General features: G+C 41.6%; 163 protein-coding genes and 1 tRNA gene (1 of these 164 cut by a window edge). 97 read left to right on the forward strand and 67 right to left on the reverse strand.

Annotated features, from left to right (window positions below; translation table 11 throughout):
• On the forward strand, positions 1 to 1,673 hold the 3' portion of the coding sequence (locus B4Z90_RS04900) for a S9 family peptidase (protein ID WP_286769794.1). 559 nt of this gene lie to the left of the window's left edge; the window shows 1,673 of its 2,232 coding nt (coding positions 560-2,232); its start codon lies beyond the left edge, outside the window; the stop codon is at positions 1,671 to 1,673.
• 261 nt (positions 1,674 to 1,934) lie between these two features.
• Here B4Z90_RS04900 and B4Z90_RS04905 read toward each other — a convergent pair whose 3' ends face one another.
• The 3 genes from B4Z90_RS04905 to B4Z90_RS04915 all read right to left on the reverse strand — a co-directional run bounded on the left by B4Z90_RS04905 (position 1,935) and on the right by B4Z90_RS04915 (position 7,268).
• Positions 1,935 to 3,608 carry a M1 family metallopeptidase gene (locus B4Z90_RS04905; RefSeq protein WP_286769793.1) on the reverse strand — a complete coding sequence of 558 codons (1,674 nt, stop codon included), beginning with the start codon at positions 3,606 to 3,608 and terminating at the stop codon, positions 1,935 to 1,937.
• A 22-nt stretch (positions 3,609 to 3,630) separates the two neighbouring features.
• Positions 3,631 to 5,805 carry a S9 family peptidase gene (locus tag B4Z90_RS04910; protein ID WP_286769792.1) on the reverse strand — a complete coding sequence of 725 codons (2,175 nt, stop codon included), beginning with the start codon at positions 5,803 to 5,805 and terminating at the stop codon, positions 3,631 to 3,633.
• 74 nt (positions 5,806 to 5,879) lie between these two features.
• Positions 5,880 to 7,268: an aminopeptidase P family protein gene (locus B4Z90_RS04915; RefSeq protein ID WP_286801516.1), complete on the reverse strand. Its 1,389-nt coding sequence runs from the start codon at positions 7,266 to 7,268 to the stop codon at positions 5,880 to 5,882.
• A gap of 453 nt (positions 7,269 to 7,721) precedes the next feature.
• Here B4Z90_RS04915 and B4Z90_RS04920 point away from each other — a divergent pair, with 453 nt between their 5' ends.
• On the forward strand, positions 7,722 to 8,606 hold the full coding sequence (locus tag B4Z90_RS04920; RefSeq protein ID WP_286801518.1) for an AraC family transcriptional regulator: 885 nt from the start codon (positions 7,722 to 7,724) through the stop codon (positions 8,604 to 8,606).
• 672 nt (positions 8,607 to 9,278) lie between these two features.
• On the opposite strand, the gene fabF is transcribed toward B4Z90_RS04920, so the two are convergent.
• From fabF to B4Z90_RS04935, 3 genes are all read right to left on the reverse strand, one after another.
• Entirely contained in the window at positions 9,279 to 10,517 is a 1,239-nt protein-coding gene (fabF, locus tag B4Z90_RS04925; RefSeq protein WP_286801519.1) for a beta-ketoacyl-ACP synthase II, read from the reverse strand.
• 60 nt (positions 10,518 to 10,577) lie between these two features.
• Complete coding sequence (locus B4Z90_RS04930) at positions 10,578 to 11,171, reverse strand: TetR/AcrR family transcriptional regulator (protein WP_286801520.1); 594 nt, start codon at positions 11,169 to 11,171, stop codon at positions 10,578 to 10,580.
• Positions 11,172 to 11,255: 84 nt separating this feature from the next.
• A complete protein-coding gene (locus tag B4Z90_RS04935) occupies positions 11,256 to 11,840 on the reverse strand; it encodes a helix-turn-helix transcriptional regulator (RefSeq protein WP_286801522.1) in 585 nt (194 codons plus the stop codon).
• A gap of 229 nt (positions 11,841 to 12,069) precedes the next feature.
• On the opposite strand from B4Z90_RS04935, the gene B4Z90_RS04940 reads away from it, so the two are divergent.
• The 5 genes from B4Z90_RS04940 to B4Z90_RS04960 all read left to right on the forward strand — a co-directional run bounded on the left by B4Z90_RS04940 (position 12,070) and on the right by B4Z90_RS04960 (position 16,710).
• Positions 12,070 to 12,696, forward strand: a complete 627-nt coding sequence (locus tag B4Z90_RS04940) for a superoxide dismutase (protein ID WP_286801523.1) — start codon at positions 12,070 to 12,072, stop codon at positions 12,694 to 12,696.
• A 1-nt stretch (position 12,697) separates the two neighbouring features.
• On the forward strand, positions 12,698 to 13,195 hold the full coding sequence (locus B4Z90_RS04945; RefSeq protein WP_286801524.1) for a DUF2480 family protein: 498 nt from the start codon (positions 12,698 to 12,700) through the stop codon (positions 13,193 to 13,195).
• Complete coding sequence (locus tag B4Z90_RS04950) at positions 13,195 to 13,749, forward strand: NADPH-dependent FMN reductase (protein WP_286801525.1); 555 nt, start codon at positions 13,195 to 13,197, stop codon at positions 13,747 to 13,749. Before B4Z90_RS04945 ends, B4Z90_RS04950 begins: the two co-directional genes overlap by 1 nt.
• Before the next feature lie 366 nt (positions 13,750 to 14,115).
• The gene (locus B4Z90_RS04955; RefSeq protein WP_286801527.1) at positions 14,116 to 16,071 is read left to right on the forward strand and encodes a sensor histidine kinase; all 1,956 of its coding nucleotides are present in this window, start codon (positions 14,116 to 14,118) and stop codon (positions 16,069 to 16,071) included.
• A gap of 12 nt (positions 16,072 to 16,083) precedes the next feature.
• Positions 16,084 to 16,710, forward strand: coding sequence for a LuxR C-terminal-related transcriptional regulator (locus B4Z90_RS04960; protein WP_070569509.1), 627 nt, complete (start codon positions 16,084 to 16,086; stop codon positions 16,708 to 16,710).
• A gap of 9 nt (positions 16,711 to 16,719) precedes the next feature.
• Here the strand turns inward: B4Z90_RS04960 and cydB are convergent, their stop codons facing one another.
• The gene (gene cydB, locus B4Z90_RS04965) at positions 16,720 to 17,796 is read right to left on the reverse strand and encodes a cytochrome d ubiquinol oxidase subunit II (RefSeq protein ID WP_286801528.1); all 1,077 of its coding nucleotides are present in this window, start codon (positions 17,794 to 17,796) and stop codon (positions 16,720 to 16,722) included.
• Between the two features lie 6 nt (positions 17,797 to 17,802).
• Positions 17,803 to 19,140 carry a cytochrome ubiquinol oxidase subunit I gene (locus B4Z90_RS04970; protein ID WP_286801529.1) on the reverse strand — a complete coding sequence of 446 codons (1,338 nt, stop codon included), beginning with the start codon at positions 19,138 to 19,140 and terminating at the stop codon, positions 17,803 to 17,805.
• A gap of 226 nt (positions 19,141 to 19,366) precedes the next feature.
• Between B4Z90_RS04970 and B4Z90_RS04975 the strand changes: the two genes are divergently transcribed.
• From B4Z90_RS04975 to B4Z90_RS04990, 4 genes are all read left to right on the forward strand, one after another.
• Positions 19,367 to 20,353 (forward strand): hypothetical protein, encoded by a 987-nt coding sequence (locus B4Z90_RS04975; RefSeq protein ID WP_286801530.1) that lies wholly within the window; start codon positions 19,367 to 19,369, stop codon positions 20,351 to 20,353.
• A 439-nt stretch (positions 20,354 to 20,792) separates the two neighbouring features.
• On the forward strand, positions 20,793 to 23,888 hold the full coding sequence (locus B4Z90_RS04980) for a SusC/RagA family TonB-linked outer membrane protein (protein ID WP_286801531.1): 3,096 nt from the start codon (positions 20,793 to 20,795) through the stop codon (positions 23,886 to 23,888).
• A 32-nt stretch (positions 23,889 to 23,920) separates the two neighbouring features.
• Positions 23,921 to 25,531 carry a RagB/SusD family nutrient uptake outer membrane protein gene (locus tag B4Z90_RS04985; RefSeq protein ID WP_286801534.1) on the forward strand — a complete coding sequence of 537 codons (1,611 nt, stop codon included), beginning with the start codon at positions 23,921 to 23,923 and terminating at the stop codon, positions 25,529 to 25,531.
• Between the two features lie 73 nt (positions 25,532 to 25,604).
• Positions 25,605 to 26,939: a sulfatase-like hydrolase/transferase gene (locus B4Z90_RS04990; protein ID WP_286801535.1), complete on the forward strand. Its 1,335-nt coding sequence runs from the start codon at positions 25,605 to 25,607 to the stop codon at positions 26,937 to 26,939.
• 100 nt (positions 26,940 to 27,039) lie between these two features.
• Here B4Z90_RS04990 and bglX read toward each other — a convergent pair whose 3' ends face one another.
• The 5 genes from bglX to B4Z90_RS05015 all read right to left on the reverse strand — a co-directional run bounded on the left by bglX (position 27,040) and on the right by B4Z90_RS05015 (position 38,599).
• Positions 27,040 to 29,316 carry a beta-glucosidase BglX gene (gene bglX / locus B4Z90_RS04995; protein WP_286801536.1) on the reverse strand — a complete coding sequence of 759 codons (2,277 nt, stop codon included), beginning with the start codon at positions 29,314 to 29,316 and terminating at the stop codon, positions 27,040 to 27,042.
• A 165-nt stretch (positions 29,317 to 29,481) separates the two neighbouring features.
• Positions 29,482 to 30,867: a glucoamylase family protein gene (locus tag B4Z90_RS05000; RefSeq protein WP_112374161.1), complete on the reverse strand. Its 1,386-nt coding sequence runs from the start codon at positions 30,865 to 30,867 to the stop codon at positions 29,482 to 29,484.
• 76 nt (positions 30,868 to 30,943) lie between these two features.
• On the reverse strand, positions 30,944 to 32,374 hold the full coding sequence (locus B4Z90_RS05005) for a RagB/SusD family nutrient uptake outer membrane protein (protein ID WP_286769777.1): 1,431 nt from the start codon (positions 32,372 to 32,374) through the stop codon (positions 30,944 to 30,946).
• Between the two features lie 20 nt (positions 32,375 to 32,394).
• The gene (locus B4Z90_RS05010) at positions 32,395 to 35,496 is read right to left on the reverse strand and encodes a SusC/RagA family TonB-linked outer membrane protein (RefSeq protein ID WP_286801537.1); all 3,102 of its coding nucleotides are present in this window, start codon (positions 35,494 to 35,496) and stop codon (positions 32,395 to 32,397) included.
• A 265-nt stretch (positions 35,497 to 35,761) separates the two neighbouring features.
• The gene (locus B4Z90_RS05015; protein ID WP_286754361.1) at positions 35,762 to 38,599 is read right to left on the reverse strand and encodes a helix-turn-helix and ligand-binding sensor domain-containing protein; all 2,838 of its coding nucleotides are present in this window, start codon (positions 38,597 to 38,599) and stop codon (positions 35,762 to 35,764) included.
• 368 nt (positions 38,600 to 38,967) lie between these two features.
• Here B4Z90_RS05015 and B4Z90_RS05020 point away from each other — a divergent pair, with 368 nt between their 5' ends.
• The 8 genes from B4Z90_RS05020 (at position 38,968) to B4Z90_RS05055 (ending at position 58,420) form a co-directional block, all read left to right on the forward strand.
• Positions 38,968 to 42,057: a SusC/RagA family TonB-linked outer membrane protein gene (locus tag B4Z90_RS05020; protein ID WP_286801539.1), complete on the forward strand. Its 3,090-nt coding sequence runs from the start codon at positions 38,968 to 38,970 to the stop codon at positions 42,055 to 42,057.
• Between the two features lie 28 nt (positions 42,058 to 42,085).
• Entirely contained in the window at positions 42,086 to 43,654 is a 1,569-nt protein-coding gene (locus B4Z90_RS05025; protein ID WP_286801540.1) for a RagB/SusD family nutrient uptake outer membrane protein, read from the forward strand.
• Positions 43,655 to 43,678: 24 nt separating this feature from the next.
• The gene (locus B4Z90_RS05030) at positions 43,679 to 45,124 is read left to right on the forward strand and encodes an alpha-L-fucosidase (protein WP_286801542.1); all 1,446 of its coding nucleotides are present in this window, start codon (positions 43,679 to 43,681) and stop codon (positions 45,122 to 45,124) included.
• Between the two features lie 37 nt (positions 45,125 to 45,161).
• A complete protein-coding gene (locus tag B4Z90_RS05035) occupies positions 45,162 to 47,633 on the forward strand; it encodes a glycoside hydrolase family 2 TIM barrel-domain containing protein (protein WP_286801544.1) in 2,472 nt (823 codons plus the stop codon).
• A 6-nt stretch (positions 47,634 to 47,639) separates the two neighbouring features.
• On the forward strand, positions 47,640 to 50,210 hold the full coding sequence (locus B4Z90_RS05040) for a glycoside hydrolase family 95 protein (protein ID WP_286801546.1): 2,571 nt from the start codon (positions 47,640 to 47,642) through the stop codon (positions 50,208 to 50,210).
• Between the two features lie 17 nt (positions 50,211 to 50,227).
• Positions 50,228 to 51,415 carry an alginate lyase family protein gene (locus tag B4Z90_RS05045; RefSeq protein WP_286801547.1) on the forward strand — a complete coding sequence of 396 codons (1,188 nt, stop codon included), beginning with the start codon at positions 50,228 to 50,230 and terminating at the stop codon, positions 51,413 to 51,415.
• Positions 51,416 to 51,473: 58 nt separating this feature from the next.
• Positions 51,474 to 54,173 (forward strand): glycoside hydrolase family 88 protein, encoded by a 2,700-nt coding sequence (locus B4Z90_RS25030; RefSeq protein ID WP_312208390.1) that lies wholly within the window; start codon positions 51,474 to 51,476, stop codon positions 54,171 to 54,173.
• A 62-nt stretch (positions 54,174 to 54,235) separates the two neighbouring features.
• A complete protein-coding gene (locus B4Z90_RS05055; RefSeq protein ID WP_286801550.1) occupies positions 54,236 to 58,420 on the forward strand; it encodes a hybrid sensor histidine kinase/response regulator transcription factor in 4,185 nt (1,394 codons plus the stop codon).
• A 249-nt stretch (positions 58,421 to 58,669) separates the two neighbouring features.
• Here the strand turns inward: B4Z90_RS05055 and B4Z90_RS05060 are convergent, their stop codons facing one another.
• From B4Z90_RS05060 to B4Z90_RS05085, 6 genes are all read right to left on the reverse strand, one after another.
• The gene (locus tag B4Z90_RS05060) at positions 58,670 to 59,863 is read right to left on the reverse strand and encodes an MFS transporter (protein ID WP_115048005.1); all 1,194 of its coding nucleotides are present in this window, start codon (positions 59,861 to 59,863) and stop codon (positions 58,670 to 58,672) included.
• 146 nt (positions 59,864 to 60,009) lie between these two features.
• Positions 60,010 to 60,918, reverse strand: a complete 909-nt coding sequence (locus tag B4Z90_RS05065; RefSeq protein ID WP_286801551.1) for a helix-turn-helix domain-containing protein — start codon at positions 60,916 to 60,918, stop codon at positions 60,010 to 60,012.
• A 174-nt stretch (positions 60,919 to 61,092) separates the two neighbouring features.
• Positions 61,093 to 62,157 carry a dihydrodipicolinate synthase family protein gene (locus tag B4Z90_RS05070; RefSeq protein WP_286801552.1) on the reverse strand — a complete coding sequence of 355 codons (1,065 nt, stop codon included), beginning with the start codon at positions 62,155 to 62,157 and terminating at the stop codon, positions 61,093 to 61,095.
• Positions 62,157 to 63,179, reverse strand: a complete 1,023-nt coding sequence (locus B4Z90_RS05075) for an NAD-dependent epimerase/dehydratase family protein (RefSeq protein ID WP_286801554.1) — start codon at positions 63,177 to 63,179, stop codon at positions 62,157 to 62,159. Before B4Z90_RS05075 ends, B4Z90_RS05070 begins: the two co-directional genes overlap by 1 nt.
• A 7-nt stretch (positions 63,180 to 63,186) precedes the next feature.
• Entirely contained in the window at positions 63,187 to 64,419 is a 1,233-nt protein-coding gene (locus B4Z90_RS05080; RefSeq protein ID WP_115048013.1) for an Nramp family divalent metal transporter, read from the reverse strand.
• A 5-nt stretch (positions 64,420 to 64,424) separates the two neighbouring features.
• On the reverse strand, positions 64,425 to 65,945 hold the full coding sequence (locus tag B4Z90_RS05085; RefSeq protein ID WP_286801556.1) for a PQQ-dependent sugar dehydrogenase: 1,521 nt from the start codon (positions 65,943 to 65,945) through the stop codon (positions 64,425 to 64,427).
• A gap of 376 nt (positions 65,946 to 66,321) precedes the next feature.
• On the opposite strand from B4Z90_RS05085, the gene B4Z90_RS05090 reads away from it, so the two are divergent.
• The 6 genes from B4Z90_RS05090 (at position 66,322) to B4Z90_RS05115 (ending at position 76,131) form a co-directional block, all read left to right on the forward strand.
• Positions 66,322 to 69,507 carry a SusC/RagA family TonB-linked outer membrane protein gene (locus B4Z90_RS05090; protein ID WP_286801557.1) on the forward strand — a complete coding sequence of 1,062 codons (3,186 nt, stop codon included), beginning with the start codon at positions 66,322 to 66,324 and terminating at the stop codon, positions 69,505 to 69,507.
• An 11-nt stretch (positions 69,508 to 69,518) separates the two neighbouring features.
• Positions 69,519 to 71,351 carry a RagB/SusD family nutrient uptake outer membrane protein gene (locus tag B4Z90_RS05095; protein WP_286801558.1) on the forward strand — a complete coding sequence of 611 codons (1,833 nt, stop codon included), beginning with the start codon at positions 69,519 to 69,521 and terminating at the stop codon, positions 71,349 to 71,351.
• A 25-nt stretch (positions 71,352 to 71,376) separates the two neighbouring features.
• On the forward strand, positions 71,377 to 71,772 hold the full coding sequence (locus tag B4Z90_RS05100) for a hypothetical protein (protein ID WP_046676362.1): 396 nt from the start codon (positions 71,377 to 71,379) through the stop codon (positions 71,770 to 71,772).
• 8 nt (positions 71,773 to 71,780) lie between these two features.
• Positions 71,781 to 72,773 (forward strand): DUF4466 family protein, encoded by a 993-nt coding sequence (locus B4Z90_RS05105; RefSeq protein WP_286754374.1) that lies wholly within the window; start codon positions 71,781 to 71,783, stop codon positions 72,771 to 72,773.
• A gap of 4 nt (positions 72,774 to 72,777) precedes the next feature.
• Positions 72,778 to 75,426: a hypothetical protein gene (locus tag B4Z90_RS05110; RefSeq protein ID WP_286801559.1), complete on the forward strand. Its 2,649-nt coding sequence runs from the start codon at positions 72,778 to 72,780 to the stop codon at positions 75,424 to 75,426.
• Positions 75,427 to 75,492: 66 nt separating this feature from the next.
• Complete coding sequence (locus B4Z90_RS05115) at positions 75,493 to 76,131, forward strand: GntR family transcriptional regulator (RefSeq protein WP_286801560.1); 639 nt, start codon at positions 75,493 to 75,495, stop codon at positions 76,129 to 76,131.
• A gap of 32 nt (positions 76,132 to 76,163) precedes the next feature.
• Here B4Z90_RS05115 and B4Z90_RS05120 read toward each other — a convergent pair whose 3' ends face one another.
• Positions 76,164 to 76,961 (reverse strand): SMP-30/gluconolactonase/LRE family protein, encoded by a 798-nt coding sequence (locus B4Z90_RS05120; RefSeq protein WP_286801562.1) that lies wholly within the window; start codon positions 76,959 to 76,961, stop codon positions 76,164 to 76,166.
• A 160-nt stretch (positions 76,962 to 77,121) separates the two neighbouring features.
• On the opposite strand from B4Z90_RS05120, the gene B4Z90_RS05125 reads away from it, so the two are divergent.
• From B4Z90_RS05125 to B4Z90_RS05155, 7 genes are read left to right on the forward strand one after another with little or no spacing between them, the layout of a single operon-like run.
• Positions 77,122 to 78,444, forward strand: coding sequence for an aspartate aminotransferase family protein (locus B4Z90_RS05125; protein WP_046675766.1), 1,323 nt, complete (start codon positions 77,122 to 77,124; stop codon positions 78,442 to 78,444).
• Positions 78,445 to 78,453: 9 nt separating this feature from the next.
• Positions 78,454 to 79,632 carry a galactonate dehydratase gene (dgoD, locus tag B4Z90_RS05130; protein WP_046675767.1) on the forward strand — a complete coding sequence of 393 codons (1,179 nt, stop codon included), beginning with the start codon at positions 78,454 to 78,456 and terminating at the stop codon, positions 79,630 to 79,632.
• Positions 79,633 to 79,648: 16 nt separating this feature from the next.
• On the forward strand, positions 79,649 to 80,416 hold the full coding sequence (locus B4Z90_RS05135; protein ID WP_236560162.1) for an SDR family NAD(P)-dependent oxidoreductase: 768 nt from the start codon (positions 79,649 to 79,651) through the stop codon (positions 80,414 to 80,416).
• A gap of 3 nt (positions 80,417 to 80,419) precedes the next feature.
• Positions 80,420 to 81,811 carry a hypothetical protein gene (locus B4Z90_RS05140; RefSeq protein ID WP_115048032.1) on the forward strand — a complete coding sequence of 464 codons (1,392 nt, stop codon included), beginning with the start codon at positions 80,420 to 80,422 and terminating at the stop codon, positions 81,809 to 81,811.
• Entirely contained in the window at positions 81,792 to 83,357 is a 1,566-nt protein-coding gene (locus tag B4Z90_RS05145; RefSeq protein ID WP_115048034.1) for an SLC5 family protein, read from the forward strand. Before B4Z90_RS05140 ends, B4Z90_RS05145 begins: the two co-directional genes overlap by 20 nt.
• 40 nt (positions 83,358 to 83,397) lie before the next feature.
• Positions 83,398 to 84,609 (forward strand): M20 metallopeptidase family protein, encoded by a 1,212-nt coding sequence (locus tag B4Z90_RS05150; protein ID WP_070569572.1) that lies wholly within the window; start codon positions 83,398 to 83,400, stop codon positions 84,607 to 84,609.
• The gene (locus tag B4Z90_RS05155) at positions 84,602 to 85,573 is read left to right on the forward strand and encodes a Gfo/Idh/MocA family protein (protein WP_236560163.1); all 972 of its coding nucleotides are present in this window, start codon (positions 84,602 to 84,604) and stop codon (positions 85,571 to 85,573) included. Before B4Z90_RS05150 ends, B4Z90_RS05155 begins: the two co-directional genes overlap by 8 nt.
• A gap of 18 nt (positions 85,574 to 85,591) precedes the next feature.
• Here B4Z90_RS05155 and B4Z90_RS05160 read toward each other — a convergent pair whose 3' ends face one another.
• Genes B4Z90_RS05160 through B4Z90_RS05170 form a run of 3 tightly spaced genes read right to left on the reverse strand, consistent with a single transcriptional unit; the run spans position 85,592 to position 87,734 of the window.
• Positions 85,592 to 86,269 carry a YiiX family permuted papain-like enzyme gene (locus B4Z90_RS05160; protein ID WP_070569578.1) on the reverse strand — a complete coding sequence of 226 codons (678 nt, stop codon included), beginning with the start codon at positions 86,267 to 86,269 and terminating at the stop codon, positions 85,592 to 85,594.
• A gap of 29 nt (positions 86,270 to 86,298) precedes the next feature.
• Positions 86,299 to 87,189 carry a hypothetical protein gene (locus B4Z90_RS05165; protein ID WP_115048036.1) on the reverse strand — a complete coding sequence of 297 codons (891 nt, stop codon included), beginning with the start codon at positions 87,187 to 87,189 and terminating at the stop codon, positions 86,299 to 86,301.
• Between the two features lie 53 nt (positions 87,190 to 87,242).
• Positions 87,243 to 87,734 (reverse strand): hypothetical protein, encoded by a 492-nt coding sequence (locus B4Z90_RS05170; RefSeq protein WP_112374175.1) that lies wholly within the window; start codon positions 87,732 to 87,734, stop codon positions 87,243 to 87,245.
• Positions 87,735 to 88,423: 689 nt separating this feature from the next.
• On the opposite strand from B4Z90_RS05170, the gene B4Z90_RS05175 reads away from it, so the two are divergent.
• The 5 genes from B4Z90_RS05175 to B4Z90_RS05195 all read left to right on the forward strand — a co-directional run bounded on the left by B4Z90_RS05175 (position 88,424) and on the right by B4Z90_RS05195 (position 93,298).
• Positions 88,424 to 89,236, forward strand: a complete 813-nt coding sequence (locus B4Z90_RS05175; RefSeq protein ID WP_115048038.1) for a ribose-phosphate pyrophosphokinase — start codon at positions 88,424 to 88,426, stop codon at positions 89,234 to 89,236.
• Positions 89,237 to 89,240: 4 nt separating this feature from the next.
• The gene (locus B4Z90_RS05180; protein WP_201649465.1) at positions 89,241 to 90,737 is read left to right on the forward strand and encodes a nicotinate phosphoribosyltransferase; all 1,497 of its coding nucleotides are present in this window, start codon (positions 89,241 to 89,243) and stop codon (positions 90,735 to 90,737) included.
• Entirely contained in the window at positions 90,727 to 91,509 is a 783-nt protein-coding gene (gene nadE / locus B4Z90_RS05185) for an NAD(+) synthase (protein ID WP_070569592.1), read from the forward strand. Before B4Z90_RS05180 ends, nadE begins: the two co-directional genes overlap by 11 nt.
• Before the next feature lie 154 nt (positions 91,510 to 91,663).
• A complete protein-coding gene (locus tag B4Z90_RS05190; RefSeq protein ID WP_201303504.1) occupies positions 91,664 to 92,590 on the forward strand; it encodes a hypothetical protein in 927 nt (308 codons plus the stop codon).
• 3 nt (positions 92,591 to 92,593) lie between these two features.
• Positions 92,594 to 93,298: an NUDIX hydrolase gene (locus B4Z90_RS05195; RefSeq protein ID WP_070569595.1), complete on the forward strand. Its 705-nt coding sequence runs from the start codon at positions 92,594 to 92,596 to the stop codon at positions 93,296 to 93,298.
• A 136-nt stretch (positions 93,299 to 93,434) separates the two neighbouring features.
• Here the strand turns inward: B4Z90_RS05195 and B4Z90_RS05200 are convergent, their stop codons facing one another.
• Both B4Z90_RS05200 and B4Z90_RS05205 read right to left on the reverse strand, forming a co-directional pair.
• On the reverse strand, positions 93,435 to 93,995 hold the full coding sequence (locus B4Z90_RS05200; RefSeq protein WP_139145084.1) for a hypothetical protein: 561 nt from the start codon (positions 93,993 to 93,995) through the stop codon (positions 93,435 to 93,437).
• Positions 93,996 to 94,055: 60 nt separating this feature from the next.
• Complete coding sequence (locus B4Z90_RS05205) at positions 94,056 to 94,613, reverse strand: hypothetical protein (protein ID WP_115048042.1); 558 nt, start codon at positions 94,611 to 94,613, stop codon at positions 94,056 to 94,058.
• Between the two features lie 174 nt (positions 94,614 to 94,787).
• Between B4Z90_RS05205 and B4Z90_RS05210 the strand changes: the two genes are divergently transcribed.
• Genes B4Z90_RS05210 through B4Z90_RS05220 form a run of 3 tightly spaced genes read left to right on the forward strand, consistent with a single transcriptional unit; the run spans position 94,788 to position 100,065 of the window.
• Positions 94,788 to 97,265, forward strand: coding sequence for an SEL1-like repeat protein (locus B4Z90_RS05210; RefSeq protein WP_115048044.1), 2,478 nt, complete (start codon positions 94,788 to 94,790; stop codon positions 97,263 to 97,265).
• Between the two features lie 19 nt (positions 97,266 to 97,284).
• Positions 97,285 to 99,834: an SEL1-like repeat protein gene (locus tag B4Z90_RS05215; RefSeq protein ID WP_115048046.1), complete on the forward strand. Its 2,550-nt coding sequence runs from the start codon at positions 97,285 to 97,287 to the stop codon at positions 99,832 to 99,834.
• Positions 99,835 to 99,837: 3 nt separating this feature from the next.
• On the forward strand, positions 99,838 to 100,065 hold the full coding sequence (locus B4Z90_RS05220; protein WP_070569618.1) for a hypothetical protein: 228 nt from the start codon (positions 99,838 to 99,840) through the stop codon (positions 100,063 to 100,065).
• Between the two features lie 78 nt (positions 100,066 to 100,143).
• On the opposite strand, the gene B4Z90_RS05225 is transcribed toward B4Z90_RS05220, so the two are convergent.
• A complete protein-coding gene (locus B4Z90_RS05225) occupies positions 100,144 to 100,674 on the reverse strand; it encodes a YfiT family bacillithiol transferase (protein ID WP_070569622.1) in 531 nt (176 codons plus the stop codon).
• Between the two features lie 201 nt (positions 100,675 to 100,875).
• Here B4Z90_RS05225 and B4Z90_RS05230 point away from each other — a divergent pair, with 201 nt between their 5' ends.
• Positions 100,876 to 101,541 (forward strand): DUF2625 domain-containing protein, encoded by a 666-nt coding sequence (locus B4Z90_RS05230; RefSeq protein ID WP_070569625.1) that lies wholly within the window; start codon positions 100,876 to 100,878, stop codon positions 101,539 to 101,541.
• Positions 101,542 to 101,651: 110 nt separating this feature from the next.
• Here the strand turns inward: B4Z90_RS05230 and B4Z90_RS05235 are convergent, their stop codons facing one another.
• Together B4Z90_RS05235 and B4Z90_RS05240 are read right to left on the reverse strand one after the other, a co-directional pair.
• Positions 101,652 to 102,974, reverse strand: a complete 1,323-nt coding sequence (locus tag B4Z90_RS05235) for an NYN domain-containing protein (protein WP_070569629.1) — start codon at positions 102,972 to 102,974, stop codon at positions 101,652 to 101,654.
• A gap of 417 nt (positions 102,975 to 103,391) precedes the next feature.
• Positions 103,392 to 104,186 carry an AraC family transcriptional regulator gene (locus B4Z90_RS05240; RefSeq protein ID WP_070569631.1) on the reverse strand — a complete coding sequence of 265 codons (795 nt, stop codon included), beginning with the start codon at positions 104,184 to 104,186 and terminating at the stop codon, positions 103,392 to 103,394.
• A gap of 104 nt (positions 104,187 to 104,290) precedes the next feature.
• Between B4Z90_RS05240 and B4Z90_RS05245 the strand changes: the two genes are divergently transcribed.
• On the forward strand, positions 104,291 to 105,502 hold the full coding sequence (locus tag B4Z90_RS05245; protein ID WP_201303505.1) for a CynX/NimT family MFS transporter: 1,212 nt from the start codon (positions 104,291 to 104,293) through the stop codon (positions 105,500 to 105,502).
• Positions 105,503 to 105,586: 84 nt separating this feature from the next.
• Here the strand turns inward: B4Z90_RS05245 and B4Z90_RS05250 are convergent, their stop codons facing one another.
• On the reverse strand, positions 105,587 to 107,446 hold the full coding sequence (locus tag B4Z90_RS05250) for a CocE/NonD family hydrolase (protein ID WP_070569635.1): 1,860 nt from the start codon (positions 107,444 to 107,446) through the stop codon (positions 105,587 to 105,589).
• A gap of 637 nt (positions 107,447 to 108,083) precedes the next feature.
• Between B4Z90_RS05250 and B4Z90_RS05255 the strand changes: the two genes are divergently transcribed.
• The 6 genes from B4Z90_RS05255 to B4Z90_RS05280 all read left to right on the forward strand — a co-directional run bounded on the left by B4Z90_RS05255 (position 108,084) and on the right by B4Z90_RS05280 (position 113,825).
• Positions 108,084 to 109,412 (forward strand): inositol-3-phosphate synthase, encoded by a 1,329-nt coding sequence (locus B4Z90_RS05255; RefSeq protein ID WP_070569637.1) that lies wholly within the window; start codon positions 108,084 to 108,086, stop codon positions 109,410 to 109,412.
• Positions 109,413 to 109,579: 167 nt separating this feature from the next.
• Positions 109,580 to 110,305, forward strand: coding sequence for a nucleotidyltransferase family protein (locus B4Z90_RS05260; RefSeq protein WP_236560164.1), 726 nt, complete (start codon positions 109,580 to 109,582; stop codon positions 110,303 to 110,305).
• A 13-nt stretch (positions 110,306 to 110,318) separates the two neighbouring features.
• Positions 110,319 to 111,203, forward strand: coding sequence for a hypothetical protein (locus tag B4Z90_RS05265; RefSeq protein ID WP_231585333.1), 885 nt, complete (start codon positions 110,319 to 110,321; stop codon positions 111,201 to 111,203).
• Positions 111,184 to 112,134, forward strand: coding sequence for a CDP-alcohol phosphatidyltransferase family protein (locus B4Z90_RS05270; protein ID WP_070569641.1), 951 nt, complete (start codon positions 111,184 to 111,186; stop codon positions 112,132 to 112,134). The genes B4Z90_RS05265 and B4Z90_RS05270 overlap by 20 nt, the downstream gene beginning before the upstream one ends.
• Positions 112,127 to 113,116, forward strand: a complete 990-nt coding sequence (locus B4Z90_RS05275; RefSeq protein WP_070569644.1) for a lysylphosphatidylglycerol synthase transmembrane domain-containing protein — start codon at positions 112,127 to 112,129, stop codon at positions 113,114 to 113,116. The genes B4Z90_RS05270 and B4Z90_RS05275 overlap by 8 nt, the downstream gene beginning before the upstream one ends.
• Before the next feature lies 1 nt (position 113,117).
• Positions 113,118 to 113,825, forward strand: coding sequence for an HAD family hydrolase (locus B4Z90_RS05280; RefSeq protein ID WP_286801563.1), 708 nt, complete (start codon positions 113,118 to 113,120; stop codon positions 113,823 to 113,825).
• Here the strand turns inward: B4Z90_RS05280 and B4Z90_RS05285 are convergent.
• From B4Z90_RS05285 to B4Z90_RS05315, 7 genes are all read right to left on the reverse strand, one after another.
• The gene (locus B4Z90_RS05285) at positions 113,808 to 114,698 is read right to left on the reverse strand and encodes a helix-turn-helix domain-containing protein (RefSeq protein ID WP_070569648.1); all 891 of its coding nucleotides are present in this window, start codon (positions 114,696 to 114,698) and stop codon (positions 113,808 to 113,810) included. The genes B4Z90_RS05280 and B4Z90_RS05285 overlap by 18 nt on opposite strands.
• A gap of 2 nt (positions 114,699 to 114,700) precedes the next feature.
• Positions 114,701 to 115,381, reverse strand: a complete 681-nt coding sequence (locus B4Z90_RS05290) for a M15 family metallopeptidase (RefSeq protein WP_201303506.1) — start codon at positions 115,379 to 115,381, stop codon at positions 114,701 to 114,703.
• Positions 115,382 to 115,505: 124 nt separating this feature from the next.
• Entirely contained in the window at positions 115,506 to 117,575 is a 2,070-nt protein-coding gene (gene ppk1 / locus B4Z90_RS05295) for a polyphosphate kinase 1 (RefSeq protein WP_046675796.1), read from the reverse strand.
• 245 nt (positions 117,576 to 117,820) lie between these two features.
• Positions 117,821 to 118,198 carry a hypothetical protein gene (locus tag B4Z90_RS05300; RefSeq protein ID WP_070569650.1) on the reverse strand — a complete coding sequence of 126 codons (378 nt, stop codon included), beginning with the start codon at positions 118,196 to 118,198 and terminating at the stop codon, positions 117,821 to 117,823.
• A 10-nt stretch (positions 118,199 to 118,208) separates the two neighbouring features.
• Positions 118,209 to 118,787 (reverse strand): DJ-1/PfpI family protein, encoded by a 579-nt coding sequence (locus B4Z90_RS05305; protein ID WP_070569652.1) that lies wholly within the window; start codon positions 118,785 to 118,787, stop codon positions 118,209 to 118,211.
• A 78-nt stretch (positions 118,788 to 118,865) separates the two neighbouring features.
• Complete coding sequence (locus B4Z90_RS05310) at positions 118,866 to 119,429, reverse strand: NADPH-dependent FMN reductase (RefSeq protein WP_046675799.1); 564 nt, start codon at positions 119,427 to 119,429, stop codon at positions 118,866 to 118,868.
• 188 nt (positions 119,430 to 119,617) lie between these two features.
• On the reverse strand, positions 119,618 to 120,565 hold the full coding sequence (locus B4Z90_RS05315; protein ID WP_053003927.1) for a 1-aminocyclopropane-1-carboxylate deaminase/D-cysteine desulfhydrase: 948 nt from the start codon (positions 120,563 to 120,565) through the stop codon (positions 119,618 to 119,620).
• 18 nt (positions 120,566 to 120,583) lie between these two features.
• On the opposite strand from B4Z90_RS05315, the gene B4Z90_RS05320 reads away from it, so the two are divergent.
• Positions 120,584 to 121,630 carry an RluA family pseudouridine synthase gene (locus tag B4Z90_RS05320; RefSeq protein ID WP_046675800.1) on the forward strand — a complete coding sequence of 349 codons (1,047 nt, stop codon included), beginning with the start codon at positions 120,584 to 120,586 and terminating at the stop codon, positions 121,628 to 121,630.
• Positions 121,631 to 121,649: 19 nt separating this feature from the next.
• On the forward strand, positions 121,650 to 122,516 hold the full coding sequence (locus B4Z90_RS05325) for an aminotransferase class IV (RefSeq protein WP_046675801.1): 867 nt from the start codon (positions 121,650 to 121,652) through the stop codon (positions 122,514 to 122,516).
• A 33-nt stretch (positions 122,517 to 122,549) separates the two neighbouring features.
• Here the strand turns inward: B4Z90_RS05325 and B4Z90_RS05330 are convergent, their stop codons facing one another.
• Positions 122,550 to 123,125: an NADPH-dependent FMN reductase gene (locus B4Z90_RS05330; protein WP_070569655.1), complete on the reverse strand. Its 576-nt coding sequence runs from the start codon at positions 123,123 to 123,125 to the stop codon at positions 122,550 to 122,552.
• Positions 123,126 to 123,334: 209 nt separating this feature from the next.
• Here B4Z90_RS05330 and B4Z90_RS05335 point away from each other — a divergent pair, with 209 nt between their 5' ends.
• The gene (locus B4Z90_RS05335; RefSeq protein ID WP_115048048.1) at positions 123,335 to 123,898 is read left to right on the forward strand and encodes a hypothetical protein; all 564 of its coding nucleotides are present in this window, start codon (positions 123,335 to 123,337) and stop codon (positions 123,896 to 123,898) included.
• 268 nt (positions 123,899 to 124,166) lie between these two features.
• A complete protein-coding gene (locus B4Z90_RS05340; protein WP_070569659.1) occupies positions 124,167 to 125,093 on the forward strand; it encodes a polysaccharide deacetylase family protein in 927 nt (308 codons plus the stop codon).
• Between the two features lie 85 nt (positions 125,094 to 125,178).
• Here B4Z90_RS05340 and B4Z90_RS05345 read toward each other — a convergent pair whose 3' ends face one another.
• Positions 125,179 to 125,760, reverse strand: a complete 582-nt coding sequence (locus tag B4Z90_RS05345) for a PhnA domain-containing protein (RefSeq protein ID WP_046675805.1) — start codon at positions 125,758 to 125,760, stop codon at positions 125,179 to 125,181.
• Between the two features lie 279 nt (positions 125,761 to 126,039).
• Here B4Z90_RS05345 and ypfJ point away from each other — a divergent pair, with 279 nt between their 5' ends.
• Positions 126,040 to 126,909: a KPN_02809 family neutral zinc metallopeptidase gene (gene ypfJ, locus B4Z90_RS05350; protein WP_070569662.1), complete on the forward strand. Its 870-nt coding sequence runs from the start codon at positions 126,040 to 126,042 to the stop codon at positions 126,907 to 126,909.
• A 149-nt stretch (positions 126,910 to 127,058) separates the two neighbouring features.
• Here the strand turns inward: ypfJ and B4Z90_RS05355 are convergent, their stop codons facing one another.
• Positions 127,059 to 128,039, reverse strand: coding sequence for an acyl transferase (locus B4Z90_RS05355; protein ID WP_070569664.1), 981 nt, complete (start codon positions 128,037 to 128,039; stop codon positions 127,059 to 127,061).
• 274 nt (positions 128,040 to 128,313) lie between these two features.
• Positions 128,314 to 129,057 (reverse strand): 3-oxoacyl-[acyl-carrier-protein] reductase, encoded by a 744-nt coding sequence (fabG, locus tag B4Z90_RS05360; RefSeq protein WP_046675808.1) that lies wholly within the window; start codon positions 129,055 to 129,057, stop codon positions 128,314 to 128,316.
• Between the two features lie 513 nt (positions 129,058 to 129,570).
• Here fabG and B4Z90_RS05365 point away from each other — a divergent pair.
• From B4Z90_RS05365 to B4Z90_RS05375, 3 genes are all read left to right on the forward strand, one after another.
• On the forward strand, positions 129,571 to 131,070 hold the full coding sequence (locus B4Z90_RS05365; RefSeq protein ID WP_070569666.1) for a malate:quinone oxidoreductase: 1,500 nt from the start codon (positions 129,571 to 129,573) through the stop codon (positions 131,068 to 131,070).
• A 215-nt stretch (positions 131,071 to 131,285) separates the two neighbouring features.
• Positions 131,286 to 131,903, forward strand: coding sequence for a nicotinamide riboside transporter PnuC (pnuC, locus tag B4Z90_RS05370; RefSeq protein WP_070569668.1), 618 nt, complete (start codon positions 131,286 to 131,288; stop codon positions 131,901 to 131,903).
• Positions 131,890 to 132,969: a hypothetical protein gene (locus B4Z90_RS05375; protein WP_070569670.1), complete on the forward strand. Its 1,080-nt coding sequence runs from the start codon at positions 131,890 to 131,892 to the stop codon at positions 132,967 to 132,969. Before pnuC ends, B4Z90_RS05375 begins: the two co-directional genes overlap by 14 nt.
• A gap of 45 nt (positions 132,970 to 133,014) precedes the next feature.
• On the opposite strand, the gene B4Z90_RS05380 is transcribed toward B4Z90_RS05375, so the two are convergent.
• A tRNA-Arg gene (locus B4Z90_RS05380) sits at positions 133,015 to 133,086 on the reverse strand.
• A gap of 278 nt (positions 133,087 to 133,364) precedes the next feature.
• A complete protein-coding gene (gene xerD, locus B4Z90_RS05385; RefSeq protein WP_070569672.1) occupies positions 133,365 to 134,267 on the reverse strand; it encodes a site-specific tyrosine recombinase XerD in 903 nt (300 codons plus the stop codon).
• 244 nt (positions 134,268 to 134,511) lie between these two features.
• Between xerD and B4Z90_RS05390 the strand changes: the two genes are divergently transcribed.
• Entirely contained in the window at positions 134,512 to 137,367 is a 2,856-nt protein-coding gene (locus B4Z90_RS05390) for a M16 family metallopeptidase (RefSeq protein WP_286801566.1), read from the forward strand.
• A 130-nt stretch (positions 137,368 to 137,497) separates the two neighbouring features.
• Here the strand turns inward: B4Z90_RS05390 and B4Z90_RS05395 are convergent, their stop codons facing one another.
• On the reverse strand, positions 137,498 to 138,358 hold the full coding sequence (locus B4Z90_RS05395; RefSeq protein WP_028068906.1) for a sigma-70 family RNA polymerase sigma factor: 861 nt from the start codon (positions 138,356 to 138,358) through the stop codon (positions 137,498 to 137,500).
• 390 nt (positions 138,359 to 138,748) lie between these two features.
• Here B4Z90_RS05395 and B4Z90_RS05400 point away from each other — a divergent pair, with 390 nt between their 5' ends.
• On the forward strand, positions 138,749 to 138,970 hold the full coding sequence (locus B4Z90_RS05400; protein WP_046675813.1) for a helix-turn-helix domain-containing protein: 222 nt from the start codon (positions 138,749 to 138,751) through the stop codon (positions 138,968 to 138,970).
• On the opposite strand, the gene fmt is transcribed toward B4Z90_RS05400, so the two are convergent.
• Positions 138,967 to 139,884 carry a methionyl-tRNA formyltransferase gene (gene fmt / locus B4Z90_RS05405; protein ID WP_070569676.1) on the reverse strand — a complete coding sequence of 306 codons (918 nt, stop codon included), beginning with the start codon at positions 139,882 to 139,884 and terminating at the stop codon, positions 138,967 to 138,969. The two genes, B4Z90_RS05400 and fmt, sit on opposite strands and share 4 nt — an antisense overlap.
• 151 nt (positions 139,885 to 140,035) lie before the next feature.
• On the opposite strand from fmt, the gene B4Z90_RS05410 reads away from it, so the two are divergent.
• The 12 genes from B4Z90_RS05410 (at position 140,036) to B4Z90_RS05465 (ending at position 155,076) form a co-directional block, all read left to right on the forward strand.
• Positions 140,036 to 141,253, forward strand: coding sequence for an ABC transporter permease (locus tag B4Z90_RS05410; protein ID WP_070569678.1), 1,218 nt, complete (start codon positions 140,036 to 140,038; stop codon positions 141,251 to 141,253).
• A gap of 115 nt (positions 141,254 to 141,368) precedes the next feature.
• Positions 141,369 to 143,492 (forward strand): cation:proton antiporter, encoded by a 2,124-nt coding sequence (locus tag B4Z90_RS05415; protein WP_115048052.1) that lies wholly within the window; start codon positions 141,369 to 141,371, stop codon positions 143,490 to 143,492.
• Between the two features lie 25 nt (positions 143,493 to 143,517).
• Positions 143,518 to 144,780: an NADP-dependent isocitrate dehydrogenase gene (gene icd, locus B4Z90_RS05420; RefSeq protein WP_070569683.1), complete on the forward strand. Its 1,263-nt coding sequence runs from the start codon at positions 143,518 to 143,520 to the stop codon at positions 144,778 to 144,780.
• 55 nt (positions 144,781 to 144,835) lie between these two features.
• Entirely contained in the window at positions 144,836 to 145,093 is a 258-nt protein-coding gene (locus B4Z90_RS05425) for a hypothetical protein (RefSeq protein WP_070569685.1), read from the forward strand.
• Positions 145,094 to 145,279: 186 nt separating this feature from the next.
• Positions 145,280 to 146,350: a 3-phosphoserine/phosphohydroxythreonine transaminase gene (serC, locus tag B4Z90_RS05430; RefSeq protein ID WP_070569687.1), complete on the forward strand. Its 1,071-nt coding sequence runs from the start codon at positions 145,280 to 145,282 to the stop codon at positions 146,348 to 146,350.
• Between the two features lie 144 nt (positions 146,351 to 146,494).
• Positions 146,495 to 147,442 carry a D-2-hydroxyacid dehydrogenase gene (locus tag B4Z90_RS05435; RefSeq protein WP_115048054.1) on the forward strand — a complete coding sequence of 316 codons (948 nt, stop codon included), beginning with the start codon at positions 146,495 to 146,497 and terminating at the stop codon, positions 147,440 to 147,442.
• 124 nt (positions 147,443 to 147,566) lie between these two features.
• Complete coding sequence (locus B4Z90_RS05440; RefSeq protein WP_046675821.1) at positions 147,567 to 148,880, forward strand: aspartate kinase; 1,314 nt, start codon at positions 147,567 to 147,569, stop codon at positions 148,878 to 148,880.
• A gap of 15 nt (positions 148,881 to 148,895) precedes the next feature.
• Positions 148,896 to 150,056, forward strand: coding sequence for a diaminopimelate decarboxylase (lysA, locus tag B4Z90_RS05445; protein WP_070569692.1), 1,161 nt, complete (start codon positions 148,896 to 148,898; stop codon positions 150,054 to 150,056).
• 137 nt (positions 150,057 to 150,193) lie between these two features.
• Positions 150,194 to 150,952 carry a prolipoprotein diacylglyceryl transferase gene (locus B4Z90_RS05450; protein WP_070569694.1) on the forward strand — a complete coding sequence of 253 codons (759 nt, stop codon included), beginning with the start codon at positions 150,194 to 150,196 and terminating at the stop codon, positions 150,950 to 150,952.
• 5 nt (positions 150,953 to 150,957) lie between these two features.
• On the forward strand, positions 150,958 to 151,197 hold the full coding sequence (locus B4Z90_RS05455; protein WP_070569697.1) for a hypothetical protein: 240 nt from the start codon (positions 150,958 to 150,960) through the stop codon (positions 151,195 to 151,197).
• Between the two features lie 11 nt (positions 151,198 to 151,208).
• Positions 151,209 to 152,612 carry a radical SAM protein gene (locus B4Z90_RS05460; protein ID WP_070569699.1) on the forward strand — a complete coding sequence of 468 codons (1,404 nt, stop codon included), beginning with the start codon at positions 151,209 to 151,211 and terminating at the stop codon, positions 152,610 to 152,612.
• 64 nt (positions 152,613 to 152,676) lie between these two features.
• Positions 152,677 to 155,076, forward strand: a complete 2,400-nt coding sequence (locus B4Z90_RS05465; RefSeq protein WP_070569701.1) for a mechanosensitive ion channel family protein — start codon at positions 152,677 to 152,679, stop codon at positions 155,074 to 155,076.
• Positions 155,077 to 155,130: 54 nt separating this feature from the next.
• Here the strand turns inward: B4Z90_RS05465 and B4Z90_RS05470 are convergent, their stop codons facing one another.
• On the reverse strand, positions 155,131 to 155,961 hold the full coding sequence (locus B4Z90_RS05470; RefSeq protein ID WP_159332891.1) for a helix-turn-helix domain-containing protein: 831 nt from the start codon (positions 155,959 to 155,961) through the stop codon (positions 155,131 to 155,133).
• A gap of 108 nt (positions 155,962 to 156,069) precedes the next feature.
• Here B4Z90_RS05470 and B4Z90_RS05475 point away from each other — a divergent pair, with 108 nt between their 5' ends.
• Together B4Z90_RS05475 and B4Z90_RS05480 are read left to right on the forward strand one after the other, a co-directional pair.
• Positions 156,070 to 156,984: an AEC family transporter gene (locus tag B4Z90_RS05475; protein WP_070569706.1), complete on the forward strand. Its 915-nt coding sequence runs from the start codon at positions 156,070 to 156,072 to the stop codon at positions 156,982 to 156,984.
• A 218-nt stretch (positions 156,985 to 157,202) separates the two neighbouring features.
• Positions 157,203 to 157,649, forward strand: a complete 447-nt coding sequence (locus tag B4Z90_RS05480; protein WP_046675828.1) for a DoxX family protein — start codon at positions 157,203 to 157,205, stop codon at positions 157,647 to 157,649.
• 37 nt (positions 157,650 to 157,686) lie between these two features.
• Here the strand turns inward: B4Z90_RS05480 and purL are convergent, their stop codons facing one another.
• Positions 157,687 to 161,418 carry a phosphoribosylformylglycinamidine synthase gene (purL, locus tag B4Z90_RS05485; RefSeq protein ID WP_115048059.1) on the reverse strand — a complete coding sequence of 1,244 codons (3,732 nt, stop codon included), beginning with the start codon at positions 161,416 to 161,418 and terminating at the stop codon, positions 157,687 to 157,689.
• A gap of 150 nt (positions 161,419 to 161,568) precedes the next feature.
• Between purL and B4Z90_RS05490 the strand changes: the two genes are divergently transcribed.
• The 5 genes from B4Z90_RS05490 (at position 161,569) to rny (ending at position 167,122) form a co-directional block, all read left to right on the forward strand.
• The gene (locus tag B4Z90_RS05490; protein ID WP_139145085.1) at positions 161,569 to 161,913 is read left to right on the forward strand and encodes a hypothetical protein; all 345 of its coding nucleotides are present in this window, start codon (positions 161,569 to 161,571) and stop codon (positions 161,911 to 161,913) included.
• A gap of 219 nt (positions 161,914 to 162,132) precedes the next feature.
• Positions 162,133 to 164,529: a phenylalanine--tRNA ligase subunit beta gene (gene pheT / locus B4Z90_RS05495; RefSeq protein WP_070569976.1), complete on the forward strand. Its 2,397-nt coding sequence runs from the start codon at positions 162,133 to 162,135 to the stop codon at positions 164,527 to 164,529.
• Positions 164,530 to 164,569: 40 nt separating this feature from the next.
• Positions 164,570 to 164,875: a hypothetical protein gene (locus B4Z90_RS05500; RefSeq protein ID WP_046675830.1), complete on the forward strand. Its 306-nt coding sequence runs from the start codon at positions 164,570 to 164,572 to the stop codon at positions 164,873 to 164,875.
• A 54-nt stretch (positions 164,876 to 164,929) separates the two neighbouring features.
• Entirely contained in the window at positions 164,930 to 165,220 is a 291-nt protein-coding gene (locus tag B4Z90_RS05505; RefSeq protein WP_046675831.1) for a cell division protein ZapA, read from the forward strand.
• A 348-nt stretch (positions 165,221 to 165,568) separates the two neighbouring features.
• Positions 165,569 to 167,122, forward strand: a complete 1,554-nt coding sequence (rny, locus tag B4Z90_RS05510; protein WP_070569714.1) for a ribonuclease Y — start codon at positions 165,569 to 165,571, stop codon at positions 167,120 to 167,122.
• Between the two features lie 335 nt (positions 167,123 to 167,457).
• Here rny and B4Z90_RS05515 read toward each other — a convergent pair whose 3' ends face one another.
• The gene (locus B4Z90_RS05515; protein WP_070569715.1) at positions 167,458 to 168,108 is read right to left on the reverse strand and encodes an HAD-IA family hydrolase; all 651 of its coding nucleotides are present in this window, start codon (positions 168,106 to 168,108) and stop codon (positions 167,458 to 167,460) included.
• A gap of 141 nt (positions 168,109 to 168,249) precedes the next feature.
• Here B4Z90_RS05515 and B4Z90_RS05520 point away from each other — a divergent pair, with 141 nt between their 5' ends.
• Complete coding sequence (locus tag B4Z90_RS05520) at positions 168,250 to 168,777, forward strand: Mpo1-like protein (protein ID WP_046675834.1); 528 nt, start codon at positions 168,250 to 168,252, stop codon at positions 168,775 to 168,777.
• Between the two features lie 164 nt (positions 168,778 to 168,941).
• Here B4Z90_RS05520 and B4Z90_RS05525 read toward each other — a convergent pair whose 3' ends face one another.
• Positions 168,942 to 170,267, reverse strand: coding sequence for an ABC transporter permease (locus B4Z90_RS05525; protein ID WP_046675835.1), 1,326 nt, complete (start codon positions 170,265 to 170,267; stop codon positions 168,942 to 168,944).
• Positions 170,260 to 171,195 carry an ABC transporter ATP-binding protein gene (locus B4Z90_RS05530; RefSeq protein ID WP_115048061.1) on the reverse strand — a complete coding sequence of 312 codons (936 nt, stop codon included), beginning with the start codon at positions 171,193 to 171,195 and terminating at the stop codon, positions 170,260 to 170,262. Before B4Z90_RS05530 ends, B4Z90_RS05525 begins: the two co-directional genes overlap by 8 nt.
• 413 nt (positions 171,196 to 171,608) lie before the next feature.
• On the opposite strand from B4Z90_RS05530, the gene yihA reads away from it, so the two are divergent.
• The 3 genes from yihA (at position 171,609) to B4Z90_RS05545 (ending at position 174,867) form a co-directional block, all read left to right on the forward strand.
• Complete coding sequence (gene yihA / locus B4Z90_RS05535) at positions 171,609 to 172,238, forward strand: ribosome biogenesis GTP-binding protein YihA/YsxC (RefSeq protein WP_046676372.1); 630 nt, start codon at positions 171,609 to 171,611, stop codon at positions 172,236 to 172,238.
• A gap of 17 nt (positions 172,239 to 172,255) precedes the next feature.
• Positions 172,256 to 173,110, forward strand: coding sequence for a UbiA-like polyprenyltransferase (locus B4Z90_RS05540; RefSeq protein ID WP_070569725.1), 855 nt, complete (start codon positions 172,256 to 172,258; stop codon positions 173,108 to 173,110).
• 80 nt (positions 173,111 to 173,190) lie between these two features.
• Positions 173,191 to 174,867 carry a PNGase F N-terminal domain-containing protein gene (locus B4Z90_RS05545; protein ID WP_070569727.1) on the forward strand — a complete coding sequence of 559 codons (1,677 nt, stop codon included), beginning with the start codon at positions 173,191 to 173,193 and terminating at the stop codon, positions 174,865 to 174,867.
• Between the two features lie 77 nt (positions 174,868 to 174,944).
• Here the strand turns inward: B4Z90_RS05545 and B4Z90_RS05550 are convergent, their stop codons facing one another.
• Positions 174,945 to 175,403, reverse strand: coding sequence for an Lrp/AsnC family transcriptional regulator (locus B4Z90_RS05550; protein WP_046675839.1), 459 nt, complete (start codon positions 175,401 to 175,403; stop codon positions 174,945 to 174,947).
• A gap of 160 nt (positions 175,404 to 175,563) precedes the next feature.
• On the opposite strand from B4Z90_RS05550, the gene B4Z90_RS05555 reads away from it, so the two are divergent.
• Both B4Z90_RS05555 and B4Z90_RS05560 read left to right on the forward strand, forming a co-directional pair.
• On the forward strand, positions 175,564 to 176,631 hold the full coding sequence (locus B4Z90_RS05555; RefSeq protein WP_115048063.1) for a PLP-dependent cysteine synthase family protein: 1,068 nt from the start codon (positions 175,564 to 175,566) through the stop codon (positions 176,629 to 176,631).
• A 99-nt stretch (positions 176,632 to 176,730) separates the two neighbouring features.
• The gene (locus tag B4Z90_RS05560; RefSeq protein ID WP_115048065.1) at positions 176,731 to 178,413 is read left to right on the forward strand and encodes a protein-disulfide reductase DsbD family protein; all 1,683 of its coding nucleotides are present in this window, start codon (positions 176,731 to 176,733) and stop codon (positions 178,411 to 178,413) included.
• Positions 178,414 to 178,807: 394 nt separating this feature from the next.
• Here the strand turns inward: B4Z90_RS05560 and B4Z90_RS05565 are convergent, their stop codons facing one another.
• Positions 178,808 to 181,330, reverse strand: a complete 2,523-nt coding sequence (locus B4Z90_RS05565; RefSeq protein ID WP_115048067.1) for a DUF5686 and carboxypeptidase-like regulatory domain-containing protein — start codon at positions 181,328 to 181,330, stop codon at positions 178,808 to 178,810.
• A gap of 376 nt (positions 181,331 to 181,706) precedes the next feature.
• Complete coding sequence (locus B4Z90_RS05570) at positions 181,707 to 183,386, reverse strand: RluA family pseudouridine synthase (protein WP_159332892.1); 1,680 nt, start codon at positions 183,384 to 183,386, stop codon at positions 181,707 to 181,709.
• A gap of 336 nt (positions 183,387 to 183,722) precedes the next feature.
• Between B4Z90_RS05570 and B4Z90_RS05575 the strand changes: the two genes are divergently transcribed.
• The 9 genes from B4Z90_RS05575 to B4Z90_RS05615 all read left to right on the forward strand — a co-directional run bounded on the left by B4Z90_RS05575 (position 183,723) and on the right by B4Z90_RS05615 (position 197,161).
• The gene (locus tag B4Z90_RS05575) at positions 183,723 to 184,196 is read left to right on the forward strand and encodes a Dps family protein (RefSeq protein ID WP_070569738.1); all 474 of its coding nucleotides are present in this window, start codon (positions 183,723 to 183,725) and stop codon (positions 184,194 to 184,196) included.
• A gap of 148 nt (positions 184,197 to 184,344) precedes the next feature.
• Entirely contained in the window at positions 184,345 to 186,804 is a 2,460-nt protein-coding gene (locus tag B4Z90_RS05580; protein ID WP_070569740.1) for a glycoside hydrolase family 31 protein, read from the forward strand.
• Positions 186,805 to 186,807: 3 nt separating this feature from the next.
• Positions 186,808 to 188,766, forward strand: coding sequence for a 1,4-alpha-glucan branching protein GlgB (gene glgB, locus B4Z90_RS05585; RefSeq protein WP_115048069.1), 1,959 nt, complete (start codon positions 186,808 to 186,810; stop codon positions 188,764 to 188,766).
• 35 nt (positions 188,767 to 188,801) lie between these two features.
• Positions 188,802 to 190,214, forward strand: a complete 1,413-nt coding sequence (locus tag B4Z90_RS05590) for a glycogen synthase (protein ID WP_115048071.1) — start codon at positions 188,802 to 188,804, stop codon at positions 190,212 to 190,214.
• Positions 190,215 to 190,220: 6 nt separating this feature from the next.
• Positions 190,221 to 191,504, forward strand: coding sequence for a glucose-1-phosphate adenylyltransferase (locus B4Z90_RS05595; RefSeq protein ID WP_070569746.1), 1,284 nt, complete (start codon positions 190,221 to 190,223; stop codon positions 191,502 to 191,504).
• Positions 191,505 to 191,659: 155 nt separating this feature from the next.
• Positions 191,660 to 192,430: a hypothetical protein gene (locus B4Z90_RS05600; RefSeq protein WP_159332893.1), complete on the forward strand. Its 771-nt coding sequence runs from the start codon at positions 191,660 to 191,662 to the stop codon at positions 192,428 to 192,430.
• 1 nt (position 192,431) lies between these two features.
• Positions 192,432 to 193,214, forward strand: a complete 783-nt coding sequence (locus tag B4Z90_RS05605) for a zinc-dependent peptidase (protein ID WP_070569750.1) — start codon at positions 192,432 to 192,434, stop codon at positions 193,212 to 193,214.
• A 129-nt stretch (positions 193,215 to 193,343) separates the two neighbouring features.
• Complete coding sequence (locus B4Z90_RS05610) at positions 193,344 to 195,125, forward strand: DUF4091 domain-containing protein (RefSeq protein ID WP_201303507.1); 1,782 nt, start codon at positions 193,344 to 193,346, stop codon at positions 195,123 to 195,125.
• Between the two features lie 302 nt (positions 195,126 to 195,427).
• On the forward strand, positions 195,428 to 197,161 hold the full coding sequence (locus B4Z90_RS05615; RefSeq protein WP_070569752.1) for a thiamine pyrophosphate-dependent enzyme: 1,734 nt from the start codon (positions 195,428 to 195,430) through the stop codon (positions 197,159 to 197,161).
• 153 nt (positions 197,162 to 197,314) lie between these two features.
• Here B4Z90_RS05615 and B4Z90_RS05620 read toward each other — a convergent pair whose 3' ends face one another.
• Positions 197,315 to 197,503, reverse strand: coding sequence for a hypothetical protein (locus B4Z90_RS05620; RefSeq protein WP_112374468.1), 189 nt, complete (start codon positions 197,501 to 197,503; stop codon positions 197,315 to 197,317).
• 266 nt (positions 197,504 to 197,769) lie between these two features.
• Between B4Z90_RS05620 and B4Z90_RS05625 the strand changes: the two genes are divergently transcribed.
• Positions 197,770 to 198,258, forward strand: coding sequence for a hypothetical protein (locus tag B4Z90_RS05625; RefSeq protein ID WP_070569756.1), 489 nt, complete (start codon positions 197,770 to 197,772; stop codon positions 198,256 to 198,258).
• Here B4Z90_RS05625 and B4Z90_RS05630 read toward each other — a convergent pair.
• Positions 198,232 to 198,624, reverse strand: a complete 393-nt coding sequence (locus B4Z90_RS05630) for a diacylglycerol kinase family protein (protein ID WP_070569758.1) — start codon at positions 198,622 to 198,624, stop codon at positions 198,232 to 198,234. The genes B4Z90_RS05625 and B4Z90_RS05630 overlap by 27 nt on opposite strands.
• A 203-nt stretch (positions 198,625 to 198,827) precedes the next feature.
• Here B4Z90_RS05630 and B4Z90_RS05635 point away from each other — a divergent pair, with 203 nt between their 5' ends.
• Positions 198,828 to 200,006 (forward strand): MalY/PatB family protein, encoded by a 1,179-nt coding sequence (locus B4Z90_RS05635; RefSeq protein WP_070569761.1) that lies wholly within the window; start codon positions 198,828 to 198,830, stop codon positions 200,004 to 200,006.
• A 162-nt stretch (positions 200,007 to 200,168) separates the two neighbouring features.
• Here the strand turns inward: B4Z90_RS05635 and B4Z90_RS05640 are convergent, their stop codons facing one another.
• Positions 200,169 to 202,331 (reverse strand): S46 family peptidase, encoded by a 2,163-nt coding sequence (locus B4Z90_RS05640; protein WP_070569763.1) that lies wholly within the window; start codon positions 202,329 to 202,331, stop codon positions 200,169 to 200,171.
• 226 nt (positions 202,332 to 202,557) lie between these two features.
• Between B4Z90_RS05640 and B4Z90_RS05645 the strand changes: the two genes are divergently transcribed.
• Positions 202,558 to 203,496 carry a hydrogen peroxide-inducible genes activator gene (locus B4Z90_RS05645; RefSeq protein ID WP_046675858.1) on the forward strand — a complete coding sequence of 313 codons (939 nt, stop codon included), beginning with the start codon at positions 202,558 to 202,560 and terminating at the stop codon, positions 203,494 to 203,496.
• A gap of 6 nt (positions 203,497 to 203,502) precedes the next feature.
• Positions 203,503 to 205,302 carry a chloride channel protein gene (locus B4Z90_RS05650; protein ID WP_070569765.1) on the forward strand — a complete coding sequence of 600 codons (1,800 nt, stop codon included), beginning with the start codon at positions 203,503 to 203,505 and terminating at the stop codon, positions 205,300 to 205,302.
• Between the two features lie 88 nt (positions 205,303 to 205,390).
• On the opposite strand, the gene B4Z90_RS05655 is transcribed toward B4Z90_RS05650, so the two are convergent.
• The 8 genes from B4Z90_RS05655 to B4Z90_RS05685 form a co-directional block, all read right to left on the reverse strand.
• A complete protein-coding gene (locus B4Z90_RS05655; RefSeq protein WP_070569767.1) occupies positions 205,391 to 205,981 on the reverse strand; it encodes a riboflavin synthase in 591 nt (196 codons plus the stop codon).
• 751 nt (positions 205,982 to 206,732) lie between these two features.
• Positions 206,733 to 207,326 (reverse strand): RNA polymerase sigma factor, encoded by a 594-nt coding sequence (locus B4Z90_RS05660; RefSeq protein WP_070569769.1) that lies wholly within the window; start codon positions 207,324 to 207,326, stop codon positions 206,733 to 206,735.
• 199 nt (positions 207,327 to 207,525) lie between these two features.
• Positions 207,526 to 209,016 (reverse strand): arylsulfatase, encoded by a 1,491-nt coding sequence (locus B4Z90_RS05665; RefSeq protein ID WP_112374472.1) that lies wholly within the window; start codon positions 209,014 to 209,016, stop codon positions 207,526 to 207,528.
• The gene (locus B4Z90_RS05670) at positions 209,013 to 210,017 is read right to left on the reverse strand and encodes a sulfatase-like hydrolase/transferase (protein WP_312194629.1); all 1,005 of its coding nucleotides are present in this window, start codon (positions 210,015 to 210,017) and stop codon (positions 209,013 to 209,015) included. The genes B4Z90_RS05665 and B4Z90_RS05670 overlap by 4 nt, the downstream gene beginning before the upstream one ends.
• A 99-nt stretch (positions 210,018 to 210,116) precedes the next feature.
• Entirely contained in the window at positions 210,117 to 210,536 is a 420-nt protein-coding gene (locus B4Z90_RS25035; RefSeq protein ID WP_312194627.1) for a sulfatase-like hydrolase/transferase, read from the reverse strand.
• Positions 210,537 to 210,591: 55 nt separating this feature from the next.
• Positions 210,592 to 212,247 carry a RagB/SusD family nutrient uptake outer membrane protein gene (locus B4Z90_RS05675; RefSeq protein WP_115048072.1) on the reverse strand — a complete coding sequence of 552 codons (1,656 nt, stop codon included), beginning with the start codon at positions 212,245 to 212,247 and terminating at the stop codon, positions 210,592 to 210,594.
• Between the two features lie 17 nt (positions 212,248 to 212,264).
• Positions 212,265 to 215,666 carry a SusC/RagA family TonB-linked outer membrane protein gene (locus B4Z90_RS05680; protein WP_115048074.1) on the reverse strand — a complete coding sequence of 1,134 codons (3,402 nt, stop codon included), beginning with the start codon at positions 215,664 to 215,666 and terminating at the stop codon, positions 212,265 to 212,267.
• A gap of 185 nt (positions 215,667 to 215,851) precedes the next feature.
• The gene (locus B4Z90_RS05685; RefSeq protein WP_115048075.1) at positions 215,852 to 217,030 is read right to left on the reverse strand and encodes a FecR family protein; all 1,179 of its coding nucleotides are present in this window, start codon (positions 217,028 to 217,030) and stop codon (positions 215,852 to 215,854) included.
• A gap of 360 nt (positions 217,031 to 217,390) precedes the next feature.
• Between B4Z90_RS05685 and B4Z90_RS05690 the strand changes: the two genes are divergently transcribed.
• Positions 217,391 to 217,816, forward strand: a complete 426-nt coding sequence (locus tag B4Z90_RS05690) for a hypothetical protein (RefSeq protein ID WP_070569779.1) — start codon at positions 217,391 to 217,393, stop codon at positions 217,814 to 217,816.
• Here the strand turns inward: B4Z90_RS05690 and B4Z90_RS05695 are convergent.
• The 4 genes from B4Z90_RS05695 to B4Z90_RS05710 all read right to left on the reverse strand — a co-directional run bounded on the left by B4Z90_RS05695 (position 217,797) and on the right by B4Z90_RS05710 (position 221,012).
• Positions 217,797 to 218,669, reverse strand: a complete 873-nt coding sequence (locus B4Z90_RS05695; protein ID WP_070569781.1) for an EamA family transporter — start codon at positions 218,667 to 218,669, stop codon at positions 217,797 to 217,799. The two genes, B4Z90_RS05690 and B4Z90_RS05695, sit on opposite strands and share 20 nt — an antisense overlap.
• On the reverse strand, positions 218,656 to 219,474 hold the full coding sequence (locus tag B4Z90_RS05700) for an alpha/beta hydrolase (protein WP_115048077.1): 819 nt from the start codon (positions 219,472 to 219,474) through the stop codon (positions 218,656 to 218,658). The genes B4Z90_RS05695 and B4Z90_RS05700 overlap by 14 nt, the downstream gene beginning before the upstream one ends.
• Before the next feature lie 74 nt (positions 219,475 to 219,548).
• The gene (locus tag B4Z90_RS05705; RefSeq protein ID WP_070569785.1) at positions 219,549 to 220,124 is read right to left on the reverse strand and encodes a Crp/Fnr family transcriptional regulator; all 576 of its coding nucleotides are present in this window, start codon (positions 220,122 to 220,124) and stop codon (positions 219,549 to 219,551) included.
• Between the two features lie 111 nt (positions 220,125 to 220,235).
• The gene (locus B4Z90_RS05710) at positions 220,236 to 221,012 is read right to left on the reverse strand and encodes a hypothetical protein (RefSeq protein WP_070569787.1); all 777 of its coding nucleotides are present in this window, start codon (positions 221,010 to 221,012) and stop codon (positions 220,236 to 220,238) included.
• Positions 221,013 to 221,130: the final 118 nt, after the last annotated feature.

Genomic DNA, 221,130 nt, shown 5'->3' on the forward strand with positions numbered 1-221,130 from the left:
ATCAGGCGCGACAAATTACGTTTGATGGTAATACGTCAAACTACTATAGCAATGATATTCAATGGGCACCGGATAGCCGGAAATTGGCTACAGTAAAAACACAAAAAATAGAGATCAGACAACTGACGCTTATTGAATCTTCCCCTAAAGATCAATTACAGCCAAAGATTCAGACACGAGATTATGTCAAACCTGGTGACGAATTAGCGCAAAAACTACCCGTTTTATATGATCTCGAAAAAGATAAACTGTGGGTATTTGATGCGGAGCTTATACCGAATCAATTTTATCTTTCGGAATTATCCTGGCGAGATGACAGTAGAGCATTTACCTTCGAGTATAACAAACGCGGGCATCAGGTCTATGGTGTCATGCAAATGGATGCCAATAGCGGTATGTCCAGTTATTTGATCCGAGAACAAAATAAGACCTTTATCGATTATAGCGGTAAGAAATATCGGGAGGATCTAGCCGATGGAAAGGAAATTGTGTGGGCTTCTGAGCGTGACGGATGGAACCACCTGTATCTTTATGATGGATCTACCGGAAAAGTGAAAAATCAAATCACAAAGGGAAATTGGGTGGTTCGGAAAGTTGTACATGTCGACGCTGACAAACGAACGGTCATTTTTGAAGGCAGTGGTATGAATGCAGAGGAAGATCCCTATTTGATCCATTATTATTCAATCGGTTTAGATGGAAAGGGCTTAAAACTGCTGACGGAAGAAAATGCAAATCATCAAGCTTTTTTCAATAAAGACTATTCCTTGTTTGTGGATACCTATTCCCGAGTTGATCAGCCGCCAATTTCAGTATTGCGCGACAACCATGGTCGTCTTATCATGGAACTGGAGAAAACAAACAGCAGCTTGCTCGAAGCGGTAGGCTGGCGTGCTCCAGAAGTCTTTAAAGCCAAGGGACGGGATGGTGCAACGGATATCTGGGGTATTATTATTCGACCGACCAATTTTGATCCTGCAAAAAGTTATCCTGTCATCGAATATATTTACGCGGGACCGCATAGCTCTTTCGTGCCCAAATCATTCTACAGCAACCCGAGTGGGATGTATGAATTGGCGGAATTGGGCTTTATCGTGGTGCAGATCGATGGAATGGGGACGTCAAATCGTTCAAAGGCTTTTCATGATATCTGTTGGAAAAATCTGAAAGATGCGGGCTTTCCCGATCGGATCGCCTGGATGCGGGCCGCTTCGAAACAATACAAATACATGGATATCGGTAGAGTAGGGATCTATGGAACGTCGGCTGGCGGTCAAAGCTCGACGGGCGCGCTGTTATTCCATCCGGAGTTTTACAAAGTTGGTGTTTCCTCCTGTGGTTGCCACGATAACCGAATGGATAAAATATGGTGGAACGAGCAATGGATGGGCTGGCCTGTAGGGCCTGAATATGCGGCCAGCTCCAATATTGAAAATGCCGCTAAGCTGGAAGGAAATCTTTTGTTGATTGTTGGAGAACTGGATGATAATGTGGATCCTTCATCCACTTTCCAATTGGTTGATGCCTTGATCAAAGCGCGTAAGAACCATGATTTTATTATGGTTCCTGGGATGGGACATTCTTCTGGGGGAGATTATGGTGAACGAAAAAGGAGGGACTATTTTGTTAGACATCTACTTGGCGTAGACCCGCCTGTATGGAGTCAGTATTGATCGTTAGTAGGCTAATGATCCTATAATGAATGATCCAGTAATGTAGGTTTATTGCCTATTTTTTCTGAAAGTACCTGATCTTATTGGACAGAAGGAACCTTCAGTTTGCTTTCATTGCTTTTGGTGTTCGCGAAGTCATGAAGGGGCCAATTGGGAATACTTATGAAGCGATAAGAGTGGTTCAATAAATACAATGCCCCAGAAAGTGACTTACTTTCCGGGGCGTTGCATTTATTTTATGTCTGTAACCTTGAATCCGTTTTATTCGACCAATACGCCGATATAATAGTTGAACGTATCGATATCAATATTATCTTTCGTTAAACCGGCTATTTTAATCGGTCTGAAACGTTGATCCAACTGGATAAGTTCTCTTTTTTGACCTTTTACCCCAATATGTATAGGCATATGGAAGCCTTTGACTTCACTGATCCATCGGCCCAAGACTCTCCCCGAAGGATCTTGTTTGATTTCCAGTGTAGGAATGGCGGTATGCTGTACATACTGTTCAAATACTTTTAACAGGTCTAAACCGGATTGCTGATTTACGTAGTTGACAATATCAGTATAATCGACTTGCTGATGATAAAACCTGCTATTTAGTCCCCGGAGAATATTTCGCCATTTTTCATCGTTGTCAATCATTGTACGGATCATGTTGAGCATGACACCGCCTTTGGGATACATATCGCCAGATCCTTCTTTATTGACGTGGTAGGGACCCTGTATGGGGCTGTCATTTTGGATTCCAGTTCGGATACCATGCGCGTAAGCCTGGCTGGCTTCTTTGCCATAGAAATAGTCGATAAATAAACCTTCAGAATAATTCGTGAAGCTTTCATGGATCCACATATCGGCCAGATCGGCCGAGGTAATATTGTTGCCAAACCATTCGTGGCCAGATTCGTGGACCACAATAAAATCCCATTTATGTCCCCAGCCAGTTCCCGACGCATCGCCGCCGCGATAGCCATTTTGGTAATGGTTTCCATAAGCGATGGCACTCTGGTGTTCCATGCCTGTATGGTAGGTTTCAACGAGTTTATAGCCATCTTCATAGAACGGATATGGACCAAACCAATGTTCAAAAGCCTCTAAGGTCTGATTGGCATTTTTTTGAAGATGGGCTTTCTTTTCTGCTGTATCATTTTCGCGCAAGATATAGTAATCAACATCCAAAGGCCCTTTTTCACCCTTATATTTTTCCTTAAAATGAACATAATCGCCAATATTGATGGCGACATTGTAGTTGTTGATCGGATTGGAGACTTTCCAATGGTACTTGGTATAGCCATCCTTCATTTTTTCTACTTTGACCAGGCGGCCATTGGACACATTCATCACCTCCTTGGGAACGGCAATGGAAATGAGCATACTGTCCACTTCATCGGATTGATGATCTTTGTTTGGCCACCAGACACTCGCGCCCATACCCTGGCATGCGGTTGCTACCCACGGTTTGCCCTTGCTGTCTTTTTTCCAGTCAAAGCCACCATCCCATGGAGCTTTAACCGCCTCTGTCGGATGACCTTCATAAAACACGGTAAATTCATCCTGTGTCCCTTTCCTGATCGCAGTAGGAAATTCGACAAAGACAGCGTTGTGTTCTCTGGTAAAGGAAAGTTCTTTCCCTTTATAAATGACTTTATTGACTTTAAGATTTGCAAAAAGATCAAATTGCAGGCGGTTAAAATCAGTCGTGGCCTTGAAACGGAAAAGGTTTGAACCTGAAATATATTTATTGTCTATATCCACCTTAACATCCAGATGATAGTATTGGATGTCGTAGCAGGTGCGTAGTGGTGTTAGGTATCCGCGCAGTGAATCCGCTCTGGTGAATTCATTTTTTTCTTTCATCAGCTGCGCTGCCGATTGCTGTATACCTGCGCTCAATAGACCGCAGGTACCCAATGCATATAATAGTATTCTTTTCATTTTTTGATAAAAATTATTCAGTCTATCTTCCTCCCGGAGGGCAATGTAATTTGAGATAGTTTGTAAATAATGTCCTTAAATGCTCATGTGTGCCCTGTCCCTCGCTAATGGAATGGCTGCGGTTCGGATAAGACATCAACTGGAACTGCACGTTATTTTTGATCAGCTCATTGATCAGGACTTCTGCATTTTGATAGTGCACATTGTCGTCGCCGGTTCCATGGATGTAGAGTAGGTTGCCTTTGATATTTTTTGCATATTTCAGTGGCGAGCCGTTTTCAAAATCTGCCAGATTTTCTTGCGGGAGGCCCATATAGCGTTCCTGATATACATTGTCGTAAAGTAACTGATTGGCTACCGCTGCAATGGCAATACCGGTTTTATAGATCTGCGGATATTGCCCAAGCAGATTAAGCGTGCTTGATCCGCCACCGCTCCAGCCCCAAACGGCCACGCGTGAATTGTCGACAAACGGCCATTTCAGTATTTCTTGCGTTGCTAGAGCCTGGTCGCGAATATTGAGCTTTCCGATATTGCGGTAGATGCTTTTTCGCCAAGAACTGCCTTTAGGAGCAGGCGTTCCGCGATTATCCAACGAAATATAAATATAACCGTCCTGCGCCATATTTCCCTTATAGAGACTGTTGTAACCTGCTCCAAAATTGTCTATGACAGTTTGTGATGCGGGTTCGCCGTAGACCATAAAGACAACAGGATACTTTTTATTGGGATCAAAATCCAGGGGCTTTACCATCCAACCATCTAATTCAATACCGTCGGTAGTTTTAACTTTAAAAAACTCCGCAATGCCGTCGCTGACTTTCTTTTCACGTTTCAGTTCAAAGTCTACGCGTATTTTGTGAGTCGGTAATTCAATAACGGCATTGTGCTGTAATGTTGTCCGGTTGCTAAAGTTGAAGATGGCAATTTTACCGTCTTTTGAAATATCATAATCGCAGGTTCCCTCATAGGAGGCTGGAGTCAGTCGTTTTGGAACGCCGCCTTTTGTAGACACACTATAGAGGTATTTTTGTGTCGCATTGCTTGGAGAGGCTGTAAAATAAATAGTTTCATTTTTCGGATCGAAAAAATCAAGGTTGATCATATCATAATCGGCTTTCATGATCAGTTTTTCATTGCCCGCTAGATCGATCTGGTAAATTTTTCGCCAACCGTCTTTTTCGGATACCCAGATGAAGGCCTTTCCACCTTGAACCCAGTCCCATCCGGAAGGATCATTGTTGTTCCACCGTGCTTTGATATCAATCCACGAGTCGCTTTGCTCCTGATGTATGTTCTGCGCTTTATTATCGGAGAGTGCAATAGTGTAGATCTTGCTCTCATTCTGTTTTCTATTGAGCTGCTCCAGAATAAGTTGTTTGCTATCAAGGCACCACTCCATACGTGGGATGTAATGCTGGTTGGGATCTCCCGGGATATTGATCTGTGTGTTCTTGCTATTTGCAAGTTCATAAGTCCATATGGAGCAGGCACTCGGTGATTGTCCAACTTTAGGATACTCTACGGGAATGGTGTAGGAGTAGAGGCTATCGGTATTGTTGATCATTAGAAAATTGCGGATGTTGCGGGCGTCAAGTTTCCAATAAGCAAGGGAAGTGCCATCTGGAGACCAACGGAAACCATCTTTACAGCCAAATTCTTCCTCATACACCCAGTCGAATGTGCCATTGATTAAACGGTCTGTTCCATCGTTGGTAACGGCAACGATGCTACCATTGTTGAGATCCTCTAGGTAGATATTATGGTCAGCTTTGTTCACGTATGCTACTTTATCCGCTTGCGGATTGAACTTCGCAAACATCAGTTGTGAGGCCGGGAATTTCTTGCCCAGCTGTTGCAATTGATTGGTCTTCTTGTTGTAAACCCAATAGTCACCGCGCGTATTCTCTCGCCATACTCTTTTGCTATTGGTATAGATCAAAATAAGCTCCTTATTTTTGGAGATGGAAAAATTTTCGACTTTTAAGGCTGCCGTTGCGCCTTTCGGAATAAGTAATTGTTGCGAAAGGAAGACTGTTCGCATTCCATTTATCGGATTTACCGTTTCTATTCCCTTGTCGGAAAATTCATAATACTGGTCACCCTGATCTGTCCACAATCGCTGTGCAACAAGTAAATTTGGGGCATAAAAAACCAGTAGAAGAATAAGGAGGACTAACTGTTTAATTCTGTTCATTTGTTTATCTGTTTACGTGTATCTGTCCCTTAAATGGGATTAACGACACTTTTAGGGTTTTATCATGAGTTTATTTAGTCAATAGGGTTGTCTTTGAGCTGATAGATTTCCTGGATTTCACGTTCAAGGTATTGTCCGAGACGTCGGTAACCATTCTGCTCGATCAGGTAATTGTCTTCAATACGAACCCCACCAAAATCGAGGTGTTTATTTAAGAAATCATAGTTGACAAATTCTTTGTGTAAATTTTGTTGCTCCCAAAGCTGCGTTAATTCCGGAATAATATAGATGCCGGGTTCAATGGTTAGCACATTGCCCGCTTCCAGCTTCTTACCTAGCCGCAGCGATTTAATGCCAAAAGTTTGGGTGTCTTTCGGTTCCGCTTCGGTATATCCAACATATTGTTCACCGAGATCCTCCATATCATGCACATCAAGACCGAGCATATGGCCGAGTCCACACTGAAAGAAAAGCGCATGGGCATGATTCGCGACGGCATCTTGCGCATTACCTTTCATAAATCCTGTTTGTATAAGTCCGTCGACAAGCGCTTCACAAGCTTTTAGATGAATTTCTTTAAAGTGGATTCCGGAGGTCAGCAGCTGTTCTGCCGTCTTAAACGCATGTAAGACGATTTGGTACATTTCCTCTTGTAGCGCAGTGAAGCGTTTTCCTACGGGAAAGGTCCTGGTCAAGTCTGAAGCATAGCCCATAGCGGTCTCGACGCCCGAATCATTGAGCAGGAGGTCACCTGCATAAAGTTGGTGAAATTGCATATGATTGTGTAATATTTCACCCCGTTTTGTAACTATCGGCGGATAGGAGAAGGACGTTCCCTGATTTTGGGCAAAATGTTGCATGGCATTACTGATCTGATATTCATAACAATCAGGTTTTGTCATGCGTATAGCGATGCGGTGCATCTCAACGGCAATATCTACGGCTTTCTCTAGTTCAATAATTTCTTCTGTCGATTTGATGCTCCGTTGTGCGACGACAGCTTTAATCAAAGCCACAGAGGGCTGGAGCTGATTTGCAGGAAAGCCGGTTAGTTGCTCAAGCAATAATTTATTATGCGACTGATAAGGAGGAAGGTAGTGAATATCTTCCTGTTTTCCTTTGTTAAGGTAGTCGAAGAGTTGATTGAAAGGCAGGATTTTGCTGATACCCGAAAGATCAGCCTTTTCAGCTAAGGTCTGCTGTTGACCCATCCAAACAATATCGTCAATGGTCATTTCATCACCAAATAGTATGGTCTCGTTTTTATCAGTGTCCAGTACAGCCGCCAAACGTGGACTTTTGATACCTATATAATATAAGAAGCTGCTGTCTTGGCGAAATGGATAGGTATTGTGCTCAAAATTGATCGGATTTTCAATGTTGCCTAGCAAAAGAATTTTGCCGGTTGTGAACTTTGATAATAGATTATTTCGGCGATTAAGATATACTTCTTTTTTGAACATAAGTTTTGGGAATTATTTGAAGTTGGATTGTCTAATTAGGTGCCTATTGTGTAATACGAATATCGTAAAATTTATGCGCTTCAAAATGATTTATTTAAAAGGTCTTTCTTTAATGTGTAGTGTTTGTTCTTGTTACAAATGATATGTTCTCCGTTTTTTATACTAAAAAGTGCTAAAAACGAAATTTAATAAAGTTCAATCTTTCTATTGAATAATAATTATCACAATTTATCAAAGTCTAATTGTATTTTAACCCATTTTTCCAATATAAATGGGTTTTTATTGTCAATTCGTTGTTTTGTGCGTGGTATTATTAGAGGATTATTAAATATTGTCGAATACTAAACATATTTTAGTATAGTATTTTTATGTTTTATTTCCAAGTCGTGTTGTTGCTTTGGAGTTGTTATATTTATGTTACTAAACAGTAAACATAAAACTAAACAAACCTATATGAAAACGCTCCAATTTAATGTGCCGACCATGCGAGGACAGAGTCTAACAATTCAAGAAGATATATTGGAAACTTTTTATCCTCATTTCCATCGACATCAAGAAGCTCAATTAATGTGGATAAAAAAAGGTAAGGGAGTTTTGATTGTGGAAGATACCTTACATCCCTTTAAAGAAAATGATATTTTCTTTTTGGGCGCGAATCAACCACACGTATTTAAGTCCGCTTCTCAGGACGGGTTTTCAAATGAGTCGCGCTCTGTTTCCATTTTTTTTGATCCAAATGGTAAGCTTAAATCGCTTTTTTCTCTGGAGGAATTTGAATCGTTGAATCAGTTTATTTATAACAACTCAAGAGGGTTTAAGGTTCCCAATTCATATTTTTCCCAAATAGCAGAAAGGGTCTGTTTATTAAAATCTGCGGACCAAATGGATAAGTTAATGCACTTTTTCTATTTATTAAGAGCATTGGCAAATATTTCACGGGAGGCGGAAGCACTTTGTAACGAACGGGTGGAAGTTGCCTTTGATACGATGCACGGATCAAATCGCATTAATATCATCTGCAATTATATTAAGGAGCACTATAAAGACGAAATTACGCTGGAAGATGTTGCTGACCATGCAAATCTTACTCCACAGGCATTTTGTCGATATTTTAAAAAGCATTGTGGTGTAACTTTTGTTACCTATCTCAATAGAATAAGAGTCAAGGAAGTATGTAACCAGTTAAATGAAGATCACTTAGACAGTGTTTCATTTATTGCCTATAACTGCGGATTTAATAGCATAACCAATTTTAATCGGGTTTTTAAACAAATCGTAGGCTGCAATCCGAAAGAATATGTGCAGCAATATAAACAAACGCTTTACTCTGTGATTTAGAATACAGTACCGAAATCAAGATTAGGCTTGCCGCTAAAGTACAACAAGGCAACTATCGATTTAAAACTCGTAAAATGAAAGAACAGGTTTGCAGCGAGGCAACTTCCGTTGTCTCGCTGTTTTTTATAGCCCTTAAATAGCATCCTTTAATTGCTATTTTACCACATTTTAAATTCCAATGTACGTGTAAGACAGTTAGAATGTCCTCTCTTATCTTTTTTCGTCTTAATTTTTTTCGAATCAACTGTGGATCAAGTAGGAATTATATTATAGTTTTAGACAGTGCTTGTTCAGTGCTCGTTCAGTGTTTGTTCAGTGCTCGTTCAGTGATGACTCAGTGATGACTCAGTGATGACTCAGTGAAAACTGAACGAGTGACGAATCACTGTCTAAAAATTGATTGAAAATTGTGATTAGCTATAAGTTGATATGCAGATGTGATGCTAATTCTATACCCATTCGACTCCTGGAAATAAACTTAAAGACCTTCAAACAGGAATAACGATTCATAAAAGCAGATCTATACGTGCAATTGATGAAAAAAATAGGCGAAAAAAAAAGGTTTTCAAACGGGGAGAATGAAAACCTTAAATAACCAATTATAAACCTAAATTATGATGCTACAAAGATAGTGTGTTTATTACACTTTGTCAAGATTTATTTCAAAAAAAATTAAATCTTTTTGAAGACGATACTCGAATTGTGTCCTCCAAAGCCAAAGGCATTGCTCATTGCGGTCTGAACTGTTTTTTCCAGGGGCTGATTGACGACAATATGAATTCCTTTGGGAATATCGGGATCGATATTTTCGATATTAATTGTTGCAGGAATTACATTATTGTTGATGGATTTTATGGCAATGATTGCTTCGATAGCGCCGGCAGCTCCTAGTAAGTGGCCTGTCATTGATTTGGTAGAACTGACCCAAAGATTGCCTGAGTTGCCAAAAGCCCGTTGCACGGCTTTAAGTTCGGCAATATCACCAACAGGCGTTGAAGTCGCGTGGAGATTTAAATAGTCAAGCTGGCTCGCATTGATTTTTGCTTCGTCCAAAGCTAATGACATGGCTTTGGCTGCCGCTATCCCTTCAGGGTGGGGCGAGGTCATATGGTAAGCATCGGCGGTCATTGAAGCTCCAACAAGCTCCGCGTAAATTTTTGCGCCTCTTTTCTTGGCATGTTCATATTCTTCTAAGATGAGTGCTCCGGCACCTTCTCCCATGACAAAACCGTCACGATCGCGGTCAAAGGGCCTGCTTGCAGTCTGTGGACTATCATGTCGGCTCGACATGGCTTTCATGGCAGAAAAGCCGCCAACTGAAGCCGGGGTGATGGGGGCTTCTGAACCGCCGCTGATGAAGACTTTGGCTTTGCCGAGCCTAATGTAATTAAAAGCGTCCATAAAGGCCGTATTGGATGTGGCACAAGCTGATACGGTGGTGTAATTGATTCCTTTTAAGCCATACTTCATTGAAATCATGCCTGAAGCCATATTCACAATAAGTCTAGGAACAAAGAAAGGACTGAATCTCGGTTTATAATCTCCCGTTACGTAAGCCTCAACTTCGTTTTCGAAAGTTTCCATTCCACCCTGACCAACACCCCAGATTACACCGATATCAAATGGATCCATGGTATCGAGATCTAGTCCCGAATCTTCCACCGCCTGCGCTGCACTGTACAAAGCATATTGCGTAAAGAGATCACTTCGTTTAATCTCATTTCTATCTAAGTATTTTTCGGGTTGAAAATGCTTAATTTCACTTGCAATCTGTGTTCGAAACAACGAGGCATCAAAACGGCTAATAAGCGTTGTGTGGTTCTCGCCCCGTAAAATGTTGTCCCAAAATATGTCTATATTTTCTCCCAGCGGGTTAATCGTTCCCATGCCAGTTATTACTACTCTTTTCATCTCTTTTTTTTGATATAAATCTATTAATATACCAATTGGTATTTGTTTTTGTAAAAAAAATTACGCCTTGATCTCCCGATCCACCATATCCTTCATTTTATCCAATACAATGGCAAGATCTTTGGCTCGGCCGGAAATCTTGGAAAGCAGGATTCCGCCTTCAACCATAGCCATAAACGTAATGGCATAATTTTCGGTAGAAATATGCTGTTTAAATTCGCCGCTGGCAACTCCTTCTTCAAGGATTAGAATTAACCGCTGTTTCCAAAGGTCAAAAGAGCGTTTGACTTTAGGTGTTAGAAAAGACAGCGAGTCATCGGCCTCTACGGCCGCGTTCATCATAGGACAGCCTCCTGAAGCTGCGATATTTTTGAAATTTTCCTTGTAGAAATCTAGAAAAGACAAGAGTTTTTTTAACGCTGTTTTTTGCTGTATAATCTGCTGATTAACGGCTTCGGCGATTTTTTTGCTCTGATAGGTATACACATGAGTAGCCAGGTCATCTTTGTCCTTGAAATTACCATAGATACTTCCTTTTGTTAATCCTGTCGCTGTCGTGATGTCCGAGAGCGAAGTCGCAAAATAGCCTTTCTTATTAAAAATGGGCGCAGTTTTTTCAATGATATATTGCCGTGTCTGTTCTGCTTTTGACATGTTATTCCTGTTCTTTTAATGCAAATATAAAAAATACTTTTTGGTATATTAGTAATTTGTGCAGGAATGTCTTAGAAATTGGTTTTATTTCGCCTTTGAAATGCGATAGGTACAGCGAGGCGCGTTTTCGATGATGTATTCTGTTCTGCAGATGCGAAAGGCCGGACCGATGAGTTGCTGGAAATTATTCAGTTCTGACCGGCAAAATCCCTGACATTCGGTCGCTGCGGCACATATGGGGCAGTGATTTTCAATGAGAAGATAATCGTCGGCTTCTTTCCTCCATTCAGCCATATAGCCTTCCTCTGTTCTTTTTGCGGCTATAATTTCAAGTTTTTTTTCGATGGATTCGATACCTGATAGCGCTTCAGTATATTTCTGATATACCTTAGACTCCCGGTCACTAATCAGTAGATCCAACGCATTCTCGCCAAGCACCTGTTTGATCGACTGCAACAATTGTACTGTAATGTCGGCATGACTATCTGGGAATCTTGCCATACCCTGTGGCGACAGACTGTAATAAGTCGAGGGGCGGCCTATACCTTCGCTACGGGCATTGGATACGATGAGGTTTTGATTCGCGAGGTTCAATAAATGTTTACGGGCGCCTTCTTTTGTTATTGCCAACGCTGATGCAATCAAAGCTGCAGTGGCTTCTCGGCGCATTTTTAATAACATTAATATTCGATCAGCTGGACTTTTCTGCATTTGACAATAAAAAAGTTGTTTTATAAACTATTAGCAAAGGTAGTATTTTTAATTTTTGTTCTAAAATTTGTTTTAAACAGATGTTTAGTCTTTTTGAATTAGTTTTATGACTTTAATAAAACAACTATTAAGTTGTTTTATTAAAATTGGTTCTCTAGTTTTGACTTATCATAAAAACAATAATACTATGCATAAATTTCAATTACCCCAGTTACCATATGCCTATGCGGCACTTGAACCCTATTTTGATCGCGAGACCATGACGATTCATCATCAAAAGCATCATCAAGCTTATGTTGACAACCTAAATAAAGCATTGGAAGGCACGGAAAGCGAAGCTAGCACGCTATTGGATATCCTCACAAGCGTCAGTACATATAGCCCGGCAATCCGCAATAATGGCGGTGGTCACTTTAACCATACGTTATTTTGGGAAATCTTATCGCCCAATCCAAAAACGGTACCCACAGGGAAGTTAGCAGATGAGATAAATGCAGCCTTTGGTTCTTTGGAGGAACTCAAAGCCAAGATTAAAAATGCGGGGCTTGGGCAGTTCGGTTCGGGCTGGTCCTGGCTTTATGTCAAGCATTCCGGTGCCTTAGATGTCGTCGCAACCGCCAATCAGGATAATCCGCTAATGGATACACAATCCATCAGCAGGGGGTTCCCTATTTTGGGTGTCGATGTTTGGGAGCATGCCTATTATTTGAAATATCAGAATAAAAGGGCCGATTATTTAGATGCATTTTGGGCGCTTTTGGATTGGTCTGTTGTTGAACAAAAATACGATGCTGTGATTGCAGGTTTGGTTTGATATGTTTATAAATAAAGTTGAAAACACGGGTATATTGGCTTTAGATCTGATTGATTTTAAGCCCAAACTCGCTATCCTAAGTTTGGACATCAAAACATTGTTGTATCAGGAAGCAATCGTTAAAGAAAAGGAATTCAGAGAAGCTTTGACCGCGGTTGACTGGTCTACTTTCCAAAATAGGGCCGTTGCCATTAGCTGTTCTGTCGATGCAATTATCCCGCCTTGGGTCTATATGGCCCTGGCGGAAAAACTTCATCCTGTTGCAGTGTATTACGATTTTAAGACGGTAGAGGCTTTGGAAATAGACCTGTGGATGCAGGCTTTGCAAGCAATGGATCTGTCGCATTTTCAGCAGCAAAAAGTTGTCATACGGGCCCGTCCGAATATTCCAGCGTCACTTTATATGTTGGCGACGGAACGTTTGATTCCTATTGTGCAGACCTTGATGTATGGTGAGGTTGGTATGCCAAAAGTTATTTTTAAAAAAGGGAAAGTATAATGAAAGCATTAATATTCAATGGCGCCTTGGAAAGAAGGCAAGAATCTACTTCGGGAAAATTGTCACACTATTTTTCCGACCAACTAAACCAACGAGGTGTTGAAAATACGATTTTTAATCTGGCCGATAGCGGAATACCCTTATTTGATTTGAGTCTCAATCGGGTACCCAATGCCGTCAAGATTATGAATACTCAGTTTCTAGAAGCAGATGTACATTTTTGGTTGTCTCCGCTTTATCATGGAAGTATTCCCGGTGTGATGAAAAATTGTTTGGATTGGCTTGAAGTCAGTGCTAAAAATAAACCGGCTTATCTGACGGATAAACATATCGGACTGGTGTGTTGGGCCGATGGTGTACACGCACTACAGGGCATTAATGCAATGGATGCTATCGCGAAGTCGCTCCGCGCCTGGACATTGCCTTTTAGTGTGCCTATGATGAAATCTATGCTTTTTGAGCCGGATAATCCACATGTGGTATCTTCGGCTTACCAATGTAAGCTTGACTTGCTGATCGATATTGCTACGAAAAAGAGAAGGGAATATCGTTGATAAAAAAGCCTCTCGAGCGATCGAGAGGCTTTTTTATCAACGGAAGATGTTTTAGCCTATATTTAAATAGACTGGCCAAATCCTGTATGGAAAATTAATTTCAAAAAAGTAGAAGAATATCTTTAGCAATTCATCGCGGAGATATATCTTTGTTTTTTGGATCCGCTAATTGACTATGCGGTTTTCCGACCTACGTTTTCTACTGTCGACTTTGACAAAGCCGGATCGACCGCAAATTTAGACGTAGGGAGAAGTCTTGAACCACCATCAGACTTTCTTGTTGCATATTATGAAACCATTGGCTGAAAAGGCCCCATTTAGTTTAATTGTTGAAATGATTAAGAAATTGGATTAATAATGTTTCAGTTGAAAGAGTTAACGAAGATAATTGCCTTTTTTATAGTATACTTTACTGTGCATCTTGTAAGTGCACAGAGTTTTCTGCCATTGGATGAAAATAGATATCGATCTGATGCGGAAAGGTTATTGCTGTCGAGTTCGGATGACAGTGTGAAGGCAATGCAGTATTTTTATTTGGCAGATTACTATCGATTTAGGGATACGACCAAATTTTGGGATCATATGCGGGAGGGGGAGCGTTTCGCCAAACCATTCCGGAGTTTACAGGCGATGGGGGCACTCTACAAAAGCTTTTATTATGGACAATTTCTGGATAGTAAAAATGCCGGAGTTGAAGCCCAACGATGTGTAGACCTCTTTGGAAATGCGCAAAAACCTTTTCAGCAGGGCCTTTTGGCCAAAGCTTGGTATAATCTGGGCTTGATTCGATTTCCTAAAAAAGGATTTGCTGATTTTCTGGATATCCTAAACGGGAAGTGCCTGCCTTATGCCAAAGCACATGACCCCATCATGGAAGGTAGTATAAATACGATGATCGGCATGACCTTTATGTCGTCCAATCAGCTTGCAAAAGCTGATGAATATCATCAATTGGCCATCAAGCAACTCGAGCAGCAACCGCCGAGTACAGCACTTGTGGTGGCTTATCTCAATACAGTCAGCAATTATTGCTATCAGGTGAAATCTAAAGAAGCAAGAGTGCTACTGGATAAAGTCAAACAGCTCTTGAAAGATTATCCAAATTCTTCGCAATTACCCAATTACTATTACAATGAGGCGCTTTATTTTACCACAAAGCAACAGACTGATGAAGCCCTTCGTCTGCTGGATATCGGGTTGGATTGGTCGGTGAAAATGAACAATTGGAAATTATTCCAGATGATGCGGTTCAGAAAGTTTAATGTGTATCTCCTGCAGAAAAAGTATGCTGATGCTAAACTACAGTTGGAGGAAATCGTAAAAAATGGATTATTAACGCGAGATCTTTACAACAGTAAAATTGTGTACAGTCAACTGGCGGCTGTAAATGAGCTGATGGGTAATTATCAGGATGCGCTGAAAATGTCCAATAAGGCAAATCAGCTATCCGACAGTATTCAGAAGGTCCAATTGTTGGAGAAAATGAATGAGATGGAAGCAAAATATAAAACCGTAGAAAAAGAAAAAGAGATTCTGAATCTGCGCGCAGAAAAGGAACGCAACCAATTTCGGATTTTCCTCGTTTTGGGTATTGCCGTTTTGCTTTTCTTTATTGTGCTATTTGTTACTTTTTCCTATCGAAAACAACGGAAGCTTAATACACAGATACAGCTCAATCACGAAATCGCATTGGACAAAATGGAAAAGGAAAAGCAGTTGCAAATTTCGGAATCGATGCTAAAAGGAGAGGAGCAGGAGCGTCAGCGTATTGCCCAAGATCTGCACGATAGCATAGGTGGCATGTTGACAGGTTTAAAATTTAAGATTGCCGGCGATGTGGCAAAGAGTACGCTCTTGACAGATGAAGTGCCGCAGAAGTTGAACGATATTTTAGGTGAAGTAAGACGGATATCCCATAACCTGATGCCCGAATCGCTGCGTCAGTTTGGATTGATAGCAGCATTGGAGCAATTGTGTATGGCGATGAAAAATCGTAACGTTTCGATCCAGTTTGAGAACTACGAGCCTGAATTGAATGTGGACTTTCAAAAGGGGTTGGCCCTGTATCGAATTGTTCAAGAAGCTATTTCAAATGCACTAAAGTATGCAAATGCAGATTCAATTATCGTTCAGGTAAGTAAATCGGAGGAAGTACTCCATATCCTCGTTGAGGATAATGGCAAAGGCTTTGATTCTGCTGTGTTAAATTATGGATTGGGTTTAAATAATATGGTCAACAGGGTGAAATGGATCAATGGATCAATTGATATTCAGAGTAAGCTTGGATCTGGAACGCAGATCGAAATTGGTGTAACGGTTTAAATAAGCGGAGTCATGAAGATAATTGCAGTGTTAGACGATCATCCCTTATTGTTGGAAGGTGTCGCTTCTTTTCTCAATAATCAGGATGGGTATCTCGTATACCCCTTTTTGGAAGAGATTGCGTTAATTGAATTTTTAAAGATCACGGGGGCCGATCTCATCCTGATGGATATGCAGCTGTTAAAGACAAATGGGGTGGATGTCTGTACACAGGTGAGGAAACTGTTTCCGATGATTCCCATTGTTGCATTGAGCAATTTAGCCGATGGAAACCTTATTTTTCAGTTTATGCAGGCTGGTGGAAATGGCTATATCTTAAAGGATGTTACCAACGAAGAATTCCTGCGCTGCGTAGAGCTCGGGCTCGATGGGAAAGAGGCCGTTTGTGATCGGGCAAAAGAACTTTATCGTGGTGCAATTTCGACGATCAGCGGTCTACCTCGGCTTACACAGCGTGAAAAAGAGATTTTGACGTTGATCTCCAAGGGACTTACGACGAACCAAATTGCTGAACAGTTGTTTTTAAGTCCAGTTACGGTTGAAACGCATCGGCGCAATCTCCTGACTAAATTCAAAGTTAAAAATATGATTGAGCTCGTACAGCTGGCAATGAAACATAAGTTGTTGGGACTCGAATAGAGACCGCTCTCAATGTTCGCCGTAACCCACGTCATCCAACTTACCTTTGAAGACCCTAAATTGGATGATAAAATAGGCAATCACCAGAATTGCGGCAAACATAAACCAGCCTAAACCTACGGAAAGACCATATTCATGCGCCGCCGCATTTTGAATCGTCAAGGAGGGGTTTACGTCATTCGTTGAAGGCAATACTATCGGGAACATGGAAGCAACGGTCGTCGCAAAGCTCCCCAGGATAAAAAGGGATGAAAATAGGAAGCCTATACCATCTTTTTTAAAGGTTTTGATCCAAAATTGTCCAAGTAATCCAACGGCAGCTATCAAAGGGAATATCCATAGCCAATAATGATTTTGAAGATTGTTAAGGGAGATGGGCTTCACATAATGCCATACATAGGCCGATAGTATGACAAGAATAAGCAAGACAAAGTTGAGCTTAAAAACAATGTTCTTTAGTCTCGTGTTCAATGTACTGGATGTTTTCAGAATGACCCAGCCTGCGCCGTGGATGGTTAATGTAACGACGGCAACTAAACCTAATATGATAGTGAACCAGTCTATGATGCCTTGATGTTGGGCTAATGGGTCAAATGTCGGGTTCCAAAGTGCCAAGAAGAAATAGTGCGGCTCTTGGGTAGATACACCATTCTCTACCATACCCAGGTTTACTCCGCGAACGACATTGCCCAGCGCGGCGCCAAAGAAAAGTGCCAGCAACAGGCTTGCTAGGCCGAAAGCCTTATCCCATAAAGCTTCCCAAAGACGATGGTGAACCTGACCTCTGAGTTCAAGACTTATTGCTCTAAAAATAAGTAACCAAAGTACAAGAATTAGGGGAAGGTAGAAACCACTGAAGGAGGAGGCGTAGAGTGTGGGGAAAGCAAAAAATAGGACACCACCAGAAGCGATGAGCCAGACTTCATTGGCATCCCAAAACGGCCCAATTGAGTTGGTAACAGCTTTTTTCTCCTGTTCGGTTTTAGCAAAGAATAGATGGACAATTCCCGCTCCAAAATCGTACCCATCGAGTACGATATAAATTCCCAGCATAAAAGTTAATACGATAAACCAGAATATTTCCATAGCTAATTAGGTTAATGCAACTGTCGTTTCAGGACCTTTTCTAATGATCTTCAAGACTAACATCAGAAATAACAAGCCCAAAAGAATGTATAAACCGACGAAGCCGAGAAAGGTAAATAATGTATTTCCGGAAGATACGGTAGGGGATACACCGTCTACCATTCGCATGAGATTACAAACAAGCCAAGGTTGCCGCCCCAATTCAGCTGTATACCAACCTGCAGTATTCGCGATATATGGAAATGGAATCATAAACATGATGATCCACAATAACCATTTGGTTTGATACAATTTGTTCCGCCAAAGCAGTAGCGCTCCAAGAACCATAATGCCGATGAATATGGTACCCAGCCCTACCATGATGTGATAGCTGTAATACAGTCCAGGTACGTTGGTTGGATGTAAGGACTGGTCAAATTCATTTAATCCTTTGATTTCTGCATCCCAGCGCTGGTAGGTGAGGAAGCTCAAGACATTCGGCACCGCTATTTTATTGTCCAGCTTTTTGTTTTCCATGTCGGGTTGGCCGACCAGGATAATCTCGGATCCGCCTTGCTCCGTTTTGAAAATGCCCTCCATGCCGGCAAAGGCTGCGGGCTGATATTTGACTACGTTTTTGGCGGCAAGGTCTCCCGTAGGAAATGCCAACATAACCGATGAAATGGCGCCGAAGATGACGCCACTTTTAACGAATATCTTTCCAAACTTACTATGCCGGTCGCTTAGGAGATAGAAAGCTCCAATAGAGGCCACAAAAAAGGAACTGGTCACCAACGAAGCGGCTTGATTATGTAAATAAGATGGCCATAACCATGGATTATTGAATAATGCACTAAAATTGTTCAGTACAAATTTGCCATTTTCAAGAATCTCATACCCAACAGGGTGCTGCATCCAGGAATGTGTGGCGATAATCAGGAAACCACTGGCCCAAGATCCGATAAAGACCATGAGTCCGGATAAAAAATGGAGCTTATGCCCCAGCAACTTCTCTCCAAAAAGAAACATCCCCAGAAATGATGACTCCAGGAAAAAGGAAAACATACCTTCCATGGCTAAGGTCTGTCCGATAATACCACCCGTAAGTTCAGAAAATTTAGCCCAGTTGGTACCAAATTGAAACTCCATGGGGATACCTGTTACAACGCCCATGGTGAAGTTAAGCGCAAAGATTTTCATCCAAAATTTGGATGCATGGTTGTAATCTTCGTTTTGTGTCCGTAGAAATTTCCATTTGAAATAGACGATCATGAGGGATAAACCCATGGTCAATTGAGGGAATAAGTAATGGAATGTAATCGTAAATGCGAACTGAAGTCGATTATAGAGAATCATATCTTCCATGTAGCCGAAGTTTTGGTTAAAAGACAGCTAAATATAACCTTTTATTTGCGTATATATCCATGAAACCGTTTTATTTTTTGATAAAATAACGGGCCTTTTATTGTTTTCTGTACGTATTGTAAAATCTGAACCTCAATAGCAGATATCAATCAGCATAATCTCTTTTTTATCTTATCTTCGCCCGAATTTAAAACGGACTTGAACGGTAGAAAAGAGCATTAGGGAAATGACGAAAGTGCTGATTTTGATGGGTATTCTATTGATACCTATATTTTTTATTGTATTGAATAATACGGGGCGGGGTACAATCGCTAAAGATAATATTGTGTTTCGAGATAAATTATCTGATTACAATTTATTCAAAGGCAAAATTGCTGATCTTGTTCCAAACGACCAGGGAATTTCCTATGAATTAGGCTCCACCTTATTTACAGACTATACCGATAAAAAGCGCGTCATCTTTCTTCCCAGGGGAAAAAAAATGATTGCCTCGGATGATGGTTTGCCCAGCTTCCCCGATGGTACCCTAATTGCCAAAACATTTTTTTATCCGCAAAAAGATGCGGCCGGAGATGTGCGACAGCAATTGCTTGAAACACGGCTGTTGATTTATAAAGACGGACAGTGGAATGCAGCAACCTATCAATGGAATGCAGCCCAAGATGAAGCTTTGTTGTTGATGGACAGTGCTTCCGTGCATGTTTCGTTTTTGGACAGCAAAGGTGACGAGCGACAAACAAATTATATTATTCCTTCACGAAACGATTGTATGGCATGCCATCGACAAGGAAATCAGCTGTTTCCGATAGGTCCAAAGATCAGAAATCTGAACCGGATAATCGGTCAGGATGGTGACAGCATCCAGCAACTGGTGCAGTTGACCAAACAGGGGGCTCTCGAACTGAAGTCCATGAAAAGCTTCACGAATTTACCGAGTTATGATGACCTTGCCCAATCGACTGCAAGTCGTGCGCGAGCTTATTTGGAAATCAACTGTGCCCATTGTCACAATCCGAAAGGGACAGCCTATATGACCATGCTGGATCTTCGTTATGAAAGCCCCATGCATGAAACTGGAATTTGGTTGAAACAAGCGAAGATTATTGGACGGATGTCTACATTGGGAGAGATGCATATGCCTCAAAAGGGAACCACCGTATTGCATGATGAAGGCATCCTGCTGATTAAAACCTATCTAAAAACTTTAAAATAAGCGTTCCTTGCTTATCCTTAATCGGTAACCTTTTACGGCTACCAGTCTGCTTATATAGTCCCTTTGCAGGTCTCGTATATTTATTTTAATAAAATCTATAGAATTAGTAGATTATATTAAATTTACTCCTATATTTGTGAAAAGATAACAGATCGCTGTTGAAAATATGCATTACTTTTCAGCGTGGCGTATTAACACATTATTATGGAACATATCAATATTAGTAAAAGCACATTTTTCGTAAGTATTACTGCAAAGTCTCTGAAGGCTAAATCCCCTGATGTAAGAAAGATGCTAATGTGTCATATAGGATAATTTCCCTTATCTTTTCTCAAACTGACAGCAGGGGAGGCGCTCGCTTCCCCTCATGTCTTCAAAATAAAAACAAGTTTTCGATTGGCGTTGGCACTTGTTCGTATTCACCATTAATACTTTATCTATGAAAAATCTTAGGGTACTCCGGTATTCTACCTTGTCGCTATGTTTATTGTTATCTGGCATTGGGCATCAGGTATATGCGCAAACAGATGTTAAACCGATTGTCAATGCTTCCTTATCAGGCTATGTATATGATAGTCAACGTAAGCAGCCTATTGAAGGCGTAACCATTCAACTCGAAGCTGTAACGCATGTTGTTACAACAGATCAAAAAGGTTTTTTTCAAATTGTAACGGGACAGAAATTACCATTTTCCATTACACTCTCGCGCATTGGCTATAAGAAAAAGACTTTGTTAGTTTCCGAATCTCCCACAAAAATTGAATTAGAGCCAGTTACACAGGACCTGGATGAGGTGGTGGTTGTTGGCTATGGAACTCAGAAAAAAATCTCGTTGACCAATTCAATCGCCAGTATTGATGGTGATAAATTGACGAAAAGACCAGTTTCTAATACGCAGCAGGCTTTGCAGGGCTTATTACCTGGGGTGACTGTTCAAGACCTTGGTGGAAAACCAGGGCAATCGGCTGCCAATATTCGAATTAGAGGATTGACGACATTTAATACCAATTCGAGCAGCACCAGTGGATATGATCTCAGCAAGAATAATGCTTTGGTCATTGTGGACGGCATTGAACAACCCTGGTCCAAGTTAAACCCCAATGATATCGCTTCAATTTCAGTCCTGAAGGATGCGGCTTCCACGGCGATATATGGATCACGTGCGACCAACGGTGTAATTATTGTAACTACCAAAAGTGCAAAATCTGGACATGTTGTGATTGATTATAATGGCTACTACGGCTTACAAAAATCAATCAACACCCCAAAGCAGATGGACGCCGTATCCTACCTCCAATTGCAACAGGACGCCTACCGTAACGCGGGGCTGGCGGTGCCGGCGCGATTTACTGACGAATCAATAACGGCTTATCGGACTGCGACCGATCGCGAAAAATATCCTTTACCGAATACATGGTTTGATACACTGTTGAAAACAGCTCCTCAACAAGGCCATGCCTTGTCATTCGCTGGTGGAAATGACATTCTACGTTCTAGATTGGCGGTTCGTTATAATAAACAGGATGGTATTATTGATCATTATGGCGCTGAACTGGCGGATATTAGGCTAAACAACGATTATAAAGCAAGCTCTTGGCTTAATTTTACAGGAAGTATAAACTACCGATATAGCAAAGCTGCTGAGCCTGGACGTGATCCAATCAATAACTTTCTCCATGGCTCGATGTGGGTGGTGCCTAAATATGATGATGGTACTTACGGATTAAGTACGCAAGGCAATAATCCTTTAATGTTGATTGAAAAAAGTGGTTTTAAAAAGGTAAATGAAAACTACCTAAGCTCCATCGTTAAAACCGACATTCAATTGTGGAGAAATTTGTTATTTACGTCCCAATTTGGTGTAAGAGTGAACCTAAATAATACCAAAACCTTTTTGAACGCTTTTGACAATAAGGACCGAAATACAGGTATTGTAAAAAGTTTTCCGATCAATTCATTAAACGAAATTCGTGATAATAGCAGCGAGTATACATGGAACAATCTGTTGACCTATCAATTGGCGGCTGGGCCAAATCATATTAAGGCACTTGTTGGCTATTCACAGATTCACAATTATCAAAATTACTTAACGGCTTATCGCGAAAGATTCTACAATAATGATATCACCTCTATCGGACAAGGAGCTGATGATGCGACCAAAAACAATAATGGATATGATGTGCAGTATGGCTTGCGTTCGTTTTTTGGTCGGGTAAATTACGATTGGGATGGCAAGTATCTGCTCGAAGTGAATGGGCGTTACGATGGTTCATCCCGTTTTACGGGCGACAAGCAATATGGTTTTTTCCCTTCGGCATCAGTAGGATGGCTCTTATCCAAGGAAAACTTTTGGGAACCTATTCGAAATTCGTTGAACGAATTCAAATTGCGTGCTTCCTGGGGCAAGACAGGAAACCAATCGGTAGATTTGTATAGTTATTATTCTGCCCTCATTGCGGCAGGATATGATTTTGGGGGTAAATCTGTACAGGGGTATCGACTGGACAGTTATGCCAATCAGCAATTGGGCTGGGAGTCTACGATGCAGTATGATTTGGGCTTGGATGCCGCTTTCCTAAACAATCGCTTGACTTTTACCCTGGATTACTATAAAAAGGTAACTGACGATATTCTACTAAATCTGGATATTCCTGCCGTTTTGGGATTAAAGCCTTCACCCCAAAATGCGGGAACAGTACTGAATCGCGGTTGGGAATTCAGCGCAAATTATCAGAAAAGACCAAGTGCGCCTGGGGCTTTTTCTTACCAGCTGAATGGAAATTTAAGTATCAACCATAATGAAGTAACCGATCTAAAAGGTACTGGACCCTACATTGCCGGATCGGATATTGACCCAAGGTATATTATTGCTAAAGGACTTCCGATCAACACACTTTGGGGATATAAGACCGATGGTCTCTTTCAGTCTGCGGAGGAAATTCAAGCTTATGGCGCTACGTATGCTACAAATACGAAGCCCGGAGATGTGAAATATGTGGATTTGAACGGCGACGGGGTGATCAATGCAAATGACATGGCCGCTATTGGCAACTCTTTCCCCAAATATACCTTCGGAATAAATGGGAGTTTCACCTTTAAGAATTTTGATCTTGATCTGCTCTTTCAAGGTGCAGCAAAAGTCGATACCCGATTGTCAGGAGCATTGGCTGAGATGGGAAATCAGGAAGGCTTTACACACGAAATATTTACAAACAATTATTGGACACCAACACATACGGATGCACGCTTTCCGCGCGTGGTCAAATATGATTTGCGTAATGTCGCAACCTCGGACCGTTTAGTGGTTAACGGTTCTTACCTGCGGTTGAAAAACATACAGGTTGGATATACAGTGCCACTACATGCTATCGGAAAGACAGCAATCAACAAACTTCGGGTATACCTATCCGCGACGAATTTATGGACAATTTCAAAATTGAATGAATGGAACCTGGATCCTGAAGCGGAATCTGGACGAGCGGTATATTATCCGCAAACCGGCCTTTATACACTGGGCGTCAATTTGACGCTGTAGTGTGATTGTTAATAATATATAATTGAAAACGAATGAAATTTTACAACTATCTATATCAAAAAAGAAACCTGATTTTCAGTTTCGGACTGTTTTCGCTTATGCTGATTAGCTGTGATAAGAATCTGTTAGATGCTGTACCTACCGACCGCCTGTCGGAAAATATATTTTGGAAGAGCCAAGCCGATGCGGAGCTAGCTGTAAATGCGCTCTACAACGACCTGGATGGAGCAGAAATCTTCTATTCCGATGCATTGACGGATATAGCCCATGTCAATCAGCCTTTCGCTGTGGATGCATATATTGAATTGGGTACCTATGATGCTTCAAGTTCTCGGTTGTACAACACCTGGAGCAGTGCCTATAAAGGAATCGGTGCAGCCAATTACTTTTTGGCGAATGTTGGTAAAATCGAGGGCAGCAAAGATGAAACATTGATTGCTCGATATATCGGCGAAGCGCGCGTGTTAAGAGCCTATCAATATATCAAATTGGCCTATTTATTCGGTGCAGTTCCTCTGGTAAAGGCACCATTGACACTACAGGAAGGAAGAGAAGTACAACAAGCGACGCTATCTGAAATCTATGATTTTATCGACAGCGAATTGGAACTGGCTGCGGCAAGTTTGCCTGAAAGCTACTCCAGTAACGATATCGGACGCATAACCCATTGGGCCGCATTGGGCCTGAAAGCCCGGTCGGATTTATATGCAGGACGTTTTGCAGCAGCAGCAAAGGCAGCAAAAACGATTATCGATGGCAAACGATTCGAGCTTTACCCTTCGTACGCAAATCTGTTTACGTATGCAGCTGAAAATAACAAAGAGGTATTGTTGGATAAGCAATTTCTGGAGAATATATACACGCAAAGTGTCTTTAACCTCTTAGCCTCCTATAGCCAACAAAATGGGCAGAGTACCTATGTGCCTACCAAAGCCTTGGTCGATAGCTATACCACATCCAAAGGCGATTTAATTACGGATGCCAATAGTGGTTATGATCCCAAAAATCCCTATAAAAATCGTGACCCGAGGCTTGCTTTTTCAATTTTTTTGGATGGCGATCCACTTCCAAATGGAGCAATTTTTCATCCAGCACCAAATAGTGGGACTGCCGATGCTGTGGGGAGCACCTATATTGCTTCTACAACAGGTTTCAATATAAAGAAGTATATCGATAAAAAGGATTTGGCAAACCCTTCTAAAAGTGGCTTGAATATTATACTATTACGTTATGCTGAGATATTATTGACCTATGCGGAAGCAAAAATTGAGCTCGGCGAAATTGATGGCAGTGTTTACGATGCCATCAACCAAATTAGAAATTCACGAACGGATGTAAAACTTCCAATAACAAGTAATCAAGCAAATCAGGAGCAACTTCGCCAGTTGGTTCGTCGCGAGCGTACGGTGGAACTGGCATTTGAGGGGTTGCATCTCGCGGATATAAGACGATGGAAAACTGCTGAAAAGGTTGTTCCTGGTAAAGTGTATGGCATCACCTATCAAAATAATAACGGAGAGGCAGTTGTCGTTGAAGCAGCCTCCGAAAGCCGTGTTTTTGATGCGAAAAAGCATTATCTCTGGCCCATTCCACAACGGGAAATTAACCTCAATCCGAATTTAAAACAGAATCCAAATTGGTAAAAATTGTTATCTTGTGGCACGAATCCAATTAACTCATACAACTATGATGCGATACACTAAATTTATGACCGCTATGGCTTTATTTTTACTGGTGGCTTTTGCCAATGCCCAGCAAAAAAAGCCTAATATTATCTTAATTTTGACCGATGATCTCGGATATAGCGACATTGGCTGTTATGGAAGTCCGAATATTTCAACCCCTTTTTTGGATTCGATCGCCAGTAAGGGCGTGAGAGCAACAAACTTTATGGTTTCTACGCCCTCGTGTACACCTTCAAGAGCTTCTTTATTAACCGGGAGATATGCTTCACGTTATAATCTTCCAGCACCAATCGGTCCAGGCTCAGATTTAGGCTTGCCTGATGAGGAGGAAACAATTGCCGAATTATTAAAAAAGGTAGGCTATCGGACAGCATTGGTCGGAAAATGGCATTTAGGAGATAAACAAACTTACCATCATCCTAATCAGCAAGGCTTCGATTCTTTTTATGGCATGCTGTATAGCCACGATTACCGCGATCCTTATGTAAAGACCGACTCTGTCATTAAGATCTTCCGGAATCGGAAACCTGAAGTCGTGGCACCCGACGATTCGGATCTGAGCGCACTTTATCACAAAGAAACAGTGAAGTTTATCGAAGATCAAGATAAAGATCATCCATTCTTTTTATACTATGCGCATAATTTTCCGCATCTTCCTTTGGCATTTGCCAACAAAAAGAACCGATTTGCAGATCAGCAAAATGCAGGCCCTCTGGGTGCGGTGATGCAGGAGCTGGATCATAATTTTTCGGAGCTCTGGAAAACGGTTGAGCGAAAAGGCCTCGCCGATAACACCATTTTAATTTTTTCAAGTGATAATGGTCCCTGGATAGCTTATCCATCGCGAATGTCTGACGATCACGCTACAAAGAACTGGCATGTGGGTACTGCAGGTGTCTTCAAAGGTTCTAAAGCCGAAACAACAGAAGGTGGTGTCCGTGTACCGTTCATTGTTTATGGAAAGGGCTATGCCCAAGAAGGGAAAGTTCTTCGACAGGCAATTAGCAACTTGGATGTGTTGCCGACCATCGCCAAATGGACCGGTGCATCATTGCCGAAGAAATCTATCGATGGTCAAGCGATCGATTCTTTATTGAACGGCAAATCGGAAGATTTAAAAACAGCACATAGAACAATATTTTTAGTGAATTATGGACATGTTGAGGCGGTTCGGTCAGGTGACTGGAAGTATCGTCGGATAGCGGGTGGAGTCAATCAGATTTCGGGTAAGCCTTATGATGCTATTGAAGAATTACATAACATTGCCTGGGATCCAAGTGAAAGAACCAATATTTTAACGGAATATCCAGAAAAAGCGGCGGAATTGCGTTTATTGTTTGAAAGCTTTGATGGGAATATGAAGTAGCTAGAAATAGCAATGACTAAACATAGACATCGTTAAACATAGACAAGGCGGCACTTATTTTCGAAGTGTCGCCTTGTTTTTTTATAGAGATGCAATAGATTTAAAGCAATTCAAACTCTTTTTCTTTGACATCACGGCTGTTGGGACCAATGTAGACTTTGAAAGTTCCTGGTTCGGCAACGTAATTCAGATTGTTGTCAAAAAATTTGAGATCATTTACTTTGATGTTAAAGTTTACCGTTTTTTGCTCTCCTTTTTTGAGGAATATTTTTTGAAAGCCTTTTAATTCTTTTACAGGACGCGTGACAGAACCAACAACATCCTGGATATAGAGCTGCACGGTTTCTTCCGCATCATAGTTTCCTGTATTGCGGATGTCGATACTTGCTTGCAGCGTACCTTTATCGTCAATTGTGTTGCGGTCAAGACGAATTTCACCATAGGTAAACGTCGTATAACTTAATCCATAACCAAAAGGGTAGAGTGGGGAATTGCTTACATCGAGATAATTTGATTTGAATTTTTCAAAATCGCCCGAGTTTCCGTAGGGTCTACCGGTGTTTTTATGCGCATAATAGATCGGAATCTGACCAACATTGCGTGGGAAGGTGGCGGTAATCTTACCTGAAGGAACGACGTCCCCAAATAAGACATCGGCTACTGCTTTTCCTGTTTCCGTTCCGCCAAACCACACATTTAATATGGCTGGTACGTGAGCATCTTCCCAAGTAAGCGTAAGTGGTCTACCCGTAAATAACACCAATACAACTGGTTTTCCTGTTGCCAGTAATGCTTTTAACAGGTTCTGTTGATTTTTCGGAATATCCAATTCGGAGCGACTGGAGCTTTCACCCGACATTTCTGATGATTCACCAAGGGCAGCCACGACCACATCGGATTGTTGAGCAACTTTTACAGCGTCTGCGATGATCTCCTCTTCTTTTCGGGAATCGCGTGTTATGGTACGGCCAAACATGGTTGCATGCTTTTGGTAAATTGGATCTTCCAACAGATTGCTGCCCAGGTGTGTGAGGATATTGACTTGATTACCCAACACGGCTTTCATTCCCTCCACTAAAGAGGCTGTTTTGTCCAATTCAGCACTGACACTCCACGTTCCGGGCATATTTGGACCTGAATTGGCTAATGGACCAATGACAGCAATTGTACCTGTTTTTTTTAATGGAAGTGCTTGGTTTTCATTTTTCAGCAAGACAAAAGATTTTGCTGCAATTTCCCGGGCTTTTGCATGATTGGCAGCCGATCCGATTACAGTTTTTGCCCGTTTTTCGTCACAATAGCGGTAGGGATCGTCAAATAAGCCTAATTTATACTTGGCTTCCAAAACAAACCGGCAGGCCCTATCGATGTCTGCTATTTTGACCTTGCCCGCATCTAAAGATTTTTTTAATGTCGTCAGAAACCCTTCACCGACCATATCCATATCAACGCCAGCATTCAGGCTTAAGGCCGAGACCTGTTGGAGGTCACCGAGGCCATGTGCTGTTAATTCGTTTACAGCAGTGTAATCAGTTACGACTAATCCTTTAAAGCCCCATTGCTTACGTAACACATCCGTCATTAACCATTTATTTGCCGAGGCAGGGACACCATTGATATCGTTAAAAGAAGTCATGATACTTCCTGCTCCCGCATCTATCGCTGCTTTATAAGGAGGTAGATATTCGTTGTACATGCGGTGAAGGCTCATATCCGTGCTATTGTAATCACGACCACCTTCGGCTGCACCATATAAGGCGAAATGTTTGACACAGGCCATCATGGTGTTATGTGCTGCCAGGTTATCCCCTTGGAAGCCATGGACGATGGCTTCTGCAACTCGCGAGCTTAGATAGGTATCTTCACCCGCACCTTCGGAAATACGGCCCCAGCGTGGATCGCGCGAGATATCGACCATGGGCGAAAATGCCCAATTAATTCCATCAGCGGTAGCTTCTTCGGCGGCAATACGTGCCGATTGTTGAATCAAGTTCATATCCCAGGTAGCAGCAAGACCTAAGGGAATTGGGAATACCGTACGATAACCGTGAATGACATCCATCCCAAAAATGATGGGTATTTTTAAGCGGGATTGCTTGACGGCTATTTCTTGCGTTTTGCGAATTTTCGCTGGTGTGCTCATGCTGAAAATACCACCGATTTGGCCGTTTCTAATTTTGGTATCCACATCGGTGGATACAGTGGTTCCAGTTGTCGCTTCGCCACCGGTTACCAAATTAAGTTGTCCAATCTTTTCTTCGACAGTCATCTTAGCCATAAGCTGATCAATGAATGTGTCCATTTTCGGATTGGATTGCGCTGGACTTGTATGCCAGGCGAGCAATGCAAGAAGGAAAGTACCTACTACTTTTTTCATCGTATTATTTTTTTTGTGCGCGTGGATTTTGCTTTCCGCGCAATAGGGTAAGTTTATGTCAAGTGCTCAAGATGATCCCTGAGTTTTCTTGATCAGATGTCCTGTTATTTTCGTGGAAGGAACCATTTTCAACGTGTGACGGATTGAAAATGATTCCATAGGCCACTACTTTAAATAAGGACTGGTAAAACCGAGTTTCTTTAGTCCTTGTTGAATTTCTGGAGCCTGCATAAATAGGTCCCAGATTTTTCCGGTTCTGTAGTTTTCGATCATGACAATAATAGGCCCCTGATCGATGGCTAAATAACGTTGTGGATACCAATTTGCCGTTTCACTGTAGGCATCATAGTAGCCATATTTACCCCAGATTTTATTGCCGAGCTGATTGTTTAAGTATTGTGCAAACTGTATGCTTTCATGTGGGGCGTAGGGCATAGACGATAAAGCCGCTGTAGGGGAGATCACACCAGGATCGTTGTCTGGATGATGTGCATCGTAACCGTTGATGGAATAGCTGGCCGTCCAGCCCCAACCTTTCGTTGAACCATAGCCTTTGTACCCTTTTGGGTTCAGATCGGCGTATGCCAAATTGATCTTAACATGATTGCTTGTCGCTTCCCAATAATCTGCGTATTGGTCTTTTAATCCTTTGGGGCTCAATCCTAGATAGGAGTAATGTTCCCAGAAGAGCGGGCCCACTTCACCTTCTTTGGCATTGTGCTTTAGCACGAGTGGAATGTCATATTTTTTAGCGGAGCTTTTAATTGCACCAGATCTTGCCCATCCCTCGTGATACACCTGGGGTGCAATCGGATAAGTAGGGGATGAGGCTGCCAAAATATAGGTAATAAGACACTCGTCATATCCTCTGACGGGATGATTTTGCTGGAAGTTAAATTTAGGGCTCCAATGCCAATAAATAACATTTTGTCCGTTTGTATAGTGATTCCAATTGATTTCTTTCCATAGCTTGTCTGCTTTTTGAGCGATCAGTTTGGCGGAATCACCTTTATCTTTTAGATACTCCCGGATAGCAATTAATCCCTGCGCTAAGAAAGCCGTTTCGACAATGTCGCCACCGTTATCTTTTTCACTGAACGGTTTCGCTGTACCCAGTTCTCCATCGTACCAGTGTGCCCAAGCTCCTTTAAACCGTTCGATTTTGCCTAGATAATCCATGATGTGATTCAACTTTTGAATGCCTTGTTCCTGGCTGATAAAACCACGTTCCATCGCGACAATCATACCCATGAGTCCGAAGCCACTACCACCTATGGTCACGACATTACGATCATTTTGGGTGTATACACCATCCATATGGATGCGTTCTCTAGCGAGACCAGAAGTAGGTTCGGCACCCTCCCAAAAATATTGAAATGTATGTTGCTGAATAGTGGTCAATAGCGAATCTTCATTGATCTTGCTTCCGCTGGTTGAATCAATTTTTGAGGGACTGTCTGGACTGCTATTAGCAGTGTTTTGGCACGAACTGCTGAGAATAAGCGCCAAAGCTATACCGCTAAGTGCTGGATATGCTATTCGTTTTCTCATGGATATGTTGTTTAATTCTTGAAAAAATGTTCAAACGACCTATGGTCGTTTGAACTGCGTTATTTTGTGTAAATTATTACCAACCGGTATTTTGAGGCATTTCTGGTGTTTGGATACGTTGATTCTCTGGAATTGGAAAAAGCAACATTTTATCCTGGAAAGTTTTTCCATTGGCAGCCATGGCTGTTTTTGCCTGTTTTGTACGCACCAAATCAAACCAACGGTCGTGTTCAAATGCCAATTCAAGTCGTCTTTCTTTCCAGATCAATTGACGGAGCTGCGCTTGGTCGGTTGTCGTTACGTTGGCTAATTTTACACGTGTGCGCACGGTATTTAATGCATTCAGCGCTTCACTGCTATTGCCAACCTCATTTGCGGCTTCGGCCAGGATAAGATAAATTTCACCCAGACGGAGGTAACGTACGTTTTTATCACCGTCAGCGGCACCTCCATTTGCTGAGGAATACGCTTTTTCATTATACATTGGGTTTTCTACACCATTGTCAATCAGACGGCCATCGTAAAGGGTTTCACCCCTGAAAATAATTGTGGCATCCCGGCGGATATTGTCTTTTTCGGCATTGAAGGCATCCAATAAGTTTTGGCTTGGGATATTAAAACCCCAGCCTAAGTTGACCGCTCCTCCACGAGGTGCCTGTACTTGACTATATTGTTGGATACCATGTGCGATAGAGGTGCCCCTTGCTTGAAATTCAAATAATGATTCGGGACCATTTTCCCCAGCCAAACGCCAAATTGTTGCGTAATCCGGTTCGAGACTATATCCTCCAGATGTGATGACAGTTTTCGCCATGTCGGCAGCTTGTTGCCATTTGCTTTGATACAAATAGACTTTCGACAATAACCCTTGTGCGGCACCTTTGGTCGCTCTACCTAAATCTTTTGCAGCATAAGCAGATTTGAGTGGAAGATTGTTGATAGCAAATTGTAAATCCGCTTCAATATAGGCGTAAACTTCAGCTGCGGGTTCTCTTTTTATTAAATCACGTTCTTGGATAGGAACATCGCCCCATCCGCGGACAAGATAGAAATAGTTCAATGCACGCAGAAAACGAGCTTCGGCAATCAATCTGTTTTTATAAGCTTCGTCTGTCAGTCCAAATTTTTCTGTGTATGCAATAGCTTGTGTAGCCCGCCCTATGGATTTATACCAACGTGTCCACATGGAAAGAAAGGAACCCGTTGTTGAAGTGTAAGTCAACTCGTCTAAACTTAACTTGTCACCACCGGCATCTGTCGCTGAACTACCTTTATCCGCATTATCGGAAAGCATGTCCGTGATACCGATGTAAGAGAAAGAATAATCCCAATCAGTAAACATTCCATATACACCATTGACAAATTGCTCGGGTGTGTAGATTTCTTCACTGTCTTCGGCTTCAACATATTCTTTAGAAGGTACATCTAAGAAGTTGTTGTCTTTACAGCCTTGCAATGCAATGCCCCCACTAAGAAGAATTGCTATATAAAGTTTGTTAATTTTCATTGTCTTCAAAACTAAGGTGATTAAAATTGCATGTTAAGTCCAATTAAGAAATTACGTGTCGTTGGATAAGCTGAAAGCTCAATACCAGAAGTTAAATTTGGACTACCGTCGCCGGCAAGTTCAGGAGAGAAACCACTATAATTCGTAAATATAAATGGATTCTGAGCAGTAACATATAATCTTAATTTAGATCTCGAGCTATATAAGTTATTGAAAGTGTATCCTACAGTGATATTATTGATACGGAAATAAGCGCCCGATTCGAGGAAATAACTCGAAGCCCAATATGCTCTTTCTGCACCGGGATGTTCATTGGTTGAACCTGCGCCAGTCCAGCGATTTTCAAAAGTTGATAACGCGATGTTCTCACCTGCATTGGAACGAACGCTATTTAAACCATTGTAAACCTTATTGCCTGCGACACCATATCCGGAAACATTAAAATCAATAGCTTTATAATTAACACCAACATTGATACCATATGTTGAAGTCGGTAAAAATGATCCAAAGAAAACCTTGTCGCGGGAATCGATGACACCATCTTCATTTTGATCCTTGTACTTCAGATAGCCAGGTTTTGCAGCGCCAAACGATGGGTAATTTTTTACATCTTCCGCATCTTGAAAGACACCATTTGCCTCAAACATCCACCAGCCATAGATCGGTTGTCCAACGCGAAGCTGTTTGGTAATCTCCCCATTATTTAAACTGCCTCCAGTAGCACGGTCATAAGCCGGGACCACTTCCGTTACTTTATTTTTATTGTATGAATAATTAACACCGAATGTATAACTGAACTCCGGACTTATACTTTTGTTCCAATTTAAGGCCACTTCCACACCTTGGTTTAATACTTTAGCACCATGCGCATAGAAGTTTTTTTCGGATGGAGAGGTGTAAGTCGGTGTGACATCAAGAATAGTATTGGTATTCAGCTTATGATAGTAGTCAATGGATCCTGAAAGCTGATTGTTTAGAAACGCAAAGTCTACGCCAGCGCCCGTTTCTCTGGTTACTTCCCAGGTTAGATTTACGGCTGGAGTGCCATATGCGCTTCCATAAACCATATTCTGTTCAGGACCAAAAACGTAGTTGTAATTTGAACTTTCTGGACTTGTTAAAATTGTGGAAACATTTAGCGGGATATCTTGGTTACCTAATTTACCCCAGTTTCCGCGCACTTTCAATAAATTAATCCAGCTGGCATCTTTCATAAAGCTTTCGTTGGTTACCGTCCATCCTAAACCAACCGAAGGAAATGTACCCCAGTATTTTCCTGTATTACGGAAAACACTTGATCCATCTCTACGCAATGTTGCCGTTAAATAATATTTGCTATCGTAATTGTACTGCAAACGTCCAAAATACGAAGCTAATGCTCTTGGGGTATAAGAGGTTTGCAGCGCAACAATACCATAATTGGTTGTTCCTTTTGCAAGATTGATATTCCAGTATTGCTCTTGTTCAGGTACATTATAACCCGTTTGGCTACTCATGCTGTTTATGTCGTATTTCTCACGCGACATCCCCACAACCGCCTCAATATGATGCTTGTCAAAATTCTTGTTAAATGTTAAGAAATTCTCGATAGACCAGCGGAATTGTTCTAGATTTTCATATTTCAAGCTGTTGTCTACATAATCAAGCGCTTTTGGATTGTTTTCCTTTAATTTGATGAAATCAGATTCATTCAATAAAGTATTAGCATTTAACCATTGATCTTTTACATTATTAAAAATCCGTTGTTTCGAATAAAATTTATTCCCGCCAATACGCGAATTGATTTTCAGATAATCTGTAATCTTAAATTCTCCCTCAAAACTTCCTTGTAAGCGTAGCGTATTTGTTCTTTCATTTTGGCGTAAAACCTCATACACTGGATTTCCAATAGAATTTAGATTTCCGATGGCTTGGCCTGGTGCGGCCTCAATGCCAGCGACACCTGTTGTTGTATTTACACGACCTAAACCGTAACGGCCATTATCAAACATAACGGGCGCAAGTGGCGACTGACGGTAAGCCGTGGTGAAAGCACTATAAGGCTTAGGTGTTGCATTTGTTAATGTAAGATTTAAATTTTGGCTGAACTTTAGGCGGTTGTTTAAAAATTTATATACGTTGTTATTGCGTATGGTATTTCTTACAAATTTTGAGCCTTCAAGAATACCATTTTCGGTATAATTGTTTGCTGATACGAAGTAATCAACTTTCTCAGTTCCACCAGAAATATTAACAGCATTATTAAATACAGAACCTGTACGTAATAATTCGTCATACCAATCTGTATTATATTTTTGATTCTCAGCTAAACGGTAAGACCCATTGGTCGAGGTGAGGTATTCATTTGCAAATATTCTAAACTGATCAGCGTTGGCCATTTTCACGCGGTTCAATACGTTTTTTATACCCGCAAAGCTTTCATAATTGATGTTTGTTGTTCCGGTTTTACCTTTCTTCGTCGTCACGATAATAACGCCATTAGCCGCCCGAAGACCGTAAATAGATGCGGAGGATGCATCTTTTAAAACATCCATAGATTCAATATCGGATGGGTTGATATTATTAATATCTGTTTGTGCAATTCCGTCGACAATATAGAGTGGATTCCGTCCTGATAATGCAGTTCCTAAGCCCCTGATAATGACATTGGGTGATGACCCCGGAGCTTCATTTGCAATAATATTGATACCTGCAGCTTTACCTTGGATGGATTGCATTGCCGACATGGCAGGTTGCTTCGTGATATCGGATGATTTCAAGGAGCTGATCGATCCGGTCAGATCTGCTTTCTTTTGTGTACCATAACCGATAACAACAACCTCTTCCAATGCTTGATTTTGATTTTCTAAGAATACATTGAGTTGCGTTTGATTACCAATGTATACCGTTTGTGTGCGATAACCCAGAAAGTTAAAGACCAGTGAGTCGGTAGGAGAGGCATTGATTTGAAATTTCCCCGTTGCGTCGGTTTTTGTAGATACTGCTTTCCCTTTGATACTAATGGTGACGCCAGGCATGGATATCATGCTTGTGCCATCTTTGACCACTCCTTGTACCGAAGTTTGTCCATAGGCAACCGATACAACCATGGATGTCAAAAATAATGCGGATAGATTCCTCATATCGTTAATTTTTGGTGTTTGTTTAAAATACGTTGGTTATTTCCCTAAAGCAAATATGTTGATGTAGTACAACTTTGCCAAAATTTAACATATTCACATCACTACTACATGAAATTTCCGCTTGCTCAGGCTACCTTTTATTGTATTTTATGTTTTTGATAATCAGTATTTTGTGTTGTTGTTTTTACTGAAATAACACGAGCTTTAGTGTGTTTTATACACTAAAGCTCGTGTGTGGTAATGATGTAGTGTCTGTGATGAAAATTTAACGTTCCATCAGGAATTCAGAAAGGTTTTTGTCTGTTGGAATGCCTAACTTTTTGCGTAATCGATAGCGTCTAATCTCGACACCGCGTGTACTAATGTTGAGTAATGAGGCAATTTCCTTACTCGACATATTGAGCCTTAAATAGGCACATAGTTTCAGATCATTGGGGACGAGATCAGGAAACTCTTGTTTCAATTTCTTGAAAAAATTCTCATGTGATTCGTTAAAGCTTCTTTCAAAAATATGCCAGTCACGATCGTCGTTATGGGCATCATCGATAAGCTTGTTTATCTTTTTCAATTCATCCGAACTCAGCTTGTTGCCATCAGCATCTTTAAGCTGTTTGAGCTCGGCGTGTAAATTGTTCAACATCTCATTTTTGTAAACGATATTGAGTGCCGCATTGGCAAGTTCTTTATTTTTTAATTGAAGCTGATCTTCTAATTGCTGGTTTTTAAGTTTAATCCAGTCCTTTTCTTTTTGCTCTGTTTCGCGTTCCAAGGCAATCTTTTTCTCTTCTAGCCATTTTCGCCGTATTTGAAACTGACGCTTGCGCTCCCGTTGAAGATTAAACCTGTAAGCTAAATAGATGAGCGTTATCAGGACGAGTGTATAAAATAACTTCGCCCACCAAGAAAGAAACCATGGATGCCGAATGGTAAATGAAAATGTCTGGACTTCCGAAACTGACCCCATATTGTCCTTCGCCCTGATTTTAATTTGAAACTCTCCATAAGGTAGATTTGTGAAATCTTGATAGGCAGTTTCACTCCATTCGGACCAATTGTCTGAGTAACCTTCGAGATAATATTGGTATTGAAGTGGCGAAGTCGAATAATATGGACTTGAAAAGCTAATTCTAAGATTATTGTCTGATGATGATAGTTTAAACGCTGAATCTGGGATAATAGCCTGGCCTGTTGTCAAGTTGACAAGTTGCGCTATTTGCGGAAGTGGCAACCTGTATTTTTGTGATTTATCGGCATGACGGTAGATCGCAAATCCATCATCTAAACCGATGAGATAGTATTGGTTTTCAATCGGGAGAATGTTTTCATAGTTATTCATCATTCGATCCTGTAAGGGACTGAGCAGATTGGAGTCAATATGCAATTTGCCCTTACTGTCAAAATCTACTTTAGCAATTTTAGTCTTCTGAATAAACCAGTAGCTGTTTGTATTGATCGGTATGACCTTATTTGAATTTTTATAGCTGCCTAACGCTGTGTTTAATTCATTGGCATAGCTGAATTTTTTCACAATATTGTCGAATTGGAGAAATCCGCTGTCTGTAGCAAATACAAGATTATTTTCTAAGGTATAAATCCCCGTAAATTGCCTCTTTGAAGCGATACTATCCTGTTTGGAGGAAAATAAAATCTTTGCCTGCTGGAAATTCGCATCAAGTCCGAGTAGTTGTATCTGTCCCCAATCGCCAATCCAAAAGGCATGGTTATCTTTTTGCGCCAAGAATCGAACCGGTTCTTTAACGCCTGTGAACTGCTGAACGAACGCTAGGTGTATACCATCGAACGTGAATTTCGATAAGCCTGTATAGTTCCCCTGAAGAATATTTTTTGTTCCAAAAATAGGTTTGAAAACCCATCCTCCGGTAATCTGAGAGATCTTTTCAAGCTTCCCGTTATCTAATTTGAAGGTTCCGTCATTATGTCCACAGATCAACTCATCACCAAATTGTGCTAATGTCCAAACCTGACCATTTGAATTTGGAATCTGAGAGAAATTTAATGAATTGTAATTGGTCAATCCCTTCCATTCACTTGAAAATAAGCCCTTATTAGTTCCAAGATAGATTTTTCCCTGATAGATGATCGATGTATAAACGGTACCTATTTTTCCGACAAAATCAGTGTAAAATGATAATGGGGAATTGATTTCAATGCGGTCAATGCCATTATCAAGTCCCACCCAGATATTCTTCTGATTGTCCTTGACAATGCTGAGTACAGTATTGTTTTGGAGACCATTGTTTTTATTGATATGTTGAATGACCTGCCCATTTTTATTGATGATAATAACACCGTTTTGGATGGTGCCAAAAGCATATTGTCCATCGTAGAGGTATAAGCCATTGTTTATTTGTGACTGGCTTAAGAGCTGATTTGCCGGAGCAGCCCAGGGTAGGATTGTTCCATCGGCTTTCATCAGGTAGAGGCCGTTTCGCGAGGTCGCAATAAGCGAAGTCGTTGCGTCGTAAGGTAAGATGGCAAGTACATTTTTGTCTTTCAAGACATCTTTTCCTTTTACAGGGATTAATTTATCCTGTTTAAATTCATGCAGGCCACTTGGCAGCTGTTCAAAAAATAATTTATTGTTGAGCTGATGTGGAAATAAAAAAGGCTCACCTTTAGCCGTTAATTGTCGTATACGATTGTTTTCCCAGATATAGGATTTCGAAAATGTATGAAAAAATACCCGTTGGTCTTCTACAATGATTTTCCAGATTTCTTCGTTTGGAAAGTAGGTTTTGTCCTGTACCAGCTTAGAGAGACTTTGATAAGTCAAGTTTCCAAAGGGTTTGGAAGTCCAATAGCCAAATTCACCTCTTCCACCGGTGTAAATCTTGCCATCTTTACCGATTGCGACACTTCGTACCGTGGAATGATTAGGAAGCGGAAAGATGCGCCAATATTGTCCGTCGAACTGCAATAGACCTTCGGTATTGGCACTATAAATACGACCATCTTTGTCGACTGCCAAAGACCAGTTTTGATTTCCAGCCTTGTATTGGTCTTTTTTGTATTGTTTGACAAAAGGCGTACCTGTGGGTATGATTGTTTGACAGTAACCCTCGGGCAGTAAAAAAAATAACATGCTGCAAAACCAAAATATATAGACGTTCCTATATTTTTTTGTTGTCATCGACTCCCTCACTTTGAATTGATTTGGGGGCAATATATCGATTTTATTGCAAAATTGATAATCTCTAGCGTTGTAGGACGCTCCGGCAGATCGCTAGCTTATTTTGAAGATCAACCGATCGATTGTCGGAAGAAAAATTAGCAGCTGCCAAGGGGGGGGGTATTTTTCTTTTTTTTTAAAAACCATTTAATTGTGTTGAAAATCAGGAATGAAGCCATTTATTCCACTAATTTGAACAAAAAATACTCCTTTTGCTGTAAACGATTTTTGATATTTGAGTTCATTTACTTCGTTAAATAACCAAATAAACCAAAACAACTATGATAACACCGATGACCAAAACGGTAGGTAAGGGGTTGCTTTTATTTTCGTTGATGAGCATGTCTGCACCGGCGGTGCTTGCTCAGTCGCAAATAAAGATATCCGGAAAAGTAAGCTCCTCAACAGGCGAGCCTCTTGCGGGGGTTACCGTACAGATAAAGGGGGTGAAAAACGGCACTGTAACCGATGGGGCCGGCAATTATCAGATTCTTGCGCGAGATATTGATGTCCTGATATTTTCGCTGGTAGGCAAAGAGAAAACCGAAGTCCAGGTCGATAAGAAAGATCACATTAATCTTGTACTGCAGGAGTCCAGTAGCCTGATTGACGAAGTGGTTGTAGTAGGCTATGGTACCCAGAAAAAAAGTAATCTAACGGGTGCTGTTGCTGCTGTCGATGGAAAGGTGCTTAACAAACGTATCGCTACAAATCCAACGCAGTTACTTCAAGGTCGCATGCCCGGACTTCGTGTTACCCAAGGATCGGGAGAAGCGGGGAATGAAAATGTGAATCTCCAGGTACGGGGATTGGGTTCCTACGGCGCCTCTTCTGCTCCACTGGTTATCGTAGATGGTATCCCCGGTAGTTTGGAAAATTTGAATCCCCAAGCAATCGAGAATATCACCGTATTGAAAGATGCCGCTTCAGCTGCTATCTATGGGGCAAGAGCAGCAAATGGAGTCATTCTTGTGACGACAAAACAGGGTAAAGCTGGAAAAACACAACTGAGCTACGATTATAATGTCGGAATTACCAAGGCCTCAGCTCTTCCAGACCTCGTATATAATTCCGTTGATTACATGACCTTGTATAATCAGGCAAATAAAAACTCGGGTGTCACAAATCCAAATGCTTCCTTTAGCCAGGAGATGATTGATGCCTACAAAAATGCAACAGATAAAAGATTATATCCCGATTTTAACTGGTTAGATGCTGTCTTTAGAACTGTCCCGGTGCAAACGCACAATTTAAGCTTAAGCGGTGGTGCCGGAGGAACAAATTACAACGTTATATTGGGCTACGTCAATCAGCCTGATATTATGATCGGGACTTCTTTTAAAAAGTATAATCTACAGCTTAACCTAGGTTCTAAAATAAATGATCGGATAAGTTTTGGTTCAAGTATCACCTTGAATTATGGGGATCGGAAATATCCTAGAAACGGTAGTGAAGATCAGTTTTTGTCTACCATTAGTCAATCACCACTTTATGGACCTGTATTACCAGATGGTAGTGGTCGTTATACGTCTAGGGCATATCCTTTTCAATCCCCAAATAAAAACCCTGTTGCAGTTGCCGAAAATGCATTTACAAGGCTGAACAATTATTTTATGCAAGGCAATATTTTTTTAAATGTGAAAATATTGGATGGACTGGATTGGAAGACAAGCGGCGGGCTGACGTATGGTTTTACAAAAAATTATACCAACAAACCTGTGATTAATCAATACATGTGGTTCGCCAAACCGGATGACCTACCCGCCAGACAACTTGATGTAGGTGGTCAGGGGCTAGAAGTAACAGACGACAACAATGTATATCCAGTAGGGTATACGCAATTGACTTACGATAAGTCTTTTGGAAATCATAACTTGAAAGTACTGGCAGGAACCCAGGCAGAATATAATAAAACACAAAAATTGTTCGGAAGTAGGCTGCAATTTCCCAACAATGACCTGCTTGAGCTTGATGGTGGCGGAGCCGGACAGCAATCAAATAACGGTGTCACCAATGAGTGGTCATTGAGGTCTTATTATGGTCGGTTAAACTATGACTACAAAGGCAAGTATCTACTCGAAGGGAATGCGCGTTATGACGCCTCTTCACGTTTTCCTGAAAATAGAAAATGGGCGTTTTTTCCTTCATTATCTGGAGGTTGGAAAGTCTCGGATGAAAACTTTTTTGGTCCGAAATTGAAAGAAGTTGTTAATGAACTAAAGTTAAGAGCCTCCATTGGAACATTGGGTAATCAAAATATTGGTAACTATCCATATCAGATTGTTTACAATTCTTCTTTTGCTTATCCTTTTGATGAAACGCTCCAACAGGGAGCTCGTCAGGTAGCCATGGCCAATGACCGGATCAAATGGGAAAGTACCAAAGTCTTGGATTTCGGTGTAGATATCGGTTTATGGAACAACAAATTGACCGCTTCTTTCGATTGGTATAACAAAGTAACATCAGATATTTTATCTGCATCTACAGCCTTCCCTTCCTATATTGGGCTGACTGCACCGACCGTCAATTATGGTGAATTGCGTAACAGAGGTATAGAGCTAGGCCTTCAATACCGTGATAAAATTGGAGCGGTATCCTTGACCCTCAATGGAAATATTCAGGCCAATCGCAACAAGGTGATGAAATATGGGGCCGAACGTATCTCGGGCAATACCATTATCCGGGAAGGTTTACCTTATGGTAGTTTTTACCTTTTGGAGAACACGGGCATATTCCGTTCGAAGGAAGAGGTGGCAGCTTCTCCAGTGCAACAGATTCCAGCACAACCGGGCTATCTGAAATTTGCTGACGTTAATGGAGATAAAGTTGTGGACAATAATGATCGAATTGTCGTGCCCGGAGCGTATCCAGATTTCGATTACTCCTTTAATGCGACGGCTGTTTGGAAGAACTTTGATTTTACAGCCTTTTTCTTTGGTTCCCAGGGACAAAAAATATTTGTGAGTGAGTGGGGAATCGTGCCCTTTAGGCAAGGCGGAACGTTCACTCGCGACTGGATGAACGCTTGGACTCCAGAGAATCCGAATGCATCGCTTCCAATAGTGGGTGCTGAAAATACCCCTGCGGCAAATAATGTACGGACTGCATCGACTTTCTTTTTAAAAGATGGATCCTTCTTGCGCCTTAAAAATATTCAGGTAGGCTATGCTATTCCACAGAGCACCTTGTCCAAAGCTGGTATTTCTGGCCTTCGCATTTATTTTGCAGCGGATAACCTGCTCACATTCTCCAAGTTCCCTGGTTTAGATCCCGAACGTGGCGTTTCATCGAGCGGTGGTGCAACATCAGGACGTTATGTGACTCATCCGCAGAATAAAGTATTCGCATTTGGGGCGAGCATCACATTCTAATCGAGTGGTAACTAAAAAAAAATTACAGATGAAAAAGAGCGTAAAAAAAACATATCTATATTTAAGCTTAGCAGCCTTAGCTGCATTGGGTAGCTGTACAAAAGATTTTTTAAATAAAAATCCAACAGATAAAATTTCGGAGTCAACCTTCTGGAAAACGCAGACTGATGCTGATTTGGCACTGTCGGGCTGTTATGAATTTCTGTGCCGAGGATACAATTCGACGTCTTCATCCAATGCACGTGGTGGCTGGGGTGGAGCAAGTATGTTTTGGGATGGGCTTTCAGACGATGCTTTTGTGTCCAGTACCTCCAATAACTTCAATATTATTTCGCGATCCGGAATCACCTCGACAACGGGTGGCATGCAATCTGAGGGCTATGAGATTTCGTATCAGGCCATTGCAGCATGCAATAAATTGATTGCCAATATTGACCGTATTACAAGCATGAGCCAGCAGGACCGTGACCGATATAAAGCAGAGGCTCGTTTTATCCGCGCCCATTACTACTTTTTGTTGACCAATCTGTACGGTGATGTGCCATTGACTTTAGAACCTCTGGGCATGGACGATGCGAGTATTCGGCTCGGTAGAACACCTAAAACCAACATTATCGAAGCGATTTTGGCAGATTTAGATTATGCGAGTGAAAAACTGCCTAATACAGGGTATAAAGGACATGCTGTGCGGGGATCTGCACTGGGGTACAAAACAAAGGTGTTGTTGACGGTGAAGAAATGGGCGGAGGCAGCTGCAACAGCGAAGATTGTTATGGATGAAAACAAGTTTTCGATCTATCAGGGTGGATACCGCGATCTGTTCCGAAAGCCGGGACAAAATAATAATCCCGAAATCATGTTTTCCGCTCGATTTTTACCACCCAATATGTATAGTCCGGCAGATATGATGTATTCTTATCTGAAGACCATACAACCGCTGGGTTATCTGGTTGATTCTTATTATGCCATCGATGGAAAGGATATTAAAGAATCGACAGTTTACGATGCTAAAAATCCTTACGAAAATAGAGATCCACGGTTGAAGTCAACAATTATGTACCGCGGTGTATGGCGCGGAACTACAGCATCTTCCGCTTTTGATCCCGTTGCCGAGGGCGTGTTGGGTGGTTTTTTACCGAGAAAGTATATCAACGAATCGAAATGGCCAACAAGTTACGCGACACAAAGCGATCAGGATTGGGTATTCTTGCGCTATGCCGATATTTTATTGATGTATGCAGAAGCGAAGAATGAAAGTGCAGGGCCTGATCAAACAGCTGTGGATGCATTAAATAAGGTAAGATCCAGGGCTGATGTGAAAATGCCGCTCGTACAGTTTAGCGGTTCGCTGACAAAAAATGAATTCCGCGATATTATCCGTCATGAACGGCGGATTGAATTGGCTTTGGAAGGTCAACGTTATTTTGACTTGAAACGTTGGGGGATGATCAAAGAGGTGATGGATAAAACCAAAGATCCGGATGGAGCTTCACGGTTATTTATGGCAAGAGATACCTTATGGCCAGTACCGCAATCTGAGGTAGACATGGCCAAGAGTTTAGGTAATGACAATTTTAAGCAAACACCGGGTTTCTAAATTAAGAAAAAGAAAGATTTAGGTATGAGAGCTATATATAAGATGTTTTTGTCAATTGTCCTCATCACGGTGATAGGGAGGGGATCATTGAATGCGCAGGTAAACCGCTTGCCCGATAGTGTACGCATGAAATGGTGGGAGGAAGCCCGGTTTGGTATGTTTATCCATTGGGGAGTATATGCACAGTTCGGCGGTGTTTATAAGGGACACGAACAGGCACGTGGTGGAGCAGAATGGATTATGAACCGATCAAAAATTCCAGTTGATGAATATCAGGCCATTGCGAAACAATTTAATCCCATCGCCTATAATCCAGACGAATGGGTACGCATGGCGAAAGATGCGGGCATGAAATATTTGATTATCACAGCCAAACACCACGATGGTTTTGCACTCTTTGAAACAAAAGCGAGTAAGTGGAATATGGTGGACGCTACGCCCTATGGCAAAGACGTCTTGAAACCTTTGGCCGAAGCCTGCCGAAAATATGGACTGAAGCTTGGCTTTTATTACTCACAGGCGCAGGATTGGAATAACCCTGGTGGGTCGGCTGCTCGTAAGTTAATGCGAGAAGGCTGGCCTAATCCAGATTCAACCCGTATCGATGACTACACGCTAGCACATCATGGCCATTGGGACCCCAAACAAGAAACAGCGAGTTTTAGTGACTATATCAAAAACGTATCCGTACCTCAGGTCAAAGAATTGTTGAGTAACTATGGCGATATTGCTGTACTATGGTGGGATACGCCAACCAATATGACCGACGAAGCTGCAAATATGCTTCAGGACCAATTGGCATTACAACCCAATATTATCACGAATGATCGATTGAAACGGCCTAATTTCCCCGGCGATACCAAAACGCCGGAGCAAAAAATTCCAGATTGGAGTGAACTCGAAGGCAAACATTGGGAAACCTGTATGACCATGAACGGTACTTGGGGCTACCGCACATCGGATCATAAATGGAAGTCTGCCGAAACCTTGATCCGCAATCTCGTTGATATTGCTTCCAAAGGTGGAAATTACCTGTTGAACGTTGGCCCAAAACCCGACGGATCCTTCCCCCAGGAGAGTATAGAACGTCTGGCTGTAATTGGCAAATGGATGAAAGTCAATAGTGAAGCGATCTACGCAACCAAGAGTAGTCCTTTACAGCCATTTGAATGGGGGCGGTGTACCCTAAAGGAAGATGGAAAGCGGACTTATTTGTATGTCTCGGTATTTGACTGGCCAAAAAATGGCCTAGTTGAACTTCCGATTGAAAATAAAGTTGTAAAAGCGAGCCTTTTAGCCAATAATCAAGTGTTAAAGGTAAAATCGAATGCCAATGGTATTCAGATTGCCGTGCCTGAGCAGGCCATTGATTCTGTTGCTACAGTGATTAAAATCGAAGTAGCAGGCAAATTTAAGCGCGAAAATGGGCCCGGAGCAAAGAACATGAAAACTGGAGCTTTGGACGAGTAAGGCCGATAAGATGGAAAGCAGATACTATAATAGCATAATGAAGAAAAGTAGATTGAATAAAATAGTTGCGTTGTTGTTGACTTTTGGAGTTTCTCAGCTCCATGCTCAGGAAGTTAAGCGGATTGATCATGGCTGGGATTTCTTAAAGAGCGATCTGGGTGGAATCTGGGAAGCTGTAAGACCGGTGGGAGCCGGTAATCCCGAATCTGTTCCATTGTGGCAGCAGGTAGATCTACCGCATTGTTATAATGCGCTGGACGCTGTTGATCCAGCTATCAATTATTATCAGGGACCCAGTTGGTATAGAAAATCGCTGGAGATTGACAACCCCTATTTAAATGGTCACACCCTCCTTCATTTTGAAGGAGCCGGACAAAAGACAGCTGTTTATATCCATACCGTTAAAGTTGGGGAGCACGTTGGTGGATACGACGAATGGACTGTGGACATTACGGATGCGGTTGAAAAGTTTAAAAAAACAGCTGCTTTTAAAAAACAGTTAAAGGGTAAAATACCGCTTTCAATTCGTGTGGATAATTCGCGTGATTTAGAAATGATCCCCTCCAATCTGTCTGATTTTAACGTCTATGGCGGTATTTACAGACATCTAAACCTGAAATATGTTCCGCAGACAGCCTTGGAACGTGTATTTGTTGAGGCGTCAGTAGGGGCTGATGGCAGGCAGGGGGTAGCCAACGTCCGTGGACGACTGATGCCATTTTCGGCTCAGACTAATTTTGAAGTCGAAATGCAGCTCTACGACCCCGCTGGAAAAATCGTGCAAACCCAGCAACCGCAGGTTAATAAGGGCGCATTAAATCTTGAATTTGGACAATTCATGGTCAAGAAGCCACAGCTTTGGAGCCCTGATCAACCGGCTTTATACCGTTTAGTTACGACAATCAAAAGCAATGGACAAGTATTTAAGGAAGAGAGTGTCTTTGGCTTTAGACATGTAGCGTTTAAAGAAAAAGGTCCTTTTCTGCTGAACGGGAAAAGACTTTTGCTTCGCGGTACCCATCGTCATGAAGACCATGCCGGAGTTGCTGCAGCAATGACTGACGATCAGATCTTACAGGAGATGACCCTGATGAAAGAGATGGGTGTAAACTTTATACGCTTGGGACATTATCAGCAGAGTCGTAAAGTGCTTGAGGCCTGCGATAGTCTGGGTATTTTGGTTTGGGAAGAGATTCCATGGTGCAGAGGTGGATTGGGTGGAGAGGTCTATCAGCTTCAGGGAAAACGGATGTTAACCAATATGATTGAACAGCATTATAATCATCCATCGGTCATTATTTGGGGCCTCGGCAACGAAAATGATTGGCCCGGTGATTTTACGGAGTTTGATCAGGCGAAGATAAGAGCTTATATGAGTGAACTCAATGGCTTAGCTCATCAATTGGACCCAAGCCGGAAAACAGCGATACGACGTTGTGATTTCTGTAAAGATATTGTTGATGTTTATTCTCCGTCCATTTGGGCGGGTTGGTATAGAGGCGTTTATACCGACTATAAAGCAGCCTCCGAGGAAGAAATGAAAAAGGTAAAGCATTTCCTTCATGTGGAGTGGGGCGGGGATAGTCATGCAAGACGACATGCAGAGGACCCTGACCGTGCTCTAGCTAAAATCAAAGGTGATGGTACAACAGATGAACGGGCAGGCGATGCGTCGCTCATTGGTGGAGCAGCACGCGTTTCTAAAGATGGCGATTGGAGTGAAAGCTACATCTGTAATCTCATCGATTGGCACTTAAAGGAACAGGAAACCATGCCTTGGCTCACGGGAACAGCCTACTGGCCATTTAAAGATTTTTCCACTCCGGTCCGGCCAGACAATCCTGTGCCTTATGTCAATCAGAAGGGTGTTGTTGAACGGGATTTTACCAAAAAAGAATCGTACTACGTATTCCAGTCGTATTGGACCGAGAAGCCAATGTTGCATATTTATGGCCATAGCTGGCCGGTCCGTTGGGGTGAAAAAGACGAGTCGAAAATGATCAAGGTGTATTCCAATGCCAAGGAGGTTGAGCTTTTTGTCAATGGCAAAAGTCAAGGACTAAAGAAAAGAAATAGCCAAGATTTTCCAGCGGCAGGTTTGCGCTGGATGGTGAAACTGAACGAAGGAAGCAATCAGATTAAAGCTGTCGCGAAAAACGGCCGGGAAATTCTCGTGGATGAAATTGAACAGCAGTATCAGACAAAAAAGTGGGGTAAACCGGCAAAACTTCTTGTGGAAAAAATTGCCACGGAAGGCGATATGATCACTGTGCAAGCTCAAATTGTGGATAATACCAATACCCCCTGTCTCGATGCAAAGGATTGGATCTATTTTGGTTCGACCGGCGATGGTCAGTTGATCGTCGACCAAGGCACTTCTACGGGGTCGAAAAAAGTGCAGGCCTACAATGGTCGTGCATTGATTAAGCTTCGACTGCCTTGGGGAAGCGCTGTGGTATCAGGCCGGATGGAAGGATCAAAAAGTACCTTGTTAACGATAGAAAAATAACACAAGATGTTAAAAGCAACGAATCATTTGAACTTCTTTTTACTGCTCGGCCTTATGGGGTCGCTTGCGCCATGCCGTGCACAAGGCAATTCGCCGCAGCTCAAGCTTTGGTATGATCAACCGGCCGCGCTCTGGGAGGAGGCACTACCGCTAGGCAATGGCACTACAGGAGCGATGGTCTTTGGTGGGCTAAGTAAAGATAGGTTTCAAATTAATGATAATACCCTATGGTCGGGTGAACCCGATGCGGGCAATAATGCAAACGGCCCGCAGGTTTTACCCCAGGTGCGCCAAGCCATCTTTGCTGGAAAATATGAAGAGGCAGCAGTTCTTTGGAAGAAAATGCAAGGACCTTATTCTGCCCGGTATTTACCTATGGGCGATTTATGGTTGGATTTTCACCAGGACGAAAAAAAGATAAAAGATTACAAACGGGAGCTGGATCTGGAGCGAGCGATCAATCTGGTCAGTTATTCCTATCAAGGTGTTCAATACCTAAGAGAAAGTTTTGTCAGCTTTCCGGATAAAGCATTGGTTGTTCGACTGAAGGCCGACAAGAAAAAATCAATTACATTCGACCTTTCCTTAACCAGTAAGCTAAAATACAGTGTTTCAGCGCAAGGGAATAATCAGCTGACCTTGCAGGGTAAAGCACCAAGTTTTGTCGCCAATAGGGATTATGAACCCCAACAAGTCGTGTACGACAGTATTGGCGGAAAAGGGATGGCTTTTGCGATGCAGGTAAGCGTAAAGAATATCGGTGGCGTGGTAAAAAAAGAGGGGGATAAGCTTAAGATCATAGGCGCTGATGAGGTGATTTTATTTTTGACGGAAGCGACAAGCTTTAACGGTTTTGATAAGTCGCCGAGTCAGGAAGGTAAAGATGCCACGCTGCTCGCAAAAAACCGCATGCATACTGTCTCCAAAAAGAATTTTCAGACCATACTCTCCGATCATCAAAAAGATTATCAAGCACTATTCAATCGAGTAGCCTTTGAGCTGGCTGGTACCTCTGCGCATGATAAATTGCCTACAGATCAACGTATCATACAGTTTTCCAAAGGACCGGCCGATTTGGGGCTGCTGACACTGTATTATCATTTTGGACGGTACTTGTTGATTGCCAGTTCCAGACAAGGAGGGAGACCAGCTAATTTACAGGGGATCTGGAATGATCATGTGCAGCCGCCCTGGGGAAGTAATTACACGACCAATATCAATACAGAAATGAATTATTGGCTCGCGGAAAATACCAACCTTGCAGAATGTCATCAACCCTTGTTTGATTTTATGGATGAGCTGGCTATCAATGGGGCCAAAACAGCATCGATAAATTACAATATCGATAAGGGCTGGGTTGTTCATCATAATTCCGATCTATGGGCCAAAACTTCCCCTCCGGGCGGATACGATTGGGATCCCATAGGAATGCCGCGCTGGTCGGCATGGCCTATGGCAGGAGCCTGGTTGAGCACACATCTATGGGAACACTACCGTTTTACGGGTGACAAAACGTTCTTGAAGGAGAAGGCCTACCCCTTGATGAAAGGGGCAGCCCAATTTATGTTGCAATGGCTGATTGCGGATCTCGGAAATAAATATCTCGTCACCAATCCGTCCACTTCACCTGAAAATACAATTAAAATAGCAGGTAAGGAATATCAATTGACCATGGCCTCTACCATGGACATGGCGATCATTCGGGAGCTTTTCACAGCTGTTATTCACTCCTGTGCTATACTGAACGTTGATCCTGAATTTAAATCAGCACTAGAACAAGCGAAGGAAAAGCTTTATCCCTATCAGGTGGGGCAATATGGACAATTGCAGGAATGGTTTAAAGATTGGGATGATCCAAAGGACCAGCATCGGCATATTTCCCACCTATTTGGATTATACCCGGGCAATCAGATCAGCCTTGCAGAAAACAAGGCTTTGGCTGCGGCCTCCAAGCGTTCATTGCTTTTAAGGGGCGATGTGAGTACCGGCTGGTCGATGGCCTGGAAGACAAATTGGTGGGCGAGGCTTCAGGATGGAAATCATGCCTATAAAATCCTCAAGGATGCCTTAAATTTTATTGATCCCAAATTGGACCGTGCGCAGATGAGCGGTGGCGGAGCCTATCCGAATCTATTTGATGCACATCCACCTTTTCAAATAGATGGGAATTTTGGTGCTACGGCGGGAATGACTGAAATGTTGCTGCAGAGTCATGATGGAGCCGTCCACTTGTTACCGGCCCTACCTGATGAATGGTCTGCTGGGACGATAAAAGGAATTAAGGCCAGGGGAAACTTTACCGTAGATATTGCCTGGAAAAATAACGTATTGACCGAAGCAATGATCGTGTCCAATATTGGTGGTGTTTGTCGTTTGCGTACACCTTTACCCGTTAAAGTTGTCGGTGTCGAATCAAATCAGGCAGCTGTCACAGACAATGCGCTATTATATAAACCGGAACAACTTCCGTATACGGTAGCGGATTCTTCCAAACTGCCCCTTTTAGCTGGTCCAAAAACGTTTGAAGTTCAATTTGAGACCATAAAAGGTAAACGGTACCGTATTGTTCCAATGTAATTCAAAATCCAGGAAAAATGAAATTTACATCAATTGTTCGCGTCATGGGCTGTCTCCTTGGGATCGCAATTTTCCCTTTATTCTTGAGGGCAAAAATGAAGGAAGGTATTTTTGAGCAGGAGATCATCCAGACGCTGCGCCCTGTTATCCTAAAGCAGTCCAAGTGGGCGATGAAGCAGAAACCATTGACTGTGACAGCTTATAAGGCAGTTCGGAGTACCGGGGGTATTCATGATTTTTATTCTGAAGGCGATTATTGGTGGCCCGATCCCAAAGATCCCGCTGCGCCCTATATTCAACGGGATGGGATGACTAATCCAGCCAATTTCGTTGAACATCGTAAAGCGATGATCCGCTTTAGCCGAATCGTGGGGGCACTGGCCTCAGCCTATCGTTTGAATCCAGATAAAAAATACGTACAGCAGGCCCTTCGCCATTTAAAGGCTTGGTTCGTGGATGCAGAGACGATGATGAATCCGAATCTTCTTTATGCTCAGGCTATACAAGGGCGTTTTACAGGGCGAGGAATAGGCATTATTGATACCATTCATCTGATGGAAGTTGCACAGGGCGTAAAGATATTTGAAGACGACCCCAATTTTCCACAGGCTGCTAAGGATGCCATACATCGCTGGTTTGCAACCTATTTACGCTGGCTTACAACGCATCAATATGGGATCGATGAAATGAATGCTGCCAATAACCATGGTACCTGTTGGGTGATGCAGGTCGCTGCATTTTCGAGTTTGGTGCAAGACACGGTATTACTCAACAGATGTGCAGATCGCTATGCGCACGTGTTATTGCCGAATCAAATGGAGTCTAATGGCAGTTTTCCGAGAGAATTGCAGCGGACAAAACCTTATGGATACGCGTTGTTTAATCTGGATGCGATGACCATGATCTGCCAGATTTTGTCCAAGACCAACACCTCCCTTTGGCAGTATACATTGTCAGATGGGCGGACAATAAAAACGGGTGTTGATTTTATGATCCCTTATATTGCAGATAAAGAAAAATGGCCATATCCGAAAGATGTCATGTATTGGGATCAGTGGCCAATTGCGCATCCGGCACTCGTATTTTCGGCAGAAGCTTACCAGAATAAAGACTATCTGCAGCTTTGGAAAAAGCTTGATCATGCACCTGAACAAGAAGAGGTTGTTCGAAATTTACCCATTCGCAACCCGATTATATGGCTTTGATTTTCCTGGCTCTTTATAAAATAACTTAACCATTTCACCTTAAAAACCTACAGATAACATGAATGTTAATGCGACGTCTTTGCGAAGATATACCCTCTTTTTGCGCTTTCGAAATTTAAAAAGGCCATCCATTGCCAAAGCACTATTTTTGACGGGAATTCTGTGCGCTTTTCAACACGTTGAGGCACAGAGTACCAGGCAGCTGCAAAAAGCGTGGGGCCTTGCAGATCAACAAGCTCAACTACTTTATAAAGAATTGCAGCTCTTGAAAAAAAGGGATTCATCCTTGGTTTCGCCACGTACGCTTTCCACAGATAACGAACTGGTTGCTGTGAAAAGGGGGGACTGGACCAGTGGTTTTTTTCCTGGCGTCCTATGGTTTCTCTACGAAAAGTCGGGAAAACAACAATGGAAGGATCTCGCTTCGGAAACAACAAGGTCGATCGAGGCGGAGCAATTTAATGGTAAGACCCATGATATGGGCTTTAAGATCTATTGTAGCGTTGGAAATGGTTATCGCTTAACCGCAAATCCACAGTACCGGGAGGTGCTTGTACAGGCAGCCAAAACGCTGGCAACCCGTTTCAATCCAACAGTCGGCTGTATACGTTCGTGGGACCACAATAGCCACCGCTGGGACTTTCCGGTTATCATTGATAACATGCTCAATCTAGAATTGCTGTTTGAAGCAACCAAACTCACTGGAGACTCTACTTATTATCAGATCGCGGTGAGCCACGCCAACACAACGCTAAAAAATCATTTTAGACCGGATTACAGTACCTATCATGTGATAGACTACAACCCGAAAACAGGAGCAGTGCAGCATAAAAACACCCATCAGGGCTTAAGTGACGAATCGACCTGGTCGCGGGGTGAAGCCTGGGCACTGTATGGCTATACGATGTGTTACAGAGAAACCGGCGATCCGAAATATTTGCAGCAAGCCGAAAAAGTTGCACATTGGCTGTTTACACATCCTAATATGCCGAAAGACTTGATCCCTTATTGGGATTTCGATGCACCTCATATACCAAATGAACCACGGGATGTGTCGGCAGCGACAGTCATCGCATCGGGGCTGTTGGAATTAAGCACGTATAGCAACCAAGGAAAAGATTATCGTGCAAAAGCACAGACCATATTGGCTAACCTGATAGACCATTACATGTCGCCACCAAATAAAAATCGCGGTTTTATATTATTACACAGTACGGGATCGAAACCTTCCAATACCGAAGTGGATAAACCTTTGAGTTATGCCGATTATTATTTCTTGGAAGCACTGCATCGACAAGAAGAGCTGCAGTCCGGAAAAGTGCAATCGGATCTGGTCCGGAAAAATCCAGCGGGACAATTGATCTATTTTCCGGATGCACAGGGAAACGTCATCCCCGACTTTAGCCATGTGGGCTATCATCAAGGTGATCAAAAGCTGCCCAATGTTCCTGTCGTGGTTACGGTAAAACCCAGCATAAATGGCGATGATCAGCAAATTATACAGCAGGCTATCGATGCCGTAGCAGCAAAAACACCTGATAAAAACGGTTACAGAGGTGCTGTTTTGTTAAAAAAAGGCCTATACACTATACCTGGGAGTTTGGAAATTCATGCCAGCGGTGTGGTGTTGAGAGGTGAGGGGGATGCCGAAGGACAAACCCTGCTTAAAGCAGCAGGCCAGCACCAACGGAGCTTATTGAAAGTTTCCGGTACGGGTAATTATACAGTGGATCAGGCTAGACAACAGTTTGTTAAGCCTGGCTATGGACCTGTAGGGGCTAACTATGTTCTGGTCGATCGTCCGAAGGAATGGAGAGTGGGCGAGCAGGTCCTCCTCTCGTATGAAATGAACGATGCCTGGATTGAAGCGCTTCGAATGAACCAGATTGAAAAAAGAGAAGGGACGAAACAGTGGACAGCGCGGGAATACAAGCTAAATTTTGAACGTACTATTTTAGCCATTCGAGGTGACTCTGTATTTTTTGATAATCCCCTGGTGATGGCGATTGATCCGAGGTACGCAAAAGTGGCCGTTATTCCCTACACCTTCGACGGGCGTATAAGTGAAGTTGGGATCGAAAATATACGGTTCGAGTCTGATTTTGTAAGTGATACGGACGAAAATCACGGCTGGATTGCAATTGATATGGATAAAATAACGAATGGTTGGGTGCGCAATATCACCGCGCGTTATTTTGGCTATGCGGCGGTGAGTCTTGGTGCTTTTGCCAAACAGATTACAGTAATGAAGTCGCGGTGTCTGGATGGAAAATCTCAAATTACAGGCGGGCGGAGGTATTCGTTCAATAATGACGGTCAGCTTAATTTATTTAAAGAACTTTATACGACGGAAGGTCGTCATGATTACGTAACAGGGGCCAGGACCCTCGGTCCGAACGTTTTTAGCCTTTCTAGCGCGGAACGAACACATGCGGATATTGGTCCACATCATCGATGGGCTGTTGGAACCTTATACGATCAAATCGTAACGGATGGTGAAATTAATGTGCAGGATCGGGGTAATTGGGGGAGTGGACACGGTTGGGCTGGGGTGACACAAGTCTTATGGAATTGTACGGTCAAAAGTGCTGCAGTACAACAGCCCTGGACTTCTGGGCAAAATTTTGCCATAGGCGTAAAGGGAGAGAAAGTAGCTGGAAGATTGAAAAATAGAAACGCTGGTTATTGGGAAAATCAAAACCGGATAATGTCGATCGGCTCGCTTTATGAGCAACAATTAAAAGATCGATTAAAGTGATTCTTGTTCGTGTTTATTCAATGGAATGATTATTTTTATCATCCATTTCAATTATATACCTTATGATGCCACTACGTGTTTTTGTGCGCTGTTTTTGCTGTGCTTTAGCGTTAATTTCTGTTTTGCATGCGCAGGAAAAAAACTATCGTTTTTTACACTTGGATGTCAATGAAGGTTTGTCTCAGGGCAGCGTTTTCGCTATTGCTCAAGATTATTTGGGTTTTATGTGGATCGGTACCCGTGATGGCTTAAATAAGTACGACGCCAGAAAGTTTACGATTTACCGCAGCAATCCACAAGATAGCCTTTCCTTAGAGCACAACTTTATTCAAGCGATTACGGAAGATAACAAAAGGCGGCTTTGGATAGGGACAATGACAGGACTGAATTTATACAATCGTGCGTCAGACAATTTCATCCGTATACCCTTACCTACTGTGGAGAGTAGCAGTGGAAAAATGGATGTCAACGTTCATCAGATTTTTCAGGATTCCAAGGGCAAGATTTGGATTGCGACAAATATAGGCTTGTATAAGATTAAAGAGGGCCGGCATCTCGAAGCGGAATTGGTCTTCAATGAGATTACCGTTGAAAGAAGCCAGGGAAAAGAATACTATCGTAATTTTCGAACCGTGTATGAGGATCGCAGAAAGCGATTGTGGTTTTGTACTGATGATGCCATTGTACTCATGCAGGCCGCATCGAAAGATGGAAATAGTTTAAAGGTTCTACGGACTTACTTCAAAGAGAAATCAGTAGATAATAAAGTTAATCAACGGTTTCAGGCCGTATTGGAGGTTAGTCCAGGTATATTCTGGGTAGGCACGAAATATAATGGGATTCGGATTATCAATGAGCATACAGGCGAAATATCCTCGTTAACTGAAGCGGGCAATCATACAGGTTTGGCCAGTCAAGATGTACGGTCCTTAAAAAAAACAGTTGATGGAAAGATTTGGATCGGAACATTCAATGGCCTATATGTTTATCAAAATGGAAAACTGCTTTTTATTCAGGCAGACGATGGAAATCCCAATAGCTTAAGCAATAATTCCATTCGTCCTATATTTCAGGACAAGAGGGGATCTATTTGGATCGGAACCTATTTTGGAGGGGTCAATATCTATGACAAGGATATTCCCAATTTTCAGAATTTTACCCATCAAGCTAAACGCAATAGCTTAAGTTACAATGTGGTGAGCGCTTTTGTTGAAAATGGAATGGGAGAACTTGTAATTGGAACTGAGGGTGGAGGATTGAATTATTTTAATCGGGGTACGAATTCGTTTTTTAGTGAACGTCACGATAAAAATAACCTGAATGGCCTAAGTCATAACAATGTGAAGTCCATCTGTCTAGATAAGGGAGGGAACTTATGGGTAGGTACCTATGACGGTGGATTGAATTTAAGACGAAAGGGGCAACAAGGCTATGAACATTTTCGTTTCGATCCCAATGTAAGTAATGGCCTGGCAAACAATAATGTCTATGCAATCTTAGAGGATCGCAATGGCGATATTTGGATTGGCACGTTCGGTGGCGGACTACAGGTGCTTCGTAAAAACCAGAAAGTGGGATCTTTCCAGACATTTGATGTTGCAGGAAAGCAATTGAGCTCCAATATGGTGCGCGCTTTGCTAGAGGATTCAAAAGGTAATCTATGGATCGGTACTTCCAATGGGTTAAATCTAAAACTAGCCGGTACCGATAAATTTGTTTCCTTTCTAAATGACAAGAAAGATTCTCTTTCAATTAGCGGAAATGATATTGTGAGTATCCATGAAGATCGAAAAGGACAGATTTGGATCGGTACCTATATGGGCGGGCTCAATCGCTATCTTCCGGAGAAGAAAGCGTTCAAAAGGTTCAATGAACGAAATGGATTGCCGATCAACAATGTTTTTGCGATGTTGAGCGATCTGAAAAACAAATTGTGGTTGAGTACAAATACAGGGATTTCTTGTTTCGACCCCCTATCGGGTCATGTACGCACCTATACGAAGACCGATGGTCTTCCTGGCAACGAATATATTCAAAATGCAGCAGCAATGTTGCGGGACGGAAAACTTGCCTTTGGAAGTTTCTCCGGCTTCACCCTATTTAATCCGGATAGTTTAAGTGTCAATAATTATATTCCCCCCATTCAGTTTACAGAGCTGAAATTATTCAATAAAACAGTTCTCCCAGGTATTGATGCTGTTATTCCCAAAGATATATCCATGATGGATGAATTGATACTTGATCACAATCAAAATGTTTTTAGTCTCGAATTCAGTGTGTTGAATTATGTCCATCCGGAGAAAAATCAATACGCGTATTATCTGAAAGGTTTTGATCAAGACTGGAATTATGTGAGCAATCCCGTGGCTACGTATACCAATTTAGACCCTGGTACCTACGAGCTTTGGGTAAAGGGGGCTAACAACGATGGGGTATGGAACGAAAAGGCAACGGTTTTGAAGATTAAAGTGCGGCCAGCACCCTGGAAGACATGGTGGGCCTATAGCGGCTATTTTCTTCTTTTTGCTGCGGCCGGTTTTTTGATTATCCGATTTTTCCACGGCCGGAATAAATTGAAACAGGACCTTTTGATTCGGCAAATAGATTCGGAAAAACAGGAGGAGCTGCATGAAGCAAAACTGAATTTCTTTACCAATATCTCCCATGAATTCCGTACGCCATTGTCATTAATTATCGGGCCGTTAAATCAATTAAAAGGCGACCGATCGCTTTCAGCGTATGCACAGGAGCACCTTGGTTATGCGACGAGAAATGCCGATCGGTTGATGAATCTGGTCAATCAGCTGCTTGATTTCAGAAAACATGAAGGCGGAAAGATGAAATTGTTTTGCCAAAAGGTTCATCTTGCTACGTATTTGGAAAACATTCGCCAGAATTTTCACTTTATTGCCGAAAAAAATAATATTCAGTTTTTTCTGGATAATAAGGTAAGTCCTAATTACGTTACAGGTTTCGATCCGGAACAATTTGAAAAAGTCCTTGTCAATTTGATTTATAATGCGTTTAAATTTACGGATAAGGGAGGTAAAATAAAGATACAGGTTGAGCTAGAAGTGGAAGGTGAGTTGGAGAAATTGCTTGTTTCCGTTTGGGATTCCGGGCGTGGAATCCCACCCAAAGATATTCCTTTTGTATTTGAACAATTTTATCAGGCCAATACAAAAGGCTTGTCGGCTACCAACGGTGGAATAGGTTTGGCACTTTGCCGTTCCATTGTCCAGTTGCACGGCGGGAAACTCACTGTTGAAAGCAATATGGCACAGGAAACGACAGACTACAATACGGTATTTCGGATCAGCCTGCCCCAGAGCGCTGTCGTCATCGAAGAGCTACCGGTCTTAACGGATATTCCAGGGATGATATGCGCTGACCCAGCAGATGCCGGTATGCCCTATGTGGATACTACAAAAACAGCAATTGAGCGTCCTGCGGCGGAGGAAGATAAACCCATCATACTTGTTGCCGAGGACAATGTGGAGCTACGTTGTTTTCTATGTGAAAATTTACGAAAAAAATATATTGTTTTGGAAGCCAACGATGGTATTGAGGCCTTGGAATTGGTGCAAACAAAACAGCCCGATATTATCATTTCGGATGTAACGATGCCCAACTGTGACGGAATCACACTTTTGCAGCAGATTAAAAATGATAGCAGTTCAAATCATATTCCGGTGATTCTTTTGACAGCCCGCACAGCTGATCCTTATATCACAGAGGCATTTGAAATCGGTACAGATGATTACATTACCAAGCCCTTCAGTATGCCGCACCTCATTCAGAAAATTTCTAACATCTTACAGACGCGGAAAAGGTTGGAGGAAAAATTTGTACAGCATTATCTTCTTGGAGCGCAGGGAACAGATCTGCCCGAAAGAACTCGTTTCTTGGATCAGGTGTTGAAGATTGTTGAAGAAAATCTGGGCTGCGAAGATTTTGGCGTGCTTGATCTTACAAAAGCCATCGGTGTGAGCCGCTCTGTTTTGTACCGCAAGATTAAGCAGCAAACGGGACTGAATCTGGTTGAATTTATTAATATGGTCCGTCTCAAGAAAGCAGCCTATATTTTGGTGAACGATACAGGTTTGAGTATCAGCGAGGTGGCTTATCAGGTCGGGTTCAATGATCCAAAGTATTTTAGCAAATCATTTAAGAAATTCTATAAGGAGAGTCCACGTACCTATGTTGAAAAATTCGGTGTAAAGGAAAGTAGCAATTTAGAAAAATAAGCAAGGGTTTTCGTGATTTGGTCAGCAGCAGCGAGGACAGCAGACTGAATTTTTTTTCGGTCAAAAAAAAAGGTTTTCAAACGGGGAGAATGAAAACCTTCAATAACCAATTATAAACCTAAATTATGATGCAACAAATATAGTTGTTTTTAATACTATTTTAAAAATAATTCAACTTTTAAGTATAGTTTTGTAGTTGTCCAGCTACAGGTTAATATTGCCCTGTCGCTGAAAGAACCTGCCCATAGCTTATACGCTTTTGACCAACTTATGAATAACGTATAAAGTGGTCAATCCCAACAGCGCAAATATGCCATAACCTAATCCAATCTGAAACTGCGAAGAAGGGTTTACCAAGCTTACCGTGATGTAACTGAGTGAAGAGGTCAGCAGGTAGGTAATTCCGCCAACCAATCCGCCGGCGATACCTGCCGACAATGGAAACCTCCCTAAACAGTAGCTGAAATAATTGTTAAAAATAAATCCTGCTGTACAATGTACAGCAAATGCGAAAAATGTCAATGTATAGAGATTTGACAGGTAAGGTGAAACCAAGAGCATACATACAATCAGGCTGATCTGAATGAAGTTGGCGATTCTCAACTTCGGAACCAAGGCTCTTTTAATAAGGGCTTTACCAATAAAACCACCACACATCCAAGCTAAGCCCATAATTAGCGAGGTATAACCGGTTGTGATTGCGCTATAGCCCAGCTGGTGTTCAATAAAAAAGGGACCGCTGAGGTTGTAGAACATGACAAGACCGTAGGAGATACCGCACATGACTATACCGAAGGTAAAATCATTGCTTTTAAGCATCATTTTAAACTCGCCAATCAGGTAGTTGATATGGAGAGGTTTCTTCTGTTTGATTGTTTCGCCAGAAAAGATCAGTTCAAGGATGAAAAGTACAGCACTGTAAACGGCCAGAACCATAAAGTTAGAACGCCAACCAAATTGTGTCTGAAGGTAGCCGCCAATAAAAGGAGCGACAATCGGCCCGATCGACCAGACGATGGTCATAATGCTGAGGTAGTGCTTGCGCTGTTCACCTTCGTAGACATCCACAAAATAGGCTCTTTTTGAGATGACCACGAATGCCGATAAGATGCCCTGTAGAATACGCATCAGGTAAATAACCCAAATATCTTGCGTGCTTGCTGTAATCCAGAAACTGACAATGAAAAGGAAAAGTGATATCAGGTTGATGCGATATCTTCCCCAAGCGTCAACCAACGCTCCTGTAAAGAACTGAGCAACACCATAGCTGATTAGAAAAAGCGAAAGGGTTAGCTGGATTTTGCTTTCATTCAAGCCAAGCTCCTGCGCCATTTGTGGCATCGACGGAAGATAAATATCGGTCGCAAGTCCCGTAATCGGAACAAGTGCAAATGCTAGTATCGTCGGGATAAAAGATTGCTGTGGTTTAGTGTTTTTTTCCATCCTTTAATTTTTTAAATTTCGCGTCTCTATGGACGTTCATGCAGCCAGCCACTTTTTTCTATTTGACCTGCTAAATATGATGTGGACAAAAGTAGCTTCATTGCCTGTTTCGAAAGATATAGAATTCAAACAAATTATTGTGAAAATCAAACAGGCTTATTGCGGTAGGCTAAAGGTGGTATACCCGCATGTTTTTTGAAATAATTACTGAAGTTTGCGGGTTCCTCAAAACCCAGGGCATAAGCGATTTCATTGATATTCCAGCTGCTATGTTGGAGGAGGGCTTTTGCTTCCTGTGTGATGCGTAGCGCGATAAGTTCTTGTGTGGTTTTTCCTGTATTTTGTTTCAAAGCCCTGTTTAGCGAATTGACATGGATATTGAGCTGCTGTGCATAATCCGTTGCATTTTTAAAACGAAGCAAATTTTCGGTGTCAATCGGAAATTGGCGTTCCAGTAGCTCTAAGAAAAGATGTGAAATACGCTGATTGGCGTTTTGGTAAGGTGATATTCCCTCATTTGGCGCTAGTTTTAATGTTTCTAAAACGAGTAACTGCAACTGATTCCGGATAATTTCATATTTGAACGAAAAATCAGATAGCAGTTCCGCATTGATGCGCTGAAAAATGTGATCGAAAAGATCGACCTGTTCGTCCGTTAAGAAATAGACGGGGCTACCACTCGGATTGAAAAAATGGCTTTCGAGGATGTTGTGGTTGTAATGTTTGTCCTCCTGAATGAATTTTTGCGTAAAAAGACAGAACCATCCTTTTTGATCGGGATTGTCTGTTTCCCAAGAGTAGGGAACAAGCGGACTTGAAAATACAAGCGCTGGACGGTCAATAGGGATCCATTGATCGCCATAATGCAGTTGACCCTCGCCGATCATAAGGGATATTTTGAAATAATCTTTTCTATTGTACGGTGATTTTAAGGGACAATGCTCACGTGAAAATACGTTAAAATGAGAAATTTGTTCGGGCGAGGAGCTTATTGGGTAATTGGATTCTCGAAATACCCGTTGATAGAAATCAATTATATTTTCAGAAGTTGTCATGACGCAAAGTTATAAAAATCAAACCTTTTGTTGTGCGCGAGATTCCTCCCGGTCAGTCATTGATTGGTAAAATATGAACTGGAGCAAAAAGGAAGGTCCCATCACCTCGTTAGCTATGACTAGCCCGGGTGATGAGACCTTTGAGAGGGAACCGATTGTTATAAAAGGAAGCGACTATTGGGATCTAGATTTAAGAAACTCCTTGACAAATTCATCGTCGTTTAACTCAGGGTAGTCTTTATATACACGATCAATTTCTTCTTGCTGTCCGATGGAAAGATTTTCGTCGGGGTTCAGACACCAGATACCTTTCATCAAACCTTGTCTACGGAGCACCTCATGTAAGCCTGGTATACAGCCATGGAATGCATTTGCTGGGTCAAAAAATGCGGCATTACTGTCTGTGACAGCAATTGCTTTGCTTAGGAGATGGCTCGCGTGGAAGTTATTGGGGTTCTGTTTGTATGATTTTATTTCCCGAAGGAGCTCAACGGCCTTTGCCGTCCAAACGGCCCAATGACCTAGTAAGCCACCTTTAAATTCTATGGAGACGTTTTCTCCAGCTACGGGGAAATTATACACGCTCATCAGATCGTTGACAATATTGTCATCATTGCCCGTGTACATGGCAATTTGATCTCGCCGGCTGGAGTTTGCTATAGCACGCATAACGTCTAATGTCTGGTAGCGGTTGAAGGACGCGCACTTGATGGCGACGACGTTGTCGATTTCGGCAAACTGCTGCCAAAAGGAATAAGAGAAAATACGGCCACCAACGGCAGGTTGAAGATAGAATCCAAAAACAGGAATAATAGCTGCTATTGCTCTGACTCGATCTAATATTGCATTTTCAGTCCAGCTTTGGAGTCCGCCCATACTCAAAAGTCCGATATCATAACCGTATTGAAGTGCCGTGTTTGCCTCCTGTACCGCTTGTTCTGTGGCGCCGCAGATGCCCGCAATTCTGATAAATGGTCGTTGGAGCTCAGCTTTATCGACTTCTTCGCTAGCCCATCGCAACACGGTTTCAAAAAGATTGATCTCAGGGTCCCGGATTTCAAACTGGGTTGAATGTACAGCGACAGCGATTCCGCCCGCTCCACTGGCTATGTAATACTGGGTCAGGAGTCGTTGATTCGCTTCGTCAATGCTGCGGTCCTCATGGAGGGCGAGGGGGTGCGCCGGAATGACCGTCCCTTCCCAAAGCAACTGTTGTAATTTGTTGTCTAAAGTTTTCATTAGAATTTTCCTTTTCGTTCTTGAAAGTGCGTGTCTTTGTTCCATAGTTCGCCACCTTGGATCAACCATTTGGCTGTAATGTCTATCGCTTCCCGTATGGTTGTCTTCGGGTAGCCAAATAAACGATGGCATTCGGAAGCGTTGTTTAGTAAAGCAGTTCCGGCGGGCTCATTCACAAAGATGGGCCTAGTGTTGAAATGCTCAGCAAAGCGCTCTGCGATCCATCGTGTAGAAAGGATTTCGGGCCCCGTGACATTCAGTATTTTGGCCGGAGACTGACAGTGCAATAATGATCTTAAGGCAATTTCGTTGGCATCTCCCTGCCAGATGACATTGACATTTTCGGTTGTCAAATCTATTGGGAGCTGCCCTTTGACCGATTTTGCAATTTCGGCGAGGACACCATAGCGAAAATCCACCGCATAATTCAATCGGTAGACCAGGGTAGGTGTACCATTTTTCTTCGAAAAATACTCGAATATGCGCTCGCGTCCCAAGCAGGATTGTGCGTATTCACCGACAGGCTCGGGCGTTCTTTCCTCGGAAACGCCGCCATTGCTTATCGGCACAAAGGGCAGTACGTTACCCGAAGAAAAAGCAACAATGTTGGAGTCTCGAAAATGAGAAGCTACCATTCCGGGAAGATAGGTGTTCATTGCCCAGGTGAAATCTTCATTTCCTGTGGTGCCGAACTTATGTCCTGCGAGGTAAATGACATTCGGAACCTGCGGAATCTTTTTGAGTTCTTCCTCATTCAGCAGGTCGCAGGCGATGGTCTCTATGCCTAGATCTTCCAGTTCCTGTTGGAGTTCCTTGGTTGAAAAACGCGAAACACCAATGACCTTTTTGTCTATTCCTGCAGCTTGAATAGCCCGCATGGCTAGTTTTGCCATGCTTGGCCCCATTTTTCCGCCAATACCTAGGAAAAGAATATCACCTTGTATCTTTTTTATATCTTCAATTAGATCTAATGATGGTGCAAGTATTTGCTGTTCCAATTCCGCTAAATTGTTATGGTCCATGTCTGAATTATTTGATTAAATTATAGAAATTACTAAAAGCAAGAAAAACGAGTAAGAGAAGTCCGAGGATTGCCCATAATCTTGTTAGTGGGCTGTTTCTGAGCGCACCCATAATTTCTTTGTCGTTTGCGATCAGAAAGAGGATAATGCCAATAAAGGGAACAAGAAAAATGGTGATGCTTTGGGCAAAAACAATAAGCTCCAAGGGGAGATTTCCGAAGATCAGTGCGATGGCAGACCCAAAAATCATGACCAAAGAAATAAAGAGTTTCACTTTGGGGTGATTGAGATTGTTGCCGAAGCCAAAGGTATCGCCCAGTAATGAACCGCCTAATACAGCATTGCCGATCAAGGAAGAAAAGGAGGCGCCGAAAAGACCGATAAAAAAGAGGTGTGAGGCGTAGCTTCCCAAAAGCGGTTCCAATGCACGGCCCATCTCAGCGGCAGAACTCAATTTGATGCCTTGCGGATGAAGGGTATTTGCAGCGCAGACCATCACGGCAGCACTCATGATCCCGAGTATAATGATGCCGATTCTGCTCCCGACTATTTGCCGTTCCGAAGTCTGCTTGTTGGACGACAGTTTTCTTCTTGACTGCACAAGATAACTTTGATAAAACGCACCCACAATCGAAAAGCAAGACGCTGTGAAAGCAATAATTAAACCCATTGATAAAGGCGGGAGGCTTGGAATAAAACCTAAGAAAAAGTCCTGTGCAGACGTCTTTGTCATTATGGCTGTGGATAAAAAAGCAAATAGCATAAGGATAATAAGTGCTAGCATCAGTTTTTCCAGTAGCGCATAGAAAGACTTGAAGAACAACAGTAAAATGCCGATGACATTAAAAACGATGATCCATATTTTGGGGTTTGTCCCCGTTGCTTCCGAAACAGAAATGGAGACCCCTGTGGCATTTCCGGATTGAAAACAGGTTGCGACAAGGAAGATTCCGAGGCCAATGATGATGGCGGTTGTTTTACCAAATTTCTGGCGAATCAAGGTAAGTAAAGATTCGTCTCTCGCAATGCCGATACGTGCCGCCATATTGGTGAAAACCATCATAAAAAAGATCGCGACGACGACAACCCATAATAGGGCGAAGCCATAATCTGCACCCATTTTTGATGTGATGGTCATTTTGCTGGGCCCGAAAACCAGGGCGGCGGTAATGATGCCGGGACCTAAGATGGATAGCCAATTTTTAAACAAAGAGGGTTTTGGCTCGAGGTTATTTTCCATGAGATTTATCGTAAGGAGGTTAAATGCTGTTGGTTGATTTTAGGTGCAGAATTTCCAAAGTGTGTACGGATATAATTGGTAATTTCAATGACCTCTTCATTTTTCAGGAATGAAAAAGATGGCATTGCGCTCTCGTATTTGACCTTGGCTATTGTTTTGTCTTTCAGTCCGTGGAGGATAACCCGCAATAAAGGTGCTGGGTCGCCTTTGACAAGAGATGAATTGGCTAATGGGGGGAAGGTGTTTGTAAGTCCCTTTCCATCTGCTTTATGACAAGATGCACAATACGCTTCGTATAAGGCTTGACCACTTTTGGTCGGGGAGCTGACAGCGTTGGCTGCAACGGGCTTAATCATTGGCGCAACGGCTTTATCGGTAATGCGGAGTCGGTAGATCACGTCGTCATCGGGTTTTGGAAACCCCTTTTGTGGATTCCAGTCCCGGTTGCTTGAACAGAAATAAATGTCCCCATTGGGTAAGGTCAATACGGATCTTAGCCGGCCAAGTTGATCTTTGAATAGGATCTTCTCATCGACGATCTGCTGCCCATCGGCAGATAATTTTAGGATACGTAGAGACTGATTTTTTAACGTCGCAAGCAATAAGCTATGTTGCCATTCAGGGATAACGTTGGAACCGTAATAGGCCATACCAGATGGTGCAACGACTGGAGTCCACGATTTAATAGGTTCCTGTCTTGGGGACTTTTTGGCGATAGCTTTTTCCTTTTCCGTGTCAATCATGCCTTCGATCTGTGGCCAGCCATAATTTTTTAGCGGTTGGATCAGGTTGATTTCATCTTCGATGGCATCGCCATGTTCGGAGGTGTAAATTAAGCCTTTTGCATCACGGGTAAGTCCTTGCATGTTTCGAAATCCCCAGGCATATACATAGCTGTTTTTAATTGGATTGTCTTTGGGAATGCTCCCGTCGAGATTGAGGCGTAAGATTTTACCGTTTAATGAGGTGCTGTCTTGTGCGAAGGTATCACTTGCGGCATCTCCTGTAGCCCAATATACTTTTTTGTCTGTCGAAACAATAACTCGGGAGCCGTTATGTCCCGTGTTTCCGGGGATCTGTAAAAGCAATTTTGGGTTTGACAACTTGCCTGCCTTATTATAATCGTAGCGATATAGGTTGGAAAAAATAAGGCTATCTTTTTTGCTGGTGTAAGAAAGGTAAAGATAAGCTTGCTGCTGTTCCGGCTGATAGAGCGCCATTCCCAAGAGTCCCAGGGTGCGCTGATGGTATACGTCGGTCAGGCTGTCCACCAAAGTAACAACTTTTGTTTTTGTATCCAGTCTTCGTATACTTCCTCCGATTTCAGAAAACAGAATGGCGTTATTGACCCGGTCATATTGTAAATCCCAGGGCACATGGAGTTTTGTAGCTTCTTTGGTTAGCGATAGTATGCTGTGCTCCAGTTGGATGTTATTTATGGGTTTACGTTCTCTTTCTGTCTCGGAAGAACAGGAAGAAAGCAGCGGGATCAGCGATACAAGCCAAATATAGGTTTGTTTTTTCATATAGGATCTACGGTTATTCCTTTGATTTATGTGGTTAGTCAAATGTAGTCGAATAAAAATAAATATACAAAAAATAAGTTAAATTGTATACAAAAATATTTTATCAGCCTAAGGTAAATACGATTTAGTTTATAATCTGGTGGGCAAAAATGTGGTATTATAGATTTGTCACGAACTTGTTAGCAAAGCTATTTTTGTAAAAAAGTGAAAAAAATATTGAATTGTATACAAAAAATATATATTATTGTATTCACTATGATAAAGTAAAGAAGAGAAATTGCGATCGCATAGGGGTCGAAAATTATTTTTCTTAAAAAATACCAATAAACTAAAGAGCTTATAAATCATTTATTTAACCACTTTAACCTGAGTATTCATGATACTAAAGCAGATTAAAATCCGGGATGTAATAAACAGGAGTTGCCTGTTGGTAGGGCTACCTTTTATTTCGATGGCTGCATTGGCAAATGTACCTTCTTCCCCTAATAATGGAAAGATTCCGATCTCGGATGTTCTAAATCCTTCGCCGGGTTTAGCTAAATTTCAGCAGCAGCTTGTCGGGCAGGTGCTGGACGCCAAAGGGCAGCCACTGTCCGGTGTGGAAGTGCGTAACCTTAAAAATGCAACTGTTACCGTTACGGATCAAGAAGGCCGTTTTAAATTAACGGGTTCGGTTTCAGATCAGATTCAATTTCGGTTAATCGGTTTTAATACAAAAGTGGTGTCGGGGAAAGACGTGCAGGCTTTGGTGCTTGATGCGAGCGAAAATGCGCTGGATGAAGTGGTTGTGGTGGGGTATGGTAAGCAGAAAAAAGGCAACTTGACTGGTGCTGTGGCCAGTGTCAATTTTGACCAATCTACTTCAAGCCGGGGGCTTTCCAATGCCTCGCAGGCCTTACAGGGTGTTATTCCCGGTTTGGCTGTAAGTCAAAACTCAGGGATGGCCGGAAATAATGCAGCGGATCTTTTGATCCGGGGGCTGGGGACGGTCAATAGTGCTGGACCGCTGATCGTGGTCGACGGGATGCCCGATGTCAATATGAACCGTGTGAATGTGAATGATATTGAAAGTGTGACCGTGCTAAAAGATGCTTCTTCCGCTGCTGTATACGGTTCCAGAGCGGCCAACGGGGTTGTATTGATTACGACAAAGTCTGGTAAAAGAAACAGTAGGACGGCTATTTCCTTTAGTGCCAACAAATCGCTGGTGAAACCTACCCGCTCTTTTGATTTTGTTAATAATTATGCAAAAGCAATGACGGCTACGCAAAGGGCCCAGGCTTATAATACCGCTGCATCTGCATTCAATTTTAAAAATGGAACGATCGACGAATGGTTGGCTTTAAGTATGATCGACCCGAGATTGTATCCAAGTACCGATTGGTGGGATGTTATTCTTCGCAATGGTCAAAGCGGGAATTATAATGTTTCCATTAATGGGGGGACTGAAAATAACAATTACTATTTGTCTGTGGGTATGCTGGATGAGAAGGGGATACAGATCAATAATGATTTTAAACGTTATAATGCTGCATTTAACTTCGAAACAAAAGTAACCAATACCATCGGTGCTGGGGTCCGGTTCTCCGGAAATTGGTCCGATTACCGGTATAACTACGAGGATGGTATGACTGCCAACTCAACAAGTGGAATGGATTTGTTTACCTCGCCAGCAGGTATATTGCCTTATGATCCTATGACCGGTTTTTATGGTGGTGCAATGTCTTACAATGAAAGTCCGCAGGCCAATAATATTTATGCGGATTACATGACGCGCAACCAGAACCACATGAATCAAAAGCAGGCTCTGGTGAATGGTTATTTAAACTGGAAGCCGTTCAAAGGGTTTGAGGCTAAAGTGGATTATGCCCTAAATTATGACACGCGTTTTCAATGGAAGGCAGATATGCCGACAAAATTGTATAACATCCGAACAGGATTGTCTATCCGGGATCTTGTGCCAACAAATGATGGGATCTATAATACAGACCGGAACAATTACAAAACGCAGCTGAACTTCAAGTTGAGTTATGATCATAAGTTCGGCGCTAATCATGATTTCTCTGCTTTGGCCGTGTATTCCGAAGAATATTGGAACAATCGTGTTTTGGCGGGTAGTCGCTTAGATCGTTTGCATCCTAGTTTACATGAAATCGATGGTGCGTCTGAAGATGTACAAAATGTGTCGGGATCATCATCGGCGGAAGGTTTACGTTCCTATATCGGACGATTAAATTATACAGCCTTTGGAAAGTATATGTTTGAAGGGAACTTCCGGGTAGATGGTTCTTCGCGTTTCTTGCCGGGCGATCAATATGGTTTTTTTCCCTCCGCGGCAGTGGGGTGGCGGATCTCAGATGAGGCGTTTATGTCGGCATTTAAGGAGAAGATTAGCCTGAGTTCGGCCAAATTTAGAGCTTCTTATGGTTCATTGGGTAATAATAGTGGTGTAGGCTTGTATGAGCAGAAACAATCTTTGGTGTCCAGTCCCTACTATCTGATTGACAATAGTACAGGAACAGGGTCTGTTGTCAAGGGGTTGATCAATAAAAAACTGATCAACTATGACCTTACCTGGGAAAAGACAAGTGTGTTTAATTTGGGCTTGGACCTTGGGTTCTTTAAAAATAAACTGACGGCCGAGTTGGATTACTACGAAAGAAAGACGATCGGTATGAACAGACCTTCGGATGTATCGATGCATCTGACGGGTTTATTTGCTGCTCCGCGACGTAATATCGGCGATATGATGAATAAAGGGCTGGAAGCAAATGTGACCTGGAATGATAGAAAAGGTGATGTGGGTTACATGCTGAACTTTAATGTGGGCTACAACAAGAACAAGCTACTGTCTTGGAATGAGCAGTTGCAAAGAGGTTCGGTATTTATTGATATGCCTTATAATTTTATCTATGCTTTCGAATCGTTGGGCATTGCGCAGTCTTGGCAGGATGTCTATAATGCAGTTCCTCAGGGGGCTTCTCCGGGAGATATTTTGTTGAAAGATGTCAATGGTGACGGCAAATTGGATGCGAATGACCGCGTGGCATATCCCGCTTACCAATTGGGTAGGCCAAAGGTAAATTACGGATTTAGAGGTTCTGTTGACTACAAAGGTTTTGATTTCTCTTTCCTGTTGCAGGCTGCTACCGGACGAAAAGAATTTTGGATGAACAAAGCGAATTCAAATTTTTTAGGGACGGCAAATCAGGCGATTACGGAAGATCAGTGGAATAATATGTGGAGCCTGGACAATCGCCATGCCGATTATCCTAAATTGCTTCCAAGTACATTGGGATCAACGAGTCCAAATGCATACTTGAGTACATTTTGGTTGCAAAACATGTCTTATTTAAGGGTTAAAAATCTGCAGCTTGGCTATACTTTTAAGAAAGAATTACTGATGAAGCTGGGGATCCAGAAGTTACGTGTATTTGGTTCTGTAGATAATTTGGCGGTTTTGACGAGTTTTAAAGGCTTAGATCCGGAGAAAAGTACCTATACCAATGATGCCTATCCGATGACCAAGAGTTTTGTGGTTGGACTGAATGTAGACTTATAATATTTGAACTTATGAAATCGATATATAACATCGTGTTTATTTCTTCTTTGTTGCTTCTTGGTTTATCCGCGTGCCGCAAAGATTTGTTAAATCAAAATCCAACAACAACGCCAAGCTCTGAAACGTTCTGGGTGGACGAAAATGACGCGCTTGCTGCCTTAATGGCGAACTATTCGATATTTAGACCTTGTTTTGATCGTGACTATCATTTTGATGGTCATGGTGATTACCTGAAGGTGTACAATACCGGTGCGGCGCCTATTTCATTAACGGTGAATAGTCCGATGAATTATGGTTCCGGTGCGTCGGCAATGTATAGAGCATTGTATGGATCTATATTCAGTTCCAACTTTGTGATCGAAAATACCAATGCGCGCTTGCTGCCCGTAGCAAAAACTGATGCTGTAAAACAGACCTTGGAAACAATCGTGGCGGAAGCCAAATTGCTGCGTGCCATTGCCTACTTTAGACTGATTTCCTTATGGGGCGATGTACCTTATTTTTATAAATCGGCACCGGCGCCTGCAGAGGCTGATACGGTGCGTAGAATGCCTATTGCGCAGCTGAAAGATTCCATTATGGCTGATTTAAATTACGCTGTGGACAAATTGCCGAATAAGGGGGCTGCAATTGGTCGTGCCGGTAAGCCTGCCGCGTTGGCCTTCCGTGGTAAGTTTCAATTGTACTGGGGTTCGTGGAAGAAAAATGGATGGCCCGAATTGGATGGATTTGTGCAATCTGCTGCCGACGCTAAGTCGGCCTATACGGCGGCAGCTGCGGATTTTAAGCGTGTGATCAATGATTTTGGTATCAAAATGTTTAGAAATGGTGACCCAGGTTCATGGGGTGAATCGGGGAAGGCAGATGTGCTCCCAAATTATTACTACATGTTTATACCTTCTACGGGCAACTTGAGTCAAGATGAGGAAATGGTCATGGTGCTTACCCATGGCGGTGTGGGTACAAAACAGAGTGAGGAATATCAACGTGTGTGGACTGGGCCATTGGTGTCTTTAGGGCAGAACCAAGCTATTCCGCGTTATGAATTGGCCGACCGTTATCAATCTACCGTTACGGGAGATTTCTTGCCCAAGATGGTTCAGCTAGATCCAGTGAAAAATCCGGCAGCACGTACAACAGCAAATTCAGCGGTGAACCCTGAGTCGTACCGTAATCGCGATTATCGCATGAAAGCGACTTTGTTGTGGGATTATGAACTGATTATGGGGATGAGCCCTACGGAGACGACAGGTTATATTCCTTTTGTCTACAAAACTTGGGGTGCTGCGGTGACGGTTAACGGTGTCTCTTACAAAACTTCCTTCACCGATAATACCACAAATCTCTCGGGATTACAATCGCGTAAATTTGTGCGCAATTATGGTGGTGTGGCACGTAGTGACGGAAATTACAATTGGCCTTTGATGCGCATTGCAGACGTGTATCTGATGTATGCTGAAGCGACCAATGAGATTGGTGGTCCACAGGCGGATGCGATTGATTTGGTTAATAAGGTCAGGCGCCGTGGTAACTTGCCCGCGCTTGCTGGTGCTAAAACCGCTTCTCGTGATGCTTTTTTTGATGCTATAGAACAGGAAAGGATTGTAGAGTTGTTTGGTGAAGGACAGCGTGCCTTTGACCTGCGGAGATGGCGTAAACTGGAAACCGTATTTGGTAAGCCTTATGGTGATGGGAAATGGTTCCAGGATAGTTTTGGGAATAATTGGGAGCGCTTTTTCTTCAATGAGTCTGAGTTGACTTATCAAAAGTGTTATATCTATCAAATCCCGGAAACAGAACGTTCGCGGAATCCGAATTTAACACAAAATATACCTTGGAAATAAGATGGTAACACTTGACTGTAATAAGATGAAATATACATTATTTTTAATCGGCATGCTGTTCGTTAGCTTGTCCGGTTGTAAGGATGATTATCCAATGGATGAGGATGGTTTGTTGATCACGACCAGGTCGGAATGTTATGTCAGTAGTTTTGAACTGTTGGGCGCCGATTTTCAGACGGTACGGACCAAAGCTGCCTTGGTAGATACCGTTGAGCAAACCATAAAAGTGGAGGTGCTCTTTGGTACGGATTTGAAAAATCTATACCCACAGTTTTCATTGGTCACCGATGCGGTATTAGATCCTAAGATTTTAGGAAAACAAGATTTTTCCAATTTGGATACGCCACGTGAATGGACTGTTGTGTCTGGAAATAGAAAGGTTCGTAAGACGTATAAAGTTTATTTGACAGTACAAAAATAAGTAAGCTGATGAAAACAAATTATTTAAAAATAGGGCTACTGTCCATTGGATTTGGGCTCTTGCTGTTAGGTTCTTGTAAAGAAGAAGCTTATGAAATTCCAAAAGCAAAAGATGGTTTGCAAAACGATATCATTAAGCGCTCTTTAGGGCCAAATGTGGTTGGTGCTACCATAGACTTTGCTTATGCGGCGGCGATATTACCAGATCAGGGGAAGCTCACATCGATAGCTGTGGAAGCTAGCATTGCGGGTGATGAGGGTACTGTGCTTGAAAACAAATCGTACTACACCAGTAGTACGGGGGCAGATGTAGGTGTGGTCGTTGGCGACCCCGCGACAGTAAATGGGAATAGCACGGAGGTGAAATTTACAAAAGACACCTCGGCTTCAACGCTGCGTTATAGCTACAAAATACCGGCAGCAGCAAAAGGCAAATCGGTTACGTTTACATTCAGGGCGAGGTCCAGTAATGGGCAGGAAATTGCGTTGAAGACCGAAGCGTATGCGATTCGTAATATGGATATGGCCTTAGATTTGATCGGGAAAGATGGGGCAGCCTGCTTTTTTTCTGTAGCAGATCTAAAATGGTATACAGCAACGGAAGCTGCAGCAAACCCGGATAAAATTGATTTGATCTATTTGTACCGGCCATTGCCAACGGTGACTTATGCACATTCATTGGTTGCTCCCACGACGGATGCCAGTTATTTGCCGAGCTTCACCTTACCTGTCGGGCTGACAAATAAAACGAAGATCGTGAAGGCTTGGACCGTGCGCGATCAACAATTGGCACGATTGCAATACAGTGTATTTGTGGACGATGTGGATTTGAAAGACAAATCGTTTATCGATGCGCCGGATTTTGCCATTAATTTAAAAGCTGAATCAGGACTATGGCTGCAAACGGCAGATGGTAAATACAATGCTTATGTATTTGTCAATAGCGTAAATAATACCACGAAAGAAATGAAGATCAGTGTAAAAAGGTTGCAAGTAAAATAAGGATATGGGTGCAAGGATATGGCTTAAAGTTAAAGGTACTATGCTAGGGGTCGCTTTTATGGCGATCCTTGGAGTGTCCTATGGGCAGCAGGCAAAGATTACTTCGATAAAGGGAAATGGGCAGAGGTTGCAGGTGCAGGTAGACGTTCCGACCCCTGGTGTCTATACCTTGGTTTCAGAAGGTGAGGTTACCGATTTGGATAAAATTAAGGCTGCGGATAAAACAGGTATGATGACGCTGTATGCGATGATTGATGTTCGCGCTGCACGATCGACCAAACGGATCGTATTCGACAGCTTTAAAGGTGCGAAGCAAGATCTTGGTAAATTTTATTTTGGGAAAGGGAAGCAGACGGTCGGCATGCAATTGCCAGCTAATTTTAAAATTAAAGCTGTTTCGATCAATGCCTTTGTGCCTCCAGTTGCACCAGCTGCAGCGGAAAATTATAAACCAAAGATTGTTCCACCTGCAGGTCATCCCAGATTATGGGTTAATAAAGAATCTTTGCCGCTTGTTAAAGGGCGGCTGGAAGAGGCGGAGCATCTGGAAGCTTGGGGAAAAGTGAAAACACTTGCGCAGCAACCTGTTCAATTTATTTTTGATCCGAATAAGGAAATGTTTTACGATGAAAAGCTCGAGCGTGCTATTGAATCAAAAGCGTTTTATTACCTCATGTCCGGTGACGAAAAAATAGGTCAAGAGGCGGTCAGACTGGCGGATCAGTACTTGACGATGTTGGAGTTCGGGAATGTATCCTATGGTGATATTACACGCGAGCTGGGACGTGCAATTTATACGGGTGCACTGGTGTACGACTGGTGCTACTCCTTATTGGATGTACGCGTTAAGGCCAACCTGCATAAAAATATGATGCGTCTGGCGCAAGATATGGAAATTGGCTGGCCTCCCTTTTTTGGTATCGAAAGTATTATCAATGGGCATGGGAATGAGGCGCAGGTGTCGCGCGATCTGCTGGCAATGAGTATTGCTTTATATGATGAGGATCCTGTACCTTACAAATATACTTCATATTCGATATTGGAAGAGTTGGTGCCTATGCGCAAGTTTGAGTATCAGTCTCCGCGCCATAATCAAGGTGTTGATTACGGTGGCTATCGTTTTGGGTGGGAAATGCACGGAGCCTGGTTGTATTATCGCATGCTTGGCTATCCGGTTTTTGACGATAACATCAAGAATATGCCGTATTACTGGCTGTATATGCGCACGCCTGACGGAAAAATGTTACGCGACGGGGATATGTTTAATGTAAAGTACAACAGCAGTGCCGATTTTTATTGGAAAAATCCGCAGACCATGTTGCTTTGTTACGCCTATTCAGGCAATCCGGTAATCAAGGCCGAGTTTGTCAAGCAGGGCGGTTTGCCCGACAATCCAATCTTGTTCCTCCTCTTGGATGATCCAAAATTGAAGCCGGATTTTGACCGTGAGAAAATGCCGTTGACGAAGGATTTTGGACCCATCTTAGGGTCTATGGTTGCCCGGTCAGGCTGGAGCGAAGAGAACGGAAGTTCCGACGTGGTTGCAGAAATTAAAGGTGGCGGTTATCATTTCGGCAATCATCAGCATGCCGATGCAGGGGCATTACAGATTTATCATCATGGTATTCAGGTTGGTGATCTTGGTTTGTATCTTTCCTATGGCTCCCCTTATGATTTTAACTTTAATAAGCGATCGGTTGCGCATAGTATGCTTTTGGTGCGTGATCCTGCTGAGCCGCTGTTATTTAGGACGAAAACAAACGATGGTGGGACTCGGTTTAGCCAGCGTTTTCCACGCACGGTTGAGGAGGTGTTGAGTGACTCTTGGTACCATACCGGAGAGGTCAGGGCGTCGGCATTTGGTAAGGATCCCGTTCAGCCGAGCTATAGCTATTTCAATATGGATCTAACGGCCGCATATGCTGCTAAAGTAAAATCCTATGCAAAAAGTTTCCTGTTTTTGAATTTGAAGCGGAAGGATGTGCCTGCTGTCATTGTCCTATTGGATGAGCTTAAGACAAACAATCAGAAATTCGAACCCTACTGGCAGATCAATACGCTTGAAAAGCCTTTACAAAGTGAAACAGGTTTTGTACTGACCAGTAAATTTAAAAACGCAGCCGGTTCTACCTATGTTGATCTGCTGAAGCCACAGTTAAAAGACTGTGCGGTGAAATTGTATTCGGGTGATTCGACTGCTTTTGTTTTTGGTGATCTTTATCAGGTCAAGTCTCCTTGGCCTGAGGCTAGGGGAACACGGATTATGGTTTCGCCCAAACAGGAAAGTGATCAAGCGAGTTATGCTTCGGTTTTTCAGATGACGGAGAGTGGCTCATCAAAATTACAGGTGTATGCTGAGGAAAAAGCGAACTATTACCTCATAAGAGTAGCTGATCGTTTACTGGTGGTGGCCAAACCAAATCAATATCTTAATGAAGCCATTGAATTTGCGGTGCCGGGAGATCAGTCGTATGAGGTTGTTGTGGTTGGTTTGAAAGATGGATTCTGGAATATGAAAAGTTCATTAAAAAATAGTAGCTTTAATATAAATGTCCTGAAAGGGAATCATACAACCAGTTGGAAATCTAAAGCCGAAACTATTTATTTATCGCCGGGGAGACAGTATGGTGCCCAAGAAGGAAAGAATAATTAAAGAATACATTGTTTAAATTTTTTTAATGATTTTGTATTCTTATTTTTGCATAAAATTGTATACAATATGAAAGAGGATTCGCTTGCCTATAAAGTTTATTTAGAAGTACGTAAGAAAATTTTGTCCAGTCAGCTGGCTGGAGGGGCAAGATTGGTGGAGAGTGCTTGGGCGGATAAGATGACGGTGAGTCGAGTGGCTGTTCGTGAGGCTTTTATGCGGTTAGCAGGCGAGAGTCTGGTGGAGTTTGGTGAAAAAGGCGGCTGCTTTGTGAAAAAAATGACAGTCGAAGATGTGAAGGATATTCGTGAGCTGCGTGAGTTGTTGGAAATAGGTGCATTAAAGATTCTGTTTTCAAAGAAAAGTAAAGAGCTTATCGAAGATTTGGAACTGATCTGTAACGATTTTTCTGAGATGGTCAGCAAGGGATATTATGGTGGTGCTTGCGAGGCGGATGTTCGTTTTCATGAGCGGATTATTGAGGGAACTTGCAATTCAAGGTTGATTTCTATTTACAAGAACAGTAACATTCCCTTATTTCATATGAAGCTCGGGGCTATTATGGGGCAGATGGAAGATTACCTGGATACGGAGAAGGAGCATCGCGCTATTGTTGATGCGCTGAAAGCGGATGACTGGAATAAAGCTTATACCACTTTGGTCCATCATTTGGATCGGGGCGAGCAAGAAGCCTTGGAATTGGTTTAATATTTTTTGGATTTTTATAGGGGGTCTATTGTTTACAATAGACCCTTTTTTGTGCTGTCCCACTGCAACAATTGCCCTTTTTCAGCTTCTGTAATCATAAGTCCCTGAATGCCTTTTGGGTCTAAAGCACAATTTGTCGGATTCTTTCCCGGCGTAGGTATTTTCTCGGTCGTCTTGTTTTTGGTATCAATGGATAGGATATGTTGCGATCCATAGATAGCGGCATAAAGCTGGTTATCCTGATCGAAGGCAATTCCATCTGGGCCAATAAGACCACCTGTTTCGATGAATTTTTCGATGTTCTCCACCTGTTGTGTCAAGCTGTTCCAGTGCATTTTCCAGATCCATTTTGTACCCGTTTCAGCGACAAAAAGTGTGCAGTTGTCTGCTGCAAAGGCTAATCCGTTTGGGTAAAAAAGGCCTGTGTGGATCTTCGTAAGCGCACCATGTTTATGTAGACAGCAGATGTAGCCTGTACCATCTTCCAGGTCATTTCCCGGGCAGGAGAATAATAGGTTTCCTTCGGTATCAAAACATAAGTCGTTGGGCATTTTTAATGGCTTTCCTGCGATTTCCGTGACTATTGTCGTACAGGTTTTGTCGAAGGGATCATAGCAACGGATGCTGTTTTGTTGTGCGTCGCAAAACCAAATCACTCCTTTCTTATCGATTGCAATGCCGTTGGGATGTCCGCCCACGGCTATCCTGCCATGCTGGTTGTTTTTGTAATAAACTAAGTTTCCTGCTTCTTTCTCCACAAGCCATATACCACCCTCCCGGTCGAAAGCGGGGCCTTCTGGAAAAAGAAGTCCTTCAATGAGAATATTCATTTTTAAAAATTTTAAAATTTATTTTAAATGTATACAAAAATATTGTAATTTGGTATACATAAAATAAGGTGTATTTAAATACAACTTATTGATGACTGCAACATGTGTGGCGGTGATCGTCCAATTATAACAATAACAAATAGCAAAACTTTTAATAGGCATGCAAGAAAATGAAAAATCAGCCGCGATACTGCGGGAGAATGCAAGATGGATACCGGGTGGAGTGGTGTCCTTAAATCGGAAGTCAGATCCGAATATCTGCTTCGTCAAAGGGAATGGTAGTTTGGTCGAAGATATTGACGGGAACAGCTACATAGATTATCAAGCTGGATTTGCAGCATCCTTTCTGGGGCATAATGATCCTGACGTGAACGCTGCAGTGTTACAGACCTTGCAGGAACAGCAGGTATTGATGGGGGCTGGGCCAACCTTACTCGAAGGAGAGTTTGCGGAGCTTTTTTGTCAGTCCGTTCCTTCGGTGGAGAGTGTTCAGATTACAACGACAGGATCGGAAGCGACTTACCATGCGATCCGTATTGCCCGTGCAGTAACAGGTCGTGATCATGTGATTGTTATGCAGGGGGGCTACAATGGTTGGCATAACGATGTGGCCTGCAATGTGATCAGTCAACGGGCAGATGTGGGTTCATATCAAAGTCCGGGGGAATATCCATTCGATTCATTGAGTGCTGGCGTTCCTAAAAATCACAGCGATTTGGTACACATTGTCAACTACAACGATTTGGAAAGTGTGCTGTATGTGGTTCAAAAATATGATGTTGCCTGTATTCTGTTGGAACCGATTCTTCAGAATATCGGGATTGTGAAGCCAAAGGAAGGTTATTTGGAAGGCTTACGCAACATGGCCGACGCGCATGGATTTCTGTTGATCTTTGATGAAGTGAAAACCGGATTCAGACATGCGCTGGGTGGCTATCAGTCCATCTGTGGTATTCAGCCCGATCTTTCAACCTTCGGAAAGGCGGTTGCAAACGGCTACCCATTGGGGGTTATTGCAGGGAAGAAAAAATATATGGATTACTTTGTGGATCCTGATAAGTCGAAGCGCGTTATGATTGCCGGTACCTTTAATGCTTTTCCGCTAACGACGGCGGCGGCGATTGCGACTTTGAAAAAATTAGGAAGCGCTGAGCACCGCGTTTATGAGCACGTAGAGGCGCTTGGTGCGCGTTTGGAGCAAGGATATAAGGAAATATTTCCTAAATTAGGCGTACCGTTTTATGTCGCACGCCAAGGATCTGCCTTCTGTACATATTTTATGGACCATGCGCCAGTCAATTTTCATGATATTTTGGATAACCACAATTTTGAGCTGGATACCCAATATCGAAAAAAGCTCATAAAAGAGGGGATTTTCAATTTCCCGGCACCAATTAAACAAGGAAGTATCTCCTTTGCGCATACGGAGGATGATATCGACAGAACGTTGGAGGCAACTGAACGCGTAATAAAAAGTTTGTAAACCCTAACTATGAAAATAACCGCTATTGAAACCTTTGTATGCCATGCGCGCATGCGAAATTGGATTTTTGTCAAAATTATGACCGACCAGCCCGGGCTTTGGGGATGGGGCGAAGCCACATTGGAATGGCATACGCAAAGTGTGGTCGGAGCTATCAAGGATATTTCTCAATTGTTGATCGGCGAAGATCCGCGTCGTATTGAATACCTGTGGCAGATGATGTATAGACAACATTTCTGGCATGGAAACGGTATCGTTCGCGGTACGGCCATCAGTGGTATCGATATCGCCTTATGGGATATCTTAGGTAAAATTCACAATGTCCCTTGTCATGAGCTGTGGGGAGGTCGTGTACGTGACTATATCCGTTTGTATTGTCATTTAGGTGGAGGTCGCATGGAGGATTTTTATGAGACTGCTCCGGACGATGCCAAGCGATTTGGGGATCTGGCGCTAAAAGCTGTTGATGAGGGTTTTACTGCTTTTAAATCGATGGCTGTTCCAGAGACGATGTCGTTGGAAGGTCTTCGTCCCATTAAATATGCTGAAGCTTGTGTGAAGGCCATGCGTGATGCTGTCGGCGACGATATTGATATTATGGTGGATTGCCACGCGCGGCCAAGCCCACGTATGGGGATGCAATTTGCGAAAGCCTTGGAGCCCTATGGCCTGTATTTCTTTGAAGAGCCATGCTGGCCAGAGACCATGGAAGATATTGCTTTGATTCAACGGGCGGTGACGACACCTATTGCTTCAGGCGAACGTTTGATCGGAGTGCATGCCTTTCGGGATATGCTCGAAAAGCGCGCCGTAAGTGTTATACAGCCTGATATTACACATTGTGGCGGTCTGACTGAAGCGCGTAAAATTGGAGCTTTGGCCGATGCTTACCGTGTATCTATGGCACCACATAATCCACAGGGCCCCGTGAGTACGGCTGCTTCCATTGAGCTGGGATTTGCAACACCATCTTATATTATTTGTGAAAGTGTGCATAAGGACGTCGAATGGCGTCAGGACGTCGTTACCGAAGGGTTTACGGTTCAAGAGAAAGGGCGGATTGTCCTTCCGAATAAGCGCGCCGGTTTGGGTATTGAAATCAATGAAGAAGAGGTAAAGAAACACCCTTTTCAACAGGAAATATTGCAGCGAACCTTCTATAAAGACGGTAGTGTAGGGGATTGGTAGTCTAAAAATAGCGATAATGGAGGAATATAAGAATAAGGTCGTCTTGATCAGTGGGGGACTTGGCGATATCGGAAGGGCTATGGCTGAAGCATTTTTGACCCAGCAGGCCATTGTATGCATCTCGGATCGGTTTGAACCACAGGTGGCTAGCGAGCGATGGCCCTTGTTGGATGCCCCTGGAGCGCGTCTATTTTATGATCAGGTCGATGTAGCGGATGCCGGGCAGGTGGACGCCTGGGTGACACGGATAAGACAGGAGCTGGGGGCAATTTCCATCTGTATCGCGAATGCCGCATGCGTTGCGATTAAAGATTTCAGCACGTTAAGCAATGCGGAATGGAAGAATGAAATGGCCGTTAATCTCGACGGTTCATTCTTCTTGGCGAATGCCTGTGCAAAGTCATTTGTGGAGAATGAGATCACAGGTTCGATCGTTTTTATGGGCAGCTGGGCGGCACACGCCGTACATCAAAATTTACCGGCATATAGTGTCTCTAAGGCTGGCCTGCGTATGCTTTGCCAGGCCATGGCCCTTGAATATGCAGCATACGGAATTCGTGTCAACGAGATTGCACCAGGCTATGTCAATGCGGGCTTGAGCAAAGTGGTCTGGTCATCAAATGCCGAACTTCAAATGAAAGCAAAGGCTGTGGTGCCACTTGGTCAGATTATAGAAGCTGAAGAGGTTGCAAAACAGGTACTTTGGATCTGTTCGGACAATTGTAAACATATGACTGGTACCGCAATTGTGATGGATGGTGGACTGTCCTTGATTAGACCCTAATGTATGAAACAGAAAGACCTCTTGAAAGAAACGACCGGTAGCTTGTACGCACGATTTGGACTTAGCCAGTGTGATATTACTCCACCGGTCGGCATCTATTCCCGTAATTGGGGTGCAGCTGCATTTGACCAGGCAACCGCTGTTCACCAACCTCTGTTGATGCATTGTTTAGCTATGCAATCCTGCGATGGCTTGCCCGCAATTCTGCTAACCGCCGATTTGGGCTGGTGGAAAAATGCAGCTGATGAACAAAATTTGCGATTAGCACTGCTCAGTCATTTTAATCTGGCTGAATCGCAGCTGATTTTTGCGCTGTCGCATACCCATGCCGGGCCAAGCATCTGTTCGACAGATGCAGCCCAACCTGGAGGTGAACTGATTTCGCCCTACCTTGAATTCCTCAAACAACAGGCGATATATTGCATCGAAACGGCACTAAGTGGGCTGTTTAACGGCAGCCTAACCTGGAATTATGGTGTATGCGATTTGGCCAGCAACCGCGATCTGAAAGTCGATGATCATTATCTGATTGGCTACAATCCATTGAAAGAAGCGGATACAACCTTGTTGGTCGGGCGGTTGTATGATGAAACTGAAAGCTTAAAAGCAGTTATTTGTAATTATGCCTGCCACCCAACCAGCTTTGCCCACGAGAATGATTTGCTCTCGCCCGATTTTGTTGGCGAGATGCGGAATACAGTAGAGCGCTCTTTATCCGTGCCTTGTCTTTTTTTACAGGGTGCATCCGGTGATTTGGCTCCGCGGAGACAGTATGTAAAAGATCCGGCACTGGTTGAAGCCAACGGGAAGCAGTTGGGCTATGCGGTGCTCGCGACGCTGGCCCAGGAACAGCGTAGTCATAAAAACTGGGTTTTTAAGGAATCTTTGATCTCGGGGGCGCCACTGGCCTGTTGGGGATTTCGGGAACAGCGCGCTTCAACCGATTTTAAGCAAAGGGTATTATCGATCAAAGTACCTTACAAAAAGCTACCGAGTCCCGAAGCAATTTTGAGTGAATACGAAGGCTGTACGGACCGTGTTATGAAAGATCGCCTTTGGCGAAAATATAATACCCGCAAATCCATCGGCGATCAAGAGGATGCTGTTATTCCGGTGTGGATCTGGAAAATGGGAGATGCTGTGTTGGTGGCGCAGGCCAACGAAGCTTATTCCTGTTATCAAATCGAAGTAAGAGCCGAATTTCCAGATCATACGATCGTTTTTATCAATATCGCGAATGGGTATGTGGGGTACCTTGCACCGAAAGAGCTTTATGATAAGGATATTTATGCCGTGTGGCAAAGCCCCTATGCCAGCGGCGGTCTTGAAATACTTATTGAACAAACTAAATTAGGAATTCAAACATTATTGACCGATGAAACTCGATTGGATTGACGTCATTATTTTTGCCGTGTATATTATTGGTATAGTGGTATTGGGCTTATACGCTTCGAAAAAAAACTCCGCCTCGAAGCGGGACTATTTTCTTGCGGGCGATAAGCTGCCCTGGTGGATGATCGGGGGTAGTATCATCGCAGCAAATATCAGCAGTCATCATCTCGTTGGCGCTATGGGCGCCGCTTATAGTCGTGGTTTTGTAGCCATTACCCTGGAGTGGGGCGCGATCCTAATCGGTTTTAATGCATTATTGTGGATATTTCTTCCCTTTTATATCCGCAACGGTTTCTATACGATACCTGAATACCTCGAAAAGAGATACGGCAACGCTACCCGTGTACTTTATGCAATTTTGATCTTGTTTACTTATGTGTTTGTGGAGATTGGGGCAGTTCTTTATTTGGGCGGTCTGTCGCTGCACGCTTTATTCGGCATTCCTATTTTATACAGCATTTTTGGAATGGCAATTCTGACCGGTTTATATACCGTATTAGGTGGGCTAAAAGCGGTGATATGGACAGAGATGGTGCAGCTCGTCATTCTGGTGTTGGGGGGAATTGTACTAACTTTTGCCACCATTGATGCAGCAGGGGGATTTCAGTCGGTCATAGACTCATCGAAAGATTGGAAAATGTTTTATCCTGCTTCTGATCCTGATTTTCCCTGGACCATGTACTTAGGCGGATTATTGTGTATCAGTGTGTTTTATTGTGCGACAAACCAGTTTATTGTGCAGCGCGTATTAGCGGCAAAAAATGAATGGCATGGGCGTATGGGAGTTATCTTTGGTGACTATCTTAAATTTTTGGTTCCATTGATTATTACTATTCCGGCATTGGTGGCTCCAAAATTCCTACCTCATCTCGATCAGCCCGATTTGCTGTTTGCAACACTCGTGGAAACCTTACTGCCCAAAGGTCTGGTAGGGTTGGTGATGGCCGGATTAATTTCGGCGATCATGTCCCACATTTCAGGAGCGATCAATTCCTGTACAACAATTCTGACCGTGGATATCTATAGCCAGTATATTAATAAAAATGCAAGCGACTGCGAAGCGGTCCGTTTTGGTAAGCGCGCCGGCGTTGCTATTATCGTACTCGGGATCATGAGTGCGGTTGTACTGATCAGTTATTCGGATAAGCCGGTTTTCCTTTATTTGATGAATCTGTATGGTCTTTTCACGCCAGGCATCGCAACAATGTTTTTAATGGGGGTATTTTGGAAAAGAACCACATCGCAGGGTGCTTTAACAGCAGGTTTACTGACAATTCCCCTTTCTTTACTTTTGGAATACACCTTACCTGAAATGCCGTTTTTTAATAGAACAGGCATTGTATTCTGGACTTGTATGCTTGCTTGTGCTGTGGTCAGTTTGTTGACACCAGCGGTCGCCGAAGCAAGATTAAAAAATCTGGTGTTGACGGGCGATTCTTTTCAGGTACCGGATCAGGATAAAGCCGCTTACCGTGGTTTTCGAAATCCGACCTTATGGTGGATTATTATAACGGTGTTGGTGCTTTATTTTTATGTACGTTATTTTTAGCTTAACTTGTTGACCTGTTATACTCTTAAAACTTATCCAGATGATCGACCCAATATTGAAAGAATTAAATGCCAAGATAGCGACTGTTTTTCCAAAAATCGTTGCAATGCGCCGACATATCCATCAGCATCCTGAATTGTCTTTTCAAGAATACGAGACAAGTGCCTATATTCAGCAACAACTTCGCGAACTGGGTATACCATTCGAGCTTGTCGCTCAGACAGGTGTTGTGGCTGTACTGACCGGACAAAAATCGGCGAGCGATGATATTGTGGTATTACGGGCTGATATTGATGCTTTGCCGATACATGAGCAAAATGATGTGGACTATAAATCGAGGAATAGCGGTGTCATGCATGCTTGTGGCCATGATTTTCATACGGCTAATCTCTTGGGGGCGGCGTCCATATTAAATGATTATAAAACGGAGTTTTCTGGTAAAATTATACTACTATTTCAGCCTGCTGAGGAAAAGATTCCGGGCGGAGCGATTCAGGTTTTGGAATCCGGGATTCTGGAATCTTTTGGTGGAACGATTAAAGCTGTGCTGGGGTTACATGTAAGTCCCCGTGTTTCTGTAGGAAAAGTCGGTTTACGTTCGGGACGATTTATGGCCTCGAGCGACGAGTTCTATTTCACCATTAAGGGACGTGGTGGCCACGCTGCGGAGCCACATCGGGCTGTTGATCCCATTATGATCGGCGCGCAGTTACTCACCACCTTACAGCAAGTTGTCAGCCGGAAAGCCAACCCCGATGTGCCGTCTGTATTGACCTTTGGTCGTTTCATTGGGGATGGTGCTGCCAATGTTATTCCCGAGGAAGTCAAATTAGCCGGAACATTTCGTACCATGGATGAGGTATGGCGCAAGGAGGCGCTGGAAATGGTTGCTGAAATAGCGGCAACGCTTCCCGTATCGCTGGGTGCAAAGGTGGAAGTTGAAGTACGGCATGGTTACCCCGCACTTTATAACGATCCCGCATTAACGCAAAAAGTCAAAACAATTATTGCGGAAACGATGGGGAATAGTGTGCCACAAGATCTCGAAATCTGGATGGCGGCCGAGGATTTTGCTTATTATTCTTATCGTTATCCGGCGTTGTTCATGTTGATTGGGACAAATAACGACGATTCCACCACGCAATATGGTCTTCACAATCCACAGTTCAATCTGGATGAAAAGGCTTTCGAAACATCCATGGCTGTTTTGGTCAATGCAGCTATTTCTCTTTTGAATGAATCAAATGAATAGAAAGAAATTCTTGATGTCCTCTTTTGCATTTGGACTATCCTATGCCGTTAATGCGAATAACAAGCTGTCCTCGAGGCAAGAGAAGGTAAAAAAAATAGGGATCATTGGACTGGATATTACGCACGCTGTTGCTTTTACAAGAGCGATTAATACGGCTGCCAGCAATCATCCCTATGGAAAATTCAGGGTTACTGCGGCTTACCCCTATGGAAGCAAAACGATCCCTTTAAGTATCGAGCGTATTCCGAAAATTACAGCGGAAGTGCAACAGCTCGGGGTTTCGATCGTATCAAGTATTGCCGAACTATTGAAGAAAGTAGATTATGTACTTTTGGAGACAAATGATGGAAATCTCCATTTGGAACAGGCACTTCAAGTGATTAAAGCAAAGAAACCTTTATTTATTGACAAACCAATAGCGAATTCCTATGCGGACGCTTTCAAAATTTTTGAAGCTGCAAGAAAGTATGGTTGCCCTATTTTTTCGTCAAGCTCCTTGCGTTATATTACCGGTCTTCAGGAAGTGGATAGGACTAAGGTTATCGGAGCAGATGTCTATTGTCCGGCAGTAACGGAACCTTCACATAAGGATTTATATTGGTACGGCATTCATGGCGTTGAAATGTTATTTGCGTTGATGGGATCGGGGTGTCTTTCGGTAAAGACTGTTCAGGAACAGGGTACCTCGTTTTATGTTGGGAACTGGGCGGATGGAAGAATTGCCTCACTTCGGGGCATTCGTGAGGGGAAGGATGATTTTGGTGGAACGGTTTTTTTGAAAGATCAGATTGTCCATTTGGGGCAATTTATGGGATACGGTCCCTTGTTGGATAAGATCCTTCCATTTTTCGAAACGGGTGTAAGTCCGGTTGACGAAAAGGAAACCCTGGCAATATGCGCATTTATAGACGCCGCCGAAGAAAGTAAATTAAACGGCGGCAAGACGGTTCTGCTTCAAAAATAAAAAACTATGTAGGTATGCTTAATACGTATTCGCAATCGTGATCAATAACGCACTATTAAAAATCGAAGCTGGTGATATGACCGTTTCATTTAGCGGGACGCTGTTGCCGTAACGCTCTTTCAATTTGGTTTTTACTTCGGGGCTGCTTAGGTCAAAATCTTTCAGCTTTTCCAGCTTCCCAACTTCGATGCCTGCTCCACGTTGGTATATTTTCCAGATCAATTCCGAACAATATATTTTATCGTCCGACCATTCGAATGTAGCATCGTAATTTTTTCCGAGAAAATTTTTGCCGATTGATTTCATTTTGGCCAGCGTCGAATTGGTCAGTACCTGATCTGCATTTTTGAGGCGCTTGACCGCGTAATGCTGCTTTTCCCCTCGCGCAATCCAGTGTTCTAACTTAGTTACAGTTACGGGCTGTACGGCTTCCAGTACATAAGGATTACCGTTCTCATAAAAAATAATCCCACAATGGGAATACGGAGAACGCGTCGCTAATTGGATCGCTTTACATTGCGGTGAAATGGAAGACTGAAAGATCATATCACCATCTTTGAGTGGGGGCAATTTCGCATTATCTTTTGCGTGTTTGGGGGCCACTTTTTTTGGTTGAGCATGTATTGGCTCAGCAAAGATCAGTGTGACTAACATCAAGCTAATCAGCGATAGCAGGTATATAAATGTCTTTTTCATTGTTTTATTGATGACTTATTGAAATAGTTTCATGATTTTCTTTGACTTGGTCCTTTCGGCAAGTTGAAAAGCAGATAATACGTCGGATTCATTTTGGTATACTTTCTCCGTGTTTGCACCGTTCTGCAAAGATAATCTACGATTATTTTGTTTTTTATTAAGATAGCTTTTCCAAGTAATGTGCATTGTGTAAAGCTATAATCAGCTTTAATTTCATCAATACCCAGTCGGTTCAGGCTATTTAAACAAGTTTTACGGATAAAATCCATGTCGTTTTTTTCTATTGCTATCTTCAGGATTTCGAAATCATTGAATTGTCTGTTTTTAGCTAGAAATAAATGGTGAAACTGTTTGGCGATAGCGTACTGTCCCTTTTCTAAAATCCGATGAATGGCATTGCTGCTAAATTCCTCTACTGTGGAAAATCCATGCAGCTGACTAAAAAATAAAAGTATATTTTCAAAAGGGAGCTTGGCTACCTCCAGTTGCATGAGGCCGCTCAGATCGTTCGTGTCGAATAAATTCTCCATGTATCTGAGGCTGTCCAAAGCGATAAATTGAAATTCGGGTTGATAGTCCGCGAGCCAATTGGAGGATTTGGCTATTACAAAGGTGTTGTTAGCAATCCTATAGTTGATAGAGATAGCTGGTTCAGCATAGTTGATTATTGTTATTGTACTGTCTGATAATTCATAATGTTTTGAACGAAGATGCGCTGTCGTTGCGGTGGGAAAGAGCCTGTTGAGATTGATCTGTATGGCGTATACGCCCAACTTGTCTGCATGCAAATTATAACAAAGTGTTCCTTGCTCTGTGATGTAAAAGGGTATTCTGCTCCCCGGCTGCTGCTGTGACTGAAAAACGATCTTGTTTTGGTAGGCAAATAACGATGTTGCCAGACCGGCTAGTAAGCAAAGCATGCAAAGACCTATTTTTAACCCTAAGCGATTCATGGTATAAAATGATCGCATGACTAATCGTGGTATAGCTCTAAAAACTGATTGATCTGATTGGTTAACCCAAACGATTCGGATTCCAATAAATTGATTTCAGCTTGTATCTCCATTGTAGTCGGCGACAAGGTAAGCTTTCGATAGACCTGAATATCTAGTTCCAAAACGGCTAATTGTAGTGCGAGCAGCTGTTTGCCTTCTGTAGTATGGAGTTGTAGTTCATTAAAGGCATGTTTTAATCGTTCCAATTCAGCGATTGATTTTTGGACGTCATTTTCATCGGCCTTGCCAAAGTTCGGATAGGCCTCTCCCAACGTGCGAAAAGCATCGAGGTATTCTTCCTCGGACATTTCATAAATATTCGAATAGAGCATATTGTACGCATCAATGGCGTCATAGGTTTCCGAATCCATTAAGTCTTCGCGATAGTCCTCGACCAACTGTTTGATGTCTTGAGATTCAATCTGTAAGATTGACTCAATATCCTGTTTGATAAGATTGGCTATTTCCATGCTTTATGCTTAAAGTAATCTAAAGTCCCCCGCCGGCTCACAAATTTGCTGACAAAGAATTTTTTGACTTTGGTATAGACAAAGATCTTGTTTTATCGCAAAATTTCAATCCCTATAATCAGCTAATTTTTATGGAGACTGTCGCTCAGCAGTTTTTTATCACCTGAGCATCTCCTATAGGACCTGTGCAGTCCATATTTCCATCGCATTTTTCTGTCTTGTCGCACGTATTTTTCTTTCTGCCCGTCAATCAAACGGAGAGCGGGATGCCGTGTAGCCAAACGGGGATGAGCGAGCTATCAAATTCTACCTTTTAACATTGTTTGTTCAGTGCTTGTTCAGTGATTGTTCAGTGCTCGTTCAGTGATGACTCAGTGTGGACTGTATAATTAATGAATGATCACTGTCTAAATAGTGACTAAAAATTGTTATGAGATACGACTTGGTATAGGTATGCTTGGTTTAATATAGGTGAATCAGGAGATCAGCTTTAGGACCAATAGTTAGAAATGGGGGATGAATTTTAAGTAAACTAACTTTCTCTAAATTATTTGATTGATTGATAGTGTTTTATGGTGTTTTTGTGATTTTATGAGTAAAAAGTACTCAATATATTTTGCGCGCTTAAATTTAATCCTCATATTTGTTGAGTAAAAAATACTCAATAGTACAAAGTAAAATTAAAAGCTATGATCGTATTAAATAAGCAACAGGTAGTCACAGAACAATTTCCAAACGGGGAAACAAAAGTGAAAGATTTTGATCAGTTGATCTTAAAAGACAACCTTGTCGAATTTACATATCAAGAAGATGGAGACTTAATCCGCTTGCTTTTTGTCAAGAAGCGGTTGGATGAAACCGAAGCTGAAACTTGTCGGTTATTGATCCATTATATGCCCTATAGCCGTATGGATCGCAAAATAGAAGGTGATTTATTCACATTGAACTATGTGGCGGAGTTTATCAACAGTTTGCAATTTGATCAGGTGTTTGTGGTCGAACCGCATTCCCACGTTACCCTAGAACTTTTAGTGAACAGTGTTGGGGTTTATCCGGCATTGGACTGGTTGCCACAGTTGATGGAAAAGCTTGATTTTTCGGACAATGATCGGATTGTTTTCCCGGATAAAGGAGCGGCGGCACGTTACATCAACAGCGGCTATGAAAATAGCTGTGTTTTTGAGAAAAAGCGAAATCCACAAACAGGCCGGATCGAAGGGATGGAACTTAAGGCTGGAGATATTCCGCTCGGCGCAAAATGTATTATTGTCGATGACCTCTGTTCTGCAGGTGGCACATTTCTTTGGGCCGGGAAAATATTGAAAGAAATGGGAGCCAGTGCAGTTTATCTTTTGGTCACACATTGTGAAGCCCGAATTTTTAAAGGGACCCTGTTGGATGATGATTCACCAATAACCAGTGTCTTTACCACCAATTCCATGATGGATACCGAGCACCCAAAAATAAATTATATCAACTTAACGACTGAAAGTTATGTTTAAATCAATGAGCAAGAATCCAATACTTTGGACAGATGGTTATAAATTGTGTCATAAGGATCAATATCCAACACATACGGAATGGGTTTATGAGACTTGGACGCCACGCATGTCTCGCATAGAAGGTATTAGTCATGTTGTATTTTTTGGATTACAGGGAGCCTTGGCCGAAATCACCAATTCATTTGATGCAAACTTTTTTGCTCAACCGGAAGAAGAGGTCGTGGCGGCTTACGAAGAGGCAATTGCAACTGTTTTTGAAAATACAAACGCGAAGTTTGCGGCGACGCATGATTCGAAACATATTCGCGACTTACATCGGCTGGGGTATCTTCCAATCAAGGTAAATGCGTTGCAGGAAGGAAGCTTGGTTCCTGTCGGCGTACCAATGTTTACGATTGAAAATACACATCCCGATTTTTTCTGGCTTCCGGGTTACCTGGAAACACAATTATCGGCTTTTATCTGGTCACCGATGACTGCAGCGACAATCGCAGATCGCTATAAAAGGTTATTGACGGGGTTTGCCGAGAGAACGGGCGACGTCAATAAAGTCTTTACGCAGGCCGGAGATTTTTCCATGCGTGGTATGGGTTCTCCTGAAACGGCTTATCGTACGGCTGGGGGACATCTGTTGAGCTTCGGTGTCTCTGCTACATTGTCTGTTCGGGAGTATCTGAAATCCTACTATCATGCAAAAAGTGATGTAATGATGTACACCCCATCGACGGAGCACAGTGTAATGTGTTCGTACGGAGAGGACGAGGTAGAAGCATTTCGACATTTAATCACAACGGTGTATCCAAGTGGAAATATCTCCATCGTATCGGATACCTACGACCTCTGGAATGTAGTTGACAATGTATTGCCGCAATTGAAAGATCTTATTATGGCTAGGGAGGGGAAGGTTGTTATTCGTCCCGATAGTGGCGATCCTGTGAAGATTATCTGTGGCGATGCTGCATCTGATCGCAGTACTGTGCAGAAAGGTATCGTCGAACGTTTGTTTGAACTTTTTGGTGGTACGACCAACAGCAAAGGCTTTAAGGAGCTGGATCCCCATATTGGCGTAGTGTACGGTGATTCCATTACAGTCGATCGAGCGGATAAGATCTGTCAAGGTTTGCTGGATAAGGGTTTTGCCTCGACGAATACCATATTGGGCATAGGTTCGTATACCTATCAGTATGTGACACGGGATACCTTTGGCTTTGCGTTAAAAGGGACGGCTGAGATTGTCAATGGTGAGTTTAAAGCGATACAGAAACGTCCCGCTACAGATACTGGCAACTTTAAAAAGTCGCAAAAGGGGATGGTCGCTGTGGTCTTTGAAAATGACGATTTTCGTTTGATAGACGATCTTACACCGCAAACGGTCGCCGATCTGGGTGAACGAAATCTGCTGGAAACATGTTATCTGAATGGCGAATTTATACGCACAACGCGTTTTGAAGAAATAAGGAATAGATTAAGAACTGAAACAATTCGAGTATATGGAAAATAGCGTAAACAAACCGTTTTTCATCCAGGATGAAAACGTTGCACAGTATGCACAATTGATGGCATCCTGGATTGCCCAACAGGTGAAATCGGCCGACCGCAAAGGACTTGTATTGGGTATGAGTGGTGGAATAGACTGCAGTGTTGTCGCTTGCCTATGCCGGCTGGCACAGGTGGATGTCCACTTGGTGTTGATGCCGTATGGCAGTGATATGAACAAAAGTAAAAGCCATCAACATGCCATGGAGCTTATTCAGAAATTTGATTTTCCATTTCATGTATTTGACATTCAACCCGCGGTGGATGCGTTGGCCATTCATCAAGAAAAGTTTATCGCAGAAGCTACCGCCACTAACCGCGCTTTGAGCCTTGCTAATATTCGTCCACGTGTTCGTATGACGTATTTGTATCAATTAGCACAATTGGGTAGTAGATTTGTTATTGGTACGGGGAATATGGCCGAAGCTACTGTAGGTTATTTTACGAAGTGGGGCGATGGTGCCTATGATCTGAACCCGCTGGCAATGGTTACCAAACAGGAAGTATATACCTTAGCCAAATATTTGGGGGTGCCCGAATCTATTCAGTATAAAAGTCCATCTGCTGGTCTTTGGGAGGGGCAGACCGATGAAGAGGAATTGGGTATGACCTATGCGCAAATCGATGGGTTTATTTTAAAAGGTACATCGGGCGATCCGGTTATAGACGAAATTATTCGTAAACGTATACAACAATCTGCCCACAAGTTTGCAGCGGTGCCTACATTCAAAGGTTAATTTTAAATGGTTCGAGAAGTCGACGCAAGCACTTCATAACAGGCAACAAGGGACAAAAAAGTACTATAGTGAAGATGATTTTTCACTGGAAGAAGGCTTTAATGGCTTCATCGTTCTGCGAAATGAAGGCTGCGTTGAAATAAATATAGATGTTATGAAACTGAATAACATAAAAACACAATTTGATCAGATTGTAGATGTCCAACAGATTGCCAGCGGCAAAAAGGATAATATTCCAAACATGTTGATGTTGGCACAGGAAGAAAATATACAGCCAGCAGCCTTGGATAAAAAACGAACCTTGCTATTGGCGATCGATGTCCAAAATGATTTTATGGAATCCATCGGTAGTCTTGCCGTCAACGGTTCAAAGGCCGATGTACAACGTCTGACGCAGTGGATGTACCGTAATATTGAGGCCTTAACGCAAGTCATGTGTAGTCTCGATTGTCACTCGATAAGGCAGATTTTCCATCCCGCTTGGTGGCTTGACAGTGCGGGAAATCATCCGGAGCGATTCACCGTTATTCGCCATGCCGATGTCCGCGATGGTATCTGGCGTGCTGCGAATGACCATACAGCCTTAGCGCTGGATTATCTCCAGCATTTGGAAGCTGAGGGAAAAAAACAATTGTGTATCTGGCCATACCATTGTCTGGAAGGGACTTCGGGGGCGCAGCTGGAGAGTCAATTTACCAATATGCTTTATTTTCACAGTGCAGCACGTCAGGTCAAACCCATATTGGTTTATAAGGGGCAAGATCCAAATACGGAAATGTACGGTATTATCAAAGCGGAATATGACGATAATAAATTCGTAAATCATGCTGTGCTCGATGCAATTCGCGATTACGATGCGATATACATCGCCGGTGAAGCTTCCAGTCATTGTGTTTTAGCATCAACCGTGCAGATTTTGGAATATTTTGAACAAGATCGAGCGATTACGTCACGAATCACCTTATTGATCGACTGTATGTCGCCCATCGCTGGATTTGAAGCGCAGACTTTACAGCAGTTTGAGGCTTTAAAGGAGAAGTATGGAATCCAGATCAAATTGTCAACCGAAGTAACTTTGTAGCAGATGACAGCCTCAGAAAAAAAATACACATATGATTACCCAAGACCTGCTGTTACGGTTGACTGTGTAATCTTCGGCTTTGATAAAAACCAGCTTAAGGTATTATTGACCAAACGGGCAATAGAGCCTTTCTTGGGAAAATGGGCATTTCCTGGCGGTTTTATTCAGGAAGATGAGAACGCCGACGACTGTGCGATTCGTAAACTGCAGGAGGAGGCCGGTCTCAAAGATATTTTCCTCGAACAGCTTTATACATTTTCAAACTTAGCTCGTGATCCGCGCGGAAGAGTCATTAGTATTGCCTATTATGCACTTGTCAGGCCCGATGCTTATACGTTGGAAGCAGGGGTTGATATCGATGCGGTGCAATGGTTTGGTATTGACGAAAAGTTGGATCTCGCTTTTGACCATAAACAGATCTTGAACACCGCCATACAACGGCTCAGGGGTAAAATTCGTTATCAACCAATCGGTTTTGAGCTCTTGCCCAAACAGTTTACGTTGCCCGATTTACACAATTTGTATGAAACCGTTCTGCAGCGGTCAATTGACCGTGGGAATTTTCGAAAAAAAATTCTCAGCATGGGTTTATTGATCGACCACAGCGATAAGCAAAAAGACCGGCGTGCCAGGGCTGCAAAGATCTATAGTTTTGACAGGGTAAAATATAAAGAACTTACTGAATCGGGGTTTTATTTTGAAGTATAGGTCTAACGAACGGAGCAGGCAACCATGAAATTGGCTTCTGCCTGCTTTCATTGCTGTCTGGTCTTTTTAAGATCTTACGTTAATGTCCGGTGCAGCGCTGTCTTAATACACTAATTCAAGCTGAGTCGCGTTTGGGCTAACCCTGAAAATCACCACAATCATGGACTTCGAACTGATCGACTAAAGCTTTCTGTGTATAGTATTTTGCGACACGTTTATTTTTTAACAAAAGAGAATCCCCCTTAATTTTTAATTCGAAAATGGGCTCTTTCTCTATTTTCTTGAAGTAAAACTCATTATTTTTAGTCTTCATCGTGAGGCCGCTGTCACGAAAATTATAGGTGAAATCTTTGATTTGATAGATTTCATTGGAATCACAGACATTGACCAAAAGCAGTTGTTTTTTATTCATTTTGATTTCTGCAAGATCGCATGCATAACATATTCCTGAGAATTCGATGCCATACTTCTTAAAACTATCGTTGCTTTCCGGTCGAAGAATAGCAATAGGATACAGCTGTTTAAAGAGCGAAAGGTTATCATCGGATATGGATGTTAGCTCTTTTTGTTTCTTTATGGAGTCTATGCTGGCGGTGCTGCTGAATGCGGCAGCTGATTTTTTGGCTCCATTCTTTTGCTGGCAGCTGAAAAACAATACCATGCAGGACAGAAACATAGTCTTTAAGATTACCTTCATCGTTATTTTTCGCAATTATTGTTGTTACTCATAAACATATAGATTGAGAAACGGTTTTTGTTATTCAATCTCAACCCATTTTCTTTCGAAGTAGACGGTGCCTACCGGTGTATCGGTGGCGTCTATGATTTTCGCTGCTACAAAGTCGCCCTTTAGGCCAGCATATTTTAGTTTTAAACCTTTACTTTCTAAGTCGGAGGTATCATAGTATGCACCCAATTTGAGTTGAAATGGATTGTGTTCCACATCATTTGTAAAGATGGAAAACAAAAGCAACTTCGTAGCCTGTTTATCTGCCTCTTCGTATCCAAAGAAGCGATGATCGATACGTATATTGGCATGTAAGCGGATCATACTGTCTCGAGCACTTAAGTTTACATAAGCTTTGGTGATTTCGTCAGATTCCAGTACGCTTTGTGCATTTGCTTGGTCAATGCTATCCAGTTTGGAAGTTTTTAACGAGATACTTTTTTTGGGGGCAGTATCCTCGGCAGCTTTTTCCATGGCCTTGCTTGAACTTACAGGTTCTTCAGCTTGTTTTGGTTTTTCCTGACAAGCGATTTGTAACGCGAGGAGTGCTAATGCACTGCTATAATAACTGTATTTGAAATGATTCATTGTTCTTTCTGTTACAAAATCCAATCCAAAGTTGCCGAAAATAGGGGGAGAAAAAAATCCCTGTTTTCCGCTAATCGAAAAAATCGATAAATACGGTATTTTTACGGCATTCGCATGATTCTTGTCGTATGGAACGGATCAATGTGATACAACAAAAAACAGAAGAAATAAAGTATGGCACATCGTATTTATATTTATAATGTAAATCTCAGGACCAAAGAAACATATCCCACTTACCTGGCTGAATGGAATTATGAAATTCCCATCCTCATGCGGCCATTATTTTCCGCCAATATCCGTTCCAAAGGTTCTCAGCTTTATGCCAACAAGGAAGATGGGATCGCAAGACTTCGCTATTTTTATGCGTTGTTGGCTGATAGGTATCAATTGCATTATAAAAAAAGCTATTATGAGCCTGTCAACAACATGTTTGAATTTTTGGAAGCGCTACCTTTTGATACCTTGCAGATCGATGGACGCGATGTTTTTACAATGAATGCGGAAAAAGATGTGGAGCAAGCCAAAGATTGGGTGGAAGAAATTAAAATGCAAGCCTTATTGTTTGAACAAGCTGTCGAAGAACAGTCCTTAGATCCGCTTGACCCGCTTGTGAAAGCGTCTGGTTATACTTCTTTTTTAGATGCCCTTCAAACCGATTGGATTGATTATGGATTGGGTTTATGGGAAGAAGACGTTCTGAAAGAGCCAGACCCTGAAGTTTTTGAGGCAGTAGGAAAGCAGGGATTAAAGAATGCCAAGGGGGATATTTTGGTTGAGGCGATTTACGATGAAATATTCGAATTCAATGAACAGGGGATCGCTGTTGTTGAACGCGATGGCCTTTTTGGTTATGTTGATACGAGTGGCACTATACTAATTCCATGTCAATATGTGGAGGCCTTTGATGCCCGACATATCAATGGGAACAATTACGCTGAAGTGGAAGTGGCAGGGAAACGTGGGGTATTGCATATTGATACCAAACAGCTGAGCATACCTGCATTATATGATGAACTCGACTGGATCGCCTATGGCTTTTTAAATGCAAGACAGGGGGATAGCCACATGCTCCTTTCGGCTGAAGGACGATTGATTATTTCAGATCCCGCAGCCGAGTCGTTTATGTTTGACTATAACAAGTTGTTCTATAGCCGGCAAAAAGGAACGATAAAAAGGAAGTATTACCTAATGGATGGTCAGTTTTTAGGGACCTTTTTGGAAGGTAGCCTGGAGCCGCTAGCCAATCGCTATTTTTGGATTAAACCCAATAAGCTACAGTCAAAAATTGCCGTCATTCAACCCGATGGTAATATTTTGGATGAAGGAATTGACCGGATTATAGTGTTGGACGACTATCGAAGTATTGCGTATCTCAAAAATAAAAGATGGCAGATCTATTCGCTTGAACTAGGCTTATTCCGATTGGCTGATTTAACGATTGATCAGGTTCTAGTCGATCATATACAGCAGTACCGTAAAGATATCTTTGTCGTTGGTTGTGCCCAAGGACAGGGGATTTATGACGCTCATCGAGGGGAATGGTTACTTGAACCTGCTATTGCCTATCAAAAAATCGAACATTGCTTTTTGGATTTTATGCGCATACACTGTGCACAGGGTATGTACTGCTTCGATACGAAGCTTAACGTCCGTAGTGCGCTGTATGATTATATTTGTTCGCCTTTTCATTACCCAAGACCAGAAGCGGCCGAAGGTGAACTGTTGCTTTTATTCAAAGGGGATAAGTTGTTTAATTTGGATATAAATCGAAATGTTGTCGAGATTCCCGAAACAGCATATGGCTATTTGTATTCCGAGCGATACCAGCTCCGGGGGCGTGATCAAAGTTATTTTATACAGTTCTATCAGGCATGGATCAGGCGTAAGGGCGACGGCTACGAACAGTATTTTGACAATGAAACGCTGTTGGAAAATGGTAAGAAGCTGGAAGCGGAGGGAAAGATTTCAGATGCCATTCGACTGTTCAGCATCGGAGCAGATCGGGGTAGTGCGGACTGTCAATATCTGCTTGGAAACATCTTTACGGATGATGACTACGAGGGGATGGACATCGAAAAAGGAAAGTCTTTTTATGAAAAGGCCATGGCTCATGATCATGCGCAGGCATGGAACAATTGGGGATTTTTATATGCCACAGGCCATGGTGTAGCTTTTGATGTATCTAAAGCCTTAAAGGCCTATCAAAAGTCTGCTGCGCTGGGGGAAGCGCAGGCCATGAGCAACCTGGGTAACTGGTATTACGAGGGTGAATATGTGGAACAAGATTATGCCTTAGCCCTAGATTATTTTAAACAAGCAGAGAAAGCGGGGATTTATAATGATGCTCAAATCGCAGAAATCTACTATCAAGGGCAAGATTATGCGAACTTATTGCGTTATTTGAAAAAGGATACAACCAATCAATTTTCTGCTATTTATTATGGGATTCTTTATGAGGAAGGCTTTGGTGTAAAGCAAAACTTACAAAAAGCGATCCGCTACTATGAAAAAGCCAATGAAAATAGCGTGTACGCCTATGCCGTTAATCGTTTGCTACAACTCTATGGAGCGCATGGAGCGGCTTCAGACGCGGATAAATACGGATTTTGGTTCAATTTTGCTAAAGAAAATGCTGTTGAAATTGATCAATAGTAAGGAAATTGCATAGAAAATGGCTCATCGCATATATATTTACAATACAGATAAGAAGGATCAAGATTACTTCCCTCATTATTTAGGAGAATGGAACTATGTGATTCCACCCCTTTTTTTACCCCTATTTGCTGCTAATCCGAAAGCAAAAGGTACCTTAGTTTACTCCGAAAAGGAACCGGGAGTCAGAAAGCTTCGTGCGTTGTATGATTTGCTCATTCATGAATATGGGTTAAATTCCGATGCGCTGGCCATGGCAGCTATCGGGAAACTGTTCGATTTTTTGGACGGTTTACCCTTCGATTATTTCCAGCTGAACGCAAGTGATGTATTTAACATGAGCGATGTTAAACATAGCCAACAGGCCAAAGATTTTGCAATTGAAATCCTTGAGAAGAATTTGCTCTATGAAAAAGCAATCGAAAAACAATCCTTAGCTGAGCTTGAGTTTATTTTGGTGTCCGCTGGTTATACTTCTTTTTTAGCGATGCTCGAACTGGAATGGAGCAACTATGGCTTAGGCTGGTGGAATAGAGACGCGATTGATCGTCTGGATAATCAATTTTTTGAAGATCAGGGGCTTTGGGGGATACGCAATGCAAAAGGGGAGGTGAAGGTCGAAGCTAGCTATCAGGAAATTGGTACTTTTGAGTGTGAAGGGATCGCAGTCATACAGAAAAATGAGCTGTTCGGTTATTTGAATAGGGGTGGAGAAGAAGCTATTTCCTGTGTTTATTCATCGGCGGCGCCAGCCCAATATGGAACCGGATCAACGGTTGGTAAGGTGAGCTTAGCTAAAAAATATGGATTAGTCAACGTCGGGAACGGAGAAATAATCATACCACTTGAATATGATGAACTCGAAGATTTTGCTTACGGTTATTATCAGGGGAAGAAAGATCAGCAATATTATATCATCGATGCTCAAGGCCAGCTGTTCAATGCTGCCGGTGCGGACAAACCGTTTGAAATTGATTATGATGGATTTATCTATCAAGAGATTGGGGGAAATAAACTGCGTCATTATTATTCCAATAGCGGTATTTTGCTTGGCGCTTTTGCCAGTAGTGCACTGAGCGAATTACTGTTTGATTTTTATGCAGTCAATTTGAATAATAAAAAGAAAAAATCAGTTTTGTCTCCCGATGGAACTATCTTGGTCAAAGATGTTGCTGTACTTAATGCCGGAAATGGCCGAAGCGCATTATTTTTTGCTGATTCCGGCGGCATCCGTTTGTATGACCTGGAAGCCCGCGCCTTTGTACTGCAAGATTTGGCAATTCGGTCCATTCAAGGGGGGACTGATTTTGGTAATGGCGCCTGGGATTGCTATATTATCGAAACAGCAACCGGGAGGGGAATTTATCAGGCTGCTGAAAAGGTGTGGCTGGTCCCGCTCTCAACGCACTATGTGAAAATTGTATATGCTGCTGTGATGGATTATTTTATTCTGAAAGACCATGCGGGAAGATATTACTATTTTGACGCAGTGGAAAGGACGCTCAGTTCCGCCTACGATTATGTTTGTGCAAGCGTTAATCACTATCAGGATCTGATGTTATTGCAAGGTGACCTGTTGTATAAAAAGGGCTACGATGGTGTGGAAGTAATTCAGGAAGATCAATATGGTCAGTTTCTGAAGAAGCTGGATCAATTGTCTGGAGAAGATTTTGAAATATGTAATCGTTTTTTTGAAGGGTGGAAGGCTGCGAAGGGCGATAATTTTGAATCCAGTTATGATAGTTATACGCTATATCATATGGCCCTGGACTGTTGCCGACAAGGCGATGTCGAAATGGCGATACGCTATTTTACCTTTTCTGCTGACCAGAATAATGAAAGCAGCATGCATGAATTGGGGAATATCTATACGGATACTGATAGCGAAGACAATCCTTTTTTAGATTTGGACAAAGGAATTCAATATTATGAACAAGCGGCCCAAAAAGATTATTCCGCTGCATGGAATGCAATCGGCTACCTCTTTCAGTATGGCATCGGCTATAAAAAAGACCTGGAAAAGTCATTTAATGCCTACATGAAAGGAGCAGAGTTGGGTAATGGCTATGCTTTGTCCAATTTAGGCTACTTTTATTCAAGTGGAACCTATGTCGAAGAAGATCTGGAAAAAGCCCTCAGCTATTATCAGAAAGCTGAATTAAAATTAGTTGAGAACAACAGCAATATAGCTTCTATCTATTACAGTTTGGAGGATTACGATCGTCTATTGGTTTATTTGAAAAGGGATAAAGAAAATAGTTATTCCAATATTTATTATGGATTGCTCTATGATCAGGGACTTAAATTTAAAAAGGACAGTAAAAAGGCGATCCACTATTTTGAACGAGCCAACGACTATGGTGTTTACGAAAGTGCCACTGCTCGCTTATTGGATTATTACAAGAATGATCCTACATTTAGAAATCAGGAAAAATATGTCCATTGGCTTGATTTTGCAAAAAACAATGAACTGGATATCGAACTGGATTTATTGCAATGGGATAATCAGTCTGAAGACTCAGGTGCTAGCTCGTCCTTTTTTGGCAAACTGTTTAAAAAGAAAAAGTAAATTATGTTATCATCAGCAAATATAGATTTTGGTGGCATTCTGATCGACTTGATCCTGATTGTTTTTTTTGGATTTGGAACACTTTATACGTTATCTGCAGGCATTGTTCATCGTGTAAAGAAGCAAACACGGACGGTAGGATATTATTTCCTATCCTTTGTGGTATCGGGTGTTATTGGACTGGTTGCCGCCGGATTGCTGGCCTTTATATGGGCGATGTCATTATCGTAAAGTGACGGCAATAGAGTAAATTTATCGCAATGATCTGTTGACTTTAAGTGAAATGATCATTGCGATATTTGATGCCCATCAATGGTTTTTAGCATTGACAATGTGCATCAGGTGGTGATTGCAATGCCAGGCATAGAGGCCAATATTGATCTTTAAAGAAATCAACCTTTTGGTCGCAGGATGAATAAAACCTCTTTCAAGCTGTTCGCCAGTCAGGCTTTTCAACAAAATAACCCAGCGTTCATGTAGACCTTCGAGCAATTTGATCGAGCTTTCTATTGGAATATTTTTTGCGTCGGGAAGCTCGGCCCACAATTTCTCCTCATATAATTTGATGGTTGGGTCTTCTTCTGTGAGGGCTAATTTAAAACGGACAAAGCTGTTCATGTGGCTGTCGGCGCAGTGATGAACGACCTGACGAATCGTCCAGCCTTCGGGACGGTAGCGTTTTTCCAGTACGTCGTCTGTTAGATCGCCGACTTCGGATTTTAACCGGGCCGGAAAGTCGGCAATTGTTTTGATCCAGTCATTCAACAGGGATTTGTTGATGACATCGGGTATCGCAAAGCGACCTATAGGGTATCTGAGTTTTTCTAATTCATGTTGCATGACTTAAAATTAGTTAAAATAGACACAAGGTTCCTAATCTTTAGGTGTATGTTTTCGAAGAATATTTTCTTCGATTTGCTCTTGGGTCTGCTGTAATTTGGATGCGATAAAGAATTATGGTAATTTCGGCACAATGAATAGCTGGATAGCGTTCGAATTCGACCGGTAGACTAGCTGGTCGCTGCATAAAACACATAGGAAATGAAAAGTCTAAAAGAACTGATTGATACAAGTAATTCAGGATGGAAGTTGGTAGAAAGTTGGATGAAAGAAGCGACGAATGCTTATGAAGTGCTTCCTCGAAACCCTAAGCGGGCTGATGAGGAACTTTTAAGGGCCCAAATTACCACAAAATCGCCTATGGGAGCCATTATTCATCAAACTGGTGGTATTTTAATCGATGGGGGCTGGTTACGTATTTTAGGCTCTGGCTCGTCGCAGTTGGACCGAGGGATTATGGAATGGAATAAAGGGAAAAGTTTTGACAAGGAAGGCGAAAAAGGTGGTTTTTTGCTGATTGCAGACGATGTTCTAGGTGGTTATTTCGCTATTAATGCTGGTGCGCTGGGAGATGCTATTGGACAGGTCTATTATTTCGCACAAGATACCTTACAATGGGAAAGTTTGGAATGTGGTTATTCAGATTTTGTTTTTTGGGCATTGAAAGGGGATATTAGACAGTTTTACGAAACATTTAAATGGAAAGACTGGAGCGAAGAGGTCAAACTCCTGAGCGGCAATCAAGTTTTTTCATTTTACCCTTTCCTGTGGACTGAAGAAGCACGCGATTTTCGTAAAGTGGATCGTAAGCCAATGGCCATCGATGAGAACTACCATTTTACGATGGAATTTGCTGGTGGACGCTAATTGTTATTTCAATACGACAAACCTCCTGCATAAGGCTTTAATACGATAATAGGACAATGTATTGTTGTCCTATTATCGTATGATACAGAAGATAATTCCGCTGAATGATATTAAACTGATTTATTTTGAAGGCTAAAGCTAACTTCGTTCAGTCTGACTATTTGTATTTGTATCCCCTCGGAAAGGCCAAGTTTGGTCGCCGCATCTTTTCCTAATTTAAGCACATGAAACCCTCTGCCGCGATAGGTAAAATTACATTCATATTCTCCAGCGTTGATCATAATCCTTAATTTTTGGGATTTGGTTGGGAATAGGGGTTTAAATTCTTTCGTGATCCGTATTTGCGATTTTTTTACGTCATCTGTAGTGATCTTGTTACCTTCAGAAGGAAACAACATGTTCGTGGGCGGAGTGTCAGCTGTAGGGGGGGGCGTTTCTGTTTTTTGTTCCTGAATTTCCTGAACTTTTGGAGCCTCGTTTTGTATCGGCTCAGAGTTTGTTTTATCCTGACGTTTCTTATCTTGCCGCCCTTTCTTTCTGGTGTTTTGATTTGCAGTTTTTTCCGTAGTTTCTGTAGAGGGTACGGAAGGAGTAGGAGTAGCAGGAGTTTTGTGCTCGGTGTCCACTGCTGTAGCTGGGCTGGCCATTGCTAAAGGCCGTTTAATAATATTACGGATGTAATAGTGTTTTATGCGCGATTTGTCGGTGTTTCGTTCCTCAATTTCAAAATCTTCTTTGTAAGCTTTGAAAAGATGAGACATCTTGTCGTATCCATAGTTGCGCGCATCAAAATCAGGCTTTCTTTTGTTGAAAAGACTTCCGATCTCACCCAGGAATGCCCAGCCATTTTCATCTGCAGTATCATCCACCGTGTCCTTTAAAAGTTCCAAAGTCTCCTCGTCCAATACGGCAATACTTGTTGGATTGTCAACGGGAGCAGGTTTGGGCTGATTTTGTTGCTTTTTCTTTGCGACCGTTTCTTTCTTTTGATTTTTCTCAAAAATTTCGACGTAGATGAACTTGTCGCAGGAGGCAATAAAGGGTTTGGGGGTCTTTTTCTCGCCGATACCGATGACCAGTTTACCGGATTCTCGAAGACGTGTAGCCAGTCGGGTGAAATCGCTGTCGCTGGATACAATACAAAACCCATCAACTCGGTCTGAATGCAGAATATCCATGGCATCAATAATTAATGCCGAGTCAGTAGAATTTTTGCCTTGTGTATAACTGTATTGTTGTATGGGGGTAATTGCATGGGTAAGGAGTTTATCCTTCCATTTTTCAACATATGGGTTGGTCCAGTCTCCGTAGATGCGTTTGATGGTCGGAATTCCATATCTTTTGACTTCATTCAAAATCTCTTCGATCTTTCGATAAGATACATTGTCCGCATCGATTAGTATTGCGATTTGCAAATCCCCATGTTCTGCCATATATGTTTAGATTATTTTTTCAATATAATATTTGAACTCTTTTCTATTCGCGTGACCTTTCTCATCCGAATATATTCGTTAAAAATACAGTATTGTTAAAGAATATCTTGAATTTTTTGAGAATTAATTTGAACGCTATTTTTTGAGAACATGCGATCAGCTGCTTTTGTTTGGGCCTAAAAGGGAAATTATTACGTTTGCGGAGTAGCGAAATGATTTGAGGGACGGTGAAAATAAATAAAAAAAGGTTTTCAAACGGGGAGAATGAAAACCTTAAATAACCAATTATAAACCTAAATTATGATGATACAAAGATAGTGTAAATATTACACCTGTGCAAATATTCGTTACTATTTTTTTTAAACGTCCTAAATTTTGTAGCTGCTTAGCTACAAACCGCCTGTAGCTACGCCAAAACTAGTCCATCATGAAGTGCGAAGGTCTATATTTCATCACCGCATAAAAGCTATTGGTAAATGCTTGGACGCTTTTATAACCGACTTTATACGCAATTTGAGAGATGGTGAATTGTTTTGTGCTCAAAAGCTCCAAACTCTTGATAATGAGAAGGAGCTGCTGATATTTTGCAAGCGTCATTCCGGTTTCTTTTTTAAAAAGGCGTTCAATAGTTCGGAGCGAAAGATTGGACAGCATGGCAATCTCGTCTAACGTGATGGCTTCTGTGTAATGGTCATGTAGGTGATTTAAGACCGTTTGAAGCCTGCTTTCATGCGGAAGGGTAATTTCTAAGTGGAGTAATTGTGAGCAGAAATAGGGGAGTTCATGGAGTAAAGCACCGAGGAAAACTCTTTCCTGTTCATTTTCTTCTCTCAATTTTGACCATTTTTCGGTATATAAAATCATTTCCCGTAATACTTTAGGCGCCGAAAATAGCTGTACCTGATTGAAAAACAAATGCTCTTGTGAGCTGTCAAATTGTGGGGGATCAAAAAAAAGGACTATAAGCTTAATGCGTTCCGAGTGGGAGTTGGTCTTATGTAATGCACCTGAAGGAATCCAAGCAACGTGATTTTGGGGGAGTAGGTACATTTTTCCTGCAACGGTAAGGTATTGAAAACCCTGCTCAACATAAATCAATTGACCTTTCCGATGACTGTGTAACTCGTCGTCGTGTATCCAGTTTTCTTCAAACCAGACATAGGTTGATTTCTGGATGCCTTCAATTATCAACGTATGATTTGTCTGATCCATGTCGTTTTAAATTAAATTAATGGCAAATTTAATTAAAATTCCATACATACCTTTGCAAGCATTCATTACGTGTATAGCTTAATTTACATGTATAGTGTGGTTTTATGATGAAAGAAAATATAAAAATATCCGCAGCTGTCTCTTGGACCTGGTTACCCATATTGGTTGTTGTTTTAGTCTCAACCAATCTGCGGTCGCCAATCACAGCCGTTGGCCCTGTACTGGGGCAAATCAGTGAAGATTTGCAATTAAATAGTTTTCAAAGCAGTCTATTGACGGCAATACCTCTTTTTATGTTTGCGAGCTGTTCTGTAGCAGTGAGCCGATATTCACATAAACTGGGCATGCACCGTTTTTTATTACTCGGTTTAATGGCGTTGAGTGTAGGAATTGTGCTTCGGATTTGGGGCAATATGCCAACGCTGTTTGTGGGGTCTTTTTTAATCGGACTTGGGATCTGTGTGGGCAATGTCGTTACGCCCGGTTATATAAAAACAAATTTTCCAAAGCAGATTGGACTGATGACAGGCATTTTTGCCGTAGCAATGAATCTGACCGCAGCTTTTGCTTCGGGGTTTAGTTTACGATTGGGCGAATGGACTGGTCTCGGGTGGCAGGGTTCCTTGGGGGTTTGGGTGATTTTAGCCTTGTTATCCCTTATCATTGTTTCCTTTGATGCTTTAAGCCGAAAGAAAGCACAGGGTATCACTGAAAATAGACCGGCGACAAGTGGAATCGGACATATCTTTAGGTCAAGATTAGCTTGGTATATCAGCTTATTTATGGGTATTCAGTCCTTAATTTACTACAGTTTGATTTCTTGGTTACCTAAAGTATTGGTCGATTATGGTATGCCAGCGGAGGATACGGGCTGGTTGCTTTTTTTGATCCAAATTGCCATGATTCCCATAATGTTTATTGGGCCTATTTTGGCACATCGGATGAAGGATCAGCGTCTAATGGCAGCGGCTGTTGCGATAGGCATGTTTGGAAGTATCTTTATATTTTGGCATTACAAACTTCAGGGAATTTATGTTGCCGCCATATTGTTGGGACTTTCCAATGGACTTTCTTTCAGTTTGTCTATTCTTTTCTTTACCCTGCGGGCGAGGTCAACGGCGAATGCGATTAAAATATCGGGCATGGCCCAGTCTGTTGGTTATCTGATTGCAGCTTTTGGCCCGCCGGTATTCGGTAAGCTGCACGAAATAGATGCTACCTGGAATTACTCCTTCTATTTTTTAGCGGGCAGTATCGTACTTTTATTGTTTGCAGGATGGAAGGCCGGGGAAGATAAGTATGTAGCGGAAGATTAAAGATAAGGCTACATCAGGCACAGCTGTTTAGCTGATGTAGCCTTATTCAATTCGCTCTTAAACGCTATTATTCAAATTTAACTGTTAATCTTTGAGGACAGAAAATTCGATGTACGTGGCATTGTTCACATCGTGAAAAATACGTTGTGTGGCTTTACGGAAGTCAGCTTTGGTAGCTGTATAAGGCGCTAAAAACACCTGTGGATTTCGTTCTGCCAGCGGAAACCAGGAGTTTTGTACCTGAACCATAATGCGATGTCCTTTTTTGAACGTATGCGCAACATCTGGCATTTCAAAATTCACCTTTTCGACCATTCCTGGAGTCAGGGCCTGCGCTTTTTCAAAACCATTTCGGTATTTCCCGGCCATGATCTCACCACGTACCATCATCTGGTATCCAGCCATTGTTTTTCCTTGATAACTTGCTGCATCGTTCGGGTAAACATCAATCAGTTTGACAACATAATCTGCATCTGTACCTGTTGAAGAAACCTTAAGGAAATTTTTGATGGGGCCAACTATAGTCAGGTCTTCTGTCAACGGTTCCGTTTGATAAACCATGACATCAGGGCGACTAGCGGCGAAACGCTGATCATCTACCATATACTCTCGCGTTCGGTTTTGGATTAGCCCACCCTGGTGCGGAACCGGTTTATTGGGGTCAGTGACATATTCATCCCAAGAATCTGTACGTTGAACTTTGTCAAATCCAAGTTTCCCCTGAGGTTGGAAGTATAGTTTTTTTGTTTCTACATTTTTGGGTGGCCATTGTTCGAAATGTTTCCATTCATTGCTTCCAGAGACAAAAATGTTCGCTTCCGATGGTGCGAAGTTCCCTTCATCTTTTAGATAATATTTGAAAAAAGGCTGTTCAAATTGTTCCTGATAGGTAACGCTGGTTTTTTTCTCAAATTGGATATCACCTAAATAGTTTCCCTCTGCACGAACCCAGCCGCCATGATACCAAGGTCCCGCGACTAAAATCGAGTTGTTTTTTTTGCTTTTATCCTCAATCGATTGATAGGTCTTAAATGTTCCATAAGCATCTTCCGCGTCAAAGAAACCACCGACGACCATCACCGCTGGTTTTACCTCCTGTAAAGAATTGGTGATCACACGCGACTTCCAAAAATCATCATAGTCGGGATGTTTAAACAGGTCATTCCAAAACTGTACGGAGTCACCAAAATACTTTTCCTTCAGTTCCCGTGCTGTTCCGGCTTCTAAAAAGAAGTTGTATTTATCGGCTTCTTTAATCTGAATTTTGCTCTTGAATTGATCTGGGGTGATGGGTTTTGGACGCGGGACACCAAAGGTTGACATGAAGGTGAATGCATCCTGAAGAAACAGTACGCCATTATGGTGGAAGTCATCGCCGATATACCAGTCTGTTACCGGAGCTTGTGGGGAGACCGCTTTCAAGCTCGGGTGCGTTTTGACCAATCCAACGGTAGAATAGAAGCCTGGATAGGAGATCCCATAGAGTCCGGCTTTGCCATTATAGTTTTTGAGATTTTTCTGTAGCCATTCAAGCGCATCATAGGTATCTGTACTTTCATCGATGGCTTTTTTGTCTTTGCTGTAGGTGGTCGGACGTACATCTTCAAATTCACCTTCGCTCATCCACTTGCCCCGCACATCTTGGTAGACGAAAATATAGCCTTCACGCATCATCGTCGGAAAGTTGCCCAGGCTTTTTTTGTATTCGTTTTGTCCATAAGGAGAAACCGTGTAGGGCGTTCTATTGAGCAAAACTGGATATTTCTTCGATTTGTCTTTTGGACTGTAGATCGCAGTAAATAATTTTTTCCCATCTCGCATGGGGATTGCTACTTCGGTCTTTTCATAATGATCTCTAACATAAGCCGAGTCGGCAGCGGTTTGAGCATGTAACTGGCTTGCGCTTAAAAGCGCCAAAGTTAGGCACGAAATTGTATTTTTCATTCAGATAATTATTTGTTCAGTACATTCTTTGGTGTAAAACTCTACTTTACACTTGGTTTCGTTCGTTGCAATGTTATGGATACTCTTATGCACCTTAGGCTATAGGGGATACCGTTAAATTTGTCATCGCGCTACCGATTGGCAGAGCATTTATCCAATAACAATGCGCAGGTCAAATGCTGTTGGTTTATAAATTGAACGATAGACTCATTGCCTGTATTTAGATTTTAGGCTAAAGTTAGTGCTACTAAAACCATTTTCCAATTTTATTGTCATATTTATGGGAAATAGAAAAAGAAAAATTGACCAATTTTTAAGAAAGAAAAACTTTTTTTGGATTGAATTTGGATTAGTTTTCGAATCTTGATATATTGAGTAAAATTAAGGACAATTGTTTTTTGGGTTAACAACTTTAGCTAAAAACGTTAAATTCCAGTTAGATGGACTAGTAGAATACTAAATAATAATTCATTTTCGGATTATTTCTTAAGGTTTCGAATAGGCTTCGTATCGCTATTTGTCACGATTTTATAAATTAAGTGCGGGGTGGTATGAAATATGTTTTTTTAAGCTAATTTTAAGAATTATTTTATCATAATACATCAATTAAATAACAATTTAAGTATATAGAATTAATATGGGACAACAAGTGAAAGATGCCAATGGAAAATTGGGTATTCTTATTCCGGGATTAGGTGCTGTGGCTACAACATTAATCGCTGGTGTGGCATCTATAAACAAAGGTTTTTCAAAACCAATCGGATCTGTTTCTCAATTGAGCAGAATCCGTCTGGGTAAACGCACTGAGAACAGAAATCCATTAATTAAAGATTTCGTCCCTTTAGCAAAACTGGAAGATGTTGTTTTTGGTGGCTGGGACGTATACGAAGATAACGTATATGAGGCTGCATCAAAAGCACAGGTATTGGAGCAAGGTCAATTGGATGCTGTTAAGGCTGAATTGGAGGCTATCCAACCGATGAAAGCTGTGTTTGACCGTAATTTTGTGAAAAATTTGGACGGAACGCACATCAAATCTGAAAAAACTCGCCGTGAATTGGCAGATGCTGTACAACGTGATATTCGTGAATTCAAAGAGAAAAACGGATTAGACCGTATTGTCTTGGTATGGTGTGGATCTACTGAGCGTTATATTGAGACAAACGAAGCTTTTTCAACCTTAGCTAAATTAGAGGAAGCGTTAGATAATGATGATCAACGTATTCCACCGAGTATGATCTATTGTTATGCGGCATTGAAAGAGGGCGCTCCGTATGTCAATGGTGCACCAAATTTAACATGTGACGTTCCAGCGATTGTTGAGTTGGCGCATGAAAATGGTGTAGCAATTGCAGGTAAAGATTTTAAAACAGGTCAAACATTGATGAAAACAATTGTGGCACCTGGTCTTCAAGCGAGAGCTTTGGGTGTTGAAGGTTGGTTTTCGACGAATATCTTAGGTAACCGTGACGGATTAGTATTGGATGATCCTGAAAATTTCAAAACAAAAGAAGTGTCTAAATTATCGGTATTGGAAGAAATTCTAGATGCGAAAAAGAACCCTGAGTTATACGGTGACCTTTACCATAAAGTACGTATCAACTATTATCCTCCACACGGTGATAATAAAGAATCTTGGGACAACATCGATATTTTCGGTTGGTTGGGCTACAAAATGCAGATTAAAATCAATTTCTTATGCCGCGATTCAATTTTAGCAGCACCGGTTGCCTTGGATTTGGCTTTGTTTATTGACTTGGCGCAACGTGCAGGCATGTCGGGTATTCAAGAGTGGTTGTCATTCTACTTGAAGTCGCCTCAAACAGCTCCAGGATTGCCTCCTGAACACGATATCTTCAAACAATTGATGAAATTGCAAAATACATTGCGTCACATTATGGGTGAAGATTTAATCACACATTTAGGACTGGATTATTACCAGGAGCTAGTCGATAGTATTCAATAAGCTAACTTAATAAGAGCGGGGAAACAATTGTCTAAAAACAGTTTTTCCCCTTTTTCTTCAACATCTTTACGGTATTGAAGATTTGTGATATAACCCTCTGTAGACTTTTGCGCTTACGAACGCTGAGATAGTGACGGGGGTTTTGCTTTTTTATAAATGATTTTATTTTGCAATTAGAAGAAATGGAATTTGCAATTATAGCAGCGGGAGAAGGTTCTCGATTGCGAAAAGAGGGGTTCAATTTACCGAAACCCTTGCTACCATTACATGGAGTTCCATTAATTGAACGATTGATTCGCATGTTTGTTAAAGAAGGAGCGCAACGAGTTCATGTTATTATCAATAAACAATCTCCGGAGCTGAAATTGTTTTTGGAAAAAACGACGTTTGAATTACCTATTGTGCTTATAGAGGAAGATACTGCAAGTTCATTGCATAGTTTTGCCTTGCTTGTCAAAAACAACCCCGATTGGTCGTCCTGTTGTCTGACCACAACAGATACGGTTTTTAGGCCACATGAATTTCATGCCTATTTAGAAGCATTTCAGCAACATCAACAGGCCGATGCTTTTATGGCTGTAACTCCTTTTGTTGACGATGAGAGTCCGCTCTATGTGAACACCAATTCGCAGCTTCGGGTGGAAGCTTTTTTGGATACGGCAACCGCCAAAACGAAGTACGTTTCTGGGGGAATTTACTGCTTTCGTCAGGCGGCGATGGACTGTGCGTTGAGCTCCGTCGAAGCAGGTAATTCCAGAATGCGTAATTTTCAGCGTGCTCTATTGGAAAACGATTTACAAGTAGAAGCATTTGTATTTGAAAAGGTGGTCGATATTGATCATTTAAAAGATCGTGTTGTCGCAGAACAATTTTTGAGTGAGGAGGTTAGTTAGTAAAATGAGCGATATGATTTCTATTTTAGGCGTAACTCGAAAAAATCGCTTTTCACCCAACCATGTGGGGAATGATGCCGCCATATTCAATGAAGTAGTTTTAAAACTGACTGAAAAAGGTGCCTCGGTAGAGCTTTGTAACGAGGATGAATTTTTGTCTTCAGCATCCGTGAAGCAGGATAATATTCTGACTATGGGGAGAACAAAGACTTTAGTGAAAAAGTTGCAATCTCTTCAAAATAATGGGGTCAATGTTTTGAATTCTGGATTTGGAATTGAAAATTGCTTTCGGAAAAATATGACCCTTAAGCTTTTGGAAGGTGGAGTTCCTTATCCGAAAAGTATCGTGATCTCTACGGTTGCCGATATTCAATCTATTTTTGAGAAACTGAAAGGAAAGGGTGTGTGGATCAAACGTGGCGACTTTCACGCCATTCATAAAGAAGATGTTACTTTTGCCGCTAGTCTGAAAGAAGCGCAACATATCTTGAATGAATATGCGCTCCGCGGGATTAAAGAGGCGGTGATTTCTGAACATCTTGCCGGAGACCTACTAAAATTTTATGCGGTGCGGGGAACGGATTTCTTTTTTTATTTTTACCCCTATGAACACAATCATCACAAATATGATTTGTATGAACAAATTAATGATGAGGTCGTACACTTTCCTTTTGATCTCGACAAACTAAAAGAAGTCGCCAATCGTGCGGCAGAAGTCCTGGATGTACATATCTACGGCGGCGACGTGATTATTGATGCAAATGGAGACTTCCATATTATTGACTTAAATGACTGGCCAAGTTTTGCGCCTTGTCGGGCAGAGGCTGCAGAGGCCATTGCTCAAATGGTTTACCATAAATTTACTGAAAAGAACCACAATGCAGAAAGAACAAGTTAATGTAATCGAAGAAGATAATTTGAGTGCATTCGAACAATCTTTAAAATCTAATGATACCGAGGAACGAATTGATATTTGGTTTTATCGACCTATAGGTTATCGCATTGCGCAAGTCTGTGCAAAAATTGGTATTACACCCAACGCTGTAACCATTATTAGTATTTTCTTTGGCGTTGCGGCGGGTATTTTATTCTATTACCCGGCGTTATGGATTAATGTGATCGGCATGCTTTTATTGGTTTTTGCCAATTCTCTAGATAGTGCCGATGGACAGCTGGCCAGAATGACGGACAATAAAAGTCGCTTTGGTCGTATCTTGGATGGTTTTGCTGGCGATTTTTGGTTTGCTTCTATTCATATTGCGATCTGTTTACGCAGTATTAACGAGGGGTGGCCACAATGGCTATGGGTATTTTGTGTGCTTGCAGGTGTATCGCATATGCTTCAGTCAGCAATGGCTGATTATTATCGTAACGTGCATTTGTATTTTATTAAAGGTAAAGCTGGAAGTGAGCTGGACAATACACGTGATTTGAAAGTTGACTACGATGCCTTGTCCTGGCGCAAGAATTTTTTCAGCAAATTTGTGTTAAATGGCTATATGGGCTATACACGAAACCAGGAAAAGCTTTCGCCAAAACTGCAAAAGCTACTGCGCCTAGTGAAAAGTCGCTATAAAGACGAATTGCCAAAACAATTAATGGTCGACTTTAGAACTCAAAATAAACCATTGATGAAGTATACAAATATTGTACAGTTCAATACAAGGGTGATTTTCCTATTTGTTTGGTTGTTTATCGGCCAACCTTGGATTTACTTTTTCTTTGACATGTTTGTCCTAAATCCGATATTGATATATATGTGTAACCGACAAGAAAAGGTAAGTGGCTATTTTGTTGATAAATTAACAAATGATCCAACCTATGGGTAGCAAAATCTATAAAGTGCTCTTTATGCTGATCGGTATAGGTACACTGGCCTATATGATTCATGCAATGGGAATTGATGAGATTTGGAACAACCTTGAAAATATTGGCTGGTGGTTTCTGCCTGTACTTGGTAGCTGGGCAGTACTCTACTGGATGAATGCTATGGCATTTAAGGCAATTATTCAGGAACCGGAATTGCCACAGACAAACGTCCCTTTTTGGAAGGTCTTACAATTGACAATATCGGGGTATGCCATCAATTATATAACACCATTTGTTGCGTTAGGAGGGGAGCCTTATCGTATTATGGAGCTTAAAAACTATGTCGGTGGTTCGAAGGCAGGTTCATCTGTGCTGTTATACGGTGTCATGCACATCCTATCGCATATTTTATTTTGGGTCGCTTCTGTTTTTCTAATTCTTTGGTTTGTGCCTGCTAGCACGATGGTCAATGTGGCCTGTGCTGCGATTTTTGTAATGGCTATCATCTGTACTTGGCTATTTACAAAATTTTATAAGAAGGGAATTACCGTTTCACTATTGAAAGCCTTGTCTAAACTGCCTTTGGTAGGCAAGAAAGTGGGTGATGTACTGGATACGAAATATGAAACTTTGAATGACGTCGATCAACAGGTGAAAAACCTCTTTCAAAATCGTCGTGATCGTTTCTATACGGCGCTTTTTTGGGAATTTGTAGCACGCGTTGTAGGCTGTTTTGAGATTTATTTTATTGGTTTGGCTTTAGATATCAATATTGATTTTATTGATGCTATGATCATTAGCTCAGGATCTTCCCTATTTGCCAATCTTGTTTTTTTCTTTCCAATGCAGTTGGGAACCCGGGAAGGTGGATTGGCAATGGCCGTAATGAGTATAGGATTGCCTGCGAAAGTCGGTATTTTTATGGGTGTTGTGACACGAATTAGGGAAATTGTGTGGATTATGATCGGTTTGGGGTGGATGAGTTTAGTAAAAAGGAAATAACATGGATAAGTTTAATATTAAAGGAATTATTTTTGATTATGGTGGAACCTTAGACACCAATGGCGGCCACTGGGGAGCTGTTATCTGGTCGGGTTATGAAAAATATCAGGTTCCCGTAAATTTGAACGCTTTTCAGGAGGCCTATACCTACGCGGAACGTCAGATGGCTTTACAACCTATTATTAAACCGCAGTTTAATTTTTTGGAAGTGCTTGAAGCAAAGCTCAATGTGCAATTTGATTATCTTATTGCTGCAGGGTACGACTTAGACCGATCATTAGCGCATAGAATAGCCTTTGACGGTTATTCATTGGCGAAGAATACGGTTGAAGAGGTAAAACCACTGTTAAATTCACTCCATGAAAAATATCCGATTGTCATGGTTTCCAATTTTTATGGTAATTTAAAATCGGTCCTTGATGATTTTGGGATTCTATTTTATTTTCAGGAAGTTGTGGAGTCGGCTGTCGTCGGTGTGCGCAAACCTGATCCTGCCATTTATGCCTTAGGTGTAACTAAAATAGGACTTCCTGCACAAGAGGTATTGGTGGTGGGTGATTCCTATAGTAAAGATATGGTACCTGCCAAAGCGGTTGGCTGCCAAACCTTATGGTTGAAAGGGCAGACTTGGGGCGAGGATAAATTGCAGGATACTGGAGCTGCAGACCAGCAATTTACAAGCATCTTCGATTTAATCGACTTTGTTTAAGTAGAGATTCTGACGAAATTCTTTAGGCGAGATTCCAACATTTCGCTTAAAGAATTTACCAAAAAAAGATTGATCCGAGAAATGTAATTTCACTGCAATTTCTCCGATGGGAAGCCCCTGGCAAAGTAATGATTTTGCTTCCTCCACTAAAACGTTCTGAATAAGTTCTATTGCTGATTTTCCAGTTAGTTCCTTGGTAATTACGGATAGATGTTTCGCTGTGATGCCGAGTTCCATCGCATAAAATTGCACCATGTGTTCTTTATGAAACGACTTTTTTAATAGCAAATGGAAATTGGCCAGAATCTCTCTTTTCCGGGAGGGAATAGCGGGTGTATTTCGCATATTTTGGCTTCCTAGACGGGCTATTTCACAAAATAATATTTCTGTTAATGACTTAATAATCTGATGTTTGAAAAGGTAGCTAGAGTCTTGTCGGTCGTAATGAATAAACTGTTTAAATAAGTTAGATAAGTTGATCGAATCTTGGTTCGATAGCGACCAGATGTAACTGTCACTTAAGGCAAGAGATTTTTTGGTGACCTCGAAGAAATCTTCTTGAAAATCCAGTTTGAAGCTAAAATCCAGCGTAAAGAAAATCAAATATACCTCACAATCCCAAGATTTGACGACCGAAGAGCCATTCACTCGGGAGGATGGATTGGTTAACAATAGGTGATTTTGCGCAACTTGTACCCGTTCATTATTAATCATGAAGGAAGTCTCACCTTTTTTTATTAAACAGAGCGAATAGAGGTCACCTTTTGTTAAAATCTGCTGCTGCTCGGAACTAAAGACAGGTTTCGATTTGTTGCCCTTAAAATGAAAGACATAAAAACCCTTGTTTTTGATGGGAGTTTCCTTTACAGACATGTTTATTTTACGATAAAATCAAAATAGGTTTTACGATAGGGTTCATCTTGCAAAGTGTAATGCCACCATTCCTTATCATAAGCTTTGAAGCCAAATTTAGCCATCGCTTCTTTTAAAATCTTCCGGTTTTCTTTCTGTTGGACGGTCAGATGCGCATAGTGATGATGGGAGACTGCGCCGAAAAAATCAAAAGGTCCACCCATATCAATCTCCTTATGATCTTTTAAGCTAATGAGCGTTAGATCGACTGTACTGCCACGGCTGTGGCCTGATTTGGAGGCAATAAAGCCTAGATTGAACAAGTTCTTCTTATTGATAAGCGGGTAGAATTCCCTTTTTGCGATAGTATCATTGGTGTTTAAGGACCATGTTTTAAAGTTGTCAACAGCACGTTGCGGACGGTAGGCATCGAATATTTTCAGGCCAAGACCTTTTTTATTTAAATGGTTCTCGACCTGTTGCAGTGCTAGCGCTGCGCGCTTCGTTAAAATAGCGACTGGTTTTTCATAACCTTGAATTGGCCTTCCGGTGAAGTTGTGGCTACCAAAATAACGCATTTCTAAACTTATTGTTGGAATAATGTCCTTGACGTATACAAAATCTGAAGGCATGGTCTTTTCCTGCGCACTGAGAGAAAGCGTGGAAAGGCTTAAGGCAAATATAAGACACAAGTTAAATTTCATGGAATGAAGATACAACTTGTGTCTTAATTAATATAATATAAAACGTTATTCTCGTTCGTAATGACAAGAATGATCTTGAATTCAGCTTATTGACCAATTTGTGCTCGTATTGATCAACAGCCCACTAATGATCCGCTAATTTTTTTCTCAGATAATTGTATATTTCAATCTGCGAACGGCATGGCGCCTTTTTATTCTCAACGTAATGATTGCTCAGTGAATTGTTGAGTATACGGGCCTTGACATTATCATTGAGCTGGATCTGAAGCATTTCTTTTAAATCTTCCTTGATTTTTTTACTTGTTATTTTGACCGCTGCTTCGATGCGATGATCCAAGTTTCTTGTCATCCAATCTGCCGAGGAAATAAATAGCTGCTCTCGGCCAGCGTTGTAGAAATACATCACACGTGCATGTTCCAAATACTCATCGACGATTGAAATGGCATTCATTTGCAATTTAAAGGTTTTTTGATTTGTTGCACAGTAGATTCCCCGGATGATAAGGTCTATTTTGACACCAGCTGTTGCGGCATCATAGAGCTTTTTAATCATTTCTTTATCGCTCAGTGAGTTTACCTTGACAATAATATATGCTTTTCGACCAGCCTTGGCTTCGGTAATCTCCTGATCGATGTAGTGTAGAAGTTCCCTGCGCATATCCGTTGGGCATATCAACAGACTTTTGCAATTTTTGATAATTTCAGCCGGATTTGACTTAGGACGTCTCAGGTAATTGAAAACCTTATTTATATCGGCAATAACATCCCTATTACTCGTTAATAGGCAGTAATCTCCGTATAATTTAGCCGTTTTTTCATTGATATTTCCTGTGCTGACAAAACCATACTGGATCGTTTTCATTCCAATACGTTTTTTGATGACGCATAGTTTTGCATGGACCTTTTTATTTGGGATACCGGTCAATACCTTGATGCCTTCCAGTTCAAGTTTCTCTTTCCAGTCCAAATTGTTTTCTTCATCAAATCTTGCCCGAAGTTCAAGCATCACGGTGACTTCCTTTCCATTGCGGGCCGCGTTAATCAGGGCATTTGCAATTTTTGAATTCGAGGCTAAGCGGTATGCCGTAATCTGGATGGTTTTCACATCTGGATCCATCGCTGCTTCACGAAGTAGATCAATGATCGGTCTAAACTCATGATAGGGGAAGGAGAGCAGCACATCTTTTTTCAATACAGTATCCGTTACACGTTCGTAGTTCTTGAAATAGGGGTGTGGAAAGGACGTCCGTTCCAAGGGCTGATTATAGGATTTAAACACATTGGGAAAATCCATGAAGTGTTTGAAGTTGTGTATTTTTTGTCCTGGAATGATGCTGTCTTTTTTTGAAAGGTTAAGTTTCTTGATCAGGAATTCTACCAATTTATGGTCCATCTCTTGATCAAAAATAAATCGGGTAGGTTTACCTTTTCTTCTGTTTTTTACCCCTTTGCTTATCTTTTCGACCAGCGTCGTGTTGATGTCATTGTCAATGTCAAATTCGGCGTCTTTTGTGACTTTAAATACATGTGCATTGAATACATCAAAACCGAAATAGGAGAATATCAGAGGAAGATTAAACTTGATAACATCCTCCAAAAGTATGATGTGTTTTTCATCTTTTGGCGATGGCAACTGGACGAAGCGTCCATTTTGACTGGTCGGGATTTCGATGAGTGCAAATTTGGTTTCGTACTGCCATTCCTGTTTTCCCATAGCAATGCCCAAATAAAGGCTCTTATCCCGAATATAAGGCATAGGCCGCACATCGTCCAATATCAGCGGAATGACGTTCGATTCTACGTCATCCTGATAATAGTCACTCACAAACTTCTGTTGTTCGGGGTTGAGTTCCTCACTGGTCTTAATATAGACATTTTGTTTGGCCATATCTTTTTGGATACGATTCCAGGTACTGTCAAATTTCTTTTGCTGCTTGATGACCCGGATATTGAGCTCTTCTAGGATAAGCTGAGGATCTTCATAGAAGGATTGATTGGCACTTTTATCTTTGAGGTCTATAGCCCGTTTTAGACCTGCAACACGCACGCGGAAAAATTCATCGAGGTTATTGGAAAATATACCTAAAAATTTGATTCTTAAGGGTAAAGGGACAGTCTCATCCGCAGCTTCCTGAAGTACTCTGCCATTAAAGCTCAACCAACTAACGTCTCTAGGAATAAATTTTTTCGCCATAGCTAAATATACGTAAATTTAAAAAGCAAAACTATAGCTCTGCAGGGGATAATCGAACTTTTTTGTGTTAAAGAATTATTAAGTTATTTTTTGTTGATGTATTTCGAGCGTCGTTTTAAGGTGCATTTTTGCCATCATTCTTCTTCCCTAGAAATAACCGCTACAAGGTAGAGCATAGCGTGGCAAAAAAAAATCCCCCAAAGTCTAGCAGACTTTGAGGGACATGTCATTATGTTTGATTTCGTCTATTTCTTCTTTCCGTACTTTTTGGAAATTTGAATAGCTTTGTATTTCGTCGTGTCAAAATGGGGTGTGTCAATTGATAAGCTTGTTGGATAAGGTGCACTTCGATCGAAGAAATACACCGTTGTTGTGCTTCCGTAATCATTGACAGGCATCAAGTCAAGACAGCCTGTATAATCTGCGTTCAACAGGTCACCTACTGTAACGGCATAGATGCGTATGATACCGCCTTTATTTTGTTCATTTCTGACGAAAGCGACTTCCTTAAAACCTCCCGGTAAACCTTCAATACTTTTCTGATTGAAGCTATCTTTTAAAATAAAACCCAGCAGCACTAAAATCGGTATGACCAAAAGCCATAACCTTTTATTCTTCTTCATTAAAAAACACTTAAATTGTAATAGTAATACCTAATAACTTATAAAACTCTTTTAAAATTGCCTGATGTCCTGGCCAAGCAGGAGAGGTGACCAAATTTCCGTCTACGACCGCTTGATCTGCAGGAATATTTTTCCATGTGCCGCCTGCTAATTCAATGTCTGGACCTACAGCAACATAGGCTGTCAATGTACGACCTGCGAGTACTTTTGCAGCTGTTAACACCTGGATACCATGACATATTGCCGCCACAGGTTTGTTGTGCTCAAAGAAGTGTTTCGTAATCTCCAAAACACGTTTGTTGAGTCGAATATATTCTGCCGATCGTCCGCCAGCAATATATAGACCGTCATAGTCTTCAACATTTACCTGGTCGAAATCTTTATTGATTGCGAAATTATGCCCGCGCAATTCTTTGTAGGTCTGATCACCAGTGAAATCATGTACTGCTGTGGGAACTACATCCCCGCTTTTGCGGTCTGGAGCAATTGCATCTACCGTTATCCCTATAGAACCCATTGCTTGAAATGGAACCATTGCTTCGTAGTCTTCTACAAAGTCTCCTACAAGTAGTAATATTTTTTTTGCCATATCAAAAAACCTCTTTTAATAGGTTTTCAATTTACATATTAAAAGAGGTTTTTACAATGATTATTTGTTAATCTTTTGTTAACCCTGAACGGATAATTTTTCGGCAAGTGCACGTTTTGTTTTACGTACTTTAGCTTCTAATTGACTTCTTAAAGTCGGGTCGATAATACCTTTACCTTCTTCAAAGTTTTTGTGGAATTCGGGAAGAGAAAAGGAATCTAATATATCGGCACCGTCCCAAGTGATTCGATTGACAGCAGTGTTCAAAACTGTGGCACCTCCCATTGGACCAGGGGCAGTAGCCAATAAGAAAACAGGTTTGCCGTTGAATAATTTACGGTTAGGAATCCGTGAAACCCAGTCAACGATATTTTTGTAAGCTGTGGTATAGGATCCATTATGTTCGGCCAAAGAAATCAACAGGAAATCTGCGGCATCCATTTTAGCTGCAAAGTCATGCGCTAATTGTGGAATGCCCAACTCGACTTCTTTGTCGTAAGAATAGATCGGCATTTCAAAATGGTTTAAGTCTAGCAATTCGATGGTATCGTCGGCTTCCTTGTAGTATTTTGAAGTACTTGTGACAAATGTTTTGTTGATTGAGTTTTTGTTGCTTGTGCCTGCAAATGCTAATATTTTCATCTTTATATCATTAATTTATGAGGTGCTGCATAGGGTTAAAAATACCCCATACTGGCCTCGCTGTTACCTTTGGAAAATCATGGTTTTCGCATGTTTTCGATTTGATTTATTTTTAAATCGGGTCAAACTTACAATATAATTGCTGAATAAATGTCAATCAAATGTCTCTGTGGGGTGTTCTGCTTTATTTATTGATGTAGATCAAGAAAATTAAAACGTTCGTACATGCCAAGTAGACCTGTAAGTCCGCCGGTATGTATTACGAGTACCTGATCGGCGGGGGTAAAGTAGTCCTTTTTGATCAGGTCATCCACGGCATAGAGCAATTTGCCGGTATAAGTAGGTTCAATCATTATTCCTGTGGATGCTATAAAATGTTGAACGAAGGCGAGCAAGTCGGCGTTGGATTTGGCATAACCACCAAAATGATAATCAAGGTGTAAAATAGGCGGGGGGATGTTGGGGTAAAGTTGATCGACTTCCGTTTGAATAAAGCCACCATTTTTTAAAACAGGAACGCCATGTACATGGGTAAATAGATCTCGTTTTTCGACAGCATTGCCTATTCCCGCTAATGTTGTTCCTGTACCACAGGCTGTAAAAATATGCTGATATTCATGTTGGAGTTCGTCAACGATTTCGGCGCAACCTTTCGCTCCGAGCATACCGTAACCGCCTTCATGTATATAGAATGTCGTCGGATCCTGACCAAAATAACGCTCGTATAAATTTTCTTTATTTCGGTAAGATTCGCGGTCGACGTAAATAAGCTGCATCCCAAAAAGACGACACATCGTTAAAACAGGGTTGTTAACCCCTTCTTCACCTCTAACAAAAGCAGTTGTTTTAAACTTGAAGGTAGCGCCGGCGCAAGCAGTAGCCAAAAGATGGTTGCTCCATGCCCCGCCAAATGTAACCAGATGGCTTTTCCCTAGCTGCACTGCTTCTTCCAGATTATATTTTAATTTTCGCCACTTATTGCCCGAAATAAACGGATGTATGAGGTCATCCCGCTTAAGCGTTACTTTAATATGCTTCTTCTCCCAGGCCGGAAGGCACAATTCAGTTTCGGGACTATGGATTTTGAACGGCAACATAACATTAAATGAAAACAAATTTAACGAAAATTGTTTCATTTGGTTTATTTTTGTAGCATGACAGAACAAATTGGATCGCAAGATCAGGAAGAACAGGAATTATTTGAGCATCTACGTATTGAGGTGGATAAGGGGCAAGCATTACTCCGCATTGATAAATATCTGATGAACAGGGTGGAAAATGCTACGCGGAGCAAAATTCAGCATGCTATTGAAGCTGGTTCTGTCATGGTTAACGGTAAGGAGATCAAGGCGAGCTATAAGGTTAGACCTGATGATGTGATTACATTGGTGCTACCTGATCCGCCACGGGATAACGAAGTTTATCCTGAAAACATTCCATTAGATATCAAATACGAGGATGACGATGTGTTGATCGTGAATAAGGAGGCGGGAATGGTCGTGCATCCAGGATATAATAATTATACAGGAACCTTGGTCAATGCATTAACGTATCATATACAGCAGCTGCCACAGCTACCTGGAAACTCCGATCGCCCGGGTTTAGTGCATCGAATCGATAAAGACACCTCCGGATTATTGGTCATTGCTAAAAATGAAAAATCAATGGCCTTTTTGGCAAAGCAGTTTTTCGATCACAGCATTACCCGTAAATATATTGCATTAGTTTGGGGAGATTTAAAAGAGGACGGAACAATCACAGGTTATATTGGACGTCATCTAAAAGACAGACGTATCATGGCGATGTATGATAGTGAAGACAAGGGGCGTTGGTCAGTGACACATTACCGAGTTTTGGAGCGACTGGGCTATGTTACCCTAATAGAATGTCAATTAGAAACGGGACGTACACATCAAATTCGTACGCATATGCAATCTATTGGTCATCCGCTATTTAATGATGCCATGTATGGTGGCGATAAGATTTTAAAAGGTACCGTGTTTTCAAAGTACAAGCAGTTTGTGGATAACTGTTTTTCATTGCTGCCGCGACAAGCACTTCATGCTCAAGTATTGGGATTTATTCATCCTTCTACAAAAGAAAATATGTATTTTGAGGTACCATATCCGGAAGATTTTCGTTTAGCTTTAGAAAAGTGGCGCGGATATGCGGCAAATTCAATGGCTATAGAACATGATTAAAATTTAGAACAAAATTAAGATGCCAACAAACTATATCAATTTCAATGGCAATGTAGTGCCGGAAGATCAGGAAATATTTAGCATTGAGAATAGAGGTTTTCGTTATGGGGACGGACTGTTCGAAACGATGTTGTATAAGGATGGTGATATCCGCTTTCTAAATTTTCATGTCGAGCGTTTACAAAAAGGAATGGAGTTGATTCATTTGGATGATGCAAACCTTTTCGATGCATTTTTTATTCGTTCGAGATCCGAAGAATTAATCCGTAAAAACAATATGTTGGGACAGCAGGTTCGTATCCGGTTGATCGTATTTAGATCTGGTGGCGGATTGTATAGTCCGACGAGTAATAAACCTGGTTTTGTTTTGCAGGTGCAGCGCATAGAACCTAATCTTCGCGATAAGAAGGTCGGTTTGATTGTAGGGCTGTACAATGAATTCAAAAAACCTTATAGCGATCTTTCAAAGATTAAATCTTTAAATGCGCAGATTTATGTGTTAGCTGGCATCTATAAAAAGAAAATGGCTTTTGATGATGTGTTAATTCTAAATCAGGAAGGTTACCTATGTGAATCCTTAATTTCAAATATCTTTGTCTATTATGAAAAGGTGCTTTATACACCAGCATTATCCGAAGGATGTATTGAAGGGGTGATGCGTCGGGTAGTCATGGACATGGCACAGGATGAAGGTATAGAAGTGGTGGAAGCACAGATAAGCCCCGAAATCATGAAACGGGCAGATGAGATTTTCTGTACCAATGCTGTACAGGGGGTACAATGGGTAATGGGCTATAAGCAAAAGCGCTATTTCAATAAGATATCGCGGATCTTACAGGAAAAATTACAGCATTGGAACTATGACCTCAGTGATGAACAAGACTAGTTTAATTTGATCATTCATACAAAAGGGCAGAACTTAATTCTGCCTTTTTGTATGAATGATTCGCTCAGCCCATTGCTCAAATGCTGTTTTAAAGCTGCGGAGAAAATCTTTGGTTTTTGCTAATTCCACTGTTCCACTTGGACCGATACAGCTGCCGATATCGCCCAGATAAGCTTCAGGTTGCTGCATCGTTGGGATATTGACGAAGACAAGTGATTGACGCAAATGATGGTTGGCCCCAAAGCCCCCATAAACTCCCGTTGATGAGGAAATTATTGCGCCAGGTTTACCATCCCATTTATTTTTTCCATAGGGTCTCGAACCCACGTCAATCGCATTCTTTAATACCGCCGGAATCGAACGGTTATACTCTGCGGTAACAAAAAGCACAGCATCCAAGGACGCGACCTCTTGACGGAAACGGGTATAGCTAGCCGGTGGGTTACCAGCATCGTCAAAATCCTGATTATATAAGGGGAGATCGCCGATATCAATCATGCGATAGCTAAATTTCGATTCCTCCTGGTCGAGGATAAACTGTGCGATCTTTTTATTGAAAGATTCCTTTCTCAAGCTGCCGACAAATATGCCTACGTTATATATACTCATGGTAATTATTCATTAAAGTCCTATCAATCTGAACAACGGATCCTTCAAAAAGGTTTGGGGTATTTTGTGAATTACACTATTTTCAACCTGTTCAAAATGAGGTTTTTATTGTTGCGTTAACAAAAATTAACATTTGAACATTAATCTTTTGCATACTGTTTGTTGTCGTATTGTAAAGAAGAAATTACAAACTAAGGGAGGAGCTACTTATGAAAAAATTGTTTTATGCGGCGGCGATCATTGCAGGCCTTTTTACGGCGGGAGCCGCACAGGCGCAAGTGAGTATCAGTGTCAATATTGGAAGTCAGCCTAGTTGGGGGCCAGCGGGTTATGATTACGCGCGTTATTATTATATGCCAGAATACAATATGTATTACGATGTACCCGCGAGATGTTACGTTTATTATGATAACGGCGGCTGGATAAGAAGAGCAAGTTTACCGAGACGATATAGACATTACGATTTTTATCGGGTGCATAAAGTAGTAATCAACGATCGCACACCTTGGCATCATCACGATCGCTACAGAAGCCGTTATGGCGGTTATCGGGGAAGGCAGGTCGCCATTCGAGACAGTCATCATGGTGGTGGATATTCATTTGCAAGCGAGCGTCGGGTAAGCCGCGAACATTCATGGGGTGAGCGTCGGGGATACGATAGAGGAAACGACCGCGGTTATGGACGAGGTCGCGAAGGTGGTCACGGGCGTGGCAATGATCAGGGACATGGACACGGGCGAGGTAACGGTCATGGCGGAAGACATCGGGATTAATTGAGTAGCTGAATAACAGAATAAAAAAGGAATCTATATCAACATAGGTTCCTTTTTTTTGGCCGGAAATAACAGCTGGTCTGCTTTCGTAGCGCTGGAGGCATGCGAAATCATGACGCTTTGAGTGCCATGCACAATAAATTAAATAACATAACAGCTTTATTAATGAAAAATATATTAATTTTGCGCAACACGGGACTGAAATCAGCTTATTTTAGATGATTTTGAGTATTTGTGAAATAATTGTGATGGTAAGTTAATTTTTGTAATGAGAAAAGTAGTTAATTCGGGTGTTGTATGGGTAGGGTTAAGTATATCTATTTTGGGATTTTACTCCTGCAATCAAAGTGGGACAAATAAGGTGCAAAATGTGGGGGCTGTTGACTCTATGCCACCAAAAAAGGATAGTTTACTTGCCGTGCAGGATTCAATAAGTAAAGTAGATTCGCTACGGAAAGACACCATTACAAAAATGGAAGAAGATGTGGACTACAAAGGAGCTAAAGATACAACGGTATTGTTGACTGATACTGTTTCTCCACGATACATTTATCTCACTTTTGACGATGGACCCTTAAATGGAAGTCAGCACCTTGATTCCATTGCGACAGCAAAAGGCATTAAAATCAATGCTTTTCTGATTGGTAATCATGACAAGATGAGTAAGAAGTTACACGGCTTTACAGAACGTTATAAAAATAATCCATTAGTAGATTGTTACAACCACAGTTACTGGCATGCACATAATAAGTACAGTACGTTCTATTCGAATGCGCAGACGGCCTTTGAAGATTTTGAACTTGCTGAGCAATCGCTGGGCTTAACACATAAGATAGTGCGGCTGCCGGGACGAAATATCTGGTATATCGGAGACCGCAAAAAGGTTGATTTGAAAAGTGGGGCTTCGACGGCCGAGCTACTACACCAAAATGGTTATAAAGTAATTGGTTGGGATTGTGAGTGGAAGATTAATGGTGTTACAGGGAAACCGGACCTATCGGTGAATCAATTGTATACCCAAATGAAGAATTTACTCCGCAAAGGTACGTCTTATACAAAGAACAATGTTGTGCTCTTGACACATGACAATATGTACCAAACGAAAAAAGGGCAGCGGCTATTATCGGACTTGATCGATAGTCTCAAACAACATCCAAACTATCGTTTCGAATTTGTGCGGAATTATCCGCAATAGTGGCAACTAGTATCTATTTAAATAATTAAGGCTTAAACAGGAGTTCCCCAGTTTAAGCCTTAATTATTTAGACGAAAAGTCTATTTTAATTTTGTTTACGGAGATATTTGGTCAGAATCACGATGGTTTGACCTTCAATCTTTCCTTCAATTTGTTCGATATTGTCTGCTACAAGTCGAATATTCTTAACCACGGTACCTAAAGTCGCTTTTAAAGAGGAGCCTTTCACATCAAGCGTTTTTGTCAGAACAACAGTGTCGCCCTCCAATAGTCGTTGCCCGATGCTATCTTCATGAAATGAAACATAGCCGTCATTTTCATGGTCTCCAGTTTTCTTAGCTTCAGCTAGTGTCTCATCGTCTAAATAGAGAATATCCAATGCTTCAGACGCCCAACCTTCATTTTTTAGTCGGTTTAACATACGCCAGCATACAATTTGTACCGATGGGTTCTCGGACCACATTGCATTTGGAAGGAATTTCCAATCGTCCGGATTTAATTGCTCCGTTTTGTTGAGCTGATTGACCAATGTTTCTGAAATCAGTAAAGTATTGTCCAAATTTGATGTTATTTCCGGTGGTAATGTATAAGCAATTAAAGTGGCATCTTCGCCTGTCAGCTCACATTTTCCGCCAGCTCTCGCTTGTAATTGTTCTTCTAATTTCATGTCAATTTTTTTGAAAGCCCAAACTTAGCCAAATTTGTTTTGATGTACAATGACGAATATCACGACTTAGAGAAATAACTCCTGTTTTTGTCCCTTTAAAGCATTGTTTTTGCTAATGACTATCTTTTCTTACTGGTAAATTTATGATATGAGCGAGCTATAATGTAAATTGTAGCATGAGTTTTTTCTTCAAATAAATCTACTTCATGTAAAACATTGGTACCGAATTTGTGTTTATCCAACATTAGAAAAGATTATTAACTGTAATATAGAAATACTATGAAATGGCAAGGAGGTAAACAAAGTGGTAATTTTGAAGACCGCAGAGGAATGTCGGGGGGAGGAAAAATTGCTTTAGGAGGAATTGGTGGAATTATTGTTTTGGTCATTGGATTTTTGATGGGTGGAGATCCGAGTCAACTCTTACAGCAGGCTCAAAATATGGGGGCGCAAACCGAACAGTCCGGGCAGCCACGTGAGTTAAATCCTGAAGAAAAAAGGCTAACCGAATTCTCCTTGACTGTACTCCAAAGTACAGAGGATGTTTGGGCAAAGCTGTTTAAAGAGCAGATGCAGAAGAGTTATACGCCTACTACCCTTGTTTTTTATGATGGTGGTACACAAACGGATGGTTGTGGCATGGGACAGGCCTCTTACGGACCTTTTTATTGTCCTGGCGATCAAAAGATTTACCTGGATCTGAGCTTTAGTAAAGAACTGTCGGATAAATTCGGGGCGAAGGGAGAGTTCGCCATGGCGTATGTAATTGCCCATGAGGTTGGACACCATATCCAACAGTTGGTGGGTTTATTACCAAAGACCAATCAGGCCCGTGGGCAAATGAGTGAACGCGAAAATAACCGGATCTCTGTGATGACCGAACTGCAAGCTGATTTTTATGCTGGAGTATGGGCGCATTATCTCAATGAATATACCGATATAAAAATCGATTATAATGATATTATGGACGGTATGAAAGCTGCCGAAGCAGTGGGAGATGATAAATTACAGACAGAGGCACAGGGCTATGCTGTTCCTGAATCATTTACGCATGGTACGTCCGCTCAACGTATGGAATGGTTTAAAAAGGGATATGATTCGGGGGATATGCGATCGGGCAACACCTTTGAAGATCCGAGTCTGAAATAAAGATCATACTTCGAATGAAAAAACACCTGTTCACACATCATGAACAGGTGTTTTAATTTAATTGCCCTATGTGTTTCACCACCTACGCTTTCATTTATTTGGGAATATAAAGGATCATCACAAAACCCGTGCTGAATCATGTTGGATCATTATTGAACCAACAAATTACATCCCCTGATATCACTTTGGTCAAAACGTCCTAATATTTCAAAAGATCCATCTGGATATACTTTACCCAAATCCTGCGTGGCTATAAATGAACACGAGTAACGATTCGCAAGGTCGATAACGTTGATACCACCAGTTTTATTCATGGGAATTAGGCTCAATGGATCATTGGTGTCGCGAATCAAGATTTTCATCCATTTGGGAAGATGGAAAATTCCCTGACCTGAAGAATAACCTTGTGAGAGTAATTCTGTCATGCCATATTCCGAATGGATTCCATGGACGGAAAAGGCTTCTTCCAGGAGTTTATGGATTTCCTGTTTGACCATTTCCTTGCGCTTACCTTTCATTCCGCCAGTTTCCATAATAATCAGTTCAGGAAATTCAAAGGCGTATTGTTCAATGAAGTCGAGTAGGGCGTACGTTACGCCGAAAAGGATTGTTTTTGTGCCTTTATTTTTGAGCGCCACAAGTGTATCGTAAAGCTCTTGGTGGTTATAGAGAAAATAATTGCTTTCAGGCTGCTCACTTTGCTTCATGAGATCATCAATCATGTAGATTAAAGATGAACCGCTTCTTTCAAGGTATGAGGGTAGAAGGGCCAGTATGGCAATATGGCTCAGTGGCCCATAGAAGTCTTCAAAAATACGACGGAAAGTGCGTTCGTAAATACGGAGGTCAGCGACTAAATGTTTTGAGGTGACCATACCCGTTGTACCCGAACTCGAGAATACGATTTCAGCCTCCATTCCTTCAGCAATAACCTGTTGCGTCTTAAAAAATTCAATAGGCATAAAAGGAATATCCGTATAGTGCTGAATAAGGTCTTTTTCTCTGCCGAGGAGGCTGATATAGTCACGATAAACCTTACAATGCTGGCTCTGGAATTGGTAGGTATCTAAACAATGCTGATTAAAATCATCCTCGGTTTTAATTTCAAAAAAATCCTTCCAGTTCGCCATAGCATTTAAATTTGATCGACAAAATTAACGAAAATTTGTAAATATTGAAGGCGATCTATAGATTCCTTCTTATCAGAAGCCTATTGAAGATGTTTGGTATTATTAATAATACAGGTATGTGGAGACAGAAAATTCTGTAAACAGAAGGAGCAGTATAGTGTCTTTGTCCAGTATAACCGGATTAGAGGGGTAGATAGATCGGGATCGTCGTAAAACATAACTAGAGAACAGGCTTAGGTCAAGGTAAGAAAACTTGACCTAAGCCTGTTATTTTTTATAACATACCACCATCAACAGGAAGAACCTGTCCGGTTACGTATGCCGATAAGTCAGATGCTAAATAAAGACATGCATTGGCAACATCTTCTGGTTGGCCAGCACGTTTCAATGGAATTCCAGCTTCCCATCCTGCCACAACTTTAGGATCCAGTACATCTGTCATTTCGGTACGTATAAAGCCTGGAGCAACTACGTTTGCACGGATATTACGAGAACCTAATTCTTTAGCGACCGATTTTGTGAACCCAATGATACCAGCTTTTGATGCAGCATAATTTGCCTGACCAGCATTTCCTTGAACGCCAACAACGGATGACATATTGATAAATGAACCTTTACGGTTTTTCATCATAATTTTTGAAGCAGCTTTTGTAACGTTAAAGACAGATTTTAAGTTGACATTTAATACATCATCCCAATTCTCTTCGGTCATACGCATTAACAGGCCGTCTTTTGTGATACCAGCATTATTTACAACAATATCTAATCCGCCAAAATCAGCGACGATCGCATTGATCAATTGTTCTGCTTCTTCAAATTTTGAAGCGTCAGAGCGATAACCAATCACTTTGGTGCCAAAAGCCTGAAGCTCCTGCTCCAACGCCTGTCCTTTTTCGACAGAAGAAAGATACGTAAAAGCGACGTTAGCACCATGTTGTGCAAAGACTTCTGCAATTTTCCTTCCGATTCCTTTTGATGCTCCTGTTACTAAAGCAATTTTTCCTTCAAGTATTTTCATCTGTATAAGTTATTTGTTCTTCAATTAATTACACTATGGCATTTATGACCATTTTCCTCGTGCTTTCTTTCGCTCACAGCCCGTCTGATCTTGGAATTCAACACGATACATGAACTCGCTTCCATTAGGTTTATCTTGGTTATGCCACAGTGTTTGTGTTTTTCTCGATGCTATAGTATGAGCGAATAAATGATCTTATTTTTTAGCCATCGTGTACACTATTGCCTATCGACGTTCTGCAAAAATGTTAAAACTATATTATAACACAAAATCTTTCGATAAATAACGGTTTAAAATAGAAAAACATTGTGTGCTGACCCGGTGTTTATCTTGGAGTGGGGGAGTGTTTTAAGGTAACATTTTTAGAATTTTGCGGTAAGCGATTGCTCACTTAGGATTATTTTAATAAATCAATGGTATTTTTGAATAAGTGGTTCTAAAAAGTACAGTTTTTTGACAAAAGACTTGGACGTTTACCAAAAACTATATTAAATTTGCATCAATCACAAAAACATGAGCAAAAAATCAAATAAAGAAGTTGACGTTGTTCTGATCGGCGCCGGTATTATGAGTGCTACTTTGGGTACTCTAATCAATGAATTAAGCCCAGACGTTAATATTGAAATTCTTGAGCGTTTGGATGTTGTGGCTGCTGAAAGTTCTGACGCATGGAATAATGCTGGCACGGGTCACTCTGCTTTATGCGAGTTAAATTATACCCCCGAACAGAAAGATGGTTCTGTCAAGATTGATAAAGCAGTGAAAATTGCCGAGCAATTTGAAGTCTCTAAGCAATTTTGGTCCTACCTCGTTGATAAAGGCATTATTGCCCAACCTGAAAATTTTATCCGTAGTATTCCACACATGAGTGCGGTTTTTGGTGAAAAAGACGCTAAATTTCTAAAGACAAGATGGGAAACACTAACGACCCAAAACTTGTTCAAAGGGATGGAATATACCGAAGATACAGCATTGTTGAAATCGTGGATTCCATTGATGATGGAAGGACGTGCGGCAGACGAAAAAATCGCTGCGACAAAAATGGATCTGGGTACTGATGTAAATTTTGGGTCGTTGACACGTGATTTGATCGCTAATCTTGAAAATAAAGAAAATATTTCGATTTCCTTAAACCACGAAGTAATTGACATCGAACGTGAAGATGACGGTCGCTGGGAAGTGGAAGTCAAAGATTTAAAGACAGGAACAAAGCGAGAAATCAAGGCAAAATTTGTATTTATTGGAGCCGGTGGGCACTCGTTGTTATTGTTGGAAAAATCTGGAATACCCGAAGCGAAAGGCTATGGCGGATTCCCGGTGGGAGGCCAATGGCTGCGTTGTGTGAATGAAGAGATCATTAATACACACCATGCGAAGGTGTATGGTAAAGCTTCTGTCGGTGCGCCTCCAATGTCTGTACCGCACTTAGATACACGTTATATTGATGGCAAGCAAGCGTTATTGTTTGGACCATATGCAGGTTTCTCAACTAAATTCTTAAAACAGGGGTCTTACTTCGATTTACCGGCTTCTATCAAATTGTCCAATATCCGTCCGATGTTATCAGCCGGACTTGACAACTTACCGTTGACGAAGTATCTTATTACTGAAGTCATGAAGTCACCAAAAGATAAACTGGAGTCTTTAAAACAATTTATGCCTACAGCTAAATTGGAGGATTGGGTTATCGAGAAAGCAGGACAACGTGTTCAGGTCATCAAGAAAGATGAAAAGAAAGGTGGAATTTTAGAATTTGGTACAGAGGTCGTTTCGAGTGCCGATGGTTCTATTGCTGCGCTATTAGGAGCGTCTCCTGGAGCTTCGACGTCAGTGGCTATTATGATCAGCCTGTTGAAGAGATGTTTCCCTGAACGTGCCAAATCAGATGAATACCGTAAAAAACTACGTGAAATGATCCCTTCACACGGGAAATCATTGAACGATGATGCGCAACTTTGTAAAGAAACGCGTACGCGTACGCACAAAGCGTTGAAATTGATTGATATAGAATAATCAATTCGACAGAAAATATACTTATGGGGTGCTTGGAATGACCATGGTCATTCTCGGCTGAGATTATACCCAATAAAAGCGATTGTACCTCCTTGTACAATCGCTTTTATATACCTGATCCAGGTAATGCTGGCGTAGGGATTTAATTTCAATAAAAAATAGCCGTTTCTCTCCCATAGGTTTATTATGAATGACACGATATAATAAACAAGGCGATGACTTCTGAAACAATTTTCGAAGCTTTTGTAAAACAGATTCAACAGGCCACCATTGCGGAATGGTTGGGGGTATCTTTTGGTGTTTTACAAGTTTGGTTTTCCCGGCAAAATAAATCGATCAATTACATTTTTGGGATTATTGGTATCTTAATTTCTGTATACGTATTATTCCATGCGAAACTATATGCCGAAATATTGCTACATCTCTATTACTTGATCATGAGCATCTATGGCTGGATCTATTGGAAATATAGTCGTGATGTAGCTACGCCCATAACACACTGTGAGCCGAAAGAATGGTGGATAGTAGGTGGCATATGTGCTGTCGGTTTTCTGTTGTTTTATTTCGGATTGGTACACTTAACAGATTCTGATGTACCGCTTTGGGATTCTGCAGTTTCCTGTACAGCTTGGGCAGGGATGTGGTTATTGGCAAAGCGGAAGATAGAAAACTGGATATTGTTGAATATCAGTAATCTGATGGCAATTCCTTTACTGATCCATAAAGGGCTGTTTCTTTATTCGGGCTTGACGTTATTTTTATTTGTTATGGCATTTAGTGGGTATTTTAATTGGAGGAGAATAATACGTGAAGAAAGATATGCAATTCAATAGCGAAGATATCGCTATACTGAAAGATAATCAGGCAAAAGGAATTCAGCAGAAAACGTTGTCAGATGGACAACTGGATCTGATTTACCGTCGGAAGTGGTTTAAGATTTGGGTTCCCCGTGCATTAGGTGGATTGGGGTTAAGTGTACCTGAAGGACTCAGTTTATTGGCTGATCTGGCTTATTGGGATGGGGGATTAGCCTGGACAGTAACCTTATGTTCAGGAGCAAATCTGTTTGTCGGTTTTATTGATCCCCTTATAGGAAATCAAATTTTCGAAACGGATCGGGTTTGTTTCGGAGGTAGTGGACAGGCATCTGGTACTGCTACGCGTGAAGGGGACCACTATCGACTCCGTGGTTTCTGGAGATATGCTACCGGAGCGCCACATTTAACGCACTTCACATTAAATGCCGCAATTCAGGAGGCGGGAAAACCCGTTTTGGACGAAAAAGGTGAACCGCTGATAAAATCATTTTTTGTCGATCGGGATCATGTACTGATTCACTATGACTGGGATACATTTGGATTGGAAGCTACAGCTTCGCATTCTTTTTCGCTGGAAGACGTTCTCGTTGATAGCAGGCAGTCTTTTGAGATTGATGCGGCAAAAAGTACACGTCGCGAGCTGTTGTATCAATATCCCTTTATGCCTTTTGCGGAATTGACTTTACTGGCCAACTTTACGGGAATGTATAAGCGCTTTTTGGATTTAATCGAAAAACTATTTGTGTTAAAAAGCAATCAATCCAAATGGGAGAAGACTGAAAGTAAAGAAGCGTTTAGGGTACTCGATGAATTTCAGCAAGATTATGTTAATCGGAGGGAAGCAATCATGAATTTGGCCGCTCTTTCTTGGGAAAATCTTCACGATGGAAATGATAATGCAGCGATTTATGAACAGATAGGGATACAAAGTAGAGATTTTGTGGAATCTATCTTAACAAATACGATAAGACTCTATCCACACACCGGAATTTCGGGGGCCGCCATTGACCATGAAATCAATATCATCTTCCGGAATATTTTTACGGCTTCGCAACACAAGTTATTGCAAAAGAGCTTCTAAACAACAAAGACTATCCTAGGATAGTCTTTGTTGTTAAATAGGATGTGTTCCCGGCGGGGGTCGAACCCACATCGTCAGAACCGGAATCTGAAATTCTATCCATTGAACTACGGGAACGTCTGGCAAAGATATACTATTTTCTAGATCTTACAAACAATCTTTGTGATAAAATTATATCTTTTAGCAATCAATTTTTAAGGCATCTTATCGTCAGTATTTTAGCGTTTAGCTTTTGTCAATTCTCTATTTTTTTACGTCAATGCTATAATAGTTTCCATATATGCTTAGCATCGGGCGGGCAATGTGGAATGAGAGGAGGCTAGCACGATTGCCCCTGAATAAACCAGTATAGTTCATTTGGATGGCCGAGCTGGCAAAAGGTGATCGGACATTCATCACGACCGTGGATGATATTGCGTAATAACGGAATGAAGGTAGTCCCTATCGATGTGTGTGTATATTTCGGTCGTGGTAATGCTTTCATGACCGAGCATATCTTGTACAGCTCTTAGATCTGCCCCGCCTTCCACTAAATGTGATGCAAAACTATGCCTAAAGGTATGTGGGCTGATGGTTTTTTGTAAACCGATTTTTAAGGCAAGTTCTTTGATGATCAAGAAGATCATGACCCGGGATAATGCGGCGCCTCTTCTGTTGAGGAATACAATATCTTCATTTCCGGCCTTAATCTTGATATGAGGTCTGATCGTTTCTAAGTAGATACGGAGGTGTTTAATGGCGTGTTGACCAATTGGAATGAGGCGTTCTTTGCTTCCCTTGCCCTCAACTTTGATAAATTCAACATCTAAAAAAAGGTTCGATATCTTGAGTGTGACAAGTTCGGAAACACGGAGACCGCATCCGTATAAGATTTCGATGATCGTTTTATTGCGCTCACCCTCGGGTGAAGAAAGATCGATTGCCGCGATCAATTGATCGATCTCATGTATGCTCAAAACGCTGGGCAGCTTGCGTGCCAAGCGTGGCGCCTGAAGAAGATCTGTCGGATTGTGGACGAATTCATGCTCGATCATCAAAAAGCTAAAGAAAGTCTTCAGGCCAGAGATCAGCCTGGATTGTGTGAAGGGTGAAATATTAAACTCCTGCAACCAAGCCAAAAACTCCTGTATATTTTTTCTCGTTACAGTATTTAAAACCAAATGATTGTCTTCGCAGTAGATCTGAAATTTGGATACGTCATTTAAGTAAGCATCAATTGAATTAACGCTTAAGCCTCTTTCGAACTTTAAGAATTGTTCGAATTCTTTTTTTATATCAGTCCAGTTTTCAAAATCCATTTGCAACAAAATTACAATTAACTGTTGTTCTTTTCGAAAGTTATTCTGTATTTTTAAGTGGAATTTTTACAGATTATAAGTGATACAAAGAGACGTTCCCTTATAGCGGGTCCCGATTCCTCCTTGGATAATGAAAAAAGTATTAATCTGTATTTTACGATTTATCGGGACAATTGATCTCCTGTTCCGTTTACCCTAATATAAAACAATTAGCAAAAATAACTGAAAAAAGACATTTTTTTGTATGAAATTCATTAAACCACTCGCATTAGCTTTTCTATTACCGGCTACGTTCTATATAGCAGAAGCAAAAATGCCAACCACATTAACTGCGGAAGCGCGCGCGATTCTATCCCAAGATAGTTTGGCGCTGAATCAAAAATTACCCTTCGACAATGAAGTCATGACAGGGAAACTGAAAAATGGATTTACATACTTTATTCGTAAAAATAGCGAGCCTAAAGGCCGTGTTACCATGTATTTGGGTATGAAGGCCGGCTCTATTCTAGAAAATGAAAAACAGCTTGGTTTGGCCCATTTTTTAGAACATATGAACTTCAATGGCCTGAAGCACTTTCCAAAGAATGAATTGGTTAACTACCTGCAGAAAGCGGGGGTTCGATTTGGATCGGACCTCAATGCCTATACCAGCTTTGACCAGACCGTTTATCAGCTGCCCATTCCTTCTGACGATCCTGAACTTTTAAAAAATGGTTTGCAGGTAATGCGCGATTGGGCTCAGGACGCTTTGTTGGATGGCGAAGAAATTGATAAAGAACGGGGTGTTATTCTCGAAGAAAAACGAGGTGGAAGAGGAGTACAGCAGCGTTTACAGGATCAATACTTTCCGATGTTGCTCAATGGTTCCCTTTACTCCAAGCGTTTGCCGATCGGAACTGAACAGATACTGAAAACATTTCCCTACACAGAAATACGCAAATTCCATGAAGACTGGTATCGCCCGGATTTACAGGCCCTGATCATCGTTGGAGATATTGATCCCAAGGAGATGGAAGAAAGGGTGAAAGTATTGTTTTCCGATATGAAAATGCCCAAAAAAGCGTTGGAGCGTAAAAAATATCGGGTCGATCTGTTAAACAAGAACCAGTTCTTGGCTATTTCAGATCCGGAACTGCCCTACACTGTTGCACAGATTTTGATCAAAAGCGAAAAAGAAAAGGTTTCCACGGTAGGAGATTACAGAAACGAGCTGTTGAAGAATGTGTTCAATCAGATGATCGCGGGGCGTTTTTCTGAATTGATGCAACAACCGAACCCTCCTTTTATGCAGGCAGGTGGAAGTATCAGCGATTTTGTTGCTAACCTTAATACTTTTTCATTGTTGGTGGTGCCTAAACCAGGCGAGTTGGAATCCGGATTTAAAGCGATGTTAACCGAATTTGAGCGCATTCAAAAATACGGTTTTACACAGACGGAGTTGGATCGTGCCATCGCCGATATGAAAAAGGGTAACGAGATGTCATTTATCGAGCGTGATAAAAAGAAGTCGGATAGCTATGTAAACCGTTATCTCAATTATTTTATTGATGATGAACCTGCTTTAAGTAATGAAAACGCTTATCGTTTGACAAAACAGCTGTTACCAACCTTGAAACTGTCGGAAGTGAATGGTTTGGTGAAAAAATATTATACCGATCTGAACCGCGATGTTTTAGTTATGGGGCCAGAAAAGGATAAGGCCAATTTACCCGCTGAGTCTACCGTGACGGGCTGGGTAAAGGCAGTGGAAGAGAGTCCCGTGACAGCATATGAAGATAAAGTTTCCAATCTTCCCTTGCTTTCAAAAGAGCCCGTAAAAGGCACTGTTGTATCGTCAAAAAGTATTGACGCCGTTCAAGCGAAAGAATTGATCTTAAGCAATGGTGTGAAAGTAATCTTAAAGCCTACGGACTTTAAAAATGATGAGATACAGATTATGGCGTATAGTCCGGGTGGAACATCAGGCTATAGTGATGCAGACTACTTCTCAGCCTCCAATGCGTCTTCTTTAATTGATGCAAGCGGCGTTGGACAAATGAACAACGTTGAGCTTACGAAGTATCTTTCAGGAAAAGATGTCTCCATCTCTCCGTATATCTCCGAACGTTACGAAGGTATTTCAGGTAGTACAGATAAAGAAGGCTTGAAGAATGCTTTTGAATTGATTTATGGTTATTTTACCGAGCCTCGATTGGATCAGGATATTTTCCAGAGTACCATGACCCGGGCAAAAGGATCTTTGGAAAATAGGTTGAGCAATCCAAATAATGTATTCTCGGATAAAGTGAAAGAAGTGCTTTATGGCAACAATGTCCGCCGGCAAAACCCAACGGTAGAAACGATCAATAAAATTGATCGGGAACGTGCTTTGGCAATTTACAAAGAACGATTTGCTGATGCTTCGGATTTTGTGTTTACAATTGTGGGGTCATTTGACGAGAATCAGATCAAGCCTTATTTAGAAACCTACCTGGCTTCATTGCCGACCCTTAAAAGAGGAGAAAGCTACAAGGATTTAAATATTCTGGAGCCGAGCAAGGGCGAGCGCGTAGTTGTTCATAAAGGCAAAGAGGAGAAGGCAAGTACGCAATTGGCCTACTATGGGGACTATACCTATAATGAAACTGAAAATGTGAATATGGAAGCCTTGGAGAGTGTGTTGACGATCAAATTGTTGGAAAGACTCCGTGAAAAAGAAGGTGGAGTTTACGGCGTGGGCGCTCGGGCGAGTTTCAGTAAGCTGCCAAAAGCACGTTATGCTTTTTCCATTGGTTTTGGTTCGGCAGTAGATAAGGCTGATGCTTTAATCACTTCGGCCTTGGATGAAGTAAAAAAGATTCAGGAAAAAGGCCCCGAAAATGGAGATATCGAAAAGTTCCTAGCAGAACAACAGCGACAAAATGAGTTAAATCTTCGTGAAAATGGTTATTGGCTGAATTATATATCAAGTTCTTATCAGAATGATCTTGATCTTGCACGATATACACGTAGAATAGACAATTTGAAGAAGGTAACTTCGAAGTCGGTGCAGGATGTTGCCGGAAAATATTTGAAAAGAGATCGACTTTTTGAATTTATTTTGATGCCGGATTCTAAATAACAGGAGTCCTGGAAAACAGAAGGGTTGCCTGCGTAGTAGGCAACCCTTTTTTATTGGCTAAAAAATTAGGAACAAAAAATCCCAACCATTTCTGATTGGGATTGCCAAAATGTCTAATAAGTATCTCTTGTTAACCCAAATAGGATTTTAAGATTTTGCTTCTTGAAGTGTGTCTCAAACGTTGAAGAGCTTTATCTTTGATCTGACGAACGCGCTCACGTGTTAAATTGAATTTTTCTCCGATTTCCTCTAACGACAATTGGTGATTGGAACCTAAGCCAAAGAAAAGCACGATAATTTCACGTTCTCTTTCTGTTAATGTTGCCAATGATCGTTTGATTTCTTCTGACAGAGATTCATCAATCAAAGAACTGTCTGTGTCTGGATCATGGTTCTCCAAAACGTCCAAAAGTGTGTTTTCTTCACCTTGAACAAAGGGAGCATCCATAGATACGTGACGGCCAGAGTTGCTTAGCGTATCCGAAACCTTGTCTACTGTGGTTTCAAGGATATCCGCCAATTCTTCTGGAGATGGTTCCCGTTCGTATTCTTGTTCTAGTTTTGAGAAAGCCTTACTGATTTTGCTCAATGAACCAACTTGATTCAATGGCAGACGTACGATACGCGATTGTTCAGCAATTGCTTGAAGAATAGATTGGCGAATCCACCAAACGGCATAAGAAATGAATTTAAACCCCTTTGTTTCGTCAAAACGTTTAGCCGCTTTAATTAAGCCCAGGTTACCTTCATTGATTAAATCACCTAAGGTTAAACCTTGATTTTGATATTGTTTTGCTACTGATACTACGAAACGAAGGTTGGTTTTAGTCAATTTTTCCAAGGCAACTTGATCGCCTTCGCGGATACGCTGTGCTAATTCTACTTCTTCTTCTGCTGTAATTAAGTCTACTTTACCAATTTCGTGTAAGTATTTGTCCAAAGACTGTGACTCACGATTGGTGATAGATTGTGTAATTTTGAGCTGTCTCATTAATTTTTATTAATTCTCCTCTCTAAGAAATGTTTGCGAAAATACGAAAAATTTTTGAATTATTAATGGAAAATTGATTATCTAGCCACTCATATTTAATGAGTTAGGCTTTTTTGAGTTTCAATTTTTAATCATCAAAAACTATTCCATTTTAATATTTTTTTTTCCTCTTATCTGTTGCTGTAATATTCAACTGTTTGATATTTAAAGAGCTAAAAGGTTTAATTTTTTTTATTGTTCTAAACAATTTAACTCGTCGGCAGCTGATTTATTATGCACCATGCATTCCTCAAATTTATTTTAAAATGATAATTTTATGATAAAACAAAAAGATGGATCTTTTGTTTTATTAGTGACATTAAATAAATTTAAAAGAATAAAAATTATATTATGCCAATCTTAATTCACTTGGATAAAATAATGAAAGAGAAAAAGATGTCGCTTAACCAATTGAGTGACAACGTCGGAATTACCCTTTCCAATCTTTCAATCATCAAGAATCAAAAGGCGAAGGCATTGCGATTAGATACTCTTGAAGCGATATGCAAAGCGCTAGACTGCCAGCCTGGTGATCTGCTGCAATATTATGATGGTGGTGATGAAAAAGGTTAAAATCGATAGCCTTTTAAAAAATCGACTACATTCATTCTTTTTTTGCCTTCGAGTTGAAGGTCAGAAATGACAATATAGCCGTCTTGTGTCGCAATTTTTAAGAAACTTTTCTTGTCAGTTTCTACGGTGCCCGGTATTGTAGCTGTATGGGCAAGCTCTTTTTCTGTGCGATAGATTTTTAGTACCTTATCATTTAAGAGGGTAAATGCCGCTGGATAAGGGCTTAAACCGCGAATGAAGTTATAAACCTGCGCAGTGGGCTGATCCCAGTTTATTTTACAGTCTTCTTTGAAGATTTTTGGTGCGTGTTTGAGTGGCTCCGTGGTGAGAAGGACGTCTTGAGGTTTAGGCTGCAAAGTGCCGGCCTTCAATTGCTGGATGGTTTGAAGGAGCGTTTCTGCCCCAGCCACCATAAGGTTGTCGTGGAGATCGCCGGCATTGTCTGTTTCTTTGATGGTAACTTTTTTCGACAATAAGATGTTTCCCGTATCGATTTCGTGCTGTAGTAAAAATGTCGTTACGCCCGATTCTTTCTCGCCATTGATGATGGCATGATTTATCGGTGCTGCACCCCGATATTGTGGAAGGAGTGAGGCGTGAACGTTGATTGTTCCAAATTTAGGCATATTCCAGACGATCTCAGGTAGCATACGAAATGCGACCACAACCTGTAGGTCCGCCTGAAAACTTTTGAGGTCATTCAGAAATGCTTCATCGCGAAGTTTCACGGGTTGAAGAACTGGGATGTTATGTTGTCTAGCAAATATTTTCACCGCAGATTCATGTATTTTTTGTCCGCGTCCTGCAGGTTTATCCGGTACAGTAACCACAGCGACAACTTGTTCGCCAGACTGAATCAGTGCTTCAAGTGAAGCTACAGCAAAATCGGGAGTACCCATGAAAATAATACGCATAATACTTGAAAATTTTTATAAAACTCTTTAAACCAGTGCAGGAGCCTCCTCGTTGAATAGCCTACTGAAAAACACCTAATAATTTGTCATTTCAGTTTTGTAAATAACAAATTTTTATAACTTTGCGAAGTTACATAAATATATTGAAAGCTTGAATTTTCCTTATTTTTTAGCAAATCGGATCGCATTTTCTGGAAAAAGAACGTTCTCAAAATTGATCGTTCGGGTGACTATTGGTGCCATTGCTCTTGCTATTGCAGCGATTATTATATCTATTGCGGTATTGCGCGGATTTAAGGGAGAGATTATCAGTAAGCAACGGAGTTTTTTTGCCGATGTATTGGTTTTACGTTACGACCTGAATAAGTCTTACGAAAATTCGCCCATAACACTTGCACCGGAGGTCCGCAAGTCCATATTGGCAATTCCTCAAGTCAATTCCATCAGTTCCTTTGCAACCAAGGCCGGAATCATCAATGTCAACAATGAAGTGGAAGGCGTGGTTCTCAAGGGTATCGATTCATTGTATAATCAGCAGCCGTTTCAAGGTATGCTGGTGGAAGGGAATATGATAGACTTTAAATCGGATAATGCCGATAATCAGATTTTAGTCTCTAAGTATCTCGCAGATCGATTGCTCTTAAAAGTCGGTGACGATTTTATTATGTATTTCGTGCAGGATCCTATACGCAAACGTAAATTTGTCATTAAGGGCATTTTTAATACAGGCTCTGAAGAATTAGATAAGGTCTATGTGATCGGGTCTCTCAATGTCATCCGCAAACTGAGCAACCTCGATGATCATGAGGTAGGGGGCTATGAGATTCGGATCAAAGATTTTAGTCAGCTCGAACGGACAACAAACAAGGTTGAAGATCTGTTGCCTATCGATATGCAGGCAATTAATATCAAGGATCAGGTTCCCGATATTTTTCAGTGGCTGGAACTGCTGGATATGAACACCAAAATCATTTTTATATTGATGACGGTCGTGGCTATTATCAATATGATTTCCGCCTTGCTGATCACCATTCTTGAGCGTACTTCAATGATCGGTATTTTAAAGGCGTTGGGGTATCACAATGCCGGAATTCGCCGCGTCTTCATGTACAGTGCCTTGTACCTGATCGGCCTCGGATTGTTAATCGGTAATCTTATTGGCCTCGGTTTTTACTTTTTTCAGGATTTTACCCATTTCTTTAAATTGGATGAGAAGACCTACTATATCTCCTATGTGGCCGTTCAACTTCAATGGTCTGATGTGATTCTTGTCAATTTGGCTGTTGTGTTTATCGGAATGATCTCTTTATTTATTCCGTCAATGCTAATTACCAAAATTAGTCCGATTAAAGCCATTTCTTTTAAGTAACGCTCTTTTTAGGCTTCGCTTTCTTTAAAAAATCGTATTTTTAGTGCTGTTAACTATTTTTCGAGCTGTATAGAAAAATAAGTATTTATATTTTACGGCTAGTATACAAGCACATATGAATAAAACTTTTGAGCATATTTCCCACGCCTTCGAAGCACCTTTACAAAATCCTGTACTTATATTTTCACTGGTACTTTTTATTATCCTGTTATCACCGATTGTACTGCGACCGATTAAGGTTCCGGGGATTATAGGATTAATTATATCCGGCGTTATTATTGGACCGCATGGACTAAATTGGCTGGAAAAAAACTCGGCCATAACGCTTTTTTCAACAATAGGCCTGCTCTATATCATGTTTATTGCCGGGCTCGAGTTGGACATGAATGAATTTAAAAAGACAAAAAATAAGAGCTTGCTCTTTGGCTTCTTGACATTCATCGTGCCGATCAGTATTGGCTATCCCGTTTGTCACTTTTTATTGGGTTACGGTGTTTTGCCGAGTTTGTTGATATCAAGCATGTTTGCTACCCATACGCTGGTTTCTTATCCCATCGTCAATAGCTATGGTATTTCAAAAATGGAGGCTGTTGCGATTACGATCGGTGGAACAATCCTGACCGATACGGCCGTGCTGATTATTCTTGCTGTAATTACTGGCGTTTCTCAGGGAAATATAGGTAATGAATTTTGGATTACCCTGACGATTTCCTTTGCTATCTTTCTGTTTATCATGTTTGGTGTTATTCCGAGGATCGCGAAATGGTTTTTTGAGCGCTTGGGGAGTGAGAAGACGTCCAATTATATCTTCGTTCTCTCGGTTGTGTTTTTTGCGGCCTTTCTAGCGGAAATTGCCGGCCTTGAGCCGATTATTGGGGCTTTCGTGGCCGGTCTGGCCCTCAATAAACTGATTCCACATTCTTCGGCTTTGATGAACCGGATCGAGTTTATCGGTAATGCGATTTTTATTCCTTTCTTCTTGATATCTGTGGGCATGATTGTCGATGTCAGCGTGATCTTGAAAGGGCCGCAGGCTCTTATTATTGCCGGAACACTGACCGTTGTGGCTATCGTCGGAAAATATGTGGCCGCCTGGCTGACACAGATTGTTTTTAAATACAGCCGTGGTCAACGTAACCTAATATTTGGTTTAAGTAGTGCACATGCTGCGGCAACACTGGCCGTTATTATGGTTGGACATAAGAACGGCATTATCGATGAGAATGTGCTTAATGGTACGATTCTGCTGATTTTGGTGACCTGCATTGTCGCCACGGTGGTGACGGGAAATGCCTCACGTAAAGTGGTTATGGATGGCGAACAGGACGAAGAACATACTGATGTGGTAAAGGAAAAAGATGAAAACATCTTGATTTCTATCGCTAATATGGATAATATGGAGCCGATTTTGGATTTTTCAACCTATATTAAAAGCAAGAAATGTTCCTATCCTGTCAATATTGTGTCCGTTGTGAAAGATAATGAACAGGCACAATTAAACATGTCTAAAGCACGGAAGAACCTGGACAATATGGTCAGGTATGCTTCGGGTAGTGAAACAAATGTGAATATAAGTGCTACAATAGATTTAAACATTGCCAGCGGGGTTGCGCGGTCGGCAAAAGAGGTTTCTGCCAATTGTATTGTTTTGGGCTGGCCAAGTGCGGCCAATTTTATGGATAAGTTTGTCGGGGAGAAAACGGAAAGTATTTTAAATAGAACCTCGGCTAATGTGATGTTATGTCATTTTAAAAAACCTTTTATTTCGAATAAGTCGATTGTCGTTTTTGCACCACCGATGTGCGAGGCGGAATTTGGTTTCGAATACTGGCTGGAGAAGGTGGTCAAGTTTGCCAAGGAATTATCCCTGTCCATCACTTTTGTGGTTGATACACGTTCTGCCGCTGCCATTGAAGAACATCTCGTCGAATTGAAAAATTCTGTTCCTGTCACATTCAAACATTACGACAACTGGGACAATTTACAGGGCCTTAAAGCGTTTAAGGAGGAGGATGCGATGTTTATTTTTGTGTCGGCTAGAAATGGAGAAGTTTCCTATCGGGATTCGCTGGATGGAGTAGCAAAGAAATTAGATCGTATTTATGCAAACGAAAATCTTGTTTTAGTGTTTCCTAGTAGAGTGGAAAATGCGCACATCGACGAATATGAAGATGTTGAAGCTGCACCAATCTTTAGAAAAATTAGCAAAGAAATCGGAAATATGTTTAATAAGGGATAGTTATTGTCCGTTAAAATTGAAGGTTATGTCAAATAAGATTACAATGTCAAGTGAAGGAACTTTACAGGTTCCAGATTTTCCAACAATTCCTTTTATTATCGGCGACGGCATTGGTCCTGACCTCTGGCATGCGGCAGTGCGTGTTTTTGATCAGGCGGTGGAGAAAGCGTACGGCGGACAACGGAAAATAACATGGAAGGAGGTGTTGGCAGGTGAGAAAGCTTTCAACGAAACAGGCGAATGGCTACCAAAAGATACGCTGAATGTATTAAAAGAGTACCTGGTTGGAATCAAAGGGCCGCTCACCACGCCAGTAGGCGGGGGAATCCGTTCGTTGAATGTTGCGTTGCGTAAGGATTTGGATCTCTATGTATGTCAACGCCCGACAAAATGGTTTGAGGGTGTACCTTCGCCAGTCAAACATCCCGAGTATGTGGATATGGTGATTTTTCGCGAAAATACCGAAGATATTTATGCTGGAATAGAGTTTCAGGCAGGAACAGCTGAAGCCAACAGATTCCAGGATTTCTTGCATGATGAGCTTGATATTGATTACAATTTCTCGGCCACGACAGGCGTCGGTGTCAAACTGGTTTCTGAAGAGGGATCCAAAAGATTAGTCCGTGCAGCAATAGAACATGCTATTGATCACAACTTGCCTTCCGTGACGATTGTTCACAAAGGAAATATCATGAAATTTACGGAGGGGGCTTTTAAGATTTGGGGTTATGAGGTTGCTGAAACGGAATTTGCCGACAAAACCTATACGTGGGGACAGTGGGAGCGAACGAAAGAAGAAAAGGGTGTGGAGGTTGCCAATCAAGAACAAAAAGTGGCCTTAGATTCCGGTAAAATTTTGATTAAAGACATGATTGCCGACAACTTTTTACAGCAGATCCTGCTGAATCCACGGGATTTTTCTGTTGTGGCAACGTTGAATCTGAACGGTGATTATATTTCTGATGCGCTGGCAGCAATGGTTGGCGGTATAGGGATCGCACCGGGTGCTAATATCAATTTTAAAACCGGGCACGCTGTCTTTGAAGCCACCCATGGTACTGCACCTCGCTTTGCAAATACCAATACCATGAATCCTTCATCGGTTATTTTAAGCGGTGTTATGCTATTCGAATACCTCGGCTGGACCGAAGCGGCGGCGGCAATTGTTAAGGCCTTAGGAGAAACGATATTGGCTAAGACTGTGACGGTGGATTTTTACAATTTGATGGATGATGCGACCTTGGTCAAAACAAGCGAATTTGCAGATCGAATTATTGAAAAAATATAAGAATTTTATTTTCTGAGATATTAAGCAGAAATTTGAATAAAATTTCTGCTTTTTTATGGATTACAATCAGCTGCCACTTTTTATAAAGGAATCGACCGTTTTTACGGAGAACGAAAAAATGAAGTTGGCTCAGGTCGACCGTTTACCCACGCCACAGGAGGTAGATGATATAACGAGTCTCCCTGAAATTTACGAATTGCTAAATGCCTTTATTGGTGATCAATCTTCTCGTAATACCCATCTTCAGCTCAAGGCTAAGGAGTATTTGCAAGATAATCAGGTAGATATGGCATGGAAAGTGTTGCTTATTTGATGTTTTTTGCATTGAATTAGCTGTTTGTTGTGCGATCTTTTTATTGAAATCATTTAGAATTTTATAAATTTTCAATAAAAAAACAGATTAGTTGAAAAATATATAATTTTATTTTACCTTTGGTTTTTAAACAACGGATTGCTTAGCTAGGGTTAAAAAATAGCAATCAAACAAACTATAACATCAATGAAACATAATTTTGGAGCAGGTCCATGTATTCTGCCAAAGGAAGTATTTCAACAAGCCTCAGAAGCTGTAATTGATTTTAACAACACCGGTTTATCAATTTTAGAGATCTCTCACCGTTCCAAAGAGTTTGAAGCAGTGATAGATGAAGCCACACAATTAGTACGCGAGTTATTGGCAGTACCTCAGGGATATTCGATTCTTTTCCTTCAAGGAGGGGCAAGTTTGCAATTTGCAATGGCGCCGTTGAATCTTTTACCTGAAGGCGGTAAGGCTGCTTATTTGGATACGGGTGTATGGGCTACAAAAGCATTAAAAGAAGCTAAAAAATTCGGTACAGTAGATGTTGTAGCTTCGTCGATTGATAAAAATTATTCCTATATCCCTAAGGGATATGCCATCCCAACAGATGCGGCATATTTTCATTATACAGCCAACAATACCATTTACGGTACGGAGGTTTTTGATAAACCCGAAACCGCTTTGCCAGTGGTTGTTGACATGTCTTCTGATATTTTTTCACGTGAGATCAACGTTGCTGACTATGATTTGATTTATGCTGGTGCTCAAAAAAATATGGGACCTGCAGGTGTTACACTCGTGATTGTTAAAGATGATATCTTAGGTAAATCAGGACGTATTCTTCCATCGATGTTGGATTATCAATTGCATATCAACGGTGGTTCAATGTACAATACACCACCGGTATATTCGATTTTTGTTTCGATGTTAAACCTTCGTTGGTTAAAAGCAAAAGGCGGTGTTTCGGTATTGGAACAAGAGAATATCATCAAAGCACGTGCTTTATACGATGAAATCGATCGCAACCCATTATTCAAAGGTACTGCTGCTGTAGAAGACCGTTCACGCATGAATGTTACTTTTGTGATGGATACACCAGAGTTGGAAGCTGAATTTTTGGCTTTGGCGAAAGAACGTAATTTGATTGGCATCAAAGGTCACCGTTCTGTCGGTGGATTTAGAGCTTCAATCTACAATGCTTTACCATTGAGCAGCGTAAATGCGTTGATTGATGCCATGAAAGAATTTGAGGACACGCATACAGCCTAAGGCTGCATGCATGTTGCTGAAATTTAACAGTTGACGAATAAATAATTAGTTAGATTACGAATTATAAAGGTCGTATCGTATTCACGGGATTGGATCTTCCAATGAGTTGAATGGTACTGCTACCTTTAAAAACGAATTATAAAGATGAAAATATTAGCGAATGACGGTATCGATCCACTAGGAAAAAAAATGCTGGAAGATGCCGGTCATAGTGTAGATACAACGCATATTCCACAAGAAGAGCTTCCAGAAAAGCTTCTTGCTTATGACGCAATCACGGTACGTAGCGCAACTAAAGTGCGTCAGGCCCTGATTGATGGCTGCCCTAATTTGAAAGTTATCGGCCGTGGTGGAGTAGGCATGGATAATATTGACGTAGAATATGCCCGTTCAAAAGGCATCGCTGTTGTCAATACCCCGGCGGCATCTTCGCTATCCGTTGCTGAGCTGGTGTTTGCTCACCTATTGAATGGTGTCCGCTTCTTATACGATGCCAACAGAAAAATGCCAGTTGAGGGCAACACAAAATTTGGCGCCCTTAAAAAAGCTTATGGTGCCGGTACGGAGCTTCGTGGTAAGACGATCGGTATCGTTGGATTTGGCCGTATCGGTCGTGAAGTTGCCAAAATCGCCATTGGTCTAGGGATGGATGTGGTTTATACGGATTTGTTCGAAGGACCAAAAGCGTTGACCATAACACTTTCAGGTGGTATCCAGGTTGACGTGCCTATTCAACAAGTGGAGATGGACGAGCTATTGAAAGTTTCAGATTTTATCTCTTTACACGTTCCATTTTTGGATAAACCAGCGATTGGAGCTGCGGAGTTCCCATTATTGAAAGATGGTGTAGGCTTAGTCAATGCTTCTAGAGGTGGCGTTATTGATGAGTTGGAATTGGTGAAAGCATTGGATTCGGGCAAGGTAGCATTTGCTGGTTTAGATGTATTCGACAACGAACCTACTCCACGTGAGGAGATTTTGAAACATCCGAAAATTTCATTGACGCCACATATTGGAGCGGCAACTAATGAAGCTCAAGAAAGAATCGGCGAAGAATTGGCCGGTCTACTGATCGAAAACTTGAAGAAGTAATTCTTCCGCATAACATATCAGATATGCGGCACAAAACTTTCATGATTTTGTGCCGCATTTTTTTAATATAAATTCATGAATTGCCTATATTGGCACACAGAAATTTAATAATTGTAACTTCAGTATGAAAGTTTTAAAATTTGGTGGTACTTCCGTGGGGAGTGCAGCACGTATCAAAGGGTTGTTGGATATTGTAAACCCTGCTGAACGTCAGATCGTCGTGTTGTCCGCAGTTGCTGGAACGACAAATGCTTTGGTTGAAATCGGTCAAGCTTACACAGCAGGTAAGAAGGACGAAGCTAAAGAGTTGGTCAAGAAGCATAAGGATAAGTACGAAGACCTTATTAAAGAACTTTTCAGTACTGAACAGGGATATAAAAATGGTAAAGAATTGATCGATTACCATTTTAACCTGATTTCTACCTTGGCCAACGAATTGTTTACACCCATCGAGGAGAAAGTTATTTTAGCACAAGGCGAATTGATGTCTACCGCTTTATGGCATTTTTACCTGAATGAAATTGGCGTAAAATCCGTGCTTTTGCCAGCCCTGGACTTTATGAAAATTGATGAAGACAATGAGCCTATGGTTGATTACATTGGCGAAAAGCTAAGCCATATTTTGGCCCAGAGTCCAGAAAATACCCTATTTATCACGCAAGGTTTTATTTGCCGTAATTCTTTTGGTGAAATTGATAATTTGCGCCGTGGAGGTTCAGATTATACGGCTTCCTTGATCGGGGCAGCAATCCGTGCCGAGGAAGTTCAGATCTGGACTGACATCGACGGGATGCACAACAATGATCCCCGTGTTGTCAAAGGAACCACACCGATTGCACATCTAAGCTTTGATGAAGCAGCGGAGCTGGCTTATTTTGGTGCTAAAATCTTACATCCACAATCGGTGTTCCCAGCGCAAAAATATAACGTTCCAGTTCGGTTGTTGAATACGATGGAACCCAATGCAAAAGGGACATTGATCAGTAAAGACGGTGCGCAGAAAGGTTGTATTCGTGCTATAGCAGCGAAAGACGGTATCACAGCAATTCATATCCATTCGTCGAGAATGCTACTTGCCTACGGTTTCCTGCGCCGTGTCTTTGAAATATTCGAGCGTTATAAAACACCAATCGATATGATCACAACTTCGGAAGTGGCGGTGTCTTTGACGATTGATGATACCACAAATTTGGCGGATATTATCAAAGAAGTGGAAGATTTTGGTTCAGTAACAGTGGATGGTGATCAGACCATTGTATGCGTTGTAGGGGATTTTGGTTTGAATAGCCATGGCTATGCCGCTCGCGTACTTGATGCTGTAAAACACCTTCCAGTTCGTATGATTTCGTATGGTGGTTCAGACTTTAACGTGTCAATTCTATTGAATTCAGATCATAAAACTGAAGCATTACGTTCATTGCACAATCGTTTATTTTAAGAATTAGGTTTTTATATGATAAATACAGGTATCGCGGCGAAGTTTGCAGAGAAAGAAACGCCGTTTTATTATTATGATCTGCATGTGTTAAACAAGACCCTGGAGGCTGCGCATGCTGCTTCGCACAAACGGGGATTTCATGTTCATTATGCATTAAAGGCCAATTTTAATGACGAGTTATTGAAGGCGATTCAAGCGGTCGGCTTTGGTGCGGATTGTGTGAGCGGCAATGAGGTGAAGAAAGCCATTGAATGTGGCTTTGATTCCAAAAAAGTTACTTTTGCAGGAGTTGGTAAATCCGATAAGGAAATCAATTACGCGCTCGATCAAAATATCTTCGCGTTTAATGTTGAATCCATTCAGGAGCTTGAGGTCATCAATGAGCTTGCCTCAAAGAAAGGTGTAAAAGCGAATGTAGCTTTACGGATCAATCCAAACGTGGATGCACATACCCATCATTATATTACAACAGGGCTTGATGAAAACAAATTTGGTGTGCCCAATGCCGATTTGGAAAAATGTGCAGCCGTGCTTAAAAAATGTGAGTCTATTGAATTGGTAGGTCTTCATTTTCACGTCGGTTCACAGATTACGGATATGACCGTATTCAAAAGCCTGTGTGTGAAAGTCAATGAATGGAAAAACTGGTTTGAAGAACGCGGTACACAAATCCGTGTATTGAATGTCGGTGGCGGGTTGGGGATAGATTATAAAAATCCGGATGGGAATACAATTCCCGATTTTGAAGCCTATTTTGATATTTTCGACCGCTTCCTGGAGCGTACAGCACAGCAAGAAGTGCACTTTGAATTGGGACGGGCTTTGGTTGCGCAATGCGGAAGCTTGGTAAGCCGTGTCTTGTATGTCAAAAATGGTGTCAAGAAGAATTTCTTGGTATTGGATGCCGGAATGACTGAATTAATGCGCCCGGCCTTGTATCAGGCCTATCATAAAATTGAGAATATCAGTGCGGTGGACACTGTAGAATCCATTAACTATGATGTGGTTGGACCGATCTGTGAATCTTCAGATTGTTTTGGTAAGGAAGTGCCACTTCCGGTCTCAAAACGTGGCGACTTAATTGCCATTCGTTCTGCAGGCGCCTATGGCGAAGTGATGGCTTCGCGTTATAACCTCCGTGAGGAAATACGGTTTGTGTATAGCAATCAGCTTTAATAGCTGTCGTAAAATAATTATTCTTAAGCCAGTCCATTTCTCGGACTGGCTTTTTTTGTTTTTAAATGCTGGCGTCCTGTCTGCTTGGTGAGCAATTTTGTTTATCATTTTGTTGATCGTCTTTCGTATACTTGTTTATGCTTGTGCTAATTGAATTTCCGGTTACGATAGATTTGTTTGGAAAAACATTTCTCTTACATCCTTTTATGGAAGGGTTGGGGATGTTTATAGGGATGCGTTATTACCAACTGCTCAAGTGGAAGGATGAGGAAAGTTTAGGGCATACCAATTCACTTCTTATTGTTATTGCTGCCGGCTTAGGCGCTTTAATCGGCTCGCATATTATCGGGTCCCTCGAGCGTCCGGCTGAGTTGCTCAATGCGACACATAAATGGACCTACATCTGGGTGAATAATACGATAATCGGTGGTTTGGCAGGAGGTTTGGTTGCTGTAGAAGGGATGAAAAAGATCATGGGTAAAAAAGAAAGTACCGGGGATCGGATGGTCTTTCCTTTAATTACCGCAATTGTCATTGGCAGGATAGGATGTTTTTACACGGGTGTATTCGAGCAGACCTACGGTTTTCCCACTACCTCTCCATTGGGGATGTACTTGGGCGATGCCTACAAACGGCATCCAGTTGCGCTGTATGAAATCGCATTTTTGCTGCTTTTATTTGTAACGCTCCAACTTTTTAAACGACGATACAATTATCGAAATGGTGTGTTGTTTCAGCTTTTTATGCTTAGTTATTTTAGTTTTCGTTTCCTTTTGGACTTTATTAAGCCACGGGCAATTATACTTTTGGGGCTAAGTACCATACAAATTACCTGCATCGTGGTGATAATTTATTATATTTATTTATTAAAAAATGAACGTTTAATCAAAAAATAGGAATCATGTATTTGCTTGAAGGATCATTTGGATCGGAAAGTACCGCGATGTTGGGACTTTTTCTTCTTACTATAGGTGCTATTGTGATTGGCATTGCACTTTTGGTTATTATTATCGGCTCGATTATTAAAGCAGGTAATAAGGAGTCGAAGTTTAATGTCAATCCCTGGCTTAAATTATTGTTGGGCGGAATTGGAGCAATGCTGGCAGGGGGGCTTGCCTGCGGACTTACCTTTATGAACTAGAAATCAGAACGATGCCAGTAAGAAACTATACGTACTACGATTATACCATTAGCCTATGTCCAACATGCCTTTCGCGTGTGGGTGCCAAGATTATTATCGAGGATGAACAGGTATTTATGACCAAAAACTGTCCCAATCATGGTTTTTTCAAAACGCTGATTGCGACGGATGTTGACTATTATAAGAACATTCGGAATTATAATAAAGCCTCCGAAACACCGTTGAAATTTGACAATGAAGTACATTATGGCTGCCCATACGATTGCGGTTTATGTGTAGATCACGAGCAGCATAGCTGCCTGTCCATTGTTGAGGTGACCGACCGTTGTAATTTGACCTGCCCAACTTGTTACGCCATGTCGTCGCCCCACTACGGACGACATCGCTCGCTGGAAGAGATTGAACAGATGTTTGACAAAATCGTCGAAAGTGAGGGTGAACCGGATGTTGTTCAGATCAGCGGTGGAGAGCCAACCATACACCCTGATTTTTTTAAGATTTTAGACATTGCGAAGACAAAACCTATTAAGCATCTCATGCTCAATACGAATGGTATCCGAATTGCCAATGATCCTGGTTTTGCTGAGCAACTCGCCACCTATGCGCCTGAATTTGAAATCTATCTCCAGTTTGATTCTTTTCGCCCATCCGTGCTCGAAAAGTTTCGGGGCAAAGATCTCACGGATGTCCGAAAAAAGGCCATTGACAAATTAAATGCGCTCAATCTGAGTACAACATTGGTTGTGGTCTTAGAAAAGGGAACCAATGATGATGAAATTGGTAAAATCTTGGAGTACGCTTTACAACAGCGATGTGTACGCGGGGTAACTTTTCAACCGGTGGAAATTGCCGGGCGAAATGCGACCGATGCACAGCAGCATAAAATGACACTGACCGAGGTGCGTCAGGAAATTCTGAATCAATATTCCCTATTGGATCCACATGATATTATTCCTGTTCCTTGTAATCCTGATGCGTTGGCGATGGGTTATATCCTGAAGATAGGCGATGAGCGGATACCCTTGACCCGGCATATTGATCCGGCTATTTTATTAAATAACCAATCGCGCAATACCATTGTCTATGAACAGGACAAAGGTGTTCAGATGCAATTGCTGGATATATTTAGTACCGGAATTTCGGTGGATAAGGTAAAGCCAAAAGTAAACCAGTTACTTTGCTGTTTGCCAGAAGTGTGCGCACCTGATCTTGATTACGACAATCTTTTCCGCATTATCATTATGAATTTTATGGATGCCTACGATTTTGATGTTCGTGCTGTTAAGAAATCTTGTGTCCACATCGTCAATAAAGACTTGAAGTTGATTCCTTTTGAGACGATGAATTTATTTTATCGTGATGATAAAATAAAACGGCTGGAAGAACTAAAACTCTCCGATGCTATTCGATTTTAACAGGAGATAAGTTATTTTTGTCGGAGAAAAACCTTTGGTCCTTTCTTTGCAATTTGTAGTTTCCATGGCATTTGACTACCTGTTGCCAGGAAAGAAAGTCAACAAAATTAGAAGTATGAAATTGGGCATTGTTAAGCGTTTTATTTTTGTCTTAAGTCTCTTGACTTTTCAGCTGCACGGATTTGCACAGGACTCCGTTCAGGTTCGGAAGAATCAGATAGGCGATCGCACGGCGAGCCATAGCAGCCTAAGTAGACGGTCGAATGTGGATTCGACGCGGGTTGGAAATGACTCACTGCGGAATGAGCTACGAAATGATCTGCGCAAAGTAAATCTAAACTTTTTATCCAATATTCGTACGGCTTCCATGGCCGAGCTTATCGCGCAGCTGAATGAAAAATCCAATGGCTACTTGACAACGAATGCTGGATCGGCTAAAGATAGTATTGCTTTAATAAAAAATAGTATCCATGAAGAAATCAGCCAGTTGAAGTCAATTAAAGGCAGTATCAGCAATTATTCCAATAGCCTCAATGTGACAGCAGATCAGATCAAGACGCTGATCAACCGCTATGATATCAGTGCCAATAATCACAGTAGAGCGTATCAATATCTCGACAATGCGCAGCTTAAACTAGCTGCAAAACAAGATTCGCTGGAAGCGATCAATCGGACGATTGATGAACTTATAGCTAAAAATCAACGTCATCTGATTCGGATTGAAACCGTTCACGAAATAAAAAGCGGAAACAAAAAAGCCGATTCCGTGACCGCTAAAAGTTCGATATGGAAAGCCAATACGGCAGCCATCTCTAAAGATGTGATCTTAAATAATATCCGGAGTAATTACAGTAACAATAAGTCGATAGACAAATATGTGAATCGGACAGATTGGGCGAGCCGTATCCTGTTGATTGTACTGGGATTGGGGTATTGCTACTGGATTGTACGGGTGTCTTATATCCTTCGGCAAAATGATCCTGAACATAAACTTGCGATTGATGCGATCGTTGGGAAAACCATTATTTTTCTCCTGACACTGTTGCCTTTTGTAAACTTCTTTACACCAAGTTTCATTTTGCAGGCTTCCCAATTGGTCATCATGTTAATCTTCATGTTTTTGCTCAGGCATCGCATGAGTGGATTGCAGCGTAAAATTGCCATTATCCTTATTGTATTCTATATCCTGGATGTATTTGTCAATATGATCGTAAGCGATGACCTGTTTTTACGTATCGTTTGTATTGCCTTCAATTTGATTGCTTTAGGATTGGTCAGTTATACGAAACGGCGTATAAAGAATGCGGATAGTCCGGGTTATATCAGTAATTTTATTTATGTAATTTTTGCTATACTCAACGTGACCGCAATTACACTGAATATTATCGGGCATGTGGAGCATTCACGTAGTTTTAGTATTGCCTGTGCTGTGGGGCTGGTGCAGTCTTTTACACTGCAGTATTTTTCGGATATGATTAAGGCGGATGTCCGCAATCAGTTTAAAAAAGATCGGCTGACTTCCGGTTTTTGGATGCGTTTCAACGAGCAGCGCACCTTGGCTATCATCACCGAAATTCTGCGTATTGTCTGTGTGCTTTTGGCGATCATTGTGCTGGCAAATAACTTACAGTTTATTGAAAGTTTATTGGCATTGAGCGAAACATTCTTCGGAAAAGTACGCAGCATCGGCAGCATCTCTTTTACCTTAGGAAATCTTGGTGTAGCGGTTTTACTGCTGTTGGTGGCCAATTGGTTTCAGAAAAATATTAGTTTGATCGTTCTTGGTGGTGAAGACGGTCAGCTCAGCCAGGTCTATAATCAGAAGATGACCTTATTTCCGCTCTTTCGCTTGGCCATTATTCTGATCGGTTTCTTTATGGCCATCTCGGCCCTGGGTATGAGTTTGGACAAACTTACGGTCGTGATTGGCGCATTGAGTGTTGGTATCGGACTCGGCATGCAGAATATCATCAATAATTTTGTCTCGGGCATAATTTTGGTTTTTGATAAGCCGTTTCGCGTTGGTGATCAAATTGAGCTTGCCGACAAAAAAGGGCGCGTCAAGGAAATCGGTATACGCGCCAGTGTTTTAAAAACAGGTGATGGTGCAGATGTCATTATTCCAAATGGTGATTTGCTGTCGGGAAGGGTTGTCAATTGGACCTTATCCCAAGAATACAGCAAGACAAGTTTTGTTCTCCATATCGATCGGAAAGCAGATTTGGACCAAGCCAAACAATGGATCAAAGACGCTATGGAAAGTAGTGACCATTTTATCAAGGATAGAGATAGCGGAATCAGTATACAGGACATCAGTGCTGAGATGATTTACCTGAGTGTTTCCGGCTGGGTAAATTTTGCTGCCAATGCTTCTGCCTTTAAAAATGATGTCTTACTTGTATTGTATAAGAAGTTTGAAGCTGAGGGCTTGAAGTTTTATAGCGTCATTCCACCCAAGATTTAGCCCATTCAATTGCAATTTTTCCGCGTATACAGGGTGTATTATCTGGAAAGCCTACTATTTAGTCCGCTGAGTTCGATAATGTAAAGGACTAAATCCCCGGGCGCGTTTGTAGAAATGGGAAAGATGGCTCTCGTCGGTAAATCCGAGTTCTGCAGCAATTTGTTTCAAGGTATAATCTTTGGATTTAAGTCTGTTCTCGATGAGTTCGATCCGGTAGGTATTGATATACGCTCTTAAACTGCTGCCGAAGTTCTTCTTAAAGTAGGTCCCAAAATAGGATGGGGCAATATTGAATTTCTGAGCCAGTAGGCTGACCTGAAGTTGTTCGGGCGAAAAAATATGCTGATGAATGTAAGCCGAAATCGATCGGTCAACATATAGTTCATGCTGCTGGGGTATACGTTGCGTCTCTGCTATTTCTTTGAAGAGCCCAAAGATCGCGACGAGTTGGTCAAATAGCCAGTCCGAATGCTCGCGGACTGTGGTATGACTATACAGTCGGACCGCTTCCAGGATATGAGTGTAAATCAGGCGATAATGCTCGTCCATATCCAATTGGCGTTCCTTTAATCCCCTGTCGTTCATCAGCTCCATAATCCAGGCATAGCGCTTTTGATTGCGTTTATTCTGCAGGAAGTAGGTATCTGTAAATAAAATAAACAGAAAATGTGTCTTTTCTTCAATGTTAAAATAATGCTTGTCTGCCGGACTAATTAAGAATACATCACCACGTTCATAGTTCAGTTCAAATCTGTTGATCACATGGGTTCCTTTGCCTGAACGAATATAAACAAGCTCATAATAATTCTGTTCATGTGGAGGTAAATGAAAGCTATCCTCAATAAATTCACTGATCCGCAAAGGCTCAAACTGTTTTTTGCGCATTATTCTCCTGATTATATATCCGTAAATGTACATAAAAATAATGTATTTGTACATGTTATTGCCTGCTGTACTATTGCACCTTTGTGTCGTATAAAATGGTAATAAAACATGGTCAATTTTATAATGATTGCATTTTGCATCGCGGCAGGGATGCTGTTAAAGCGAACAAATTTAATTCATTCCGAAGCACATAAAGGGATCAATACCTGGATTCTTTATTTTGCCCTTCCAGCGGTGTCTTTCAAATATATTCCGAAGATTGTATGGTCATCGCAATTACTGTTTCCGGTGTTTTCGGCAATCCTCGTTTGGGCAGGTAGTTGGTTATTTATGGAAATGTACTGTAGGCGTAAAAACTATAAACAGCGTTCGCGCAGTAGTTTGGAATTGGCCGCTGGTTATAGCAATACGTCCTTTATTGGCTTTCCATTGATCATCGCCTATTTTGGCGAAGCCCAGTTGCCGATTGCGATTATTTGCGACCAAACCACATTTATTCTACTTTCTACAGCTGGACTTATCAATGCACTGCGAGCGAATGCCCAAGATGGCGAGGCGATCGATGTCAAATTTATGCTTCGAAAGTTAGTCAGCTTTCCACCCCTGATCGGTTGTATAACAGCCTTAATGCTGTCGCAATTGGTTGATCTTTCGGTTGCCGAGCCTTTTTTTGATAGGCTGGTGGCGACCGTTGGACCCTTGGCCTTATTTTCTATTGGTTTACAGTTGAAGTTTGATGGCTGGCGACAACAGATTTCGCAGATCAGTACAGCGATGAGTTATAAATTGATTCTTGCCCCAGCATTGGTATTATTATTTGCTTTACTACTTGGTGTAAAGGGCGCTGTTGCGCGGATTAGTATATTCGAAGCGGCTATGCCAACCTTGGTAACCTCAGGGATCATTGCCGAGCAATACCATCTGAATACCAAATTGGTCAATCTGGTGATCGGTTTTAGTATCGTTGTGGGGCTGCTGACAACCGCGTTTTGGGATTTTGTCATTCGATTTTTTTTCTCCTAATTTATGGTTGCATTGATTGATTGATTGATTGATTGATTGATTGATTTTGGAAACAGCGTGAGGCCTCATTTGCCAACGATTGGTTTGAGCAGAAGTGTTGCGTAGGAGTGGGCTGTCTTCACTTCGTAACATTTTGATAGTGAATCATCTCATACAAACAACTTTTTTACTGTTCAATTGTTATTAGGCTATAACCATCTATAAAAAGGAGGTATGTTATGAACCTGATACACAAAATTGAGCATTGGGGCGATGCACATCACCCACAATGGATCGATTACCTAAGAATAGCCTTAGGGATCGTTATTTTTGCCAAAGGTGTAAGTTTCGTAAATGATAGGGACGTTGTTCAACACATGATTGAGCAAAGTAGTTTCCACTTATCATCATGGGGTGCGGTTCACTATGTGGTTTTTACCCATTTGGTAGGCGGGCTGTTCCTTATCTTAGGTTTTCAAACCCGTTTAGCCTCATTACTATTATTTCCGGTATTGGTAGGGGCTGTATTTTTTGTTAATATCACCCACGGGTTTAGTTATTTGAATTCCGAATTGTGGCTTTCTATAGTCGTATTCTTTTTGCTGATCTTTTTTATGGTCATGGGCTCTGGAAAATACTCCCTAGATCAAATGATGAACAAACCAGGATACAAAAGGGATATCTAAAAAAAACTCCTTCATACATGAAGGAGTTTTTCTTTTTTTATTTGCCTTGCTCGTCAATCCATTGACGTGCATTAACGAATGCTTCAATCCAAGGAGAAACTTCGTCCTGACGACCTTTTGGATAATTTGCCCAATGCCATTGGAACACCGAACGCTCAATATGTGGCATCGTAGCCAAGTGGCGTCCAGTCTTATCGCAGACCATTGCTGTATTATAGTCCGAACCATTTGGGTTATGCGGATATTGCTCATAAGCATATTTTGCCACGATATTGTATTGCTCTTCCGCATACGGAAGGTTGAATTTTCCTTCCCCGTGTGAAATCCAAACCCCTAAGGTACTTCCCGCTAGTGTCGATAACATGACCGAATTGTTTTCCTGAACTTTTACAGACACAAAGTTTGACTCGTGTTTCCCTGAAGTATTGTGTAGCATTTTTCCATGGATTTCATGCTCAGGATTGATCATTTCAAGTTCCATAAATAACTGACATCCATTACAGATACCAACCGAAAGTGTATCCGGACGAGCAAAGAAGTCGGTTAAGGCTTTTTTCGCTTTTTCATTGTAAAGGAAAGCACCGGCCCAACCTTTTGCCGAACCCAATACATCTGAGTTCGAGAAGCCTCCGACGGCACCGATAAATTGGATGTCTTCCAATGTCTCACGACCAGTGATCAAATCGGTCATGTGAACATCTTTCACATCAAAGCCTGCCAAGAACATGGCATTTGCCATTTCGCGTTCGGAGTTGGAACCTTTCTCACGAAGGATTGCCGCTTTCGGACGTGCTTTAGTTCCGTCGATTTTTGGTTTCTTACCATCAAATTGACTTGGGAAAGTAAAGGCTAGGGGTTGGTGTTTATAATTATCAAAACGTTGTTGTGCAGTTCCATTTTTAGATTGCTTGGAATCCAAAAGGAAGGATGTCGTAAACCATACATCACGTGTTGCTGCTACATCAAAGCTGAATACCGCTTCTTGATTTTTAATTGTTACTGTATTACCTTCGATCACCTGACCAATTTTAACCGCGTCTACACCGGCATCTTTCACGATCGCTTCAAATGCAGCGTCGTCTTTCGCTTGAAGGACAAGTGCAATATTCTCATTAAAGAAGGCTTTTACGCTATCCGATTCATGTAATGCCGAAAGGTCATAATTGGCACCAAGATTAACATCGGCAAAGGTCATTTCCAATAAGGTTGTAATCAAGCCACCCGAGCCTACATCGTGACCAGCTTCGATCTGTCCTTCGTGAATTAATTGCTGTACGGTATTGAATGCTGTTTTAAAGTAAGCAGCATCTTGAATGGTCGGTACTTCAGTACCTAATTTATTGATGATTTGTGCAAATGACGAACCCCCTAATTTGAACTGATCTTTTGATAAGTTGATGTAATAGATCGATCCGGCTGTTTTGTTTAGCACAGGTTCAACCACTTTGGTGATATCAGTACAGTTTCCTGCGGCAGAAATGATCAATGTGCCAGGGGCAATGACGTTTTCGCCGTTTGGATATTTTTGCTTCATCGACAAAGAATCTTTTCCCGTGGGGATATTGATTCCCAATGCAATGGCAAAATCCGAGCATGCTTTAACAGCTTGGTATAAGCGGGCATCTTCACCCTCATTATTGGCTGCCCACATCCAGTTGGCCGATAGGGAGATTCCTGCAAGACCATTTTTGATTGGGGCAAATACGATGTTGGAAAGCGATTCCGCAATAGCCGTTCTGCTTGCCGCAGCCGGATCCACTAAGGCAGCCACAGGGGAGTGACCTATTGTTGTCGCAATACCTTCTTTACCTTTATAATCCAATGCCATGACACCGACGTTATTCAACGGCAATTGCAATGGACCCGCACATTGTTGTTTGGCAACACGGCCACCAACACAACGGTCTACTTTATTGGTTAACCAATCTTTGGAAGCAACCGCTTCCAGTTGTAATACTTGGTTTAAGTAGCTTGGAATATTAGCTGCATCATAAGCAAGATCAGCGTAGTTACGAACTACGGTTTTATCGCGCATGAAAGTTTTTGGCGATGAGCCAAAGAAATCTTCAAGGGCGTAATCCATTGGTTTTTCACCCGTACTTTTTGATTCGAAAATAAAGTGGTGGTCGCCAGTGACATCACCTACGGTGTACATTGGTGCACGTTCGCGATCGGCAACACGTTTTAAGGTGTCAATATCATCTTCGGCGATCACAAGTCCCATACGTTCTTGCGATTCATTACCGATAATTTCTTTTGCGGATAGTGTAGGATCGCCTACAGGAAGTGCATCCAGGTCAATCAAGCCGCCGGTCTCTTCAACAAGTTCAGATAAACAGTTTAAGTGGCCACCTGCACCATGATCGTGGATAGACACAATAGGGTTATGATCAGACTCTACTAAGCCACGAACAGCATTCGCTGCACGTTTTTGCATTTCGGGATTGGAACGTTGAATGGCATTAAGCTCAATTCCAGAACCAAATGCCCCTGTATCTGCAGAAGATACAGCAGCGCCACCCATTCCGATGCGGTAATTTTCTCCACCTAGGATAACAACTTTATCGCCAGTTTTCGGCGTATGTTTTTTCGCTTGATCCAGTTTTCCATAACCAACACCACCCGCTTGCATAATGACTTTGTCGTAACCAAGTTTACGGCCATCCTCTTCATGTTCGAAGGTCAATACAGAACCTGTAATTAAGGGCTGACCAAACTTATTACCGAAGTCAGAAGCACCATTGGAAGCTTTAATCAGGATGTCAACCGGGGTCTGGTACAACCATTGACGCTCTTGCATCGCATTTTCCCATGGCCGCGTTTTGTTGAGTTCCTTTGCCGGTTCAGTAACTGTTCCTGCCTGAAGGTCCAATTTATTTTGTTCCAATCGCGAATAAGCAGTCATGTATACGGCAGTACCCGCCAATGGAATCGCTCCTTGGCCACCGGCCATACGGTCGCGGATTTCACCACCTGACCCAGTTGCAGCACCCGAAAATGGTTCTACAGTAGTCGGGAAATTGTGTGTTTCAGCTTTTACGGATAAAACCGAATCAAATGCTTTCTCTTCGTAAAAGTCAGGTTTGTCGGCCGATTTAGGTGCAAATTGTGTGACACGTGGACCTTTGACAAAGGCAACGTTATCTTTATAAGCAGAAACAATCTCGTTCGGATTGGTTTCAGAAGTCTTTTTAATTAATTTAAAGAGGGAAGTGGGTTGCTCTTCGCCATCAATGATAAAGGTACCATTGAAAATCTTGTGTCTACAGTGTTCAGAGTTTGCTTGTGAAAAAGCGAATACTTCCGAGTCTGTAAGCAGACGACCCAATTTGGTCGAAAGGTTATTGAGGTAATCTACTTCTTCTGGATTTAGCGCTAGGCCCTCAGATTTGTTGTAGGCCTCGATGTCTTGAATTTCCAATATCGGTTCAGGTGTAATGTTGACGGTATACATGTCCTGTGTCAACATACTGAACTTTTGGGAAATCATTGGATCGAAGTCATTGAAATCCGCTGGTACCGGTTGAAATTCTTCTATACGAACAATTCCTGCAATTCCCATATTTTGCGTGATTTCTACTGCATTGGTACTCCAGGGAGTAACCATCGCGGCGCGGGGTCCTACAAAGTAATGGTTAAGGTTTTGGTCGTCTAGTTTTTTGGCGTTGCCGAATAGCCAGTTGAGTTTAGTAATGTCTTCTTGTGATAAAGAGTTTACGCTTTGAACACCATATACAGTGTTCGATGGGTTCTCAAAGAAATGAATCATTATAAATGTTTGTTTTGAACGTTCTTCAAATTAAAGCACAAAGTTACATATTATTTTTATGGAAATGACTGGATTTTTGATTAAAAAATAGGTCTTTAAGATTGGACATAAAAAGGATAAAAATTGGTACAATTTGATAAGGCTTTTTTTATGAAATTGTGTCGGGCTTGCTTATTCAAGAGCGGAGTGTATATGCCTAAAGTCCGTTTAATTCCCTTTAAATCCGCTCAAGTCCGTACGCTATTCGGCAACGGATCAGGATTGCTTCGGGAACGGCTCGGGACAGCTTCGAGACAGCTTCGAGACAGCTTCGGCTGGGCTTCGACTGGGCTTCGGGAAAGATTCGGGTCCGCTTCGGCAAGGAGCCGAACAACGGCCGAACAGCAGGCGAAGCAATCCCGACCATGTTCAGGCCATGTCCCGAAGCTGCCCCAAACCAAGGCCAACGATGTGCCGACTAAAGCCCAAAGCACCTTGTCCATGCGGAAAACCTGAAAAAGCATAAGCAATAGCGCAAGAAAAACGCCCTGTGGCAAGTCGGTTTGTTCGCCGAAGCCCAACAACCCCTTAGATCATATGGTAATTTGTCATACAGCCGGTGAGGATAGGGGCTGCCAGCTATCTTCAAATTCAGGACTTCCGGCGATGATCGGCAAATTGACGTTGGATATAAACTCAAATTTATCTAAGTTTGTGCATCAAATCAGATTCGAGATGAATATTTCATATAATTGGTTAAAACAACACGTTAATATAGATTCGACACCGGAGGAACTATCACTGATCTTAACAAATACAGGATTGGAAGTAGAAGCTTTGGACGTCGTGCAGAGTATCCCAGGTGGATTGGACGGTTTGGTTGTTGGTGAAGTGAAAACTTGTGAACAGCATCCTAATGCCGATAAATTAAGAGTAACCACTGTTGATGTCGGTGGACCGGAGTTATTGCACATTGTATGTGGTGCACCAAACTGTCGTACAGGATTGAAAGTTATTGTTGCTACAGTAGGTACTACTTGCCATCCGCTTACCGGAGAGCCTTTTAAAATTACCAAATCTAAAATTCGTGGTGAAGTTTCCGAAGGTATGTTATGTGGAGAAGATGAAATCGGTTTGGGTACATCTCATGCCGGCATCGTTGAATTACCAGCTGACGTTGCAGTGGGGACCTTAGTGAAAGATCATTTCAATATCCAGGATGATTACCGTTATGAAATTGGCTTAACACCAAACCGTGCAGATGCTGCTTCGCATTTAGGTGTTGCAAGAGATATTGCGGCACATTTTCGTACACACGTGTTAAAGGCAGATGTTTCTGCATTTAAGGCTGCTGAGGCGGAGGGAACGACAGTGGTCGTTGCAGACGCACAGGCAAGCCCACGTTATAGCGGTATCAATATTACCGGTGTTCGCGTTGGCGAATCTCCCGATTGGTTAAAAGAGAAATTAAATGTTATCGGTGTTCGTCCGATCAATAATATTGTCGATGTTACCAATTATATACTACACGATTTAGGTCAGCCACTGCATGCTTTTGATGCTGATAAAATTGCGGGAAATAAAGTCATTGTTCGTTTGGCGACTGAGGGTGAAAAATTTGTTACGCTGGATGGTGTGGAGCGTACCTTGTCTGCAGAGGACTTGGTGATTGCTGATGCAGAAAAACCAATGTGTATTGCGGGTGTTTTCGGTGGAGCACATTCGGGTGTATCAGCCGAAACGACCAATGTATTTTTGGAGTCGGCCTATTTCAATGCTGTTTCTGTACGGAAGACCTCCAAAAGACATGGCTTAAAAACAGATGCCTCTTTCCGTTTCGAACGTGGTACCGATCCGAATATTACGGTTGAAGCCTTGAAGCGCGCAGCGTTATTGATTCAGGAAATTGCGGGTGGAACGATTTCATCGACGCTAAAAGATGAGTATCCCGTGGTGATTAACCCGTTTTCATTTCACGTGAGCTATGCGAATGTGGTTCGTTTGATCGGTCAGGCGATCCCAAATGAAGAAATTAAATCCATTATTGTCGCTCTTGGCATTGAAGTCGCTTCAGAAACTGAAACAGGACTTGATGTGTTGGTGCCTGCATACCGCGTTGATGTCACACGCGAGGTAGACGTTGTGGAAGAAGTGTTGCGGATTTATGGTTATAACAATATCGAGTTGAAGTCACAAATTAAGGCCTCTTTAAATACGGTTGAGAAGCCGGATAAGGAAGTTGTCTTAAATCAATTGGCTGATCTGCTCATCGCCAATGGGTTTCGTGAAATTCTGTCCAACTCCCTAACGAAGCTGGATTATGCGGATGATAGCGAAACGGCGGTCAAATTGTATAATCCATTGAGCTCGGATTTGGATACAATGCGTCAAAATATGGTTTTTTCTGTTTTGAGTGCGATTGAATATAACCAAAAACGAAGAAACTTTGACCTGAAGTTCTTCGAATTCGGTAAAACTTATGCGCTGGATGGTGAAGGCTATAAAGAAACGCAGCATCTGGCTTTTGCCATGGCAGGTAAAAATGAAGCTGAGCAATGGAACAGCAAAAAAGACGCGGTTAATTTCTATAACCTTAAAGCGGCTGTAGATACGCTTATCAAACGCTTGAAAATTGAAGGAATTCAGATACAAGATGCTACAAGTACACATTTCGCCTATGGTTTGAACTATATGAAAGGGCAGAAATGTTTAGTTTCTTTTGGTGCAATCGCGAACGCAGATTTGAAAAAAGCAGATGTTGAAGGTCAGGTTTTCTTTGCTGATTTTGACTGGGATGTTTTGATGAAAATTATTCGTAAGAATAGCATTCAATACAAAGAAGTTTCCAAATTCCCGGCTGTGCGCAGAGATTTGTCGCTCTTGATCGATGAAAATGTGAGCTTCGATAAGCTACAATTTGTTGCTCAAAAGACCGAACGCAAGCTTTTGAAGGAGGTAAATGTGTTTGATGTGTATAAAGGTGATAAAATTCCGGAAGGGAAAAAGTCTTATGCTCTGAGCTTTATCTTGCAGGATGAAGAAAAAACACTTACGGATAAGCAAATTGATGCGATAGTTCAAAAATTAATTGTTAATTTTGAGAAGGAACTAGGTGCGGAAGTGCGTGGTTAACGAGAGATACAACATTAATTGGTAATATTCAATTTATACTATGGCAACATTGTCTTCACAAATGAATCTGATCGTTGAGAAAACGAAAAATTTAATTCAATTGTGCGAAGTCTTGCAAGAAGAAAATGATTTGCTTAAATTAGAGGTACAATCCTTAAAAGTGGCTTTCGATGCGAGCAACGATAAGAGCAAGCAGTTGGAAGAGAAGGTCAAAGCGTTGGCAGTTGCCCGCACGTTAGATTCTGAAACGGATAAGGAAGCAATTAATGAAAAAATACTTGACACAAAACAAAAAATTAACGATTTTGTGCGGGAAATAGACAAATGTATTAGTTTGTTGAAATAGTTGGGAGAAGTGTTATCGGATTCAAACTAATACAACGTTAAAAAGCTCAAAGAAATGGGAGAGATTTCCATAAAAATAAATATCGCAGATCGTGTTTATCCCCTTCGGGTGGAGAGCGCGGAAGAAGAAGTAATTCGACATGCTGCGAAATTGATAAATGAAAAAGTAAAGGAATTGCAGGAAAACTATACTGTGAGAGATAAGCAGGATTTGTTGTCCATGTGTGTATTGCAATTTGCGACGCGTATGCTTAATGCAGAGCGGCAGTCCCAAAACCACGAAGTGGGCTTGGAAAATTCAGTACAGGAACTTGATCAGTTGTTGACGGATTTCTTTAAAAAATAAATTTACGTTCTTTATATTTAGAGCTTAAACGACGAATTTGCCGCAATTAAATTCGGGTTGTCACTATTTTAAACTTAACGCTTCAATATTACAGGCGCAAAAAGATATAGGCCATTTTGCGAAAGCCATCTGGGTCATAATCTAAGCCTAATTATGTAATCACGAAGTTTAATAATACATGAGACCTGTTTAAATTTAATTGCGGTTTTTTTTTGTCATGAAGTCTTATGAGCTTATCAGGCTCGCCACATTGGTGCATACCAAAGAAGGGGAATAGGACGATTCATGATTTTACTGGAATTTGAATATAATTAATAAAAACAAACATAATAATACAATTATACATACATGGACATCGCAATTTATAGCATAATTTCTCTGATTGTTGGTGTTGTTATAGGTCGTTATCTATTGGTTTTGTTGTTTAAAAAGCAAGAACAGGAAGCCAAGGATAAGGTAAATAGCATACTGAAAGATGCAGAGCAGGAAGGGGAACACATTAAAAAGAAACGCCTGTTAGAGGCCAAAGAAAAGTTCCTTCAATTAAAATCTGAACATGAAAAGGAAGTCAATCAACGTAACAATGCCATCAACCAGAAGGAAAATACGTTAAGACAAAAAGAGCAGTCAATTAACCAAAAATTGGAAAACATCAACCGCGACAAGCAGGACGTGGATACCAAGAAAAAGCAATTGGATAAATTGGTTGAACTGAATGAAAAGAAATCCGAGGAAGTAGAAGCGTTAAAATTGCAACAGATTAAGCAATTGGAAAGCATCGCTGGCGTAACTGCCGACGAAGCAAAAAATCAATTGGTGGATTCGTTGCGTGAAGAAGCCCGCTCACAAGCCATGATTCAAATCAAAGATATTGTGGATGAGGCAAAATTGACAGCGACTAAAGAGGCGAAAAAGGTTGTTATACAGACGATTCAACGCACCGCTACGGAATCTGCGATCGAAAATACCGTTTCAATTTTCAATATTGAAAATGATGAAATTAAAGGTCGTATTATTGGTCGCGAAGGTCGTAATATTCGTGCATTGGAAGCTGCAACGGGCGTAGAGATCATCGTAGATGATACACCTGAAGCAATTATCCTATCCGGTTTCGATCCTGTACGTCGGGAAATCGCACGTTTAGCTTTACACCGTTTGGTAACCGATGGACGTATCCACCCGGCACGTATTGAGGAAGTTGTTGCAAAAACACGGACGCAAATTGAGGATGAAATTGTTGAAATCGGTGAACGTACAGCGATCGATTTGGGGATCCATGGTTTGCACCCCGAATTGATTCGTATGGTAGGGCGTATGCGTTACCGTTCATCTTACGGACAGAATCTTTTACAGCACTCGCGTGAGGTTGCTAATTTTGCTGCGACAATGGCTGCAGAACTGGGCCTGAATGTTAAACATGCGAAACGTGCTGGATTACTTCACGATATTGGTAAAGTGCCTGATGACAATCCAGAGTTGCCACACGCTATTTTAGGTATGCAACTTGCAGAGAAATACAAGGAACACCCTGATGTATGTAACGCAATTGGTGCTCACCATGATGAGATCGAAATGACGGCTTTAATATCTCCGGTTGTTCAAGCTTGTGATGCGATTTCTGGCGCACGCCCGGGCGCACGCCGTGAGGTTGTAGAAAGTTATATCAAGCGCTTAAAAGAGCTGGAAGACTTGGCTTTATCGTATCCTGGGGTTGAGAAGACCTTCGCGATACAAGCTGGTCGTGAACTACGTGTCATCGTGGAGAGTGAGAAGGTCTCTGATGCGCAGTCGGAAATACTCGCTGCTGATATCTCTAACCGTATCCAAACGGAAATGACGTATCCAGGGCAAATTAAAGTAACTGTTATCCGTGAGACAAGATCGGTGTCTTACGCAAAATAGATCCTAAGGATCCATCATAAAAAAAGCTCCAATCAAAATGATTGGAGCTTTTTTTATGGAATTCTACAGCTTTCGCTCAACAGGATGATTTCAGTTATTCAAGGTGTTTGGGTATTGACTTGAACTGTTCTCAATAAACTTGGCCTGAGTAGAATTAGCCTGAATTGACTTGTGTCTTGCCTGGCGAATGGACTTGAATTGGTGTCAATAGACTGTATTGGAATTGATCTGAATAGACCAGACTTGAATAGACTGAACTTGAATAGACTAGACTTGAATCAAGTTGACCTAAATGGACTCAACCTAAATTGTCTTTAATTTAGGATCCCTATTTTTTAATTGAAAAATTCGATCAGGTCAGGCACTGTCTGGATGAGATAGGTCGGTGACTCCTGCTCGAGTTCGGCTTGGCTACCATAGCCATACAGTACGCCAACAGCATCCATGGCAGTTTCCCTTGCGCCAATCAGATCATGTTTACGATCGCCGATCATGAGGCATTCCTGTGGATTTGTTAGTTTGGCCTTTTCCATGACATATTGGATGACGCTGGTTTTGGTCGGTCTGGAATCGTCCAAAGCGCTTCCACCCGCAAAATCAAAATAGGTATTTATTTCAAAGTGTTGTAATATTTTGTGGGCGAATATTTCGGGTTTGGAGGTCGCCAGATAGATGCTGTACCCTTTTGTTTTCAGGAGCGTTAAAAGCTCGGGTATGCGATCAAACAGGATGTTCTCGTACAGTCCTATGGCTGAAAAGCGCTCCCGATATTTTTCTACACAGGCAATTGCTTCGCTTTCCCCAAATCCAAAGGTATGTATGAAAGAATCTTTAAGGGGCGGACCGATCAAGGGTTTGAGGCTATTCAGATCGGCTGTATGGATGCCTTTGGACTCCAAGGCATAGGCAATACATTTTGTAATCCCTTCTGCAGGGTCGGTCAGGGTTCCGTCCAGATCGAATAAGATATGTTTGTAAGACTTCATGCTGCAATATTACGGAATAGAATAGGAGTAAGCGAGTTTGTTTGCCCTGAAAGCAGATAATGACCTACGGCAGACCAAAAAATAGGGAATATTATCATTTTTAAGACCTAAGGCATGCTCAATATTTGTTAAATTTGCCGAATGAAACAAAAGAAGAAAGTTCAAGAAGTCGAACCTTTACGTCCCGTAGATAAGTATTTTGCGGAGCTGGATGCTAATTTTCAGGATCCGACCAACCGCCTGATTCAGGCCATCTTTTTACCATTATTATTTTTTGGTATCATGGGCTGCATCTGGATGATTCCATTTCCACAGTTCGAATTCTTGGTCAAACTCAATTGGCATACCTTTTTGAATTGGGGCTCTTTCTTCATCGCTATTGTCATTTATTATTATTTAAAGCTGTCTGCAACCTTGTCCTATGCGATATTATTCTCGATCGGGGGTATGAGTTTCTTTATCGTGCAACTGGAATACGCACAGAAGAACGGTGGCCCGGCTGTCATCTGGGTGTGTTTGGGAATCGCATTGCTATCTATTGTCGCGCTGTTTATCGGTAAGGGAAAGGAAAAGAAGAAAATCACAGGACAACAGTTTCTGCAGTTTTTACTTGTCGGACCGATATGGCTGTGGCATTTTGTCTTTAAAAAATTGAAATTAAGATATTAATTGAGCTGTCCTTAGGAGCTGATCGCATTGCATCTGATCGCATCCTAATCGGGGGCTTAAAAGAACGGGGCCAAATTGCTTGCAATTTGGCCCCGTTCTTTTAGTTGAGCGCTGACATAGATCGGGGATATCCGACAGCCATGCGTAATTAGTTCAGTACATAACTAACTTTTGTAATTGAACCATTTGATGATTTCTTTGAGATTTGCCTTTTTTCCATAGATCAAAATCCCGACGCGGTAGATACGTGCAGCGACCCAGGTTACCAATAAAAAGGTCAGTATGAGCAAGGTCAACGAGGTCAGGATCTGCCATAGGGGTACACCAAAAGGTATGCGAACGAGCATGGCGATCGGTGAGGTGAATGGAATAAAGCTCAACCATGTTGCAATCGGTCCATTGGGATCATTGATAATGACGCCGAAAGAAAGAATATAGGTCAATAGCAAGGGCATGGTAATGGGCATGGAAAACTGATTGGCCTCTGTTTCGTTGTCGACAGCTGAGCCTGCAGCGGCGAAAATAGCACTATACAATAGGTATCCGGCAATAAAAAACAGAAAGAAGAAAATGATGACCTCCGTGAAATTAAAGCTTTGGATCGACGTAAGGATCGAAGCGGAATCATTCTGGGCCATAGCTTTTGATACGGTACTCATATTACCCGCTCCAGGTTGGCTAGCGGCTACTTCCTGCATATCCTGCGGATTGACAAACAGTAGCGTTGCTGTGATAAATAAGCCCCCGGTAAGCACAAGCCACATCACAAATTGGGTCAGTCCAACCATACCGATTCCAACAATTTTACCCATCATGAGCTGAAAGGGCTTGACCGAGGAAATAATAACTTCGATGATACGATTGCTCTTTTCTTCGATAATACCACGCATTACCTGGGCACCATAAAGAAACAGGGATAGATAGACTAAGATAGCCAAAGCGACACCAAGGCCCATTGCAATGGCCGTGTTGCTGTTCTTTTCTTCGCCGTCGGCTGTTATTTCTTTTGCATCGATGCTGACTTTCGGCTTAATGGACTGGATAATCTGCAGGTCAATTCCCTTGGCTTTATATTCCTTTTCACGGATGATCTCTTCCAGCTGTCCGCTAATGATCTCCTGTATGACAAAGCTGGTCTTGCCACTGGTAATGAGTTCGGCTCTTTGGCTTGTTAAAATATCTTTTGGGATATAAAGGATCGACTGTTTTCCTTCACTTTGGGTCAGCTGCGCTTTTTGTGCCTGGAGATCCAGTTTACTGATTGTATAACTTACATTTTTATTGCTTTGCAGTTTTCCCGCAAAGTCGCCTTGTTCATCTAAAATAAAGACTTCGGTGTGTGAATCTTTAAAGCTCTTTTTTGTCAGATAAAACATGCCTGCATACAATGCAAAAAAGAACAATGGCACGGCAAAAGTCATGACAATAAAAGATTTTTTCTTGACACGGGATAGGTATTCCCGTTGAATGATAAGTAGTATTTTATGCATGATCTTGAGATAGGGGTGAGACTTGTGTAACTTTTTGAATGAAAATATCCGCCATAGAGGGAACGATTTCGATCAACTGGTTGAGCTGTATTTGGGGTAAGAAACGCATTAAGACATTATTGATATGAATATTGTTATTTAGCTGAATTGTAGTGTTGTATGTTTTGTCGTGCTTTGTGGACGTGATGACTTTAAATAGGCTGTCTTCGGATAGAAGAAAATTATCTTCATTGGCTGTATATTCCAATCGATAGGTTTGATTTCGGTATTCTTTTTTAATCGCCTGTACGGAACCATCGAGTATTTTCTTGGATCGGTTGATGAGGGCGATATTATCGCAAAGCTCTTCCACAGTCTCCATACGGTGTGTGGAGAATATAATGGTCGCCCCCTCTTGATTCAATCGGAGAATCTGTTCTTTTATGATATTGGCATTGACGGGATCAAATCCCGAAAAGGGTTCATCCAAGATAATCAATTGTGGTTGGTGGATGACCGTGGCGACAAATTGTACTTTCTGCTGCATACCTTTACTGAGATCTTCAATTTTTTTGTCCAACCAGGATGTGATGTCCAGGCGCTGGCACCAATCTTGGATGCGTGCTAGGGCTTCTCGCTTGGAAAGTCCTTTAAGTTGCGCCAAATACAACATTTGATCGCCGATTTTCATTTTTTTGTACAGCCCCCGCTCTTCGGGTAAATAGCCGATTTGTGCAATATGCTGTGGACCCAGCGCTTCGCCATTAAACAAAATCTCACCGGAATCGGGCGCGGTAATTTGGTTAATAATACGGATCAGGGACGTTTTTCCAGCCCCGTTTGGCCCCAATAGTCCGAAAATTTTACCCTTTGGGATTTGAATGGATACGTCGTCCAATGCACGGTGATTGGCGTAATCTTTGGTGACATGATTGATTTCGAGTAACATCTATTTTAAGGTTTAATTAATTCGTTCTTTGAGTTTGTTAGAAATATTCCTTTTTTCCCAAAGACTGACGTTTATTTATGTGATTAGTATCTTGAGCAGCTGAATTGTTACAGCAGCTCCGAAAAATTTCTTGTTTGGTGATGCTTCCATTTTACCTACTGGACTTCTTATTACAAGATTTATTTTTTTTATGGCATGCAGGACTTCTTTTATTTGGCTAATAAGACGTATACCCAACCGCATAGTGCATCTTCGGAATGCGCTCAGTTGTTTGATGAATCGTTTGAAGTGAAAGTTAAAAATAATTGGGGACATTTTAGTCCCTGGCCAATTAAATAGGAGACGGAGCTTTTTTATGGAATAGAAGCGGTACACATCTTGTCAAAGGGATTCATTTAACGTACCTTTGTTCCATGGAAGTGAAAAAAGCCGAATTCGTGTGCAGTAACACGAGAGTTGACAAATTACCTGCACCCAATTTGCCGGAGTATGCGTTTATCGGACGTTCAAATGTCGGTAAATCATCGTTGATCAATGCAATGACCAACAAGAAAGGACTTGCCAAGACCTCCCAAAAGCCTGGTAAGACTCAGTTGATCAATCATTTTATCATCGACGATACCTGGTATCTGGTGGATTTGCCGGGTTATGGTTTTGCCAAAGCCTCTAAAACAAGTCGCACGGAATGGGAGAAGTTCATCCGTAGGTATCTTACCCATCGGGACAATTTGCAATGTGTTTTTGTATTGGTAGATAGCCGTCATGAACCACAGAAGATAGACTTGGATTTTTGCTATTGGTTGGGCGAATGTGGTTTACCCTTTATGTTGGTTTTTACCAAGGCAGACAAGCAATCGACTGTCAAATCCGATGTGAATATTGCGAAATTTAAAAAATCATTGCTTCAATGGTTTGAAGAGGTGCCGCCGATTTTCCTAACTTCAGCAGAAAAGAAAATGGGGCATGAGCCTATTTTAGAGGCTATCGATGAAGTTAACGGCCGATTTGTTCGCCCTGAACCCGAAGGAAACGAACAATTTTAGCTAGATCTTAAGTTCAGATGAAAAAATACTTGTCCTTAGTTTTATTTGCCCATAGTGTATTTGCATTACCATTTGCCTTCATCGGTTTCTTTTTGGCATTGCATACAACGGACTACACCTTTTCGTGGAAATTATTGGTTTTGATGCTCGTGTGTATGGTAACGGCCCGTAATGCCGCTATGGCATTCAATCGTTATTTGGATCGCGATATTGATGCCATTAATCCGCGAACGGCCATGCGTGATATTCCTGCCGGAAAAATTTCTGCTAAAAATGCATTGATTTTTACGTTAGTAAATTGCCTTATTTTTATCGCAGCGACGTATTTTATCAATTCTCTTTGCTTTATGTTGTCGCCCATTGCACTTTTTGTTGTGCTTTTTTACTCCTATACGAAGCGCATAACACCCTTATGCCATCTTGTATTGGGAGCAGGGCTAGGATTGGCTCCAATAGGTGCATATATGGTTATTACAGGACAGTTTGCGACTGTTCCGGTACTTTATGGCTTCGCAGTGTTGACCTGGGTGAGCGGCTTCGATATTATTTACGCGTTGCAGGATGAAGCATTTGATCGGGCCAATCAGCTGAATTCTATACCCGTTTGGTTGGGAACGAAGGGAGCCATGCGCGTTTCGGAAGGTCTGCACGTGTTTTCTTTTATATTTATTTTAATACCAGCATTTTTGATGCTGGTAGGTTGGATTTATTATTTAGGTGTGGCCTTTTACGGAGCCTTGCTGATTTACCAGCATACCCTGTTTTCATCGACTAATTTAAGTCGGGTCAATCGTGACTTTATGACAACCAATGGTTATGCCTCGGTGATTTTTGCGGTATTCTACCTCTTGGATATCTGGTTGATCAAATAAACGTTTTAGCATAAAATAAGAAAGGCTTTAGGAATTCCTAAAGCCTTTCTTATTTTTGCATCTAAACCAATACACATGCTATGAAGAAAAGTATTCTTTTTACCTCTATTTTATGTTTGTCATTGTCGTCGCAGGCGCAAAAGCTGTCGAGTTATGTCATTCAATATAACCAAAGTTTCAATGGGAATACAGCTGCCAATCAAAATGCCATCCTCGTCTATGCCAATGAAAAGGAGACTTTTGTCAGTTCAGCGAAGGAAATGCAGGGACAGTTGGCGCCGCCATACGAACGGGTTGTGGTGGAGCGTTCCGGAGGCAATGCCTTACTTAAAATTGCTAAACTCAAAGATGGATCAATCATTCTAACCAAAGATTCGCTCGCGCTTTCGAAGCAAAAGTTTAACACGACAAACGAGACTAAAACAATCTTGGGCTATCCCTGCAAAAAAGTAGAGACCAGCATCAATTCCAATAAAATAGAAGTTTGGTATACCGATAAATTAGGGGTAAAAGGTGCACCCACGGAACTTGGTCAGGATCTTGGTTTGGTACTTGAGGTAATCCGCAATGGGAATACACGGACTTTTGCCACCAAAGTAGAAAAGGTCAAGACGATACCGGATCAACTGCGGCTAAAAGGAAATGAAAAATTGTACGATGAACTCTCGTATAAAGATCTGATCTGGAAAAATCGTTTTATCCAAATACCTATTTTTCGGAAGGAGCGTATACGTTTTGCGGATGATGTAAAGTCGGATTCTGTTTTGCGTTTTGCCAATGGGACTGTTTTGGTAAAAAAGGTGAAAATCCCAAAAATAAAGACTAGCGATAATGTATTTGTGCAGTTGGTCGAACAATCGAAAGGTGATGCCTACGATCGCACCGGGTCAGTTTTTATCATCCCGACCAACAAAGCGCAGAGCTTTTTGGATGGCATGAAAAATGGTATGGGTACCCTGCCTAAGTACGAAAATGGAAATGGTAAAGCTTATCAAGGCGTTGTAAAAACAGCATCTTTTGAACCTATTGTTGAATTGATGCGTTTCTTTACACCCTTTGGTGTTAAGCAGTTTAACTATCTTCAGTTAAAGGATAAGGTTTGGCAAGATTCGGTGCTGTACCGTCAGGACGTAACGGAACTGGCTGGTCTGTTGAGCGAGCAGGAAATCTATGTAGGCGCCTTCATTGGCAATTATGATAAAAATGGACATGAGGTGAGTGTGGAGCTGACGGTGCATCCGGGTTTCGATGCCGAGTCAAAAGGTAGTCTGAAAAAGACGATGTCTTTATTCACCACAACCAACGTTATGGAAATGGGCGGCCAGGAGTATGGATCTATGTTTGATAAGGAGAAAGGTCTTACTGTTTCGTTTCATTTGGACCAGGACGCTAAAAACGTGCAATTACGCTACATTACCACAGGGCATGGAGGCTGGGGCAATGGTGATGAGTTTGTGCCGAAGGAAAACCGCATTTTCCTAGACAATTCATTACGCTTTAAATACACGCCGTGGCGTAATGATTGTGGCTCGTACCGTTTGTCAAACCCAGCTTCAGGCAATTTTGCCACAGGTCTGTCTTCATCCGATCTAAGCCGCTCCAATTGGTGCCCGGGTACAGTAACACCACCAATCTACATTGATCTGGGGGATTTAAAAGCAGGTGACCATACGATGCAGGTGCAGATTCCACAGGGAGCTCCTGAAGGAACAAGTTTTAGTAGCTGGAATGTGACAGGAACCTTGTTGTTCGATTAATTAGTTTTTCATTGCTGTCATATGCAATAATGCTATTGCATATGACAGCAATATTCCTTGGGTTTTTAAGACAAAGATTAAAGGGGGTAGGCCGTCTCGCTTTTTGTCTCCGATAATACAAAGTAGGTCTGTACGGTATTTACTTGCGGTAGTACGGCCAGTCGATGCCGCAGAAAAATATGATAAGCATCCATATCTTTGGTTGCGATACGTAACATAAAGTCGTAAGAACCCGCCATTTGGTAGCATTCCATCACCTCGGGAAATTTAGCTACCTCTTTTTCGAATTCATTCAACACTTCAAAAGTATGCGCCTTGAGAAAGACCTGAGAAAAGGAAATTAACCCAATGCCTATCTTGTGGCGGTCCAAAATTGCCACCGTTTTTTTGATGTAGCCCAACCGCTTTAGCTTTCTAACGCGTTCGTGAACAGCAGCGATAGATTTGTTAAGTTCAAAGGATAGCGCTTTATTGCTCATGGAGGCATCTTGTTGTAGGAGGCGTAATAATTTTACATCTATTTCATCCAATTCCATAATCTGAATATTTTCGGTACGGTTGTAAAAATACGCTATTGTTCTGAATTATTTATTGGTTTTTATATCTTTTAATTTAATTTTTATTGAAATTATAGTGATGTGTTGAATATTATCTTGTCGATGGTCAATTTTGCAACAGAATAATCATTTATAAGAAATGGCTGAACAAGAATTATTAAGTGCGTGTTTGTCACCTGCATTGGACAAGAGATTCAAACATCTGTGGAGATTGGTCGGAAATACACCGATGTTGGAACTACAGTATACTTACAAAGGTAAACCCGGACGAATTTTCGTGAAATGTGAGAACTACAATCTGACTGGTAGCATTAAGGATCGGATGGCGCTTTATATTTTATACAAAGCGTATATGAATTGTCAGATCCGGCCGAGTGATGTTGTCATTGAAGCCACAAGTGGCAACACAGGGATTGCCTTTTCAGCAATCGGTAAAGCACTTGGTCATCAGGTAAAGATTATTATGCCCAATTGGTTGAGTAAGGAGCGTACCGATATTATTCGCAGCATGGGTGCCGATATACAGCTGATAAGCAAAGAAGAAGGTGGTTTTTTAGGAAGTATTCGTTTAAGTGAAGAGCTTGCTGCAAAGGGCGGTGTTTTTCTTCCACGCCAATTCGAGAATCAATATAATGCCGAAGCGCATGAGAAAACCACCGGTTACGAGATTGTAAAGCAACTGGAGGAACAGGGCTTAGTTGCTGATGCTTTTGTTGCTGGTGTGGGAACTGGTGGTACGGTCATGGGTGTAGGTAGAAGCTTAAGAAAGGTAAACCCAAATGTCCGCGTCCATCCGCTAGAACCGGCAGAAAGTCCAACCTTAACTACAGGGCATAAGGTAGGTTCACACCGTATTCAGGGAATATCTGATGAGTTTATTCCTGCCATTGTGGATTTGGATGAACTCGATACGGTCGTATGTGCCAACGATGGCGACTCCATTATCATGGCGCAGAAGCTATCGCGCCAATTGGGATTGGCTGTTGGAATCTCTTCGGGAGCAAATGTAATCGGAGCGATTAAATTACAGCAGGAGCTGGGCGATGAAGCTGTCGTGGTGACCTTACTTTGTGATGATAACAAAAAATACCTAAGTACCGATTTGGTGAAAGAGGAGCCGGTAAAAGAAGGGTATCTTTCTACGGACGTTGATTTCTCGGGTTTTCAACCGATCTGCAGATTGGCAAATCCGGTATTTGGTGCTTAAAAAGATTTAGTTTCATATGTTTATAGTTAACTCGGGGAGTCTCTAGCTCCTCGGGTTTCATTTATTCAAAAACCAATTTATACCTAAGAATAACACAACATGAAAGTCAATTTTAAATTATTAATCCTTTTGTTGTTGTTGGTTGCGCCTGTGGCAATGTTTGCCCAAGCGGATACAACAAACACGTTGGAGGGGCTTGAGTTTACGGATGGTACGATAAGTCCCGATTCACTGTCCTTTGAGGAGTCTCCAGATACCGCTACCGTAAAAGCCGATTCCGCCCAGATGAAATCGGTAGCTGGGACAATCGTAGACAAAGCTGGGGCAGAAGGCAAAAAATCGCTGTGGAGTATCTTTATTGCGGGCCTTTTAGGCGGTTTTGCCGCTTTATTGATGCCTTGTATTTTTCCGATGTTACCGCTGGCGGTGAGTTATTTTACCAAACAGGCGGGGAGTCGTGCCAGTGGTATTAGTAAAGCCCTGTTATATGGATTATTTATTATTGTGATTTATGTGGCTCTGGGGATGATTATCACGATCGCATTCGGGTCTGATGCACTCAATGCACTTTCCACCAACGGTATCTTCAACTTCATTTTCTTTTTGTTGTTGGTGGGCTTTGCGGCATCTTTTTTTGGTGCTTTTGAAATTACCTTGCCAAGCTCCTTTGTCAATAAAATGGATGCCAAATCGGATAAAGGTGGATTAGTGGGGTTGTTCTTTATGGCCTTCAGTTTGTCCTTGGTTTCATTTTCTTGTACGGGACCGATTATAGGGACACTGTTGGTTGAGGCAGCTTCGAAAGGCGAGAGATTGGGTCCAGCAGTTGGGATGCTGGGATTCTCCATTGCCTTGGCCATTCCTTTTGGTTTGTTCGCGATGTTTCCTTCGATGCTTAAATCCTTGCCGAAATCTGGCGGTTGGCTGAATAGTGTAAAAGTCGTTTTAGGCTTTTTGGAACTCGCTTTAGCGTTGAAATTTTTATCCAATGTCGACCTAGCTTACCACTGGAACTTGTTGGATAGAGAGGTGTTCCTGTCGCTATGGATTGCTATTTTTGCGTTGATGGGGCTATACCTGATTGGCAAGATCAAGTTCTCCCATGATAGTGAGCTGAAATTCCTGTCTGTTCCTCGAACTATTTTGGCCATTGTTGTTTTTTCTTTTGTGGTCTATATGGTGCCAGGTTTATGGGGAGCGCCTTTAAAATCAATTTCCGCTTTTTTACCGCCATCGGCAACACAAGATTTTGATCTTTCTTCGGGTGTAAGTGCCGGAGCTGTTGCGCATTCAGATGGAAAGGTGAAAAAATATGCTGAAATTTTTCATGACAGAGGCACGCCTAAGGGATTTGATCCTTATTATGATTACGACCAGGCCTTAGCTACGGCTAAAGAATTAAACAAGCCTGTTTTAATTGATTTTACGGGCTGGAATTGTGTCAATTGTCGTAAAATGGAAGCGAATGTCTGGACGGACAAAGCTGTGGCAAAATTATTAAAAGAAGAATTTGTGATGGCCGAACTTTTTGTGGATGATAAAACCGAGCTGGCTGCAAACGAACAATTTGTTTCAAAGTATAGTGGCAAAAAGATCAATACCATCGGCAAGAAAAACAGCGATTTTCAAGCGGCTACATTCGATAGCAATTCGCAGCCGCTGTACGTTATTGTCGATCCGACGGGCAAAAAACTGGTGCCCCAGAGTGGTGCCAACTACAATGTAGAAGAGTACAAGGCATTCCTACAAAGTGGTGTGGATGCATTTAAACATAAAAACTAACCATCGTCATATGCTATTTTATCCTCCTTGTACTATGCAAGGGGGATTTTTTTGTTCATAAGCCATCGGTTTTTGTGTCTGCAGGCCTGATGCAGTGGGGCTTTCCTCGTATTGTGTTCGTACCAGCTTCGGAAGGCGACAATCTTGCAATAAATATTGACCAGCCCCTGACCAGGTAATTCCTGGTCAGGGGCTGGTCGGAATCTGATCAACATCTGTACAACATCTGTTGTATCTCCGAATAAGGTACGAAGCAGGTACGAAGCTTTCCCCGCTATTTCGTCCAGAAATCGTTGGCGGGGGAGCCTATGTTGCGGAAGCCTAGGGCAAAAAAAGAAGCCCCGTCATTTATATGAACAGGGCTTCAAATTATACTATAAATTTATGGAAACTATTAGAAGTCAAATCTGACCCGCGCACGAATACCCCAAGCTGGTGCATCGACGTGATCAAGATAATTTAGACGTTTTACGTAGTCCACGCGTAATATTTTAAAAATGTTGGATAGACCGATACTGGCTTCCATATAAGGTTCTGAACCGAAGGTATAAGAACTCTGTACACCTTCTGCATTGTGCTGCCAAGTGAATACCTTTGAGCCATAGTTAGGATCGTCAGGATTGTTTTCCTTGCGCAGTCCGCCATATACACCTTTGAAGCTAAATACTTCACGTAATTTAAGCTTTTTGATCAAAGGAATTTTATTCAACAGAAAACCGTTCATGTAATACTGCACGTTCAATGAGGCATTGTGGTCACTAACAAACTCCAGGAAGTTCATTAAGTTATACGAGTTCAATTGATAAGCATAGGTCTGATTGGCACGATGGATTGTCAAGAAAGGGAATGGGATCTCTTTACCTGCAATATAGTTGCCTTCAGCTGTTACGTCAGCAAATCCAAATTGACTAAAATAAAAGCGTTTGAATGCACCAACATTAAAGTTGTGATAATTGTATTCACCTTTAGCCAATCCTTTGATTCCAGCAGTATAATTGAGCGTGAAGATCGGATATTGATTGAATATAGGTGTCCGGTAAATCTTGCCTTGATAGAACTCTTCATGTGGAGCATATCTGAAATTTACGGATACTTCTGTCGAGTTCAATTCATTAAACAGTCTACTTTCATTGTTGGCATCTACCATCTGGTAGGTAAGGCTTCCAGCAGGTGTTTGTCTGTTGATATTGAATGCCGCGCCAATAGCCAAGTGGTTTAAAAATTCTTTTTTATACTCTAAGCCGTAATTTGTCTCATAAATGTAACGGTCATTATCACCGCGTTTGAAAGACAGCAAGAAGTTGTCTTCCTGAATAAATTCCAGTTTTTGTCCAGGAATCTTCGTATCCTTTTTATAAGAGGCCCTGATGTAGTGCATTGGGAAGGAGTAGACCGATTTGTTGTTAAATGCGTAGGTACCGCTGAAAAAGTATTTCCATTTCTGATCTTTAAAACCATAGGCCGCATACGATTCAGCATAGAAACGCTTGCTTAGCGCTTCTGTTGTACGTCCGCCGACACGTAAACGGAAACCTTCTACGGGATTAAAGCTATAGAATGTATTGACTGGACCGATCTCAACTGGGCCGGCCTGTTTGTATCCTGACAGCAATAAGGCAGCGATATCCATGAACGAACGGAATGAAGGGATCTTTTGTAAGGTATCAATATTATGATAAATATTCAGTTCGTTTTGCGCAAGGACAAGCGGACGTTGTGTTTCAAACAATGTTTTAATCGCTTTCTTATTTTCTACATTATAGGCAATGACCGTAGATGGACCATCATAGGTACTATCAGGACGCTGAATGCCGACTTTGTAATTGTTGTAATCAACTGTACGACTTCCGCGGATCCCCATGCCTTTTTCCGTTAAAGAAAAATCGATACCCAGGGTACTTGTTTTTAGGTAGAAGCGACTTTTGCTGTCTTTCTCAAATTTAAGCTGTATCTGAAGGTCACGTACAAAGTTTAGATTGATATCATCGGCCACAGTCATATTGGCGCCCTGCACCGCATAATTGCCGTCTAACGTCACATACAGTTGACCTTTAAATAACATGTCGGCCTTGTTGCGTGGAAAGAAGCTTAATTCGACCAACCAGGGTTGAACAGTCTTAATGGTATCCGTTATAAAAAACTTATAAAAAGTAGGAGCGGAATTAGCAATTGGACTTAAAAACTGATTGGTAACCAATGAAATGTTGTTGTCGTAAATATCAACTTGTTCGTACAGTTTATTGAAGTAGGCTGTCAGACCATCATTATCAATAAATCTAGGGTCAAATTGTGCCCGTTGGTCACCAAGGATATACTGTTTGGTTTTGCTTGGATCTTTACGGTAATATACCTTGGACATTTTTTCTTCAATAAAGGCAGGCAAAACATATTTGTTGGCTGTTTTAGCGGAGTCGTCCGTTTCAAAAAGAAATTGATAGTTTTTGAATATTTTTTTATTGACGAATTTCTCCGAAAGATTGCTCAGTCCTAAAGACATCTTCTCATACTGGTCAAATTCAGCATATTGTTGTCCTGAAAGTCTATTTTTCTCCTTATTCTCGATGACTTTTCGGATCAGTGCGACAGCAGGATTATCTTTGTTGCTGTATTTTTTCTTTGTGGCCTTGACAACAACTTCTTCCAGCATGTTGTCCTGTTGATCCATCAGAATTTCTTTTGTTTGCGTTGCATCATTCGTAACAAAAGCGTCTTTGCTGTCATACCCAATGTAACTTGCTCTGATTTTTACATACGATGTTGGAAAGACAAGTTTAAATTCACCATTTGCATTGGTCGACGTCGTGGTTCCAGCAGAAGCCGGAGCGCCAACGACGGCTACGGTAGCATAGGGTATAGGATTCTTGGTCTTTGCATCTTTAACTGTACCGGTTACGGTCTTGTTTTGGGCAAAAGCCATGGACACCGTTAGTACGAGCGTTATCGAAAAAAAGAGTTTAGTTATGAAGGTTGTTGCGTCTATTTTAGCTCTCATTATATTGCTATAATCTTGAAAATTCAAAATTGTTTTCCTGTTTCTACTTTATTTTTGACTTTATAGGTATTAAAATCAAAAAATCAGTGAACAAAGGAAACAAAAAATTAAGAATAATTAAAATTTTATTGTAATGTAATAAAGGAAAGTAGTTGAATTACATTTGTTCGTAAGTATTTGTTTGTGAGTTGTTTATGTTAAATTATTGATTTGGGTCAATAATTTTCACATTACATTTTGACTTGGCGATGATTTTCCGCTACTTTATTTACTGACTTTTGTAACGATATAGTCAGCGCTATTAAAAATCTGGCTCGATTTCGAAGGTCATTTCTTTTTTGAAACGAGGGTGTATAAAGGTAATTGAAGCGGCATGAAGGTGTAATCTATTAGCTTTTTTGCCATAGAGATCGTCACCAACAATAGGTGTATTTAGCCCATTGGGGTGCACGGCATGCATGCGGAGCTGGTGGGTTCGGCCAGTCAAGGGATAAAACCTGACCCTCGTTTGATTATTCTCTATCGCAATTTTTACCCATTTTGTCTGCGCTGGCTTGCCATAGGTGTAGCAGACCATTTGTCGGGGTCTATCATCCAGATCGACGCGAAGAGGGAGGTCGATCAAGCCGGATGGAGCTTCGATAATACCATCAAGTAAGGCAATGTATGTTTTTTTGATGGTATGCTGAATAAATTGATCCTGAATAAATTTATGCGCTTCTTTGTTTTTGGCAACAACCAATAGGCCGGATGTCGACATATCCAGGCGGTGGATAATAATCGGGCCTGCTTTTGGATAACGTTGAAGAATACGGTTGTAGACCGAATCCTTGACATATATTCCTGGTACAGAAAGAAATTCTGCTGGTTTGTTGATGATGATAATATCTTCATCCTCATAAATTTGAGGAAGTGCGATATCCAAGGTCGTTTCCTGCTGCATGGGATTCGGATCTACGACCAAGCCTTGGAGCATATACCCTAAAATCGGTTCACATTTTTTGCGGCATGCCGGATAGTAGTTTTTGTGCCTGCGTATTTCAGATGCAGGGGAGCAGCCCCACCAAAATTCGGCCAAAGCTAGGGGTGTTAACTGGTTTTCATATGCATATTGCAGCAGTTTTGGCGCAGCGCATTCCCCCGATCCCGCAGGCGGAGTTATCGTGTCAAATTCATGGAATATGTCGACGACATTCTTGCGTTGCCCTTTTGCATTGCGAAAATTATATTGTTCGAAAAGCTGTTTTTGCAGATTGCCTGAGCGTGTTTTGCGTTCCTCTTTTAGCGCGGTAATCGTAGATAGCAATTGTTGTAAATGGTTACTCTCTGTTTCCAGAGCCAAATGCATGTCATATTGAAAGCGCTGAAGCTGTTGTTTGTCTTTTAAACTCTGGCTCCACATGTCTTCCATCAATAATTCATATTCCGCATCGGATAAACTGACCTTCAGTTTTGTACGGGTTTCTTTTCGTTCCTTCTTTTGGGTTCTTAATTTCGATTTTAGCTCATCGAGCGACTTATCCCATTCATTTTTTAACCGGTCAAGATTACGCTGCGTGTCTGCTAGCTCTTCACTATTTTCAAGCCTTTCTATTTTGCGGTTCAGTGCATTGAGATGCACCTCTTCGTTTAGAAAAAAACTGTTTTCTTCCAACATATCGAATATTGGCGGTACAAAATAGCGGTGTTTGTTGCTTCCGGCCAGTTTTCCCGAAACAGCGGCAAGGTAGCCAAGCTCATTGTGTTGGTTTCTGACAACCAGCACACCGAACATTTTTCCAATAGCGAGGCCCTCCATGGCGCTGTCCAGGCCAAAATTGTGGGTCCAGTCCTCTTGTGTTTCGATGTAATATTGAAGTTCTTTTGCGGCGGTTACGGCGAGGGGGTGCGGTTCATAGCAAAATGGGAAGGTAAATCGTGTTGGAAGTTCAATCGCTGAAATATCCTGTTTGAATTTGTGAAAATAGGTATTGTTGTCCATGTTGTCCGCAGCTTTCCCTCAAAATAAAGATGTCTGCAAAAATACAACATTATGTGCTTTAAATAATAGCTTGATCGATTTTTGTTTGAAATGTTTCGTTCATAAGGTACAATCTAGGTCTTATCTGTTTCTACAAAGAACACTGTCGGTGCAGCCTTCGCTTTTCATTTTTTCAGTCTAGCAAACGCTTTGCAGTAATACGAAATGTAAGTCTGGTTTGGTATAGTGGGGTGAGGTAATTGTTGTGAATTTGACTGGCTTTTATTTGGTTTTTACCGCATTTTTGGGTAAATTTAACTAAGCATTTAAAACATATAGTTAACAAAAGATTATAATATGAAAACTTCAATTGGAATTAAAGATGCGGACTTGAAAAAAGTTGCAAAGTTGTTAAATGTGCTGTTGGCAGATGAACACATTGTCTACATGAAGACGCGTAACGCGCATTGGAATGTGGAAGGTGCGGATTTTCATGCTGCTCACTTATTTTTGGAATCACAATACGATGAACTAGCTGAAGTGATCGATGAAGTAGCAGAACGTGTACGTACTTTAGGGCATTATGCGGTAGGTACCTTTGATAAATATTTGAAATTGACTCGTTTAACGGAGTCTACTTCAGAAAAAACCGACAGTCAGTCCTATTACAAAGAATTGTTGGCTGACCATGAAGCTATAGCGATGTCAATTCGTGCCGACATTTCTGTGGTTGAAGGCACTTCAGATAATGGTACGGAGGACTTTTTGGTTGGACTATTGGAAAAGCATGAAAAGATGGCCTGGATGCTTCGTGCGCATTTTGTTAAGTAAGCTGTAGAAGTTTATCCACAGGTATTGAAAAAAATCCCGTCTATCCCAATAGGCGGGATTTTTTTTTGTGTTTTGTTGTCAGCGCAGGATTAATTTTCTATCTTAAAGAGGAATTAAGCCTTCAGAAACTTTTTAACATATTACAATTATGCTTGAAGACGACAACCTAAATCAAACCACACTACATGAGGAGGAAAATGATGGTACTTTGGAGAGTATGCATCATGTGAATAATCCGGTATTGGATTTACCGAAAATTGAAAAGAAATACCTTGAAACGATAGTAGCCCACAATCAAAACGATAAGTCTTATTATTTTTCTGACGGCAAAGCCAAGGTAGAAATTAAGATCGTCACGGATGAGATCGTGCGGGTACGGCTGGCTCCACAAGGGACTTTTTTGGAGGATTTTTCGTATGCCTTGGCCAAGAAAGATCACCGCGTCAGTATACATCAATGCAAGGAAGAGGCAGATCATTATCTGGTGCATACGAATACTATTTCCTGTAAGATCAATAAGAATGACTTTTTGATTTCTTTTGCTGATCGTTCAGGTAAACTGTTCAATGCAGATTTGGCGCCGATGCACTGGGAGGAAAACCCTGATTTTGGAGGCTATTATGTATATAGCACAAAAGTGGCCTTTGAAAACGAAGCTTTTTATGGACTGGGGGATAAGGCCACTAAATTGAACCTGAGAGGTAAAAGACTTAAAAATTGGAATTCAGATACTTATGCTTTTGCTTACGATCAGGATCCACTTTATAAAACTATTCCGTTTTATATTGGTTTAAAAGATGGTGAAGCCTACGGTATATTCTTTGACAATACCTTTAAAACGTATTTTGATTTCGCCGCGGAAGATCCGGGAAAAACAAGCTTTTGGTCCGAAGGAGGGGAACTGCAGTACTACTACATCCATGGTCCACATATTATCGACGTCATCCGTCGCTATCATACGCTGACAGGTACGCATTACCTGCCACCGCTGTGGGCAATTGGTTACCATCAGTGTCGCTGGAGTTATTATCCCGAAGCGAATGTCCGGAAGGTTGCTGAGGAGTTTCGGAAGCGACAGATCCCCTGTGATGCGATTTATCTTGATATCGATTACATGGAAGGATACCGCTGTTTTACCTGGAACAAGCAGTATTTTCCCAATCCTAAGAATATGATCAGCGATTTGGCCAATGATGGCTTTAAAACGGTGGTGATGATCGACCCGGGCATCAAGGTTGATGAGAACTACTGGGTGTTCAGGGAAGGAAAGGAAAATAGGTATTTCTGTCGCCGCGGGGATGATTATTTTATGGAAGGATTTGTGTGGCCGGGACGTTGTCAATTTCCTGATTTTACCAATCCGGAGGTTCGTCAATGGTGGGGCACCTTATATCAGGGCCTTGTGGAAGATGGCGTGGCTGGCTTCTGGAACGATATGAATGAACCGGCCGTATTTGGCCGCGGAACGTTCCCCGACGATGTACGTCACCAATATGACGGGCATCGGGGCTCGCATCGTAAGGCACATAATATCTACGGCATGCAGATGGTCCGGGCAACCTATGATGGTTTAAAGAAATTGTATAAAAATAAACGGCCATTTACCATCACCCGAGCGGCTTATGCGGGAACACAACGCTATTCTTCGGTCTGGACCGGCGATAATTTGGCGAGTTGGGAACATCTCAAGTTGGGAACCTTGCAGTTACAGCGTTTGTCGACTTCGGGCATGTCCTTTTGTGGAACGGATATCGGTGGGTTTACGGGTGAACCCGACGGTGAGTTATTTACGCGATGGATGCAATTTGGCGTTTTCTCGCCTTTTATGCGTGTGCATTCCGCTGGCGATACCCGCGACCGGGAGCCCTGGAGTTTTGGGGAGGATTGGGAAAAGATCAATCGGAAATTTATCGAACTCCGTTATAAGTTGTTGCCGTATATCTATACCTGTTTTTGGGAGCAAACGAAGTATGGTTTTCCCATATTACGTCCGATTTCCATGGTCGAACAGCATATACCGACCAATTGGCAACGTGAGGAGGAATTCTGTTTTGGGGATAAAATATTGGTATCCCCAGTTTTGCAGCCGGGACAAAAAAGCAAGATTGTCTATCTGCCTGAAGGTACTTGGTTTTATTATTTCAATCATGAAACCTACGTGGGCGGTAAAGAACATACTGTTCCTACACCGATTGATGAGATGCCGATTTTCATTCGTGGGGGATCTGTTATCCCCGAATATCCAGTGATGCAATATACTGGTGAAAAGAAAATTGAGGAGCTGCAGCTCAATGTTTACTTCGCTGAAGGTGTAACCCGTTCGTATGTGTATTCGGATCATGGCGACACCTTTGCCTATGAGCAGGATATTTATCTTGAAAAATGCTTTACCGTATCGGGGCTCAAAGAATCCCTGTCGATTAAACAGACGCAAGATGGGCTTTTTACGGAGCGATATGAGGAATATAAATTACAGTTAATCGGCTTGCCTTTTCAGGCTAAGAAGGTGAAGACCGATGGTATTGAAACAAAAGTACAAGTAGATGATAAGGGGCGGTATTGGATTAATGTCGCACGAGAATTTGATAACATATTGATAGAAGGTTAAAACATGACCAATGAAGTAATTCCGCATAGTCTATTTTCTGAATTTGATGTCGCCTTATTCCAGTCGGGTAAGCACTTCAAATTATACAAAAAGTTCGGTTCACACGAGCTGGAAGTCAATGGTGAAAAAGGCGTTTATTTTGCGGTTTGGGCTCCAAATGCAAAATCGGTCTTTGTAACCGGCAACTTCAATTTTTGGGATAAAGCGCGTCACGCGCTCTATGTGCGCTGGGATGGTAGCGGAATCTGGGAGGGATTTATTCCGGGGCTTGGCAATGGGGAGGCGTATAAGTATGTTATTGAGACTTATACTGGCGAACAACTTGAAAAAGGAGACCCCTTTGCTTTTCAGTGGGAGATCGCGCCAAAGACTGCTTCCATTGTTCATTCGACCTGGTTCGAGTGGCAGGATAAGCAATGGATGCAGGAAAGGGCTGTTAAAAACAGGCTGGATCAACCATGGTCTGTCTATGAAGTGCATTTAGGATCTTGGTCGCGGGATCCCGAAAGTCCGGATACTTTGCTCAACTACCGCGAAATCGCTGTGGCGCTCGTATCCTATGTGAAGGAAATGAATTTTACCCATGTAGAATTTATGCCCCTGATGGAACATCCCTATTACCCTTCTTGGGGATACCAGATAACGGGCTATTTTGCTGCGAGTTCACGCTACGGATCGGCACAAGATCTCATGTATCTGATTGAGGAGCTGCATGCCGCCGGGATAGGGGTGTTGCTGGATTGGGTTCCGTCACATTTTCCAGGTGACGCACATGGTCTTTATCGTTTTGATGGCACGAGCTTATACGAGCATGAAGATCCCCGGAAAGGGTTTCATCCCGATTGGCAATCCTATATTTTCAACTACGGACGTAATGAAGTGCGTTCTTTTTTGATCAGTAATGCATTTTATTGGTTGGATCGTTTTCATATCGATGGACTTCGGGTCGATGCGGTTGCTTCTATGCTCTATTTGGATTATAGTCGAAACGCAGGCGAGTGGATTGCCAATGAGTTTGGTGGAAATGAGAATCTTGAAGCGGTACAATTTTTAAAAGAACTGAATGAGGCCGTCTACGGACATTTCCCACATGTGCAGACCATCGCGGAAGAATCGACTTCCTGGCCAGGTGTCAGTCGCCCAACCTATGCTGGTGGATTGGGGTTTGGAATGAAATGGATGATGGGCTGGATGCATGACACATTGGATTATTTTAAAGAGGATCCGATTAATCGCAGCTATCATCATGATCGACTGACCTTTGCGACAGTATATGCTTTCCATGAAAATTTTATGCTACCGCTGTCACATGATGAGGTTGTCTACGGAAAGCATTCATTAATTTATAAGATGCCGGGCAATGAATGGCAAAAGTTTGCCAACCTGCGGGCATTGTATCTCTTTATGTATACTTTTTCAGGAACAAAATTGCTGTTTATGGGCGGAGAATTTGGGCAGACTTCGGAGTGGAATGTAAACCAATCGCTTGATTGGCATCTTTTGGAATTTGCGCCACACCAGGGTATGAAGCAATTTGTAGCCGACCTGAATACGGTTTATAGGAGCCAACCAAGTCTTTACCAGAAGGCTTTTGACGCTTCGGGCTTTGAATGGATAGATGCTGGTGATCGTGAAAATTCGGTTGTCGTCTATTGGCGAAAGGGATTTGACGCCTGGGATGATACGGTTGTTGTACTTAACTTAACGCCTGTTGTTCGGGAACATTTCCGTATTGGTTTACCTTACGCTGGTGAATGGGAAGTGCTGCTGAATTCGGATGATTTGACCTATTTCGGTTCTGGAATACATCAGCTGCTCATTCATAGTGAACACCTGCATTGGATGAACCAGGTACAGTCTGCTCAAGTTCATTTACCTCCGCTTGGCGGATATATTTTGAAAAGGAAGAGAGCGGTAAAGGAAGTCAATCCCATTAAACAAGGCGAGCGTATCCCTGTATAAAATCTTGTTATTAAATCTCATGCTGTAAAAGAAGAATGAACGTATTTCACTTGAGTGTAGAATGTTATCCCGTGGCCAAAGTAGGTGGTCTCGCGGATGTCGTGGGCGCGCTGCCCAAATACCAAACCAAACTGGGATGGGAGGCGGCGGTTGTCATGCCTTGGTATGATCGTCCTTTTGTTAGGGATCATGCTTTTAGCCTAGTTCATGAAGGTACTTTTTATCAAGGATCTGAATTGCTGCGCTACAGTGTTTATAAGGAAGATCATCAGGTACTTGGATTTGAGCTCTACCTGATTAAGATTCCAGGTAAACTCGATCGGCAGGAGGTATATTGTTATCCGGATGAAGGCGAGCAGTTTATCGCCTTTCAACATGCTGTTTTGGCGTGGTTTAAGGATAAAAATATAGTACCTGATATTGTGCATTGCCATGATCATCATGTCGGCTTAATGCCTTTTTTGATGAGGTATAGCAATGACTATAACTTTCTTGCCGACGTTAAAACGGTGGCCACCGTCCACAATGGGCAGTATCAGGGCTGGACACATTGGAGTAAAGCTATTCTGTTTCCCGCTTTCGATAGTTGGAAATGGGGACTATTGGACTGGGATGGTTTAATTAATCCGCTTGCAGCCCTCATTAAATGTTGCGATGCGTACACAACGGTTTCCGAAGGTTACCTGGAAGAGCTATATGTGGAAGCCAATGGTTTGCAGCAGCTGTTTTATGATGAGCGAAATAAATCTGTCGGTATTGTCAATGGAATTGACTGGGAAATCTGGGATCCTAAAATTGATTATACCTTGCTAGAAAACTACGATGCTGTACAAGCTTTTTCCGGAAAGTTGAAAAATAAGGAGGCTTTGGCGAAGCAGTATAAAATCAATCCAGATCGACCGTTGCTTGTTTTTATCGGCCGATTTGCAACAGAAAAAGGAGCGGATTTACTTCCGGAGATAATTTTGGATTTGACGGAGAAGTATCACGATAGATTAAGTATATTTATACTGGGTGCCGGAGACCCAGCGATCCAGTCACGTGTGAAATCACTCGTCGATGATGGAATTGATAATTTTGATGTGTTCTTTGGTTATGATGAAAATCTGGCCCATTGGCTTTATGCCAGTGCGGATTTTCTTTTAATGCCTTCCCGTGTTGAGCCTTGTGGACTTAATCAGCTCTATGCTATGAAGTACGGTACATTGCCGATCGTGCATCAGGTGGGGGGATTAAAAGATACGGTAATCGATCTGAAAAATGATGGCTACGGTATAGGTTTTGATAGTCTGACAATCACTGAAATTAGTGCAGCGATTGTTCGGGCTATAAATTTTTACGATAGTAAAAAGCAGTTTGAGGAGAATCAACGTAAAATGATGCAGTTGGATTTTTCTTGGGATAAATCTGCAGCGAAGTATATAAGTCTATATAACCAATTAATGTAATTTGATATGTCACGTCATAATGTAGTAGCTATCGTCTTGGGCGGAGGAAGGGGCTCACGTCTGTATCCATTGACCGATCAACGGTCTAAGCCAGCAGTTCCCATTGCCGGGAAATATCGCTTGGTGGACATTCCCATCTCGAATTGTCTTAATTCGGGTTTTAACAAGATTTTTGTGTTGACACAATTCAATTCTTCGTCGCTCAACTCCCACATTAAGAATACCTACAACTTTAGTATTTTTAGCAAGGGCTTTGTCGATATTCTGGCTGCTGAACAGACCAACGATGGCGACAAATGGTTCGAGGGTACGGCCGATGCCGTGCGACGATCGTTTCGGAAGCTGGCGAGTATTGATTATGACTATGTACTGATTTTATCAGGGGATCAGCTGTATCAAATGGATTTTGATGCACTGGTTGACTTCCACGTCGAAAACGAAGGCGACCTGACCATTGCCACTATACCAGTAAACGCCAAAGATGCCACCGGTTTTGGTATACTGAAATCGGATGAAAAGAATCATATCACCTCTTTTATCGAGAAGCCGAATAGCGAGCAGCTGGTAGACTGGAGTTCAGAAGTGAGCGATCATTTAAAGGGTGAGGGCAGAGAATTTCTGGCCTCTATGGGTATTTATGTTTTTTCAAAAGGCGTCCTGAAACGTATGCTTGAAGAGAATCGCGGAATGGATTTTGGTAAAGAAATTATTCCCGATGCCATTGATACAAGTCGGGTGCTTAGCTATCAATTTGAGGGCTATTGGACAGACATCGGTACCATAGGGTCTTTCTATGAAGCCAACATTGGTTTGACCGATAATATTCCGGCCTTCAATCTGTTTGATAAAAATACGGTTTTCACCCGTCCAAGGATGTTGCCGCCTTCTAAGATTTCGGGTACAACATTAATCAATTCGGTCATTTCGGATGGCTGTATTATCCAAGCTGATAAAATAGACCGTTCCGTCGTGGGCGTTCGTTCACGGATTGGTACAGGATCTGTTGTGCGCGGTACTTATATGATGGGATCAGATTATTATGAGGATCTCGTCGATATGGAGGAAGCAAAGCGTAAAAATATACCTGTGGTCGGTGTTGGAGAACGGTGTTATATTGAGAATGCTATTTTGGATAAAAATTGTCGTATCGGCAACGATGTCCGGATCAATGGTGGACCTCATTTGCTGAACGCCAATCACCCCACCTATACCATTTGTGACGGCATTGTTGTCATCAAAAAAAATGCTGTAATTCCAAATGGAACAACAATAGGATTGACAAGCTTATAAAATTTATAGAACAAGGGAGATAATATATTGTTATCATTTTATGTTATTCATATAAAAGTATCTTGAAAAGTAATTACCTGAAGTCAAAATTTGCCTAATACCGGCAAATTAACGTCAGATGGTATTGTCTTTGCTAGCAAAGAATAGATATTATAATGAGTAGTATGCGATTGAGACAGATTATCTCCCTTTGTTTTGTGTTGTTTGTTCTTTTGGGCTGCCAAACGTCATTGATGGTTCAAGGTACAGGTGTCTTGCGTGATGCCTCACGAAAATTCGAGCTTCGCCATGGCGATCGATCAGTCGTTTATATTCCAATGCGGCATCTGGGTACGCGGGTGTACTATGATCAAATTCAGCGCGCTGTAGATTCCCTCCAACGTTCGGGCTATGTTGTTTTTTATGAAAGTATCGCCTATCAGGTGGATAGTGCGGCACAACGTGATCTGTATGACCGCAAATTTAGAAAACTTACAGGCAATCGGCTCGGGCTGCAGCAATGTATTGAAATACCGGGCGATACCTCCCGGGTTCTTCGGGCGCCCATGTACCGTAAACTGGGGCAACGAATCATCAGTCAGCCCGATTATTCCTTTTTCCTGGTGAATTATGAAACGGCGGTGAATGCGGATATTCCCAAAAATAAATTGCTTGACGAGTTTGAATACCTGTATGGTACGATCAAACTGGATGATTGTGATTACAAAACACCGCTCCAAGAACCTTATTCCTGTAAACCGATCAAAGCAGCCTTAAAGAACAAATTTGATAAAGAATTTGTCATGAAAAAAAGGGAAGAAAACCTGGCATCATTAGTTGCTGACGCCCCACAGCAAAAGATTTTAATCTTATTCGGAACCTCACATTTTAAAGGCTTTTTGCGTAATTTGCAGGCTCGGGATCCCAAATGGATACAGATCAACTAATATGTTAGGAAAACTATTTATTATACTGCTTATACCAGTAACCATTTATGTTGTTTATTACCTGTTAAATCGTACGGCCAAAAACAGCAAAGCCATTAAACGTGTATTAAGCGACGAAGGAAAGGAAATTCTGGAAAAAGAAGTTGCCTATTACCGCAATCTGTCCGATGCGGATAAAATGGAATTTGAAACCCGCTGTTTAAAATTTTTGGATACGGTCAAAATTGAAGGTGTGGGCGTAGCGGTTGAGCTGAAAGATTATATGATGATTGCCGCCAGTGCAATTATCCCAATATTTGCCTTTAAGAAATGGACTTATCCCAATTTGACCAATATTATGGTTTATCCTTCCCAGTTCAATACAGCGTATGAATTTGAAGGCCATGCTGACCGAAATATAATGGGAATGGTAGGTGAGGGAGCCATGAACGGACAAATGATATTGTCCAAATCGGCATTGGAGTATGGTTTTAGGAACCCAAAAGATGGACAGAATACAGCGATACATGAATTTGTACACTTGATCGATAAAACCGATGGTACTGTGGATGGCATTCCAACACATCTGATGGATAAAGCTTCAGTCATTCCTTTTATGAATCTGATACGAGAAGAGATTGCCAAAATAAAGGCGAATAAATCTGATATTGATGTCTATGGCATGACCAATCCAGCCGAGTTTTTTGCAGTTGCTTCTGAATATTTCTTTGAGGATCCAGCGAAATTCAAGACCCATCATCCTGAACTGTATAAAGCACTTTCTGAAATTTTTGAACAAAGTTAGTTATAGATAAATAAAATTTTACTATTTTTAAGGCAAACAGAAGTTGTTTGCCTTTTTTCTGCGAGCACCCTGCTCCTGGGCTGGAAAGAAGATCATCGCTTCGCTAAAGTTTTGTTAATTATAACTGTTATGCCTAAAACTACAATTTATTCTTCTATTGCCCTGGCTTGTATGCTATTTTGCGGCAGTAATCCGGGATTTTCCCAGCAGCGTTTTGCTACAGGGACAACATTTACTGAAATGGCCGATACGACAAAGGATACATTATCCAACTGGTCGAATGTTAAAGCCGGCCTACATGCGTCGTTTGTATCGATAGACAAACGTTATCCCAAATCTGTCAATCCAAATCTGACAACACAACGTACGGCGACTGTAGATGCCTGGAAAGGTGAACAAGTATCGGCGCAAGTATTGTTATGGACCAGTGCTGCCACAGCGCATGTCGCTGTATCAGCAAGTGAATTAAAATCAACAACAGGCAAGGTGATTGGCAGCGATGCGGTACAAGCGCGTTTTGTTCGTTATGTCATGACTGATGAATTTGCAAGTGGCTGTGGCCATCGTAAGCCAGAAGATTTTAAAGCTTCTCTTTCGGCAGACATGTTGGATGATCTCAAAAGCTATGACCTTGAAGCGAAGAAAGTCCGTCCTGTATGGATTACCGTAAAGGTTCCCAAGGAAGCTGCAGCTGGACAATATAAAACGACAATTTCGGTTCAACAAAATGGCAAGGTGAAAGAGCAATTACAGCTTATCGTCAATGTTCAAAATCATGTGCTGCCGCCATCGTCGCAGTGGACTTATCATTTGGACCAATGGCAACATCCTTCTGCTGTAGCTCGGGTCAATAATGTGAAGATGTGGAGCGATGAACATTTTGAAGCGTTGAAGCCGACCATGAAACAGCTTGCAGCTGCTGGGCAAAAAGTGATTACTGCGACTTTAAATAAGGATGCGTGGAACGTACAGACCTATGATCCCTATGCGGATATGATCACCTGGAAGAAGGCAAAAGACGGTTCCTGGGCTTATGATTATACTGTTTTTGATCGATGGGTAAACTTTATGATGGATCTAGGGGTCAACAAACAGATCAATTGCTATTCGCTTTTACCATGGAACAACGAGGTACATTATTTCGATGAGAGCAAAAATGAACTGGTCAATGTGATTGCAAAACCCGGTACAGCAATATTTGAGGAGCTATGGACGCCTTTCTTAAAGGATTTTAGTAAGCACATTACCGCAAAGGGCTGGTTAAAGATTACCAATATTGCGATGGATGAAAGAGGCCGGGAAGAAATGGATCCAGCGATCGCCTTATTGGAAAAAGTAGCGCCCGAATTTGGTGTTGCATTTGCTGATAATCACAAAAGCTACCAACGCTATCATAAGAGTACAGATATCAGCGTCGCCGCTGGCGATCCTTTTGATCAGAACGATCTTATTGAGCGACGTAAAAAAGGATATATCACGACATTTTATGTGTGCTGTTCGGACGAATTTCCAAATCAATTTACGTTCTCGGATCCAGCAGAATCCACCTATATGGCTTGGTATGCGCTGGCGGCAGGTTTCGATGGGGCATTGCGTTGGGCATTCAACTCCTGGGTGAAGGATCCACTGCATGATTCAAGGTTCCGTACGTGGCCGGCAGGAGACACCTATATCGTTTATCCGCAAGGAAGAAGCTCTATCCGTTACGAGCGTATGTTGGAAGGTATTCAGGATTATACCAAAGTCGGCATTCTGAAAGCCAAGTTGGAGAAGTCAAAAGATCAAGCCAACCTAGCGAAGCTAAATGCAAAAATTGCAAAATTAAATACCGCTAAACGCTATGCGGACTGGAATAAAGATCTCAATGATGCAAAGCGTTTTGTCGATGAGTTGTCGCGACAAATCAACTAAGGATTTATCCAAGCTATCATTTTAAAAAAGCTGTTTCAATGAATTTGAAACAGCTTTTTTTGTTGAATACAATTTCTTTTTATTTCAAGTATAGCGAATTGTTGGCTTTAATTTGAGCTCAGTGTATACCTGCTCCCAATTGAGGCTGTTATTGCACATTCGACCAGATTATACGCTTGGGAAACGACAGACCTGTTCAGCTAATGTCCCAAACCATTATGCTACATTATTGTTGTTCTTAAATAGCGGCAATATAATTTGCACGATGCCGCTATCACAAAATCTTAAATTATAGTATAAGTATGAAAAATGTAGCACACCAGATTGTGGGTCTTTTAAAGGATGCGGGAATTCAGCGTATTTATGCCGTAACCGGCGATAGTTTAAATTTTTTCAACGAAGCTGTTCATGCAGATGGAACGATGCAATGGATACATGTCAGGCATGAGGAAGTGGGGGCGTTTGCTGCAACGGCAGAAGCTGATTTGCACGGGATCGCTTGTTGTGCGGGAAGCAGTGGGCCTGGGCATGTGCATCTGATCAATGGTGTTTATGAAGCACACAAGACTCGTGTACCCATGCTTGTGATCGCATCAACATGTGCTACCTACGAATTTGGAACCGATTATTTTCAAGAAACCAATCCAATCAAACTGTTTGATGATTGTTCTTGCTACAACCAAATGATCACTCGGCCGGAGCAGGTGCAACGTATGGTGCAAAATGCATTACAACAGGCTATCTCTAAACGGGATGTTGCAGTTATCGGCCTACCTGGTGACGTATCAGAAATGGAAGCGGTTCAAATGAATACTTCAACGAAGGTGTTTTTTACCGAGCCGCAAATTAGACCTTCAGAGATGGAAATTGGGCGATTAGCACAATATATCAATCAGGCAGAAAAGATAACCTTGTTCTGCGGTGTTGGCGCCAAGAAAGCACAGCAGCAAATTGTAGCGTTATCACAAAAGATCCATGCGCCAGTAGGTTATTCATTTAAAGCAAAGTTGGATATCCAACGCGACAATCCCAATGAAATCGGGATGACAGGACTTCTAGGAATGGCTTCGGCTTTTCAAAGTATGCATCATTCCGATCTTATTTTACTCTTAGGGACTGATTTTCCTTATAAGGATTTTATACCGACCAACAAAACTATTATCCAGATTGATATTGAAGGTGAAAAGCTAGGGCGCAGATCCATCGTAGACTATGGGCTTGTTGGCGATATTGAGCATACCTTAAAAGCGGTATTGCCCTTTGTAGAAGCGCGTTCGGATACGAAATTTCTGGAGAAGCAGCTTGCTTCTTATGAAAAGGTCAAGGAAGATCTCATGACGTATGTGGAGGATTCAGGCAGCGAATGCGCAATACAGCCAGAATTTGTCGCTCATACCATTGATCAGAAAGCCAATGATGATGCGATTTTCTTGCTTGATACCGGTATGTGCTGTGTTTGGGGAGCACGTTATATTAATCAGCGAAAGGATCGAATCATGCTGGGGTCTTTCAATCATGGGTCTATGGCTAATGCCATGCCAATGGCTATTGGAGCTGCATTGACACATCCTGAGCGCCAGGTTATTGCTTTTTGTGGCGATGGAGGCCTATCCATGTTGTTGGGGGATCTTGCAACAATAAAACAATATAACTTACCGATCAAAATCATCGTCTTCAACAATCGTGCACTTGGTATGGTTAAATTGGAAATGCAGGTATCAGGTCTTAAAGATCAGGAAACTAATATGGTCAATCCAGATTTTGCGATGATCGCCCAGGCGATGGGCATACGTGCATTTACGGTGACTCAACCCCAGGAGGTGGATGGTGTTATCCATGAGGCTTTTGGGATTGTCGATGAGCCTGTCCTAATTGATCTATATACCAATCCCAATGCATTGGCTATGCCACCCAAAATATCCTTCAGTCAAATGAAAGGGATGACAGAAAGTATGGCAAAATTAATGTTGTCGGGTAATTTCGAAGAGGTGTGGGATACCATTAAGTCGAACTATAAACATTTGAAATCGCTTTGATCCCTTGTGACGGCGAATTATTGAATATATTTAAAGCCCCTAGAAGCATAAAGCAGAGGGGCTTATTTTGTGTTAAAAGTGACTTGAATGTGTGGCGGTCAGACCATAAGATGCTGATCGGCGGATAGTCGAAATTTGAAGGAAAATGTTATCTCAACATTGACGTTGAACAAACCAAAGGCTTTTAAGTAACTCTTCTTTACAGCGTCTGAGTTTTTCAATTTTGGATTCGGAAGGAATCGTAACTTGCTCTTTAACAATAATAGCCAAGTCTGTTTCAATGGACAATTTTGTGAGTGATGTACATCCACTATCAAATTTCTTAAAGCTTACATCTTTCATACTAATATTGGTTAAGAATTCCTGAATTTTATAATGTACAATTTACTAATAAAAATTAGCTTTACAATAAGCCTACGATAATTTTATTGTTACTAAATTGTTTATTTTTAATAGCTTATATCGTGCTAAAATAGTAGACTGTTATCTAACTTATAAACAATATTCGCTTGCTTTTTGTTTTTTGAATTTGAAAATTTTAAATGGTAGTTATTTAAAACAAAAATTCTTTTGAATTGCTATCTATACGATCAAACAAAAAATAGACGATGAGAATAATCAATTTCGGATTTATAGCGTTGCTGTGTTGTGCTGGCTGCCATCAGGAACAAAAAAAACAAGTTACTTCAACGAAACGCAATGATACTGTTCAAACTACTCAACCATTGGATACCGCGGGGTTTCTTAGTGGAAAGAGTACATATCAGTACCTTAAAAATGGCGATACCATTTCACTGTCAATCACTGTTGATGGAGAAAAGGTACAGGGTGATCTTAGCTATGCCTGGAAGGAAAAAGATCGTAATAGCGGACATATTGATGGTGTATTGAAGGGGGACATTTTAACGGCCGATTATACTTTTTCTTCTGAGGGACAGGAATCGGTCCGCCAGGTGATATTTAAATTATCTAAAGCTCGTGCAATGGAAGGTTATGGTGCGATGGAGGAGAAAGCTGGAAAAATGTCTTTTGTTGATCCGAAGAAGATTGCATTTGATGAGAAATTCGCGTTAGAAAATGTAACGAAGGGCCAATGAGATCAGCTTGGGGGTAAAAATTAATAGGCCGATCAATAGCGCGGTGATGCTGCTTATCATCACTGCCGCTGCGGCGACATCTTTCATCTTTTTGATGTTTGGGTTATGTTCTGGACAGATAAAGTCAGCCATATTTTCCAATGCAGTATTTAACAACTCACAGACGAATACAAAACCAATGGCAAAGAGTACAGCAATCCATTCGTGGGTACTGATGTGAAGCACAACGGATAGCAGTATGGCCATAATGGCCGCTATACAATGCACCCTGAAATTATGTTCTTCCTGCCAGGCTGTTTTCAACCCACTGAAAGCATAGTGAAAACTCTTTAATCTGGCACGGAATGAAAAGTTGTTTTTGGCCATAGTTGTTATGCTATTTTCTGTAAAGATAGCGCTTTCTGCTTATCCAGGTATACTGGATTTTTTTATTGCATGTTGTCTATTATGTCCGCGAGTTTTGTTATGTATATTAGCCTTCACTAGGTAATTTATCGTGCGATCTGAACCCCCTTTTACTTTATCATATTTTTTTTGCAAATGCCTCCTAATTTTAATTAAATTGCTGTATGATCTATAATTTTGACAAAACGATTGTTCGTCGTGGTACCGAATCGGTCAAATGGAATCAACATGATTATGCCGATTTGATTCCACTCTGGGTTGCGGATATGGACTTTCCAGCAGCACAACCAGTCGTGGATGCACTTGCGCAACGGGTTCAACATGCGGTATATGGTTATGCTACGATTCCAGCTGCTTTTTACAGCGCAGTGATGAGCTGGTCCTCACGGCGACATAAATTTGTACTTCAACCGGAATGGATACTTCCAGTTATCGGTGTGGTACCGGCGCTTTCGGCTTTGGTTAGCGCATTGACATCACCCGGAGATAAGGTTTTGGTGCAAGAACCTGTATATCATTGTTTTTTTTCTTCCATAGAACGCAATCAAGCCCAGGTGGTTTCCAATGACCTGATTTATCGTAATGGCGAGTATACGATCGATTTTGAGGATTTTGAGCATAAAGCAAGTGATCCGAAAGTCAAGTTATTTATTTTATGTAGCCCACATAACCCGGCTGGGCGAGTTTGGACCCGAGCTGAGCTTGAACGTCTTGGTGAAATCTGTTTGCGACACCAAGTTTTAGTCATTTCGGATGAAATTCACTGCGATCTGGTATTTGAAGGCTATACACATATTCCTTTTGGAAGTATCAGTGCAGCCTTTTTGGCGAATTCGATTACCTGTGTAGCACCGAGTAAAACCTTTAATTTGGCGGGATTGCAGGTCGCTACAGTCCTCGTGGTCGATCCTGAACTCAAGAGGAAGGTGCAACAGGCTTTCTTAGCTAATGAGATCAGTAGCATTAGCCCCTTTGCCATTACGGGCTTGATCGCTGCGTATGAGTGGGGCGGGGAATGGTTGGATCAGGCTTTAAGCTACATCCATGCAAATTATCTGTATTTGAAAGGCTTTATGAACGAACATCTGCCTGCTTTGCATGTGCTTCCTTTGGAGGGTACTTATTTGGTATGGGTAGATTGCGCCGCTTTGGGGATTTCAAGTCGAAAATTGGGAAAGCTCTTATTGGATGAAGCGCATGTGCAGGTGAATGTAGGTGCGATGTACGGGAAGGGGAGTGATGACTTTATTCGCCTCAACATTGCTTGTTCGAGGGAGGTATTGACAACAGGCTTGTTGCGTTTGAAGACTGTTTTCTCTTCTTTGCTCCAAGGGGCAAAATAGTACGCGAAGCTATTCTGAGTTAGATGAATAGGTTCTGATTTACGGTGAATTCTTCGTTCGTAGTGGCACGCCGCCGGGCGAATCGGAAATAGCGTGGTGAACAAAAAAAAGCCGCTGCATCTCTCGATGCAGCGGCTTTCTTGCGCCTTGTTTTAGACCAGATTAGATACCCATTTCCTTTAGGATAAAATGCGCGTTGTCAATTTTATCGGCAACCCAGAGGACATAACGAATGTCGACTCCGATGGATCTGCTGTAACTCTCGTTCCAAGCGAAATCATTAATTGTTGCGTCGTAAGCACGGTCAAAATTTACACCGATTAATTCACCATTGGCATTCATTATTGGAGATCCTGAATTTCCACCTGTAGTATCCATATCATATAAGATATTAACCGGCACGGATCCCAGGTCTTTTTGAACATAGGGACCAAAATTTTTGTTGAGGTAAGCTGTTTTGATTTCTTGCGGATAGTCAAATTCTGCTAAACCAAGATTTCCTTTTTGAATAATCCCTTCGATTGTTGTAAACGGTTTCATATAGGTTGCGTCAGCAGGCGAGTAGCCTTTGATGTGCCCGTAAGTCAGACGTAAGGTTGAATTTGCATCAGGAATAAAGTTCTTGGCCTGAAAAATTTCCTTGACGGCGACATAATCGCCCATTAATTTGTTCAGTACCCCTTCACGTCTTTTTTGCTCTGCGGCGAAATGGACAATGTCATTGTTCAGCTTACTCTGGAAATCCAATAATTTGTCGTCAAATTTTTGCAGTGCATCGGCATTGGCCAAGACGGTATTTAGTATGTAATTTTGATCGCCAAGTTTACTGTTCTGAATAATCTCTGTTGCAAATTCTTGTGCAGTAGCCGTATTAAATTGCAATTTCTGAATGGAGGCCAATTGATTTTTACCTTGGAATGCAATGGCATCTTCCAACATTCGGGAGAAAATACGCTGATCAGCCTGTTTATTGTAGCTTTCGTAAGTTTCTTTAAGTGCTGTTTTTAACTTTTCAATATTTAAATCGAAAAGCTGTTTGGCCGCCTGGGATGATTTTTCCTTGGCTAAGTTGGTTTTCAGAACGTTTAGGTCGCGAGCTACTTTCAATAAGCTTGTGCTGTTGTAAATATTGTTGATCCAAAGTTCTTTCAGGGCATCTTGATCACTGAGCTGATAATAGGCATCAATATCAGCGAGTAGACTTCCATATTTGTTTTTCAATTCGGGTTTACTTAAGATAAACGCTGCCAGTGCTTCGTCTTCTTGTTTTTTTGTCGATAGCAAGTCGATTCCTCGTAAGCCCTTGAGTTTACCACGATAGTTTTTCAATACATTCGCATTACGTTTTATGCGTGTTGCCAAGGACAAGGCGATATCGGTATTGTCTTTTCCTGCTTCCTCCATCTGTTTATTTTGGAAATCATACAGGTTGGATACGTAAGGCAAAAGATATTCCTGTTGATATTGAATATATTGTGCTGGTCTGTGTCGGAATGTTTTTCCGGGATAACCAAGGATAAAGGTGAAATCATTTTCCCGTACACCATTTGGATTGACTTTAAGGTGTTTTTTGGGCTGGTAAGGAACGTTATCTTTAGAATAAGGTGCAGATTTTCCGTTTTTGCCGACATAAGCTCTCAGAAAAGAATAATCTCCCGTGTGGCGTGGCCATACCCAGTTATCGGTCTCTCCACCAAATTCTCCGATGTTTTGACGTGGAATATAAACTAAACGAACGTCTTCAATTGTTTTATAACGGAATAGGACATAACTTTTGCCGATAAACATTTCCGATACTTCAGCTTTAATCGTCGGATCTTCCTTTTCAGCTTGTTTAACCAGTTCTTGTTGTTTACGTTTGATCGTATTGATACGCTCCACTGGATCGCTGATGTTGGCGACAGCATTTAATATTTTAGCGGAAACATCCTCATAAGAATCGGTAATTCTTATTTTTAATCCTTTTGCCTCAATTTCCTGCTCTTGATTTTGTGCGACAAAACCGTTTTTTAGGTAATTGTTGATTGCTGTACTCGCAAGTTGAACGGCAGAAAAAGCACAATGATGATTGGTAATAATCAGACCACGGTTTGAGACAAACGATCCGGTACATCCACTGACTTGAACCAGGGCATCTACCAGTCCGACCTGACCAGGATTGTAGATGTCTCTCTCACTGATCTTTAATCCAGCTTTCTTCAATCCAGCTCTATTTAATTCGCTCAATGGAAACATTCCCTCATCAGGATTTGCCTTGCTATAAGGACTGTTTGCCATGGTTAAGAATAAAGCTAGTGCAATTGTCGTACGATTTATAAACTTCATAGGATTTTAACTATCAACTGTTGTAAATCTCCAAATTTAAGAAAAGCATTTCGATGAAATCGATTTTTTATGTGAACTAATGTAACAATAGTGGATATACAGGATCTTTTTGGCAAGGTATTTATTGTATAATAAGCAGGCCAAATACCCCTGTTGACTTTAATTGTAAAGGATTTGACATTGGTTTACGACAGGAATCGTAATTTTGTGCTTTAAAGATAGTAAGATGACCTTAATCCAATTGGAATATATTATAGCTGTTGATACCTACCGAAGTTTTGTTGCAGCTGCAGAAAAATGTTTTGTCACGCAACCTACGTTGAGCATGCAAATACAAAAACTTGAAGAGTCTTTAGGGGCAAAAATCTTTGACCGGAGCCGTCAGCCTGTTGTTCCTACAGAAATCGGCGAGAAAATTATTCTTCAAGCTCGAATGGTATTGACGGAAAGCCGAAAAATCAATGAGATTGTACAGGATAAAAAAGGGGAAATTGAGGGCACGCTAAGGGTCGGTGTTATCCCGACAATCGCACCATATTTACTTCCGAATGTGCTGACCACATTTATGGAAAAATATCCGAAGCTACAACTGCAGATATGGGAATACACGACAGAACGGATTGTGCATGAATTGAAGGTCGGACTTTTGGACTGTGGTGTGCTATCTACTCCTTTAAATGACCCTGGGATTTTGGAGTCGCCCTTATTTTACGAAAATTTTGTCGCCTATATATCCGTCAATAGCCCCCTGTTTCCGAAAAAAATACTGAGTGGCGATGATATTGCCGATGATAAACTTTGGTTGCTCAATGAGGGGCATTGTATGCGTGGGCAGGTACTTAATATTTGTCACCACAAACACAATCAAGATCTTACAGGAAGATTTGAATATAACACCGGTAGCGTAGAGACCTTAAAACGTATGGTCGATATCAACGACGGCATCACCATATTACCTGAATTGTCGATTTGGGATTATTCCGATGAGCAATTGGATCGGATCCGTTATTTCAAATCACCAGAACCGGTACGTGAGATATCATTGGTGACCACACAGAACTATGTGAAGAGACAGGCCATCCAGGCGCTGGAAAGAGAAATATTGGCCGTAGTACCCGATAAATTCAAAACAAAAAAGAAGAAGGAAGTGTTGAGCTTTCAATAGAACGATATGGGAAACCTCAAAAGACGTTTTTTTAAAAAAATAGACCAGATCAATCAATGGCGGATGAAGAAAGTTTCGAATCGGAACTTTATCATTATACTCGCATTTTTGGTTGGAATTGTCGGTGGTATTATGGCATCTGTACTGAAAAGATTAACCCATTTTATTGCAACGACTATACAAGATGATATCGACTGGAAAGTAAAATACTCAGTTTACTTAATTTTTCCATTGATCGGAATATTGCTCAGCGTGTTTTTTGTTCGCAAATTTCTGAAAGGGAAGAAGATGGAACATGGGATTACACCCATTATCTATGCCATCAGTCGGAAAGGCAGCCGATTGGATCCCAGTAATATTTATTCTCAGGTAGTGACCTCAGCTATAACCGTTGGCTTTGGCGGTTCCTGTGGTTTGGAAGCACCAGTTGCTTTGGGCGGATCTTCTATCGGTTCTAATATCGCCCGTTTTTTTGGACTGCAGTATAAGGAAGTTACCATGTTATTGGCTTGCGGTGCAGCAGCAGGAATTTCGGGTGCATTCAACAGCCCTTTGGCCGGAATGATCTTTGCCATCGAGATTTTGCTTCCAGAATTTTCAATTCCCGTGTTCATTCCTTTGCTGATCTCATCAGCATTAGCTTCTGTTGTCTCTCGTGTGCTTTATAATGAACCCTTATTCAGCACATTCAATTCCGACTGGCAGGTTTCGGCCTTAATATTTTACCTCTTGTTGGCCGTGTTGATTGGGCTTTATACGATTTACTTTGCACGTGTTTCCAGAAGTGTGGGTAAATGGTTTTCTAAGATTAAGAATCCCTATAATAAAGTCTGGGTCAGTGGAATTGCTTTAGGTCTGATGATTTTTGTATTCCCGGCACTGTATGGCGAGGGCTATATTACCATTCAGCAGATTCTGAATGGTCAGTTTAACTCGATTGTTAAGAACAGTTTGTTTTCAGACTATAAAGATATGGGATTAGTCGTCCTGGGTTATACGATATTGACTTTATTTGGAAAGTCCCTTGCCGCATTATTTACTTTAAATGGCGGTGGAAATGGTGGTGTATTTGGACCAAGTTTAGTCATGGGCGGATTATTAGGATTTGCATTTTCGTATGGTGTAAACTTAACCGGAATAGCCGAGTTAAATGTGCCAAATTTTGTGGTAGCGGGGATGGCCGGTGCGTTGAGCGGCATTATGCATGCGCCGTTGACGGGCATATTTTTGATTGCTGAAGTGACCGGAGGTTATACGTTAATGGTTCCATTGATGTTGGTTTGTTCCATTTCTTATTTGATTAATCGAGCCGTGCTAAAGCATTCCATTTACACCAAGGTATTGGCCGAGTCTGGCGATCTGATTTCTTATGAAGATAAGGATCGATCCGTGTTAAGTATGATGCGGATTAAATATGTATTGGAAACTAATTTTGTGATCTTACGCCCTGACGAAACACCAAAAGGTCGACAAACAGACATCATCCATAGTAAACGCAATATCTTTCCCGTGGTTGATTATGAGGGCAAATTTATGGGACTTCTTTATAGTGAGTTTCTATTTTCAGTCTTATTGGGCGAAGTGGATGGGGGAGATACCACCTTTGAGAAATTAGCGCAGAAGCCAAATGATACCGTTGGGATCAACGAAAACATGGAAATCGTGATGGCTAAAATGAATAAGGACGATACGTGGATACTTCCGGTTTTAGGGGACGAAAATAAATATATGGGCTTTGTTTCCAAATCGAGTGTATTCAATAAATATCGCGCATTACTGATCCGTCAGGGGCACTATTTGGAATAAATCAATTAGACAGTTAGGACCCGAATAAAGCGTGTAAGGATGAACTTCCTTGGATTACCTTTAAACCCAAGGAAGAACAGTGAATTTTTTAAGCGCGCAAAGCCATTATCTTCGTGACATATTTCCCGATGATATCAAACTCCAAGTTGACTGTGCTCCCCACTTCAACCTGCTGCAAGTTGGTATGCTCTAACGTATATGGAATGATGGCAACGGAGAACTGATCGTCTTTAGAATCGACTACTGTCAAGCTGATACCATTTACGGTAATGGATCCTTTTTCTACGGTGATATTTTGTTTGAAAACATCATATTGAAAGGTGAAAATAAAACTACCATTTTCATCTTTCTTTTGGATACAACGCGCAGTCTGATCTACATGTCCCTGAACGATATGTCCATCAAATCTTCCGCCTGCCAAAGTACAGCGTTCCAGATTGATCAGATCGCCCACCTTTAACTGAGCCAGATTTGTCTTCTGTAGGGTTTCGTCAATTGCTGTCACTTTATGGAGATCATTGTTTAATCCTACTACAGTAAGACAAACGCCATTATGACTAACGCTTTGGTCTATTTTAAGTTCATTGGAAATAGCAGAACTGACGTAAAAATGGATATTACTTTTCTCCTGTTCGATATTTTCTATTTTTCCTAAGGTTTCTATGATTCCAGTAAACATGTTATTTTATTTTTGATTGTTTCCAAAGTTACTAAATAAAAAAATGAAATATGATTGTTAAGGTCGCACAAATACTGTCGCGATAAGTCAGGCGTATGCTAGTTGAAACTGGACTTGATGTTCAAACTAGCAGGATCGTTATAGCGATTGTTAAAAGGATCTTTAAAAAGGGCAATCCATCATTTCGGACCCTGTTTATGCATCCAATTGAACCTGTAAAGAATAAGAGTGCTTGATAAAACGAAGCAAAGGAGTGCTCCCTTATTACATAGTAAATTTAAATAATGCACGAGTTAAATACTGTGGTTGGGAGGCGCTGAGCGAAGCTACCAAAAAAAAAGCTTGTTGAAAAATGCAAAAAGATTGTAGTGTACATTGTACACTTACTATTCCTTTTGTGATTGCTATGCTAAAACAAATTTATGGGAGTTGAAAAAAAATATAACAAAATTTTTGTTTATATCATTTGAAGCACTATCTTTGTCCTAGGTTTAGGTTGATTGCCTCTTACAAAGAGGTATTTATAAAAGCTTAGCAGGTCGCCCGACCGAATGCTAAGCTTTTTTTTGTTTCTAGTTTTTTAAAATTATTGCTTTCTTAGTTTACTGATAAACAGTTGTTTGTATTTTTTAAACCGTTCCAACGTTGGACGGGAAGTATTGCCTGAAGGTGGTTAACCTTAGGGGGGATGCTGTGTGAATAGCCTATTGGTCTATCTAGGGGTCGGATGCGGGAAATTGAAGGGAGTTAATTATCCTTTGAAGGCATACCATACAGATAGCATAAGAACACTGAGGTATTCAAATTTTTTAGATTTGAACCTTTCTTTTAATGCGTATAATGCCTTAGACCTTGCATAATAGACGGTCGATGCGGTTGTGTTTAATGTTTCACAAATTTCTTCGGTATTCAAGCCGTCCAAAAAGCTGAGCTTGAAGATCTGAGCCTGCTGTCTGGGGAGCAAATTTATTTCAGCAAGCAGCAATTCGGTGAGTTCTGTCCGGAATATTTTCTTGAGTACATCGTCTTCCGGAACCGACATATGCTGAAGAATATCGAGCTCCTCTTTCCGTATTTTGAATTGCGTCGTTCTTTGCATATCGATACAGGCATTTTTAGTAGCGATAAAAAGAAAGGCTTTCAGGCTTTCATAATTCTCTACCTTTTGTCGATTATTCCATAACTTAACAAAAACATCGGAGACAATTTCTTCGGCGTCGGTTTTGTTGCGGAGGTAGGAAAAGGCAAAATAGCGTAACGAATGACCAAAATGATCCATAAAAAAGCATAAAGCCATTTCATCACCTTCTTTTAGTGTATTGATGTATGATTCTATTTGCCGCATACTTGGTTATTGATCCTTTTACGTTGGACTTGGGAATATGTTGTACTCCTCTATGGTCGATACGTCATTCAATAGGTACATTCACATTAGACTCCAGCTGTGGATTGCTGTGCTAAATTACATAAAAAACTTGGGTTGTCATGATTCAATCCGGACAACCCAAGTTTTTTAAGATAAAAAAATGAAGAAAGAAATCGATTTATTTTTTAATCATCTTATTCGCTACAATTTCCCATTCCTGAATATGGGCAGGTCGGTGTTCATGCTGAACAATTTCATCAAAATGTCGCAGCATTTGTGGGTATTGTGCAGCTAAATCATTTTCTTCCCAAGGGTCTGTCGTTAAATCAAACAATTGCCATTTTGCTTTGGGGTTTTTCTTCAGATCGAGTTTGACGGCCTTCCAACGTCCTTCGCGTATGGCGAGCTGGCCGCCCTTTTCTGGATATTCGAAATAGAGGTATTGATGTTTCTGTTGATTCTTCTGACCCAGCCAGGTTGGAAGGAGGGAGAGCCCATTGCTGTGTCCGGGGCTTTGTTGAACCAGCTGTGCGAAGGTTGCCATGAGGTCATATTGGGCCGAGATAAGGTCCGTTTCAGCATTGGCTTTGATATGGTTTGGCCACCTGACAATTAACGGAACTTTGATACCACCTTCAAAAACATCCATTTTTAATCCCCTAAGCGAATCGACACTGCGGAAAAAGCGATAATCTATGCCCCCATTAAAACCAGTTCCGTTGTCACTGGAAAACAGAATAATGGTATTGTCATCTATTCCCAATGATTTGATATGTTTCATAATCGTACCGACTTGGTCATCCAGATAGGTGATCATACCCGCATAGGTCGCTCTTGGATAGGGGGTAGCGGTATAGCCGTCCTGTCCGTAATACGGTTTGTCCTGGAAGAGGTCCTTATATTTATCCACATATTCCTGGGGAACTTGTAGTGATAAGTGCGGCAAAGTATAAGGAAGGTATAAGAAAAAAGGTTTACTTCGGTTTTTGTCGATAAAAGCCAGCGCTTTCGCTGTCATTAGTTCAGGTGCATATTCCTTACCGTCAAACTGCTTGAAGTCCTCTGCCGTGGCCTTACTGGAATCTAAAGGAGTATGTACAAATTTTTCCTTGTTTTGAAGGGGATATTTTGTTTCATTTTCCCAAAGATGAGTTGGGTAGTAATTGTGGGCCTGTTTTTGGTCCAGGTAGCCAAAAAAATAATCAAATCCCTGTTTGTTGGGGCTTCCGGTGGAATTATTCATCCCAAGTCCCCACTTTCCAATGGCTGCGGTCTGATAGCCGGCTTTTTTAAATAGGTGAGCCATGGTATACGTTCCTTCAGGAAGTGGCATCTGGCCAGCTTCGAGACTATCTGCAAAACCGCCCAATTCATAATTTCCGCGAATATAGGATTGGCCACCATGCTTGCCCGTCAATAACATGCAGCGGGCGGGGGCACAGACAGGCGTACTTGTATAGTGGTTTATAAAACGTAGACCTTCACGTGCCAGCTGTTGGATATGGGGTGTTTTGATCAATCGCTGTCCATAGGGCTCCGTTTCGGCATAACCTAAATCGTCCGCATAAAAAAATATAATATTGGGCAATTTTTGTTGCTTTTTCTTTTGTTGTGCAAAAAGAGTCCCCCATCCGAGGAGGATGAGGGCGAGTCCAGCTTTTATTTTCATTTTTTACGTTCTCCTTCCAATAACTGCTTGAGTTCAGCGACCTTTTCTGGATATTTTGAAGCCACATTATTCTTTTCGCCGATATCATTTTTGAGATCGTATAACTGATCTTCCGGAAGACTTCCTGTTTCAGTATCAGTTAGTTTCATGTAGGGGGCACCTTTGCTGGGTGCAATATATTTCCATTCGTCCTTTACGATAGCCAGTGTCTGCGCATGCTGTACCATACTGCTACGTCCCTTATTATCTTGACCGGTTAAGGTTTTCAAGAGTGGGGCGCTGTCTTTTGCTTCATCTGCTTTTAGTGGAACATCCAATAATTGGGCACTTGTTGCCAACAGATCTATTTGGCTGATCAAAGCATTGGAAACTTTTCCCTGTGCAACACCTTTGCCGCTCACGATAAAGGGCACGCGCGTTCCGCCTTCGAAGATGCTATATTTGCCACCGCGTAGTGGGCCTGCGGGTAGATGGCCATTTTGTTGGGCCACAGCTCCATCCATATAGCCGTCGTCGAGAACGGGCCCGTTGTCGCTACTGAAAATTATAATCGCGTTTTTGTCAAGTCCCAAGAGCTGCAACTGCTGTTGAATTTGTCCGACGGTCCAATCCAATTGCAGAATAGCATCGCCGCGGTAGCCGAGTTTGCTTTTCCCTTTAAATTGTGTTGCGGGCATACGTGGGACATGTGGTTCTGTCAAGCAGAAATAGAGAAAGAACGGTTTGTTTTGATGTTGGGAAATAAAGTCCTGGGCTTTGTGGAGAAATGTTGTGGAAACTTCTTCATCCACCCACCTGGCACGTGTTCCGCCGCTCATGTAGCCGATTCTTCCGATACCGTTGACGATAGTCTGATTGTGGCCCTGACCCGGTGAAGAATGCATTTTGAGCAGTTCGGGGTGTTCTTTGCCCGTAGGGTCGTTCCCAATTTTCTTTTCATAGTCCACCAGAATTGGATCATTGGCTTCAGCAGCCACAACTTGATCATTTTCAAGAAACACTATTGGGACGCGATCTGCTGTTGCAGGAAAAATGAATGAATAGTCAAAGCCTACATCATTAGGCCCGGGTTTAATGGGGGCATTCCAGTCTTTTTGGACCTAATTTCCGAGTCCCATATGCCATTTTCCAACAATGGCAGTAGCATAGCCGGCATGTTTAAATACCTTGGGTAATGTAATTTTATCCGTAGGAACGATTAGTTTGGCATCGCCGGGCAGAATGCCTGTCCCTTCCTGGCGCCATGGATACGTCCCGGTCATCAATGCAAAACGGGAAGGGGTGCAAGTTGCCGATGTACTATGTGCATTGGTAAATCGGACGCCGTTCCGGGCGAGCTTATCCAGGTTGGGTGTCTCGATTTGTTTGGCACCATAGCTACTTAAATCACCGAAACCAAGATCATCCGCATAAATATAGATGACATTCGGTTTACTTGCCTTTTGGGCAAAACTAACGGTGGGTAGCGTAACAAAAAGGCTCGCGGAGAGTAATAACGCTAGAGATAGTGGCTTCTTCATATACGTTGAATTTTGTTTAAAGGGTATCGTTTGACAATTGACGATACCCAAGGTACTATTTTAAATTTGGATTGATATTAATTTCATTCTGTGGAATTGGCCAATGTTCATCTTGGCCAGCTCGGAAGGCCTTACTGGTTACGTACCATCGGCTATAAGGATCTTTGTTTCCACCTGCTTTTATGCGGAGATTTTTCGCACCTGGGAATGATGCCCCATAGAAATCGCCCTTTAGTACATCTTTTGCGATACCCCAACGTAATAAATCCCAATAACGGAGTCCTTCCAGTGCAAGTTCGACACGTCTTTCGTTACGTAAGGTCGAACGCAACGCGGTACTGCTTTGGACGTTAATGGCTGGCATATTAACGCTGCTTCTTTTTCTGACAGCGTTGATGGTTTTGTCCAATAGCTCACTTGTGATGGGATCGCCATTTTCGAGTTTGGCTTCAAGGTAACTCAGGAGGACTTCGGCGTAGCGTATAATAGGAACATCGGCTCCAGAGTTTTGTAAGTTTCCACTAAAGCCTTCGTCGTTGAACTTGCGCAATCCGTAGCCCGTGCGTGTTGCCTGTTTTGTTGTTGTCAATTGATCGATAGACAATGTGGAATCTGGATGTGAGGTGTATTTTAAATTTTTAAAGCGGTCTCCATTTGTTATCACCGTGAAGGCTAAACGCGGATCCCGGTTTTTGCTGATGTCTTGCGCATTATATCGCGCATCATCGTACGAAAATGCCGTTCCATCGGTGAAACCATAGCTTTCTACAAGGCTACCAAGCGGGCAATGGAGATGCCAACCCCCGGCGACTGCGGGAAAATTGTGTTGGAACATACCGTTTCCAGCGAGATCAACAAGATACTGCGTGGCAAAAATAATCTCTTTGCTCGTTTCGTTGGTTCCATTAAATAAGCCTGAATAGTTGGGATCAATGCTATTTTCATTGGCATTGATGATCTGCTCATAACTTTTGATAGCATCGGCGTAAGATTTTTCGGCCAGTTGGATGCGTCCCAGGAAAGCGAGGGCTGCCTGTTTGCTTGCACGGCCCCGTTCTGCGGTCGTCAATTTGCCGTAGCTCGGTAGGTCGTTTGCCGCTTCCTGTAATTCACGTTCAACAAAAGTAACCAATTCCTGTTTTTTTGCTTTGGATACCTGATTCGCCTCATTGGGTGTTAAGGTTTTGGTCACCAAGGGAGCGTCACCCCAATACTGGGATAGGTAGAAATATTGGCAAGCACGAATAAACCGCGCTTCTGCCTTGAAACGAGCGAGTAGTTCAGCTGAAATAGGGGCCTTATCAATATTTTCAAGAAAAAAATTAGCACGGGCAATTCTTTTGTAGGAAAGTGTCCAGTAATTTCCAAGAACACTATTATTGTTCGTTAGTGTACCATCGGATAGTTTATTGAAAACCGAATTATCACCACGTCTATCGTAGGCATTATCCGAAGCAAACTCCAGGTAAAGCAGGCCATTATAGGACCACCAATCTGTAGGGCTGAATTCGGCGAGGGAGTTCATTTGGATTTCACCTTTATATAGACCGGTCAAGGCCAATTTTGCATTGGTTTCATTTGTCCAAAAGGTTTCGTTGGCAAATTTATCCAATGGATTGGTTTCCAGTTGCTTTTTGCAACTGATGCTCAGGCTTGATGCAAAAAGAATGCATAAGGCCAATTTTATAGGTTTGTATGTAATGTGTATCATGGTGTTTTATCGATCGGTTAGAAACTTAGGTTAACCCCAAATGTAAAATTGCGCATAATAGGGTAGTAGGCACCGCTTGAATTGATTTCGGGATCCCAGCCTTTTCTATAGTTGCTTTTGGTAAATAGGTTTTCGGCATTTGCGTAAACCCTTAAACCCGACAATTTCCATTTGGTAAGGATGTGCTTAGGGATGGTATAGCCCAATTGGATGTTCTTGAGTCGTAGGTAGCTCGCATCCAGTAACCAATAGTCTGATAGCAGGGTATTGGGTGTGCCGGTATTCGGCAATTGTTCAATTCTTGGATAAATGGCATTTCTATCGGGATTGGCGGCTGTCCATCTGCCGTCAGCTTGCCAGCGTTGGATATTGCCGTTTTGTGTCAACGCAAATCCAGCATAATTGTCCAATAAGCCTTTAACACCGCTTACACCTTGAAGAAGTATTCCTAAGTCAAACCCTTTGTAGCTCATCCCGATATTCATCCCGTAGGTGTATTTGGGGATACGTGATCCAATCACAGTTCGGTCGTACGTAGCGTCTACTTTTCCATCAGGGACACCGTCGGGGCCACTGATGTCCTTGTATCGGATATCGCCTGGTTGCGGTTTTGGGTTGATGCTGGTTTGATTGGCATAGCTTGCGATATCAGCAGCATCGATAAATAAGCCATCGGCCTGGTAGCCGTAGTAGGATTGGATGGGGTAACCGATAAATAGGGTTGAACCATTTCCCACTAAGCCATTAGGTTGATTGATATTGCCGACACCCAAATCGACGACCCTATTTTTGACCGTAGAGAAGTTTAGATTTACATTGTAAGAAAAATCATTTAATTTTTTTTGATGCCCTAACGTAAATTCCCATCCTGTGTTTCGTAGTTTTCCAGAATTTTGTAGGCCGACGTCAAAACCTAGCACATTCGAAACACTAGAATCTGGGCTCACCAAAATATCGTAAGTATATCGGTTATAATAGGTGCTACTGAATGTCAATAAATTTTTAAATAAAGCCACTTCCATGCCCGCATCTGCCGTTCGGGTCGATTCCCAGCGTAGGGTAGGGTCAACAATGGTGGTTCGAGCTAAGCCTGGAGATATTGCATTACCAAAGGGGTAGTTATATCCGGTATTTAAAATATTTTGATACGGGTAATTTCCGATATTTTGGTTTCCAAGTACCCCATAAGATCCTTTGATTTTCAATTCGTCGATCCAACTATAATGGTCCTTTATAAACGATTCTTCACTCAGCAACCAACCTATTGCAATCGAAGGGAAGGTAGCATATTTTTTATCGGTTGGAAAACGGGATGACCCATCGTATCGAACAACACCCTCGACAAGGTATTTCTTGGCATAATTATATTGTACGCGTGCAAATAATGATTCTAATGCCCACTCTGAGGCTGTCCCAGCGTTCTGTTGCCCATCTGGTGAACCTACATTTAACTCGGTAAGATCATTGCTGGGAAAATTCTGGCGGTAAGCGCTTAAACCTTCGCTGTAGCCTTTTTCGAAAGAATAACCACCTAATATTTTCAGGTTATGCGACCCGAAAGTCTTCGTGTAGTCTGCTAAAGCTTGAAAAGTTTTGTAAGTGTCGTAGGGCGCACTTTGGTTCAGATTTGAGGGGCCCAGAATTATGGAATTGTTGATCCGTTGCGAAGCTCTGAAAAGTTTTGTACGGCCATTCGTCTGCGTATACCCGCCAATAGCGGATAAGGTCAGATCTGAAATCGGTTTCCAATCGAGCCTTGCGTTTCCCGAGATATTGGATACTTTTTCTTTGTAGAAGGATTCGCTCTCCAGGAAAGATACGGGTGTCCATTTCAGGTTATTTCCTGCGCCCCAGTCACCGTTGCTCAACCGAATAGGGTATATGGCGGGATAGCGAATCACCTGAGAAATGATATCCGTCATGCGGGAGAAGTCGAGCGTTGCCGGTGCTGCCGGTTCGTCTGTTTCGGTCTGAATTGCTGCTACCCGCGTCGTTAATTTGAGCTTGTCATTGAGGTTTGATATGAGATTGAGGCGGACATTGTATTTGTCAAAATTGTTTTTGATGACAATACCTTTTTGATTCAAAAAACCAGCAGATAAGGTGTATTGTATTTTATCTGTGGTATTGGATATATTTAAATTGTGGCCTGTTTGTGTTGCTTGCGACTTAAATGAGCTTGCCATATAATTGGCATTGGGATAATTGTCAGGATCTGAGCCATCCTTAAATTTTTGGATTTCTTCGGCCGTATAACCACCGCCACCACTTGTGGTTTCGTTGAGTAAGGAAGCGTACTCCCAAGAGTTGACAAATTCGGGGAATGCTGTTGGCTTTTGGATCCCATAATAACCATTGTAATTGACCGTTAATTTTCCGCCAGCTGCGCCTGTTTTTGTTGTTACCAGAATAACGCCGTTTGCGGCTCTAGCTCCATATATGGCTGCTGAGGAGGCGTCTTTCAATACCGATATCGAGGCAACATCATTTGGGTCAATATCATTAAAGGAATTGGTGGGGATACCATCAACTAAAATAAGTGCGTCGGTACTGGCGCCGAATGATCCCACACCACGAATCTGTATCGTATTGTTTGCTGCCCCGGGTTGGCCAGATCGCTGTATGACGGTCACGCCCGGCATTTGACCTGTGAGGGCCTGAGCAAGCTGGGGAACGGAGCGTTTGGCGAGTTGTTTCCCATCAACTTGGGAAACCGAACCGATTAGTTCTTTCTTTTTTGTCGTACCGTAGCCTACGACGACGACTTCCTCCAATGCGTCTATATGCTGGCTAAGTTCAATATTGAGGTAGGGCTGGTTGGCCAACGGGATTTCCTTGGTTTGGTAGCCGATCATTTTAATGACAAGTACGGCGTTATTATTTGCTTCAATCTGAAAGTTACCACTTGCATCTGTAGTAGTTGCTTTTGTCGAACCTTTTATCATAATTGTTGCACCTTGGAGCGCGGTTCCTTTGCTATCGTGAACATTTCCCTTGATGGTGTGGTTTTGTTGCACTAAGACGTAATTGCTTGGAAGGTCATACGTTAGGTGGTTTGTTTTTAACTTCGTTACGACAAGCATATTATCCTGAAAACTCCAATCCACAGGTTGGCCTTTTAAAAGGATCGGTACAGCTTTTTCTAAAGGCATATTGCGAACCTGCGCCTCAATTTTTAGTTCAGCAAGTTCTTTACCATTCAATAGAAAGGGGACGCCACTCTGTTTTTGGATGGTACGTAGTACCTGCACCAATGACATTTTTTTGGCGTTAATCGTGATTGATTGTGCGTAGCTGGCTGCAGACAGCTTAACAACACATGCAAGAGTAAAAAATGCGCTCAGCTTCCTTTTGGTCTTCCATTGCTTGGGAATGTTCACAGCAATTCGATTTCTATGAACAAGAAATTTAAAATTCATAAATTTGTTGAATTAGGGATATAATCTATTGTTAAACTGATTGGGTAAATCGGTCAAAAATGGAGATCGCTATTATGGCCGATTAATGTTCGTAGCATTGGTCGGCTTTTTTTAGTATCTCGTTTTGTCTCCTTAGGTTGGTTTTCTCATAATTGTTGTTTTTGGGTTATTTCATGGATAATTGGTTAGTTTGAAACAAAGAGTTTACGGATGCCATTTTCTTGAATCAATTCAAATTTAATATGGCTACGTTCCAAAATTTTTAGGACTGCCGATAGACTTTTCGTACGTTGAATTTCGCCATATAATAGTGTTTCTTTTATCGGTTGCGTGTAGATGATTTGCAGGTCATACCATTGACCGATCAATTGTAGGGCAGTATGAAGGTCCGTTTCATTAAAATAGAATTTATTGTCGAGCCATGCGATGTAGTTAGCGGGATCGACCACTTTTTTGGATAGTTGACCCGAAGCTAAGAGCGCTTGTTGGTTGGGTGTGAGCTGTAACGTTTGCCCTTGCGCGGATAGATTGATGCTTCCCTCCACAAGCGTTGTACTACTCTGGGATTTCGAATAGGTGTTTACGTTGAATTCGGTACCGGTGACTTCGATGAGCTGTCCATTGGAAACGACCTGAAATGGAACCTTTTTATTTTTTGCAATTTTGAAATAGGCTTCACCGTCAACTTCAACAACACGTTTGTTTTTTGCAAAATGAAGCGGGTATTTGAGTGTTGTTTTCGCATTGAGTGTAATTTCCGAGCCATCTTCCAATTGGAGTTTCAGCATTGTGCCGGCGGGGGTATTAACTGTGGCCATCAGATCTTCTTTTAAAGATTCGTTTTGTAGAACAGTACCGTCTTCGTAGGTCAATTTATCCCCTGAAACCAGGGCTCCTTTCTGACTCGATACCTGAAGTACTTTGCCATTCGAAAGTCGTATTTCAGCGTTGTTGTTCTGTGCTTCTACATCATTTAAGACCATTCGATAGCTGATCGGTGTAGCCTGTTTTTTTACCACTATGAAATACATCAGACCACCTAAAATTAGGCTTATTAAAGCTGCAGCGTAGGGTAGCAAACGCTTTAGGTTTCTTATAGGAGATGGTTTAATGGCGGAGGTTCGAATGGTTTCTAGGGTCTTTGTCTTTAACCTTTCGTTCCAATTCATCGTATCTGAGGCCTGGAGTAGGCTCCATTGATTTAAATCGTTGATAAAATCATCGCGATCTAAAAGGTCTTCAAAAAAAATACGGTGTTCTGCTGATTCGTCCAACCATAGCTTTAAATCGGTCTTTTCATCCGACGTTAAGTTGTCGCCGATGTACTTTATGATTAGTTGTTTGATATCATCAGTCAATCTCATGGTGTATAATTTTAGATAGATACGTAACAGGAAGGATAAACCTTAGTAAAAAAATGAAAAAATATTCAGGTGTAGCATGCCGATAAACATTAAGCTCCATCCGTCCAATATCGTCAGGACCACGTCCAATAGTGCTTTGGCATTTATCTTTCAAGGATTAATTTGCATCTTTAAAAAGATTCTTGTCGTTTAAAGGTTACGCGGGTTTAGCAGTTATGCTATGTGAGAAGTCAGCCTTGAATTCGGTTTTGGAATTGAGGCGCTCGGAAGGGGCCTGGTCGAAATTTATTAAGGGAAAATAGGAGGGGACGAGAAGTTCAGGCCTATTCGCGGTTTTGTTTATTTTAAAATATTGTGCCGATGAAAAGAAAGCTAAGTTTTATTTTTCTGCGAATTATAGGGTTTAGTGTATCGACGACCTTTGTCCTTACAGCCATACTTCAGGCAAATAATGAGGCTGCAAAAAGAGCACGTTGCTACATGCCCTTTTTTACAGAATCGTTGCTTTCATTCGTAGCACTCTGTATTGCGATTGGTACGATATCTATTTTTCTAAATTTAAATAAGCAATTCAGAAGCAGTAGGCTTGCACGGGCACTTTCCTTTGTTTTATTGCCCGCTGCTATTAGCCTATTGTTTTCGTCCTTTCTGATCCAAACTGGTGGAGCATCCAATATATTTGAAATGCTCCACATGGCTGCAACCATAGTTCCGGTTTGGGGGCTGATCTTATGGCAATATAATAGATTTAGTCGTTGGCTGGCTATTACGACTTACCAACATTAATTATGATGACAGCCATTAAAATCAGGAGTATGCCAAACCATTGGAACCCTGAAACAACTTCCTGCAGAACCAACATGGCAGATAAGGTTGAAACGGGGATTTCCAGACTTGAAATAATATTTCCCATCGCTATTCCAGTTTTCGGGATTCCCTTTGTAAATAGTAAGGGTGGAAGAATCGTTCCAAAAATGGCAATCAATAATCCCCAGGGTAATGCGTTAGGTTGTATATACCGAATAATATCCATGTTCCAAAATGCTACGATGAGCAGCAGTCCGCCTAAAACCAAGAATTGGCTTCGTACCGAACTCGGTAACTCTTTCTCCACTGTGCTTGAAGCATAAATTGCCAGCGCATAACTTATTCCCGCTCCGAAACCCAGTATTATTCCTCTGTAATCAAGCGCATTATTGTTTTGGAATAAATTGGTTGCTAAGGTCGTGCCGAGCAAAACAATAATCACTCCTGCTAGTTTACCTTTTGATGGGAGCTTTTTCAGTAGCACTGCTTCTGCCACTAAACTTATCCAAATAGACTGCATCAGCAGGATAATCCCAACGGATACGGGAATATATTGGATGGAGAGATAGTAAAGTGTTGTTGTTAGACCAAGGGAAATGCCCCAGACCATCAGTTTAATTTTTGATGAAAATTTGATGATGTTATGTTCTTTTGTGTGACGTTTTGACAACAGATTAAAGGCCAGCAAAAAGAGAAAACCAAACATAAACTGCAGAAAAGTCAACAGACTTGTGTGTATCCCTAAGTGGTTTGCATATTTCACAATTGTTGCGAGTAGTCCATAGCTGCAAGCGCCTGCAGCAACATAGAGTGTCGATCTATAATCCTTCATGTTGAAAGTAGTTTTGAAATAAAGCCAACTGTTGTGATAGTGATTTGCTCCAATAAGCAGTATCGTGTCCGCCTTTTGATTCGATGTAAAGATGCTCGATGTTTTTGTTGGTCAGATGCTTGTGGAATGTACGGTTCATTTCCAGCATTTGCAGGTCTTCAGTTCCACAATCGAGGATATAGCGTTGTTTATTGTGCTTCATTTTATCTTCGTTGCTGTAGATGCGGTCTACATCGTTCAGATTTTTGAAATCGCCCAATACCTTGTCTACCTGATATTGCTGGTAGGCCTGTCCGAAGCGGTCAAAATCAAGTGCGCCGCATGAACTTCCGACGATCGAAAATGTTTGTGGGTAGGCTATGCCGATGTGCAATGCTCCGTAGCCACCCATGCTCCAGCCCAGTATTCCGCGCGCATTTCGGTTTTGTTGCGTCGGGTAGTGATGATCGATGTAATTGACTAGCTCATTTCCGATAAAGGTGCTGTACTGTGAATGTGGATCGATGGGGCTATCTACGTACCAAGAATTGAAATCTCCATCTGGTAGCACGTAAATAGTCTGAAAAGTTTTTGCTTTTTGGATTAAGTCGGGAATGTCTTCTTGCACTGTACGGGTGGGGGTGCCGCTATAACCATGGAGAATATAAACTGTTTTATAATTGATCCCGTCTTTCATGTCGGGCGTAATTATAATGGTTTCAATGTTTTTGTCCATTTTGGCACTATGGATTTTTGTCTTAACGACTTTTTGTGCCGCCAGTGGTAGGCTAAGGGCAGAAAATAGGAGGGTGTATACTGTTTTCATAGCTTAAAATTTTATCTTTATAAGGCAAAATTCAAGAGTATAATCTTTAAAAACGTATACAGATGTTGATGGAATTATTCTTTTAATTCCTTACGGATGCGGCTTAATTGCGTGGGAGTTACACCAAGATAGGAGGCGATATGATGCTGTTTGAGGCATTTGAAAAGCACTTGGTTCTGATGAAGTTCAAGGTAACGTTCCTTCGCAGATTCCCATTTCAGCTCGATTTCAAGTGGTTCTTTTTTGACCACCCAATTCTTTTCCAGGTAGGCTATCTGAAAGAGTGCTAAATCATGCTTTGTCCGGACAAGCTCACGGAAAGCCTTGGCAGAATACTGAATCAACTCAACATCTTCGAGTGCAACGATGTTGAACGCGCTCGGTGTTTCTGTGATGATGGCGGCGGTGGAAGCACAAAAGCTATTTTCTTCAAAAAACATTTTATAGATGGTATTACCATCAGCGTCTAATTTATAATAGCCTAATAATCCTTTGCAGATAAAATAATAGTACTTGGCATATTCTCCAGCACGTAGAATATGTTCATTTTTTTTGAACTGCTTCACCTGAAAGATAGTTTTCAAAATGTCTGTTGTTTCTGCACTGAGCGCAGCATAAGTATTCATTTCGAAGAGTAGTTTTTCTATCATCTGGGGCAATTGTTTTTGTACATGCTGGTCTGTCTTATTAACAAAGTTAGTGAAATGACAGCTGCAATAGTGTCTTTACGGACTGTAACTTGGAAATTAATGATTTTTACACTAGTCTTTGATGTAATACTCTGTTCCATTTAAGCCGACATAGATTTCCTTATCGAGGTCACCGCGATAGCCAATAAATAGCGGATACTGCTGTTCACGTAGTGGATTATTATAAAGTTCCTCGATATTCGCATACTTTGCTTTAACAACGATCTGATTGGTTTCGCTATTTTTTATTCCCTTCAGTAAAGTGTGTTCACTGGTAAAATCTATGTAGGGTATTTCTTTTCGTTTGGGCTGAAAAACCAATTTAACACCTTCTTCAATCAACTCCTTGTTTTTTGTTCGAAATTCCTGAATGGATTGCTCGTCCGGAAATAGTTGTTTTCCGTTCCGGTTGTCTCTGATGTGTTGAAAGAGTGTGTTTTGATCTATGTTGTCGCTATAATAAACAGTTGAATTTTTGTACAGATAAATGGTTGTTTCACCTGTTTTAAAATCGGTTGGATTGTATTTATATACTCGTGTACCCTTTTTATCGATGCGGTATCGCTCACCATTGAATAGAACCCAGGCATAGTCTGCTGTTCCATATTTAATGATCTCGGCATTATTCACATGGAAAAGTTGGAAATTGTAATCAGCCTCGAATAATTCTGCCTTTTCAAAAAGCGCTTTTATCTTAATGTTTAGCGATTTGTCAGAGTAGCCATATAAGCTGTTCTGCATTAGTGTCGGAATTAAATCAGGATACGCCAAATCTGTTGAGGCTAATTTATCTTGGGCATGAGCAGGAATACATAAAAAGGTTAGAAGAAGTAAAACAAAATTTTTCATCCGTTGTGCTATTTAATGTGCCTAACAAAGCTATTAAATTAGCTCTGTAAAAAAATCAATGGAAATAGTGATTTTTAATATTGCTGAGCCCCGAAAGGGACCAAGCAGACTTCTTGGG

Source organism: Sphingobacterium sp. UBA5639 (assembly GCF_002421245.1).
Classification (GTDB): Bacteria; Bacteroidota; Bacteroidia; order Sphingobacteriales; family Sphingobacteriaceae; genus Sphingobacterium; species Sphingobacterium multivorum.

Excerpts from the sequence above, each read along its gene's own strand:
- B4Z90_RS04905 (WP_286769793.1), bottom strand. The coding sequence starts at position 3,608 with ATGAAAAGAATACTATTATATGCATTGGGTACCTGCGGTCTATTGAGC.
- B4Z90_RS04910 (WP_286769792.1), bottom strand. The coding sequence starts at position 5,805 with ATGAACAGAATTAAACAGTTAGTCCTCCTTATTCTTCTACTGGTTTTT.
- B4Z90_RS04915 (WP_286801516.1), bottom strand. The coding sequence starts at position 7,268 with ATGTTCAAAAAAGAAGTATATCTTAATCGCCGAAATAATCTATTATCA.
- B4Z90_RS04920 (WP_286801518.1), top strand. The coding sequence starts at position 7,722 with ATGAAAACGCTCCAATTTAATGTGCCGACCATGCGAGGACAGAGTCTA.
- fabF (WP_286801519.1), bottom strand. The coding sequence starts at position 10,517 with ATGAAAAGAGTAGTAATAACTGGCATGGGAACGATTAACCCGCTGGGA.
- B4Z90_RS04930 (WP_286801520.1), bottom strand. The coding sequence starts at position 11,171 with ATGTCAAAAGCAGAACAGACACGGCAATATATCATTGAAAAAACTGCG.
- B4Z90_RS04935 (WP_286801522.1), bottom strand. The coding sequence starts at position 11,840 with ATGCGCCGAGAAGCCACTGCAGCTTTGATTGCATCAGCGTTGGCAATA.
- B4Z90_RS04940 (WP_286801523.1), top strand. The coding sequence starts at position 12,070 with ATGCATAAATTTCAATTACCCCAGTTACCATATGCCTATGCGGCACTT.
- B4Z90_RS04945 (WP_286801524.1), top strand. The coding sequence starts at position 12,698 with ATGTTTATAAATAAAGTTGAAAACACGGGTATATTGGCTTTAGATCTG.
- B4Z90_RS04950 (WP_286801525.1), top strand. The coding sequence starts at position 13,195 with ATGAAAGCATTAATATTCAATGGCGCCTTGGAAAGAAGGCAAGAATCT.
- B4Z90_RS04960 (WP_070569509.1), top strand. The coding sequence starts at position 16,084 with ATGAAGATAATTGCAGTGTTAGACGATCATCCCTTATTGTTGGAAGGT.
- cydB (WP_286801528.1), bottom strand. The coding sequence starts at position 17,796 with ATGGAAATATTCTGGTTTATCGTATTAACTTTTATGCTGGGAATTTAT.
- B4Z90_RS04970 (WP_286801529.1), bottom strand. The coding sequence starts at position 19,140 with ATGGAAGATATGATTCTCTATAATCGACTTCAGTTCGCATTTACGATT.
- B4Z90_RS04975 (WP_286801530.1), top strand. The coding sequence starts at position 19,367 with ATGACGAAAGTGCTGATTTTGATGGGTATTCTATTGATACCTATATTT.
- B4Z90_RS04980 (WP_286801531.1), top strand. The coding sequence starts at position 20,793 with ATGAAAAATCTTAGGGTACTCCGGTATTCTACCTTGTCGCTATGTTTA.
- B4Z90_RS04985 (WP_286801534.1), top strand. The coding sequence starts at position 23,921 with ATGAAATTTTACAACTATCTATATCAAAAAAGAAACCTGATTTTCAGT.
- B4Z90_RS04990 (WP_286801535.1), top strand. The coding sequence starts at position 25,605 with ATGGCTTTATTTTTACTGGTGGCTTTTGCCAATGCCCAGCAAAAAAAG.
- bglX (WP_286801536.1), bottom strand. The coding sequence starts at position 29,316 with ATGAAAAAAGTAGTAGGTACTTTCCTTCTTGCATTGCTCGCCTGGCAT.
- B4Z90_RS05000 (WP_112374161.1), bottom strand. The coding sequence starts at position 30,867 with ATGAGAAAACGAATAGCATATCCAGCACTTAGCGGTATAGCTTTGGCG.
- B4Z90_RS05005 (WP_286769777.1), bottom strand. The coding sequence starts at position 32,374 with ATGAAAATTAACAAACTTTATATAGCAATTCTTCTTAGTGGGGGCATT.
- B4Z90_RS05010 (WP_286801537.1), bottom strand. The coding sequence starts at position 35,496 with ATGAGGAATCTATCCGCATTATTTTTGACATCCATGGTTGTATCGGTT.
- B4Z90_RS05015 (WP_286754361.1), bottom strand. The coding sequence starts at position 38,599 with ATGTTATTTTTTTTACTGCCCGAGGGTTACTGTCAAACAATCATACCC.
- B4Z90_RS05020 (WP_286801539.1), top strand. The coding sequence starts at position 38,968 with ATGATAACACCGATGACCAAAACGGTAGGTAAGGGGTTGCTTTTATTT.
- B4Z90_RS05025 (WP_286801540.1), top strand. The coding sequence starts at position 42,086 with ATGAAAAAGAGCGTAAAAAAAACATATCTATATTTAAGCTTAGCAGCC.
- B4Z90_RS05030 (WP_286801542.1), top strand. The coding sequence starts at position 43,679 with ATGAGAGCTATATATAAGATGTTTTTGTCAATTGTCCTCATCACGGTG.
- B4Z90_RS05035 (WP_286801544.1), top strand. The coding sequence starts at position 45,162 with ATGAAGAAAAGTAGATTGAATAAAATAGTTGCGTTGTTGTTGACTTTT.
- B4Z90_RS05040 (WP_286801546.1), top strand. The coding sequence starts at position 47,640 with ATGTTAAAAGCAACGAATCATTTGAACTTCTTTTTACTGCTCGGCCTT.
- B4Z90_RS05045 (WP_286801547.1), top strand. The coding sequence starts at position 50,228 with ATGAAATTTACATCAATTGTTCGCGTCATGGGCTGTCTCCTTGGGATC.
- B4Z90_RS25030 (WP_312208390.1), top strand. The coding sequence starts at position 51,474 with ATGAATGTTAATGCGACGTCTTTGCGAAGATATACCCTCTTTTTGCGC.
- B4Z90_RS05055 (WP_286801550.1), top strand. The coding sequence starts at position 54,236 with ATGATGCCACTACGTGTTTTTGTGCGCTGTTTTTGCTGTGCTTTAGCG.
- B4Z90_RS05060 (WP_115048005.1), bottom strand. The coding sequence starts at position 59,863 with ATGGAAAAAAACACTAAACCACAGCAATCTTTTATCCCGACGATACTA.
- B4Z90_RS05065 (WP_286801551.1), bottom strand. The coding sequence starts at position 60,918 with ATGACAACTTCTGAAAATATAATTGATTTCTATCAACGGGTATTTCGA.
- B4Z90_RS05070 (WP_286801552.1), bottom strand. The coding sequence starts at position 62,157 with ATGAAAACTTTAGACAACAAATTACAACAGTTGCTTTGGGAAGGGACG.
- B4Z90_RS05075 (WP_286801554.1), bottom strand. The coding sequence starts at position 63,179 with ATGGACCATAACAATTTAGCGGAATTGGAACAGCAAATACTTGCACCA.
- B4Z90_RS05080 (WP_115048013.1), bottom strand. The coding sequence starts at position 64,419 with ATGGAAAATAACCTCGAGCCAAAACCCTCTTTGTTTAAAAATTGGCTA.
- B4Z90_RS05085 (WP_286801556.1), bottom strand. The coding sequence starts at position 65,945 with ATGAAAAAACAAACCTATATTTGGCTTGTATCGCTGATCCCGCTGCTT.
- B4Z90_RS05090 (WP_286801557.1), top strand. The coding sequence starts at position 66,322 with ATGATACTAAAGCAGATTAAAATCCGGGATGTAATAAACAGGAGTTGC.
- B4Z90_RS05095 (WP_286801558.1), top strand. The coding sequence starts at position 69,519 with ATGAAATCGATATATAACATCGTGTTTATTTCTTCTTTGTTGCTTCTT.
- B4Z90_RS05100 (WP_046676362.1), top strand. The coding sequence starts at position 71,377 with ATGAAATATACATTATTTTTAATCGGCATGCTGTTCGTTAGCTTGTCC.
- B4Z90_RS05105 (WP_286754374.1), top strand. The coding sequence starts at position 71,781 with ATGAAAACAAATTATTTAAAAATAGGGCTACTGTCCATTGGATTTGGG.
- B4Z90_RS05110 (WP_286801559.1), top strand. The coding sequence starts at position 72,778 with ATGGGTGCAAGGATATGGCTTAAAGTTAAAGGTACTATGCTAGGGGTC.
- B4Z90_RS05115 (WP_286801560.1), top strand. The coding sequence starts at position 75,493 with ATGAAAGAGGATTCGCTTGCCTATAAAGTTTATTTAGAAGTACGTAAG.
- B4Z90_RS05120 (WP_286801562.1), bottom strand. The coding sequence starts at position 76,961 with ATGAATATTCTCATTGAAGGACTTCTTTTTCCAGAAGGCCCCGCTTTC.
- B4Z90_RS05125 (WP_046675766.1), top strand. The coding sequence starts at position 77,122 with ATGCAAGAAAATGAAAAATCAGCCGCGATACTGCGGGAGAATGCAAGA.
- dgoD (WP_046675767.1), top strand. The coding sequence starts at position 78,454 with ATGAAAATAACCGCTATTGAAACCTTTGTATGCCATGCGCGCATGCGA.
- B4Z90_RS05135 (WP_236560162.1), top strand. The coding sequence starts at position 79,649 with ATGGAGGAATATAAGAATAAGGTCGTCTTGATCAGTGGGGGACTTGGC.
- B4Z90_RS05140 (WP_115048032.1), top strand. The coding sequence starts at position 80,420 with ATGAAACAGAAAGACCTCTTGAAAGAAACGACCGGTAGCTTGTACGCA.
- B4Z90_RS05145 (WP_115048034.1), top strand. The coding sequence starts at position 81,792 with ATGAAACTCGATTGGATTGACGTCATTATTTTTGCCGTGTATATTATT.
- B4Z90_RS05150 (WP_070569572.1), top strand. The coding sequence starts at position 83,398 with ATGATCGACCCAATATTGAAAGAATTAAATGCCAAGATAGCGACTGTT.
- B4Z90_RS05155 (WP_236560163.1), top strand. The coding sequence starts at position 84,602 with ATGAATAGAAAGAAATTCTTGATGTCCTCTTTTGCATTTGGACTATCC.
- B4Z90_RS05160 (WP_070569578.1), bottom strand. The coding sequence starts at position 86,269 with ATGAAAAAGACATTTATATACCTGCTATCGCTGATTAGCTTGATGTTA.
- B4Z90_RS05165 (WP_115048036.1), bottom strand. The coding sequence starts at position 87,189 with ATGCTTTGCTTACTAGCCGGTCTGGCAACATCGTTATTTGCCTACCAA.
- B4Z90_RS05170 (WP_112374175.1), bottom strand. The coding sequence starts at position 87,734 with ATGGAAATAGCCAATCTTATCAAACAGGATATTGAGTCAATCTTACAG.
- B4Z90_RS05175 (WP_115048038.1), top strand. The coding sequence starts at position 88,424 with ATGATCGTATTAAATAAGCAACAGGTAGTCACAGAACAATTTCCAAAC.
- B4Z90_RS05180 (WP_201649465.1), top strand. The coding sequence starts at position 89,241 with ATGAGCAAGAATCCAATACTTTGGACAGATGGTTATAAATTGTGTCAT.
- nadE (WP_070569592.1), top strand. The coding sequence starts at position 90,727 with ATGGAAAATAGCGTAAACAAACCGTTTTTCATCCAGGATGAAAACGTT.
- B4Z90_RS05190 (WP_201303504.1), top strand. The coding sequence starts at position 91,664 with ATGAAACTGAATAACATAAAAACACAATTTGATCAGATTGTAGATGTC.
- B4Z90_RS05195 (WP_070569595.1), top strand. The coding sequence starts at position 92,594 with ATGACAGCCTCAGAAAAAAAATACACATATGATTACCCAAGACCTGCT.
- B4Z90_RS05200 (WP_139145084.1), bottom strand. The coding sequence starts at position 93,995 with ATGAAGGTAATCTTAAAGACTATGTTTCTGTCCTGCATGGTATTGTTT.
- B4Z90_RS05205 (WP_115048042.1), bottom strand. The coding sequence starts at position 94,613 with ATGAATCATTTCAAATACAGTTATTATAGCAGTGCATTAGCACTCCTC.
- B4Z90_RS05210 (WP_115048044.1), top strand. The coding sequence starts at position 94,788 with ATGGCACATCGTATTTATATTTATAATGTAAATCTCAGGACCAAAGAA.
- B4Z90_RS05215 (WP_115048046.1), top strand. The coding sequence starts at position 97,285 with ATGGCTCATCGCATATATATTTACAATACAGATAAGAAGGATCAAGAT.
- B4Z90_RS05220 (WP_070569618.1), top strand. The coding sequence starts at position 99,838 with ATGTTATCATCAGCAAATATAGATTTTGGTGGCATTCTGATCGACTTG.
- B4Z90_RS05225 (WP_070569622.1), bottom strand. The coding sequence starts at position 100,674 with ATGCAACATGAATTAGAAAAACTCAGATACCCTATAGGTCGCTTTGCG.
- B4Z90_RS05230 (WP_070569625.1), top strand. The coding sequence starts at position 100,876 with ATGAAAAGTCTAAAAGAACTGATTGATACAAGTAATTCAGGATGGAAG.
- B4Z90_RS05235 (WP_070569629.1), bottom strand. The coding sequence starts at position 102,974 with ATGGCAGAACATGGGGATTTGCAAATCGCAATACTAATCGATGCGGAC.
- B4Z90_RS05240 (WP_070569631.1), bottom strand. The coding sequence starts at position 104,186 with ATGGATCAGACAAATCATACGTTGATAATTGAAGGCATCCAGAAATCA.
- B4Z90_RS05245 (WP_201303505.1), top strand. The coding sequence starts at position 104,291 with ATGATGAAAGAAAATATAAAAATATCCGCAGCTGTCTCTTGGACCTGG.
- B4Z90_RS05250 (WP_070569635.1), bottom strand. The coding sequence starts at position 107,446 with ATGAAAAATACAATTTCGTGCCTAACTTTGGCGCTTTTAAGCGCAAGC.
- B4Z90_RS05255 (WP_070569637.1), top strand. The coding sequence starts at position 108,084 with ATGGGACAACAAGTGAAAGATGCCAATGGAAAATTGGGTATTCTTATT.
- B4Z90_RS05265 (WP_231585333.1), top strand. The coding sequence starts at position 110,319 with ATGATTTCTATTTTAGGCGTAACTCGAAAAAATCGCTTTTCACCCAAC.
- B4Z90_RS05270 (WP_070569641.1), top strand. The coding sequence starts at position 111,184 with ATGCAGAAAGAACAAGTTAATGTAATCGAAGAAGATAATTTGAGTGCA.
- B4Z90_RS05275 (WP_070569644.1), top strand. The coding sequence starts at position 112,127 with ATGGGTAGCAAAATCTATAAAGTGCTCTTTATGCTGATCGGTATAGGT.
- B4Z90_RS05280 (WP_286801563.1), top strand. The coding sequence starts at position 113,118 with ATGGATAAGTTTAATATTAAAGGAATTATTTTTGATTATGGTGGAACC.
- B4Z90_RS05285 (WP_070569648.1), bottom strand. The coding sequence starts at position 114,698 with ATGTCTGTAAAGGAAACTCCCATCAAAAACAAGGGTTTTTATGTCTTT.
- B4Z90_RS05290 (WP_201303506.1), bottom strand. The coding sequence starts at position 115,381 with ATGAAATTTAACTTGTGTCTTATATTTGCCTTAAGCCTTTCCACGCTT.
- ppk1 (WP_046675796.1), bottom strand. The coding sequence starts at position 117,575 with ATGGCGAAAAAATTTATTCCTAGAGACGTTAGTTGGTTGAGCTTTAAT.
- B4Z90_RS05300 (WP_070569650.1), bottom strand. The coding sequence starts at position 118,198 with ATGAAGAAGAATAAAAGGTTATGGCTTTTGGTCATACCGATTTTAGTG.
- B4Z90_RS05305 (WP_070569652.1), bottom strand. The coding sequence starts at position 118,787 with ATGGCAAAAAAAATATTACTACTTGTAGGAGACTTTGTAGAAGACTAC.
- B4Z90_RS05310 (WP_046675799.1), bottom strand. The coding sequence starts at position 119,429 with ATGAAAATATTAGCATTTGCAGGCACAAGCAACAAAAACTCAATCAAC.
- B4Z90_RS05315 (WP_053003927.1), bottom strand. The coding sequence starts at position 120,565 with ATGAAACAATTTTCGTTAAATTTGTTTTCATTTAATGTTATGTTGCCG.
- B4Z90_RS05320 (WP_046675800.1), top strand. The coding sequence starts at position 120,584 with ATGACAGAACAAATTGGATCGCAAGATCAGGAAGAACAGGAATTATTT.
- B4Z90_RS05325 (WP_046675801.1), top strand. The coding sequence starts at position 121,650 with ATGCCAACAAACTATATCAATTTCAATGGCAATGTAGTGCCGGAAGAT.
- B4Z90_RS05330 (WP_070569655.1), bottom strand. The coding sequence starts at position 123,125 with ATGAGTATATATAACGTAGGCATATTTGTCGGCAGCTTGAGAAAGGAA.
- B4Z90_RS05335 (WP_115048048.1), top strand. The coding sequence starts at position 123,335 with ATGAAAAAATTGTTTTATGCGGCGGCGATCATTGCAGGCCTTTTTACG.
- B4Z90_RS05340 (WP_070569659.1), top strand. The coding sequence starts at position 124,167 with ATGAGAAAAGTAGTTAATTCGGGTGTTGTATGGGTAGGGTTAAGTATA.
- B4Z90_RS05345 (WP_046675805.1), bottom strand. The coding sequence starts at position 125,760 with ATGAAATTAGAAGAACAATTACAAGCGAGAGCTGGCGGAAAATGTGAG.
- ypfJ (WP_070569662.1), top strand. The coding sequence starts at position 126,040 with ATGAAATGGCAAGGAGGTAAACAAAGTGGTAATTTTGAAGACCGCAGA.
- B4Z90_RS05355 (WP_070569664.1), bottom strand. The coding sequence starts at position 128,039 with ATGGCGAACTGGAAGGATTTTTTTGAAATTAAAACCGAGGATGATTTT.
- fabG (WP_046675808.1), bottom strand. The coding sequence starts at position 129,057 with ATGAAAATACTTGAAGGAAAAATTGCTTTAGTAACAGGAGCATCAAAA.
- B4Z90_RS05365 (WP_070569666.1), top strand. The coding sequence starts at position 129,571 with ATGAGCAAAAAATCAAATAAAGAAGTTGACGTTGTTCTGATCGGCGCC.
- pnuC (WP_070569668.1), top strand. The coding sequence starts at position 131,286 with ATGACTTCTGAAACAATTTTCGAAGCTTTTGTAAAACAGATTCAACAG.
- B4Z90_RS05375 (WP_070569670.1), top strand. The coding sequence starts at position 131,890 with ATGCAATTCAATAGCGAAGATATCGCTATACTGAAAGATAATCAGGCA.
- xerD (WP_070569672.1), bottom strand. The coding sequence starts at position 134,267 with ATGGATTTTGAAAACTGGACTGATATAAAAAAAGAATTCGAACAATTC.
- B4Z90_RS05390 (WP_286801566.1), top strand. The coding sequence starts at position 134,512 with ATGAAATTCATTAAACCACTCGCATTAGCTTTTCTATTACCGGCTACG.
- B4Z90_RS05395 (WP_028068906.1), bottom strand. The coding sequence starts at position 138,358 with ATGAGACAGCTCAAAATTACACAATCTATCACCAATCGTGAGTCACAG.
- B4Z90_RS05400 (WP_046675813.1), top strand. The coding sequence starts at position 138,749 with ATGCCAATCTTAATTCACTTGGATAAAATAATGAAAGAGAAAAAGATG.
- fmt (WP_070569676.1), bottom strand. The coding sequence starts at position 139,884 with ATGCGTATTATTTTCATGGGTACTCCCGATTTTGCTGTAGCTTCACTT.
- B4Z90_RS05415 (WP_115048052.1), top strand. The coding sequence starts at position 141,369 with ATGAATAAAACTTTTGAGCATATTTCCCACGCCTTCGAAGCACCTTTA.
- icd (WP_070569683.1), top strand. The coding sequence starts at position 143,518 with ATGTCAAATAAGATTACAATGTCAAGTGAAGGAACTTTACAGGTTCCA.
- B4Z90_RS05425 (WP_070569685.1), top strand. The coding sequence starts at position 144,836 with ATGGATTACAATCAGCTGCCACTTTTTATAAAGGAATCGACCGTTTTT.
- serC (WP_070569687.1), top strand. The coding sequence starts at position 145,280 with ATGAAACATAATTTTGGAGCAGGTCCATGTATTCTGCCAAAGGAAGTA.
- B4Z90_RS05435 (WP_115048054.1), top strand. The coding sequence starts at position 146,495 with ATGAAAATATTAGCGAATGACGGTATCGATCCACTAGGAAAAAAAATG.
- B4Z90_RS05440 (WP_046675821.1), top strand. The coding sequence starts at position 147,567 with ATGAAAGTTTTAAAATTTGGTGGTACTTCCGTGGGGAGTGCAGCACGT.
- lysA (WP_070569692.1), top strand. The coding sequence starts at position 148,896 with ATGATAAATACAGGTATCGCGGCGAAGTTTGCAGAGAAAGAAACGCCG.
- B4Z90_RS05450 (WP_070569694.1), top strand. The coding sequence starts at position 150,194 with ATGCTTGTGCTAATTGAATTTCCGGTTACGATAGATTTGTTTGGAAAA.
- B4Z90_RS05455 (WP_070569697.1), top strand. The coding sequence starts at position 150,958 with ATGTATTTGCTTGAAGGATCATTTGGATCGGAAAGTACCGCGATGTTG.
- B4Z90_RS05460 (WP_070569699.1), top strand. The coding sequence starts at position 151,209 with ATGCCAGTAAGAAACTATACGTACTACGATTATACCATTAGCCTATGT.
- B4Z90_RS05465 (WP_070569701.1), top strand. The coding sequence starts at position 152,677 with ATGGCATTTGACTACCTGTTGCCAGGAAAGAAAGTCAACAAAATTAGA.
- B4Z90_RS05470 (WP_159332891.1), bottom strand. The coding sequence starts at position 155,961 with ATGCGCAAAAAACAGTTTGAGCCTTTGCGGATCAGTGAATTTATTGAG.
- B4Z90_RS05475 (WP_070569706.1), top strand. The coding sequence starts at position 156,070 with ATGGTCAATTTTATAATGATTGCATTTTGCATCGCGGCAGGGATGCTG.
- B4Z90_RS05480 (WP_046675828.1), top strand. The coding sequence starts at position 157,203 with ATGAACCTGATACACAAAATTGAGCATTGGGGCGATGCACATCACCCA.
- purL (WP_115048059.1), bottom strand. The coding sequence starts at position 161,418 with ATGATTCATTTCTTTGAGAACCCATCGAACACTGTATATGGTGTTCAA.
- B4Z90_RS05490 (WP_139145085.1), top strand. The coding sequence starts at position 161,569 with ATGAAATTGTGTCGGGCTTGCTTATTCAAGAGCGGAGTGTATATGCCT.
- pheT (WP_070569976.1), top strand. The coding sequence starts at position 162,133 with ATGAATATTTCATATAATTGGTTAAAACAACACGTTAATATAGATTCG.
- B4Z90_RS05500 (WP_046675830.1), top strand. The coding sequence starts at position 164,570 with ATGGCAACATTGTCTTCACAAATGAATCTGATCGTTGAGAAAACGAAA.
- B4Z90_RS05505 (WP_046675831.1), top strand. The coding sequence starts at position 164,930 with ATGGGAGAGATTTCCATAAAAATAAATATCGCAGATCGTGTTTATCCC.
- rny (WP_070569714.1), top strand. The coding sequence starts at position 165,569 with ATGGACATCGCAATTTATAGCATAATTTCTCTGATTGTTGGTGTTGTT.
- B4Z90_RS05515 (WP_070569715.1), bottom strand. The coding sequence starts at position 168,108 with ATGAAGTCTTACAAACATATCTTATTCGATCTGGACGGAACCCTGACC.
- B4Z90_RS05520 (WP_046675834.1), top strand. The coding sequence starts at position 168,250 with ATGAAACAAAAGAAGAAAGTTCAAGAAGTCGAACCTTTACGTCCCGTA.
- B4Z90_RS05525 (WP_046675835.1), bottom strand. The coding sequence starts at position 170,267 with ATGCATAAAATACTACTTATCATTCAACGGGAATACCTATCCCGTGTC.
- B4Z90_RS05530 (WP_115048061.1), bottom strand. The coding sequence starts at position 171,195 with ATGTTACTCGAAATCAATCATGTCACCAAAGATTACGCCAATCACCGT.
- yihA (WP_046676372.1), top strand. The coding sequence starts at position 171,609 with ATGGAAGTGAAAAAAGCCGAATTCGTGTGCAGTAACACGAGAGTTGAC.
- B4Z90_RS05540 (WP_070569725.1), top strand. The coding sequence starts at position 172,256 with ATGAAAAAATACTTGTCCTTAGTTTTATTTGCCCATAGTGTATTTGCA.
- B4Z90_RS05545 (WP_070569727.1), top strand. The coding sequence starts at position 173,191 with ATGAAGAAAAGTATTCTTTTTACCTCTATTTTATGTTTGTCATTGTCG.
- B4Z90_RS05550 (WP_046675839.1), bottom strand. The coding sequence starts at position 175,403 with ATGGAATTGGATGAAATAGATGTAAAATTATTACGCCTCCTACAACAA.
- B4Z90_RS05555 (WP_115048063.1), top strand. The coding sequence starts at position 175,564 with ATGGCTGAACAAGAATTATTAAGTGCGTGTTTGTCACCTGCATTGGAC.
- B4Z90_RS05560 (WP_115048065.1), top strand. The coding sequence starts at position 176,731 with ATGAAAGTCAATTTTAAATTATTAATCCTTTTGTTGTTGTTGGTTGCG.
- B4Z90_RS05565 (WP_115048067.1), bottom strand. The coding sequence starts at position 181,330 with ATGGCTTTTGCCCAAAACAAGACCGTAACCGGTACAGTTAAAGATGCA.
- B4Z90_RS05570 (WP_159332892.1), bottom strand. The coding sequence starts at position 183,386 with ATGGACAACAATACCTATTTTCACAAATTCAAACAGGATATTTCAGCG.
- B4Z90_RS05575 (WP_070569738.1), top strand. The coding sequence starts at position 183,723 with ATGAAAACTTCAATTGGAATTAAAGATGCGGACTTGAAAAAAGTTGCA.
- B4Z90_RS05580 (WP_070569740.1), top strand. The coding sequence starts at position 184,345 with ATGCTTGAAGACGACAACCTAAATCAAACCACACTACATGAGGAGGAA.
- glgB (WP_115048069.1), top strand. The coding sequence starts at position 186,808 with ATGACCAATGAAGTAATTCCGCATAGTCTATTTTCTGAATTTGATGTC.
- B4Z90_RS05590 (WP_115048071.1), top strand. The coding sequence starts at position 188,802 with ATGAACGTATTTCACTTGAGTGTAGAATGTTATCCCGTGGCCAAAGTA.
- B4Z90_RS05595 (WP_070569746.1), top strand. The coding sequence starts at position 190,221 with ATGTCACGTCATAATGTAGTAGCTATCGTCTTGGGCGGAGGAAGGGGC.
- B4Z90_RS05600 (WP_159332893.1), top strand. The coding sequence starts at position 191,660 with ATGAGTAGTATGCGATTGAGACAGATTATCTCCCTTTGTTTTGTGTTG.
- B4Z90_RS05605 (WP_070569750.1), top strand. The coding sequence starts at position 192,432 with ATGTTAGGAAAACTATTTATTATACTGCTTATACCAGTAACCATTTAT.
- B4Z90_RS05610 (WP_201303507.1), top strand. The coding sequence starts at position 193,344 with ATGCCTAAAACTACAATTTATTCTTCTATTGCCCTGGCTTGTATGCTA.
- B4Z90_RS05615 (WP_070569752.1), top strand. The coding sequence starts at position 195,428 with ATGAAAAATGTAGCACACCAGATTGTGGGTCTTTTAAAGGATGCGGGA.
- B4Z90_RS05620 (WP_112374468.1), bottom strand. The coding sequence starts at position 197,503 with ATGAAAGATGTAAGCTTTAAGAAATTTGATAGTGGATGTACATCACTC.
- B4Z90_RS05625 (WP_070569756.1), top strand. The coding sequence starts at position 197,770 with ATGAGAATAATCAATTTCGGATTTATAGCGTTGCTGTGTTGTGCTGGC.
- B4Z90_RS05630 (WP_070569758.1), bottom strand. The coding sequence starts at position 198,624 with ATGGCCAAAAACAACTTTTCATTCCGTGCCAGATTAAAGAGTTTTCAC.
- B4Z90_RS05635 (WP_070569761.1), top strand. The coding sequence starts at position 198,828 with ATGATCTATAATTTTGACAAAACGATTGTTCGTCGTGGTACCGAATCG.
- B4Z90_RS05640 (WP_070569763.1), bottom strand. The coding sequence starts at position 202,331 with ATGAAGTTTATAAATCGTACGACAATTGCACTAGCTTTATTCTTAACC.
- B4Z90_RS05645 (WP_046675858.1), top strand. The coding sequence starts at position 202,558 with ATGACCTTAATCCAATTGGAATATATTATAGCTGTTGATACCTACCGA.
- B4Z90_RS05650 (WP_070569765.1), top strand. The coding sequence starts at position 203,503 with ATGGGAAACCTCAAAAGACGTTTTTTTAAAAAAATAGACCAGATCAAT.
- B4Z90_RS05655 (WP_070569767.1), bottom strand. The coding sequence starts at position 205,981 with ATGTTTACTGGAATCATAGAAACCTTAGGAAAAATAGAAAATATCGAA.
- B4Z90_RS05660 (WP_070569769.1), bottom strand. The coding sequence starts at position 207,326 with ATGCGGCAAATAGAATCATACATCAATACACTAAAAGAAGGTGATGAA.
- B4Z90_RS05665 (WP_112374472.1), bottom strand. The coding sequence starts at position 209,016 with ATGAAAATAAAAGCTGGACTCGCCCTCATCCTCCTCGGATGGGGGACT.
- B4Z90_RS25035 (WP_312194627.1), bottom strand. The coding sequence starts at position 210,536 with ATGAAGAAGCCACTATCTCTAGCGTTATTACTCTCCGCGAGCCTTTTT.
- B4Z90_RS05675 (WP_115048072.1), bottom strand. The coding sequence starts at position 212,247 with ATGATACACATTACATACAAACCTATAAAATTGGCCTTATGCATTCTT.
- B4Z90_RS05680 (WP_115048074.1), bottom strand. The coding sequence starts at position 215,666 with ATGAATTTTAAATTTCTTGTTCATAGAAATCGAATTGCTGTGAACATT.
- B4Z90_RS05685 (WP_115048075.1), bottom strand. The coding sequence starts at position 217,030 with ATGAGATTGACTGATGATATCAAACAACTAATCATAAAGTACATCGGC.
- B4Z90_RS05690 (WP_070569779.1), top strand. The coding sequence starts at position 217,391 with ATGAAAAGAAAGCTAAGTTTTATTTTTCTGCGAATTATAGGGTTTAGT.
- B4Z90_RS05695 (WP_070569781.1), bottom strand. The coding sequence starts at position 218,669 with ATGAAGGATTATAGATCGACACTCTATGTTGCTGCAGGCGCTTGCAGC.
- B4Z90_RS05700 (WP_115048077.1), bottom strand. The coding sequence starts at position 219,474 with ATGAAAACAGTATACACCCTCCTATTTTCTGCCCTTAGCCTACCACTG.
- B4Z90_RS05705 (WP_070569785.1), bottom strand. The coding sequence starts at position 220,124 with ATGATAGAAAAACTACTCTTCGAAATGAATACTTATGCTGCGCTCAGT.
- B4Z90_RS05710 (WP_070569787.1), bottom strand. The coding sequence starts at position 221,012 with ATGAAAAATTTTGTTTTACTTCTTCTAACCTTTTTATGTATTCCTGCT.